General features: G+C 52.1%; 221 protein-coding genes, 5 tRNA genes, 4 rRNA genes and 2 pseudogenes (2 of these 232 only partly in view). 84 read left to right on the forward strand and 148 right to left on the reverse strand.

Going from position 1 to position 230,686, the window contains the following annotated elements; genetic code table 11:
* On the forward strand, nt 1-615 hold the 3' portion of the coding sequence (locus tag ACP3TC_RS19035; RefSeq protein WP_426817062.1) for a luciferase-like monooxygenase. Its footprint begins 396 nt before the window's first position; the window shows 615 of its 1,011 coding nt (coding positions 397-1,011); the start codon falls outside the window, past its left edge; the stop codon is at nt 613-615.
* 116 nt (nt 616-731) lie between these two features.
* Here ACP3TC_RS19035 and ACP3TC_RS19040 read toward each other — a convergent pair whose 3' ends face one another.
* The 17 genes from ACP3TC_RS19040 to rlmE form a co-directional block, all read right to left on the reverse strand.
* Nucleotides 732-2,675 (reverse strand): DEAD/DEAH family ATP-dependent RNA helicase, encoded by a 1,944-nt coding sequence (locus tag ACP3TC_RS19040; protein ID WP_313855370.1) that lies wholly within the window; start codon nt 2,673-2,675, stop codon nt 732-734.
* Nucleotides 2,676-2,691: 16 nt separating this feature from the next.
* A complete protein-coding gene (yrbN, locus tag ACP3TC_RS19045; RefSeq protein WP_156322019.1) occupies nt 2,692-2,748 on the reverse strand; it encodes a protein YrbN in 57 nt (18 codons plus the stop codon).
* Between the two features lie 104 nt (nt 2,749-2,852).
* Entirely contained in the window at nt 2,853-3,737 is an 885-nt protein-coding gene (nlpI, locus tag ACP3TC_RS19050; protein WP_426817063.1) for a lipoprotein NlpI, read from the reverse strand.
* 123 nt (nt 3,738-3,860) lie between these two features.
* Nucleotides 3,861-5,987 carry a polyribonucleotide nucleotidyltransferase gene (gene pnp, locus ACP3TC_RS19055; RefSeq protein WP_313855368.1) on the reverse strand — a complete coding sequence of 709 codons (2,127 nt, stop codon included), beginning with the start codon at nt 5,985-5,987 and terminating at the stop codon, nt 3,861-3,863.
* A 315-nt stretch (nt 5,988-6,302) separates the two neighbouring features.
* Nucleotides 6,303-6,572, reverse strand: coding sequence for a 30S ribosomal protein S15 (gene rpsO, locus ACP3TC_RS19060; protein WP_024966694.1), 270 nt, complete (start codon nt 6,570-6,572; stop codon nt 6,303-6,305).
* 134 nt (nt 6,573-6,706) lie between these two features.
* On the reverse strand, nt 6,707-7,651 hold the full coding sequence (truB, locus tag ACP3TC_RS19065) for a tRNA pseudouridine(55) synthase TruB (RefSeq protein WP_313855366.1): 945 nt from the start codon (nt 7,649-7,651) through the stop codon (nt 6,707-6,709).
* Nucleotides 7,651-8,052 carry a 30S ribosome-binding factor RbfA gene (gene rbfA / locus ACP3TC_RS19070; RefSeq protein ID WP_052898304.1) on the reverse strand — a complete coding sequence of 134 codons (402 nt, stop codon included), beginning with the start codon at nt 8,050-8,052 and terminating at the stop codon, nt 7,651-7,653. The genes truB and rbfA overlap by 1 nt, the downstream gene beginning before the upstream one ends.
* A gap of 67 nt (nt 8,053-8,119) precedes the next feature.
* A complete protein-coding gene (infB, locus tag ACP3TC_RS19075) occupies nt 8,120-10,792 on the reverse strand; it encodes a translation initiation factor IF-2 (RefSeq protein WP_313855365.1) in 2,673 nt (890 codons plus the stop codon).
* 17 nt (nt 10,793-10,809) lie between these two features.
* Nucleotides 10,810-12,297, reverse strand: a complete 1,488-nt coding sequence (nusA, locus tag ACP3TC_RS19080) for a transcription termination factor NusA (RefSeq protein WP_313855364.1) — start codon at nt 12,295-12,297, stop codon at nt 10,810-10,812.
* 24 nt (nt 12,298-12,321) lie between these two features.
* Nucleotides 12,322-12,774, reverse strand: coding sequence for a ribosome maturation factor RimP (gene rimP, locus ACP3TC_RS19085; RefSeq protein ID WP_052898376.1), 453 nt, complete (start codon nt 12,772-12,774; stop codon nt 12,322-12,324).
* Between the two features lie 213 nt (nt 12,775-12,987).
* A tRNA-Met gene (locus tag ACP3TC_RS19090) sits at nt 12,988-13,064 on the reverse strand.
* 59 nt (nt 13,065-13,123) lie between these two features.
* Nucleotides 13,124-13,210, reverse strand: a tRNA-Leu gene (locus ACP3TC_RS19095).
* Between the two features lie 57 nt (nt 13,211-13,267).
* The gene (secG, locus tag ACP3TC_RS19100) at nt 13,268-13,600 is read right to left on the reverse strand and encodes a preprotein translocase subunit SecG (RefSeq protein WP_052898298.1); all 333 of its coding nucleotides are present in this window, start codon (nt 13,598-13,600) and stop codon (nt 13,268-13,270) included.
* A 304-nt stretch (nt 13,601-13,904) separates the two neighbouring features.
* Entirely contained in the window at nt 13,905-15,239 is a 1,335-nt protein-coding gene (gene glmM, locus ACP3TC_RS19105) for a phosphoglucosamine mutase (protein ID WP_313855363.1), read from the reverse strand.
* A gap of 7 nt (nt 15,240-15,246) precedes the next feature.
* The gene (gene folP / locus ACP3TC_RS19110; RefSeq protein ID WP_426817064.1) at nt 15,247-16,080 is read right to left on the reverse strand and encodes a dihydropteroate synthase; all 834 of its coding nucleotides are present in this window, start codon (nt 16,078-16,080) and stop codon (nt 15,247-15,249) included.
* 114 nt (nt 16,081-16,194) lie between these two features.
* Nucleotides 16,195-18,129, reverse strand: a complete 1,935-nt coding sequence (gene ftsH, locus ACP3TC_RS19115; protein WP_313857566.1) for an ATP-dependent zinc metalloprotease FtsH — start codon at nt 18,127-18,129, stop codon at nt 16,195-16,197.
* A 111-nt stretch (nt 18,130-18,240) separates the two neighbouring features.
* Complete coding sequence (gene rlmE / locus ACP3TC_RS19120; protein ID WP_313855360.1) at nt 18,241-18,870, reverse strand: 23S rRNA (uridine(2552)-2'-O)-methyltransferase RlmE; 630 nt, start codon at nt 18,868-18,870, stop codon at nt 18,241-18,243.
* A gap of 127 nt (nt 18,871-18,997) precedes the next feature.
* On the opposite strand from rlmE, the gene yhbY reads away from it, so the two are divergent.
* Nucleotides 18,998-19,291: a ribosome assembly RNA-binding protein YhbY gene (yhbY, locus tag ACP3TC_RS19125; protein WP_052898290.1), complete on the forward strand. Its 294-nt coding sequence runs from the start codon at nt 18,998-19,000 to the stop codon at nt 19,289-19,291.
* Nucleotides 19,292-19,534: 243 nt separating this feature from the next.
* Here yhbY and greA read toward each other — a convergent pair whose 3' ends face one another.
* Complete coding sequence (gene greA, locus ACP3TC_RS19130; protein WP_313855357.1) at nt 19,535-20,011, reverse strand: transcription elongation factor GreA; 477 nt, start codon at nt 20,009-20,011, stop codon at nt 19,535-19,537.
* A gap of 252 nt (nt 20,012-20,263) precedes the next feature.
* Between greA and dacB the strand changes: the two genes are divergently transcribed.
* The gene (gene dacB, locus ACP3TC_RS19135; RefSeq protein ID WP_313855355.1) at nt 20,264-21,697 is read left to right on the forward strand and encodes a serine-type D-Ala-D-Ala carboxypeptidase; all 1,434 of its coding nucleotides are present in this window, start codon (nt 20,264-20,266) and stop codon (nt 21,695-21,697) included.
* A 76-nt stretch (nt 21,698-21,773) separates the two neighbouring features.
* Here dacB and cgtA read toward each other — a convergent pair whose 3' ends face one another.
* From cgtA to rplU, 4 genes are all read right to left on the reverse strand, one after another.
* Nucleotides 21,774-22,952, reverse strand: a complete 1,179-nt coding sequence (gene cgtA, locus ACP3TC_RS19140) for an Obg family GTPase CgtA (protein WP_313855353.1) — start codon at nt 22,950-22,952, stop codon at nt 21,774-21,776.
* A gap of 16 nt (nt 22,953-22,968) precedes the next feature.
* A complete protein-coding gene (locus ACP3TC_RS19145) occupies nt 22,969-23,934 on the reverse strand; it encodes a DMT family transporter (protein ID WP_313855352.1) in 966 nt (321 codons plus the stop codon).
* Between the two features lie 114 nt (nt 23,935-24,048).
* Nucleotides 24,049-24,306 carry a 50S ribosomal protein L27 gene (rpmA, locus tag ACP3TC_RS19150; RefSeq protein WP_313855350.1) on the reverse strand — a complete coding sequence of 86 codons (258 nt, stop codon included), beginning with the start codon at nt 24,304-24,306 and terminating at the stop codon, nt 24,049-24,051.
* Nucleotides 24,307-24,321: 15 nt separating this feature from the next.
* Complete coding sequence (gene rplU, locus ACP3TC_RS19155; protein WP_017801447.1) at nt 24,322-24,633, reverse strand: 50S ribosomal protein L21; 312 nt, start codon at nt 24,631-24,633, stop codon at nt 24,322-24,324.
* A gap of 381 nt (nt 24,634-25,014) precedes the next feature.
* On the opposite strand from rplU, the gene ispB reads away from it, so the two are divergent.
* Nucleotides 25,015-25,986: an octaprenyl diphosphate synthase gene (gene ispB, locus ACP3TC_RS19160; protein WP_313855348.1), complete on the forward strand. Its 972-nt coding sequence runs from the start codon at nt 25,015-25,017 to the stop codon at nt 25,984-25,986.
* A 230-nt stretch (nt 25,987-26,216) separates the two neighbouring features.
* Nucleotides 26,217-26,477, forward strand: coding sequence for a helix-turn-helix domain-containing protein (locus ACP3TC_RS19165; RefSeq protein WP_313855347.1), 261 nt, complete (start codon nt 26,217-26,219; stop codon nt 26,475-26,477).
* 57 nt (nt 26,478-26,534) lie between these two features.
* Here ACP3TC_RS19165 and murA read toward each other — a convergent pair whose 3' ends face one another.
* The 7 genes from murA to mlaF form a co-directional block, all read right to left on the reverse strand.
* Nucleotides 26,535-27,794: a UDP-N-acetylglucosamine 1-carboxyvinyltransferase gene (murA, locus tag ACP3TC_RS19170; RefSeq protein WP_313855346.1), complete on the reverse strand. Its 1,260-nt coding sequence runs from the start codon at nt 27,792-27,794 to the stop codon at nt 26,535-26,537.
* Between the two features lie 74 nt (nt 27,795-27,868).
* Complete coding sequence (ibaG, locus tag ACP3TC_RS19175; protein WP_017801452.1) at nt 27,869-28,123, reverse strand: BolA family iron metabolism protein IbaG; 255 nt, start codon at nt 28,121-28,123, stop codon at nt 27,869-27,871.
* 117 nt (nt 28,124-28,240) lie between these two features.
* Nucleotides 28,241-28,543 carry a lipid asymmetry maintenance protein MlaB gene (mlaB, locus tag ACP3TC_RS19180; protein ID WP_313855345.1) on the reverse strand — a complete coding sequence of 101 codons (303 nt, stop codon included), beginning with the start codon at nt 28,541-28,543 and terminating at the stop codon, nt 28,241-28,243.
* Entirely contained in the window at nt 28,543-29,175 is a 633-nt protein-coding gene (gene mlaC / locus ACP3TC_RS19185) for a phospholipid-binding protein MlaC (protein WP_313855344.1), read from the reverse strand. The genes mlaB and mlaC overlap by 1 nt, the downstream gene beginning before the upstream one ends.
* Before the next feature lie 13 nt (nt 29,176-29,188).
* Nucleotides 29,189-29,737: an outer membrane lipid asymmetry maintenance protein MlaD gene (mlaD, locus tag ACP3TC_RS19190; RefSeq protein WP_313855343.1), complete on the reverse strand. Its 549-nt coding sequence runs from the start codon at nt 29,735-29,737 to the stop codon at nt 29,189-29,191.
* A 4-nt stretch (nt 29,738-29,741) separates the two neighbouring features.
* The gene (mlaE, locus tag ACP3TC_RS19195; protein ID WP_313855341.1) at nt 29,742-30,524 is read right to left on the reverse strand and encodes a lipid asymmetry maintenance ABC transporter permease subunit MlaE; all 783 of its coding nucleotides are present in this window, start codon (nt 30,522-30,524) and stop codon (nt 29,742-29,744) included.
* Nucleotides 30,525-30,531: 7 nt separating this feature from the next.
* Nucleotides 30,532-31,344: a phospholipid ABC transporter ATP-binding protein MlaF gene (gene mlaF, locus ACP3TC_RS19200; protein ID WP_313855340.1), complete on the reverse strand. Its 813-nt coding sequence runs from the start codon at nt 31,342-31,344 to the stop codon at nt 30,532-30,534.
* Nucleotides 31,345-31,616: 272 nt separating this feature from the next.
* Here mlaF and ACP3TC_RS19205 point away from each other — a divergent pair, with 272 nt between their 5' ends.
* The 11 genes from ACP3TC_RS19205 to npr all read left to right on the forward strand — a co-directional run bounded on the left by ACP3TC_RS19205 (nt 31,617) and on the right by npr (nt 39,652).
* The gene (locus tag ACP3TC_RS19205) at nt 31,617-32,594 is read left to right on the forward strand and encodes a calcium/sodium antiporter (protein ID WP_313855339.1); all 978 of its coding nucleotides are present in this window, start codon (nt 31,617-31,619) and stop codon (nt 32,592-32,594) included.
* 18 nt (nt 32,595-32,612) lie between these two features.
* On the forward strand, nt 32,613-33,599 hold the full coding sequence (gene kdsD, locus ACP3TC_RS19210; RefSeq protein WP_313855337.1) for an arabinose-5-phosphate isomerase KdsD: 987 nt from the start codon (nt 32,613-32,615) through the stop codon (nt 33,597-33,599).
* 17 nt (nt 33,600-33,616) lie between these two features.
* Complete coding sequence (kdsC, locus tag ACP3TC_RS19215; RefSeq protein ID WP_313855334.1) at nt 33,617-34,183, forward strand: 3-deoxy-manno-octulosonate-8-phosphatase KdsC; 567 nt, start codon at nt 33,617-33,619, stop codon at nt 34,181-34,183.
* Nucleotides 34,180-34,752, forward strand: a complete 573-nt coding sequence (gene lptC, locus ACP3TC_RS19220; protein ID WP_313855333.1) for an LPS export ABC transporter periplasmic protein LptC — start codon at nt 34,180-34,182, stop codon at nt 34,750-34,752. The genes kdsC and lptC overlap by 4 nt, the downstream gene beginning before the upstream one ends.
* Nucleotides 34,724-35,278 carry a lipopolysaccharide ABC transporter substrate-binding protein LptA gene (lptA, locus tag ACP3TC_RS19225; RefSeq protein WP_313855331.1) on the forward strand — a complete coding sequence of 185 codons (555 nt, stop codon included), beginning with the start codon at nt 34,724-34,726 and terminating at the stop codon, nt 35,276-35,278. The genes lptC and lptA overlap by 29 nt, the downstream gene beginning before the upstream one ends.
* Nucleotides 35,279-35,284: 6 nt before the next feature.
* Nucleotides 35,285-36,010 carry an LPS export ABC transporter ATP-binding protein gene (lptB, locus tag ACP3TC_RS19230; protein ID WP_313855330.1) on the forward strand — a complete coding sequence of 242 codons (726 nt, stop codon included), beginning with the start codon at nt 35,285-35,287 and terminating at the stop codon, nt 36,008-36,010.
* 48 nt (nt 36,011-36,058) lie between these two features.
* Nucleotides 36,059-37,498 (forward strand): RNA polymerase factor sigma-54, encoded by a 1,440-nt coding sequence (gene rpoN, locus ACP3TC_RS19235; RefSeq protein ID WP_426817065.1) that lies wholly within the window; start codon nt 36,059-36,061, stop codon nt 37,496-37,498.
* 23 nt (nt 37,499-37,521) lie between these two features.
* The gene (gene hpf / locus ACP3TC_RS19240; protein WP_313855328.1) at nt 37,522-37,809 is read left to right on the forward strand and encodes a ribosome hibernation promoting factor; all 288 of its coding nucleotides are present in this window, start codon (nt 37,522-37,524) and stop codon (nt 37,807-37,809) included.
* A 194-nt stretch (nt 37,810-38,003) separates the two neighbouring features.
* Nucleotides 38,004-38,477 (forward strand): PTS IIA-like nitrogen regulatory protein PtsN, encoded by a 474-nt coding sequence (gene ptsN / locus ACP3TC_RS19245; RefSeq protein ID WP_313857565.1) that lies wholly within the window; start codon nt 38,004-38,006, stop codon nt 38,475-38,477.
* 51 nt (nt 38,478-38,528) lie between these two features.
* Complete coding sequence (rapZ, locus tag ACP3TC_RS19250; protein ID WP_313855326.1) at nt 38,529-39,383, forward strand: RNase adapter RapZ; 855 nt, start codon at nt 38,529-38,531, stop codon at nt 39,381-39,383.
* Entirely contained in the window at nt 39,380-39,652 is a 273-nt protein-coding gene (gene npr / locus ACP3TC_RS19255; RefSeq protein WP_052898258.1) for a PTS phosphocarrier protein NPr, read from the forward strand. The genes rapZ and npr overlap by 4 nt, the downstream gene beginning before the upstream one ends.
* Nucleotides 39,653-39,714: 62 nt before the next feature.
* Here the strand turns inward: npr and mtgA are convergent, their stop codons facing one another.
* The 3 genes from mtgA to arcB form a co-directional block, all read right to left on the reverse strand.
* Complete coding sequence (gene mtgA, locus ACP3TC_RS19260; RefSeq protein ID WP_313855325.1) at nt 39,715-40,440, reverse strand: monofunctional biosynthetic peptidoglycan transglycosylase; 726 nt, start codon at nt 40,438-40,440, stop codon at nt 39,715-39,717.
* Nucleotides 40,437-41,090: an isoprenoid biosynthesis glyoxalase ElbB gene (gene elbB / locus ACP3TC_RS19265; protein ID WP_313855323.1), complete on the reverse strand. Its 654-nt coding sequence runs from the start codon at nt 41,088-41,090 to the stop codon at nt 40,437-40,439. Before elbB ends, mtgA begins: the two co-directional genes overlap by 4 nt.
* A 234-nt stretch (nt 41,091-41,324) precedes the next feature.
* Complete coding sequence (gene arcB / locus ACP3TC_RS19270) at nt 41,325-43,661, reverse strand: aerobic respiration two-component sensor histidine kinase ArcB (RefSeq protein ID WP_313855321.1); 2,337 nt, start codon at nt 43,659-43,661, stop codon at nt 41,325-41,327.
* A 938-nt stretch (nt 43,662-44,599) separates the two neighbouring features.
* Between arcB and ACP3TC_RS19275 the strand changes: the two genes are divergently transcribed.
* From ACP3TC_RS19275 to ACP3TC_RS19290, 4 genes are all read left to right on the forward strand, one after another.
* Nucleotides 44,600-50,131, forward strand: a complete 5,532-nt coding sequence (locus ACP3TC_RS19275; protein ID WP_426817066.1) for a glutamate synthase-related protein — start codon at nt 44,600-44,602, stop codon at nt 50,129-50,131.
* Between the two features lie 67 nt (nt 50,132-50,198).
* Complete coding sequence (locus ACP3TC_RS19280; RefSeq protein WP_313855319.1) at nt 50,199-51,956, forward strand: sulfite reductase subunit alpha; 1,758 nt, start codon at nt 50,199-50,201, stop codon at nt 51,954-51,956.
* A 235-nt stretch (nt 51,957-52,191) separates the two neighbouring features.
* Nucleotides 52,192-61,380, forward strand: coding sequence for a hypothetical protein (locus ACP3TC_RS19285; RefSeq protein ID WP_426817067.1), 9,189 nt, complete (start codon nt 52,192-52,194; stop codon nt 61,378-61,380).
* A gap of 63 nt (nt 61,381-61,443) precedes the next feature.
* Complete coding sequence (locus ACP3TC_RS19290; RefSeq protein ID WP_426817068.1) at nt 61,444-70,731, forward strand: hypothetical protein; 9,288 nt, start codon at nt 61,444-61,446, stop codon at nt 70,729-70,731.
* 42 nt (nt 70,732-70,773) lie between these two features.
* Here the strand turns inward: ACP3TC_RS19290 and sspB are convergent, their stop codons facing one another.
* The 5 genes from sspB to zapE form a co-directional block, all read right to left on the reverse strand.
* Nucleotides 70,774-71,268: a ClpXP protease specificity-enhancing factor gene (gene sspB / locus ACP3TC_RS19295; RefSeq protein WP_313855314.1), complete on the reverse strand. Its 495-nt coding sequence runs from the start codon at nt 71,266-71,268 to the stop codon at nt 70,774-70,776.
* A gap of 4 nt (nt 71,269-71,272) precedes the next feature.
* Nucleotides 71,273-71,914: a stringent starvation protein SspA gene (gene sspA / locus ACP3TC_RS19300; RefSeq protein ID WP_313855313.1), complete on the reverse strand. Its 642-nt coding sequence runs from the start codon at nt 71,912-71,914 to the stop codon at nt 71,273-71,275.
* 320 nt (nt 71,915-72,234) lie between these two features.
* Nucleotides 72,235-72,627 carry a 30S ribosomal protein S9 gene (rpsI, locus tag ACP3TC_RS19305; protein WP_052898248.1) on the reverse strand — a complete coding sequence of 131 codons (393 nt, stop codon included), beginning with the start codon at nt 72,625-72,627 and terminating at the stop codon, nt 72,235-72,237.
* Nucleotides 72,628-72,642: 15 nt separating this feature from the next.
* Nucleotides 72,643-73,071, reverse strand: a complete 429-nt coding sequence (rplM, locus tag ACP3TC_RS19310) for a 50S ribosomal protein L13 (RefSeq protein ID WP_313855312.1) — start codon at nt 73,069-73,071, stop codon at nt 72,643-72,645.
* A 245-nt stretch (nt 73,072-73,316) separates the two neighbouring features.
* Complete coding sequence (gene zapE / locus ACP3TC_RS19315) at nt 73,317-74,447, reverse strand: cell division protein ZapE (RefSeq protein WP_426817069.1); 1,131 nt, start codon at nt 74,445-74,447, stop codon at nt 73,317-73,319.
* 176 nt (nt 74,448-74,623) lie between these two features.
* Here zapE and zapG point away from each other — a divergent pair, with 176 nt between their 5' ends.
* The 3 genes from zapG to degS all read left to right on the forward strand — a co-directional run bounded on the left by zapG (nt 74,624) and on the right by degS (nt 77,683).
* Nucleotides 74,624-75,025: a Z-ring associated protein ZapG gene (gene zapG / locus ACP3TC_RS19320; RefSeq protein ID WP_313855310.1), complete on the forward strand. Its 402-nt coding sequence runs from the start codon at nt 74,624-74,626 to the stop codon at nt 75,023-75,025.
* Nucleotides 75,026-75,157: 132 nt separating this feature from the next.
* Nucleotides 75,158-76,525, forward strand: a complete 1,368-nt coding sequence (degQ, locus tag ACP3TC_RS19325; RefSeq protein ID WP_313855309.1) for a serine endoprotease DegQ — start codon at nt 75,158-75,160, stop codon at nt 76,523-76,525.
* Nucleotides 76,526-76,621: 96 nt separating this feature from the next.
* Nucleotides 76,622-77,683 carry an outer membrane-stress sensor serine endopeptidase DegS gene (gene degS / locus ACP3TC_RS19330; protein WP_313855308.1) on the forward strand — a complete coding sequence of 354 codons (1,062 nt, stop codon included), beginning with the start codon at nt 76,622-76,624 and terminating at the stop codon, nt 77,681-77,683.
* Nucleotides 77,684-77,738: 55 nt separating this feature from the next.
* Here the strand turns inward: degS and mdh are convergent, their stop codons facing one another.
* The gene (gene mdh, locus ACP3TC_RS19335) at nt 77,739-78,674 is read right to left on the reverse strand and encodes a malate dehydrogenase (RefSeq protein WP_313855307.1); all 936 of its coding nucleotides are present in this window, start codon (nt 78,672-78,674) and stop codon (nt 77,739-77,741) included.
* Between the two features lie 450 nt (nt 78,675-79,124).
* On the opposite strand from mdh, the gene argR reads away from it, so the two are divergent.
* From argR to yhcN (ACP3TC_RS19350), 3 genes are all read left to right on the forward strand, one after another.
* Nucleotides 79,125-79,595, forward strand: a complete 471-nt coding sequence (argR, locus tag ACP3TC_RS19340; protein WP_313855305.1) for a transcriptional regulator ArgR — start codon at nt 79,125-79,127, stop codon at nt 79,593-79,595.
* 436 nt (nt 79,596-80,031) lie between these two features.
* Nucleotides 80,032-80,295, forward strand: a complete 264-nt coding sequence (yhcN, locus tag ACP3TC_RS19345) for a peroxide/acid stress response protein YhcN (RefSeq protein WP_313855304.1) — start codon at nt 80,032-80,034, stop codon at nt 80,293-80,295.
* A 104-nt stretch (nt 80,296-80,399) separates the two neighbouring features.
* On the forward strand, nt 80,400-80,669 hold the full coding sequence (gene yhcN, locus ACP3TC_RS19350; RefSeq protein ID WP_313855303.1) for a peroxide/acid stress response protein YhcN: 270 nt from the start codon (nt 80,400-80,402) through the stop codon (nt 80,667-80,669).
* A gap of 235 nt (nt 80,670-80,904) precedes the next feature.
* Here yhcN (ACP3TC_RS19350) and ACP3TC_RS19355 read toward each other — a convergent pair whose 3' ends face one another.
* The 5 genes from ACP3TC_RS19355 to aaeX all read right to left on the reverse strand — a co-directional run bounded on the left by ACP3TC_RS19355 (nt 80,905) and on the right by aaeX (nt 85,942).
* Nucleotides 80,905-81,174, reverse strand: coding sequence for a barstar family protein (locus tag ACP3TC_RS19355; protein ID WP_313855302.1), 270 nt, complete (start codon nt 81,172-81,174; stop codon nt 80,905-80,907).
* Nucleotides 81,175-81,223: 49 nt separating this feature from the next.
* Entirely contained in the window at nt 81,224-82,678 is a 1,455-nt protein-coding gene (locus ACP3TC_RS19360; RefSeq protein ID WP_313855301.1) for an NAD-dependent succinate-semialdehyde dehydrogenase, read from the reverse strand.
* Between the two features lie 135 nt (nt 82,679-82,813).
* On the reverse strand, nt 82,814-84,787 hold the full coding sequence (gene aaeB, locus ACP3TC_RS19365) for a p-hydroxybenzoic acid efflux pump subunit AaeB (protein ID WP_426817070.1): 1,974 nt from the start codon (nt 84,785-84,787) through the stop codon (nt 82,814-82,816).
* An 11-nt stretch (nt 84,788-84,798) separates the two neighbouring features.
* Nucleotides 84,799-85,731, reverse strand: a complete 933-nt coding sequence (gene aaeA / locus ACP3TC_RS19370; protein ID WP_313855299.1) for a p-hydroxybenzoic acid efflux pump subunit AaeA — start codon at nt 85,729-85,731, stop codon at nt 84,799-84,801.
* Between the two features lie 7 nt (nt 85,732-85,738).
* Nucleotides 85,739-85,942: a p-hydroxybenzoic acid efflux pump operon protein AaeX gene (aaeX, locus tag ACP3TC_RS19375; RefSeq protein WP_052898234.1), complete on the reverse strand. Its 204-nt coding sequence runs from the start codon at nt 85,940-85,942 to the stop codon at nt 85,739-85,741.
* 279 nt (nt 85,943-86,221) lie between these two features.
* On the opposite strand from aaeX, the gene aaeR reads away from it, so the two are divergent.
* Nucleotides 86,222-87,139 (forward strand): HTH-type transcriptional activator AaeR, encoded by a 918-nt coding sequence (gene aaeR, locus ACP3TC_RS19380; RefSeq protein ID WP_313855297.1) that lies wholly within the window; start codon nt 86,222-86,224, stop codon nt 87,137-87,139.
* Nucleotides 87,140-87,179: 40 nt separating this feature from the next.
* Here aaeR and tldD read toward each other — a convergent pair whose 3' ends face one another.
* From tldD to csrD, 8 genes are all read right to left on the reverse strand, one after another.
* Nucleotides 87,180-88,625, reverse strand: coding sequence for a metalloprotease TldD (gene tldD, locus ACP3TC_RS19385; RefSeq protein ID WP_313855296.1), 1,446 nt, complete (start codon nt 88,623-88,625; stop codon nt 87,180-87,182).
* A 64-nt stretch (nt 88,626-88,689) separates the two neighbouring features.
* The gene (gene yhdP, locus ACP3TC_RS19390; RefSeq protein WP_426817071.1) at nt 88,690-92,487 is read right to left on the reverse strand and encodes an AsmA2 domain-containing protein YhdP; all 3,798 of its coding nucleotides are present in this window, start codon (nt 92,485-92,487) and stop codon (nt 88,690-88,692) included.
* 71 nt (nt 92,488-92,558) lie between these two features.
* Nucleotides 92,559-94,028, reverse strand: a complete 1,470-nt coding sequence (rng, locus tag ACP3TC_RS19395) for a ribonuclease G (RefSeq protein ID WP_313855294.1) — start codon at nt 94,026-94,028, stop codon at nt 92,559-92,561.
* Nucleotides 94,018-94,611: a Maf family protein gene (locus ACP3TC_RS19400; RefSeq protein WP_313855293.1), complete on the reverse strand. Its 594-nt coding sequence runs from the start codon at nt 94,609-94,611 to the stop codon at nt 94,018-94,020. Before ACP3TC_RS19400 ends, rng begins: the two co-directional genes overlap by 11 nt.
* A gap of 8 nt (nt 94,612-94,619) precedes the next feature.
* Complete coding sequence (gene mreD / locus ACP3TC_RS19405; RefSeq protein WP_313855292.1) at nt 94,620-95,108, reverse strand: rod shape-determining protein MreD; 489 nt, start codon at nt 95,106-95,108, stop codon at nt 94,620-94,622.
* Nucleotides 95,105-96,151 carry a rod shape-determining protein MreC gene (mreC, locus tag ACP3TC_RS19410; protein WP_313855291.1) on the reverse strand — a complete coding sequence of 349 codons (1,047 nt, stop codon included), beginning with the start codon at nt 96,149-96,151 and terminating at the stop codon, nt 95,105-95,107. Before mreC ends, mreD begins: the two co-directional genes overlap by 4 nt.
* 66 nt (nt 96,152-96,217) lie before the next feature.
* A complete protein-coding gene (gene mreB / locus ACP3TC_RS19415) occupies nt 96,218-97,261 on the reverse strand; it encodes a rod shape-determining protein MreB (protein WP_052898226.1) in 1,044 nt (347 codons plus the stop codon).
* A 315-nt stretch (nt 97,262-97,576) separates the two neighbouring features.
* Nucleotides 97,577-99,526: an RNase E specificity factor CsrD gene (gene csrD / locus ACP3TC_RS19420; RefSeq protein ID WP_313855289.1), complete on the reverse strand. Its 1,950-nt coding sequence runs from the start codon at nt 99,524-99,526 to the stop codon at nt 97,577-97,579.
* A gap of 235 nt (nt 99,527-99,761) precedes the next feature.
* On the opposite strand from csrD, the gene ACP3TC_RS19425 reads away from it, so the two are divergent.
* The 11 genes from ACP3TC_RS19425 to fis all read left to right on the forward strand — a co-directional run bounded on the left by ACP3TC_RS19425 (nt 99,762) and on the right by fis (nt 109,289).
* Entirely contained in the window at nt 99,762-100,739 is a 978-nt protein-coding gene (locus tag ACP3TC_RS19425; protein ID WP_426817072.1) for an MDR family oxidoreductase, read from the forward strand.
* A 121-nt stretch (nt 100,740-100,860) separates the two neighbouring features.
* Nucleotides 100,861-101,865 (forward strand): protein-methionine-sulfoxide reductase catalytic subunit MsrP, encoded by a 1,005-nt coding sequence (gene msrP / locus ACP3TC_RS19430; protein ID WP_426817073.1) that lies wholly within the window; start codon nt 100,861-100,863, stop codon nt 101,863-101,865.
* Nucleotides 101,866-102,468: a protein-methionine-sulfoxide reductase heme-binding subunit MsrQ gene (msrQ, locus tag ACP3TC_RS19435; RefSeq protein WP_313855285.1), complete on the forward strand. Its 603-nt coding sequence runs from the start codon at nt 101,866-101,868 to the stop codon at nt 102,466-102,468.
* A 235-nt stretch (nt 102,469-102,703) separates the two neighbouring features.
* Nucleotides 102,704-103,156 carry a type II 3-dehydroquinate dehydratase gene (gene aroQ, locus ACP3TC_RS19440; protein ID WP_313857564.1) on the forward strand — a complete coding sequence of 151 codons (453 nt, stop codon included), beginning with the start codon at nt 102,704-102,706 and terminating at the stop codon, nt 103,154-103,156.
* A gap of 21 nt (nt 103,157-103,177) precedes the next feature.
* Complete coding sequence (gene accB / locus ACP3TC_RS19445) at nt 103,178-103,651, forward strand: acetyl-CoA carboxylase biotin carboxyl carrier protein (protein ID WP_313855284.1); 474 nt, start codon at nt 103,178-103,180, stop codon at nt 103,649-103,651.
* 11 nt (nt 103,652-103,662) lie between these two features.
* Nucleotides 103,663-105,009: an acetyl-CoA carboxylase biotin carboxylase subunit gene (accC, locus tag ACP3TC_RS19450; protein WP_313855283.1), complete on the forward strand. Its 1,347-nt coding sequence runs from the start codon at nt 103,663-103,665 to the stop codon at nt 105,007-105,009.
* A 91-nt stretch (nt 105,010-105,100) separates the two neighbouring features.
* Nucleotides 105,101-105,343: a YhdT family protein gene (locus ACP3TC_RS19455; RefSeq protein ID WP_313855282.1), complete on the forward strand. Its 243-nt coding sequence runs from the start codon at nt 105,101-105,103 to the stop codon at nt 105,341-105,343.
* The gene (gene panF / locus ACP3TC_RS19460) at nt 105,333-106,787 is read left to right on the forward strand and encodes a sodium/pantothenate symporter (protein WP_313855280.1); all 1,455 of its coding nucleotides are present in this window, start codon (nt 105,333-105,335) and stop codon (nt 106,785-106,787) included. Before ACP3TC_RS19455 ends, panF begins: the two co-directional genes overlap by 11 nt.
* Before the next feature lie 10 nt (nt 106,788-106,797).
* Nucleotides 106,798-107,679: a 50S ribosomal protein L11 methyltransferase gene (prmA, locus tag ACP3TC_RS19465; protein WP_313855278.1), complete on the forward strand. Its 882-nt coding sequence runs from the start codon at nt 106,798-106,800 to the stop codon at nt 107,677-107,679.
* 322 nt (nt 107,680-108,001) lie between these two features.
* On the forward strand, nt 108,002-108,967 hold the full coding sequence (gene dusB / locus ACP3TC_RS19470) for a tRNA dihydrouridine synthase DusB (RefSeq protein ID WP_426817074.1): 966 nt from the start codon (nt 108,002-108,004) through the stop codon (nt 108,965-108,967).
* Between the two features lie 25 nt (nt 108,968-108,992).
* The gene (gene fis, locus ACP3TC_RS19475; protein ID WP_000462905.1) at nt 108,993-109,289 is read left to right on the forward strand and encodes a DNA-binding transcriptional regulator Fis; all 297 of its coding nucleotides are present in this window, start codon (nt 108,993-108,995) and stop codon (nt 109,287-109,289) included.
* A gap of 81 nt (nt 109,290-109,370) precedes the next feature.
* Here fis and ACP3TC_RS19480 read toward each other — a convergent pair whose 3' ends face one another.
* Nucleotides 109,371-109,622: a hypothetical protein gene (locus tag ACP3TC_RS19480; RefSeq protein ID WP_426817075.1), complete on the reverse strand. Its 252-nt coding sequence runs from the start codon at nt 109,620-109,622 to the stop codon at nt 109,371-109,373.
* An 83-nt stretch (nt 109,623-109,705) separates the two neighbouring features.
* Entirely contained in the window at nt 109,706-110,071 is a 366-nt protein-coding gene (locus tag ACP3TC_RS19485; RefSeq protein ID WP_313855276.1) for a tlde1 domain-containing protein, read from the reverse strand.
* Between the two features lie 379 nt (nt 110,072-110,450).
* Between ACP3TC_RS19485 and lpxP the strand changes: the two genes are divergently transcribed.
* From lpxP to ACP3TC_RS19510, 5 genes are all read left to right on the forward strand, one after another.
* On the forward strand, nt 110,451-111,380 hold the full coding sequence (lpxP, locus tag ACP3TC_RS19490; protein ID WP_313855275.1) for a kdo(2)-lipid IV(A) palmitoleoyltransferase: 930 nt from the start codon (nt 110,451-110,453) through the stop codon (nt 111,378-111,380).
* Between the two features lie 348 nt (nt 111,381-111,728).
* Complete coding sequence (locus tag ACP3TC_RS19495) at nt 111,729-112,754, forward strand: amino acid ABC transporter substrate-binding protein (protein ID WP_313855273.1); 1,026 nt, start codon at nt 111,729-111,731, stop codon at nt 112,752-112,754.
* A 68-nt stretch (nt 112,755-112,822) separates the two neighbouring features.
* The gene (locus tag ACP3TC_RS19500; protein WP_426817076.1) at nt 112,823-114,001 is read left to right on the forward strand and encodes an amino acid ABC transporter permease; all 1,179 of its coding nucleotides are present in this window, start codon (nt 112,823-112,825) and stop codon (nt 113,999-114,001) included.
* 15 nt (nt 114,002-114,016) lie between these two features.
* On the forward strand, nt 114,017-115,117 hold the full coding sequence (locus ACP3TC_RS19505) for an amino acid ABC transporter permease (protein WP_426817077.1): 1,101 nt from the start codon (nt 114,017-114,019) through the stop codon (nt 115,115-115,117).
* A gap of 8 nt (nt 115,118-115,125) precedes the next feature.
* Nucleotides 115,126-115,881 (forward strand): amino acid ABC transporter ATP-binding protein, encoded by a 756-nt coding sequence (locus ACP3TC_RS19510; protein ID WP_313855270.1) that lies wholly within the window; start codon nt 115,126-115,128, stop codon nt 115,879-115,881.
* A gap of 153 nt (nt 115,882-116,034) precedes the next feature.
* Here ACP3TC_RS19510 and rrf (ACP3TC_RS19515) read toward each other — a convergent pair.
* The 7 genes from rrf (ACP3TC_RS19515) to ACP3TC_RS19545 form a co-directional block, all read right to left on the reverse strand.
* A 5S ribosomal RNA gene (gene rrf / locus ACP3TC_RS19515) occupies nt 116,035-116,150 on the reverse strand.
* A 35-nt stretch (nt 116,151-116,185) separates the two neighbouring features.
* A tRNA-Thr gene (locus tag ACP3TC_RS19520) sits at nt 116,186-116,261 on the reverse strand.
* Between the two features lie 41 nt (nt 116,262-116,302).
* Nucleotides 116,303-116,418 (reverse strand): 5S ribosomal RNA (gene rrf / locus ACP3TC_RS19525).
* Between the two features lie 111 nt (nt 116,419-116,529).
* A 23S ribosomal RNA gene (locus tag ACP3TC_RS19530) occupies nt 116,530-119,438 on the reverse strand.
* 195 nt (nt 119,439-119,633) lie between these two features.
* Nucleotides 119,634-119,709 (reverse strand) — tRNA-Ala (locus tag ACP3TC_RS19535).
* 150 nt (nt 119,710-119,859) lie between these two features.
* Nucleotides 119,860-119,936, reverse strand: a tRNA-Ile gene (locus ACP3TC_RS19540).
* Nucleotides 119,937-120,010: 74 nt separating this feature from the next.
* A 16S ribosomal RNA gene (locus ACP3TC_RS19545) occupies nt 120,011-121,553 on the reverse strand.
* Together the 16S, 23S and 5S rRNA genes with 3 tRNA genes alongside form the textbook arrangement of a ribosomal RNA operon.
* A 506-nt stretch (nt 121,554-122,059) precedes the next feature.
* On the opposite strand from ACP3TC_RS19545, the gene ACP3TC_RS19550 reads away from it, so the two are divergent.
* Entirely contained in the window at nt 122,060-122,614 is a 555-nt protein-coding gene (locus tag ACP3TC_RS19550; RefSeq protein WP_313855269.1) for a gamma carbonic anhydrase family protein, read from the forward strand.
* Here ACP3TC_RS19550 and ACP3TC_RS19555 read toward each other — a convergent pair.
* From ACP3TC_RS19555 to dprA, 6 genes are read right to left on the reverse strand one after another with little or no spacing between them, the layout of a single operon-like run.
* Nucleotides 122,581-122,841: a DUF1488 domain-containing protein gene (locus ACP3TC_RS19555; protein ID WP_313855267.1), complete on the reverse strand. Its 261-nt coding sequence runs from the start codon at nt 122,839-122,841 to the stop codon at nt 122,581-122,583. The two genes, ACP3TC_RS19550 and ACP3TC_RS19555, sit on opposite strands and share 34 nt — an antisense overlap.
* Nucleotides 122,838-123,656, reverse strand: a complete 819-nt coding sequence (gene aroE / locus ACP3TC_RS19560; protein WP_426817078.1) for a shikimate dehydrogenase — start codon at nt 123,654-123,656, stop codon at nt 122,838-122,840. The genes ACP3TC_RS19555 and aroE overlap by 4 nt, the downstream gene beginning before the upstream one ends.
* An 8-nt stretch (nt 123,657-123,664) precedes the next feature.
* The gene (tsaC, locus tag ACP3TC_RS19565; protein ID WP_426817079.1) at nt 123,665-124,237 is read right to left on the reverse strand and encodes an L-threonylcarbamoyladenylate synthase type 1 TsaC; all 573 of its coding nucleotides are present in this window, start codon (nt 124,235-124,237) and stop codon (nt 123,665-123,667) included.
* Nucleotides 124,227-124,784, reverse strand: coding sequence for a topoisomerase DNA-binding C4 zinc finger domain-containing protein (locus ACP3TC_RS19570; RefSeq protein WP_426817080.1), 558 nt, complete (start codon nt 124,782-124,784; stop codon nt 124,227-124,229). Before ACP3TC_RS19570 ends, tsaC begins: the two co-directional genes overlap by 11 nt.
* Before the next feature lie 25 nt (nt 124,785-124,809).
* Nucleotides 124,810-125,283, reverse strand: coding sequence for a DUF494 family protein Smg (gene smg, locus ACP3TC_RS19575; protein ID WP_052902768.1), 474 nt, complete (start codon nt 125,281-125,283; stop codon nt 124,810-124,812).
* On the reverse strand, nt 125,255-126,379 hold the full coding sequence (gene dprA / locus ACP3TC_RS19580) for a DNA-protecting protein DprA (RefSeq protein ID WP_426817081.1): 1,125 nt from the start codon (nt 126,377-126,379) through the stop codon (nt 125,255-125,257). The genes smg and dprA overlap by 29 nt, the downstream gene beginning before the upstream one ends.
* 129 nt (nt 126,380-126,508) lie before the next feature.
* On the opposite strand from dprA, the gene def reads away from it, so the two are divergent.
* The 5 genes from def to mscL all read left to right on the forward strand — a co-directional run bounded on the left by def (nt 126,509) and on the right by mscL (nt 131,281).
* Nucleotides 126,509-127,018 (forward strand): peptide deformylase, encoded by a 510-nt coding sequence (gene def, locus ACP3TC_RS19585; RefSeq protein ID WP_313855259.1) that lies wholly within the window; start codon nt 126,509-126,511, stop codon nt 127,016-127,018.
* Between the two features lie 25 nt (nt 127,019-127,043).
* The gene (fmt, locus tag ACP3TC_RS19590) at nt 127,044-127,991 is read left to right on the forward strand and encodes a methionyl-tRNA formyltransferase (protein WP_313855258.1); all 948 of its coding nucleotides are present in this window, start codon (nt 127,044-127,046) and stop codon (nt 127,989-127,991) included.
* 49 nt (nt 127,992-128,040) lie between these two features.
* Nucleotides 128,041-129,330, forward strand: a complete 1,290-nt coding sequence (gene rsmB, locus ACP3TC_RS19595; RefSeq protein ID WP_313855256.1) for a 16S rRNA (cytosine(967)-C(5))-methyltransferase RsmB — start codon at nt 128,041-128,043, stop codon at nt 129,328-129,330.
* Between the two features lie 53 nt (nt 129,331-129,383).
* A complete protein-coding gene (trkA, locus tag ACP3TC_RS19600; protein ID WP_313855254.1) occupies nt 129,384-130,760 on the forward strand; it encodes a Trk system potassium transporter TrkA in 1,377 nt (458 codons plus the stop codon).
* A 116-nt stretch (nt 130,761-130,876) separates the two neighbouring features.
* Nucleotides 130,877-131,281, forward strand: coding sequence for a large-conductance mechanosensitive channel protein MscL (gene mscL, locus ACP3TC_RS19605; protein WP_313855252.1), 405 nt, complete (start codon nt 130,877-130,879; stop codon nt 131,279-131,281).
* Here the strand turns inward: mscL and ACP3TC_RS19610 are convergent.
* The 31 genes from ACP3TC_RS19610 to rpsJ all read right to left on the reverse strand — a co-directional run bounded on the left by ACP3TC_RS19610 (nt 131,235) and on the right by rpsJ (nt 146,143).
* Entirely contained in the window at nt 131,235-131,525 is a 291-nt protein-coding gene (locus ACP3TC_RS19610) for an alternative ribosome-rescue factor A (protein WP_313857855.1), read from the reverse strand. The genes mscL and ACP3TC_RS19610 overlap by 47 nt on opposite strands.
* A gap of 53 nt (nt 131,526-131,578) precedes the next feature.
* A complete protein-coding gene (zntR, locus tag ACP3TC_RS19615; RefSeq protein WP_313855251.1) occupies nt 131,579-132,007 on the reverse strand; it encodes a Zn(2+)-responsive transcriptional regulator in 429 nt (142 codons plus the stop codon).
* The gene (locus tag ACP3TC_RS19620; protein ID WP_426817082.1) at nt 132,007-132,378 is read right to left on the reverse strand and encodes a DUF1992 domain-containing protein; all 372 of its coding nucleotides are present in this window, start codon (nt 132,376-132,378) and stop codon (nt 132,007-132,009) included. The genes zntR and ACP3TC_RS19620 overlap by 1 nt, the downstream gene beginning before the upstream one ends.
* 118 nt (nt 132,379-132,496) lie before the next feature.
* Complete coding sequence (gene rplQ / locus ACP3TC_RS19625) at nt 132,497-132,883, reverse strand: 50S ribosomal protein L17 (RefSeq protein WP_052902755.1); 387 nt, start codon at nt 132,881-132,883, stop codon at nt 132,497-132,499.
* A gap of 40 nt (nt 132,884-132,923) precedes the next feature.
* A complete protein-coding gene (locus ACP3TC_RS19630) occupies nt 132,924-133,913 on the reverse strand; it encodes a DNA-directed RNA polymerase subunit alpha (RefSeq protein WP_017799035.1) in 990 nt (329 codons plus the stop codon).
* 25 nt (nt 133,914-133,938) lie between these two features.
* Entirely contained in the window at nt 133,939-134,559 is a 621-nt protein-coding gene (gene rpsD, locus ACP3TC_RS19635; protein ID WP_052902753.1) for a 30S ribosomal protein S4, read from the reverse strand.
* 31 nt (nt 134,560-134,590) lie between these two features.
* Nucleotides 134,591-134,980 carry a 30S ribosomal protein S11 gene (gene rpsK, locus ACP3TC_RS19640; RefSeq protein WP_004160563.1) on the reverse strand — a complete coding sequence of 130 codons (390 nt, stop codon included), beginning with the start codon at nt 134,978-134,980 and terminating at the stop codon, nt 134,591-134,593.
* Nucleotides 134,981-134,996: 16 nt separating this feature from the next.
* The gene (rpsM, locus tag ACP3TC_RS19645; protein ID WP_313855248.1) at nt 134,997-135,353 is read right to left on the reverse strand and encodes a 30S ribosomal protein S13; all 357 of its coding nucleotides are present in this window, start codon (nt 135,351-135,353) and stop codon (nt 134,997-134,999) included.
* Between the two features lie 143 nt (nt 135,354-135,496).
* Nucleotides 135,497-135,613: a 50S ribosomal protein L36 gene (gene rpmJ, locus ACP3TC_RS19650; RefSeq protein WP_004160566.1), complete on the reverse strand. Its 117-nt coding sequence runs from the start codon at nt 135,611-135,613 to the stop codon at nt 135,497-135,499.
* 39 nt (nt 135,614-135,652) lie between these two features.
* The gene (secY, locus tag ACP3TC_RS19655; RefSeq protein ID WP_052902749.1) at nt 135,653-136,975 is read right to left on the reverse strand and encodes a preprotein translocase subunit SecY; all 1,323 of its coding nucleotides are present in this window, start codon (nt 136,973-136,975) and stop codon (nt 135,653-135,655) included.
* A gap of 7 nt (nt 136,976-136,982) precedes the next feature.
* On the reverse strand, nt 136,983-137,417 hold the full coding sequence (rplO, locus tag ACP3TC_RS19660) for a 50S ribosomal protein L15 (protein WP_052902747.1): 435 nt from the start codon (nt 137,415-137,417) through the stop codon (nt 136,983-136,985).
* A 3-nt stretch (nt 137,418-137,420) separates the two neighbouring features.
* Nucleotides 137,421-137,600 (reverse strand): 50S ribosomal protein L30, encoded by a 180-nt coding sequence (gene rpmD / locus ACP3TC_RS19665; protein ID WP_024966590.1) that lies wholly within the window; start codon nt 137,598-137,600, stop codon nt 137,421-137,423.
* Between the two features lie 5 nt (nt 137,601-137,605).
* A complete protein-coding gene (gene rpsE / locus ACP3TC_RS19670; protein WP_313855244.1) occupies nt 137,606-138,106 on the reverse strand; it encodes a 30S ribosomal protein S5 in 501 nt (166 codons plus the stop codon).
* A 14-nt stretch (nt 138,107-138,120) separates the two neighbouring features.
* On the reverse strand, nt 138,121-138,474 hold the full coding sequence (gene rplR / locus ACP3TC_RS19675; RefSeq protein WP_052902743.1) for a 50S ribosomal protein L18: 354 nt from the start codon (nt 138,472-138,474) through the stop codon (nt 138,121-138,123).
* A gap of 9 nt (nt 138,475-138,483) precedes the next feature.
* A complete protein-coding gene (gene rplF, locus ACP3TC_RS19680; RefSeq protein ID WP_313855243.1) occupies nt 138,484-139,017 on the reverse strand; it encodes a 50S ribosomal protein L6 in 534 nt (177 codons plus the stop codon).
* Between the two features lie 12 nt (nt 139,018-139,029).
* Complete coding sequence (gene rpsH, locus ACP3TC_RS19685; protein WP_052902739.1) at nt 139,030-139,422, reverse strand: 30S ribosomal protein S8; 393 nt, start codon at nt 139,420-139,422, stop codon at nt 139,030-139,032.
* A gap of 30 nt (nt 139,423-139,452) precedes the next feature.
* Nucleotides 139,453-139,758, reverse strand: coding sequence for a 30S ribosomal protein S14 (gene rpsN, locus ACP3TC_RS19690; protein WP_052902737.1), 306 nt, complete (start codon nt 139,756-139,758; stop codon nt 139,453-139,455).
* Nucleotides 139,759-139,772: 14 nt separating this feature from the next.
* The gene (gene rplE / locus ACP3TC_RS19695; protein ID WP_017799046.1) at nt 139,773-140,312 is read right to left on the reverse strand and encodes a 50S ribosomal protein L5; all 540 of its coding nucleotides are present in this window, start codon (nt 140,310-140,312) and stop codon (nt 139,773-139,775) included.
* A gap of 14 nt (nt 140,313-140,326) precedes the next feature.
* Nucleotides 140,327-140,641 carry a 50S ribosomal protein L24 gene (rplX, locus tag ACP3TC_RS19700; protein ID WP_313855238.1) on the reverse strand — a complete coding sequence of 105 codons (315 nt, stop codon included), beginning with the start codon at nt 140,639-140,641 and terminating at the stop codon, nt 140,327-140,329.
* Nucleotides 140,642-140,651: 10 nt separating this feature from the next.
* Nucleotides 140,652-141,023, reverse strand: a complete 372-nt coding sequence (gene rplN / locus ACP3TC_RS19705) for a 50S ribosomal protein L14 (RefSeq protein ID WP_000613954.1) — start codon at nt 141,021-141,023, stop codon at nt 140,652-140,654.
* A 166-nt stretch (nt 141,024-141,189) separates the two neighbouring features.
* A complete protein-coding gene (rpsQ, locus tag ACP3TC_RS19710; protein ID WP_017799048.1) occupies nt 141,190-141,444 on the reverse strand; it encodes a 30S ribosomal protein S17 in 255 nt (84 codons plus the stop codon).
* Nucleotides 141,444-141,635 (reverse strand): 50S ribosomal protein L29, encoded by a 192-nt coding sequence (gene rpmC, locus ACP3TC_RS19715; protein WP_013204129.1) that lies wholly within the window; start codon nt 141,633-141,635, stop codon nt 141,444-141,446. Before rpmC ends, rpsQ begins: the two co-directional genes overlap by 1 nt.
* Complete coding sequence (rplP, locus tag ACP3TC_RS19720; RefSeq protein WP_002438716.1) at nt 141,635-142,045, reverse strand: 50S ribosomal protein L16; 411 nt, start codon at nt 142,043-142,045, stop codon at nt 141,635-141,637. Before rplP ends, rpmC begins: the two co-directional genes overlap by 1 nt.
* Nucleotides 142,046-142,057: 12 nt before the next feature.
* Entirely contained in the window at nt 142,058-142,756 is a 699-nt protein-coding gene (gene rpsC, locus ACP3TC_RS19725; protein WP_002919766.1) for a 30S ribosomal protein S3, read from the reverse strand.
* A 17-nt stretch (nt 142,757-142,773) separates the two neighbouring features.
* Entirely contained in the window at nt 142,774-143,106 is a 333-nt protein-coding gene (gene rplV, locus ACP3TC_RS19730) for a 50S ribosomal protein L22 (protein WP_052902732.1), read from the reverse strand.
* A gap of 14 nt (nt 143,107-143,120) precedes the next feature.
* Nucleotides 143,121-143,399: a 30S ribosomal protein S19 gene (gene rpsS / locus ACP3TC_RS19735; RefSeq protein ID WP_004929772.1), complete on the reverse strand. Its 279-nt coding sequence runs from the start codon at nt 143,397-143,399 to the stop codon at nt 143,121-143,123.
* A 16-nt stretch (nt 143,400-143,415) separates the two neighbouring features.
* Nucleotides 143,416-144,237, reverse strand: coding sequence for a 50S ribosomal protein L2 (gene rplB, locus ACP3TC_RS19740; protein ID WP_052902731.1), 822 nt, complete (start codon nt 144,235-144,237; stop codon nt 143,416-143,418).
* A 17-nt stretch (nt 144,238-144,254) separates the two neighbouring features.
* Complete coding sequence (rplW, locus tag ACP3TC_RS19745) at nt 144,255-144,557, reverse strand: 50S ribosomal protein L23 (RefSeq protein WP_052902730.1); 303 nt, start codon at nt 144,555-144,557, stop codon at nt 144,255-144,257.
* Complete coding sequence (gene rplD / locus ACP3TC_RS19750; RefSeq protein ID WP_052902728.1) at nt 144,554-145,159, reverse strand: 50S ribosomal protein L4; 606 nt, start codon at nt 145,157-145,159, stop codon at nt 144,554-144,556. Before rplD ends, rplW begins: the two co-directional genes overlap by 4 nt.
* 10 nt (nt 145,160-145,169) lie before the next feature.
* A complete protein-coding gene (gene rplC, locus ACP3TC_RS19755; RefSeq protein ID WP_313855233.1) occupies nt 145,170-145,799 on the reverse strand; it encodes a 50S ribosomal protein L3 in 630 nt (209 codons plus the stop codon).
* A 32-nt stretch (nt 145,800-145,831) separates the two neighbouring features.
* Complete coding sequence (gene rpsJ / locus ACP3TC_RS19760) at nt 145,832-146,143, reverse strand: 30S ribosomal protein S10 (protein WP_001181005.1); 312 nt, start codon at nt 146,141-146,143, stop codon at nt 145,832-145,834.
* A 379-nt stretch (nt 146,144-146,522) separates the two neighbouring features.
* On the opposite strand from rpsJ, the gene ACP3TC_RS19765 reads away from it, so the two are divergent.
* Nucleotides 146,523-147,311, forward strand: a complete 789-nt coding sequence (locus tag ACP3TC_RS19765; protein ID WP_313855231.1) for a prepilin peptidase — start codon at nt 146,523-146,525, stop codon at nt 147,309-147,311.
* Here ACP3TC_RS19765 and bfr read toward each other — a convergent pair.
* The 11 genes from bfr to fkpA form a co-directional block, all read right to left on the reverse strand.
* A complete protein-coding gene (gene bfr / locus ACP3TC_RS19770) occupies nt 147,294-147,764 on the reverse strand; it encodes a bacterioferritin (protein WP_313855229.1) in 471 nt (156 codons plus the stop codon). The genes ACP3TC_RS19765 and bfr overlap by 18 nt on opposite strands.
* Before the next feature lie 84 nt (nt 147,765-147,848).
* Nucleotides 147,849-148,043, reverse strand: a complete 195-nt coding sequence (gene bfd / locus ACP3TC_RS19775; RefSeq protein WP_313855227.1) for a bacterioferritin-associated ferredoxin — start codon at nt 148,041-148,043, stop codon at nt 147,849-147,851.
* A gap of 178 nt (nt 148,044-148,221) precedes the next feature.
* Nucleotides 148,222-149,406, reverse strand: a complete 1,185-nt coding sequence (gene tuf, locus ACP3TC_RS19780) for an elongation factor Tu (RefSeq protein WP_313854325.1) — start codon at nt 149,404-149,406, stop codon at nt 148,222-148,224.
* A 69-nt stretch (nt 149,407-149,475) separates the two neighbouring features.
* Nucleotides 149,476-151,590 (reverse strand): elongation factor G, encoded by a 2,115-nt coding sequence (fusA, locus tag ACP3TC_RS19785; RefSeq protein ID WP_313855226.1) that lies wholly within the window; start codon nt 151,588-151,590, stop codon nt 149,476-149,478.
* A 96-nt stretch (nt 151,591-151,686) separates the two neighbouring features.
* A complete protein-coding gene (rpsG, locus tag ACP3TC_RS19790; RefSeq protein WP_426817083.1) occupies nt 151,687-152,157 on the reverse strand; it encodes a 30S ribosomal protein S7 in 471 nt (156 codons plus the stop codon).
* Between the two features lie 95 nt (nt 152,158-152,252).
* On the reverse strand, nt 152,253-152,627 hold the full coding sequence (rpsL, locus tag ACP3TC_RS19795) for a 30S ribosomal protein S12 (RefSeq protein WP_003852912.1): 375 nt from the start codon (nt 152,625-152,627) through the stop codon (nt 152,253-152,255).
* A 125-nt stretch (nt 152,628-152,752) separates the two neighbouring features.
* Nucleotides 152,753-153,040: a sulfurtransferase complex subunit TusB gene (tusB, locus tag ACP3TC_RS19800; RefSeq protein ID WP_426817084.1), complete on the reverse strand. Its 288-nt coding sequence runs from the start codon at nt 153,038-153,040 to the stop codon at nt 152,753-152,755.
* A gap of 9 nt (nt 153,041-153,049) precedes the next feature.
* Nucleotides 153,050-153,409, reverse strand: coding sequence for a sulfurtransferase complex subunit TusC (tusC, locus tag ACP3TC_RS19805; RefSeq protein WP_426817085.1), 360 nt, complete (start codon nt 153,407-153,409; stop codon nt 153,050-153,052).
* On the reverse strand, nt 153,409-153,795 hold the full coding sequence (tusD, locus tag ACP3TC_RS19810) for a sulfurtransferase complex subunit TusD (protein ID WP_426817086.1): 387 nt from the start codon (nt 153,793-153,795) through the stop codon (nt 153,409-153,411). Before tusD ends, tusC begins: the two co-directional genes overlap by 1 nt.
* The gene (locus tag ACP3TC_RS19815; protein ID WP_313855219.1) at nt 153,795-154,517 is read right to left on the reverse strand and encodes a helix-turn-helix transcriptional regulator; all 723 of its coding nucleotides are present in this window, start codon (nt 154,515-154,517) and stop codon (nt 153,795-153,797) included. Before ACP3TC_RS19815 ends, tusD begins: the two co-directional genes overlap by 1 nt.
* A gap of 236 nt (nt 154,518-154,753) precedes the next feature.
* Nucleotides 154,754-155,572 carry an FKBP-type peptidyl-prolyl cis-trans isomerase gene (gene fkpA / locus ACP3TC_RS19820; protein ID WP_313855218.1) on the reverse strand — a complete coding sequence of 273 codons (819 nt, stop codon included), beginning with the start codon at nt 155,570-155,572 and terminating at the stop codon, nt 154,754-154,756.
* Between the two features lie 294 nt (nt 155,573-155,866).
* Here fkpA and ACP3TC_RS19825 point away from each other — a divergent pair, with 294 nt between their 5' ends.
* Nucleotides 155,867-156,085, forward strand: a complete 219-nt coding sequence (locus tag ACP3TC_RS19825) for a protein SlyX (protein ID WP_313855215.1) — start codon at nt 155,867-155,869, stop codon at nt 156,083-156,085.
* A 103-nt stretch (nt 156,086-156,188) separates the two neighbouring features.
* Here ACP3TC_RS19825 and slyD read toward each other — a convergent pair whose 3' ends face one another.
* The 4 genes from slyD to kefG form a co-directional block, all read right to left on the reverse strand.
* Nucleotides 156,189-156,734, reverse strand: coding sequence for a peptidylprolyl isomerase (gene slyD / locus ACP3TC_RS19830; protein ID WP_313855214.1), 546 nt, complete (start codon nt 156,732-156,734; stop codon nt 156,189-156,191).
* 150 nt (nt 156,735-156,884) lie between these two features.
* Nucleotides 156,885-157,079, reverse strand: a complete 195-nt coding sequence (locus tag ACP3TC_RS19835; protein WP_052898537.1) for a YheV family putative zinc ribbon protein — start codon at nt 157,077-157,079, stop codon at nt 156,885-156,887.
* A gap of 63 nt (nt 157,080-157,142) precedes the next feature.
* Entirely contained in the window at nt 157,143-158,948 is a 1,806-nt protein-coding gene (gene kefB, locus ACP3TC_RS19840; RefSeq protein ID WP_426817087.1) for a glutathione-regulated potassium-efflux system protein KefB, read from the reverse strand.
* Nucleotides 158,949-159,500 carry a glutathione-regulated potassium-efflux system ancillary protein KefG gene (gene kefG / locus ACP3TC_RS19845; protein ID WP_313855211.1) on the reverse strand — a complete coding sequence of 184 codons (552 nt, stop codon included), beginning with the start codon at nt 159,498-159,500 and terminating at the stop codon, nt 158,949-158,951.
* 126 nt (nt 159,501-159,626) lie between these two features.
* Between kefG and ACP3TC_RS19850 the strand changes: the two genes are divergently transcribed.
* On the forward strand, nt 159,627-161,531 hold the full coding sequence (locus tag ACP3TC_RS19850; protein WP_426817088.1) for an ABC transporter ATP-binding protein: 1,905 nt from the start codon (nt 159,627-159,629) through the stop codon (nt 161,529-161,531).
* A 35-nt stretch (nt 161,532-161,566) separates the two neighbouring features.
* Here the strand turns inward: ACP3TC_RS19850 and tauD are convergent, their stop codons facing one another.
* From tauD to ACP3TC_RS19875, 5 genes are all read right to left on the reverse strand, one after another.
* The gene (tauD, locus tag ACP3TC_RS19855) at nt 161,567-162,418 is read right to left on the reverse strand and encodes a taurine dioxygenase (protein WP_313855209.1); all 852 of its coding nucleotides are present in this window, start codon (nt 162,416-162,418) and stop codon (nt 161,567-161,569) included.
* Entirely contained in the window at nt 162,415-163,245 is an 831-nt protein-coding gene (gene tauC / locus ACP3TC_RS19860) for a taurine ABC transporter permease TauC (RefSeq protein WP_313855208.1), read from the reverse strand. Before tauC ends, tauD begins: the two co-directional genes overlap by 4 nt.
* Nucleotides 163,242-164,009, reverse strand: coding sequence for a taurine ABC transporter ATP-binding subunit (gene tauB, locus ACP3TC_RS19865; protein WP_426817089.1), 768 nt, complete (start codon nt 164,007-164,009; stop codon nt 163,242-163,244). Before tauB ends, tauC begins: the two co-directional genes overlap by 4 nt.
* A 9-nt stretch (nt 164,010-164,018) precedes the next feature.
* Nucleotides 164,019-164,999: a taurine ABC transporter substrate-binding protein gene (gene tauA, locus ACP3TC_RS19870; protein WP_313855205.1), complete on the reverse strand. Its 981-nt coding sequence runs from the start codon at nt 164,997-164,999 to the stop codon at nt 164,019-164,021.
* A 216-nt stretch (nt 165,000-165,215) separates the two neighbouring features.
* Complete coding sequence (locus ACP3TC_RS19875) at nt 165,216-165,818, reverse strand: LysE family translocator (protein WP_426817090.1); 603 nt, start codon at nt 165,816-165,818, stop codon at nt 165,216-165,218.
* Between the two features lie 57 nt (nt 165,819-165,875).
* Here ACP3TC_RS19875 and ACP3TC_RS19880 point away from each other — a divergent pair, with 57 nt between their 5' ends.
* The 11 genes and pseudogenes from ACP3TC_RS19880 to ACP3TC_RS19930 all read left to right on the forward strand — a co-directional run bounded on the left by ACP3TC_RS19880 (nt 165,876) and on the right by ACP3TC_RS19930 (nt 172,385).
* A complete protein-coding gene (locus tag ACP3TC_RS19880) occupies nt 165,876-166,892 on the forward strand; it encodes a hydrolase (protein ID WP_313855203.1) in 1,017 nt (338 codons plus the stop codon).
* Nucleotides 166,893-166,895: 3 nt separating this feature from the next.
* Nucleotides 166,896-167,114, forward strand: coding sequence for a YheU family protein (locus ACP3TC_RS19885; RefSeq protein WP_313855201.1), 219 nt, complete (start codon nt 166,896-166,898; stop codon nt 167,112-167,114).
* 70 nt (nt 167,115-167,184) lie between these two features.
* Nucleotides 167,185-168,054, forward strand: a complete 870-nt coding sequence (locus tag ACP3TC_RS19890) for a phosphoribulokinase (protein WP_426817091.1) — start codon at nt 167,185-167,187, stop codon at nt 168,052-168,054.
* Nucleotides 168,055-168,294: 240 nt separating this feature from the next.
* On the forward strand, nt 168,295-169,092 hold the full coding sequence (locus ACP3TC_RS19895) for a DUF3289 family protein (RefSeq protein ID WP_426817092.1): 798 nt from the start codon (nt 168,295-168,297) through the stop codon (nt 169,090-169,092).
* 13 nt (nt 169,093-169,105) lie between these two features.
* On the forward strand, nt 169,106-169,543 hold the full coding sequence (locus ACP3TC_RS19900) for a DUF943 family protein (RefSeq protein WP_426817093.1): 438 nt from the start codon (nt 169,106-169,108) through the stop codon (nt 169,541-169,543).
* Nucleotides 169,544-169,581: 38 nt separating this feature from the next.
* On the forward strand, nt 169,582-169,974 hold the full coding sequence (locus ACP3TC_RS19905) for a DUF3289 family protein (RefSeq protein ID WP_426817094.1): 393 nt from the start codon (nt 169,582-169,584) through the stop codon (nt 169,972-169,974).
* Complete coding sequence (locus ACP3TC_RS19910; RefSeq protein WP_313855194.1) at nt 169,910-170,338, forward strand: DUF943 family protein; 429 nt, start codon at nt 169,910-169,912, stop codon at nt 170,336-170,338. Before ACP3TC_RS19905 ends, ACP3TC_RS19910 begins: the two co-directional genes overlap by 65 nt.
* Nucleotides 170,339-170,364: 26 nt before the next feature.
* Nucleotides 170,365-170,484 (forward strand): annotated as a pseudogene (locus ACP3TC_RS19915) (type VI secretion system tube protein Hcp); the annotation flags it as partial.
* Between the two features lie 63 nt (nt 170,485-170,547).
* Nucleotides 170,548-171,345, forward strand: coding sequence for a DUF3289 family protein (locus tag ACP3TC_RS19920; protein ID WP_426817095.1), 798 nt, complete (start codon nt 170,548-170,550; stop codon nt 171,343-171,345).
* The gene (locus tag ACP3TC_RS19925; RefSeq protein ID WP_426817096.1) at nt 171,332-171,778 is read left to right on the forward strand and encodes a DUF943 family protein; all 447 of its coding nucleotides are present in this window, start codon (nt 171,332-171,334) and stop codon (nt 171,776-171,778) included. The genes ACP3TC_RS19920 and ACP3TC_RS19925 overlap by 14 nt, the downstream gene beginning before the upstream one ends.
* A gap of 124 nt (nt 171,779-171,902) precedes the next feature.
* On the forward strand, nt 171,903-172,385 hold the full coding sequence (locus ACP3TC_RS19930; protein WP_313855190.1) for an Hcp family type VI secretion system effector: 483 nt from the start codon (nt 171,903-171,905) through the stop codon (nt 172,383-172,385).
* 52 nt (nt 172,386-172,437) lie between these two features.
* On the opposite strand, the gene ACP3TC_RS19935 is transcribed toward ACP3TC_RS19930, so the two are convergent.
* Entirely contained in the window at nt 172,438-172,842 is a 405-nt protein-coding gene (locus ACP3TC_RS19935) for an OsmC family protein (RefSeq protein ID WP_313855188.1), read from the reverse strand.
* Nucleotides 172,843-173,154: 312 nt separating this feature from the next.
* Between ACP3TC_RS19935 and crp the strand changes: the two genes are divergently transcribed.
* A complete protein-coding gene (crp, locus tag ACP3TC_RS19940) occupies nt 173,155-173,787 on the forward strand; it encodes a cAMP-activated global transcriptional regulator CRP (RefSeq protein ID WP_017803012.1) in 633 nt (210 codons plus the stop codon).
* 64 nt (nt 173,788-173,851) lie between these two features.
* The gene (locus ACP3TC_RS19945; protein ID WP_426817097.1) at nt 173,852-175,933 is read left to right on the forward strand and encodes a YccS/YhfK family putative transporter; all 2,082 of its coding nucleotides are present in this window, start codon (nt 173,852-173,854) and stop codon (nt 175,931-175,933) included.
* Between the two features lie 30 nt (nt 175,934-175,963).
* Here ACP3TC_RS19945 and argD read toward each other — a convergent pair whose 3' ends face one another.
* The 5 genes from argD to ppiA all read right to left on the reverse strand — a co-directional run bounded on the left by argD (nt 175,964) and on the right by ppiA (nt 179,343).
* Nucleotides 175,964-177,178: a bifunctional acetylornithine/succinyldiaminopimelate transaminase gene (gene argD / locus ACP3TC_RS19950; RefSeq protein ID WP_426817098.1), complete on the reverse strand. Its 1,215-nt coding sequence runs from the start codon at nt 177,176-177,178 to the stop codon at nt 175,964-175,966.
* 87 nt (nt 177,179-177,265) lie between these two features.
* Complete coding sequence (locus tag ACP3TC_RS19955; RefSeq protein ID WP_313855182.1) at nt 177,266-177,841, reverse strand: aminodeoxychorismate synthase component II; 576 nt, start codon at nt 177,839-177,841, stop codon at nt 177,266-177,268.
* A gap of 43 nt (nt 177,842-177,884) precedes the next feature.
* On the reverse strand, nt 177,885-178,478 hold the full coding sequence (locus tag ACP3TC_RS19960) for a putative adenosine monophosphate-protein transferase Fic (RefSeq protein WP_426817099.1): 594 nt from the start codon (nt 178,476-178,478) through the stop codon (nt 177,885-177,887).
* On the reverse strand, nt 178,468-178,638 hold the full coding sequence (locus ACP3TC_RS19965; protein WP_313855178.1) for a YhfG family protein: 171 nt from the start codon (nt 178,636-178,638) through the stop codon (nt 178,468-178,470). The genes ACP3TC_RS19960 and ACP3TC_RS19965 overlap by 11 nt, the downstream gene beginning before the upstream one ends.
* A 132-nt stretch (nt 178,639-178,770) precedes the next feature.
* Complete coding sequence (gene ppiA, locus ACP3TC_RS19970; protein WP_313855176.1) at nt 178,771-179,343, reverse strand: peptidylprolyl isomerase A; 573 nt, start codon at nt 179,341-179,343, stop codon at nt 178,771-178,773.
* Nucleotides 179,344-179,618: 275 nt separating this feature from the next.
* On the opposite strand from ppiA, the gene tsgA reads away from it, so the two are divergent.
* The gene (gene tsgA, locus ACP3TC_RS19975; RefSeq protein WP_313855175.1) at nt 179,619-180,800 is read left to right on the forward strand and encodes an MFS transporter TsgA; all 1,182 of its coding nucleotides are present in this window, start codon (nt 179,619-179,621) and stop codon (nt 180,798-180,800) included.
* A 43-nt stretch (nt 180,801-180,843) separates the two neighbouring features.
* Here the strand turns inward: tsgA and ACP3TC_RS19980 are convergent, their stop codons facing one another.
* The 3 genes from ACP3TC_RS19980 to ACP3TC_RS19990 all read right to left on the reverse strand — a co-directional run bounded on the left by ACP3TC_RS19980 (nt 180,844) and on the right by ACP3TC_RS19990 (nt 182,922).
* Nucleotides 180,844-181,185: a hypothetical protein gene (locus ACP3TC_RS19980; RefSeq protein ID WP_426817100.1), complete on the reverse strand. Its 342-nt coding sequence runs from the start codon at nt 181,183-181,185 to the stop codon at nt 180,844-180,846.
* 68 nt (nt 181,186-181,253) lie between these two features.
* Complete coding sequence (locus ACP3TC_RS19985) at nt 181,254-181,496, reverse strand: T6SS effector amidase Tae4 family protein (RefSeq protein ID WP_426817101.1); 243 nt, start codon at nt 181,494-181,496, stop codon at nt 181,254-181,256.
* Nucleotides 181,497-181,638: 142 nt separating this feature from the next.
* Entirely contained in the window at nt 181,639-182,922 is a 1,284-nt protein-coding gene (locus tag ACP3TC_RS19990) for a cytosine deaminase (protein ID WP_426817102.1), read from the reverse strand.
* 243 nt (nt 182,923-183,165) lie between these two features.
* On the opposite strand from ACP3TC_RS19990, the gene nirB reads away from it, so the two are divergent.
* From nirB to cysG, 3 genes are read left to right on the forward strand one after another with little or no spacing between them, the layout of a single operon-like run.
* Complete coding sequence (gene nirB / locus ACP3TC_RS19995) at nt 183,166-185,712, forward strand: nitrite reductase large subunit NirB (protein ID WP_426817103.1); 2,547 nt, start codon at nt 183,166-183,168, stop codon at nt 185,710-185,712.
* Nucleotides 185,709-186,035 (forward strand): nitrite reductase small subunit NirD, encoded by a 327-nt coding sequence (gene nirD / locus ACP3TC_RS20000; RefSeq protein WP_313855168.1) that lies wholly within the window; start codon nt 185,709-185,711, stop codon nt 186,033-186,035. Before nirB ends, nirD begins: the two co-directional genes overlap by 4 nt.
* Before the next feature lie 24 nt (nt 186,036-186,059).
* Complete coding sequence (cysG, locus tag ACP3TC_RS20005) at nt 186,060-187,424, forward strand: siroheme synthase CysG (protein ID WP_426817104.1); 1,365 nt, start codon at nt 186,060-186,062, stop codon at nt 187,422-187,424.
* A 53-nt stretch (nt 187,425-187,477) separates the two neighbouring features.
* Here cysG and trpS read toward each other — a convergent pair whose 3' ends face one another.
* From trpS to pilM, 12 genes are all read right to left on the reverse strand, one after another.
* Nucleotides 187,478-188,482, reverse strand: a complete 1,005-nt coding sequence (gene trpS / locus ACP3TC_RS20010; protein ID WP_313855166.1) for a tryptophan--tRNA ligase — start codon at nt 188,480-188,482, stop codon at nt 187,478-187,480.
* A gap of 18 nt (nt 188,483-188,500) precedes the next feature.
* Complete coding sequence (locus ACP3TC_RS20015; protein WP_426817105.1) at nt 188,501-189,178, reverse strand: phosphoglycolate phosphatase; 678 nt, start codon at nt 189,176-189,178, stop codon at nt 188,501-188,503.
* Nucleotides 189,162-189,848, reverse strand: a complete 687-nt coding sequence (rpe, locus tag ACP3TC_RS20020) for a ribulose-phosphate 3-epimerase (RefSeq protein WP_313855163.1) — start codon at nt 189,846-189,848, stop codon at nt 189,162-189,164. Before rpe ends, ACP3TC_RS20015 begins: the two co-directional genes overlap by 17 nt.
* Nucleotides 189,849-189,937: 89 nt before the next feature.
* On the reverse strand, nt 189,938-190,750 hold the full coding sequence (gene dam, locus ACP3TC_RS20025; protein ID WP_313855162.1) for an adenine-specific DNA-methyltransferase: 813 nt from the start codon (nt 190,748-190,750) through the stop codon (nt 189,938-189,940).
* Nucleotides 190,751-190,851: 101 nt separating this feature from the next.
* A complete protein-coding gene (locus ACP3TC_RS20030) occupies nt 190,852-191,850 on the reverse strand; it encodes an SPOR domain-containing protein (RefSeq protein WP_426817106.1) in 999 nt (332 codons plus the stop codon).
* 88 nt (nt 191,851-191,938) lie between these two features.
* Entirely contained in the window at nt 191,939-193,027 is a 1,089-nt protein-coding gene (gene aroB / locus ACP3TC_RS20035) for a 3-dehydroquinate synthase (RefSeq protein ID WP_313855159.1), read from the reverse strand.
* Nucleotides 193,028-193,220: 193 nt separating this feature from the next.
* Entirely contained in the window at nt 193,221-193,742 is a 522-nt protein-coding gene (aroK, locus tag ACP3TC_RS20040) for a shikimate kinase AroK (RefSeq protein WP_017802997.1), read from the reverse strand.
* Nucleotides 193,743-194,142: 400 nt separating this feature from the next.
* On the reverse strand, nt 194,143-195,390 hold the full coding sequence (gene hofQ, locus ACP3TC_RS20045) for a DNA uptake porin HofQ (protein ID WP_426817107.1): 1,248 nt from the start codon (nt 195,388-195,390) through the stop codon (nt 194,143-194,145).
* Nucleotides 195,332-195,718, reverse strand: a complete 387-nt coding sequence (locus tag ACP3TC_RS20050) for a HofP DNA utilization family protein (RefSeq protein WP_313855156.1) — start codon at nt 195,716-195,718, stop codon at nt 195,332-195,334. Before ACP3TC_RS20050 ends, hofQ begins: the two co-directional genes overlap by 59 nt.
* Nucleotides 195,708-196,205: a hypothetical protein gene (locus tag ACP3TC_RS20055; protein WP_426817108.1), complete on the reverse strand. Its 498-nt coding sequence runs from the start codon at nt 196,203-196,205 to the stop codon at nt 195,708-195,710. The genes ACP3TC_RS20050 and ACP3TC_RS20055 overlap by 11 nt, the downstream gene beginning before the upstream one ends.
* Nucleotides 196,198-196,743 carry a PilN domain-containing protein gene (locus ACP3TC_RS20060; protein WP_426817109.1) on the reverse strand — a complete coding sequence of 182 codons (546 nt, stop codon included), beginning with the start codon at nt 196,741-196,743 and terminating at the stop codon, nt 196,198-196,200. The genes ACP3TC_RS20055 and ACP3TC_RS20060 overlap by 8 nt, the downstream gene beginning before the upstream one ends.
* A complete protein-coding gene (gene pilM, locus ACP3TC_RS20065; RefSeq protein ID WP_426817110.1) occupies nt 196,743-197,570 on the reverse strand; it encodes a pilus assembly protein PilM in 828 nt (275 codons plus the stop codon). Before pilM ends, ACP3TC_RS20060 begins: the two co-directional genes overlap by 1 nt.
* A 137-nt stretch (nt 197,571-197,707) precedes the next feature.
* Here pilM and mrcA point away from each other — a divergent pair, with 137 nt between their 5' ends.
* Entirely contained in the window at nt 197,708-200,260 is a 2,553-nt protein-coding gene (mrcA, locus tag ACP3TC_RS20070; RefSeq protein WP_426817111.1) for a peptidoglycan glycosyltransferase/peptidoglycan DD-transpeptidase MrcA, read from the forward strand.
* Nucleotides 200,261-200,301: 41 nt separating this feature from the next.
* Here the strand turns inward: mrcA and nudE are convergent, their stop codons facing one another.
* Complete coding sequence (gene nudE, locus ACP3TC_RS20075; protein ID WP_426817112.1) at nt 200,302-200,868, reverse strand: ADP compounds hydrolase NudE; 567 nt, start codon at nt 200,866-200,868, stop codon at nt 200,302-200,304.
* Nucleotides 200,869-201,276: 408 nt separating this feature from the next.
* Between nudE and ACP3TC_RS20080 the strand changes: the two genes are divergently transcribed.
* The 5 genes from ACP3TC_RS20080 to pckA all read left to right on the forward strand — a co-directional run bounded on the left by ACP3TC_RS20080 (nt 201,277) and on the right by pckA (nt 207,434).
* On the forward strand, nt 201,277-203,415 hold the full coding sequence (locus ACP3TC_RS20080) for an intracellular growth attenuator family protein (protein WP_426817113.1): 2,139 nt from the start codon (nt 201,277-201,279) through the stop codon (nt 203,413-203,415).
* A 57-nt stretch (nt 203,416-203,472) separates the two neighbouring features.
* Nucleotides 203,473-204,144, forward strand: coding sequence for a GMP/IMP nucleotidase (yrfG, locus tag ACP3TC_RS20085; protein ID WP_426817114.1), 672 nt, complete (start codon nt 203,473-203,475; stop codon nt 204,142-204,144).
* A 29-nt stretch (nt 204,145-204,173) separates the two neighbouring features.
* Nucleotides 204,174-204,575 (forward strand): ribosome-associated heat shock protein Hsp15, encoded by a 402-nt coding sequence (hslR, locus tag ACP3TC_RS20090; RefSeq protein ID WP_313855146.1) that lies wholly within the window; start codon nt 204,174-204,176, stop codon nt 204,573-204,575.
* Between the two features lie 22 nt (nt 204,576-204,597).
* Nucleotides 204,598-205,476, forward strand: a complete 879-nt coding sequence (hslO, locus tag ACP3TC_RS20095; RefSeq protein ID WP_313855145.1) for an Hsp33 family molecular chaperone HslO — start codon at nt 204,598-204,600, stop codon at nt 205,474-205,476.
* A gap of 338 nt (nt 205,477-205,814) precedes the next feature.
* On the forward strand, nt 205,815-207,434 hold the full coding sequence (pckA, locus tag ACP3TC_RS20100) for a phosphoenolpyruvate carboxykinase (ATP) (RefSeq protein ID WP_426817115.1): 1,620 nt from the start codon (nt 205,815-205,817) through the stop codon (nt 207,432-207,434).
* A gap of 98 nt (nt 207,435-207,532) precedes the next feature.
* Here the strand turns inward: pckA and envZ are convergent, their stop codons facing one another.
* Both envZ and ompR read right to left on the reverse strand, forming a co-directional pair.
* A complete protein-coding gene (gene envZ / locus ACP3TC_RS20105) occupies nt 207,533-208,894 on the reverse strand; it encodes a two-component system sensor histidine kinase EnvZ (protein ID WP_313855139.1) in 1,362 nt (453 codons plus the stop codon).
* Nucleotides 208,891-209,610: a two-component system response regulator OmpR gene (ompR, locus tag ACP3TC_RS20110; protein ID WP_001157751.1), complete on the reverse strand. Its 720-nt coding sequence runs from the start codon at nt 209,608-209,610 to the stop codon at nt 208,891-208,893. Before ompR ends, envZ begins: the two co-directional genes overlap by 4 nt.
* 279 nt (nt 209,611-209,889) lie before the next feature.
* Between ompR and greB the strand changes: the two genes are divergently transcribed.
* From greB to ACP3TC_RS20135, 5 genes are all read left to right on the forward strand, one after another.
* Nucleotides 209,890-210,363, forward strand: a complete 474-nt coding sequence (gene greB, locus ACP3TC_RS20115; RefSeq protein ID WP_426817116.1) for a transcription elongation factor GreB — start codon at nt 209,890-209,892, stop codon at nt 210,361-210,363.
* A 109-nt stretch (nt 210,364-210,472) separates the two neighbouring features.
* Nucleotides 210,473-212,803, forward strand: coding sequence for a Tex family protein (locus ACP3TC_RS20120; protein ID WP_426817117.1), 2,331 nt, complete (start codon nt 210,473-210,475; stop codon nt 212,801-212,803).
* Between the two features lie 148 nt (nt 212,804-212,951).
* A complete protein-coding gene (gene feoA, locus ACP3TC_RS20125) occupies nt 212,952-213,176 on the forward strand; it encodes a ferrous iron transporter A (protein WP_313855133.1) in 225 nt (74 codons plus the stop codon).
* A 12-nt stretch (nt 213,177-213,188) separates the two neighbouring features.
* A complete protein-coding gene (gene feoB / locus ACP3TC_RS20130; RefSeq protein WP_426818304.1) occupies nt 213,189-215,489 on the forward strand; it encodes a Fe(2+) transporter permease subunit FeoB in 2,301 nt (766 codons plus the stop codon).
* A gap of 101 nt (nt 215,490-215,590) precedes the next feature.
* The gene (locus ACP3TC_RS20135) at nt 215,591-217,288 is read left to right on the forward strand and encodes an alpha-amylase family glycosyl hydrolase (protein WP_313855131.1); all 1,698 of its coding nucleotides are present in this window, start codon (nt 215,591-215,593) and stop codon (nt 217,286-217,288) included.
* A gap of 22 nt (nt 217,289-217,310) precedes the next feature.
* Here ACP3TC_RS20135 and ACP3TC_RS20140 read toward each other — a convergent pair whose 3' ends face one another.
* Nucleotides 217,311-217,580 carry a YdgH/BhsA/McbA-like domain containing protein gene (locus ACP3TC_RS20140; RefSeq protein ID WP_313855129.1) on the reverse strand — a complete coding sequence of 90 codons (270 nt, stop codon included), beginning with the start codon at nt 217,578-217,580 and terminating at the stop codon, nt 217,311-217,313.
* A gap of 180 nt (nt 217,581-217,760) precedes the next feature.
* Nucleotides 217,761-218,537 carry a pimeloyl-ACP methyl ester esterase BioH gene (gene bioH / locus ACP3TC_RS20145; RefSeq protein WP_313855127.1) on the reverse strand — a complete coding sequence of 259 codons (777 nt, stop codon included), beginning with the start codon at nt 218,535-218,537 and terminating at the stop codon, nt 217,761-217,763.
* 45 nt (nt 218,538-218,582) lie between these two features.
* Between bioH and gntX the strand changes: the two genes are divergently transcribed.
* Nucleotides 218,583-219,266, forward strand: coding sequence for a DNA utilization protein GntX (gene gntX / locus ACP3TC_RS20150; protein ID WP_313855126.1), 684 nt, complete (start codon nt 218,583-218,585; stop codon nt 219,264-219,266).
* A 251-nt stretch (nt 219,267-219,517) separates the two neighbouring features.
* Here gntX and ACP3TC_RS20155 read toward each other — a convergent pair whose 3' ends face one another.
* The 3 genes and pseudogenes from ACP3TC_RS20155 to ACP3TC_RS20165 form a co-directional block, all read right to left on the reverse strand.
* Nucleotides 219,518-219,757, reverse strand: a complete 240-nt coding sequence (locus ACP3TC_RS20155; protein WP_313853244.1) for a hypothetical protein — start codon at nt 219,755-219,757, stop codon at nt 219,518-219,520.
* A gap of 90 nt (nt 219,758-219,847) precedes the next feature.
* Entirely contained in the window at nt 219,848-220,408 is a 561-nt protein-coding gene (locus ACP3TC_RS20160; RefSeq protein ID WP_313853243.1) for a hypothetical protein, read from the reverse strand.
* A 172-nt stretch (nt 220,409-220,580) separates the two neighbouring features.
* Nucleotides 220,581-220,783, reverse strand: a pseudogene (locus ACP3TC_RS20165) (VapC toxin family PIN domain ribonuclease); the annotation flags it as partial.
* A gap of 407 nt (nt 220,784-221,190) precedes the next feature.
* Between ACP3TC_RS20165 and ACP3TC_RS20170 the strand changes: the two are divergent.
* Together ACP3TC_RS20170 and nfuA are read left to right on the forward strand one after the other, a co-directional pair.
* Complete coding sequence (locus ACP3TC_RS20170; protein ID WP_426817118.1) at nt 221,191-221,844, forward strand: hypothetical protein; 654 nt, start codon at nt 221,191-221,193, stop codon at nt 221,842-221,844.
* Between the two features lie 327 nt (nt 221,845-222,171).
* Entirely contained in the window at nt 222,172-222,747 is a 576-nt protein-coding gene (gene nfuA / locus ACP3TC_RS20175; RefSeq protein WP_313855117.1) for a Fe-S biogenesis protein NfuA, read from the forward strand.
* A gap of 516 nt (nt 222,748-223,263) precedes the next feature.
* On the opposite strand, the gene malQ is transcribed toward nfuA, so the two are convergent.
* Together malQ and malP are read right to left on the reverse strand one after the other, a co-directional pair.
* The gene (gene malQ, locus ACP3TC_RS20180) at nt 223,264-225,330 is read right to left on the reverse strand and encodes a 4-alpha-glucanotransferase (protein WP_426817119.1); all 2,067 of its coding nucleotides are present in this window, start codon (nt 225,328-225,330) and stop codon (nt 223,264-223,266) included.
* Between the two features lie 87 nt (nt 225,331-225,417).
* Nucleotides 225,418-227,826 carry a maltodextrin phosphorylase gene (malP, locus tag ACP3TC_RS20185; RefSeq protein ID WP_426817120.1) on the reverse strand — a complete coding sequence of 803 codons (2,409 nt, stop codon included), beginning with the start codon at nt 227,824-227,826 and terminating at the stop codon, nt 225,418-225,420.
* 503 nt (nt 227,827-228,329) lie between these two features.
* Between malP and malT the strand changes: the two genes are divergently transcribed.
* A protein-coding gene (malT, locus tag ACP3TC_RS20190) for an HTH-type transcriptional regulator MalT (protein WP_313855112.1) crosses the window boundary here: on the forward strand, nt 228,330-230,686 show its 5' portion. 361 nt of this gene lie beyond the right edge of the window; only the first 2,357 of its 2,718 coding nucleotides appear in the window; its start codon is at nt 228,330-228,332; its stop codon lies beyond the right edge, outside the window.

Consider the following 230,686-nt stretch of genomic DNA (forward strand, 5'->3'; position numbering starts at 1 on the left):
CAGGCCGACAGTTTCCCGGCAGATGTCGCCGAGCTGGTTAACTGGTTCGATGCACTTCAGGATGAACAGCCCCCCGTACAGCCGGTGCCCGGCCTCGGTCTGAAAATTCCGGTATGGTTGTTGGGTTCCAGTCTCTACAGTGCCCAGCTGGCTGCACAAATGGGCCTGCCATTTGCTTTTGCCTCACACTTTGCGCCTGACTTACTGTTCCAGGCGCTGCAAATCTATCGTCAGAACTTCAAACCTTCGGCGCGGCTCGAGAAGCCCTACGCGATGGTGTGCGTTAACGTCGTCGCCGCCGAAAGTGACCGTGACGCCCGTTTTCTGTTTACCTCAATGCAGCAGCAGTTTATCAACCTGCGTCGCGGTAAACCCGGCCCGCTTCCGGCTCCGGTGGAAAATATGGATAACCTGTGGTCGCCGTCAGAGCAGTATGGCGTGCAGCAGGCACTGAGTATGTCGATCGTCGGTGACAGCGCTAAAGTGCGTGATGGCCTGGCCTCACTGATTCGTGAAACCGATGCGGATGAGATTATGGTTAACGGCCAGATCTTTGATACCGGAGCACGACTGCGCTCGTTTGAGCTGGCGATGCAGGCGGCACAAACGCTGTAAGGCCGACATTCTCGTCTTTCGTGCCGCAGAGTAACATCAGGGCGGAATTCGAAAACGGCTCCCCTGGAGCAAAAAAAAACCAGCCCGAAGGCTGGTTTTTTTATTGGCATCAGTGATTATGCATCACGACGACGAGTGGGTGCGCTTCCGCCGTCCTGACGTGGACCACGGTTGCCGCCGTCACGGCTGAAGCCGCCACGACCGCCATTGCCGCCTTCACGACGCTCGCTGAAACGACGCGGTGCGCCGCCATCACGACCACCTTCACGGCCTGCACCGCCGCCGAAGCCACCACGGCCACCCGGACGACGTTCGCCGCCACGCTCAGCACCACGGTCGTTGCTACGCGGTTGTGCATCGCCCAGCAGCTGCATATTCATTGGTTTGTTCAGAATACGCGTGCGGGTGAAATGCGACAGCACATCGCCCGGCATGCCTTTCGGCAGCTCGATAGTTGAGTGAGTACCGAACAGCTTGATGTTACCAATGTAACGGCTGCTGATATCGCCTTCGTTAGCAATCGCGCCAACGATATGACGAACTTCAACACCATCATCACGGCCAACTTCAATGCGGTACAGTTCCATATCGCCAACTTCACGACGTTCACGACGTGGACGGTCGCCATCGCGCGCTTCACGTGGAGCACGGTCACCGCGCTCGCCACGACGGTCATCACGACGATCGTCACGGTCACGGAATTCACGACGTGGACGCTGTGGTGCATCTGGTGGCAGAATCAGTGGACGTTCGCCCTGGGCCATTTTCAGCAGAGCTGCGGCCAGAGTTTCCATATCCAGTTCTTCTTCTGGCTGCATTTTAGCCAGCAGTGCACGGTACTGGTCCAGATCGCTGCTTTCCAGCTGCAGCTGAACTTTAGCCGCGAACTTAGCCAGACGACGCTCGCTCAGCAGTTCTGCATTTGGCAGATCAACTTCAGGAATGGTCAGCTTCATGGTGCGTTCGATGTTGCGCAGCAGACGACGCTCGCGGTTCTCAACGAACAGCAGCGCACGGCCAGCACGACCCGCACGACCGGTACGGCCGATACGGTGAACGTAAGACTCAGCATCCATAGGGATGTCGTAGTTAACAACCAGGCTGATACGCTCAACGTCCAGACCACGTGCCGCAACGTCGGTGGCAATCAGGATGTCCAGACGACCATCTTTCAGGCGCTCCAGCGTCTGCTCACGCAGTGCCTGGTTCATATCACCGTTCAGTGCAGCACTGTTGTAGCCACTACGCTCCAGCGCTTCAGCCACTTCCAGCGTCGCGTTTTTGGTACGCACGAAGATAATCGCCGCATCAAAATCTTCCGCTTCCAGGAAGCGAACCAGCGCGTCAGTCTTACGACCGTAAGCAGTCCAGTAGCTCTGGCTGATATCCGGGCGAGTAGTAACGCTGGACTGGATACGCACTTCCTGCGGATCTTTCATAAAGCGTTTAGTAATACGACGAATAGCTTCCGGCATAGTTGCAGAGAACAGCGCGGTCTGATGACCGTCTGGGATCTGCGCCATGATGGTTTCAACGTCTTCGATGAAGCCCATACGCAGCATTTCATCTGCTTCGTCCAGTACCAGGCCACGCAGGCTGGACAGGTTCAGCGTACCGCGTTTCAGGTGGTCAAGCAGACGGCCCGGAGTACCCACAACGATCTGTGGACCGGCACGCAGAGCACGCAGCTGAACGTCATAACGCTGGCCGCCATACAGGGCCACAACGTTTACGCCGTTCATTTTCTTAGAGAATTCAGTCATAGCTTCAGCAACCTGAACCGCCAACTCGCGAGTTGGTGCCAGCACCAGAATCTGTGGTGCTTTCAGATTACTATCAACATTGTTCAGCAGGGGCAGAGAGAATGCAGCTGTTTTGCCACTACCAGTCTGGGCCATGCCCAGCACGTCACGACCAGCCAGCAGGTGTGGGATACACTCTAACTGGATAGGTGATGGTTTTACGTAGCCCATACCGTTCAGGGATTCGAGAAGGGCAGCATTCAGGCCCAGGTCAGCAAAAGTAGTTTCGATTTCAGTCGTGGTTTCGATCGTAGTCATGTAGTACACAAGCCTCTTATATTGCGGCGGCCAGTCTACATAACTCGTCGTGAAAATTTTCAATCATTTTCATCAAAAAGTGTGAACCGGCTCAAATTAGTGGTTTCGACGAACAAAAAAGCCCTCATCCGCTAAGATGATGACATTTCAGAAATTCAGGCAAAGAAAGTTCGTCAGCTATTGCTGGTCAGATTCTGATAAATCGTCTTGTGTCTGGCCGAGTAGCGCCAGCTCCAACAATGCGTATCGGTGCTCAACGAAGTTATTTACGTTGTTAGCAACCGCCAGTTTGAACAACGCTTCTGCGTTGTCCTTCTCCCCCAGACTTAGGTAGTACTTACCTAAATAGAAGTTGGTTTCACTGAGATGTTCAGCGAGCGAGGTGTTATCCGTTGCGTCCGCCTTGAGACGTTCCATCAGCGTTTTTTCACTGATGTCGCCAAGGTAGAACTCGACAATATTCCATCCCCATTGTTCCTTATCCGATTTGTCGTGACGCTGTTGTAGCGTTACTTTCGCGTTGTCTGCATCCATCTCACGTTCTGCGAGATAGAGCCACAAGCTACGGAAAGGATCGTTAGGATCGTCTTGATAAAACGCCAGCAGATCATCTTGCGCTAGCGGGAATCGACCACCGTAATACAGGGCGATGCCACGATTTAAATGCGCATAGTTGTAAGTTGGATCAAGCTCAAGTACAGAATCAAACGCTTCATAGGCGGCATCAAAGTTGCCAGCCTGCGTTAAATATATGCCTAAGTAATTGAATACTTCCGGCATATCCGGTCTGATCGCTAACGCTTGTGAAAAATCATTTCGCGCTAATGCTCTCAAACCTAAACTATCATACAACACTCCGCGCTCATATAACAGCTGTGCGCGTTCATCATCTGTTAATGCCCGACTGGCAAGTATTTGTTCCATGCGCGCCAGGATGACTTCCTGTTGCAATGTGGGTTGCAGCGGAACGGCCAAAACCGCGTTCTTACGCCAATCAGAGTTGCTGCATCCTGCCAGCGATATAGCTGTCGCAACCAAACACCAGCGCAAAAAAGGCTTCATTTCCCACTCCCGAAAACAAACACTGGGATGTACATCCTGCCATCCGCCTGCCGTGCACGAGGTTTCCCGCCCTCGCGATGAAACAGCTCTCCATGCGCACATGGAGAGCTCAGTGGTCGATCGTTATTCAGCTTCAGGATTCGCTGCAGCAGCTTCAGGCTGCTGCTGTTCTGTCGCTTCTTTAATGCTCAGGCGCACGCGGCCCTGACGATCAACTTCCAGTACTTTAACCGGAACTTCCTGACCCATCTGCAGGTAGTCGGTCACTTTCTCAACGCGCTTATCAGCGATCTGAGAAATGTGTACCAGACCTTCTTTACCGCCACCGATGGCCACGAAGGCACCGAAGTCGACAATACGGGTCACTTTACCATTGTAGATACGGCCAACTTCGATCTCAGCAGTGATCTCTTCGATACGACGGATAGCGTATTTCGCTTTTTCACCGTCGGTTGCTGCGATCTTCACGGTGCCATCATCTTCAATTTCAATGGTGGTGCCGGTTTCTTCGGTCAGCGCACGAATGACCGAGCCGCCTTTACCGATAACATCTTTGATCTTGTCCGGACTGATCTTGATGGTGTGAATACGTGGTGCAAACTGAGAAATATCGCCACGCGGTGTACTGATAGCCTGCTCCATCACGCCCAGAATGTGCAGACGTGCACCTTTGGCCTGATTCAGCGCTTCCTGCATGATTTCGCGGGTAATGCCTTCAATTTTAATATCCATTTGCAGCGCGGTGATACCGTCACGGCTACCGGCTACTTTGAAGTCCATGTCGCCAAGGTGATCTTCGTCACCGAGGATGTCAGACAGAACGACAAACTTCTCACCTTCTTTCACCAGACCCATCGCGATACCCGCAACAGCGGCTTTGATCGGTACGCCTGCGTCCATCAGTGCCAGTGAAGCACCACAAACGGAAGCCATTGATGAAGAACCGTTAGATTCGGTGATCTCAGACACAACACGTACGGTGTACGGGAAGTCTTCTGGTTTCGGCATCATTGCCAGCACGCCGCGTTTCGCCAGGCGACCGTGACCAATTTCACGACGCTTAGGAGAACCGACCATACCGGTCTCACCCACCGAGTACGGAGGGAAGTTGTAGTGGAACAGGAAGCTGTCGGTGCGCTCGCCCATCAGCTCATCCAGGTTCTGCGCATCACGGGCAGTACCCAGAGTCGCGGTAACCAGTGCCTGAGTTTCACCACGGGTGAACAGTGCGGAACCGTGAGTACGTGGCAGCACGCCAGTACGCACATCCAGACCACGGATCATGTCTTTCTCACGGCCATCGATACGCGGCTCACCGTTCAGAACACGGCTACGCACAACGTTTTTCTCGATAGCGTGCAGAATGTCGCTGATTTCGCCTTCGTCCAGCGTCTCATCTTCTGCCAGCAGTGCTGCGGTGGCTTCAGACTTGATCACGCCAACTTTTTCGTAGCGTTCTTGTTTCTCAGTGATGCGGTAAGCATCGCTCAGGCGAGATTCAGACAGTGCAGCGATGCGCGCAGTCAGCGCTTCGTTCACTGCTTCTGGCTGCCAGTCCCAACGTGGTTTGCCTGCTTCAGCAACCAGTGAGTTAATGTTTTCAATAACAATCTGCTGCTGCTCGTGGCCGAACACCACTGCGCCCAGCATCTGCTCTTCACTCAGCACATCGGCTTCAGACTCAACCATCAATACTGCGCCCTGAGTACCAGCAACTACCAGGTCCAGTTTGCTTTCTTTGACTTCGTCGCTGGTTGGGTTCAGAACGTACTGATCGTTGATATAACCGACGCGCGCGGCACCGATTGGACCATTGAACGGCAGACCAGACAGGCTCAGTGCAGCAGAGGCACCAATCATTGCCACGATATCGGGGTTAACCTGTGGGTTAACGGAAACCACGGTAGCGATAACCTGTACTTCATTGACGAAACCTTCCGGGAACAGCGGACGAACCGGACGGTCAATCAGACGGGAGATCAGGGTTTCGCCTTCGCTTGGACGGCCTTCACGACGGAAGAAGCTACCCGGGATACGACCAGCAGCGTAAGTACGCTCCTGATAGTTAACCGTCAGCGGGAAGAAGTCCTGACCTGGTTTAGCTTGTTTACGACCAACAACGGTGACGAACACTGCGGTGTCGTCCATGCTTACCATTACGGCAGCCGTTGCCTGGCGCGCCATCATACCGGTTTCAAGGGTAACGGTATGCTGACCATATTGGAATTTACGTACGATCGGGTTCAGCAAAATAATATCCTTTACGCAAAGCAGGCACTTTCATCGTGCTCTGCCGTGGATTTTTAATCTTTATTTGCATCCTCGCGACTAATGACAACCTTTAATCCACGCCTCGTTGGATAAAGCCTCTCATTAGCCGCGCGAACCTCTGCAACTAAAGATCACACTCAGCAACAATACATTAGTTTGAGCAATATTGCTGCCGATTGCTCGAAAAAAGGGGCCGTAAAGGCCCCCTTTTAACGAAACTCGCACGAATCTGTTCATCAAGCCGTGCTTTCATCAGTTTAACGCCGATGACCGCCTGTGAACAGATTCTAAGATTTAGCGACGCAGACCCAGACGCTCGATCAGGCTGGTGTAACGTGCAACATCTTTACGCTTCAGGTAATCCAGCAGCTTACGACGCTGAGAAACCATACGCAGCAGACCGCGACGGCTGTGGTGGTCTTTTTTGTGCTCAGAGAAGTGACCCTGCAGATGGTTAATCTGTGCAGTCAGCAGAGCAACCTGAACTTCAGTTGAACCGCTGTCGTTAGCGTCACGACCATAATCAGCAACGATTTGTGCTTTAGTTTCAACACTTAGAGACATAATACAACTCCAAATTATAAGATAAATGTACAGGCGCCGATCTCTAATTCAGCTACCCAGGATTATACCTGCGTCAGAAACGCTGGTATAAAGCCGCGCCATTCTACTCTGAGCCAGTTACGATGGCAAATGGCTCACTCAGAATATTCCACGACCAGACGACGCGGCGCAACGCGACCATCGTCATCAATTTCTGCCATGCCGATAAACTTACGCGCCTCACCTTCGGTCACACGCACTAAGCCAGAGGCCGGCACGCCGGAAGCCTGCACCGGCTGACCCTGCTTGAAATAAGCCGCGACCACGGTCAGCAGGTTCACTTCAGGAAAAGCGGATGCCGGGCTGTCCATGGGCATCAGTAACGCATCGAGTTTTTCACCCGGCGCGACACCTTCCGCATTCGCCTGCTCAAGCAAGCTATTCAGTTGCTCCAGCGTTACCATATTGCCAACCGGATAAGTTGCCACCTGCAGACGTCGCAGCATAATCACATGCGCGCCGCAACCGAGCTTTTCACCGAGGTCGTCAATAATGGTACGAATATACGTGCCTTTCGAGCAGTGGATTTCCAGCTCAAGCTCGTCGCCTTCCCAGCGAATGAACTGCAGTTCATACACTTTAATGCTGCGCGCTTCGCGGGGTACTTCAATACCTTCGCGTGCATACTCGTACAGCTTGCGTCCCTGATATTTCAGCGCCGAATACATCGACGGCACCTGCTGGGTTTCCCCACGGAAGCTGTCGAGCGCTTCATCCAGCATCTGCTGGTTAAAGCTCACCGGACGTTCACTGATTATCGCGCCATCGGCGTCGGAAGTATCAGTGCGCTGGCCGAGGCGAGCGATCACACGATAACGCTTGTCTGAATCCAGCAGATACTGGGAGAACTTGGTGGCTTCGCCAAGGCAGATCGGCAGCATGCCGGTTGCCAGCGGATCCAGCGCACCGGTATGCCCTGCGCGGTTAGCGTTGAAGATGCGCTTTACTTTCTGCAGCACATCATTCGATGACAAACCCTGCGGCTTATCGAGTAGCAGCACACCGTGAATGTCACGACCGCGACGACGAGGACGACTCATTAATCCTCCTTGTCTTCTTCCGCAGAAGAACGGCGCTGTTCGTCGTTTTTCACTACGTTAGTGACAAGGTTAGACATGCGCATCCCTTCGACCAGCGAGTTATCGTAGAAGAAGGTCAGCTCAGGTACGATGCGCAGACGCATCGCTTTGCCCAGCAGGGTACGGATGTAGCCAGCGGCATCACCCAGCGCACGCAGGCCGCCTTTAATCGCCTCTTCATCTTTGTCATTCAGGAAGGTAACGAATACTTTGGCATAAGCCAGGTCGCGAGAAAGCTCGACGCCAGACACGGTGACCATCATGCCCAGACGAGGATCTTTGATCTCACGCTGTAAAATCATCGCGATCTCTTTTTGCAGCTCCTGGGAGACACGCTGCGGGCGACCAAATTCTTTTGGCATAATTAATTCTCCAAATAATAAGGGAGGCACGCGGCCTCCCAAAAAATAGTCTCGTCGTGCGTGACTATTAATCGATGGTGCGTTGAATCTCGATAATTTCGAATACTTCGATCATATCGCCAGTGCGCACATCGTTATAGTTCTTCACGCCGATACCACATTCCATGCCGTTACGAACTTCGTTAACGTCATCTTTGAAGCGGCGCAGGGACTCCAGCTCGCCTTCGTAGATAACCACGTTGTCACGCAGAACACGGATCGGGTTGTGACGCTTGATGTTACCTTCGGTGACCATACAACCGGCGATAGCACCAAATTTCGGTGATTTGAACACGTCACGTACTTCAGCCAGACCGATGATCTGCTGTTTGTACTCAGGCGCCAGCATACCGCTCATCGCCTGCTTCACTTCGTCAATCAGATTATAGATTACGGAGTAGTAACGCAGATCCAGACTTTCAGAATCGATCACGCGGCGCGCAGAGGCATCAGCACGAACGTTAAAGCCAACCAGAATTGCGTTAGACGCAGCAGCCAGAGTCGCGTCGGTTTCGGTGATACCACCTACGCCGGAGCCAACAATCTTCACTTTCACTTCGTCGGTGGAGAGTTTCAGCAACGAGTCGGAAATCGCTTCGACAGAACCCTGTACGTCGGCTTTCAGCACGATGTTCAGCTCGGACACTTCGCCTTCGGTCATATTGGCGAACATGTTTTCCAGCTTAGATTTCTGCTGGCGAGCCAGTTTAACTTCGCGGAATTTGCCCTGACGATACAGCGCAACTTCACGTGCTTTCTTCTCGTCACGCACAACAGTTGCTTCATCACCTGCGGCCGGAACACCTGACAGACCCAGGATCTCAACCGGGATTGACGGGCCAGCTTCGGTCACTTCGCGACCTAACTCGTCACGCATCGCACGGACACGGCCATATTCAAAGCCGCACAGCACGATATCGCCTTTATTCAGCGTACCTTCACGAACCAGTACGGTAGCAACCGGACCACGACCTTTATCAAGGAAGGATTCGATAACTACGCCGCTTGCCATACCCTGACGAACAGCTTTCAGTTCAAGAACTTCAGCTTGCAGCAGGATTGCGTTCAGCAGGTCATCAATACCGGTACCGGCTTTAGCGGAGACGTTAACAAACATGTTCTCGCCGCCCCACTCTTCCGGGATGATACCGTACTGAGTCAGTTCGTTTTTAACGCGATCTGGATCGGCGTCTGGCTTATCAACTTTGTTAACCGCAACCACAACCGGCACTTTCGCTGCTTTCGCATGCTGAATAGCTTCGATGGTCTGAGGCATCACGCCGTCGTCCGCAGCAACAACCAGGATAACGATGTCAGTTGCCTGAGCACCACGGGCACGCATCGCGGTAAACGCGGCGTGGCCTGGGGTATCCAGGAAGGTGACCATACCGTTTTCGGTTTCAACGTGGTAAGCACCGATATGCTGAGTAATGCCGCCCGCTTCGCCAGAGGCGATTTTGGTGGAACGGATGTAGTCCAGCAGGGAGGTTTTACCATGGTCAACGTGACCCATAATGGTGACCACTGGCGCGCGGGATTCCAGCGCAGCATCAGTATCACGGTCGCCCATTACCGCCTCTTCCAGCTCATTTTCGCGGCGCAGCGTCACTTTGTGACCCATTTCTTCCGCGACCATCTGAGCAGTTTCCTGGTCGATAACCTGGTTGATAGTCGCCATCGCGCCCATTTTCATCATCGCTTTGATGACGAGGGAGCCTTTCACTGCCATTTTATTGGCCAGTTCGGCAACGGTCACGGTTTCGCCGATGATCACATCACGGTTAACCGCCTGCGCTGGCTTGTTAAAGCCCTGCTGCAGCGAGCTAGGCTTACGCTTGCCTTTACCACCGCGAACCTGAGCGCGCGCTTCTTCGCGGTCAGCTTTCGATTCAGAATGCTTGTTGCCTTTCTTCTGACGTACGGCTTTAACCGGACGGCTACGACGCTCACCTTCAACCTTACGGTCGTTTTCATCTTCAGCCTGACGGGCATGAGTGGATGTGGTGACGTGGTAATCGGAGGTATCTTCCGGCTCTTCGGACGCGACGGTCCAGCTTTCACCTTTCTCTTCAGCCATTTTACGGGCCTCTTCGGCTACGCGCTTAGCGTCTTCTTCGATCTTGCGGCGCGCTTCTTCTTCAGCTTTACGCTTCAGCTCTGCGGCTTCGGCTTCGCGACGGGCTTTATCTGATTGATTGGCCCGGGTCTTTTCGTCGGTAGGTTGATTGCTCACTTTATCTTTTTCCGCTGCTTCGCGCCTTGCTTTGTCGGCGGCTTCACGTTTGGCTTGCTCTTCGGCTTCACGTTTCGCTTTGTCTGCTGCTTCACGTTTAGCTTTTTCTTCAGCCTCACGAGCCTGTTCTTCCGCTTCACGCTGTGCCTGCGCTTCTGCTTCCGCTTGTTCAGCGTCAGTTTCGCCCTTCACATAGGTGCGCTTTTTGCGGACTTCGATTTGCACCGATTTACTTTTACCCCCGGTGCCTGGAATATTCAAGGTGCTGCGCGTTTTGCGCTGCAGGGTCAGCTTACTTGACACGCTGCCGTGCTCACGATTCAGGTGCGTCAGTAAGGTTTCTTTTTCCTGCTGGGTCACAGAGTCAGTTTCAGACTTACGGATCCCTGCGTCAGCGAATTGCTGTACCAGGCGTTCTACCGAAGTCTCTATCTCTGCGGCCAGCGATTTTACGGTTACATCTGTCATGCTGTTCCTTCCTGTTATTACGCGTCGTCACCGAACCAGCAGATATTGCGCGCAGCCATAATCAGCTCACCGGCCCGCTCATCGCTGAGGCCTTCAATATCTGACAGATCGTCAACACCCTGCTCAGCAAGATCTTCCAGCGTGCATACACCTTTCGCCGCCAGTTTGAACGCCAGTGCGCGATCCAGACCTTCCAGATTCAGTAAATCATCTGCCGGTTTGCTATCGCCAAGGCTCTCTTCTTTTGCCAGTGCCAGGGTGGTCAACGCATTTTTCGCACGGTCGCGCAGCGCTTCTACCGTATCTTCATCAAGGCCGTCGATGTCCAGCAGTTCATTGATTGGTACATAAGCCAGCTCTTCCAGAGAGGAGAAGCCTTCTTCAACCAGAACGGTGGCGAAATCTTCGTCGATGTCGAGATATTTGGTAAAGACGTCGATGGCTGCATGTGCTTCAGCCTGGTGTTTGGCCTGCAGGTCGTCGACCGTCATCACGTTCAGCTCCCAGCCACTCAGTTGAGAAGCCAGACGCACGTTTTGGCCGTTACGGCCGATCGCCTGAGCCAGGTTTCCGGCTTCAACAGCGATATCCATGGTGTGATTATCTTCATCCACCACGATTGACGCGACATCAGCAGGGGCCATGGCATTGATAACGAACTGTGCCGGGTTGTCGTCCCATAGCACGATATCAATACGCTCACCGCCTAATTCGCTGGATACCGCCTGAACACGCGCACCGCGCATGCCGACACAAGCACCGACCGGGTCGATACGCTTGTCATTGGTCTTCACTGCGATCTTGGCACGAGAACCTGGATCGCGAGCGGCTGCTTTAATTTCAATCACTTCTTCGCCGATTTCCGGCACTTCAATGCGGAACAGTTCAATCAGCATCTCTGGTTTAGAGCGGCTGACAAACAGTTGAGCACCGCGAGCTTCCGGACGCACAGCGTACAGTACGCCACGAATGCGGTCACCCGGACGGAAGTTTTCACGTGGCAACATATCTTCACGGATAATGACTGCTTCAGCATTGCTACCCAGATCGAGGGTGATGTTGTCACGATTTACTTTCTTCACCACACCGGTGATGATCTCACCTTCGTGCTGACGGAACGCATCAACCACCATCGCGCGCTCAGCTTCACGTACTTTCTGTACGATAACTTGTTTCGCTGTCTGAGTAGTAATGCGGTCAAAAGTGACAGATTCAATCTGATCTTCAACAAACTCGCCGAGATTGAATGCTTCATCTTCGTAACGTGCAGCTTCCAGCGTGATTTCACGGGTCGGTTGTGTAACTTCATCCACAATCACCCAGCGACGGAAAGTATCAAAATCGCCGCTTTTCCGATCGATGCTAACGCGAACATCGATCTCTTGTTCGTATTTTTTCTTGGTTGCAGTGGCCAGCGCGCTCTCCAGCGCTTCGAAAATTTTCTCACGCGGGAGGGCTTTTTCGTTAGAAACTGCCTCTACAACAGCTAAGATTTCTTTGTTCATCCTGGTTAGCCTCAATCCGGACGTTTAAAAGTGGGGGACCAGGTTCGCTTTCTGGATATTACTCAGCGCGAACACTTCATCGCTACCCTCAACGGTAACAGTGATCATTTCACCTTCAACAGATTTAATGATGCCCTGCCATTTGCGGCGGTTTTGTACGGCCATACGCAAAACCAGGCTGACTTGTTCGCCAATGAATTGCGTGTAATGTGCTGCAGTAAACAGGGGGCGCTCAAGGCCCGGTGAAGAGACTTCAAGGTTGTAGGCAACGGTGATGGGATCTTCAACGTCCATTACCGCACTAACCTGATGGCTGACATCAGCACAATCGTCAACGTTGATACCGTCTTCGCTATCAATATAGATGCGCAGCGTGGATGTGCGACCACGAACGAACTCAATACCGACCAGTTCGTAGCCAAGCGCTTCTACTGGTGCCGAAATCAGCTCTGTTAATTTTTGCTCTAATGTGGACAAAGCCACCCCCAAGACATAAAAAAAGGGCTTAATAGCCCAGTGTTTTGATAGCCTGATAACAAAAAACCCCGAAAATTCGGGGCTTAATGCGACTGGACCCTGTACGCCGCAATTGCGGCTCGGCACACAATCCAAAAGAATTTTTTTCAAAACTCGCTGAAAATGCGCCGTAAGATGCATACAGTATATTTGAAAAAGAACTCTAAGGGAAAGTGGTTGCGGGGGCCGGATTTGAACCGACGACCTTCGGGTTATGAGCCCGACGAGCTACCAGGCTGCTCCACCCCGCGTCCGAAAACGTGGCGAATATTACGCCGATCTTGCGCTTAACGCAAGCAATTCTGAGATTTGGTACCGAGGACGGGACTTGAACCCGTAAGCCCAATCGGGCACTACCACCTCAAGGTAGCGTGTCTACCAATTCCACCACCTCGGCACTTTAAGACGGCGACTTTTTTATTTCTGTCGCATCGAAATTGTAACTTTTTACTGCTTACTGCGGGATGTCGCTGCTCGGCGTTGCCGGTTTCGCTGGCGCAGTCTGTTCAGACTGAGCTGGCTGCGTGAGATTATCCCACTCGCTACCTTTCGTGGTTTTATTGCTGTTCAGGTTACCCAGAACCAGGCTGATAATAAAGAACAGGGTAGCCAGCACTGCGGTCATACGGGTCATAAAGTTGCCTGAACCGCTTGAACCAAACAGAGTACCGGAAGCGCCTGCACCGAAGGAGGCTCCCATATCCGCGCCTTTACCTTGCTGCAGCATGATCAGACCTACAAGGCCCAGTGCCACAATAAGGAAAATTACCAGAAGAGCTTCGTACATAATCAACCTGTTCCTTGCGCGCTAACCGCACATAAATAGCTTCAAACCAGTCAAATGGATGTTGTCATCACACCCACCAGAAGCGGGTGTGAATACTAACCAAAGGTCCTTGTCCGCGCAAGCGCAATTTCATTGCCGCCAGCTGATTGCGGAAAAAAACGCCATATTGTCAATTTCAGCAGAAAAAACGAGCAGTTATCCGGTAAGCATCAACCGATTACAGGCAAGCCGTTTTAAGGCGGTTCTGAAGACGGGCTGAGGTGCAAACCTCTTCACAGGCGGCGAGAACGCCGCCGCTACATAATCAGACTGCTTTTACCGCATCGGCGATACGATGTGCCAGTGTAGTGACCTGGGTTTCATCTTCGCCTTCAACCATCACGCGAATCAGTGGCTCAGTGCCGGATTTACGCAACAGCACGCGACCACGCCCTTCCAGCTCTTTCTCTACTTCCGCCGTGACTGCTTTTACCGTCGCATCTTCCAGTGGATCGGTTGCGCCGCTAAAGCGCACGTTGACCAGAATCTGCGGCAGTAATTTCATGCCACTGCACAGATCGTGCAGCGTCATATGGTTACGTACCATAGCGGTGAGTACTTGCAAACCTGCCACAATGCCGTCGCCGGTGGTGGTTTTATCCAGCAGGATCACATGACCAGAGTTTTCAGCACCGATACGCCAGCCTTTCTCCTGCAATTTCTCCAGCACATAACGGTCACCGACTTTCGCCCTGGCAAACGGAATACCCAGCTGCTTCAGCGCCAGCTCGAGACCCATATTGCTCATCAGCGTACCGACAACACCGCCCTTCAGCTGACCCTGACGCAGACCTTCGCGCGCAATAATATACAGAATCTGGTCACCATCGACTTTGTTACCCAGGTGGTCGACCATCATAATACGGTCGCCGTCGCCGTCGTACGCCAGGCCGATATCGGCTTTTTCTGCCAATACGCGTTCCTGTAACATGCGCACATCGGTCGCACCGCACTCTTTATTGATATTCATGCCGTCCGGCTGACAGCCGATGGCAATCACCGTTGCACCCAGCTCGCGCAGCACGTTCGGCGCAATGTGATAGGTCGCACCATTGGCGCAGTCCACCACAATTTTAAGCCCGCTCAGGCTCAGCTCGCTCGGGAAAGTACCCTTGCAGAATTCGATATAACGGCCGGCAGCGTCAACAATGCGGCTGGCGCGGCCCAGTTCAGCTGACTCGACGCAGGTGATAGGCTTTTCCATCTCGGCTTCAATTGCCTCTTCCACTTCATCCGGCAGCTTGGTGCCATCAATCGAGAAAAATTTAATGCCGTTATCGTCGAAGGGATTATGTGAAGCCGAAATCACAATACCGGCTTCCGCACGGAAAGTACGCGTCAGGTAAGCCACTGCCGGGGTTGGCATCGGTCCGGTGAACGAGGCTGACAGGCCTGCTGCTGACAGCCCGGCTTCCAGCGCCGACTCCAGCATATAACCAGAGATGCGAGTATCTTTACCGATGATAATTTTTTTCGAGCCGTGGCTCGCCAGCACCTTGCCAGCCGCCCAGCCCAGTTTCAGCACAAAATCGGGGGTAATCGGGGTTTCGCCCACTTTGCCGCGGATGCCATCGGTACCAAAATACTTACGATTACTCATAGCGTTACTATTCCTTCGCTGATCGTGTCGCTTCGACGACTCGCATCGCCTCGACGGTTTCTTTAACGTCATGTACTCGCACAATGTGCGCGCCCTGCATGGCGGCAATCACCGCGCAGGCAATACTGCCGGTCAATCGCTGCGATGGTCCGACATTCAGCAGCTGTCCTATCATCGATTTACGGGACATTCCAACTAATAATGGCAAACCAAAATGATGCAGATCGGCCAGATGCGCCAGCAGTTGATAATTGTGAGAGAGATTCTTACCGAAACCAAAGCCCGGGTCGAGAATCAATTGCTCTTTTTTAATTCCCGCCGCTTCACAGCGCGCGATATGCTGCACAAAAAATGCATCGACGTCTGCCAGCACACTCTGATAGTGCGGCGATTGCTGCATCGATTGCGGATCACCCTGCATATGCATCAGGCAAACCGGTAGCCCGGTTTCCGCCGCGGCTTCCAGCGCGCCCGGCTCCTGCAAAGAGCGAATATCGTTAATGATGTGAGCGCCTGCTCGCGCTGACTCACGGATCACTTCTGGCTTGGAAGTATCAACCGAGATCCACACTTCAAAACGCTGCGCCAGCGCTTCAACCACCGGTACTACGCGCTCCAGCTCTTCTTCCACGCTGACTTCTGCGGCACCGGGACGCGTCGACTCGCCGCCAACATCAATAATCGTGGCCCCGGCATTGATCATGTCGTTGGCATGGGTCAGCGCATGAATCAGCGAATTATGCTTACCGCCATCGGAAAAGGAGTCTGGTGTGACGTTCAAAATGCCCATGACCTGGGGATATGCGAGATCCAAAACCGAGTTTCTGGCGTGTAACTTCATTCTGATTTTCCTTGGGTAATGAGGGTTTGCACTTTAGCTTAAAAATATTCAGCAAGAAAAAACCCCGGTCAGAGCCGGGGTTTTGGAGGTGTCAGTCGATTCGTTGATGCCGAATTATTTGTCGCCGAACTGCTCAGACATGGTGTTGCCTGGGTTTGGCGTACGTGGCTCATCGACCGGACGCGGTGCTTTTGGCGTACCGTTGTCATCTGAATTATTGTTGCTGCTTGCTTCTTCCCAACCTGCTGGCGGACGCACTTCGCGGCGAGCCATCAGATCGTCAATCTGCGGAGCATCAATGGTTTCATACTTCATCAGCGCGTCTTTCATCGCGTGAAGGATGTCCATGTTTTCATTCAGCAAGCGACGGGCGCGCTGGTAATTCTGCTCAACCAGAGATTTCACTTCCTGATCGATAATACGCGCAGTCTCATCGGACATGTGCTTGGCTTTTGCTACCGAGCGACCGAGGAAAACTTCACCATCTTCTTCAGCATACAGCAACGGACCTAATTTCTCTGAGAAGCCCCACTGGGTGACCATGTTACGAGCGATGTTGGTAGCGACTTTAATGTCGTTAGAAGCACCGGTAGAAACATGTTCCACACCGTAGATAATCTCTTCAGCCAGACGGCCGCCGTACAGCGTAGAAAGCTGACTTTCCAGTTTCTGACGGCTGGCGCTGATCGCGTCGCCTTCAGGCAGGAAGAAAGTCACACCCAGCGCACGTCCGCGAGGAATAATGGTCACTTTGTGCACCGGATCGTGTTCCGGTACCAGGCGGCCAATAATCGCGTGGCCTGCTTCGTGATAAGCGGTCGACTCTTTCTGCGATTCGGTCATCACCATGGAGCGACGTTCTGCACCCATCATGATTTTGTCTTTGGCTTTTTCAAACTCAACCATCGACACCACGCGACGGTTACCGCGCGCAGCAAACAGTGCCGCTTCGTTGACCAGGTTAGCCAGGTCAGCACCAGAGAAGCCCGGCGTACCACGTGCAATGACTGATGCATCAATATCGGTTGCCAGTGGCACACGACGCATATGCACTTTCAGAATCTGCTCGCGACCACGAACGTCTGGCAGACCGACCACAACCTGGCGGTCGAAACGGCCCGGACGCAGTAACGCAGGGTCAAGTACATCAGGACGGTTAGTCGCGGCAATCACGATGATACCTTCGTTGCCTTCAAAGCCATCCATCTCAACCAGCATCTGGTTCAGCGTCTGCTCACGTTCGTCATGACCACCGCCTAAACCGGCGCCACGCTGACGACCGACGGCATCGATCTCATCGATAAAGATGATGCAAGGAGCGGCCTTTTTCGCCTGCTCGAACATATCACGCACACGTGATGCACCGACACCGACGAACATTTCGACAAAGTCAGAACCGGAAATGGTAAAGAAAGGCACTTTCGCTTCACCGGCAATCGCTTTTGCCAGCAACGTTTTACCGGTACCCGGTGGCCCCACCATCAGTACACCTTTCGGAATTTTACCACCCAGTTTCTGGAAACGACTCGGCTCGCGCAGGTATTCAACCAGCTCGCTCACTTCCTCTTTCGCTTCGTCACAACCTGCGACATCAGCAAAGGTGGTTTTAATCTGATCTTCAGTCAGCATGCGGGCTTTACTCTTGCCGAAGGACATCGCGCCCTTACCGCCACCGCCTTGCATCTGACGCATGAAGAAGATCCAGACACCGATCAACAACAGCATCGGGAACCAGGAGATAAAGATTGAAGCCAGCAGGCTTGGTTCTTCTGGTGGTTCACCGACAACTTTTACATTTTTGGTCAACAGGTTATCGAGTAACTTGGGATCGTTGACAGGGATGTAGGTCGTGTATCGATTACTGTCTTTTTTAGTTACGTTGATCTCACGCCCGTTAATACGTGCCTCGCGGACCTGATCCTGGTTCACTTCCGACAGGAAGGTTGAGTAATCAACCCTGCGGCTATTCGACTCGCTGGGCCCAAAGCTCTGGAATACAGACATCAGAACAACTGCGATGACTAACCAGAGAATCAGGTTTTTCGCCATGTCACTCAAGGGATTAACCTCATATTACAACTGTGTTAACAGACAGCGTAGGGTACTATATATCCTTTAAACCTGGAATCGCAGTTGTGAATACGACCCCAATTATTTTGGTTATAGTTTTCGCCCTGTCGCTACAATGTACACTTCGCGCGAACGTGAACGCGAAGCGTCCGGCTTACGAATTTTTACCTTCGTAAACAGGGAGCGAATTTCCCGGAGGTATTCATCAAAGCCATCTCCCTGAAACACTTTCACTAAAAAACTGCCGCCAGGTGCCAGAACATCCCGACACATCTCCAGCGCCAGTTCAACTAAATACATCGACCGGGGAATATCAACGGCAGGTGTACCACTCATGTTGGGTGCCATATCCGACATCACAACCTGAACTTTTTGCTCGCCAACGCGCTCCAGCAGCGCTTTAAGCACTAATTCTTCACGAAAATCGCCCTGAAGGAAATCGACACCGACGATGGGATCCATCGGTAAAATATCACAGGCGATGATACGGCCTTTGTTACCAATCTGTGTTACCACATATTGCGACCAGCCGCCCGGAGCCGCGCCAAGATCGACCACGGTCATTCCTGGCTTAAACAGCTTGTCACTCTGCTGTATTTCATCAAGTTTAAACCAGGCACGCGAGCGCAACCCTTTTTTCTGCGCCTGAAGCACATATTTATCGCTAAAGTGTTCCTGCAGCCAGCGGCTGGAACTGGCCGAACGCTTTTTACCAGTCATACAATTTCCAACTATTCTTCATCATAAGCGATAAATAAACCGCCCAAAACGGTTCTGCCGTTTGGTGATACACTCGAGATGGCGGTAGAATGTACCGTTTTCAATCCCAATGTAAGTAAAAAATACGATGAATCTGAGTCCCAAACAAAAACAGCACCTGAAAGGCCTGGCGCATCCACTGAAGCCCGTTGTCATGCTGGGTAACAATGGCCTGACCGAAGGTGTGCTGGCCGAGATCGAACAAGCACTTGAACACCATGAATTAATCAAGGTGAAAATCGCGACCGAAGACCGTGAAACCAAAACGCTGGTAGTCGAAGCGATCGTACGCGAGACGGGTGCAAGTAACGTGCAGGTAATCGGCAAAACGCTGGTGCTGTATCGCCCATCAAAGGAACGCAAGATTTCAATACCGCGTTAATGGCCTGCCTTAATAACGCACTTTAAGGGTAATTATCCCGGTGCTCAAGGCTCATTGATGGCAAAAGTGCCATGCTCCTGCATCAGATAAAAGGCCGCAACGCGGCCTTTTTCCTTTCTTTACATTCGACCTTTTAAAATCTGACCAACTGGCGCGAATATGCGGAAATTTTGTTCAACCGCACAATCTGACCGATAAAACTGCCGTCAATTCCAGCCAGCGGTAGATTTTATCCGAGCGGACTCAGACGTATTCGATTTTCAGAATTTCGTAATCAACATCGCCGCCCGGCGTTTTGATCACGACGACATCATCCACTTCTTTACCGATCAGGCCACGTGCCATCGGTGAATTAACTGAAATCAGATTCTGTTTAAAGTCCGCCTCATCGTCACCGACAATGCGGTAGGTAAACTCTTCTTCGCTTTCCACATTCATGATGCTGACTGTCGCACCAAAAATCACGCGACCGTTAGCATTCATTTTAGTGACATCAATCACCTGCGCATTGGAGAGTTTAGCTTCAATCTCCTGAATACGGCCTTCACAGAAACCCTGTTCTTCACGCGCAGCATGATATTCGGCATTTTCTTTCAAATCACCATGCTCGCGTGCTTCTGCAATTGAGGCAATAATTCTGGGGCGTTTAACGGTTTTCAGCTCTTCGAGCTCTTCGCGCAACCTCTCGGCGCCCCTTAACGTCATCGGAATCTGGTTCATCTCAATACCTCGTAATCTATCCTGTTCAAAGTGTCGTCATCCTGACAGGGTGACTGCAGAAACTGCGTTCTGCCGCGCTTACTGCCGAATTGCAAACAAAAGAAACCTGACCCGGAGATTATCCCCAGGGTCAGGATCGGTTTTGCATTTTGATACGTATTTTAACCCAGAGTTCCCTATGGGTCATCGTTTACTTTGCACCTCAATGCACCGTAGTATGACAGCTCGTTTACTGTCAGTTACCGCGAGATTATGCGATTTTCACGACTTGTTACCGGATTAACCTTCGCGTTTATGCTGCAAGCTAACGCTGCGCCCGTTGAAGAGTATGCTCAATATTTGCCAGATGGTGCAAACCTGGCGCTAATGGTGCAGAAAGTTGGCGCGACAACACCGCTGCTTGATTATCACAGCCAGCAAATGGCGCTACCGGCCAGTACCATGAAAGTGATTACTGCGCTGGCAGCACTGTTGCAGCTTGGCCCAGACTACCGCTTCCAGACTACGCTGGAGAGTAAAGGCACTCTTTCAGGTGATACGCTGCGTGGCGATTTGATTGCGCGCTTTGGCGGCGATCCTACGCTGACGCGGCAAAATTTGCGCAATATGGTCGCCGTGTTAAAAAAACAGGGTGTACAGCATATTGAGGGCAACCTGGTGATTGATACCTCGGTGTTTTCCAGCCATGACAAAGCGCCTGGCTGGCCGTGGAACGACATGACCCAGTGCTTCAGCGCCCCGCCGGGTGCGGCTATTGTTGACCGCAACTGCTTCTCGGTTTCACTGTACAGCGCGCCAAACCCGGGCGACAACGCGTTTATCCGCGTAGCGTCATTCTACCCGGTCAATATGTTCAGTGAGGTGCGCACGCTGGCGAAAGGCTCCTCTGAAGCCCAGTACTGCGAACTGGATGTCGTTCCGGGTGAGTTAAACCGTTTCACACTCACCGGCTGCATGACCCAGCGTGCTGAACCGTTGCCGCTGGCCTTTGCCGTGCAGGATGGTGCCAGCTATGCCGGTGCGATCCTGAAAGATGAACTGCAAAGTGCCGGTATTGATTACACCGGCCACCTGGTGCGTGAAAAGCGCCAGAACGCTGCCGGAACCGTGCTGGCACAGACTCAGTCGGCACCGCTGCACGATCTGCTGAAGATTATGCTGAAAAAGTCCGACAATATGATTGCCGATACGGTTTTCCGCACCATTGGCCGCGAGCGCTTCAACGTGCCGGGTACCTGGCGTGCCGGACAAGATGCAGTGCGCCAGATTCTGCGTCAGAAAGCCAATATCGATATGGGGAACAGTATTCAGGTGGATGGATCGGGCTTATCACGCCACGATCTGATTTCGCCAGCCACCATGATGCAGGTTCTGCAATATATTGCTCAGAACGACCAGCAGCTAAACTTTATCTCGATGCTACCGCTGTCAGGCTATGACGGCACCCTGCGTTATCGCGGTGGCCTGCATGAGGCGGGCGTTGATGGCAAGCTGTCGGCGAAAACCGGATCATTACAAGGGGTTTATAACCTAGCTGGCTTCCTGACCACCGCCAGTGGCCAACGTGTGGCATTCGTTCAGTTCCTCTCTGGCTATGCCGTCGCGCCGCAGGATCAGCGCCAGCGCCGTATCCCACTAGTGCGTTTTGAAAGCCGTTTATACAAAGATATTTATCAGAATAACTGAGTGCTTACTTAGCGGAAACCCGGTATTCCAGGCGCTGTCAGTAATAAAACGGGGCACATAATGTGCCCCGTGAGGTTTAACGCTGATAGATGATTTCGACACCTTCGTCGTCATCTTCGTCCCAGTCGTCATCCCAGTCATCATCTTCCTCAGCTTCAGCCTGTGCTTCAGCCAGCTGCTCACGATGATAGTCATCCCACATAAATTCGACTTTCTCAGGCTGCTTCTCTTCTTCTGCCGCTTCTTTCGGGTTGGCATTGATGAAGGACATCACATCCCAGCACAGTGCATTAACACCAACGCGATTAGCCGCAGAGATCAGATAGTACTTGTCAGTCCAGCCCAGCGCTTCAGCAATCGCTTTGGCGCGTGCTTCTGCTTCTTCGTCGTCCAGCAGGTCGACTTTGTTGAAGACCAGCCAGCGAGGTTTCTGGAACAGCTTCTCGCTGTATTTTTCCAGCTCACCCAGAATGATGCGGGCGTTATTGACCGGATCGGTTTCATCGATCGGTGCGAGGTCGATAAGGTGTAACAATACGCGACAGCGCTCAAGGTGCTTCAGGAAGCGAATGCCCAGACCGGCACCATCCGCCGCACCTTCAATAAGGCCCGGAATATCGGCGACCACAAAGCTCTGCTCGCTGTCCATGCGGACCACGCCGAGGCTTGGAACCAGAGTGGTAAACGGATAGTCCGCCACTTTAGGTTTGGCCGCAGAAACGGAACGGATAAAGGTCGACTTACCGGCGTTAGGCAGGCCAAGCATACCCACGTCTGCCAGCAGCATCAGTTCCAGCTGCAGATCGCGCTTCTCACCAGGAGTTCCCATGGTTTTCTGACGCGGCGTACGGTTAACGGAGGATTTAAAGCGGGTATTACCCAGGCCATGCCAGCCGCCCTTCGCTACCATCAGCTTCTGCTCATGGCGCGTCATATCACCGATTGTTTCGCCAGTGCCCTGATCGATCACGCGGGTACCCACTGGCACCTTGATGATAATGTCTTTACCACGTTTACCGGTACAGTCACGGCTCTGGCCGTTCTGACCACGTTCAGCGCGGAAAGATTTTTCAAATCGGTAATCGATAAGCGTATTCAGGTTTTCGTCGGCGACCATATAGACATCGCCGCCATCCCCGCCGTCACCGCCATCGGGACCGCCTCTCGGGATATATTTTTCACGACGGAAGCTTACGCAGCCATTACCGCCATCGCCTGCGACAGCCAGAATCGTCGCTTCATCTACAAACTTCATTTTACTTCTCCGTAAATCATTCGCCCGTTGACCGGAGCGAAGGCACCGGGACGGGTTTGTTCCGCCGAGGCCACAAGCGATGACCAATTGCGGAAAACATGGCGCCAGCCACCACGACCATCGCGCCGATATAAGCCAACAGGTTCAGTATCGGTGCCGCGAAAAAATCGGGCCAGGCCAGCGATAATAATTCAGAAAACAGCAGCGTAAACAGTGGCGTCAGCGTGACTAAGGCGCTGACCTGTGCCGCCTGCCAGCGCGCATAAGCTTCAGCTAATGCGCCGTAGCCGACCAGGGTATTCAGGCCGCAATAGAGCAAGCAAAGCAGCTGCCAGCCGTCAAGCTGCAGCAATTTAGCCGGCTGTGCCAACGGCAGTAACGCTATTGTACATAAAACATACAGCAAAAACAGAATTTGCTGTGAGGCGAGACGCCGCAGCAAAATTTTTTGTGTCACACCATAAGTGACCCAAACCACTGCGGCACTGACGCCCAGTATTACGCCCATCGTATAGTCTGACAGGCGGGTAAAAATCTCGATCAGGCTGGTATTAAAAAACATCACCAGCCCACAGAGCAGTGATACCGCCCCGATAATCTGGGTCACGCGCATCTTTTCTTTCAGAATAAAGACGCTGGCGATCATCATGCCAGGCGGTGCCAGTTGCGCAATCACTTGCGAAGCCGTAGGGCTGAGGTACTGTAACGACGAGCTGAACAGCACAAAGTTACCGAGCAAGCCACAGGTGGCAATGAACAGCATCAGCAACCAGCGTGGGCTACGACAGATACGCAGTGGTGGCAGCTGACGTTTCAGGGCCAGAATAATGCCCAATCCCAGCCCGGCCAGTAAAAACCGATAAAACACAATGGTGAACGGATCCATCACCACCAATAGTTGTTTCATCACAATAGGCAGTGAGCCCCAGCACATCGCTGTGACCAGCGCCAGTGCCATACCAACCCCTGCCTGTTGTTGCATTTTTGCATCCTGCGGTCAGAGAAGACCAGAATGTAAAAAGCCCCGCAACATTTGCGGGGCTTATCTTCGTCAGTTCAGGTCGGCCTTTTCAGGCAGCCCTGAGACTCGAAAACCTTACTCAGCAACGATGCTGATGTATTTACGGTTGTTCGGGCCTTTAATTTCGAATTTGACTTTGCCGTCTGCAGTTGCAAACAGGGTGTGGTCACGACCACAACCTACGTTGGTGCCTGCATGGAATTTGGTGCCACGCTGACGAACGATGATGCTACCAGCCAGAACTGATTCACCACCGAAACGCTTAACGCCGAGGCGTTTTGCATTGGAATCGCGACCGTTACGAGTAGAGCCGCCAGCCTTTTTGTGTGCCATTTGTCAGATCTCCTCTTAGGCGCTGATGCCAGTGATTTTCACATCAGTGAACCACTGACGGTGGCCTTGCTGCTTACGGTGGTGTTTACGACGACGAAACTTAACAATCTTAATTTTCTCGCCACGACCGTGAGCAACGATTTCTGCTTTAATCAGGCCGCCAGAAACTAATGGTGCGCCGATCTGAACGTCTTCGCCGTTTGCAATCATCAGAACCTGATCGAACTCAATGGTTTCGCCGGTTGCGATGTCCAGCTTTTCCAGGCGAACGGTCTGACCTTCGCTAACTCGGTGTTGTTTACCACCACTTTGGAAAACCGCGTACATATAAAACTCCGCTTTCCGCGCATGCCTTCTTTTAATTTTCAGGCGGCGCTATAAATATTCACAATAGGGCGCGAATTCTACGCAAATTCCCTCGCGTTGACAAGAGTCCAATGCAAAGGATTGCAGAAAAAAAACGCAGCATGATTGTTGGCGTTCATCCGCCTCGTTTTTCAAGTACAATCTGTAATACATTACTTGCCGCGAGCACGAATAAGGCGCTTATCATAACCCAAAATAATTTGAGTTGCAGGACTACGGCCCATCCGCAACCCCCCGATAGCAGCGATAACGCTGTGAACCGGGTGAGCTGGTGTAGCCAATACCGGGCAGCTTAGAGCAGGATGGGGATAGCAGTGAACAGAGCGATAGCTGAACAGACTGATGAACTTAGAACAGATAAATGAATTAACCGCGCAGGATATGGCGGCCGTCAACGAGACAATCCTCGAGCAACTGAATTCAGATGTTTCTCTCATCAATCAGTTGGGATATTACATTATCAGCGGAGGGGGCAAACGTATTCGTCCGATGATTGCGGTGCTCGCTGCACGTGCTGTGAACTATAGCGGCAAGCAGCACGTCACCGTGGCAGCGCTGATCGAATTTATCCATACCGCCACGCTGCTGCATGATGATGTGGTGGACGAGTCGGACATGCGCAGGGGTAAGGCCACCGCCAATGCCGCTTTTGGTAACGCGGCCAGCGTGTTGGTCGGCGATTTTATTTATACCCGTGCATTTCAGATGATGACCAGCCTCGGCTCACTGCGGGTACTGGCCCTGATGTCAGAAGCGGTGAACGTAATTGCTGAAGGCGAAGTGCTACAGCTGATGAACTGTAACGATCCGGATATTACTGAAGAGAGTTATATGCGGGTGATTTACAGCAAAACGGCGCGCTTATTCGAAGCTGCGGCGCAATCATCGGCGATCCTCGCCGATGCGAGCGATGCGCAGGAAAAAGCGTTGCAGGACTATGGTCGCTATATTGGCACCGCGTTTCAGCTGATTGACGATCTGCTGGATTACAGCGCTGATGGTCAAACCTTAGGCAAAAATGTCGGCGACGATCTGAGCGAAGGTAAACCCACGTTACCGTTATTGCATGCCATGCAACACGGCAATGCTGAGCAAGCCGCGATGATTCGTAAAGCTATCGAAGAGGGTAACGGTCGTCATTTACTGGAACCCGTTCTGGAAACCATGCGCCAGCACGGCTCACTTGAGTGGACGCGCGCGCGCGCCGAACAGGAAGCGGATAAAGCCATTTCCGCACTGCAGGCTCTGCCAGAATCACCGTGGCGCAGCGCGCTTGAGGCTCTGGCCCATATGTCGGTACAGCGCGAATTCTGATGTTTCCGGGGAACGCCTGCGCGTTCCCCTTCCCTCCTTCGCCGATCGCTTATCCCGCTGTTTTTGTTGTTGCAACCCGTTACACCCCTTCTGCGCGCCCCTACACAAAATCGTCTCCTTTACGAAAAATTACTGGAGCTTTATGGAAAATAATTGTTATAAATTATCCGGTAATAACCCTCAGGTGATCGCCTGATTTGACCGGAAGAGTTTCTCAAGGAGGAAGGATTATGTATGCAAGGAATAAGGACTGGCATCCGGCAGATATTATTGCCGCATTACGCAAGCGTGGTACATCGCTGGCGGCCGTTTCCCGTCAGGCAGGATTGAGCTCGTCGACATTAGCCAATGCGCTCACACGTCCATGGCCAAAAGGTGAATGGTTAATTGCCGAGGCGATTGCCATACATCCGGCAGTTATTTGGCCCAGCCGCTATTACGATAAGGTCACCCAGCAGCTGATTGACCGCAAAAAACTTATGCGCACCTGAAAAAATGGGCCGACATGTTGTCGGCCCAGAGAGTTATTGCCTGCTGCTGGCAGTGAATTATTCGCCGCTAACGCGTTGAATATTCGCTCCCATCGCCATCAGCTTATCTTCGATATGCTCATAGCCACGATCGATATGGTAAATACGATCGACGATGGTAGTACCTTCAGCAATACAGCCTGCCAGTACCAGACTGGCAGAAGCGCGTAAATCGGTCGCCATCACCTGAGCACCTGACAGGGTCTCAGTGCCGTGGCAAATCACCGTGTTACTTTCGATTTCTGCATGTGCGCCCATACGAATCAGCTCAGGCACGTGCATAAAGCGGTTTTCGAAGATAGTTTCGGTAATGATACCGGTACCTTCAGCCACCAGGTTCAGCAAGGTAAACTGTGCCTGCATATCGGTCGGGAAGCCTGGATGCGGCGCAGTACGGAAGTTCACCGCTTTCGGGCGTTCGCCGTGCATATCAAGGCTGATCCAGTCTTCACCGGTTTCGATATCAGCGCCTGCTTCACGCAGTTTAGCCAGTACCGCATCCAGCGTATCAGGCTGCGCATTGTGGCAAATCACTTTGCCACGAGAAATCGCCGCCGCAACCAGGAAGGTGCCGGTTTCAATGCGATCGGGCAGCACACGGTAAACACCGCCACCCAGGCGCTCAACGCCTTCAATGGTAATACGATCGCTACCTGCGCCGGTGATTTTTGCACCCAGCGTATTGAGGAAGTTCGCGGTGTCGACAATTTCTGGCTCGCGCGCGGCATTTTCAATCACCGTCGTACCGGTCGCCAGCGTTGCTGCGCTCATAATGGTGACCGTCGCGCCAACGCTGACTTTATCCATGACGATATTCGCGCCCTTCAGGCGGCCATCGACAGAAGCCTTGACGTAGCCCTCTTCCAGTTTGATTTCGGCACCCAGCTGCTCCAGACCAGAGATATGCAAGTCAACCGGACGTGCGCCAATGGCGCAGCCGCCTGGCAGCGAAACCTGGCCCTGACCGAAACGCGCCACCAGCGGACCTAACGCCCAGATGGATGCACGCATGGTTTTCACCAGGTCGTAAGGAGCGCAGTAAATATTGACGTCGCTGGCATCCAGATGAACTGAACCATTACGTTCTGCTTTTACGCCAAGCTGACTGAGCAGCTTCATGGTGGTATCGATGTCCTTAAGTTTCGGGACATTCTGAATCTCAACCGGCTCTTCCGCCAGCAGAGCGGCGAACAGGATCGGCAGCGCGGCATTTTTGGCTCCGGAAATAGTCACTTCACCACTTAGCCGGGTCGGACCCTGTACACGAAATTTATCCATTGCAACTGCTCTCTGTTATCAGAAACTTAAACAGGCTGTCCGCCAGCTTCACCATGAAGCTACGCTGAATCAGCTTAAAAACCGTTTAGCTTACGGTCGCGCGCCCACTCTGCAGGCGTATAGGTCTTGATTGAAACCGCGTGAATGCGATTGTCCGCGATGTATTCCATCAGCGGAGCATACACCGCCTGCTGCTTTTTCACCCGGCTCAGTTCAGCAAACATCTCGCCAACAGCAACCACCTGAAAATGGCTGCCATCACCCGTGACATGAACTTCTTCTAACGGTAACGCGCTCATCAGCACGGACTGAATTTCACTATTTTCCATGATGCTCTAATTCGGTTGATAATAAACAGGGTGACATAGTAGTGGAAACGGAATTTATCTTAAACAAGCAAAAAGCCCCTGAAAATGCAGGGGCTTTGCATGCTGGCCGGCTGAGCGTTAAGACTCAGTCGAGGAAACAATGATTTGCTGCAAGTTATACAGGGTAATCAGCGAGCTTAATTTATCGGTGACGCCGGTAAATAGCGGGTTCTTACCCTGCTGTTGCAGAATCTGACGCAGATGAACCAGCAGCGCCAGGCCAGCAGAGTCGACTCTGTCCAGCGCCGATACATCGATTGTATCGATCTGTTTCATCATGGTTTCACGCTGCTGCCAAAGTGACAGCAACGTTTCACGATCGAGTTCACCCCGCAGATGCAGCGTTGACGCCTCAACCTGCCAACTGAGTTGTTCTGCCATTACTTTTGCTGATCCAGTTTGATCGGTTGCGCCGCAAATGATTTCAGCTGCTCAGTCAGGCCATCAATGCCTTTCTGGCGCAGAGTATCACTCCACTCATTCTGCTTGGTAGTGATCATGCTGATGCCTTCGGCAATCATATCATACGCCTGCCAGTCGCCAGTGCGGCTGTTCTTACGCCACTGGAAATCGAGACGTACCGGCGGGCGGCCATTAGGATCAACGATTGTCACGCGAATGGCGATGATGTTGGCATCCCCCAGCGGCTGCTCAGGCGCGACCTGGTAAGTCTGACCATTATACAACGCCAGTGCCTGGCCGTAAGCCTGCTCAAGGTAAGCGCCAAACGCTTTGAAGTAAGCATCGCGCTGCGCTGGAGTAGAATCTTTGTAATAACGGCCCAGTACCAGCGCACCAGCATATTTAATCTGCACGTACGGCAGCAGCTCTTCACGTACCACCTGACGCAGATAGTCAGGATTTTGCCTGATTTTCGACTGTTCATTTTTCAGGCGGGTAAAGGTTTTATCCGCCGCTTCGTTCATCAGTTTGTAAGGGTTGCTTTGATCGACAGCGCTCGCCGCCATTGGCACGATGGCCAGCATCGCGACCATCAGTAAACGTTTAAACATGCGTTATTACCTCTTATGGTTGTTCAGGTGCCGCAGAAGCCGGTGCCGCACCCGTTGCCGGGGCATCCTGCTCTTGCTGTTTGGTATCGCTGCCGTCGCCGCTCTTATACAGGAACTGACCGATCAGATCCTCCAGCACCATCGCGGATTTGGTATCATGCAAAGTATCGCCATCCTTCAGTATCGCGGTGCCCATTTCCGGGTCGTCAAAGCCGACATTAAGCGCCAGGAATTGCTCACCTAACAGGCCGGAGGTACGAATCGCCAGCGAGCTGGTATCAGGAATCTCTTTGTATTGGTCTTCAATGGCCATCGTTACACGCGGCGAGTAGTTTTTCGGGTCGAGAGAGATATCGGTGACACGCCCGATTACCACACCACCAATTTTTACCGGTGAGCTGCTTTTCAGGCCGCCAATATTGTCAAAGGTAGCATATAGCGTCCAGGTCGGCTGAGTGCCGAGCGACTTAACATCGGCCACGCGCAGGCATAAAAACACTATTGCACCCAGCGCCAGCAGCATAAATACGCCTACCCAAATTTCACTTTTCTTGGTTTGCATTGAATCAGTTCCCAAACATCAGTGCCGTGAGCACAAAATCTATACCGAGCACCGCCAGTGATGAATGCACCACAGTGCGCGTCGTCGCCCGACTGATTCCTTCCGAAGTCGGAATAGCGTCGTAACCGTTAAACAGCGCGATCCACATCACCGTAAGGGCAAATACCGCGCTCTTAATCACACAGTTGATGATATCCATGCGGAGATCGACCGCGTTTTGCATCGCAGACCAGAAGAAACCGCTGTCGATCCCTTTCCAGTTTACGCCGACCAGTGAACCGCCCCAGATGCCAACGGCGGTAAAAATCAGCGCCAGCAGCGGCATACTGATAAAACCGGCCCAAAAGCGTGGGGAAATCACCCGGCGCAGTGGATCGACCGCCATCATCTCCATACTGGAGAGCTGCTCTGTCGCTTTCATCAGGCCGATTTCAGCAGTCAGTGCTGAACCTGCCCGGCCGGCAAACAGCAGCGCGGTCACCACCGGCCCCAGTTCGCGCAGCAATGACAATGCCACCAGCATGCCAAGACTGCTCTCTGCACTGTAAGTAGTAAGAACCAGATAGCCCTGTAACCCCAGTACCATGCCGATAAACAGACCTGAAACCACAATAATCAATAGCGACAACACGCCAACGCTGTACAGCTGTTTGATCAGTAGCGGCGCATGTTTACGAAATTCAGGTTTACCCGCGAGGGCATGAAACAACATCAGCCCGGCACGACCAAAGGAAGCGAATGTATTAATTCCCCGTCGCCCGAGAGATGCCAGCGCACGTAATAGCATCGGTTGATTAGCTCCCTGAACCGGTTAAATCGGTAAGGTAATCCCCTGCGGGAAAACGGAAAGGCACCGGTCCATCAGCAATGCCATCGATAAACTGCCGCACCCGCGCATCTTTATTTTCATTCAGCTGGTGGGTGGTGCCCTGCGCAATAATTTTTTGCCCCGCAACAATATAGGCGTAATCGGCAATGCTCAATACCTCTGGCACATCATGTGAAACCACAATGCAGGTCACGCCCAGCGAGTGGTTAAGTTCATCGATCAGTTTTACCAATACCCCCATGGTTATCGGATCCTGACCCACAAACGGCTCGTCAAACATAATCAGTTCTGGCTCAAGCGCAATGGCGCGCGCCAGCGCAGCACGACGCGCCATCCCGCCGGAAAGCTCCGAGGGCTTCAGATAAGCTGCGCCGCGCAGTCCGACCGCTTCCAGTTTCATCATTACCGTGCTGTGCAGCAACGGCTTCGGCAAGCGGGTATGCTCACGCAACGGCCAGGCGACATTTTCATAGACCGTTAAGTCAGTAAACAGCGCTCCGGACTGAAACAGCATGCTCATCTTTTTACGCGCTTCATACAGGCCCGAGCGCGAAAGTGCCGGTATATTCTCGCCATTAAACCAGATTTCACCGGCATCAGGTTGCAGCTGCCCGCCAATCAATCGCAGCAGCGTGGTCTTACCAATGCCTGAAGGACCCATAATTGCGGTCACTTTCCCTTTTGGCACCGTCAGCGAGATGTTGTCGAAAATAGGCCGATTGCCACGCGAAAAACTGACTCCGCGCACATCGACCAGATTCGTTGCCGTCTGGCTCATCGTTAACCCTTCCCAAATATTCAGGCAGATAATTTACCGCCTATGGTAGCCTGGTGCAGGCGACAGCGGACACTTTTACAGAAACTTACTGCGAAGGTGTGGCAATAACTGGCATTGGTTACCAACAATAATCGATATTTGCCCCCTTCCGGAGGCAGCCTTAGTTTTACTTTTGGCTCACACCCCGTCAAAATCACCGTCATATCTCCGTTTTTACCGCCCTAACGTCGAATCAGGCAAACCGACGATTATATCCGATCAAAGGACTTTTCATGCTTTTAGCTACAGCACTCTTAGTTATCGGTTTAATTTTACTGGTCTATGGTGCAGATCGTCTGGTTTTCAGTGCCGCTATTTTATGTCGCTCGTCAGGAATTCCACCGCTAATTATCGGTATGACGGTGGTTGGTATCGGCACCTCTCTACCCGAACTGATTGTTTCTTTCTCTGCCGCAGCGCATGGCCAGATGGATATCGCCGTCGGCACCGCCATGGGCTCGAACATTACTAATATTTTGCTGATCTTAGGCGGCGCGGCATTACTTCATCCATTAACGGTACACTCTAATCTGGTACGGCGCGAATTGCCGCTGATGCTGCTGGTCACGTTGCTGTGCGGCTTTATGCTGTTTGATAACCAGCTAAGCCGCCTCGACGGCGTTGCGCTGATTGCTATCGCCGCGATTTATCTGGCGTTTATTATCAAAATTGCCCGCCGTGCGGAACGCGATAATAACGATACGCTGACCCGCGAGCAGCTGGCGGAGTTGCCACGTGATGACGCCGGTAACACCGTCGCCTTTCTCTGGCTGGCAGTGGCCTTGATTATGCTACCGATGTCCACCCGGATGGTGATTGATAACGCGACGCTGATTGCCGATTACTTCGGCGTCAGTGAGCTGGTGATTGGCCTGACTATTATCTCGGTCGGTACCAGCTTGCCGGAGCTGGCCACGGTGATTGCCGGGGCGTTGAAAGGTGAAGATGATATCGCCATTGGTAACCTGATTGGCTCGAACATTTATAATATTGCCATCGTGCTCGGTATTCCGGCGTTAATTTATCCCGGCACCATCGATGCCAGCGCGTTTGCGCGCGACTACTGGGTGATGCTGGGCGTCAGCGCGCTGTTTACGCTAATCTGCCTGCAGCGCAGTCGTCGTATCGGACGCGTGGCCGGCACACTGCTACTGTGCGGCTTTATTGGCTGGGTGGCCACGCTTTATCTGCTTCCGAACAGCTCAATCTGATTGAAAGGACTGAAAACCATGTCTCACATCAACCTTGAACCCGGTTTTGATTTTCAGCAGGCGGGAAAAGATGTTTTACGCATCGAACGTCTGGGGCTCGAAGAGCTCGATCAGTATATTAACGACGACTTTAGCCGCGCCTGTGAAAAGATGTTTTACTGCCAGGGCAAAGTCATTGTGATGGGAATGGGCAAGTCAGGCCATATTGGCAAAAAAATGGCCGCTACGTTTGCCAGCACCGGTACGCCGGCGTTTTTTGTTCATCCCGGTGAAGCCAGCCACGGCGATCTCGGTATGGTCACCGCCAGTGATATCGTGATTGCGATTTCTAACTCCGGCGAGTCCGGTGAAATCCTTGCGCTGATCCCGGTACTGAAACGGCTGCAGGTTTCGCTGATTTGCCTGACCAGCCGCCCGGACAGCACCATGGGACGTGCCGCCGATATTCATCTGTGCGTCAAAGTGCCACAGGAAGCCTGCCCGCTCGGCCTGGCACCGACCTCCAGTACCACTGCGGCGCTGGTGATGGGCGATGCGCTGGCGGTGGCGCTGCTGAAAGCACGCGGCTTTACCGCGGAAGATTTTGCGCTTTCTCACCCGGGTGGCGCGCTGGGCCGTAAATTATTACTGCGAGTCAGTGATATCATGCACCACGGTGATGAAATCCCTCATGTCAGTAAAGACGCTTCACTGCGCGATGCGCTGCTGGAGATCACCCGTAAAAATCTGGGTATGACGGTCATCGTCAACGACCTGATGAAAATTGAAGGGGTTTTCACCGACGGTGACTTACGCCGGGTGTTTGATATGGGGATCGACTTTCAACATGCCTCGATCGCCAGCGTGATGACACCGGGCGGCATTCGCGTTCGTCCTGCCATGCTGGCGGTCGATGCGCTGAACCTGATGCAAACGAAACATATTACCGCCGTCATGGTTGCCGATGGCGACCAGTTGCTGGGTGTGGTACATATGCATGACATGCTGCGCGCAGGCGTAGTCTGAAAAGGAAACCAGTTACAATGAGCCAGACAGAGGCAGTGGTTGACACCTGCTACGGTGCCGTCAGCCATCAGGTGATGGCGCGAGCCAAACAGATCCGCCTGTTAATTTGCGATGTCGACGGCGTGATGTCCGACGGCGTGATTTATATGGGCAATTCCGGCGAAGAGCTGAAAGCGTTTAACGTGCGCGATGGCTATGGTATTCGCTGTCTGCTGACCTCATCGGTAGAAGTGGCTATTATAACCGGCCGTAACGCCAGACTGCTGGAAGATCGCTGCAAAACGTTAGGAATTCAGCATCTTTATCAGGGACAGTCGGATAAGCTTTTGGCCTTCGGCGAACTTCTGGATAAACTGTCACTCAGCCCGGAGCAGGTCGCCTATATCGGTGATGATTTAATTGACTGGCCAGTGATGGCAAAAGTGGGATTAAGCGTCGCCGTCGCCGATGCGCATCCGGTACTGCTACCACGGGCGGATTATGTCACCCGTATTGCGGGGGGGCGCGGCGCCGTTCGCGAAATCTGCGATCTGATACTGATCGCGCAGGATAAGTTTGATGATGCCAAAGGGCAATCTGTATGAGTAAAACCAGGCGTTGGATTACGCTAGTGCTGGCAGTGATTGCCATTATTCTGGTGGGCTGGAGCCTGACCAATGATGACAATCAGGGGCCGCTCGCCACCAACAATCAGCAACCGACCTATACCAGTGCCAATTCCAGTACCGTGGTTTATAACCCACTGGGCGCACTAAGCTATAAACTGGTCTCCGATAAAGTGACTTACTTCCAGGAGGAAGAGGTCAGCTGGTTCGATAATCCGATCATGACCACCTACGACGAAAACAAAGTTCCCACCTGGTCGGTGCGCTCGGATAAGGCCAAATTAACGAAAGATCGTAAACTCTTTCTGTATGGTCATGTCGAAGTCAATAGCCTCACACCAGATTCTCAGCTGGAGCGTATCAAAACCGATAATGCTCAGGTTAACCTGATTACGCAGGACGTGACGTCAGACGATCAGGTCACAATTTATGGCCGCAGCTTTAACTCTACCGGTATGAAGATGCGTGGAAATTTACGGACGAAAACTGCCGAGTTGCTTGAAAAGGTCAAAACCTCTTATGAAATTCAAAATGCACAACAACCATAGCCTTAAACTTCTGCTGATTGGCGCGCTGTTCGCCACCAGCCTGCCGGCTTTCGCTCTGACCGGTGACTCGGAAAAGCCCGTTAATATCGACTCGGAAAACCAGTCGCTGGATATGCAGGGCAATGTGGCGACCTTTACCGGTAATGTCATCGTCACTCAGGGCTCGATTAAAATTACCGCTGATAAGGTGGTGGTTACGCGTCCTGGCGGCGACAGCAGTAAAACGGTGGTTGATGCCTGGGGCAATCCGGCCACCTTTTACCAGATGCAGGATAACGGCAAGCCAGTAAGAGGCCACGCGCAGAAAATGCGCTATGAACTGGCGAAAGATTTCATTGAGCTGACCGGCAATGCTTACCTCGAGCAGCTCGACAGCAATGTGAAAGGCGATCGCATCACCTATCTGGTGAAAGAGCAGAAGATGCAGGCCTTTGGCAACAGCGGCAAACGTGTCACCACCGTGCTGGTACCGTCGCAGTTGCAGGACAAAGGTACCCAGTCCAACGATCAGAAAAAGAGAAACTAATTCGCTATGGCAACCTTAATCGCTGAAAACCTGGCGAAGGCTTACAAAGGCCGTCGAGTGGTGGAAGATGTCAGTCTGGAAGTTAAATCTGGCGAGATCGTCGGTCTGCTGGGGCCAAACGGAGCCGGTAAGACCACCACGTTTTACATGGTGGTCGGCATTGTTCCGCGTGATGCCGGTCGCATTGTGATCGACGATGAAGATATCAGTATTCTGCCGCTGCACGCGCGGGCGCGCCGTGGTATCGGTTATCTGCCGCAGGAAGCTTCGATCTTCCGCCGTCTCAGCGTCTATGACAACCTGATGGCGGTGCTGCAGATCCGTGATGATCTGACCACCGAGCAGCGTGAAGATCGCGCAAAAGAGCTGATGGAAGAGTTCCATATTGAACATCTGCGCGACAGTCTTGGTCAGTCTCTTTCCGGTGGTGAACGCCGTCGCGTTGAGATTGCCCGTGCACTGGCTGCTAATCCGAAATTTATCCTGCTGGATGAACCCTTCGCCGGTGTTGACCCGATCTCGGTAATTGATATTAAGAAAATCATCGAACACCTGCGCGACAGCGGCCTCGGCGTGCTGATTACCGACCACAACGTGCGTGAGACACTGGCGGTCTGTGAGCGGGCGTATATCGTCAGCCAGGGCCATTTGATTGCCCACGGTACGCCAGAAGAAGTGCTGGCCGATGAACAAGTTAAGCGTGTCTATTTGGGTGAAGAGTTCAGACTCTGATATGGTGTTTGTTTCACGCATGATTTCTTGGGAATTTGTATCCTGAATATGAAGCAAGGTTTGCAACTCAGGTTTAGCCAACAGCTCGCGATGACGCCGCAATTACAGCAGGCCATTCGTTTGCTGCAACTCTCTACGCTTGAACTTCAGCAGGAGATACAACTGGCACTGGAAAGCAACCCACTGCTGGAGCAAACCGACATCCATGAAGAGATAGACGCCCGCGAGTATCAGGAGAACGAGAACGAAGCTCTTGATACCCGTGAAGCACTTGAACAAAAGGATATGCCGGAAGAACTTCCGCTGGATGCAACCTGGGATGAAATTTACACTGCCGGCACCCCTTCCGGCACCGGTACTGATTATCATGATGATGAACTGCCGATTTATCAGGGCGAAACCACCCAGTCTCTGCAAGACTACCTGATGTGGCAAGTCGAACTGACGCCTTTTACCGATACTGACCGCGCTATCGCCACCTCGATCGTCGATGCCATTGACGACATGGGTTACCTCACGGTTCCTTTAGCAGATATCCATGACAGTATGGGTAACGACGATCTGGCGATGGACGAAGTGGAAGCGGTGCTGAAACGCATTCAGCGCTTTGATCCGATCGGCGTCGGTGCCCGCGATCTGCGCGATTGTTTACTGGTGCAACTCTCACAGTATCAGGCGGAAACCCCGTGGCTGAAAGAGGCACGGTTGATCGTCAGTGAGCATCTTGATCTGCTGGCTAACCATGATTTCCGCAGCCTGATGCGCGTTACCCGCCTGAAGGAAGAGGTGCTGAAAGGCGCGATGTTACTGATCCAGTCACTCGATCCTCGCCCCGGTCAGTCGATCAACACCAGTGAACCTGAATATGTGATTCCCGACGTGCTGGTGCGCAAAATTGGCAGCCGCTGGGCCGTCGAGCTGAATGCGGAAAGCGTCCCGCGGCTTAAAATCAATCAGCACTATGCCTCACTGGGCGGCAGCACCCGTAACGACAGCGACAACCAGTTTATCCGCAGTAACCTGCAGGAAGCGAAGTGGCTGATTAAAAGCCTGGAAAGCCGCAATGACACGCTATTGAAGGTGACACGCTGTATCGTTGAGCAGCAGCAGGCTTTTTTCGAGCAGGGCGAAGAATTTATGCGGCCGATGGTACTGGCAGATATCGCCTCTGCCGTCGATATGCACGAATCAACCATTTCCCGCGTGACAACGCAAAAGTATCTGCACAGCCCGCGTGGAATTTTTGAGCTTAAGTATTTCTTTTCCAGCCACGTCAATACTGAAGGTGGCGGCGAAGCCTCCTCCACCGCTATTCGCGCGCTGGTGAAGAAACTTATCTCGGCGGAAAATCCCGCCAAACCGCTGAGCGACAGTAAGTTAACGACTATGCTATCAGATCAAGGCATCATGGTAGCGCGTCGAACTGTGGCAAAGTACCGAGAGTCTTTATCCATCCCGCCATCGAACCAGCGTAAACAGCTGGTTTGATCTGAACTGAGAAGGAAGACACTATGCAGCTAAATATCACAGGGCAACATGTTGAAATTACTGATCCATTACGTGATTTCGTCAACAGCAAATTTGCCAAACTGGAACAGTATTTCAGCCAGATAAATCAGGTTTATATTGTTCTGAAAGTGGAGAAAGTCACTCAGGTGGCTGACGCAACGCTGCATGTGAACGGAGGCGAGTTGCACGCAACCTCGGAAGCGGTGGATATGTACGCGGCGATTGATGGGTTAATTGATAAACTCGCGCGCCAGTTAACTAAACATAAAGACAAGTTAAAACAACACTAAATTCACCCTGCGTCATCGGGAGCAGGCCGGGGGCGAATTTATTCGCCCCGTTTGATATGGCACAGCATCTGCTCTGTGCCAGCGGCCCGCAGCTGATACCGCAGTTTGCTGTCAATATTTGCTGCTTTTCTCACCGAAGGGCGAGTAAAGTAAACCGATGAGCCAGCATAAGTGAACACGTAAGTGAAACTATGATGAACAATGATCTAACACTGGAATTAAGCTCTGTACTCAGCGTTGACTGTACCCGAAGCGGCGTACACTGCCAGAGCAAAAAGCGGGCGCTGGAAATTATCAGCGAATTAGCAGCGAAGCAGCTTAATCTTCCGCACCAGACTATCTTCGAAGCGATTCTGACCCGTGAGCGGATGGGCAGTACCGGTATCGGAAACGGTATCGCCATTCCGCACGGTAAACTGGAAGAGGATACATTGCGCGCCGTTGGCGTGTTTGTCCGTCTTGACCAGCCTATCGCTTTTGATGCCATTGATAATCAGCCAGTGGATCTGCTGTTCGCCCTGCTTGTTCCAGCCGACCAGTGCAAAACACATTTGCACACGCTCTCTCTGGTGGCAAAACGACTGGCGGATAAAACCATCTGTCGCCGTTTGCGTTCAGCGCAGAGCGATGAAGAGCTTTACGAAATCATTACTGAGAGTCAGGAATAACTACCAGACTTTGGCACGGCTGTTCGGTCGTATAAATCGGGAGAATATTTAATGGTGCTGATGATCGTCAGCGGTCGTTCTGGTTCGGGCAAATCTGTTGCATTACGCGCGCTGGAGGACATGGGTTTTTACTGTGTTGATAACCTGCCGGTGGTGTTATTACCTGAATTAGCGAACTCACTGGCCGATCGCAACATGTCTGCGGCGGTCAGCATTGACGTGCGCAACATGCCAGAGTCGCCTGAGATTTTTGAGAAAGCGTTGACCAGCCTGCCGGCAAGCTTCTCGCCGCAGCTGCTGTTTCTTGACGCCGATCGTAATACGCTTATTCGCCGCTACAGCGACACGCGACGCCTTCATCCACTCTCCAACAAGAACCTGTCGCTGGAGAGCGCCATCGATGAAGAGAGTGACCTGCTGGAGCCGCTGCGTTCACGTGCTGACCTGATAATCGACACCTCTGAAATGTCGGTGCACGAACTGGCGGAGATGCTGCGCACCCGCTTGTTGGGTAAACGCGAGCGTGAACTGACAATGGTGTTTGAATCCTTTGGCTTTAAACACGGTATTCCGATCGATGCCGATTATGTCTTCGACGTACGCTTTCTGCCGAACCCGCACTGGGATCCGAAACTGCGTCCGATGACCGGTCTGGATCGTCCGGTAGCGGCCTTCCTCGATCGCCATACTGAAGTTCATAACTTTATCTATCAGACCCGCAGCTACCTTGAGTTATGGTTGCCGATGCTGGAAACCAATAACCGCAGCTATCTGACGGTGGCAATCGGTTGTACCGGTGGTAAGCACCGCTCGGTGTATATTGCTGAACAGCTGGCCGATTATTTCCGCTCACGCGGTAAAAACGTACAATCGCGTCACCGTACGCTGGAAAAACGTAAATCATGACCGTCAAGCAGACCGTAGAAATTCAGAACAAACTTGGCATGCATGCGCGACCGGCGATGAAGCTGTTTGAGCTGGTGCAGAGTTTTGATGCTGAGGTGTTGCTGCGTAATGAAGCCGGGACTGAAGCCGAAGCCAGCAGCGTGATTGCGCTGCTGATGCTGGATTCTGCTAAAGGCGGCCATATTGAAATTGAAGCCAGCGGGCCAGAGGAAGAACAGGCATTATCGGCGGTAATCGACCTGTTTAATGCCGGTTTCGACGAGGATTAACCACGAAATCCAAAGGGCGGCGTTCCATTCTTGCCGCCCTTATCAAGAATGAACCCTCATCCTCAATCCAGTTTATGCTCGCGCAGGAAGCCTTCTCCACCCAGCTGCCGCATCTGGCGCATTATCCACTGCTGACGTTGCCGTACATAACCTGAAGGCGCATCTGCCTTAAAACGCAGTGGGCTGGGCAGTACTGCCGCCAGCAACGCTGCTTCTGACTGCGTCAGGGCGCTGGCCGGTTTATGAAAATAGCGCTGCGCGGCGGCTTCGACACCGAAAATTCCCTCACCAAACTCCGCTACGTTAAGGTACACCGTCAGAATGCGGCGCTTGGTCCAGACCACCTCAATTCCCAGCGTCAGCCCGGCCTCCAGTCCTTTACGCAGCCAGCTACGTCCGTCCCAGAGAAACATGTTTTTCGCAGTTTGCTGGCTCAGAGTTGATGCGCCCCGAACCCGACCCGAACGCTCATTATGATCAAGCGCCGAGGCAATCGCATTCATATCGAATCCCCAGTGGGTCGGGAATTTTTGATCTTCCGCCGCCATCACTGCCAGCGGCATCCATGGCGAAATTTCATCCATCCCCACCCAGTCGGAATGGGCAACATAAGTAAAATCGCCCTGCAACCAGGCTCCCAGCTGCCGCTCAACCATCACCGCTGAGAAAGGAACCGGCAGAAAAGCAAACAGCAGAATACCTGCAACCCACACCGCGGCCACTGCCAGCACCGCGCGTAACAGCCAAATCTTCAGCCGTTGTAGCAACTTTCCCCGACGCTTTTTCATGCAATCATTTCCACCACGCGTTTGACCAGCTTATCGATTCCTCTGGCGGCTTCATCCATTGAGCTGGCCAACATATATGCCGGAGTAGTAATAATTTTATGTTCTTCATCAACAACAATGTCATCGACCGGGCAAGGAACGTGAATTCCTCCCATTGCTTCAATCACTTCCGCGTAATTGGAATCGGTTCCAATGGTGAGACGAATCGGTGCGTCGATCAGCAAAGGCAGGATCGCCGGGGCGATACAGATGCAGCCAATTGGTTTGCTTTGCTTATGAATTTCCTGCGTAAGCTTTTGCAAATTTGGCTCAATGACGCAGTCCGCACCGGCGAGAGCAAAGCTGCTTAAGTTCTTTGCCGCACCGAAACCACCTGGTAAGATCAGTGCATCAAGTTGCGAAGAATCAGCTTGATCAATAGGTAAAACTTTGCCTCTGACAATTCGGGCAGATTCCACTAAAACGTTACGTGACTCCGGCATTTCCTCGCCAGTAATATGATTAATTACATGAAGTTGCGGTTTATCTGGCGCAAAGCAAATCGCCGTCGCCCCGGCCCGCTCAATGGCCAACAGAGTTAAGACGGTTTCGTAAATCTCACTGCCATCAAAAACGCCACAACCGCTTAAAACCACACCAATACACTTCATAAATTAATTCCTTACTTGACTGTGCCAGCAAATTGATGTTTTCTGTGTGGAAACGCTGTTCCATATCACACATTTTAATGAATCTTCCTACAAGTCTTATGAGATTTGTTAAGGTGGTTGGACCGTTTTAACCAATACCGCGCCTTGGCATAACATTGATTCCTATCAGAATAGCCGAGGCGGTGATTTCCCTGGTGTTGGCGCAGTATTCGCGCACCCCGGCCTCGGTCGGGGTCATTTTTTCTCAGCGTCCTGAACCCATTCGCGCAATACATTGACGTCGTGTTGCCACTCCTGCTTCAGCTCATCAATCCACTCCTGCACGTTATCCCACCAGGCTGGCAGTTCCGGGCTTTGAATCTGTTTCGCTATCTGCTGCAAATGCAGTAAGCCGACCGATCCGGCAGCACCTTTGATTTTGTGCCCCTCTTCGGCGATGCCCTTCTGGTCACGTGCCATCATATTGGAGTCGAGCACCTCCAGATAACCCGGCATCATCTGTTCAAACATCGCCAGACTTTGATGAATCAGTGATGGCCCCACCAGTTCGATATACTGTTCCAGCATCGGCACATCCAGTAATGCCAGCTTCTTCTCATCGACCATACCGCTCTCCACAATTTCGTCGGCCTGCTCGCAATCCCAGAACTTCTTGATCATCGCGGTAAGTGCCGGCACCGCCAGTGGCTTGCTCAGCACCTCATCCATTCCGGCATCAAGGTACTCACGCTTGTCTTTCAGTACGTTGGCGGTCAGCGCCACCAGCGGCGGCAGATGCTGTCCGGCAAAACGCTGATGAATTTCACGCGCCACATCCAGCCCGGTCATATCCGGCAGTTGAATATCCAGCAGTACCAGATCAAACTCTTCCGGCTGGAACATCGCCAGCGCTTCAGTGCCCGTCATCGCCACTTCGACGCTATTACCCAGTTTCTCCAGCACCGAACGCGCCACGACGACATTCAGCTCAATATCCTCAACCAGCAAGACATGCAGCGCTGGCAGTGGCATTTCGTTCTCCGGCTGCTCGTCTTCGACTTCGCCGGCCACCCGTGGCGCATTAATCTCCATACTGAAGCAGGAACCCTGCCCTGGAGCACTGTGCACGGTGATATCACCACCCATGCTCTGTGCCAGCCGGCGTGATACCGCCAGTCCGATACCGGTGCCGGTCGCAGGCTTGCCCCCGTGCTGATCCTTCACCTGATAATACATGGCGAAAATTTTGTCCTGCTCATCCTGCGGGATGCCCATTCCGGAATCCTGCACGTCAAAACGCAGACGATCGCCGTCGTGATATTGCACCCGCACGACGATCTCGCCCTGTTGGGTGAACTTCACCGCATTACCAATCAGATTCCACAGGATCTGACGCAGCCGCGTACCGTCGGCAATGATCTTATGCGGCAGTGGCAGCTGCGGTGCCATGACAAATTTCAGCCCTTTCGGCTGTGCCAGCAGCCCGGATAAATTTTCCAGATCGGCGAGGAAACCGGTGAAATCAAGCGGTTGATTATCCAGCTGCACTTTGCGGCGCTCGATTTTATCCATCTCGATCACATCGTTAAAAATATTGCCGAGCGTAATAGCGGAGACATGAATGGTTTTCAGGTATTTCAGCTGTTCCGGATTCAGTTCGGTATCCAGCAGGATACGGCTCAGGCCGACGATGCCGTTAAGCGGCGTACGCAGCTCGTGGCTGATGGTAGAGATAAAAGTGGTCTTCTCCCTGCTGGCATTCTCCAGCGCGTCCTGATAGCGCTTGCGTTCGGTTATATCGCGTCCAAAGCCCATCAGCCCGCTACGTTTACCAACCCGGTCGTAGTACGGCACTTTCCGAATCTCAAAACAGGCTTTACGACCGTCGGGATATTGCAGCCACTGTTCGTAGGTCAGCGAGACGTTATGGCGGAAGACTTTCTCATCCGTCTCCAGCACTTTGGTGGCGGCTTCATCGTCATAGACATCTTTTGGCGTCAGGCCAATCAGCTGCTTCTCGCTTTTACCAATCAGCAATTCCATCGCGCGGTTACAGCCGGAAAATTGCTGATCGATATTGCGGTAAAACACCAGATCGGGCGAGGCATCCAGAAACGAGCGCAGAAAAGAGGACTGTTGCTCCAGTTCGATTTGCGCCTGCTCGCGCCGCGCCATCTCCTCTTTCAGCTTGGCCATCACCTGCAGACGCGCCTCTTCCGCTTTTATACGGTCGGCAATCTCCTGATTGAGCTGGCTGATATTCTCTTTCATCTGCTGGTTAAGCTGGAGATCGCGGTTGCGCATCTCCTCAAGTTTATCCACCAGCCGCGCCAGACGCTGGCGTGACTCTTCAAGCTGTTCAACCACTACCGAAAGGAAATAGACCGCCCACGGTGTGATCAGCAGGCCGAAAAACACCGATCTCACCAAATCAATACTTTCAACATGGCCGCGCAAGAGCATGGTCACTGCCATCTGCACGATCATCGCCAGCACTACCAGCGCCGAGGCCAGCAACAGTGAAAAGCGCACCAGCCCCAGTTTCACCATCAAATCAACATAATACTGCGCCAATAAACGAATTTGTTTCATAACAGCTTCCTTCCTGGTCAACTGGGACAATCATATCTTACTTTGACTTATTGCGCGGTGCTGCCCGATCGGCTAATTAAGACCGGGTTTTCGCACCAAACTGGTGCAGATTACGCGCCAGTTTGGTGCGAAGCCCGCGCCGGACGCGGCCTTTATGCAATTACCACAGGAAAGCTATTGACTAATTTTTGCAAGCGCATAATCTGATGAGCCGCCTGGATAAACAGGCGATTCTGCGCAATTCTTGCTTTTCAATACGATGACCTTGTCCTGTCGTCTGGCCTCCCCATATCGAAACGAATAATCATTCATCTTTAGCGAAATTTTAATCAGTTTCAGCATGATTAATTTTACTAATGATGTGCAGCTATTTACTTCAAATATGCACGCGACAGAAAAACAGTTTCATCCGGTGTTTGCGAGGGATTTATCAGCATATCATGCTGTAATTATTGCCGGCACCAGCATGGTGCAGGTATTTGCCGTCTGCACTATAGTGAGTCAGCTCACACTTCTCTGACAGTTCCCACCCGGCTAACAGGGATAAAAATAAGCACTAAACCTATATTATTCAATCAAATAGACTTATTAAGGACTAAAAAGGCATAAGTAAGAACGCTATTTGACCTCAGTACGCTTTCCCGATAAGTTGGAAATCCGCTGGATGCATTTCTGACGGGTCAGTGTCTCGACATATCTATGCAGCAAGAAGACTCCCTCATGATGCAAGTTATCTCCATTTAAGAGACCCGGAAATTAGAGAGCAAGCCCCCACTCATGGACGTTTTCAACTTTCTCTAAGTGAAATGTTTTGAGTGACGGCGCCCGCTTGTTAGCGCTCAAAAAAATGATGCAGAATCCGCTCAGGCTGACGCGACGGCGCTCTGTGTTTGAAACAATAAAAGTAATGTCAAAGCAGTAATTTAAGGAGGCCCTCGATGTCCAATCAAACCCCGTATCCCTATGGCTTGTATGATCCATCAAAAGAAAGTGATAGCTGTGGCGTGGGTTTTATTACACGTAAGGACGGCGAGCAAACCCATGAGATACTGCAAATGGCGCACAGTGCGCTTTGCACCGTACCTCACCGCGGCGGTATGTCTGCTGAAGGCGTAGGTGACGGCGCAGGGGTCAACGTCGATATTTCGTTGCGCTTCTTCCAAAAAATTACTGGCCAGCCGCTGGAGTTTGGACGTTTCGGCGTCGGAAACTTCTTTGTGCCCAAAGATCCGGCGCTGCGTGCCAATGCCGAGCGCCTGGTCGAAGATACCTTCGCCGCCTGTGGTTTTGCGGTGATGGTTAAACGTGACTTGCCACTGGATGCCAGCGTACTGCGCCCGGCCGCAATCCAGTTCCAGTTACCGATCGTGCAGTGGGTGTTTACTGCCCCGCAGGACGTCGACAATCAAAATAGCTTTGAGCAGCGTATCTACCGCGCGCTGCTGGATATTGAGTCACGCGCCTTTACCGAAAGCGAATTTGGCGGTCTGTATCCGCTGTCGCTCTCTTCACGCACCCAGGTGCTGAAAGCGCGTCTGAACTCGAATGAAGTCATCCCTTACTTCAAAGATCTGACCGATACCGATCACCAGGTGCGCGGACTGTTTTTCCATACCCGTTTTTCTACCAACACCGATCCGCACACCACCATGGCGCAGCCGTTCCGTCTGATGGCGCATAACGGTGAGCTGAATACCGATCGTAAAAACCGTATTGCTGAAGCCGCGCTGGCACTGGCGCGAGGAAAGAAAATTGTCCGTCCGAAAGGGCAGTCTGACAGTTCACGCCTTGACCAAAGCATCCAAAGCCGCCTGATGGAAGATAATCTCGATCTGATCAACGCGGTGGTTTCTATGATGCCGCCAGCCTGGGAAAACGACGACTCGCTGTCTGACAACGTCCGCGCAATGCTGGAGTATTTCTCTTTATATGAAGAGAAAAATGATGGCCCGGCGGCGCTGATTTTCGGTAATGGCGAAATCATCGGCGCACGTCTTGACCGCCTTGGTCTGCGTCCGCTGCGCTCAGTGGAAACCGCTGAGTATATCGGCGCGATGTCAGAAGCAGGTCAGATCGCCTTCCCACCGGAAAGCGTATTACGCCGTGGACGTATCGAAGCGGGCGGCATGCTGTATTACGATCACAGCGAAAAACGCAGCTACACCACGCTGGAAGCGCTGGAAAAACTGGCAGCGGAAAAAGATTATCCGGCCCTGCTGGAGCAAGCGCGCGTAACCTTAAGCGATCTGCCGGTGGTGCCTGCCGAGCAACAGGGTTCGCCACTGCGCTACAGCGGCGATCTGAAGGCGTACCAGCGTTTTGTCGCTTACTACTACAACCAGGAAAGCTTCAAATTTATGATGGACCCGATGTTGTCTACCGGAGCTGAAAAGATTTCAGCAATGGGTTACGGCAACGCAATTAACGGGTTATCCGATCATGAAGGCGGCATGGCGCACTACTTCTCCCAGCGTTTTGCCCAGGTAACCAACCCACCGCTGGACTCCATCCGTGAGGCCGACGGCATGACCCTGCGCGTTGCGTTGGGTGCCAAACCGCATCTGGGCCGCAGCAAGGGGCGGCAGATTATTGTGCCAACGCCGATCCTGACGCATCTGGACATGCTGCAGTTGCGCGAGCAAAAAGTGGCACCTTATGCACGTTTCGAAATGCTGTACCAGCCAGTGACCGGCACTGATGCGCAAAGTCGTCAGGACAATGCCCGCGCGCTGGAACAAGCCATCGACGATCTGGCACAGCAGGTGGTGGATTTTGCCCGCGCACAGGGCGGGATTGCGGTGATTACCGACCGTCATATCTCCTCTACCCGCGCAGCGATGCCGATGCTGCTGGTGGTTTCCGCGATTAACCAGCGTTTAGTGCAGGAAGGGCTGCGCCTTGATGTTTCACTGGTGGTGGAGAGCGGCCAGAGCATTTCATCACACCATATTGCCGCCACCCTCGGCTTTGGCGCATCGGCGATTTATCCGCTGGGCGTGCAGATGCGTGCCGAAGAGAAATACGGCGAAGGCGAAGAAGGCAATAAGGCGTTTAAACGCTATGCCAAAGCCGCTGAAAAAGCGCTGATGAAAACCATGGGTAAAGTCGGCCTGTGTACCGTGGAAAGCTACAGCTGCGGTGAATTCTTTGAGCCGAACTTCCTCGATACCGACGATGCGGTATTGAAAAAATACTTCCCGAATATCAAAACGCCGGTCGGCGGCGCCAGCTTTGCCACTATCGCTCAGATGGCGGTGGACTGGCATCAAAGCGCGCTGAAGATCAAAGGCGAGTCTGAAGTGCCGCTGTTGGGCCTGTTTAAAGAGCGTGCGGAGGGTGCGGGTCACTCCTATGGCACCATTGCGGTGCGTACCTTTATTGATATGACTGAGCAGCCGATTCGCTTCGCCGATAAGCCGCGCGAGGACGATCAGTTCATTCGCCTGCTGACGCTGGCTAAGCTGGATAACGCCTTTAATATCAAAGCAAAATCTTTTGCCGACAGCAGCTTTGAGCGCATTCCCAATGAGGTGATCGACAACTTCACCATCACGCCGGATTACCGTCAGTTCTCCAGCCTGATGCATGAAGAGCGTAAACGTCGCCCGGCGGCACTGCGCGATATTCTCGCCTTCCCGGCTGATTTGACCCACGTCGACAGCCTGGCGGAATTCTCACGTAAGCTGGGCCGTTACTCACTAATCAACAACGGCTTCGCCGTTCGCGGCCTGGTGTGCGAAACCCATGCGGATAACGCTGGCCTGTTCACCCTGCGCCTGACTGACGCTATTGAAGGGCTGAAGCCAGAAGCTGAGCGCCTGGCTGCGCTGTCGACCGCGCTGAAAAACCGCTTTGCGGCGGATATCAAGCACACAGAAATTGTTGCCGGTGGCCTGCAAGTCAGTGCGCATGGCAAGGCGGCAGACTATCTGTCACGGATTTTCACCACCTCCCCTTCACTGCCGTTAAGTGAAGTGCAGCCTGCCAGCGAAATCACCCGCACCTTCGCCTCCGGTGCGATGAGCCACGGTGCGCTGGTTGCTCCGGCGCACGAAGCGGTCGCGCACGGCACCAATATGGTTGGTGGCATGAGCAACTGTGGTGAAGGCGGCGAGCACTATTCGCGTCACGGCACGATTCGTGCCTCACGCATTAAGCAGCTGGCGTCCGGCCGCTTTGGCGTCTGGGCTGCCTATCTGGCCGACCCGATGCTGGAAGAGCTGGAAATTAAAATCGGCCAGGGCGCAAAACCGGGCGAAGGCGGTCAGTTACCGTCAGCAAAAGTGACGGTAGAAATTGCCGCAGCGCGTGGCGGCACGCCTGGCGTCGAGCTGGTTTCACCGCCTCCGCACCACGACACCTACTCGATTGAAGATTTGGCGCAGCTGATTCATGACTGTAAAGCGGCACGAGTGCGAGTGATCGTCAAACTGGTTTCCTCAGAGGGCATTGGCACCATCGCGGTCGGCGTAGCGAAAGCCGGCGCGGATGTGATCAATGTTGCGGGTAATACCGGCGGAACCGGTGCGGCTTCGGTCACCAGCCTGAAATATACCGGACGCGTGGCAGAAATCGGCATTGCCGAAGTTCATCAGGCGCTGTGTGCCAACGGTCTGCGTGAAAAAGTGATTTTACGCTGCTCCGGCGCACAGCAAACCGGTAGTGACGTAGTGAAATCTGCTCTGCTCGGTGGCGATAGCTTTGAGTTCGGTACTACCGCGCTGATGATGCTGAAATGCGTGATGGCGAAAAACTGCAACGTTAAATGTCCGGCGGGCCTGACCACCAATGCCGAAGCCTTTGATGGCGATCCGCGTCAGCTGGCACAGTACTTTATTAATGTCGCCCAGGAAGTGCGCGAAATGCTGGCAAGACTGGGCCTGCGCTCGCTGCGTGAAGCGCGTGGTCGCTCCGAGTTGCTGCATCTGATGGATCATCCGCGTGAAGTCGGCAAGCTTGACCTGCGTGCAATGCTGACCGTGGTGCCTGAGCAGAAAATTGCCCATCCGGTCTATCTGGAAAAAGATTTTGAACTGGATGAAGGCTGGTTAGCCCTGCTGAATGGCTCACTGGTGGCTCAGGGCGCGACCAATATTCAGCTTGGTGATGGCATTACGCTGAACAACCGCCACAAGAGCGTGGGTGGGCAGCTGGCGATTGATATTGAACGCATGCTTAACCACCAGCTGGATGAGGCGCAGCTGCAGAACATGCCGGCAGCACTGTGTGACGATCGCGGACGCCGTTATCTGGCGCCGGCCACCGTCGCGATCGCCACGTCCGGCTCAGCCGGTCAGTCGTATGGCGTATTCTGTAATGACGGTATGCAGCTGACTCATAGCGGCACCTGTAACGATGGTGTCGGCAAAGGCCAGTGCGGCGGTGAAATTATTGTGCGCTCACCGGGCGGCGGCTCGCAGGATACGGATGGCAACGTGCTGATTGGTAACTTTGCACTGTTTGGTGCCACCGGCGGACGCCTGTTCGTGCAGGGCCAGGCGGGCGACCGCTTTGCGGTGCGTAACTCCGGTGCGACTGCCGTGGTCGAGGGCGTTGGTGATTTCTGCTGCGAATATATGACCAATGGCGCCATCCTCAATCTCGGGACGTTCGGTAAAGGATTTGGTAACGGTATGAGCGGCGGCTTCGCCTACCAGTACGACCCGTACGGCGCATTAGCGGCTCATGCCGCAGGTGACTCGGTGCTGTTTGGTTCGATCGCGGATGACGATGAGATGGCAAAAGTGCACAAACAGGCGGTGCTGACAATGCTGAACTGGCATCTGGCAGCGACCGGCTCTGAGCGTGCGGCCTGGTTACTTGAGCACTGGGAGAGCGAGTGCCAGCACTTTGTCTACGTGATGCCGCGCTCGCTGCTGCTGTATCAGGACAGTGCTGAAATTCTGAAGGCAAAAACCCGTAAGGATCTGCTGGAAGAGTTGTCTACGGCACTGGCCAGCCATCAGGTAGCCAAATTTAAGAATGCCTGGCGCAACCGTACCACTATCGCCAATGGTGCAGTACCGAGCTATGGTGCAACCGACACGCCAGAAATGTTCGTGTTGCTTAACAACTACACCGTGCTCAGTACCGTACAACAGCTGGCGCTGTCGCGCTTGCCGAAGGGAACCGCTGTCGAAGATCCGGCAGTCGAAAAAGCGGTACGTAACCTGCTGATGACTGAAGATTTTGCGCTTATCAGTAAGTTGCAACGCCATGCCCGCTCGGCGATTGAAAACTACAGTGATGAAGAACTTTCGTGCCTGATTGCCGCCAAGCGTATGGCGGATTACAAAGCGGCACTGACGCAACGCAATATTCGCTCAATGGACAGTCTGGCTACTTACGGCTGGATCATTTATCAGGATGCACGTAACAGAGAGGTTCTGGGACGACTGCCTGACTTTGAAGAGCTGTTTGCACGTGCAGCACTGCCGGAATTAGCTGCGGCGGTCGGGAAATTATCCTGATTGCCAGCAATGCTGAATGTGAATATTGACTGAACATGACGAAAACGGGATTGAGTACAGAAAACCGATGAAGATTCCTTATATTCCTGAAGATGCGCCATTTAATGGTGAGCAGAAATATTGGCTGGCGGGCTTCCTCGCTGGCTTACATTCACGCCTGCTGGTACTGGAAGACAAGCAGCAGACTAACGCCGGTGCTGCAGCCGCGGCGACCACCCAGTTGCATATCCTGTTTGGTTCACAAACCGGTAATGCTGAAGCGCTGGCACAAAGCGCGGCGAAAGCGGCACGCGCTAAAGGGCTGGTTCCTGTGGTGCAGGGGCTGGGTGAAGTCGATGTTGAAGTGTTCGCCACCATGCGTCATGTTCTGATCATCACCTCTACCTACGGCGAAGGTGAAATGCCGGATAACGCCCAGCTGTTCTGGGACGCCATTTCCGCCAGCACCGCACCGCGTCTTGAACAGATGCATTTTGCCGTACTGGCGATTGGCGATACCGGCTACGATGGCTTCTGCCAGGCGGGTAAATTCTTCGACATGCGCCTAGAGCAGTTGGGTGCAAAACGCGTTACCGATCGTATTGACTGTGACGTGGACTATGAAGAGCCTTCCGAAACGTGGATCGGCAGCGCGATGCCACAGTTTGCTGCCAGCGCTGGCAGCAGCGGTACCGCACTGGAGAACTTACCGGAAGAACCGGTCATTCCGGGCAGCAATAAACAGAATCCGTATGCTGCGGCGTTGATAACCAATAAACGCCTTTCCGGTGCTGATTCCGGTAAAGATATCCGCCACTTTGAATTTGATCTGAGCGAGAGCGGACTGAAATACGAAGCTGGTGATGCGCTGGGCGTATTCCCGGTGAATGACGCGGTATTAGTGAAATTACTGCTGACCCAGTTGAAAGCAGACTATGACACGCCGGTCCCTGGCTTCGACAGAAACTTAGGTGACCTGTTAACCTACCAGTTCGAAATTTCTGAACCTTCACGTAAGTTGATCGACTGGGTGGGTCAGAACACCACGAATCAGGAACTGCGTCACGTTCTGCAGCATGATGACAAAGATGCGATGGGCGTCTGGCTGTGGGGTAAAGACACGCTCGATCTGCTGCAACTGGAGCTGACCCGCTCACTGAGCGTGCCTGAATTTGTTGCGCTGCTGCGTCCGTTACAGCATCGTGCTTATTCGATCTCCTCCAGCCAGAAAGCGCATCCAAATCAGGTGCACCTGACCATTGCATCCGTGCGCTACCACAGTTCAGGGCGTGCACGTAATGGTGTTTGCTCAACTTATCTGGCCGAACGCGTTGGCCGTGGTGAGAAGCCAGCAATCTTTATCTCACAAAATAAAGCCTTCCGTGTACCGGCAAATGCCGATGCGCCAATGATTATGGTCGGCCCTGGTACCGGTATCGCCCCGTTCCGCGCCTTCTTGCAGGAGCGCCAGGCAACCGGTGCCACCGGTAAGAACTGGCTGCTGTTTGGTGACCAGCATCAACAGCATGATTATATCTATCAGGATGAGCTGGCAGAATGGCATCAGAGCGGACTGCTGACCCGACTGGATCTGGCATTTTCACGCGACCAGTCAGAAAAAATCTATGTGCAGAACCGCATGCTGGAACAAGGCGCTGAGCTGTTTGCCTGGCTGGAGCAAGGCGCTTACTTCTATGTTTGTGGCGATGCGTCGCGTATGGCCAAAGACGTCGATCATGCGCTGTATGAAGTCATTGCCCGCTTTGGTGGCCTGTCAGAAGAAGGTGCCGCGGAGTATGTCGATAAACTGAAGAAAGAGAAGCGCTATCTGCGCGACGTCTATTAATCTCAGCTGAATGTCTGAAGGCGGCTTAATGCCGCCTTTTTTATTGCCTGTTGCCATCGACTGGCGCGAATGAATTACCTCACTACAATCATTATCTTGCTGGATGTTTTTTACTCACGGATATGAGTGCCCTTAATGATCAAACCGCTGCCCATCATCGCGTCCGGCTCTGCCATCGCAAGGCCGTTCAACACCACACGCGCAGACCTGTGCTCTCTGCCTGTGCTCTCTGCCTGTGACCAATATTAGCAATGTACCGCTGCGTTTAGCGCCGCCAGACGTTGATGAAGACCACTATTTCGACGCGCTGGATACGCAACCCTGGTTAACCCCGGTATCGCCGCAGTGGCCGCGACTAAATGCTCTCGCCCTGCAGATCAAGGAAGCTATCCATTATCAGATTCACTTGCTCAGCCAGACTTCTATGGCGACCACATTACTGAGTGTCATTCATCCCGATTTAAGTAAATTACTGGCCGCAGCGTTGATATGCAGCGGTCGGGGTAAAGAGATCGTTTGCCAGGCGGCTTTAATCGCGGGTCTGCAACTGATCAATCAGCTGATTTATCTCGCTGCGGGCATGACATCGAAAGCGGCAATCCTCTCCAGCCTGCCTGGCCTGCTGATCATCTGGCTGCAACACCATCAGGTGTCTCTGGCGGCCAAACTTCTGCAAAGCATTGTGGTGCTACTCTCCAGCTGGTCAACATCCTGCGTGTTTGAAAATATCGGTCAGCCCGGCTGGCTGGTCGATCTGCACCAACAGCTAATCTTTCCGGTTACACAGTTATGTCGTGAGAGCGGTGCGGGTGAAGTCGTGATGACCGGCATCACGCTGATCGTCGGACTGTATAGCGCGCTGGCTTTAAGCGGCTGGTTGAAAGGAAAAAAGCCGTCACCCACGATGCTGAGCGATGGCCTGCGAATCATCGAGGATATCTGCCAGCTATCGACGCGCAGCAGCAATCTTCAGCTGCTGCATAACAAAGAGCTTGTCGGCAGGCAAAAGAAAGCATGGTATCGGGCAACACACCACCCGCGCTGGGATGAGAGCAAAGCGGATAAGGCATTAAATCGGGCAGTGATTCGTTGCATACCGCGAAATATCCTGCTGCAAAAAGATCGACCGAACAGCAACGCGGACCGGTCATCCGCCCCTGTTTCATTTGAAGCAAATTATCACCGCGCTTATCAGCAAATCGAGCAGCAGATCTTAGCCCGGCAGCTAACAGTGTGCCCGGACGACTCGGGGCGTATCGTGTCACCGATGGTCAGGGAGAATCTCGCTGTTTTACCGGACGACGCCAGCGGGCAAGCAGCATCTTCATCAGAGGGCGCTTCGGCACCTCTGCTTATCCCTGCCGCGCTCATCGCCGCGGCTGCCGTACCGAACGTCTGGTGGCAGAGAAGAACGAATCTGCTGCTGCCGGCAGCCGGCGTCACCCTGCTGGCGGCGGCAGGATACCTTCGCCAGCGCATCACGCGCTTAGAGACACCGACGAAACTGCACACTGATAATGTTAAACCCAGCATCAATTTATGTGCTGATGCGCGAAACACGATCAGGCAGCTCCTCAGTTCCAATAAAACTTATGTCAATCTGGCGGTTGAGCTGTTTGACAAACTTTTCGACAATCAGGGCGATCTCAACTTTTCATTTGCAGATAAACTACTGGAAAAATGGAACATCACGACATTCACCAGTAACGATCGAGATGAGATGAATGGGCAGTTATTATATATATTATCATTACTGGTGACGCCCGCTGGCCGCAGCCAGCCGATTGATCTCAGCAGCATTATTCTTACACTGAGTCAAAAATTTAATAAATTATGGCGAAATGAAACTGAGTCGCTTAAAAATAAAACCGTTAAGTCACTGCTGCATAATTTGCGCTCTCACTGTGCTAAAAAGTATGCCGCGTTGGGTGTTCATAGTTTATCTGACATGCTGAGCATTACTAACTTCCTTATTAACTATGTAGCTCAGGACTTACTTTTTATGGAGCAAAATGGCAGGTCAGATGATGCTTATTTAACGGAAGATAATTACTACATATGGAATTATATCGGTAAGCAATTTGCTAACAACCGCTATGTTACGCACGATGAGTTTTCTGTCGCCCTCTATGAAGGCTGGATTGATGGATTTGTTCTGTCCCGATTATGTAGCTATCCAGGTTATAATCTGACCAGCAGCAGGGAATATCTCCAAAAAGCCTATAAAGACGTGACTCAGCAGATGGATATCTATCACAGGGAGGATACCATACTGGAAGCGATACCTATTGTGACTTTTGATGATATTATCAAGCTTACCTTTCCGGGTGTCGATATTCATGCCGCACAGAATTTCAAAACGTTTACCCTGATAGTTACCACTCAGGCGCGTATTGAAAAAGAAATCAGAATAATAGCTGATTGCAGTAATTACGGAGAAATAATACGCAACATGGAGGATGGTTTTGGTGAGCTTTATCATTATCTGCCGCAGAAAATACCTGAAGCATTACGTATCTACGATCAAAACAACAGAAAAACCTTCTCACTAAAAAAACATCCCAAGTTAACTGAGTTGTACAAAAGCTTCGACCAGGCGTATCAGAAGATGATCGATCATCATTGTGATATTTATCTTAAAGTCGTTAACCAGGCATTTAAAATATTATCTAAAGAAGATTCTAACTTCCTGCATAGTGCTGATACGCAGATTTATGCGATAGACATCAAAGTAAAAAGATTAAAATCTTTACGTTTTCTTTTACAACCGTCAACTTTTCGATTATTTCCTGAATTCCATCAAAAAATCTCCTATAACAATCGGCCTTATCATGAAACGGGTAAGATTTTTGTCGGATATAATAGTATCTCCAACGAAAAACGCTTCTATATTCTAAATATCGAATCCAGTCGCATACATTCAAGACAACTTCCTTTGCGTCGATTAAATATTACTGAAAATGAACAGATATCCGGATTAGATAACAGCATCCTGAATGAAAACTATATATTTATGGATGACCAACCCTTCCATGACAGCTGTGACGAAATTCAGCAACCGAATGCTACCCTTCTGAGTCGCTGGGATAAATCAGGAGAATTTATCACCGAGCATTACCACTATTATAAAAACAAACTCTGCATAAAACTCAAGCATCCCGAGGACATGGTCACCTCATACAAGGAAAGAGCCGTCAGAAAAAATGGCGTCTCTGCACTGGAGGCATTAAAGAACGAGATAGTACAAAATCGCAGAAAATACCTTAGTTATTTGAAGAAAAGGGCTCACAATCCTTCCGCTGTGGAACAGGATAATGAGAAAGGAAAAATACAGCAGATCGTAGAATTGATGCCTTTATACAATTGCTATGCATTTTTTCGCGATATCATTATGATCAGAGATGATACGACGCCTCCGTCGATAATGACGCCTTTTTTTCAGCTATTGATTTGTGCGGCAGACTTATATATGGGATATGGAGTTAAAAAAACCCTTAGTTCACTGTTGCAATCTTTACGGGAAATGTATGCAAAGCGCTGGATAAGAGAAGTTGAACTGGCAAAATTAAACAGAATGATCAGTGATTCTCTTATTCAGCCATCATCATTGAATTACGCCAATCAACTGGCGGGAAAAATAATAACCGCGAAAAATAATCTGAAAACACTCGACGAAGAAATTGCTGCATTGCGCAGTCAAGCTTATTTAATGTTGGGAAACCTTGCGTCGATCCCCCCCTTCACCGCTTTTCCCTATCTTTCCTTACGCAGGGGTGACAAAATTTTATCGTCAAACTATCCCTGGGGGATTAATATGGCCAAAATGGTATTAAAGAAAAGCCTCGCCACCGCTACCCGCAACAGATTACCAGTTCCGTGGAGCCCTCCACGAACTATCGATCTGGTTGACAGAAATAACTACAACCCTGAACTTCCCCAACAACCTGATTATTCATGCGCCACCATCCCTTTAAAAGCCGGTAAACTGATTCTTAATATTTTTGACCTGCGTGGCTTAAATTCAACCCTTTATCATCAGCTCTACTTCAGCGCGCTAAGCGATCCGATTCCGGAATCAATTATCGCTACGGCTGAGAGCCAGCAGTGCATAATTCCGGAAAATTATAATCAGATGGCGATGTTCTTTTTTATTTCATTTACCATTCCGGTAAGACGCTTAACCAGTATGATTCTGGCTCAGCAAGATCATCAGCAGTCAACTAATAAAATAAATGAGGAAACACTTTATAAATATTATGCTGATTATCTGACAAAGCCTTACTCCAATCCTCCAGAGGGGCTGAGACCAGAACAAAGCCGATTGATTAATCAGTCGATAAACTTCATCAGGACAGTAGTCAGCAGTAATATTCAGGGTGCTGAGTTGAGTTATCTGTTTATGATTCAGTATCTGCTGATGAAGGAAGATATTGTCTCGCAACTGCAGGCAATGAATGACCAACCCGCCGATAAACCGCAGCATCTTGATCGGTTGTTGCAGGCTTTATCCTATAATCTGGAAAGATTTACCCTTTTTAGTGCTAATTACTCCTCAGTGCAGAAAAAATTTCATATCGCCGTGATCAATCAATTCTGCCAATACTATGACCAACTGATCAGCAGTAACTTTGCCAACACCCTGCTTTTCAGCGCCAATATGGAAATTTTTCTTCAACGAACAGAGCAGTTTCAGCAAATGGATCCTCTGGCCACGCTGCCATCCCCCGCTGATTACATCAACCGCTGGCTGGATATAGCGCAGACTATTTCAGGGATTTATCGCTCGTTTGCGCGTATCGAATACAGCGCTAAAGCGCTGGCGGCTTTCTCACCTGATGAGTGGTCTGGCAAAGCGGCACAGGACGCCTGGTTGGCCGCACTGCAAGAATTTTTGTTTGTCGAGATGCGCTACGAAAATCTTCGTCCGTTTTTACTCAGCGCAACGGAGAAATTAACCAATGACTGGCGAAAGCGACAAAGCTCCACCGCTAACATCAATGCGATTATCAGTAATGATGTGGTAAACCCACGGTTTATTGAAAGTGTTAAACAAGCGATGTCTGACAGCTGCTCCCTTTATCCCAAACTGTTTTTTTGTCATGTCTATAAAACCGATGGCGGTAGCTGGTTTAGTTTTCTGAATAACGAGTTTATTACCGAAACACGTAACCGCATCCGGCGCGAAACGCGCAACACGCATCGCAGCTGGCCGGTTTCAGTACTGACAACTCCGCAGCTGCAACAGAGTATTACTCTGCCAATAAAGCAGATGCAGACCGTATCAAAGCCAGGAACCAGCTTTGATGAGGCATTATGTTATCAGCAACAGCTGGGCCAGGTGCTGAACCGCTTTATACGCTTTGCTTCGCTTCCCTTTCATCAACGCCTGCAGAGCCATTTACTGGATGCCGTGCCTCTGACGTCGGGGGCTAATCAGGATGATGCCATCAGGCTGATAAGTAGCGTCATTGATGCACAGGGCAATTTCGTTGATTATCAGCTCACACTATTACTCAGCTATTTACCGCAGGTGTCGATCGCGGATAAGGCCGTATTGCTGCAACTACTAAGTGATATATTCGGTATCGCCTGTCCGGCAGCGCCGAAACTCTATCAGTTTATTCTTCACCATTTGCAGAATAGCTTCGCGGACTCCTCACTCAACCTCGCCACCGTGTCGCAACAACGTTTCGTTGATCGGCAAATTACCGATATTACCAGCCGCTATCTTGCAAAGCTGCAAAGCAGTGATCAGGCGATACAGCAGTCGATTCAGCGGTACATTACTGCCACTCTGCGTAATCTGCTTTCGTTTACACAATATCTGCAGCCGGTTGAACCTGAGCTGGCAGCATCCCGCTTAAACAGCCTTGCTTCACAGTGGCTCTCTCTCGGCGCAATTATTTCTCATCAGTTACGGGCGGAAGATACCTCTGTCAGTAGCTTGCTGATGCTGGCCTTTGCCGCTCAGCATGACGCCGGTCTGCTTTCCCTGAGGGAAACCGCCATTCAGCAGACAGCGTTACTCAGCGGTCGCCAACCCGATAAGCAACATCGCTTCGAGGCAGCGGATGCGCTTATGACGATCGCTGTTAATGTGAAAGAAGCCGCGGCGATGCAGCAGCATGTCTTCAGTTGCCTGGAGGAAAGCCAGCAGCTGGCTGCATTTATTAAACAGTTAACGTTCTCCAGCCAGTTATCAGAAGTATCTGTGTTGCGGACCATGCTAACCAGCGCCCTGCAGAAACAGCGCCAGTTGTTGCTTAACGCGCTGTATCAGCTTTCTGATAAGAGTAATTTATTGCTGATACAAGCGGTGTTTAATGGCAATTTGCAGGTCAGCTGGTATCTGGAGGAGAACCATTCCAGCAAAGATATTCAGGTTGCCGGGCTGGCGTTTAATTGCCCTGGCCAGCATGAACTGTTTCTGCCGCTAAGCGACCCGGAATATATTCCGCTGATCTTTCGTCAGCTGTCGCCGACACCTGACTATCAGGAATTAACTCGCCTCTGTTTTGCGATTTCTGATACCCCACATAATTTTATTCCTCCCGTCCGGCTTACCCTCAGCGTCAGTTCTCAAACGCGCGGCCTTCCGGTTACCAATCCGGCAATCGTATTATTTGAATGGATGCAGTCAGAAACAGAATCGCAGTCAGCGACACTGATCGCCGCGCATGACGAAACAGAATTTAATCAGTTAAAACAAGCGCTGAGCGACTGGCTAAGTCAGCATCTGTTCTTCTATGGTCGCAGCGACACCAGCGATTATCGTTTTATCAAAGAACAGTCTGAACATTTCAATAGCATTGCCACCAACGTTAATCGCTGGCGAGGGCACCCGCATAACGACAGCGAAACCATCGATGCCAACCCGGTCAGCCAATTTAGTCAGGCCATCAGCACGCTAATGGGCGCCAGTACCGAATGGCAGACCCTGACCGAGGTACTCAGAGAAGCCGCAACGGTATCGGAAGAGGGTTCCATCCCGCTAACCCGCATCCCTGAAAGCGGCTTTGCCGGCTTCTGGTGGGATCCTGTCAGTCGCTTCTGTTATCTGGGCTGGGTTACCGGCAACCAGCGCGCGCTGTATGCCAGTACCAACGAAAATCGCGAGATCTTATACAATCTGGCGGATGACGCGGCCAGCGCCACCATCTGGCCAGCATTAACCCATTTTGACTGGCTGCAGGATGACGTGCAGGCACTGCGCAGCGCCAGACTATCCGCAGGCAAATTCTTCGACCACTCAATCGCGCTGGCATGGCAGCTGCAATGTGCAATGACCGGCGGCGTCCCGCTGCCTGATGACGCGGTTCCACAACGTTCCGGATTACCGCAGGTGTATACCCAGCGGCGTGCCAGCCAGCAGAGAGACTACTTTTATCCTGCCGGGGCGAAGCTGGCGACACCGGTAACGGTCACCGGGCTGGCTGGCGGTGGCTGGCGACTGGATTTCTCTCCGCATAATAATCTTGCCCAACAGGATCACTACTTATCACTGGAAACCAACCGGCTGAACAGCGCCCGGCAGAAGCAATGGATAGTGACGGAACAGCCTGGCTGGCAATTATTATCCGCGCAAGACTCGACTAAATTAATGAAAAGTGGCGTTTTAACTCCCGCCAGCTATTTGCAGTGGAACAAAAGCAATAATCACACGACCACCATGGTGCCAACCTCCCGCGTGCTGCAACGCAACGACGGTAATTTTGTATTTATTTTTACCGAAAATAATCAGCGTATCAGTTACCGAATGCTGGATGCAGAGGGGCAGCTTCAATCCACTCCGGTGTTACCCGCCGACTGGCCGCACGCTATGCGCGCCACAGACGCGCCACAGATTAACACCGCGATTATCGACCTTATTACCCGACAGAATACTCCGGATTACCACGCGTTGCTGGAACCGGATGAACAACTGCGCCTTGAATCGGCTCTTTCCGGCGCACAGCAGCACAGGCGCACCGCTATCCGCCAGGCTTACACTCAGCATCGTAGTTTTCCCTTTCGTTCCAGTTTCAACGCACAGGCACAGAGCGAACTGGAGGATATCCTGCTGGCCTTTCTCCGGATGCGTCAGAACTTCTGGCAGCAGGTAAAAAGAAACGCACAGCTTGAAGACACGCCGATCACCCCGGATGAGCTGCTGTGGAAGCCTTACGGCTGGCGTGATTACAATCTTTTCAGTCTCGCCGGACGCGAAAAGGCGCTGAATAAATTAAATCAGGAAAAGAAACTGCTGCTTTCGATGCGCAAGCTGATAAACGCTCACCATGATGTGCGCTTAACCAGTGACGATTTAAAGATGTGGATCCAACAGCGCCTGACGATGTTGACGGCCGCTACGACGGCGATTCAGTTGATCAAAGGAGAGTCAGAAACGGTGAAGCTGTCATTGCCGCTGCAGTTGCAGCGCTTTGCACATAATTATTTCTTCAGTTACTACGATCGCCAGCCCCACCTCACCGCAGAAGATTTTCAGCAGCCCTGGCCCTGCATCCACGATGGCGACTGGCCAGCGGCAACGCGTAATAGCTGGCAACCGGCGCTGGACCAGCTACACACTCTGACCACTGAGATGCCGCAGCAGGTACGGATATTAGACCGGCTACTGACACTGCCCGCGCCGCTATGGCGGGCAGATGAAATGCAGCAGCGGGCGCGCTGCTGGCAGCAAACCTGCCAGCAGGTCTTTCGCTATTGGCAAACAGCGCGCCATACCGGGCAGATAGTGCTGCTGCGAACCGGGGCTGCGGCGCAGGATCCGCAATTGATGTCACACCAGTATGGCTGGCCGGTTCGTCTGATCCTGGCTGCTGGCATCGGCGCTCCGATCAATAATCAGAGCGCGGGCACCGCGCCACCATTGCAGATTAGCGCCCAACAGAACGAAGATTTATTACTGACGCCATCAGGGCCAGCAAGAGACGATGAACCAGCAGCCCGGCTGGCGGCGATCAATGCCGATCCGCAAAATGCCCGGGAGTTTGCCGCCTGGAGCAAACTCCGGCTCTCCAGCCCGTGGGCGCTGCAGGCCTTTTCCGGCTCCGACTTTTTCTCACGTCTGCACGCCAGAATTCAACGGATGATGGCCGAGGAAGCTGACGGCTGGTGCCAGGAGGAGCGAGACTTTTATCACTCGCCCACCACCGCTGAATTCCTGCGGGAAAGCCAGCCCGAATCGATTGACAGTAGCCACTATGCAGGGCTTTTCATCCAGCTGTTTAACAGTAATTTGCTGGTCACCCGGTTAATTATGACCGATGCGGAAATGGTGTTTGGCCTGATGTGTGACTACTTTGCGGAGAAACACCCTGAGCGAGCCACAGAGGACCTGTCGAAAGCCTGGTTCCTGTTTCTGCACACCTTTGAGCAGCCTGTAGCGGATGAAAGTCAGCCCATCTGGTTGGTCGGCGTGTAATTTTCAACCGAAATATCAACCTGTTTTTAATGGATTTTTTACTCAAGGAATCTGAGTGTTTATATGAAAAACGACATCAATCCCGTCGCCAACGGCCATATGTTACCGGCAAGAATCAAAATAAGCCGCGCTGATTTATGCACGCTTCCGGTTGCCAGTATTCGTAATACTTGCTTGTCTTTACCGGCTGCGGAAAGGGAGGGAGCGGCTGATGAAGAGCTGTTCTACGATGCCTTAGATACACAGCCCTGGCTGACTCCTGCCTCCGCGCACTGGCCATTACTCAGCTCTCTCGCCTCGCAGGTGAAAGAAGCGATTCATCACCAACTTCATTTACTTAGCCAAACCACCCTGGCTTCAAACTTACTGCATGTTCTTCATCCCGATTTGAGTAAGCTGCTCGCGGCGGTATTAATCTGTAGTCGTCAGGGAAAGAATATTGTCTGGCTGGCAGGATTTACTGGCGGACTGGAACTGATCAATAAACTTATCTATCTGGTGGCGGGTGCGACATCCACCGCTGCCCTGCTGACCACGCTGCCAGCACTGCTAAGTATCTGGTTATTCAGGCAGCATATTACTCTGACCGAAACAGCGCTGCACACCGTTTCCCTGCTATTGGCCACCGGATTGACGATTTGCGCACAGCAGGATTTTGCTCAACCCGGCTGGCTGGTGGCGCTATATGAACAGGTGATTGCTCCGGTTATGCAGGTATGCAGTGAAACCGGCATCACTGAGACAGTGACAACCGGCATCACACTGATCCTCGCGGCCTACACCATGCTGCGCATCACCGGCTGGACCGATGGCAAAAGACCGCCGGTTAATGTCTTCACTTATGGGATAAAAATAATCCAGGACATCTGCAATTTATCCGCAGAAAGTCATGATTATCAACGTTTGTATCTGATTAAACATCGGCAGGCGCTCACGAAAACATGGTATGAGCATGCCCACCACAAACCCTGGGAAGAGAGTAAAGCCAATAAAGCCTTAAACCGTTCAGTGATTCGCTGTATGAATAAAGACGTACTGATGCAAAAAGACCGGCAATTAACCGGTGTGGAGTGCCACCAATCCGACAGCCTGCGCACCGAACGCTTTTATCAGGCTTATCAGCAAACCGAGCAGCAAATTTTATCCGGAAAACTCACCACATGCCCGCAGGGCCAGAGAGAAATGCTGCCGCCAGGCAACCGGGATCGTTCCGCCATTCCGGCAAACACCGTGCCACCGGCGGCTTCTTCGGCCGCAGACGCCTCAGCACCGCTGCTGATTTCAGGTGCTTCTGTGGTAATAGCGGCAGCGGCGGTACAAAATCCATGGTGTAAGCTCAGGACCAACTTACTATTGGCAGCATCTGGTATTACTCTGCTGGCGGGTGCGCGCTATCTGCACAGTAGCTTATCGGATGCAGCGACATCATCAACCACTAAGAGAAATGCGCTCAGCGAGAATCAAGATCTGTGCGCTGATGGCACGGATAAGATCAGAAAATTGCTTCATTCTGACAAAACCGAGGCACCGCTCGCAATTGATCTTTTCGATTATTTATTTGACGACTATGGCGATATTAATATTATTCATGCCGACCGTTTACTGGCAGCTTTTGATATAACAACATTTAAAAGTAGCGAACGTAATGAGATGAATCAACAGCTGTTGCACCTGTTGTCGCTACTGCTAAGGCCGGCGGGCAGAAAAGAGCCCGTAGATATTAGCAGTATCATCATCTCGATGGGAAACAAAATTAATATAATATGGATATACTTCATTAAGAATAAGAAAAACAGCTCGGCCAGAACAATACTTCACGAATTACGTCTGCATTGTAACAAAGAATATCTATCGATGAATATTTTCACTCGACTAAAAATGCATAAAATCACCGATTTCTTGATATCCCAGGTGGCACCAGATCTGTTATTTCTGGAAAGAAATGGCAGAGAAAATGAAAAAATTTTGTCAAAAAATGTTTACTACCTTTGGAATTACATTGGAAAAATATTCACTGAAAATAAACATATCCGAAACAATGATTTTTCTTCCGCGCTGGCTTTGGGGCAAATTGATGGTTTGATTACTGCCCGGCTAAGAAGTTATGCCAGCTATAATTTAACCGAAGATCGGGAATACCTTGAAGAGGTGTATAAAGATCTAAATAAAGAAATGTATGCCTATCATAAATATGATGTTGAACTCGAAGGTGTGCCTATCGGAAATTTTGACGATATCATCAGCAATGCATTTCCAGAACTTGATATTGAAGCCGAACAAAACTTCGATACCATTCACTTCAGAATTATCACTCAGGGGCAATTCAGCGAAGATATTCGAAGATTATCAGAGTGCAGGAGTTTCCGCGATCTGATACGTAACTTTAATGATGGTTTTAAAGTATTACATCATTATCTTCCGATGAAAGTGCCCGAGTCATTACGTCTCTATGATTCAAGTAACAAACGAATTTTTTCATTAAAAAAGCATCCGACATTGCCAGAGCTATATAAAAAGTTTGATCAAACTTATCAGGAAATGGTGGATTATCATTGTTCCTTATATAAAGAAGTGGTTGACCGTGCATGCGAAATTTCATCAGAAGAAGAATGCAGTTTTCTTAAAAATACGAATACGGAAATTTATGCTATCGATGCAGAAGTTAAAAGGCTTAAAACATTACGATACACACTTCAGTCTGTTTTAATAAAATTCAACCGCAAAACTATTGAACGTACATCTTACAATTTACGACCCTACCATGAAATTGGAAAGATTTTTTTTGGCTACAATCGCATCACCAAAGAGAAACGTTATTATGCTATCCACATTGAAGCTAGTCGCATGCACCCAGGTCATTACCCCTTACAACGACTGTTGTATAACCAAACTGAGGATATATTTAAAGCGGGAAATGGCTTTCTGGATGAAAATTATCTGTTTATGGATCAACAATCTTTCTTTGACCCCTGTGATGATATTAAACAACCCACCACAAACTTACTCAGTCGCCTGGAAGAATCAGGCGTTTTTTTTACAGAACATTATGAATATTATAAGAATAAACTCTGCCATGCCGTCAGAAGTTCTAAAGAGATAGTCGTCACTTATCATGAACGACGGTTAGGCGATAAGAACAATGTGCCACTGGATGCGTTAAAAAAAGAGATGACAGAAAACCGCAGAAAGCTTCTTTTTCATCTAAAAAGTAAAGCACACGATCCCACGGCGGTTGAACTGACGAAAGAAAAAGGAAAAGCGATGACGCTGATAGAGTCATTCCCCTTTTACAATTGTTATGAACTCTTTCGCGACATTTTCTATACCCGGCAAGATATTTCACCTCCGTCTCCACTGATTCCGGTATTTCAGCTGACCATATGCGCAGCGGATTTTTATATGGGATATGGTTTAAAAAAAACGCTCACTACCTTAATGCAATCGCTCAGGAAAATATACACCTTACGCTGGATAAGAAGAAGCGAGTTGAGTAGCTTTAATTTACAATTAAGCAATAACATAGCGATGTCTTCTTCGGACAGTAATACCAACCTCCTCATCGAAAAAATAAAATTCACTCAGAATTCATTGAAAGCTTATGATGATGAAATAACTCAATTACGCTTCAAGCTGCAAACCTCTCTGGGAAATTTATTTTCGATGCCGGTTTACGTTAAATTTCCTTATCTCTCATTACGTTCCGGCGAAGATTTTTTAGTATCAAATATTCCATGGGGCATCGGACTGGCTAAAATGTTTATCAAAAAAGCCTACTCATTGAAAAAAAATGCTGGATTCCAGGCTCCATGGCATAATCCGACAGCAGCAAAATCAGTTGAGAATGAGAAATATATTCTTCCCCAGCCCAGCAAAAGTAACTTTACTTGCCACGCTGACTCGTCACAAACTGATAATGTCATTCTCGATATTTTTGATCTTAACCGCACTAATTCAACGCTTTATCAGAAACTTTTTTTTACCGCATTACGTGATCCTAATGTAGAATCCGTCATTGATGCCGCCAAAAATGCTGGCTGGACGATTCCTGATAACTATAACCAGATGGCAATGTTTTGTTTTATCTCCCTGACCATTTCTGTACGCTGGTTAACCAGCAGCATCATGACTCAGCAAAAGCATTACAAAAAAGATAAAAACGATATTAAAATTACTGAAGAAGCACTCTATCAGTATTATCATGACTATCAATTAAGGTCGTATATATCCCTGCCGGTCACCATGCAATCCGATCAAAATATATTTATCAGCGAGTCTCTGCGCACGATCAAGGCACTGTTAACAAGTAACATTCAGGGTATTGAGCTAAATTACCTTTTTATGATTCAGTATCTGTTAATGAACGAAGACAGCGACGCTCTCTCGAAAGCAATAGCAGGAAGTCCGATAGAACGAAAGCATCAACTGGATATTATTCAGCAAAATCTGGATTATAACCTGGACAGATTTACCATTTATGCGTCCAGTCATTTCTCAATGCAGAAAAAATTTCATACAGCAATTGTTCAACAGTTCTGTCATATCAGTAATGAACTTATTTCCAGTAACCCGGCTAATATCACACTGTTTAGTCCCAACATTGAAACATTTCTTCAGCGGGCTGCTGATTTCCGTGTGAAGTACCCGGATGCAACACTCCCTTCCCTCGCCAGTTTCACCACTAACTGGCAGCGCATAGCCCGGAGCATTTCAGATATTTATCTGCCATTAGTACGCATCGAATTCAGTGCGCAAGTTCTAGCTGATTACCCTGTCAGCAAATGGCGTGAGGAGACAGCGCTGAATGCCTGGCGGGATAAACTTCAGCAGTATCTTTTTCCAGAAATGCACTTTGAAAAGATAACCCCGGTCTTACAGCGCGCCGCGCAGCAATTAGGTCAAAGCTGGCAGCAGCGGCTAAGTACATCCGGCAACAGAATTAAGATTATTGATAATGGTGTGGTTAACTCACTGTTTATTGATGATGTCAGAGAGGCGCTGACGAAGAGCTGTGCACGGTATCCTGAGCTTTTTTTCTGCCAGGTTTATCAGCGAGATAATGGACACTGGTTTACTTTTTTAATCAACGACTTCATGTCCGACTCCTATCACCGCTCTAAACGCCAACTGGCTGACACCGATCCTTCCTGGCCCGTTTCCCCACTGGTGAGCCGGTTACCAAAGGCGTCTGACCTGCTGCAGGAAGCCTCTATTACCACCAACGTGATGCTCAATCAAACCAGCGTGTATCAACAACAATTACAGGCGTTAGTCAGTCTCTATTCACGCGCGAGATCGCTGCCGTTTCATCAACGCTTGCAGCAACATGCACTGGACGATCGCCCCCCAGTCAACAGCCCGACAGCGCAGGATGTAGTCAGTCTGTTCAATGATCTGATTGACGTGCAGGGCAATATCGTGGATTACCAATACCGGGCACTGAGCCACTATTTGCCACTGCTGGATGTACAGGAAGATTACCTTCTTCTCCAGCTATTAAGTGATACTTTACGGCTCACGATGCCAGCATCACCTGATTTATATGAATTTATCGTTCATTCATTACAAAATAATCTTGCCGATCCCGCATTCCGCCTCGCCAGCCTGACACAGCAAAATTTTGCCGGCGTGCAGATTACAGAAATCGCCCGGCGCTTTACATTAGCCAGCAAGCAATATGACAGCGCCGTACTGGCGGCCATCAGACGCTACATCACCGCCACAGTTCGTCATCTGCTCTCTTTTACCGCTTATCTGAGCGATATTGAACCACTGCTGGCTCAGGCTCCCCTCCACTCGCTCTCATCGCAGTGGCTTTGTCTCGGTGCAATTATTTGCCGTCAGTTAAATTTAGTTACGTCGACTGCCGGTGAACTGCTTATGCTGGCCAGCGCCGCCCAGCATGACACTGGCCTGCTTTCTTTACGCGAAACCGCCATTCAGCAATTGGCTTTTCTTAGTGGATGCCAGCCCGTTGGCGATCGGCGTGCTGAAGCCCTGGATGCGCTAAAGACGGTGTCCTCAACTCTTTTGCAGGCTCACGCGATGCAACAACGCGTTTTCAGTTGCCTGGAGGCAAGCCACTGGCTGGCGCTGTTTCTTGCTCAGATGAACTTCTCCAGCCCTGGCGACTGGGACGCATTGCGAACTTTGCTCAGTACTGCTCTGCAAGAACAGCGTAAATTATTGCAACATGCGCTGTTTGAGCTTACTAACGAGAAAAACCTGCAGCTGACTCAGGCAATTTATCGGGGAGAGCTGCAGCTCACCTGGTATCGGCAAGAAAGCAACCTGATACAACAGGGGCTGGTTGCAGGTTTGGCTTTTAATATCAAAAATCAGCACGGTATTATACTGCCGCTGGGTGAGCCAGAATCAGTCCCCCCGATCTTTCGCCAGCTGACCGCAACTCCCGATGCGCATGAACTGACCCGTCTCTGTTTTGCTGATGCTGACAACGACCGCCTTTTTCTCGATCCCATCCAGTTGAACCTGACAATCGGTACTTATTCTGTCAGCTTTCCGGTCACTAACCCGGCAATCGTGTTGTTTGAATGGATGCAATCAGAGGCAGTGAAACGATTAGCTACGCTGGAGAAGGAAAACAATGAGACATCATTTAATCAGGCAAAGCAGAGCCTGATCACCTGGCTGAGCCAGCATCTGTTCTTCTATGATAATGAGAAGAGCTACTACTCCTCTTTGCCGGAGAAAACTGAACATATTGCCCGGGCAGCGGCGCATCCGGACATTGCGAAGTGGCAACGGCGGGATCCCACCACACTCGTTCACTCAGATCCGGTCAGCCGCTTTAGTCACGCTATCAGCACGGTAATGGGTGGTCACACCCTCTGGCCTTCAATGACTGCGGTATTAAGAGCGACCGCGCCACGAACTGGCGCAACGCCCTGGGCTAATCTGCCTGAATACGGTTTCGCCGGTTTCTGGTGGGATCCGGTCAGTCGCTTCTGCTATCTCGGCTGGAAAAACGGAGAAAGTCGCGCGCTGTATGCCAGCACCGCCGATAACCGGGAAGCCTTGTATTTGTTAGCAGATGACGCAATCAACGCCACAATCTGGCCGGACTTAACCTATTTTGACTGGCTGCAGAATGACGTGCAGGCGCTGCGACGCGCTGCGATATCCGTCAGGCAATTCTTCGATGAATCAATAGCTCTGGCATGGCAGCTGCAACGCGTCTTGATTGGCGGTATCCCTCTGCCCGACGGCTCAGTTATACAACGCCCCGGATTACCCCTGGTGGTTATCCGCAGTGAGAACAATCAGCAGAGAGACTACTTTTATCCAGCCGGGGCTGAACTGGCAGTTCCGGTCACCGTCACCAGGCTGACCGGCGGTGGCTGGCGGCTCGATTTCTCGCCGCATAACGCACAGGCGCTGCAAGACAACTACCTGTCGCTTGAAACCAATCAGATCGATATCACCCAGGGCGGCCTGCGCAGACTTAGCGGACAACCCGCCTGGCAACTTATTTCCGCTGCCGATGCGGATGAAATATCAAAACAAGGGATTTTCACACCTGCCAGCTATCTGCACTGGAACGGCGGCAGTCACCACACCACCACCATGGTGCCGATTTCCCGCGTGCTGCAACGCAACGACGGCAGTCTGGTATTTATTTTTATCGAGAATGATCAGCGTCTGAGCTATCGGATGCTGGATACCAGCGGCGAGCTTCAGCCTTCCCCGGCCCTGCCCGCGGACTGGCCGCGCGACGTCAGTGGTGCAGACACACGGCAACTTAATGCGGCCATTAACCAGCTTATTACCCGCCAAAAAGCACCGGATTATCGCGCATTGCTGGAGCCGGATGAGCAGTTGCGGCTGGAAAATGTCCTGTCCGGCGCGCAGCAGTACAGGCGTGCGGCCATCAGCCAGGCTTACAGCCACCATCGTGCCTTTCTCTTCCGCTCAGCCTTCAGCAAACAGGCGCAAAGTGAGCTGGAGGATATCCTGCTGGCCTTTCTTCGGATGCGGCAAAACTTCTGGCAGCGAGTAAAAATAAACGCGCAGCTTGAAGATACGCCGCTTTCTCTGGATGAGCTGCTGTGGAAGCCTTACGCCTGGCGGGATTACAATCTTTTCATCCATGCCGGCTGCGACAGCGCGCTGGAAAAATTACAACAGGAGAAGACACTGCTGCATGCGATGCGTCAGCAGATAAATCTGCACCATGATGTGCGCTTAACCAGCGACGATTTAAAGGCGTGGATCGCACAACGCCTGACAATGCTCGATGCTGCCGTGGCTGCGATTCCGTCGATTAAAAGCCAGCAGCACAGTCAGCCAGATGCGATAAAGACGATATTACCATTGCAGTTGCAGCGCTTTGCGCACAACTATTTCTTTGGTTATTACGACCGTCAGCTTTATGTTACCGCAGAGCTGTTTCAGCAGCCGTGGCCGTGTATCCGCGATGCCGACTGGCCGGGAGCGGCGCGCAACAGCTGGCAACCGGCGCTGGACCTGCTGCACACTCTGGTTACTGAGATGCCGCCGCAGGTAAGGATAGCAGACCGGCTTCTGACGTTACCCGAGCCGCTGTGGCGCGCAGATGAGATGCAGCAGCGCGCACGCTCATGGCAGCAGACCTTTCAGCAGGGATTTCGCTACTGGCAGACCGCACGCAGCGCCGAACAAATGCTACTGCTGCGGCCCGCTGCCGCAACGCAAGAGCCGCAATTGATGTCACAGCGCTATCGCTGGCCGGTTCGCCTGGTGCTGGCAGCCGGTATTGGCGATCCTGACAATAATCAAAGCGCGGGCACCGCGCCGCCGTTACAGATTGGCGCGCAACATAACGAAGATTTATTGCTGACACCGCCTGGCCCGGCAATAAGCGGAGAGCCGTCGGCACGGCTGGCGGCGATTAATGCCGATCCGCAAAATGCCCGGCAGTTTGCCGACTGGAGTAAGCTGCGGCTCTCCAGCCCGTGGGCGCTACAGGCCTTTTCCGGGCCTGAATTTTTGTTACGTCTGCATGGCAGAATTCAGCGGGTAATGGCGCAGGAAGCGGACAGCTGGTGTCAGGAGGAACAAGAATTTTACCGCTCGCCGGCCACCGCTGAGTTTCTGCAGCAAAGCCAGCCTGAATTGATCGATAAGATCCACTACGCTGCGCTTTTCATCCAGCTGTTTAACAGCAATCTGCTGGTCACCCGATTAATTATGACCGATGCGGAAATGGTGTTTGGCCTGATGTGTGATTACTTTGTGGAAAAGCACCCTGAACGAGCCACCGAGGATCTGTCGAAAGCCTGGTTTCTGTTTCTGCACACCTTCGACCAGCCTGAGCAGGACGACCGGCAACCTCTCTGGCTGGTCGGCGTGTGACAACAAGTAGGGTAAAAAAAAACGGGCCGGCAGGCCCGTTTTCTATTTAACGACGCGAAGCGCCGGACGACCACCGCGCGGCGGCGGCGTATCATCAGGGTTATCGTCATCATCGCTACTGTCATCAGGACGATCGCCATCAATAACCGACATGACGGTCTCTGGTTCATCCTGCTCAGCAGTAAAGTTTTGCTCACCACCCTCTTCATAGGCAGGTTCAGGCTCAAACATCGTGCCTGCACCGTTCTCGCGGGCGTAGATTGCCAGCACCGCATTCAGCGGTACGGTAACCTGGCGCGGAACGCCACCAAAGCGGGCATTGAAACGAACGTCATCGTTGCCTAACTCAAGGTTACCCACGGCACGCGGTGCGATATTCAGAACGATCTGTCCATCACGAGCGTACTCCAGCGGCACCATTACGCCAGGCAGATTGATGTCTACGACTAAATGCGGCGTCAGCTGGTTATCCAGCAGCCACTCGTAAAACGCTCGCAGCAGATAAGGGCGACGTGCGGTTAGTTGAGACATTTCCATACGATTAGCCCCGCGTTTGCAGGCGCATTTCACGTTCCGCTTCCGTCAGGGAAGCCAGGAAGGAATCACGCTCGAACACACGCGTCATATAGCCTTTCAGCTCTTTTGAACCCGCACCAGACAGTTCGATGCCCATCTGTGGTAAACGCCACAGCAGCGGTGCCAGATAGCAATCAACCAGACTAAATTCTTCACTCATAAAGAATGGCGTGCGGGAGAACAGCGGGGCAATCGCCAGCAGCTCTTCACGCAGTTGTTTACGTGCCGCGTCAGCTTCCTGCGCGTTGCCGTTTTCAACTTTACGCATCAGACTGTACCAGTCCTGCTCTACGCGGTGCATCATCAGGCGGCTTTCACCGCGTGCAACCGGGTACACAGGCATCAGTGGCGGATGCGGAAAGCGCTCATCAAGGTATTCCATGATGATGCGGGATTCATACAGCGTCAGCTCGCGATCGACCAGCGTTGGCACGGTACGATACGGGTTGAGGTCAATCAGATCCTGCGGCAGATTATCCGTTTCAACCTGCTCGATCTCTACACTGACACCTTTCTCAGCCAGCACGATACGTACCTGATGGCTAAAAATGTCAGTCGGACCAGAAAACAGCGTCATTACCGAACGTTTGTTGGCAGCGACAGCCATGAAAACCTCCAAGTTTATCGAGAAAATTACTGCGAATAGCCAACCACGCGGCGACTAACCTGCTTGATATAACCCCTCGCAGCCAAAAGTTGCGCCGATCCAGCATCCTGACAGGATAATCATGCGTAACTACCCGGCATACGGGCGCAAAGTGACACACAGTTTACCAGATTTTAAGCGACTTGTGGGGGAAGCATTGAAGATTTGACGGGAAAATGCTAGTGAGCGGGAAAATACCCCGGATTACATCCGTGACGGGCAATAAAAAACCCGGTGTAAGCACCGGGTTTTTTCGATAATTTGCGCTGTAAACAGGCGAATTAACGCTTGGAGAACTGTGGACGACGACGTGCTTTACGCAGACCGACTTTCTTACGTTCAACCTGACGCGCATCACGAGTAACGAAGCCTGCTTTACGCAGTTCGCCACGCATGGACTCGTCGTACTCCATCAGAGCGCGTGTGATACCGTGACGGATCGCACCAGCCTGACCAGAGATACCACCACCTTTAACGGTGATGTACAGATCAAATTTACCAACCACATCCATCAGTTCCAGCGGCTGACGAACTACCATGCGGGCAGTTTCGCGACCGAAGTACTGTTCCAGTGAACGCTGGTTGATAACGATGTTACCACTGCCCGGCTTGATGAAAACGCGTGCGGTAGAGCTTTTGCGGCGACCAGTGCCGTAGTTTTGATTCTCAGCCATTGCCTATAATCCCGATTAAATGTCCAGAACTTGCGGTTGCTGTGCCGCATGGTTGTGCTCGTTGCCCGCGTAAACTTTCAGTTTACGGTACATAGCACGACCCAGCGGGCCCTTTGGCAGCATGCCTTTAACCGCGATTTCAATCACACGCTCAGGACGGCGAGCAATCATCTCTTCGAAGGTCGCTTGCTTGATACCACCGATGTGACCGGTGTGATGGTAATAAATCTTGTCAGTACGCTTGTTGCCGGTTACAGCAACTTTCTCAGCGTTCAGAACGATGATGTAATCACCAGTATCAACGTGCGGAGTATATTCCGCTTTGTGCTTACCGCGCAGGCGCAGAGCCAGTTCAGTCGCCAGGCGACCTAAAGTTTTGCCCGTTGCGTCAACAACGTACCAGTCACGTTTTACGGTTTCTGGTTTAGCTGTAAAAGTTTTCATTAAAAGCTTACCCAAATTAAGTTACACGTTGGTGAAATCCCAAACGCTTGAATAAACGGTTGAGGCTCACACGACCATCTTGACCAGCAAGCCCACCCCTTCGGATAGAGTTACTGGAACGCAAAAGTTTTTGGGAAAAAAAACCAATGCCGTAACGTGGGGTCGCAAGATTATAGAGAAGTCGCACACAAAGCGCGACCCCTTTTTGCGATTAAATCCACTTCCGGCCAGGGTTTTTTAAGCGCTTACGGCAAATGTTCAAGACGCAGGTATTCTTCGCTCTGCATCTCCTGCAAACGCGACAAACAGCGCTGATACTCAAATTTCAGCCGCTCGCCCTGATAAATTTCAAACAGTGAGGCTTCAGCAGCGACGACCAGCTTCACGTGACGCTCATAAAACTCATCCACCAGCGCCAGAAAACGGCGTGCCTGATCCTCGGTGCGATTGACCATTACCGGCACGTTATACAGCAGCACGCTATGAAAACGGCGCGACAGCTCGATGTAATCATGCTGGCTGCGCGCTTCGCCGCACAGCGTATAGAAATCCATTGCCACCACGCCTTCCGCAACGCCCAGCGTCGGCAACGGCCGGTGGTTAACTTCCAGTACCGGCTTCTCATCATCGCGTGCCACTCCAGCCAGCGCGACAAACATCCTCTCCATTTCGCGGGCAGTTTCATCGTTCAATGGCTGCATCCATAAATGGGCCGACGTCAGGGTGCGCAGACGATAATCGATGCCGGCATCGACGTTCATAATGTCGCAATGGCGTTTAATCAATTCGATCGCTGGCAGGAAGCGCGCACGCTGCAGACCATTACGGTAGAGATCGTCCGGCGGGATATTCGACGTGGCCACCAGCGCGATACCACGAGCAAACAGCGCTTCCATCAAGGTTCCCAGCAGCATTGCATCGGTAATATCAGAAACAAAAAACTCATCAAAACAGAGAATATCGGTCTGCGCCTTAAAACGATCGGCAATGATTTCCAGCGGATCGGACTGCCCCTGAAGTTCGGTCAGCTCCTGATGCACCCGCAGCATAAAGCGATGGAAATGCAGACGCAGTTTGCGATCGCCAGGAATAGCCCGAAAAAACAGATCCATTAACCAGGTTTTCCCGCGCCCCACTCCGCCCCACATATACAGCCCGCGAACCGGTGGCAGCGGCGCGGTTTTCTCCTTGCCCATCAGTCCCTTCAGCTTACCAAACAGGCCGCCAGACGGCGCAGACGGCGCAGACGGTGTGGCGATCAAGGCCTGCTGGATAACGTCTAAACGAGCGATCGCATTACGCTGAACCTCGTCAGGTTGATAGTCGCCGTTATTCAGCGCCTGCTGATAAAGCGCCAGAGGAGAAGTCGTTTGCATTGTTAAATCACATTCCCTGAAAAGTGGTCTGTCACGCAGCCGGTTGACGAAAAAAAGGCCGTTCTACACTAAGCGATGCTGCCACAGGATTCCACTTCGATTCGATAAGCAGGTATAGTGGCTATTATTAAGTTGATAGGCCCTACGGAACAACGAAGACAACATGGGAGTCATTTATGACCTGGGAATACGCGCTCATTGGTTTGGTGGTTGGTATTATTATCGGCGCAGTTGTGATGCGTTTTGGTAACAGAAAATTGCGTGAGCAGCGCAGCATGCAGTATGAACTGGAAAAAACTAAAGCCGAATTGTCGGATTATCGTGAAGAACTGACCGGCCATTTTGCACAGAGCGCAGAGCTGCTGGATAACATGGCGCGTGATTACCGCCAGCTTTATCAGCATATGGCGAAAGGTTCGAACGACCTGCTGCCAAATCTGCCAGGTGAGAAAAACCCTTTTGCTTATCAGTTAACTGAAGCAGAAGCGGATAACGATCAGGCACCGGTGCAGATGCCGCGAGACTACTCCGAAGGCGCATCCGGCCTGCTGCGTAGCGAACACGCCAAACGCGATTAATTTACTCTCAGGGGCGCTTTTGCGCCCCTTTTTCGACATAAAGCGTCGAACCCTTTTCTGAATCATCTGTCACAGTTTTTAGTCTTCATAACTTTTCCCCCTCAATTTTTTAGCAGCGAGAGCGTCGTAGCGATGAAAAAAAAATCATTACTGTTTAGCGCATTAGCATTAAGTATTGGCATGAACTTAACCCTTGCTCCACAGGCGCTGGCGTCACTTCCTGCTCAGATTCAGGGTCAACCGCTGCCGAGCCTGGCACCGATGCTGGAAAAAGTGCTGCCGGCAGTGGTCAGCGTGCATGTTGAGGGAACGCAGACTCAATCGCAGGATCTTCCCGAGCCGCTGAAGCGCTTTTTCGGTCAGGGCGGCGCGCGCGGCGGACAGCCGCAGCCTTTTGAAGGTTTGGGCTCTGGCGTGATCATCAATGCGGAAAAAGGCTATGTGCTGACCAATAATCACGTGGTTAACGGTGCCGATAAAATCAACGTTCAGCTGAGTGATGGCAATGAATATGACGCCAAGCTGATCGGGCATGATGAGCAAACCGATATCGCGCTGATCCAGATTAACGGCGCAAAAAATCTTACTCAGGTGAAAGTCGCGGATTCCGATCAGCTAAAAGTGGGTGATTTTGCCGTCGCCATCGGTAACCCGTTTGGCCTTGGACAAACCGCCACTTCCGGCATTATCTCCGCCCTTGGCCGCAGCGGCCTGAATCTGGAAGGGCTGGAAAACTTTATCCAGACCGATGCTGCCATCAACCGCGGTAACTCCGGCGGCGCGCTGGTTAATCTTAACGGCGAACTGATCGGGATTAATACCGCGATTCTCGCCTCCAGCGGCGGCAATATCGGCATCGGCTTTGCCATTCCAGGCAATATGGCAATGAACCTGGCGCAGCAGCTGATTGAATTTGGCGAGGTAAAACGCGGTCAGCTGGGAATCAAAGGCACCGAAATGACCGCTGATATGGCTAAAGCCTTTAAGGTTGACGCCCAGCGCGGTGCTTTCGTCAGTGAGGTGCTGCCGAAATCTGCCGCCGCCACTGCCGGCATAAAATCTGGCGACATCATTACTGCCATCGACGGTAAGCCGATCACCAGTTTTGCTGAGCTGCGGGTTAAAATCGGCACCACTGCACCAGGCAAAGAAGTAAAAATTGGCCTGCTGCGTGATGGCAAACCCTTGACGCTGACCGTTAAGCTGGAAAGTGGTAGCCAGAGCAGCACCAGCGCTGCACAGCTTTCACCGGCGTTGCAGGGGGCTACCCTGAGCGATGGCCAGCTGAAAGATGGCACCAAAGGGGTGAAAGTTGATGACGTCGCCAAATCGACCCCAGCAGAACAGGTCGGCCTGCATAAGGATGATGTGATTGTCGGCGTTAACCGCGCTCCGGTTCACAACCTGGCAGAACTGCGCAAGATACTGGAAGCCAAACCTCCGTTGGTGGCGCTGAATGTGATGCGCGGCGGGGAAAGTATCTACCTGCTATTGCGTTAAGTCGTTATTGCCATCACGACGCGGACACAACATTGTGTGTGTCCGCGTAACTCATGTTATTCTGCCTTCCGTTTATTTCTGGCTTAACTTAACACCATGTTTCCTAAACTTTTGCGTTCGGTGATTCTTGGCCTGATCGTCGCGGGTATTTTACTGGCAGCGATGCCTGCGCTGAGGATCGGCAGTAACCTGATTTCCGCGCAGGATGACAGCGCCGATCAGACACCGGTTAGCTATAATCCCGGCGTGCGGCGTGCTGTGCCTGCGGTAGTCAACGTCTATAACCGCAGTGCGGCAAACGGCTCGCAAAATCGCGGCGTAACGACGCTGGGTTCCGGCGTGATTATGAATGCAAAAGGTTACATCCTCACCAATCGACACGTAATCAACGATGCCGATCAAATTATTGTCGCCTTGCAGGATGGCCGTTTCTTCGAAGCGATGCTGGTCGGCTCCGACAGCCTGACCGACCTGGCGGTATTAAAAATTACGGCATCCAGCCTGCCGGTTATCACGATTAATCCCAAACGAGTCGCACACGTTGGTGACATCGTGATGGCTATCGGTAATCCGTATAACCTCGGACAAACCGTGACTCAGGGGATTATCAGTGCCACCGGACGTGTCGGTCTGAGCCCTTCCGGCCGCCAGAACTTTCTGCAAACTGACGCCTCGATTAACCACGGTAACTCCGGCGGTGCGCTGATTAACTCACTCGGTGAGCTGATGGGCATCAACACACTCTCATTCGACAAAAGCAACGATGGTGAAACGCCTGAAGGCATTGGATTTGCTATTCCTACCGCGTTAGCCACCAAGATTATGGATAAACTGATTCGTGACGGACGGGTTATCCGTGGCTATATCGGCATCACCGGGCGTGAAGTGCCGCCGCTGCATGGTCAGGGCGCCGGTATCGATCGGATTCAGGGGATTGTGGTCAGTGAAGTGGCGCCAGGCGGTCCGGCGGCGAAAGCCGGTATTCAGGCCAATGATGTTATCACCAGCGTTAACGGCAAAGCTGCGGTGTCAGCACAGGAAACGATGGATCAGGTAGCTGAAATTCGCCCTGGGTCAGTGATAGATGTTGAAGTTAACCGCAACGATCAGAAACTGACGCTGCCGGTGACCATTCTCGAATATCCGCAACAGAATTAATGGCTGCATCGCAAACGGGCGGCGCGAACACCGCCCGTGACAGCATGCAGCGAAATTACTTAACGAACTCTTCGCCCAGCGTAATATCTTTTTTCAGCGTATCCAGCATGCCTTCCAGCGCCTGCTGCTCGAACGCACTCAGTGTGCCGATAGGCTTACGTTGCTCAACGCCGTTTTTACCCAGCAGCAGCGGCTGAGAGAAGAAACGCGCGTGCTCGCCGTCACCTTCAACATAGGCACACTCAACCACATTGCTTTCGCCATGCAGCGCACGCACCAGTGACAGGCCAAAACGTGCCGCCGCCTGACCCATCGACAGCGTTGCCGATCCGCCACCGGCCTTCGCTTCAACCACTTCAGTACCCGCATTCTGAATACGTTTAGTCAGGTCGGCCACTTCCTGCTCGCTGAAGCTGACGCCAGGAATCTGCGACAGCAGCGGCAGAATAGTCACGCCAGAATGCCCACCAACCACCGGTACATTCAGCTCTTCAGGCTGTTTGCCTTTCAGCTCAGCCACAAAGGTGTTGGAGCGAATGATATCCAGCGTGGTAACGCCAAACAGTTTGTTCTTATCGTATACACCGGCTTTTTTCAGCACTTCAGCAGCAATCGCCACCGTGGTGTTCACCGGATTGGTAATAATACCAATCAGTGCTTTCGGGCAGGTGGTCGCCACTTGTTCAATCAGGTTACGCACGATACCGGCGTTTACGTTGAACAGATCGGAGCGATCCATACCTGGCTTACGCGCCACACCGGCAGAGATCAGTACCACATCCGCACCATGCAGCGCAGGGGTAGCATCTTCACCGCTGAAACCTTTGATTTTAACTGCCGTAGGGATGTGGCTTAAATCGACTGCAACGCCAGGGGTTACCGGAGCGATGTCATACAGGGAGAGTTCTGAACCTGCCGGAAGCTGGGTTTTAAGCAGAAGTGCGAGAGCCTGGCCAATACCGCCAGCTGCGCCGAGAACTGCAACTTTCATCCTAAACTCCTTATTATTGTGAGCAGAAAAGTGCCGGAAATCCATCCGGTTACGACCATAACCAACCTGCGAGCGAATGACGAGGATCTTGTCATGGTTTTGCGTGCTGTCGCACTGAATCGAGCACAAACCGTTGAGATTGACCGCATTACGTACAGATTTGACGCTGATAGTAACTGCATGCAGACACATTATTCGGCGGTTACATTACACCTTTAACAGTTATCAGAACAACATCAATTTTATAACAATCTGTTCACTTGCTTTCTCATAGCTATGCGCCAGTGCGCCATTTTTCATCGCGAAGAAAGTTTGGTAGAATGCGCGCCCGCATTGAAAATTCCGCAACTCAAGCCTAAAGGCAGTTTGCATAATAATTCATTTAAATGCATAATAATTTATCGCCCGGCATCGGGCATCCCGTTTTACTTTCTTCTATATCGGTAGCCTATGCGTAACCCATCAAAACAAGAAGATTTGATTAAGGCATTTAAGGCCTTATTAAAAGAAGAGAAGTTTAGCTCTCAAGGCGAGATTGTGCTGGCGCTGCAGGACGAGGGTTTCGACAATATCAATCAGTCCAAAGTATCGCGCATGCTGACTAAATTTGGCGCGGTGCGTACCCGTAACGCCAAAATGGAGATGGTTTACTGTCTGCCAGCCGAGCTTGGCGTGCCAACTACCACCAGCCCGCTGAAAAATCTGGTGCTGGATATCGACTATAACGATGCGTTGGTGGTTATCCATACCAGCCCAGGTGCTGCCCAGCTGATTGCCCGCCTGCTGGATTCGCTCGGTAAAGCTGAGGGGATTCTTGGCACCATCGCCGGTGACGACACCATCTTTATTACCCCGGCGCGCGCGTTTACCGTTAAGCAACTGTACGACGCGATTTTGATGTTATTCGAACAAGAACTCTGAAACGCGGCGCTGAATCGACGGCTGAAATTGGCCGTTCAGGCCGCGTTATCCTCAGCTTGACTTAGAGCCGACATCCCGTCGGCTCTTTTTTTTGTTGCTTTAAACCCGGCTTATATGGGATAAAACACTGGCCCGAGACGACAATCTCATTCTTTCCTCCTCGATATACTCCTCTACCAGCGTGATCCACTGCAAATTTACGCACAAATAGCTAAATTGACCCATGTTATTGTTTTTGCTTAATATTAATGCGATGCGGGTAAATTATAAGCTTTTTTTATAACTATCGGTTATTAAAAAGTCATTTCCATGCAAAGCATCCCACTAAAATATTATTAGCTAGGTATTAATTTCCTACGTGATTAGATCTATACTTATTTTCGTGATGACAATCACACTAATTAAAAAGATAAAAATTGACGACGAGGAAATAAATATGAACGTTAAAACTACTATCGCGACTCTTGGCATCCTTTCTGCCCTGTCATTCGGCGCTTTTGCAGCTGAATCCGTCACCGCAGAACAGGCGCAAAATCTGCAGTCTGTTGGCACCATTACCGTAAGCGGCATCGCCGGTTCACCAATGGATATCCATCAGGCTCTGGTACAGAAAGCCGATAAACAAGGCGCCAGCGCTTACCGCGTGATTGAGGCCTATAACAACGGTAACTACCACGCTACCGCTGAACTATATAAATAAGCGCATTTGCAGTACCCCGTACATAACGACGGCAACCCCAAGTATAAAAATAGCTGTACACACCTTTCGGTTGCTCTGAACAACATATTTCTGGAGTAAGTATCATGAAAACCACTATCGCTATCGCTGCACTCGGTCTGGCTTCCGTTCTCTCTTTTTCTGCTGCCGCAGCTGACCTGGTCACCGAGCAACAGGCTACCAGCCAGAACCTGCAGTCAATGGGCACTATTACCGTCAGCGGACTGGACAGTTCACCCATGACTATCCGTGATGCGCTGTCAGAGAAAGCCAATCAGCAGGGCGCCAGCTCTTATCGGGTGATTGAGGCGTATAACAACGGCAACTATCACGCAACTGCTGAAATTTATAAATAATTCGCCCGCACGGGCGCTGACTAAGCGCCTGGCCGCTGCGCTGAAGACCTGAAATCCGTAGGTTGCTGGAATGAATAAGGTGAGTGTGTCTGACGCGAGATTTTAATTCGCGGTGAAGTAAACGGACATGTCACAGCTAAGTGTTATCAGTAATTCCTCGTCGACCTGACGAACCCTTTGGCCCCGCACGCCGGGGCTCTTTTTTGCCACTGCAATATTTAACCGATCCGATATCCTACCGAACGTTGAAGCGGAGCTTACCCTCAAGCTCCTCTTCAGCTTCGTCAAACAGCAATATTAATGCGCCGTAGCGCCGTTTCTGCCCCGAACCCAGATGCACAAACTCGATCTCCAGCGGTAGCGGCAGCAGAGAAGCGGTCACCGCATCCCAGAGACTGTCCAGGTCGATAATTACCCCTTCCGCCAGCGCAAAGCGCTCGCTGAACTGTCGATAAAAATGGGCCTGATCGACGATCTGGTTAAAATCAAAGCTCTCTTTCTTCATGCTGGCCGCTCCGTAAAAATAAACCGGGCAGCATTCGCCGCCCGAATCATTACAACCCACCGAGATGCAGGGCCTTCACCTCAAGGAACTCCTCTAACCCCAGCACCGATCCTTCACGGCCAAGGCCGGACTCTTTCACGCCGCCAAACGGTGCCAGCTCAGTGGAAACCGCACACTCATTCACTCCGACCATACCGCTTTCCAGCGCCGCCGAAACGCGGAAGACGCGTTGCAGGTTCTGGGTGTAGAAGTAGGCCGCAAGACCAAATTCGGTGTCATTGGCACGACGAATCACATCCTCTTCATCATCAAAGCGGAAGCAGGCGGCCACCGGACCGAAGGTCTCCTCTTGCGCCAGCTTCATGCCTTCGTGAGCATCGGCAATCACCGTCGGTTGCCAGAAGTTTCCACCCAACGGGTGGCGAGCGCCACCGGCGACAATGCGTCCTCCCTGAGCTACCGCGTCTTTTACGTGCTCTTCCACTTTCTCCAGCGCCGATTTTTCAATCAGCGGCCCGACGATCACGCCGTCATCCACGCCATTACCCACTTTAAGCGTCTTCACTTCGTCTGCCAGTTGGTTAACAAAGCGATCGTAAACCGAGCTGTGTATGTAGAAACGATTAACGCTGACGCACACTTGTCCGGCGTTACGGAATTTATTCGCTATCGCCCCCTTCACTGCCGCATCAATATCAGCATCATCAAACACGATATAAGGCGCGTTGCCTCCCAGCTCCATCGACACTTTTTTCATGGTTTCGGCAGCATTACGCATCAGCAGTTTGCCAACCTGAGTGGAACCGGTGAAAGAGATTTTCCGCACCGCTTTACTGGCCATAATCGCATCGCTGATCGCCTGAGTATCACCGGCTACCGCATTCAGCACGCCGTCCGGTACGCCGGCTTTTTTTGCCAGCGCCAGCAGAGCAAACGCCGATAGCGGCGTGTTGTTGGCCGGTTTGATAATGCCGGTACAGCCTGCAGCCAGAGCCGGGCCAAGCTTGCGCGTCAGCATCGCCATCGGAAAGTTCCAGGGCGTAATGGCTGCCACTACGCCAATCGGCTCGCGGGTAGCGTAAATCCTTGAGCCGGGCTTAGCAGGAGGGATGATCTCACCATTTGCACGCTTCGCCTGCTCGGCAAACCACTGAATAAAGCTGGCGGCATACTCCACTTCACCCTCGGCTTCTTTCAGCGGCTTACCCTGTTCAGCGGTCATCAGTTTGCCCAGCCAGCTTTTATGCTCAATCATCAGCTGATACCAGCGGTAAAGGATTTCAGCGCGCTGTTTAGCGGTTTTCGCCCGCCAGCCGGGAAATGCCCGCTGCGCGGCGGCAATCGCCTGTTCAGTTTCACTTTTCCCGGCCTTTGCCACACTGGCAATGATTTCGCCGGTCGCCGGGTTGAGCACATCAAAGCTGGCGCTCAGCGAGTGCCACTGGCCATCTGCCAGGTAGCCAGTCTGGAAAAGATCGTTATCTGTAAGGAATGAATAAGACATGGGTTCTCCTGTTAGATTTGCCATCCTGATGACTCAGTATAGTTGGCAAAACTCAGGGGATTTTGTTCGACAGCGGTGTGCTGGCAGAAGAAGTGTAAGCGGGCATAAGCGGTGCCCGCAGGCACCGACAAAGATTTACACGGAAATCAGCGTGTTCTGATATTTGTTAAGCATATCGGCCAGGCGTTTAACCGGCTCGGTGACGCTGAGCGGCGCATCATAAACCACCAGCTTTTCCTGATACTCATCAAACTCACGCAGCAGACGCTGAAAGTAGTAACGTCGCTTGTCATCACTGTGTGCAGAGATCACCCGGTCAGCGGTGTAGCGCAGCTGCTTGTGGAACGCTGACAGTTCGGCATTGACCGGAATATCCGCGTTACGTAAGCGCTGATGGCCGATAATCAGCGTCAGCGCCAGGCGGTATTTATCGATATCACCGGGGAACATGTTTAACAGCATAAACAGCTGCTGATACAGCGCTGGCAGATGGTTTTCGCGACGACGCGCCTGATTGGTGGTCATCGCCGATACCGCCGCATACATAAAGCGGTTAAGCAGCGTGCGGGCAATGCGCGCCTTAGAGGTATCGCGAATCAACAGAATGACCATCGTCGCGACAAAAGCGCCAATGCACTGGCCTAAAGCTCCGTCGATAAAGGTGCTGATATGAAACGTCATCGGATTATCCAGTACCAGAACATTCAGCGTGCCGATAAACGCGCCGAGAGTGCCCAGCTGCCGCCGTTGGATAAAGATTCCGGCAATAAACGCCAGCGCACCAATCGCGATTAGCAGTAACAGCAAGCTCTGCTGCGTGGCGGGCAGGATAAACATGAAGTAGAAGGCACCAATTGGGATCGCCACAATCATGCCGTAAAGAAAATCCTTGGCCATCATCAACGGGTTCGGCATCCGCATCGCCAGCGCGGTAATCACCGCCAGCATCACCATGCAGCCACTGCCTGAAGTCCAGCCGGTATACAGCCAGAACAGCGAGCCTGCTGCCGTCGCGACAAAGGTACGAACACCGTTAATTATCGCGTGACGAATTTCAGCGGATTTGGCTTTGATCACCACTTCATCGTCGAGGATCGCCTCTTCGGTGCCGCTAATTCGACAATTACCCTGAATACCTTTCAGCAACAGCAGATAACGCGTGGCATTGCCCACCCAGCTGGCGACGGTAATTGGCGTCTGCTTACTGCTGCTGGCCGTGATCACCCGGCGCATCAGCTTCATGCGCTTATGGACATCACTGACGCTATTAACCTGTTTTTCAAACAGTATTTTATACTGCGGCGGCAGGTATTCCGGTCGGCTGTTCTGAATAAGAAAGGTTTCTGCCGCCTGGGTGATCATCTTCAGCGATAGAGTATGGAGCGCAATCAGCCGTCGGTTAACATTCTGCCAGCGCGCCGACTCCATCATCAGCAGGCTGCGCATGCCGTTCAGCGCATTGGTACGGCGCACCAGGTCCGCCCAGGATTTATCCACTTCTTCTTTGTCAGCATGAGCGATACAGAGTTGCAGCAGTTTGTAGTGATCGATCAGCAAAGAGTCGATTTCACGATCGATATTACTTTTGATCGATCGCGGAGAAAACAGCAGATCGGCGACGATCGCACAGACGATGCCGATAACAATCTCACTGCAGCGCTCAATGGCGAACTGTGGTGCCAGCAGCACCGAACCATTGGGCTGGGCGTCAACACTGACAATGATAATCAGCGCGGTATAGCCGGCCAGCCCCAGCGCATAGGAGTTTTCAACTTTAATCAGCGACGACAACCAGACGCAGATACCCGCCCATAAGCAGCACAGCATCAGCATAAGTGCCGGTGCGCGGATGGTACTGATCATAATCACCAGCGCAGCGATACAGCCAATAAAGGTGCCGATGATGCGCAACAGACCACGATGACGTAACGCGCCGGAGAACGGATCGCCACCGGCGGCAAACGCAGTACCACCGGCGACGATACCGGCAGTCATGACCGCCCAGCGTGGCGTTTCGAGGTTAAAATGAAAGCCGATAAACAGCGCCATCACCACCGCGAAGGTTAGTTTGAGCGGAAAACGCATCCGCTCTAAGGTAAAACCTTGCATATTGCCTCCGCTTAGCCGAACTCACGCAAGCGTTGCAAAAACCTGGCCAGCGGCGGTAGTTGCTCGTTTTTCCGATCTGTTGCGCCGGTTACCACCACGGTGGCAGTGGTGCCTGATGGATAAAGGTTTCCAGGCTGGTTATCGAGACGGATTTTAACCGGAACACGCTGTGCCAGTCGCACCCACTCCAGGTTGGAGTCGATGGTCGCCATCCCTTTACTGTCAACGGTACTGCTGCTGTTGGTCACACCTGCAGCAACGCTGTCGACGGTGCCACGCAATACTTTACTGCTGCCCAGCGGCGTAATTTCAACGCGATAGCCCGGACGCACGCCTTCCAGTTTGGTCTCTTCCATATAAGCCAGAATGTAGAAACTGTTCTGCTTAACCAGCGCGACCGCCGTTGACCCACGGGTAATAAATTCACCGCGGTACACATTAAGGTTGGTGACCCAGCCATCGGCTGGCGCACGGATTACGGTACGATCCAGATCCAGCCGCGCCAGATCGCGCGTGGCCTGTGCCTTAGCCAGCTGATGCTCGCTGGTCTGCAGATCGTTGTTGGATTGCTCAATCGCTTCGCGTGACATCGCCGATACGCCCAGCTTGTTGCGGCGTCCGGCTTCACGGCGTTTCTCATTGACCAGCGCCTGATAGTAGGCGACATCCGCTTCGGACTCATCCAGTGCTTTCTGAAAACGTGGCATATCAATGGTGAACAGCACATCACCTTGCTTAACCAACTGGTTGTCATACACGCGCACATCGGTAATCAGACCGGTGACGTCAGGCGCAATGGCCACCACATCAGCGGTAAATTTAGCGTCTCGCGTCCATGGCGATTCGGTGTAAAACACCCAGGCGCGGAAGATGACCAGGACAGCGATGATAACCAGCAAAATGGTGATCGCATAACGGGCGATTTTTCTTATTAGAGCTTTCACTATGACCTCAGACGAACAAACGGGATACCAGATAAAACAGGCAGCAAAACAGCGCTGTATTAAACAGTGCCGGATGCCAGACTAAATCATAGATTCCAGTGGGCATCAGCACGCGACGCACCAGCCAGAACAGCATCAGCGCCACTATAATCTCAAAGAATATGGGCGGAAACGAAAGCCCGAATACGACAATAACCGGAAGCACACTCATCTCTTATCCTTTTACATACAGTGCCGGGTGAGTCCGTTTCGCCAAAATGGTGCACCGCCAATATTTCAGGTGGACTACGCGTTACAGGTTGATGATGGTCGGGCGACAGGTAAACTGTCAGACGAAAATCAGAACCGTAGCTTAATGATAGATTACCATTAAGCAATATTGGCAAGGGGGTGAGTAACCAGACGGTGACCCGGCAGCCATATAGTAACGCGCATGACTATATGTTTTCTACATATTGTGATCTAAATCACTTTTAAGCCAGAGTGAATAATGGAAAGACTAAAAGGCATGTCGGTTTTTGCCAAAGTGGTTGAATTGGGTTCGTTTACCGCTGCGGCGCGTCAGTTGCAGATGAGCGTCTCTTCCGTCAGCCAGATCGTGGCAAAACTGGAAGATGTACTGCAGGTTAAACTACTGAACCGCAGTACCCGCAGCATCGGCCTGACTGAAGCCGGAAAAATTTATTTTCAGGGCTGCCGCCGCATGTTGTCTGAGGCACAGGAAGTGCATGAACAACTGTATGCCTTTAACAACACCCCGACTGGCACCCTGAGAATTGGCAGTTCATCGACCATGGCGCAGAATGTCCTCGCCACCATGACCGCCGAAATGCTGCGTGAATATCCCGGCCTGACGGTCAATCTGGTCACCGGCATTCCGGCTCCGGATCTGATTGCCGACGGCCTCGACCTGGTGATCCGCGTGGGTGCGCTGCAGGACTCCAGCCTGTTCTCAAAACGCCTGGGTTCGATGCCGATGGTGGTGTGCGCAGCAAAGAGCTTTCTTGCTCAGCATGGCGCGCCGGAAAAGCCCGGCGATATCGGCCATTTTTCCTGGCTGGAGTACAGCGTACGTCCGGATAATGATTTTGAGCTGATCGCGCCGGAAGGCACCGCTATTCGTTTGTCGCCACAGGGACGCTTTGTCACCAATGATTCGCAAACCCTGACGCGCTGGCTGAAATCCGGCGCTGGTATCGCCTATGTACCATTAATGTGGGTGATTGATGAGATTAATGCCGGAGAAGTGGAAATTCTGTTTAGCCAGTATCAGTCTGACCCACGGCCAGTGTATGCGGTGTATACCCAGAAAGATAAGTTACCGCTGAAAGTACAGGTGTGTATTAATTATCTGACGGAATATTTTGAGCAGGTGGGCACGCTTTATCAGGAACACCGCAAGCAGTAATCTGCTGCAGGGCGGCGAAATCGCCGCCCTGCAGCAGTGATCAGGCAGTACCGCCGACCGTCAGTTTGTCCAGCTTCAGAGTTGGCTGGCCAACGCCTACCGGCAGGCTTTGCCCTTCTTTACCGCAAACGCCGACACCTTTATCCAGCGCCAGGTCATTCCCCACCATCGAAATTTGCTGCATCGCTTCAATACCGGAACCGATCAGCGTCGCGCCTTTCACAGGCTTAGTCACTTTACCTTTCTCAATCAGATAGGCTTCGGAAGTTGAGAAGACAAACTTACCGGAAGTGATATCCACCTGGCCGCCGCCAAAGTTCGGGGCATACAGGCCATACTCAACGCTTTCGATAATATCCTGCGGCGTCGACTGTCCCGCCAGCATATAGGTGTTAGTCATACGCGGCATCGGCAGGTGCGCATAGGATTCGCGGCGACCATTTCCGGTCGGCTGCACGCCCATCAGACGCGCATTAAGCTTATCCTGCATATAACCTTTAAGAATGCCGTTTTCAATCAGCACATTGTACTGACCCGGTACGCCTTCATCATCGATTGCCAGTGAGCCGCGCAGTCCGTCAATGGTGCCATCGTCGACCACGGTACAAAGTTCAGATGCCACCAGTTGCCCCATCTGGCCGCTAAACACCGAGGTGCCACGACGGTTGAAGTCACCTTCCAGACCGTGACCTACCGCTTCATGCAGCAGAACGCCCGGCCAGCCAGCCCCCAGCACTACCGGGATAGTGCCGGCCGGAGCAGCAATGGCAGACAGATTGACTAATGCCATGCGCACCGCTTCACGCGCCCAGGCTTCAGCACGCACTTCACCATTTTCATCGGCGAGGAAGAATTCATAGCCGCTACGACCACCGCCGCCAGCGGAACCACGCTCGCGCTTGCCATCATCTTCAACCTGCACGCTGACAGACAGTCGGACCAGTGGGCGAATATCAGTGGCCAGCGTGCCGTCAGTGGCCGCCACCAGGATCAGTTCGTACACGCCGCTCAGGCTGGCGGTAACTTCCTGCACGCGCTTATCAGCGGCACGCGCCGCGCTGTCGACGCGATGCAGCAGGGCAATTTTATCTTCCCGTGACAGGCTCTGTAGCGGATCCAGTGCCGGATAAAGCGAACGATGGGCTACCGCACCCAGCGTTTTGGTTCTGCCGTCACCCTGTTCACGCACGATACTGCGCGCGGCATTGGCGCTCTGCGTCAGCGCATTCAGGGTGATCTGGTCAGCATAAGCAAAGCCGGTTTTCTCACCGCTAATCGCCCGGACGCCGACGCCCTGATCGATGTTGTAAGAGCCATCTTTAATAATGCGATCTTCCAGCACCCAGGATTCATGGTAGCTGGATTGGAAATAGAGATCGGCGTAATCCAGTCGACGTTCTGAAAGCTGCCCTAAAAGGGTGAATAGATCCTGATGATTAATGTTGTTAGCAGTTAGTAACTGCTCACTTACCAGATTCAGAGTCATCGTTTCTCACTTGTTGTGTGACAATATAGTTATAGCCTGCGGCAATTCACCAGCGCCGTCAAATTCACTTTGCGCTGTTTTCACGCGGCTTGCGTAACACTTCGTTGATGACGGGCTTATCAATAGGCCCGCTGATGTGATAACGCAGGACAGAAATCTTATTCCACAGCGGTGCGAGCGCCTTGCTGGCGGCAAATACCGCCGCACCCACCACTGGGTTAATCACAAAGGCGGTAGCAACACCGACAGTGGCAGAAATTTCCGGAGCCACCACCGCTTGCATATCAATCTCGCGCTTCACTAAATCCACCTTGCCCTGCATGGCAATGTCCGCTTCAAGGCCATCCACCAGCAGGTTATCGGTACGCATCACGCCATTTTCAATCCACGCGGTGCCGTTAATCGAGTCATACCAGAAGCCCTGACCGAAGGTATCGCTAAAATCGAGGCGCATCTTGCGCAGCAGAGCATCGAAACTGACCAGTCGTAGCAGCTGTCCGGCGCGGCCGGTGCTCACATCGGCAATTTGCCCCTTACCTAAATGTGTCTTCAATACGCCGCTCAGACTCTGTTCCGATGGCTGCCATGGCGCAGAACGCCAGTGCAGGTCATATTCGATATTAAACGGCGAGTCGCGCAGCGGCGTGCTTACGCCAAACCAGTTGGCCGCTTCGCTAATATTTTGTCCGTTAAGTCGGCCCTTTAATGACGTGCGCTGCTCGCCCGGGCGATTAACCCATTCGCCATTGACCGTCAGCCGCGCAGTGCCGCTGTCAATCAAGCCGTTAGTCAGCGTCAGAGTGGTATTTTTCGGCGTCAGCGTGGCCTGCATACGACCGAATTTCTGTCCTCTGATCCAGCACTCGTCGCACATCGCGGCCAGCGCGGGCCAGCGACTGAAATCGATCGCGCTGCTGTCGGCTGGCAGCGGGGAAGCGCTACCATCGTGGCTGCTGGCAAATTCTGGATTGTAATAGAGATAGTTGAGGTGAACGCGCCACGGCGCGTTACGCGCGATGTCCAGTGAACCGCGAATTTCGCGCCCGGTTGCCTTGACCTGCGTGTCACCGGAAACCGTCTGGTTGATGCTGGCATCCAGATCGCGCCACTGCTGACCCGCCAACGTCAGTGCTGGCGTGCGCACAATAATATTTCCCGGCAGATAGCCACTGCCCGCCTGCCCCTGGCCGCCGCCCGCCATCAACCCGAGCCAGGCTTCACCATCCAGCGGCGGCAGATTTAACACCATGCCAGACGTTGCCGGTAAGGCTGGCTTGGTTTTACTGTCGTTGACCCAGATACCCCGATCAATGCGTAATTGCTTGCCCAGTAACCAGCGGCTGTTAAACCTGTGGCTTTCACCCAAGGCACCGCTCAGCTCGAAACTGTTCAGATTACCTTTAGCTGTTACTTTAAGTGGTAACGCGCTGCCGGCGGGTTTATCCAGCGGAGAAGGTAAGTGACTACTTACATTTTTCAGGTCGCCGTCGAGAGTAATATCGTATTTGGCATCACCGCTGTGCGGCAGGGTAATTGCCACTTTGCCGTTCCACGCTGCGCTGCCCTTCAGTCGCCCTGCCAGCTGCTTTGGCAATAAATCGATTTTTGCCGGCTGCCAGTCGCCTTTCAGATTGACACCAATTCGGTAGTCTTTCTCACCTTCAACGGTATTAAAATTGACACCAATTGGTTGTCCAAACCAGCTGGCGCTCATTTCATCACTTTGCAGATTACCGTTGTCATAGCTGAAGCGGCCGGTCAGCTGGCTGAGAGTACTTTCCAGCGGCTTAATCAGTAACGTATTGTTATTCAGCGCCACTTCACCGCTGGCACGCACCTCTTCGCCATCAAGCGGGATATCGAGATGTAAGCGACCACTTACATCCCCGCCAATCTGCAGTTCATCCAGCGCCGCACCCAGCGATGGCTTCAGCGGTGACTGATTAAAATAGTTACGGACATCCGGCCCGGAACCGCTGATATCACCATCAATGATCAGCTTCTCTTTCAGATAGTCAGGGATCACCGCAGTAATATTTTTGCCGTGCACATTACCCAGCATCGCCTCGGGTGCATTCATCCACAGCCCGTCATTGACGAAATCGAGGTCGATAGCCAGATTATTCAGCGCCGGCCAGCCCGGTTCAAACTCGTAGTGACCGTTGCGCAGCGGCACCCAGACTTCAAACATGCCGTCATTATGCTTAAACGGAAACTTCGCAGGATTACCGGCAAAAATCAGCGACGCATTCTGCACCTGACCGCCTTTGATCGCCCCGCTCAGATAGTCGGTCAGCGACTTGCCCATCAAGGGTTCCGGGAAATAGCGCCAGGCATCGCTGGCATCGGTGACATTAATGCCGGCGAGGATATCCAGACGCGGTGGCTGTTCTTTTGGCTGGCTGTAGTTAAAATCGCCCTTCGCCCACAGTGAACGCGCTTTTACATCAAGATCTTTGCCGCTTAAGCTCAGGCCACTGTCGCTGTAGTGCCAGTCAATAGCACCGGTAGCCTGCTGAATCTCCAGTGGCGCGCGGAACATATCCCCATAGGGTAACGTGGCATCGGCGATATCCAGTTGTATCCTGCCATGTGCCACACTTCCGTAGAGTGAACCGTTAAAATGTTCCATTCCCGGCAATAGCCGCCAATGCTGCCAGCTCAGGTTTTTCCAGTGCGCCTGAAAACGCGCCTGTTCCGGCTGTTGCAGCGGCACATCTACCGCCAGCGCCTCAATCTGCCCAAGCGGGTGGATAGCGCGCCAGTTATCCAGCAGCTGAGGAGATAATCGGGCAAACAGTGGGATCAGCGGGTCGAGATATTTGATATCCAAATGGGTTGCCCGCACGCGCAGCTCTTCACCGCGATCCGACCCCGGCAGCAGACCGCTTTCCGGCTGCCAGAACAGCGAGATTTGTCCTTTCGGCCAGGCTTCGCCGTCAGTTTGCAGATTGGTTTCCGGCAGTTGAATCGCCCAGCCGCCGTTAGCCCGTGTGACATGCGCAGTGACATTATCGACATCTAAACGATGCTCGCGTTGATCGCCCTGCCAGCTGGCGCCGCCCTGCTTCAGCCAGATATCACCGTCATACACTTCGCCCTGTTTCAGGCTAAGCCACGCCGCGAGGCTAAAGCGGGCGCTGTCCAGACTGGTATTATCGCGCATCCACTGACCGAGCCACGGTTTAACATCAACATCATCGGCCTTCATCCAGACGCGACCGTTATTGAGTAAACCATTATTATCGTTGAGATCGAGCCGTATCTGCACCACACCATGCTGGCCATTCAGGCTGGAGAGGCTGACTTCGCCCTCAGCACGATGGCGTGCGGGTTCGTTAAGCCAGGTAAGCCGTGGAATCGCCAGCTCCGCACGCTGGCCGGAAGGCGTCAGAAAACTGACGCTGCTGTCGCGCAGATCAAAGTGGTCGAACTGGCGCAAAAACAGATCGCTGATTTTATCGCTTTTAAAACTGCCGCTGTTACTGTCGCTACTCATCAGCGGTGAGTTGGTAGTGAAGTGCAACTGCCAGAAAGTCAGATCGCGAAACTGCCAGCGGGCATGCAGCAGCGATTGCCAGACATCCAGCGCTAAGGTGAGCCGCTCGACAGTCAGCTTTCCGCCATCTTTCAGGCCAATACTGACGTCCCTGACCTCAAGAGTCGGGCCGAAGGTTTGCCAGCTACCGTGCAAGGCGCTGGCGTCAATCTGCAAACCGCTGGCAGATGAGAGGGTGTTAAGGATCGAGGCACGATAGCTGTCCATATGCGGCATCACTAATCGCAAGCCACTGATCAGCAGCGCAACGATGACGATCACTGTTGCGCCTGTTAATAACAGGATCCTCGGCCACTGCCTCACACACCTCTCCTTGTCTTAAATCTGTATAACCTGCCGGGCAATTTTGCTTACCCGCAATGTTGGATAAACCTTTACATCATCACCACGTCAAACTGCTCCTGAGTATAGAGCGGTTCGACCTGGACTTTGACCTGTTTACCAACGAAAATTTCCACTTCCGCCAGCGCGTGAGACTCTTCACTCTTTAACGCTTCCCCTACTGCCGGTGAGACATACACCAGGAAGCGATCGGAATCGTATGCATGATGCACCCGGACAATCTCGCGCATAATTTCGTAGCAGACGGTTTCGACGGTTTTTAACGTGCCGCGCCCTTTACATACCGGGCAGTCGCGACACAGCACGTGCTCAATGCTTTCTCGGGTCCGCTTACGCGTCATTTCCACCAGACCAAGCTGTGAGAAACCGTTAATCCCGGTTTTCACCCGATCCTTACTTAACGCGGTTTCAAGCGAGTGCAGCACCCGACGGCGATGCTCCTCATTATTCATATCGATAAAGTCGATAATAATAATGCCGCCCAGGTTACGTAATCGCAGCTGGCGGGCAATCGCCTGCGTTGCTTCGATATTGGTATTAAAGATAGTTTCATCGAGATTACGATGGCCGACAAACGCGCCGGTATTGATATCGACGGTAGTCATCGCTTCGGTTTGATCGATAATCAGGTAGCCACCAGACTTCAGTTCCACCTTACGATCCAGCGAGCGCTGAATTTCGTTTTCAACATCAAACAGATCGAAGATCGGCTGCTTGCCGGTATACAGCTCAAGCTTGTCGGTCATCTCCGGAATATATTCACTGGTGAACTCCACCAGGTGTTCGAAGGTCAGACGTGAATCAATGCGCACCCGATCGAGCGCCGCCCCGGCAAAGTCGCGCAGCACGCGTTGCGATAGCGCCACTTCGCCATACAGACGGCAACGCGTCTGATTACGCTTCTTACGCTCGATGACTTTCGTCCATAAGCGCTTCAGAAAGGCCGCGTCGGATGCCAGCTCATCCTCACCGACGCCTTCAGCAGCGGTGCGAATAATATAACCACCCAGCTCATCGCAATAGCTCGATACCACCGCTTTCAGGCGATCGCGTTCGGCTTCACTTTCGATACGCTGTGAGACGCCAACATGTGAAGCGCCGGGCATAAACACCAGGTAGCGCGACGGCAGTGTTATATCGGTAGTCAAGCGTGCGCCTTTGGTGCCGAGCGGATCTTTTACGACCTGCACCATCAGATCCTGTCCCTGACGCACCAGCTCAGAGATATCACGCACGCTGAAGTTCTTCTGCTCTTCACCGGCGACGCATTCGGTATGCGGCATGATGTCAGAGGCGTGCAAAAATGCGGCTTTATCCAGCCCAATATCGACAAAAGCCGCCTGCATACCCGGTAACACCCGGCTGACGCGACCTTTATAAATATTTCCGACAATGCCGCGACGCGCTTCGCGCTCAATATGAATCTCTTGCAGAATTCCACCATCGATGTACGCAACCCGCGTTTCCGATGGCGTAACGTTAACCAGCAATTCAGCCGTCATGTTGTCCTCTCAGTTCACGCAGAGACTGGAAGTGGCTGAACAGCTCTGCTGTCTCAACCAGAGGGAGTCCGACAACTGCGTGATAACTGCCATTAATTTTTCTGACAAAGTTACCGCCAAGCCCCTGAATACCATAGGCCCCGGCTTTATCCATCGGCTCGCCGCTGGCGACATAGCTGGCAATATCCTCCGCTGATAAGATGCGGAAAGTGACGTCAGTGGTCACCAGACAATCAAGCACCTGCTGCGAGTCGGCCAGCGCCACGGCGGTCATCACCTGATGGGTGGCACCGGAAAGTTTCGCCAGCATTTCGCGGGCATGCTGTTGATCCCGGGGTTTTTCCAGCACTTCACCGTCGAGCACTACGATAGTATCTGCTCCGAGCACCGGCAAATCCAGCGCAGCAACCGCCACACCAGCCAGCGCTTTATCGCGCGCCAGGCGCAGCACATAGTGCGCGGCAGCTTCGCCGTCACCACGCTGCTCTTCAACTTCAGTCGCCAGCCGTTCGAAACGCAAGCCAAGCTGCGTCAACAGTTCACGTCGGCGCGGTGAACCGGAAGCAAGATACAGAGATAGCATAGTTGTCCTTATTGAACAGCGAATTGACGGCGGATCTTTCTCATCAATAAGAATAGCCAGGGCCAGAGAATACCGTCGACGACACTGCTCCAGAAAATTTCTGGTCGGAATGAGACATTAATTACTAAGAATTCAGCCCAGAAAACAATGACATCCATTGCCAGCGACAGAACCATAACCATTAATGCTTGCTGCCACAATGCCAGGTTGCGGAACAGCTGGAATTTAAACGCCACCAGATAGGCGATAATACTTAGCGCCAGCGCACGCACGCCCAGTGTGGAACCGGAGATGAGGTCCATGATGCCCCCCATCAAAAATCCGCTGCCGACATTAACCCGATGCGGCAGCGCCAGCACCCAGTAAATCAGAATCAGCAGCAGCCATGATGGCCGGAACATATAGAACTGATCCGGCCAGGGCATAATTTGCAGCACCAGCGCAACCAAAAAGGAGAGCCAGATAACCCAACGACCATGGCTGCGATAGCTACTCAAGGCTGACCTCCACGGCTGACGGGTGGGTTACGTCCGCTGCCGCTGGCGGCAGGTTGTTGGCTGTTGGTCGAGGGTGCAGTGGCCGCTGGCGGCGTGGTCAGCGCGGCGGGTGCCGGTGGCCCCATCGCACTGGCAGGCGGCAGCACCTGCGGCATCATCTGCATCAGGCGCTCGTTAGCAACGCGATGAACTTCATCCGGTGCCATTGGCATATCACCACGCGTATCCGCGCCCCACAGCAGCAGCAGATAACGTAACCGCTGCAAGCCGGCCGTCGGACGCGCCTGAATCACGGTGTAAGCACGCTGGGTATCCACTTTGACCGAGGACACAACGCCAACCGGATAACCTTCCGGGAAGCGGCCGCCCAGCCCTGAGGTGACCAGCACATCGCCCACGCGGATATCGGTATTACCCGGCAGATGTTCCAGCTGCAGATCTTCAGTACAACCATTACCGGCGGCAATCACGCGAATATCATTGCGTAATACCTGAATCGGCAGCGCATGTGAGGCATCACAAATCAGCAGCACCCGACTGGTGACTTTGCCAACGGCAACCACCTGCCCGACAACGCCTTTATCACTGATTACCGGCTGACCTTCATAAACACCGTTGATGCTGCCTTTGTCGATCACCATCTGATCGGTATAAGGATCGGTTCCGGCAGAGATCACCTGAGTGACCATCTTATGTTCATCCTGACGCAGTGGCGAGCCAAGCAGCTCACGCAGGCGCGCGTTCTCCTGCTTAAACTGGCCCAGCATCAGCAGCTCACTGTTTTTCAGGAAGAGTTCGCGATGCAACGCTTTATTTTCCAGCTCTAATTGCTGGCGGGAGGCCAACGTTTCAGAAACGTTGTCCAGAATTTGACGTGGCCCATTGGCCAGAAAATAGAATGGACTGACAGCAGTGTCCATATAGGTGCGAATCTGGGTAAAAGCCCCCACTCGACTGTCGGCAACGATAACTCCAATTGCCACGATAACCGCCAAAAAAAGGCGCAGCTGCAGGGATGGACCCCTGCTGAAAATCGGCTTCATAAACGCAGCGTATTCCTCGACATCAAGAAAAGGGAGTGATGGCCTGACCACCACTCCCCTGGCAGATTATTCTTCGCTGAACAAATCGCCGCCATGCATGTCGATCATTTCCAGCGCTTTACCACCGCCGCGCGCGACGCAGGTCAGTGGATCTTCTGCGACAACAACCGGAATACCGGTTTCTTCCATCAGCAGACGATCGAGGTTGCGCAGCAGTGCGCCACCTCCGGTGAGCACCATACCGCGCTCGGAAATGTCGGAAGCCAGCTCCGGCGGGCACTGTTCCAGTGCAACCATTACCGCACTGACGATGCCGGTTAACGGCTCCTGCAGCGCTTCAAGAATTTCGTTGGAGTTGAGCGTAAAGCCACGTGGCACACCCTCAGCCAGGTTACGCCCACGAACTTCAATTTCAATCACTTCATCACCCGGATAAGCCGAGCCAATGCCGTGCTTGATACGTTCAGCCGTCGCTTCACCAATCAGTGAACCGTAGTTACGACGCACATAATTAATGATGGCCTCGTCGAAACGGTCACCGCCGATACGAACAGAAGAGGAGTAAACCACACCATTCAACGAGATAACGGCAACTTCGGTAGTACCACCACCGATATCCACGACCATAGAACCGGTCGCTTCAGAAACAGGTAATCCGGCACCGATAGCCGCAGCCATTGGCTCTTCAATCAGGAATACTTCGCGAGCACCTGCTCCCTGAGCAGATTCGCGGATGGCACGGCGTTCAACCTGCGTTGCGCCGACCGGCACACACACCAGCACACGTGGGCTGGGGCGCATAAAACTGTTGCTGTGAACCTGCTTGATAAAATGCTGCAGCATTTTCTCGGTCACAAAGAAGTCAGCGATTACGCCGTCTTTCATTGGGCGAATTGCGGCGATGTTACCCGGCGTACGGCCCAGCATCTGTTTTGCGTCATGACCGACAGCCGCTACGCTCTTTGGGGAGCCAGCGCGATCCTGACGAATAGCAACGACCGAAGGCTCATTCAGAACGATGCCCTGTCCTTTCACATAAATAAGGGTATTGGCGGTACCCAGGTCGATGGACAAGTCGTTGGAAAACATGCCACGAAATTTTTTAAACATACTAAAGGATAATCCTGCAAGCTGGGGGCGGAAAATAAAATCCGCTTACTTTACCAACCACACGAGGCAGCTACAAGGCGCCAGAGCGTTCTGATTCGGTGAAAAGTCAGGCAATTTCTTGCTCATGACATAACCGCAATAGCGACATTACAACCGTAGCCCTGAAATCAGGCACTGTGCTTTCAAAATTATGGCTGGCAAGCGGACATAACATACATAAAATTTAACATTTTTAGGTTTCATCGGTTCACCGACGAAGCCGCCTCGAACCACAACCGCGCGGCTATTCTACGTGAAATCGAGGTTAACGGCAGACTAAACTCGATATCTTTGCGAATATTTTTTTACGTTGCTGTTAACCGGCTGAGAGGCGGCAAAAAAGTCACCCTGACCGCCTGCTACGCCCAGCTCCGACAACGTCTGCCACTCGGATCGTGTTCTGACACCTGCGGCGAAAACACGCGTCGGTGTCACCTTGCATACCTCGATCAAACTTTGTACAAACAGCTGATTCTCAGTACGACGTTCAATATCGCGTACCAGCCCAGGGTGAAGCTTAATAATTTCCACCTTGACCTGTTTAAGATACGCGGTACTCACCATGGTTAATCCTGCCTGGTTGACGGCAATCCGACAGCCAAATCCTTCAAGTAACTGGAAAACTGGCTGTAGTCGATTGATGTGTTGACACACATCCGCTTCTGCAAGTTCAAATAAAATACGTTTTCTTTGCAATTTAGTGCATTGCAGCAGGCTATCACGCAGCCAGCGCTGGAAAGTACGCTGCAATAACGCATCGACGGTGACTGGCATCGCCAGCGTTTCTTCCGGCCAGACGCTCAGTAACGTGATAATCCGTGTGACCAGCAAACGGTCGTAGCTCTCTGCCAGCCCCATTTGTTGAACCGGCTGCATATACTCAGCAGGCAGCAGCTCTTTCTCACCATCAAAGATGCGCGTCAGCATTTCCCGATGATGGACATTACCTTCGCGGGTTACCGCCGGTTTCTGGTACAGCCGTGGCCCACCGAGGTTGAGCGTATGTTCCAGCAGCGTGCGCCATTTAACACTGCCACGCCCCATCTCACTGGTATTCCCCTCACCAACCGACCAGTTGTTGCCGCCCAACAGCGTGGCGTGACGCGTCGCCAGCTCAACATTCTCCATGACCTGTTGGGTGCTTTGGCCGCTGCGCCAGGCGCTGATACCGATGTGGATCATATCGTTACGATCCAGCATGCGCATCGGCGGCAGCGAATCCACTGCCTTAATTAGCTGGCTGGCGATGCTGTCGGCATCCTTTAAGGTGCGGTGCGGTAATAACACCGCAAAGTCACTGCGAAAATAGCGCGCCAACAGCGCGCCTGGATAGCGCATCACAAAGGTCGACAGCATATTGACCAGATCGAACAGATAGTCCTGACGGGTGTTCTGCACATTGTGTTCGCGCAGGGTGTCTAAATCTGGCAGGCGGATCATCATGACCACCCCATGCGCGCCAACGTCCTCCGCATCTTCCAACAGGGTAGCGAGCTGATTATCAAAAAACAGCCGATTATGCAGTCCGGTTTTGGCGTCCTGGGCGGCAAAGGCGCGGATCAGCGTATCAACGCGGATATGCTGTTCACCGGCTTCCTGCAGATCGTTGAGTAACAGATCGATAGCACCGCTGGCTTTAGGCGGCCATTCATGCACCGAACCGCGCTCAATACTGGCGCGCTCGCCGAGGATCACTCTTTGCGCGCGTGACTCGAGGCTCTCCATCCCTTTCAACTGGCGGTAGAGCCAGCGGTGAGAGAGCAGCAGAATCATCATCATAATAATGACCACGCTGACCACCGCGATCACCGTTGAAGTACCAATAAATGAACGGAACCAGGTATTGGCCGGATCGAGCCAGAGGATACGTACCCTCATTTCCGGATGCTTAATCAGCGTGATTTCCGACTGGCTGAAGCGGTTAGGCTCATCTTCGATGAGTGCATTTTGATGGCGGTTGAGTGACAGCAAAGTGTGGAGGTTATCGTGAATCTCGATACGTTCAATGTTGAGCGGCGGCATCATTTTGCGCAGCCAGGGTTCCAGTTCCGCTGCCGTGCTGTACATCAGCGACTGATCGATTTCGGTGGCGATAGTCTGAACCCGCTGCTCGACTTTCTGATAGCTGAGATAGAAGAAACTGAACGCACAGCCCACTAACATCAGCAACATTGCCAATGCACTGAGCAAAGTGATAAACGCAGATAGTTTGGTGGTTAATCGCATCCTTGTGCCTTTTAACTGCGGTGATAAACAACGCCATTAACCAAGCGAGAGGCGATCTGAGGTTAATAACAGTGAAAAAGAGCCGCGCTGAGTCATCAGAATCAGCTTAATGGTAGAAAATAACATAACCGAATGCGCTTTTGTTTGCGCCGCCGCAGTTTACGCCTATTTTTGGCGAGTATAGTTATAGCAACTACATTTTCAGCAGATTGACGGATTATTTCAGGAGATTCTTATGCAAGCATTGCTATTAGAACAATCCGAGGGGAAAACCCTCGCCACCGTAAAAACGGTCTCCCGTGATTTATTGCCGCCAGGCAATGTCACAGTGGATATCAGTTGGTCTGGTATTAATTATAAAGATGCGCTGGCGATCACCGGTAAAGGAAAGATAATCCGCAATTTCCCGATGGTGCCGGGTATTGATTTCGCCGGCACCGTCCATCACAGCGAAGATCCGCGTTTTCATACTGGCCAGGCAGTACTGCTGACCGGCTGGGGCGTCGGTGAACAGCACTGGGGTGGTCTGGCAGAGCAGGCGCGGGTAAACGGCGACTGGCTGGTAGCGATGCCGGAAGGACTGGACGCGCGCAGGGCGATGATTATCGGTACCGCCGGTTTTACTGCCATGCTGTGCGTAATGGCGCTGGAAGAAGGTGGCGTGACGGCGGATAGCGGAGAGGTGCTGGTAACCGGTGCCAGCGGCGGCGTGGGCAGTACTGCAATCGCTCTGCTCAGCGCGCTGGGCTACCGCGTGGTGGCGGTAAGCGGTCGCGAAAGCACGCACGATTATCTGCGCCAGTTGGGTGCCAGCGAGATTCTGCCGCGTAGCGCATTTAACGGCGAGACGCGCCCACTGGAAAAACAGCGCTGGGCAGGAGCGATTGATACCGCCGGCGATCGGGTGCTGGCCAGCGTACTGGCGCAAATGAACTATAACAGCACCGTCGCCGCCTGCGGTCTGGCTGGTGGTTTTTCGCTGCCGACCACGGTAATGCCGTTTATTCTGCGCAATGTGCGCCTGCAAGGCGTGGATTCAGTAATGACACCCGCTGCACGCCGCAGTGAAGCCTGGAAACGTTTACTGAAGATCCTGCCTGCATCGTTTTATCAGCAGGCGACCCGCGAAGTACCGCTGGCCGACGCGGCCGACGCGGCAGCGCGACTGCTTAATAATGATGTTACCGGTCGTACGCTGGTCAAAATCGCGTAACCGGCACAGGACGCGAGGGAGCGCGTCCAGGAAATTTCATATTTTCCGGCAAAAACTCGCCAGTTAAGCCAGCTTGCACCATGCTGATTGCAGTCTCTTCTCCTGCCATGAGGGCGTTCTGATGAAGCCTGTGAATAAACTGACTGAAGCCGACGTTACGCCGGAAAGCGTATTTAACCAGCGCCGCCGCGATATTATAAAAACACTCGGTCTCAGCGCCGCCGCCATGACGCTGCCGGTTACCGCGCGTGCCGACCTGCTGTCGTGGTTTAAAGGCAATGACCGCCCTGCTGCACCTTCCGGTAAACCACTCGATTTCACCAAGCCTGCCGCCTGGCAGACCGATTTAACCTTAACGCCGGAAGATAAAGTTACCGGCTATAACAACTATTACGAGTTTGGCCTTGATAAGGCCGACCCGGCGGCGAATGCCGGTTCGTTGAAAACCACCGACTGGAAAATCCGTATCGACGGTGAAGTTGGCAAGCCAATGACGCTGGATATGGATGACATCTTTAAGCGTTTTCCGCTTGAGCAGCGAATCTACCGCATGCGCTGCGTTGAAGCCTGGTCAATGGTGGTGCCGTGGGTAGGTTTTGAGCTGGGCAAGTTGCTGAAAGCCGCCGAGCCCACCAGCAATGCGCGCTTTGTCGCTTTTCAGACGGTGTATGCACCGGACCAAATGCCCGGCCAGCAGGACCGTTTTATTGGCGGCGGCCTGAAATATCCGTATGTTGAAGGGCTGCGGCTGGATGAAGCGATGAACCCGCTGACGCTGTTAACCACCGGCGTGTACGGTAAAGCATTACCCCCACAAAATGGCGCGCCCATCCGCCTGACGGTGCCGTGGAAATATGGCTTCAAAAATATCAAATCAATTGTGCATATCAGCCTGACCCGCGATCGCCCACCGACCACCTGGAACCTGGCAGGTCCGGAAGAATACGGCTTCTATGCCAACGTGAATCCTCATGTTGACCATCCGCGCTGGTCGCAGGCTACCGAGCGTTTTATCGGTTCTGGCGGCATTCTGGACGTAAAGCGTCAGCCAACCCTGCTGTTTAACGGCTATGCCGAACAGGTGGCCTCACTGTATCGCGGGCTGGATTTGCGGGAGAATTACTGAGTGCGCCTGACACTAAAACAGATTACCGCGCTGAAGGTGCTGCTGCACCTGGCGGCTTTTTTGCCGCTGCTGTGGTTGATCCTTTCTGTCGATCAGGGGTGGTTCAGCGCCGATCCGGCGAAAGATATTCAGCATTTTACCGGCCGAATGGCGCTGAAACTGCTGCTGGCGACGCTGGTGGTCACCCCGCTGGCGCGCTACGCCAGGCAGCCGCTGCTGATTCGCACCCGCCGACTGCTCGGTTTATGGTGTTTTGCCTGGGCCACGCTTCATCTGATCAGTTATTCACTGCTGGAGCTGGGGATCAGCAATCTGCGACTGCTCGGTCAGGAAGTAGTTACCCGCCCTTATCTGCTACTGGGGATGATCAGCTGGCTGCTGCTGCTGGCACTGGCACTGACTTCATTTCAGAAAGCCCAGCGCGCTCTTGGCCGTCGCTGGCAGACTTTGCATAATTTCGTCTATCTGGTGGCGATCCTCACACCGATTCACTATCTTTGGTCGGTGAAGATTTTGTCGCCACAGCCGGTAATTTACGCCATTATTGCAGCGATCTTGCTGGCATGGCGTTACAAGAAGTTTGCTAAGTGGTTTTCCAAATAGCCCCAGATAATGTGTTCCAGCCCGCATATCCTGCAGACAACCGCCAGCCATCATCGGCTCGCGGTTGATAATCTTCGCTGATAAGACCAGTATTTAGCTGCTAATTGCAACGAAATCGATATAATGCCCGCCTTTGCAGGCAATGTGGCGCCAATTTTCATCCTGAAGGGTGACAAATGGTTTTTCACAAGGTATTTTACGCGTTGCCTCAATTATTGCAGGAGATAGCAGCAAGATGGCAGTCAACTTTCATATTCTGCTTTTGAACGGTCCCAACCTCAATTTGCTGGGCACGCGAGAGCCTGAAAAATACGGTAAGACCACATTAGCCGAGATTGTCAGTGACCTGACCTCGCAAGCTGACGCGCTGCAGGTAAAACTCAGCCATCTCCAGTCAAATGCTGAACATGCGTTGATTGATCGCATTCATCAGGCAAAAGGCAATGTCGATTATATCGTCATTAACCCGGCGGCATTCACCCATACCAGCGTGGCTATTCGCGACGCGTTGTTGGCAGTGAGCATTCCGTTTATCGAAGTGCATCTCTCCAATGTGCATGCCCGCGAGCCTTTTCGCCATCATTCATATCTCTCTGATATTTCTGCGGGCGTGATCTGTGGACTTGGCGTCGACGGTTATTCCTGGGCTTTACAAACGGCAGTAAAACGCCTGTCACATTCTAATTAAACAGAGTACGGAACCAAACTCATGGATATTCGTAAGATTAAAAAACTGATCGAACTGGTTGAAGAATCAGGCATCGCTGAACTTGAAATCTCTGAAGGTGAAGAGTCAGTTCGTATCAGCCGCTCCCCTGCAAACATGGGCTACCCAATGATGCAGCAGGCTTACGCATTACCGGCTATGCAACAGCAGCCAGCTCTGGCTAATGCAGTAGCACCAGCTACCACTCCGGTAATGGAAGCGCCGGCAAGCGCTGAGATCAGTGGCCATATCGTACGTTCCCCAATGGTCGGTACTTTCTACCGCACGCCAAGCCCGGACGCAAAAGCGTTTGTGGAAGTGGGCCAGAAAGTGAATGCAGGCGATACCCTGTGCATCGTTGAAGCGATGAAAATGATGAACCAGATCGAAGCCGATAAATCCGGCGTTGTTAAAGCGATTCTGGTCGAAAGCGGTCAGCCAGTTGAGTTTGACGAGCCGCTGGTAGTCATCGAATAACGAGGCGAACCATGCTGGATAAAATTGTAATTGCAAACCGTGGTGAGATCGCGCTGCGCATTCTGCGTGCCTGTAAAGAACTTGGCATCAAGACTGTGGCTGTGCACTCCAGCGCGGACCGCGATCTGAAACACGTCCTGCTGGCCGACGAAACCGTGTGTATCGGTCCGGCCCAGTCGGTCAAAAGCTATCTGAACATTCCTGCGCTAATCTCTGCCGCTGAAATTACCGGCGCGGTAGCGATTCACCCAGGCTATGGCTTCCTGTCCGAGAACGCTGACTTTGCTGAGCAGGTTGAGCGTTCTGGCTTTATCTTTATCGGCCCGAAAGCTGACACTATTCGCCTGATGGGTGATAAAGTTTCGGCGATCAATGCGATGAAGAAAGCCGGTGTTCCGTGCGTACCTGGGTCTGACGGCCCGCTGGGTGACGACATGGAAAAAAACCGTGCCTTCGGTAAGCGCATCGGTTATCCGGTCATCATCAAAGCTTCTGGCGGCGGCGGTGGTCGTGGTATGCGCGTTGTGCGTCAGGAAAAAGATCTGGAACAATCCATTAATATGACCCGTGCGGAAGCGAAAGCCGCTTTCAACAACGATATGGTCTATATGGAGAAGTATCTGGAGAATCCTCGCCACATTGAGATCCAGGTTCTGGCCGACGGCCAGGGTAATGCGATCTATCTGGGTGAACGTGACTGCTCAATGCAGCGTCGTCACCAGAAAGTGGTTGAAGAAGCACCAGCACCAGGCATCACCAGCGAAATGCGTCGTTTTATCGGCGATCGTTGTGCGAAAGCCTGTATCGAAATCGGCTATCGCGGTGCGGGGACTTTCGAGTTCCTGTATGAAAACGGCGAGTTCTATTTCATTGAAATGAACACCCGTATTCAGGTTGAACATCCGGTTACCGAAATGATTACCGGCGTTGACCTGATCAAAGAGCAGCTGCGTATTGCTGCTGGCCAGCCGCTGTCAATCAAGCAAGAAGAAGTGGTTATTCGCGGTCATGCGGTGGAATGCCGTATCAACGCCGAAGATCCAAACTCCTTCCTGCCGAGCCCGGGTAAAATTACCCGCTTCCACGCACCAGGTGGTTTTGGTGTGCGCTGGGAATCGCATATTTACGCCGGTTATACCGTACCGCCGTATTATGACTCAATGATTGGTAAGCTGATCACTTACGGCGAAAACCGTGACGTGGCGATTGCGCGCATGAAGAATGCGCTGGCTGAGCTGATTATCGACGGCATTAAAACTAACGTCGAACTGCAGATGAAAATCATGTCCGACGAAAACTTCCAGCAGGGTGGCACCAATATCCACTATCTGGAGAAAAAACTCGGCCTGCAGGACTAACCGTTCTGATATCGCCAGTTTGTCGTAAAGGCCGGTTTAACCGGCCTTTTTCTTGCGGATTTTTTGCTGAATTATCAGTTGAGGTTGACTTATGGATGCACGTTTTGTGCAGGCGCATAAAGAAGCGCGCTGGTCGTTTGCTCTGGCAGTCGCCTATCTTGCCGCCTGGGCATTAAGCGCCTGGCTGGCTGGCAATGAGATTGGTTTTACCGGGCTGCCGCGCTGGTTTGAACTCTCCTGCCTGTTTGTGCCGCTACTGTTTATTTTTCTCTGCTGGTTGATGATTCGCGTGGTTTTCCGCGATATTCCGCTGGAGGACGATCGTGCAAATTGAAGTGCTTCTGCCACTACTGGGCTATTTGCTGCTGGTCGCCGGGTTATCGGTGTATGCGGTGCGCAAACGCTATGAAGGCAACTTCCTTAACGAATACTTTCTCGGCAGCCGCTCAATGGGCGGTTTCGTATTAGCCATGACGCTTACCACCACCTATATCAGCGCCAGCTCGTTTATCGGTGGCCCGGGAGCCGCCTATAAATATGGTCTGGGATGGGTGCTGCTGGCGATGGTGCAGGTACCGGCGGTCTGGCTGTCACTGGGCGTGCTGGGCAAAAAGTTCGCTATTCTGGCGCGACGCTACAATGCGGTGACGCTGAATGACATGCTGTACGCCCGCTATGGCAGCACGCTACTGGTTTGGTTCGCCAGCCTGAGTTTGTTAGTGGCGTTTATCGGGGCGATGACGGTGCAGTTTATCGGCGGCGCTCGCCTGCTGGAAACCGCCGCCGGCATTCCTTACGACAGCGGTCTGCTGATATTCGGCCTGACTATCGCGCTGTATACCGCATTTGGCGGCTTCCGCGCCAGCGTGCTGAATGATGCAATGCAGGGGCTGGTGATGCTGGCAGGGACTTTCCTGTTGCTGTTTGCCGTGATTCACGCGGCGGGCGGCATGCACGCGGCGATTGATAAGCTGCAGAAAATCGATCCGCAGCTGCTGACCCCGCAGGGTGTCGATCAGATTATCAGCCCGACCTTCCTCGCGTCATTCTCAGTACTGGTATGCTTTGGCGTGATTGGCCTGCCGCATACTGCGGTACGCTGCATCTCGTATAAAGACAGCAAAGCGGTGCATCGTGGCATTATTATCGGCACCATTGTGGTGATGATTCTGATGTCTGGCATGCATCTGGCGGGAGTGCTTGGCCGCGCGGTGATACCGGATCTGAAAATACCCGATCAGGTGATCCCGACGCTAATGATCACCGTACTGCCGCCGTTCGCCGCCGGGATCTTTCTTGCTGCGCCGATGGCAGCGATCATGTCAACGATCAACGCCCAACTGCTGCAATCCTCTGCAACGATCGTGAAAGATCTCTATCTGCGCCTGCGTCCACATCAGCTAACTAATGAACCACTGCTGAAACGCATGTCCGGCATGATAACGCTGGTGCTTGGGTTATTATTATTGCTGGCGGCGTGGAATCCACCCGATATGATCATCTGGCTTAATCTGCTGGCCTTTGGTGGTCTCGAAGCCGTCTTCCTCTGGCCGCTGGTGCTGGGGCTGTACTGGGAGAAAGCCAATGCGGCAGGTGCACTGAGCGGGATGCTGGTCGGTGCCGCTGTCTATACGCTATTAGCCAGTTTAGATATTCAGCTGCTGGGCTTTCATCCGATTGTTCCTGCCCTGCTGCTGAGCCTGATCGCATTTTTGATCGGCAACTTGTTTGGTCGCCCGGCCCCGCAGCCTGACGACGCATCCACCCTATTAGAGTAAGAGAATCGCTATGCCCTGGATACAAATTAAGATCAACACCACTGGTGCTCATGCCGAAGAGCTGGGCGATGCGCTGATTGAACACGGCGCGGTATCCGTTACTTTCCAGGATACCCACGATAATCCGGTATTTGAACCGCTGCCGGGCGAAACGCGTCTGTGGGGCGATACCGATGTGATCGGACTGTTTGATGCCGAAACCGATATGCACGACGTGGTTGCCGGTCTGCAATTTCACCCGCTGCTGGGCGAAGGTTTTCACCACAAGATCGAACAGATCGAAGACAAAGACTGGGAGCGCGAGTGGATGGATAATTTCCATCCAATGCGTTTCGGCAATCGTCTGTGGATCTGCCCAAGCTGGCGCGACGTGCCCGATCCTTCTGCGGTGAATGTCATGCTCGATCCCGGCCTGGCGTTTGGCACCGGTACTCACCCGACGACCGCACTGTGCCTGGCGTGGCTTGATGGCCTCGACTTGCAGGGCAAAACCGTCATCGACTTCGGCTGTGGCTCCGGCATTCTGGCGATTGCAGCTCTGAAACTGGGTGCCGCGCAGGCGATTGGCATCGATATCGATCCGCAGGCGATTCAGGCCAGCCGCGATAACGCCGAGCGTAACGGTGTTTCAGAGCGTTTGTCGCTCTACCTGCCGCATCAGCAGCCGGAAAACCTGTCTGCCGACGTGGTGGTAGCCAATATCCTCGCGGGTCCGTTACGTGAGCTGTCACCGCTAATTAGCGTGCTGCCAAAACAGGGCGGACACCTCGGCCTTTCCGGCGTACTCGCCAGCCAGGCAGACAGCGTTTGTGAAGCCTATGCTGATAAATTTGCTCTTGATCCGGTCGCCGAAAAAGAGGAATGGTGCCGGATTACAGGCATTCGCCGCTAATTACCGGTTTTCCAGCGCCGCTACCCTTTCCACTTAGGTGAAACTCTGTAGCGGCGCTTTTAGCACGTCAGTTATCACGTAAACCGCCGTTTATGGCGTGATTTATGTTGCTTACAGGCTCACAAAAAAAGAAAAATCTTTGTACACAATTTCGTCGTTATTTTTTAACTCATTGTATAGAAAGGTAAAATATCAGAGCACCTACCTCCGAGGCGGTTTTGCTTGATCTGTTACTGCCAATTGTTCAAAGTTTGGCCTTTCATCTTCGTTAAAAAATGCGTAATATACGCCGCCTTGCGAACATATATGGTCACTTCTTTTCATGCGCATAGGACAACACCAGCTTCGTAATCGTTTGATAGCAGCCCCGATGGCCGGTATTACTGACAGGCCGTTCAGGACGCTCTGTCATGACATGGGGGCCGGAATGACCGTATCGGAGATGTTATCGTCTAACCCGGAAGTTTGGGCGAGCGATAAATCCCGTTTGCGTATGGTACACAGTGACGAGCCCGGGATTCGCACCGTGCAAATTGCCGGATGTGACCCTGATGAGATGGCACAAGCTGCGCGTTATAATGCTTTATCTGGCGCGCAGATCATCGATATCAATATGGGCTGCCCGGCCAAAAAAGTGAATCGCAAGATGGCAGGTTCGGCACTGCTGCAACACCCGGAGCTGGTGAAGTCTATCCTCTCTGCGGTGGTCAATGCCGTTGACGTACCGGTGACCTTAAAGATTCGCACCGGCTGGGATACAGACAATCGCAACTGCGTAGAGATTGCCCAATTGGCTGAGCGCTGTGGTATTCAGGCCCTGACAATACATGGACGCACACGCGCCTGTTTGTTCAACGGTGACGCTGAATATGACAGCATTCGGACAGTTAAGCAGAACGTTTCCATTCCGGTTATCGCGAATGGAGACATTACTGACCCGCACAAAGCCAGAGCAGTACTCGACTATACGGGGGCTGATGCCCTGATGATAGGCCGTGCTGCTCAGGGAAGACCGTGGATCTTCCGGGAAATCCAGCACTATCTGGACACTGGGGAGCTGCTGGCACCGATGCCGCTGGCAGAAGTTAAGCGCTTGCTCATCGGGCACTTACGGGAACTGCACGACTTTTACGGTCAGCGCAAGGGATACCGTATTGCCCGGAAGCACGTCTCCTGGTATCTCCAGGAGCACGCCCCGAACGACCAGTTTCGGCGCACATTCAACGCCATTGAGGATGCCAGCGAACAGCTGGAGGCGTTGGAGGCATACTTCGAAAAACTTGCGTAAACAGAAATAAAGAGCTGACAGAACTATGTTCGAACAACGCGTAAATTCTGACGTACTGACCGTTTCTACCGTTAACTCACAGGATCAGGTTACCCAAAAGCCTCTGCGTGACTCGGTCAAACAGGCACTGAAGAACTATTTTGCTCAATTGAATGGTCAAGATGTCAATGATCTGTATGAGCTGGTATTGGCTGAAGTTGAACAGCCTTTGTTGGACATGGTGATGCAATATACCCGTGGCAACCAGACCCGTGCAGCCCTGATGATGGGCATCAACCGCGGTACGCTGCGTAAGAAACTGAAAAAATACGGCATGAACTGATTAATCAGCTAAATGTCTGAATAAAGGCGCTTTTATCTTCTGATAAAGCGCCTTTTTCTTTGTATGCAGTTATGCCCCACTTCAGTGGTTGATTGTGCTGCTGGCAATCAGAAATACGTTTACTTCACTGGCTGAACACTCTTCCAGATTTGCATCGCTTTGGGTAATCACTTCATAAGCTTTGCCGCTATTATCATGGAAAATAAAATGCCAGATCTCAGTGGTTATCCCACCCGCTTTCTTTTGCGCCGCCAACTGTTTAATCTCAGTTTTTGTCCTGTCCAGATGAGTAATATCGGCAATATTATTATTCTTCAACCATACTTCGGCCATATTCATTGGCCATGAATGGCAATCCGCTTTCTTTGCACTGACAGAAAAAGAAAAAAGCAGGCATGTTAACAATATGAGTTTATTCACCAAATCACCTCCAGTTGCCGATCGCCACTAGTCCATATTCTCCTTCGCACATCAGGCGGCATAACAATGCAGCCATTTGAAGCCTCACCCGGATTTTCAATACTATCACCGTGAATAAGAAAACCGGCACGGCCATACATTACGTTGCCATGAGAGGGCTGCAGACGCATTGAATAAGGACCAGTATGAGGATGATGAAACGGATTGGTGATCGTGTAGTTCCCTCGAGGAAGCGGCCCAATATCGACTCTGTCCTGCATATCGGGAATATTTTTACCCTCGTCTTTGCCAGCGTAACCTGTAGCAACCAACCTGCCATTGTGAGACAACTGCCCGGTACTTTGTTGATATATCCATGCCATAACTGCTCTCCTTGTCCATAACTCATCCATTGAGTTACGCAATAACAACATAGTATTAAACCAACAGCCACAACCTTGCAATCACGTAAATTTACTATCAAAGACAATGATTTAGGCGTAGAATAATCAAGCGTCACCAATAGTCTTCGACTAAGTTTCTGATAAGATTACAGTAACTAAGTTTCGGTTCATTGTGTTAACGGTGCTGCTGCCAAAGTGAGCACTGTGGAATACCCGCCTGCGGTCGGACTTCTCTGACTTATGTAAAGTTTCAGCAAAGCCCTCAACTTCTGGTCATTAACGATGTCTGATGCAATGTACCGCGATAGATTAATTTCTTTATGCGTTACACCATCCACTTATGCATAAAGAGAAAATAATGAAAGCACCAAAAGCGCCACCGGCCTTCTCTCGCGATCTGCTCCACCCGCGTTACTGGTCGACATGGGCAGGCCTGGGTCTGCTTTTTCTGCTGGTCCAGCTTCCTTTCCCGCTACTGGAAAAGCTCGGCACCTGGATGGGACGCACCTCAATGCGCTTCCTGAAGCGCCGTGTGCGCATTACCCGCCGTAATCTGGAACTCTGCTTCCCGGACCTGCAATCGGAAATTCTCGAGCAGCGCATCGTCAGCAATTTCGAATCGTTGGGTATGGGCCTGCTGGAAACCGGTATGGCCTGGTTCTGGTCAGATGCACGTGTGAAACGTTGGTTCACCGTCAATGGCCTGCATAATCTGCAAAAGGCACAGGAAAATAAACGCGGCGCGCTGATTATTGGTGTGCACTTTATGTCGCTCGAACTGGGTGGCCGTGCAATGGGCATCTGCCAGCCGATGATGGCGATGTATCGCCCGCACAACAATAAAATGATGGAGTGGGTACAAACCAAAGGTCGTATGCGCTCCAACAAAGCGATGATTAACCGTCGCGATCTGCGCGGTATGGTTAGCGCGCTAAAACAGGGTGAAGCCGTTTGGTTCGCTCCTGACCAGGATTACGGCCCGAAGGGCAGCGTGTTTGCACCGCTGTTCGCCGTGCCACAAGCTGCCACCACCAGCGGTACTTACATGCTGGCGCGTCTGGCTAATCCGGCAATGGTAACCGTGGTATTGATTCGTAAAGAGAATGGTAGCGGTTATGAACTGGTGATCCAGCCTGAACTGCGTGATTACCCGTTGGAAGATGAACATCACGCCGCAGCCTATATGAATAAAGTGATTGAGCAGGAAATCATGCGTGCGCCAAGCCAGTATATGTGGCTACATCGCCGCTTTAAAACCCGGCCAGCCGGCGCCTCTTCGCTCTATTAATTCCCTCCTTGTAAAAAAGCCCGTCTGTTATCAGACGGGCTTTTTTTTTGCCCATTCTTAAATCGGACATCTGCAAGTGCGCTGCCGGTCACAATGCTGATATCTGGTGAAAATTTTTGCACTAATTGTGATCGCCCCGTCTGGCTTTGCCTCTCTTTGGTGCGGATATTAGACAAACTATCTGGTTACCTTAGGTTATTAATATCTCTTTCTAGCTAATTCAGGATTCCGCAACTTTGGCATTGCGTTTGCAGAGTGGTGGATGGCTAACAGCCGCAGACAGGAAAAGTGCACGACCTTTAAGTGTACTAAACACATAAAAAAACACTACGTCACACAGGATGCCTTATGAATAAGATGATGCTTTCAACTCTGGTAGCTACTGCCACGCTGCTCGCAGCCACCAGTCAGGCATATGCTGGCGCCACGCTGGATGCGATTAAGAAGAAAGGCTTTGTGCAGTGCGGTATCAGTGACGGTTTGCCTGGCTTCTCTTATGCTGATGCCAGCGGCAAATTTACCGGCCTGGATGTGGATATCTGTCGTGCTACCGCAGCGGCAGTATTTGGTGATGCCAATAAAGTAAAATATACCGCACTGACAGCCAAAGAGCGCTTTACCGCTCTGCAATCTGGCGAAGTCGATATCCTGTCACGTAATACCACCTGGACCTCAGCACGGGATGGCGGCATGGGCTTTATGTTTGCCGGTGTCAACTACTACGACGGTATCGGCTTCCTGACGCACAACAAAGCAGGATTAAAAAGTGCTAAGGAGCTTGATGGCGCAACCGTTTGCATTCAGGCAGGCACCGATACCGAACTGAACGTCGCCGATTACTTCAAAGCTAATAACATGAAGTATATCCCGGTAACCTTCGACCGCTCAGATGAATCAGCAAAAGCGCTGGACACTGGCCGCTGCGATACCCTGGCTTCTGACCAGTCACAGCTGTATGCACTGCGTATAAAACTGGGTAAACCTGAAGAATTTATCGTATTGCCGGAAGTGATCTCTAAAGAGCCGCTGGGCCCGGTTGTTCGACGGGGCGATGATGACTGGTTCACTATCGTCAAATGGTCATTTAACGCCATGCTCAATGCGGAAGAAATGGGTGTTTCATCAAAGAATGTCGATCAGATGGCAGCCAAACCTACCACGCCAGATATGGCTCACTTATTAGGTACTGAGGGTGATTTCGGAAAGGATTTGAAACTCGACAACAAGTGGGCGTTCAACATCATCAAACAGGTAGGCAACTATCAGGAAAGTTTTGATCGTAACGTCGGTAAAGACAGCGCGCTAAAAATTGCTCGTGGTCAGAATGCTCTCTGGAAAGATGGCGGCATCCAGTACGCACCGCCGGTTCGTTAATCCCCCCTGTCTACCGGGCACCGCACACGCGGTGCTCAGGCCAGAGTTCTTGTAGCTGAGGTTTCATCATGTCTCAACGCCCAACCGTCAAAAGGGATTTTTCCTTCAGTAATCCTGCGGTGCGCGCATGGCTATATCAGATTATCGCGATTGTCGCGGTGCTGGTAGTTGTGGGATATTTGGTTCACAACACCGTGATTAACCTGTCCAACCGCGGCATTACCTCCGGCTTTGGCTTTCTCGAACGCAGTGCAGGTTTCGGTATTGTGCAGCATCTGATTGATTATTCAGATGGCGATACCTACGCACGGGTGTTTCTTGTCGGCCTGACCAACACGCTGCTGGTCTCCGCACTTTGTATTGTTTTTGCATCATTGCTGGGGTTTTTCATCGGCCTGGCCCGCTTGTCTGACAACTGGCTGTTGCGAAAAATCGCCAATATCTATATCGAAACCTTCCGTAATATCCCGCCGTTGTTGCAGATCTTTTTCTGGTATTTTGCGGTACTGCGCAATTTACCCGGCCCGCGCCAGGCATTAAGCGCTTTCGATCTCGCCTTTGTCAGTAACCGCGGTCTCTACTTACCTTGGCCGGAATCTGCGCCTGGCACTCTGCCATTTCTGATCGCGTTGATGATAGCGATTGCTGGCAGCATCGGGTTATTCCGTTTTAATCGTAAACACCAGCTAAAAACCGGCCAGCTGCGTCGTAGCTGGCCGGCGGCGCTGGCGATGCTGATTCTGTTACCGTTGGGCGCTCATCTGATTTTCGGCGCGGCGGTGCACTGGAACGTGTCCGAACTGAGCGGCTTTAACTTCCGTGGAGGCTTTGCACTGATACCCGAGCTGGCGGCGCTGACCCTGGCACTGTCGATTTATACCTCTTCGTTTATCGCTGAGGTGATTCGCTCAGGCATTCAGTCGGTACCGCATGGTCAGAGCGAAGCTGCACTTTCATTGGGATTACCGAATCCGGTCACCCTGCGTCAGGTGATTATCCCGCAGGCGATGCGGGTGATTATTCCTCCGCTAACCAGCCAGTATCTTAATGTCGTAAAAAACTCATCGCTGGCAGCAGCTATCGGCTATCCGGATATGGTGTCGTTGTTTGCCGGAACGGTGCTTAACCAGACCGGTCAGGCGATTGAAACTATCGCCATCACCATGGCGGTCTACCTGACCATCAGCTTGTCTATTTCGCTGTTGATGAATATCTATAACCGCAAAATCGCCCTGGTTGAGCGTTAAGAGAACGGTGCCATTATGACTGTAACCACTCATGAAATACCGCCCGTGCCGACCAATGCGTTTTCTCGCGCGGTGAAATGGGCTAGAAAGAATCTGTTTTCCAGCTGGACCAATTCCCTGTTAACGCTTTTCTGCGTCTGGGTGATCTGGAGCCTGCTTCCCCCTGCACTTAACTGGCTAATCTTCCAGGCAAACTGGTTTGGCACAACCCGTGCCGACTGTACTAAGGAGGGTGCATGCTGGGTGTTTATCCACGCCCGCTTTGGTCAGTTCATGTATGGGCTCTATCCGCACGAGCTACGCTGGCGCATTAATCTGGCGCTGGTCATTGGCTTGCTGTCGATTATACCCATGTTTATCAAAAGTCTGCCGCGCCGTGGCCGCTATATCGCCGTCTGGGCGGTGACTTATCCTGTCATCGCCTGGTTATTGCTGTACGGAGGCTGGTTTGGCCTGGAGCGCGTTGAAACACGACAGTGGGGTGGCTTAACTCTGACGCTAATCATCGCTGCAATTGGTATTGCAGGCGCACTGCCGTTGGGGATTCTGCTGGCGTTAGGTCGCCGTTCACATATGCCGGTGGTCCGCACATTATCGATAATCTTTATCGAGTTCTGGCGCGGCGTACCGCTGATTACCGTGCTATTTATGTCTTCGGTGATGCTGCCGCTATTTTTGGCGGAGGGCACCAGTATCGACAAACTGGTACGCGCCCTGGTTGGAGTGATCCTGTTCCAGTCAGCTTATGTGGCTGAAGTAGTGCGCGGTGGTCTACAGGCGCTGCCAAAAGGCCAGTACGAAGCGGCTGAATCGCTGGCGCTGGGTTACTGGAAAACGCAAGGGCTGGTGATACTGCCACAGGCGCTGAAGATGGTAATTCCGGGGCTGGTAAACACCATTATTGCACTGTTTAAAGATACCAGTCTGGTCATCATCATTGGTCTGTTTGATCTTTTCAGTAGTGTTCAGCAGGCAACCGTCGACCCGACCTGGCTTGGTATGTCGACCGAAGGCTATGTTTTTGCTGCTCTGGTCTACTGGATTTTCTGTTTCAGCATGTCGCGCTATAGCCAGCATCTGGAGAAGCGCTTTCACACCGGGCGTACACCGCACTGAGGTTTAAAATGACGATGACTAATTCTGACAACGCGATGATGATTACGCTCGAAAATGTTAACAAGTGGTTCGGGCAGTTTCATGTCCTGAAAGATATTAATCTGAAGGTCAAACCGCGCGAGCGTATCGTTCTGTGTGGTCCTTCCGGCTCAGGTAAATCTACAACTATTCGTTGTATCAATCATCTGGAAGAGCATCAGAAAGGGCGCATCGTGGTCGATGGGACGTTGCTGAATGATGACCTGCGTAACATTGAGCGCGTACGTACCGAAGTCGGCATGGTGTTCCAGCACTTTAATCTGTTCCCCCACCTTACTGTGTTACAGAACTGTACTCTGGCACCGATCTGGGTGCGCAAGACGCCAAAGAAAGAAGCGGAAGAGCTGGCCATGCATTACCTGCAACGCGTGCGCATTGCAGAGCATGCACATAAATTTCCTGGGCAGCTTTCAGGTGGTCAGCAACAACGCGTGGCGATTGCCCGTTCACTCTGTATGAAGCCGAAGATCATGCTGTTTGATGAACCCACCTCGGCGCTCGATCCGGAAATGGTGAAGGAAGTGCTGGATACCATGATTGGGCTGGCGGAGGACGGTATGACTATGCTGTGCGTCACCCATGAGATGGGCTTTGCGCGTACCGTTGCCGATCGGGTGATCTTTATGGATCGTGGTGAAATCGTTGAGGAAGCGCCACCGCAGCAATTTTTCTCCAATCCTCAGTCCGAGCGTACTCGTGCATTTCTGTCGCAGGTTATTCACTAACCGACCGGCTGTACAATTCGCTGCATGTCATCGCACCCTGCTGCCACTTGTTGGCATCGGGGGCGATATTTGACCGAAAATGATTCACAGTCTGAATGCAACACAGACAAAAAAGCCCCATGCTTTCGCATGGGGCTTTTTTGTTTAATTAATGCCTGGCAGTTCCCTACTCTCGCATGGGGAGACCCCACACTACCATCGGCGCTACGGCGTTTCACTTCTGAGTTCGGCATGGGGTCAGGTGGGACCACCGCGCTAAAGCCGCCAGGCAAATTCTTTATTTACCGAACTCATGCTTTAATACTGGTGCTGATACCCAGAGTCGAACTGGGGACCTCACCCTTACCAAGGGTGCGCTCTACCAACTGAGCCATATCAGCAAAACTGCAGGTGACGATTACGTCACTTTACTTAATTTGATGCCTGGCAGTTCCCTACTCTCGCATGGGGAGACCCCACACTACCATCGGCGCTACGGCGTTTCACTTCTGAGTTCGGCATGGGGTCAGGTGGGACCACCGCGCTAAAGCCGCCAGGCAAATTCTGTTATCCGCGCCGCCCTGCAGGCCACGCGAATCAATCCGTTTCGAACAAGCTGAATATTGATGGTTCTCTCACACACAACCACCAAAACACTTCTGGCGTTGTAAGGTTAAGCCTCACGGGTCATTAGTACCGGTTAGCTCAACGCATCGCTGCGCTTACACACCCGGCCTATCAACGTCGTAGTCTTCAACGTCCCTTCAGGACCCTCAAGGAGTCAGGGAGAATTCATCTCGAGGCAAGTTTCGCGCTTAGATGCTTTCAGCGCTTATCTTTTCCGCATTTAGCTACCGGGCAATGCCATTGGCATGACAACCCGAACACCAGTGATGCGTCCACTCCGGTCCTCTCGTACTAGGAGCAGCCCCTCTCAATTCTCCAGCGCCCACGGCAGATAGGGACCGAACTGTCTCACGACGTTCTAAACCCAGCTCGCGTACCACTTTAAACGGCGAACAGCCGTACCCTTGGGACCTACTTCAGCCCCAGGATGTGATGAGCCGACATCGAGGTGCCAAACACCGCCGTCGATATGAACTCTTGGGCGGTATCAGCCTGTTATCCCCGGAGTACCTTTTATCCGTTGAGCGATGGCCCTTCCATTCAGAACCACCGGATCACTATGACCTGCTTTCGCACCTGCTCGAGCCGTCACTCTCGCAGTCAAGCCAGCTTATGCCATTGCACTAACCTCACGATGTCCGACCGTGATTAGCTGACCTTCGTGCTCCTCCGTTACTCTTTAGGAGGAGACCGCCCCAGTCAAACTACCCACCAGACACTGTCCCCACGCCGGATTACGGCGCCAGGTTAGAACATCAAACATTAAAGGGTGGTATTTCAAGGTTGGCTCCACGCAGACTGGCGTCCACGCTTCGAAGCCTCCCACCTATCCTACACATCAAGGCTCAATGTTCAGTGTCAAGCTGTAGTAAAGGTTCACGGGGTCTTTCCGTCTTGCCGCGGGTACACTGCATCTTCACAGCGAGTTCAATTTCACTGAGTCTCGGGTGGAGACAGCCTGGCCATCATTACGCCATTCGTGCAGGTCGGAACTTACCCGACAAGGAATTTCGCTACCTTAGGACCGTTATAGTTACGGCCGCCGTTTACCGGGGCTTCGATCAAGAGCTTCTCCTTGCGGATAACCCCATCAATTAACCTTCCGGCACCGGGCAGGCGTCACACCGTATACGTCCACTTTCGTGTTTGCACAGTGCTGTGTTTTTAATAAACAGTTGCAGCCAGCTGGTATCTTCGACTGGCTTCAGCTCCGGGAGCAAGTCCCTTCACCTACGCGCCAGCGTGCCTTCTCCCGAAGTTACGGCACCATTTTGCCTAGTTCCTTCACCCGAGTTCTCTCAAGCGCCTTGGTATTCTCTACCTGACCACCTGTGTCGGTTTGGGGTACGATTTCGTGTTACCTGGAGCTTAGAGGCTTTTCCTGGAAGCATGGCATCAGTTACTTCACCACCGTGGTGGCTCGTCATCACGCCTCAGCCTTAGAGCATTCCGGATTTGCCTGGAATGCAAGCCTACACGCTTAAACCGGGACAACCGTCGCCCGGATAACCTAGCCTTCTCCGTCCCCCCTTCGCAGTAACACCAAGTACAGGAATATTAACCTGTTTCCCATCGACTACGCTTTTCAGCCTCGCCTTAGGGGTCGACTCACCCTGCCCCGATTAACGTTGGACAGGAACCCTTGGTCTTCCGGCGAGCGGGCTTTTCACCCGCTTTATCGTTACTTATGTCAGCATTCGCACTTCTGATACCTCCAGCAGACCTCACAGTCCACCTTCGACGGCTTACAGAACGCTCCCCTACCCAACAACACATAGTGTCGCTGCCGCAGCTTCGGTGCATGGTTTAGCCCCGTTACATCTTCCGCGCAGGCCGACTCGACCAGTGAGCTATTACGCTTTCTTTAAATGATGGCTGCTTCTAAGCCAACATCCTGGCTGTCTGTGCCTTCCCACATCGTTTCCCACTTAACCATGACTTTGGGACCTTAGCTGGCGGTCTGGGTTGTTTCCCTCTTCACGACGGACGTTAGCACCCGCCGTGTGTCTCCCGTGATAACATTCTCCGGTATTCGCAGTTTGCATCGGGTTGGTAAGCCGGGATGGCCCCCTAGCCGAAACAGTGCTCTACCCCCGGAGATGAGTTCACGAGGCGCTACCTAAATAGCTTTCGGGGAGAACCAGCTATCTCCCGGTTTGATTGGCCTTTCACCCCCAGCCACAAGTCATCCGCTAATTTTTCAACATTAGTCGGTTCGGTCCTCCAGTTAGTGTTACCCAACCTTCAACCTGCCCATGGCTAGATCACCGGGTTTCGGGTCTATACCCTGCAACTTAACGCCCAGTTAAGACTCGGTTTCCCTGCGGCTCCCCTATACGGTTAACCTTGCTACAGAATATAAGTCGCTGACCCATTATACAAAAGGTACGCAGTCACCCTGATAAATCAAGGCTCCCACTGCTTGTACGTACACGGTTTCAGGTTCTGTTTCACTCCCCTCGCCGGGGTTCTTTTCGCCTTTCCCTCACGGTACTGGTTCACTATCGGTCAGTCAGGAGTATTTAGCCTTGGAGGATGGTCCCCCCATATTCAGACAGGATGTCACGTGTCCCGCCCTACTCATCGAACTCACAACAAGTGCAGCTTCGTGTACGGGGCTATCACCCTGTATCGCGCCACTTTCCAGAGGCTTCCACTGCTGCACAAACTGATTCAGGTTCTGGGCTGTTCCCCGTTCGCTCGCCGCTACTGGGGGAATCTCGGTTGATTTCTTTTCCTCTGGGTACTTAGATGTTTCAGTTCCCCAGGTTCGCCTCATTAAGCTATGTATTCACTTAATGATAATGCAACGGATTGCATTGGGTTTCCCCATTCGGGTATCGACGGTTGTAGCGCCTCATATCGGCTTACCGTCGCTTATCGCAGATTAGCACGCCCTTCATCGCCTCTGACTGCCAGGGCATCCACCGTGTACGCTTAGTCGCTTAACCTCACAACCCACAAGTGTTTCCACTGCGGTTGCAAGCATTTGAGAGACTCGAACACATCGCGATTCATTTCTTATTACGGAGAAATGAGACGACGCGTCGTTTCAATTTTCAGCTTGTTCCGGATTGTTAAAGAGCATAATACTTCGCAGCACACCGTTGCCGGTTTGCTCTGAAGTATTTTTTGAGTAAACAGTATGGTGGAGCTAAGCGGGATCGAACCGCTGACCTCCTGCGTGCAAGGCAGGCGCTCTCCCAGCTGAGCTATAGCCCCATACAGTTACTGCAGAGACCATCTACTACCACTCACCAGGAGTCACATCTCTCTTTTGAAGAAATGCTAATTCGTTCTCAGGCAAGGCGTGCGGGAGGGAAGTTTACTTCGGTAAACGACCGACTGCATAACGCAGCATGAGAAGGAATTTGGTAGGCCTGAGTGGACTTGAACCACCGACCTCACCCTTATCAGGGGTGCGCTCTAACCACCTGAGCTACAAGCCTGTAGAGGTTTTTTCTGCTCGTTACTTTTTCATCAGACAATCTGTGTGGGCACTACGCGGGTATCTTCACATAGGTAAGGAGGTGATCCAACCGCAGGTTCCCCTACGGTTACCTTGTTACGACTTCACCCCAGTCATGAATCACAAAGTGGTAAGCGCCCTCCCGAAGGTTAAGCTACCTACTTCTTTTGCAACCCACTCCCATGGTGTGACGGGCGGTGTGTACAAGGCCCGGGAACGTATTCACCGTAGCATTCTGATCTACGATTACTAGCGATTCCGACTTCACGGAGTCGAGTTGCAGACTCCGATCCGGACTACGACGCACTTTATGAGGTCCGCTTGCTCTCGCGAGGTCGCTTCTCTTTGTATGCGCCATTGTAGCACGTGTGTAGCCCTGGCCGTAAGGGCCATGATGACTTGACGTCATCCCCACCTTCCTCCGGTTTATCACCGGCAGTCTCCTTTGAGTTCCCGACATGACTCGCTGGCAACAAAGGATAAGGGTTGCGCTCGTTGCGGGACTTAACCCAACATTTCACAACACGAGCTGACGACAGCCATGCAGCACCTGTCTCACGGTTCCCGAAGGCACTAAGGCATCTCTGCCGAATTCCGTGGATGTCAAGGCCAGGTAAGGTTCTTCGCGTTGCATCGAATTAAACCACATGCTCCACCGCTTGTGCGGGCCCCCGTCAATTCATTTGAGTTTTAACCTTGCGGCCGTACTCCCCAGGCGGTCGACTTAACGCGTTAGCTCCGGAAGCCACGCCTCAAGGGCACAACCTCCAAGTCGACATCGTTTACGGCGTGGACTACCAGGGTATCTAATCCTGTTTGCTCCCCACGCTTTCGCACCTGAGCGTCAGTCTTCGTCCAGGGGGCCGCCTTCGCCACCGGTATTCCTCCAGATCTCTACGCATTTCACCGCTACACCTGGAATTCTACCCCCCTCTACGAGACTCAAGCTTGCCAGTTTCAAATGCAGTTCCCAGGTTGAGCCCGGGGATTTCACATCTGACTTAACAAACCGCCTGCGTGCGCTTTACGCCCAGTAATTCCGATTAACGCTTGCACCCTCCGTATTACCGCGGCTGCTGGCACGGAGTTAGCCGGTGCTTCTTCTGCGGGTAACGTCAATGACGAAGGTTATTAACCCTCATCCCTTCCTCCCCGCTGAAAGTACTTTACAACCCGAAGGCCTTCTTCATACACGCGGCATGGCTGCATCAGGCTTGCGCCCATTGTGCAATATTCCCCACTGCTGCCTCCCGTAGGAGTCTGGACCGTGTCTCAGTTCCAGTGTGGCTGGTCATCCTCTCAGACCAGCTAGGGATCGTCGCCTAGGTGAGCCGTTACCCCACCTACTAGCTAATCCCATCTGGGTTCATCCGATGGTGTGAGGCCCGAAGGTCCCCCACTTTGGTCTTGCGACGTTATGCGGTATTAGCTACCGTTTCCAGTAGTTATCCCCCTCCATCGGGCAGATCCCCAGACATTACTCACCCGTCCGCCACTCGTCACCCAGGGAGCAAGCTCCCCTGTGCTACCGTTCGACTTGCATGTGTTAGGCCTGCCGCCAGCGTTCAATCTGAGCCATGATCAAACTCTTCAATTAAAAAGCTTGATGCTCAAAGAATTAAAACTGTTATTCGTAATGAATATAGTAGTCACTCTTGAGACTTGATATTTCAAATTTTTTCCATCCGAGGATGGTTTGCGATATCAACCCTGCGAGTGCCCACACAGATTGTCTGATAAATTGTTAAAGAGCAGTGCAATCAGCGATTTGGCTTGCTGTTGCGAGGTGGCGTATATTACGCTTTCCTCCTTCAGAGTCAACCTCTTTTTCAGAAGTTTTTCTCCGGCGGTTCAGAACTTCCTGAACCTCTCAACACCGTGGCTGGTAAGCCGTTGTTCCGTGTCGATGGAGGCGCATTATAGGGATCCGAATTTAATGCACAAGCCTTTTTTCGATCTTTTATTTTGGTTGCTGAGTTTTCAATCTTTTCGCTGAGATCTCGTTCGATCCGCGCAATTTTGCCGCACAATTAACGCTATTCATTGATAGCAATCCGGCGTAAACATTATCCTTCAATGACATCATCACAGGAGAACAACTCTATGCCCGCAGTTTTACGTGCTTTTAAACAAAAGTTTCCTCAATTAGGCGAACGCGTAATGGTCGATGCGTCGAGCGTGGTGGTCGGTGATGTCTCACTGGCGGACGATGTCAGTATCTGGCCACTGGTAACGATTCGCGGTGACGTTCATAAGGTAGCGATCGGCAAACGTACGAATATTCAGGACGGCAGCGTACTGCATGTAACCCATCAGTCGTCATATAATCCGGAAGGTCATCCACTGATCATCGGTGAAGACGTAACGATCGGTCATAAAGTGATGCTGCATGGTTGCACCATTGGTAATCGCGTGCTGGTGGGTATGGGATCGATTTTGCTGGATGGCGTAATAGTAGAAGACGATGTGATGATTGGCGCCGGCAGTCTGGTGGCTCCGGGTAAAAGGCTGGAAAGTGGTTATCTCTATATAGGTAGCCCGGCGAAGCAAGCACGACCACTGTCAGAAAAAGAGATCGCCGGGTTACTCTACTCCTCCAGCAACTATGTTGGCTGGAAGGATGATTACTTAGCTGAGGAGAGCCAGACCCAGCCTTGATCGTCTTCCTGTTGTTGCTCGATCAATGCTTCGGCTTCTTCTTCTATATCCCAGCGGTGCGATCTGAACAATTCAAGATCGGATGCACCGCTGCCGTAGCGCTGACGCAACGTTAACGCCGCGATAGCGCAGGTGAGATGAAAACCGTTTACCTGTGCCGGAAAACAGACCGCCTGACGCTCATTGTCCCAGAACTCACGATCGGGAAACTGAATCGCCTGGTTCACTCTGCCAGCTCGCGTTTCAGGATCGCAATCACCTGGGTGATTTCAGGTAATTTGCCATGCCACAAAAGAAAAGCATGCGCGGCTTGTCCCACCAGCATCCCGAGGCCATCGGCAAACTGCATTGCACCCTGTTGCTGACACCAGCTAAGAAACGGCGTGAGCCCAACCTGATAAAACATGTCGTAGCAACGCACCTTATCAGTAACCAATGAAGCTGGCACCGCTGGAATATCTCCCGCGACACCACTGGAGGTGGCATTGATAATCAGGTCGAAATGCTGACCTGCCAGTTGATCCATCGCCACCGCCTGCACGTCCCCGCTCTGCTGGAACACCGTAACCAGCTCTTCAGCACGGCTCAGGGTGCGGTTGGTCAATATGATCGAACAACCAAATGACAATAACGGTAAGATCACACCGCGCGCCGCGCCGCCTGCACCGATCAATAAGATCCGGTCGCCTGGCTTGATCAGCTCAAGACGTTGAAGATCGCTTAGCAAACCAATGCCATCGGTGTTATCGCCGGTTAAAGTACCGTCTGCATTTAGCTTCAGGGTATTAACCGCGCCGGATAGTGCCGCGCGCTCGGTTAACTCACTGGCCAGCGCAAAGGCTTGCTGCTTAAAAGGCAACGTAACATTTGCGCCACGCCCGCCTTGCGCAAAGAATTGATTTAGAGTGGCGGCAAAATCGTCAACCGGCGCACAAATTCGTCCGTAAGCATGGTCAATACCGGTTTGCTGTGAGAACAGTTGATGAATACGCGGTGATTTACTGTGACTTATCGGATTACCAAATACGGCGAAAGCGTCCATTCTGTTCCTTACCCCTGACGGATCAGTTCACCCGAGATAACATCACGGATTTCTGAGGGATTAAGTCGTCCGCCGGTTACCCCCACCAGCAGTGGAAACTCGCTGCCGAACTGCGCGCGCACCTCTTCGACACTGCGGCAAGGTTCGGCACCGGTCAAGTTAGCACTGGTGGATACCAGCGGCTTACCAAACGCGCGACACAGGCGCTGCACGTCCGGATGATCGCTGACGCGCACCGCCAGTGAATCAAAACGGCCGGTCAGCCAGCGGGGAGTATGTTGTGATGCCGGCACCACCCAGCTTACCGGACCGGGCCAGCTGGCAAACATACGTTCGCGCTGCTCGACAGAAAGTTCAGCGTCGGCAACATAGGGCTCAAGCTGCTGGTAATCAGCTGCGATTAAAATCAGCCCTTTCTCAACCGGACGCTGCTTTAGCGCCAGTAACTTTAGTACCGCAGTTTCACTGTCAGGGTCACAACCCAAACCAAAAACCGCCTCTGTCGGATAGGCGATCACAGCTTGCTGTAGAAGCTGTGCAACGGATGACTCAAGCGAGCCGGCTAACAGATCATTGTTCACTACGGATTCCTGCGGTAACTGGCTTGCCACACGCCTTGCTGGCGCAATAACGTTTTAAGCCTCTGGCGGTTTTTTTCTCGATCAGCAGAGGAAAGTGGCAGAACTCGCACTCGCCTTCAACCGGGGTAAAATTAACTGCAAACTGACAATCAGGATAGCGATCGCAGGCGTGAAAAGTTTTGCCATAACGCGAGCGACGCTGAACCAGTTTGCCTTGCTGACATTGCGGGCAAGGAATGGTGGTTTCATCGGGACGATCGATCACTTCAGTATGTTCGCAAGCTGGATAATGACTGCAGCCGATAAACATACCGTAGCGACCCTGCCGCAGCACCAGCTCGGACTGACATTGCGGACACAGTTGCCCTTCCAGTACTTTCACCACATGCCCGTCGGCCTGACTTTTCAGCGGACGTATATATTCACAGGTTGGATAATCAGAGCAGCCGAGAAACGCACCGTGTTTCCCGGAGCGAATAACCAGTTCTGCCCCGCATTGGGGGCAGGGTTCATTTTTTCGCACAGCGAAAAGCGCTGTTTTATTCATAGCGTTGTGTACACGAAGGCAATCTTCAGTGCAGCATTCCTTCATTAGCTTCGAAAAGTAGCTCTTCCATCTGCTGATAGGCGTTTTCACATCCCGGGATGTTAAACAGCACCATCAGCACGACCCATTTAAGATCTTCCAGATCGAACTCGAGGGTATCCAAAGCCATAATGCGTTCGATAACCATTTCCCGGGTTTCGAGATTAAGCACCTGAATCTGCTCCAGGAACAGAATGAAACCACGACAATTGGCATCGAGACGCTGGCTCTCTTCCTCAGTGTAGATACGCATTGACAACGGATCGCTTGCCAGCTGAATCGGAGCGGTAAGACCGTCCTGATAATCTGCCAGCTTTTCCAACCAGTTCAACGCATTATAAATATCTTCACGATGAAAACCTGCATCGGTCAAATCATCAGTCAATTTATCCTGGTCCACGCGCATTTCTGCTTCGTTGTGGATATAGGTTTCAAATAAGTACATTAATACGTCGAACATGGCATGCCCTCCTCAATCGGACATAGCCGCCGGGTACAGCTGCGATCCATCCTGCTAACTCCAGCTCAAGCAACTTAGCTACGATGGCTGGCACAGGTTGGCCGGCACGTTCAGCGACGACGTCAACAGGTGTAACCTCATCTCCTACGTTAGCCAACACATCAGCAAATGGCAATGGAACATCGGCATTGTCTGAAGAATATGTTGGCTGTTTAGCGAAAAAAGGCATCCAGTTGAGGTTGCTGTTCATTTCTTCCAGAATATTGTTCGGGTGCGCGACTAATAATGCCCCTTGCTGAATCAACCAGTGCACCCCCTCACTTCCGCTATTTCCCAGCGCACCTGGCAGAGCATACACCTCGCGATTTTGTTCAAGCGCATAGCGCGCGGTCACCAGCGAACCACTGCGCAGCGAAGCTTCAACTACCAACACCCCGGTACTCAGGCCACTAATAATCCGGTTACGTTGGGGGAAGTGATGTGGCAGGGGGAGTGTTGACAGAGGAAACTCGGAAACCAGCGCACCACCGCCAGCAATAATCTCATTGGCCAGTGCGCTATGTCGCTTTGGATACAGCGCAGTTAAACCACTACCCAATACTGCAATCGTCTTTCCTTCCACCTCAAGCGCCGCGCGATGTGCCACGCCATCAATCCCCAGCGCCAGTCCGCTGGTGATGGTCAGGCCACTCAGCGCCAGCGCCTGGGTAAAATAAGCTCCCCATTCACGACCATAGTGACTACAGTCGCGGCTACCGACCACCGCCAGCTGTGGCGATGACAGGATATCCCGATTGCCGGCAATAAACAGCAGCGGCGGATAGCTGGCAATATTCTTCAGCTGTGGCGGGTAATCAGCCGCGTCGGCGGTTAACAGATGGTGCTGAGGCAACGCCAGCCAGCTGAGAGTATTTTCCAGCACACGTGGGTTACACTGGCGAAACTGACTAATTTGCCCGGCGTTTAACCCGGCAGTACGCAAAGCATCGTTGCTGGTTTCATTAAAAGAAATCAGGGTGGTAGCCGTATACAGCATTTGCATGCCAGACAGAGCTTTCACTTCAGACAAGCGCAGCCAAATCTCAGTTGAGTTCACGTTACTTTCCTTGTAATCGCCAGCGCAAAGGTGCGCCGCTCATCGCGAGGAATGCTGTCAATCAGCGCCTGAAATGTCTACAATAAGAGGAATAATTCTTTTATCCCTTGAACACAGATCTGGAAAGTTATGTCAGTTTTGCAGGTATTACATTTTCCTGACGATCGCCTTCGCATCGTCGCAAAGCCAGTTAAAGAAGTGAATGCAGACGTTCAGCGCATCGTCGATGATATGTTCGAAACGATGTACGCCGAAGAAGGCATCGGTCTGGCGGCGACGCAGGTTGATATCCATCAGCGCATCATCGTTATTGATGTGTCAGAGGAGCGCGACCAGCGTTTAGTCCTGATCAATCCGGAGCTGCTTGAAGAGTGTGGCGAAACCGGTATTGAAGAGGGCTGCCTGTCGATCCCAGAGCAGCGTGCGCTGGTACCGCGTTCAGAAAAAGTGAAAATCCGCGCGCTGGATCGTGACGGTAACAGTTTTGAGCTGGAAGCAGATGGCCTGCTGGCAATCTGTATTCAGCACGAGATGGATCACTTGGTTGGTAAGTTATTTATCGATTACCTCTCGCCAATGAAGCGTCAGCGTATTCGTCAGAAACTGGAAAAACTGGCGCGTCTCAATACGCGTGCCTGATAGTACTGCTTTCGAAGGGAAAACTGTGTCCGATTCGCTAAAGATCATTTTCGCCGGTACCCCTGATTTTGCCGCGCAGCATCTTGCTGCGCTGCTTGCTTCAGAGCATCAGGTGGTTGGCGTGTTTACTCAGCCTGACCGCCCGGCTGGCCGTGGCAATAAACTGACGCCCAGCCCGGTTAAAGTGCTGGCACTGGAACATAATATTCCGGTGTTTCAGCCTAAGTCGCTGCGTCCGGAAGAGAACCAGCAATTGGTCTCTGACCTGGATGCCGATCTGATGGTGGTGGTCGCCTACGGATTGATTCTGCCAAAAGCGGTGCTGGATATGCCACGCCTTGGCTGTATCAATGTGCATGGCTCACTGCTGCCGCGCTGGCGTGGCGCGGCGCCAATTCAACGTTCACTGTGGGCGGGTGACAGCGAAACCGGCGTCACTATTATGCAGATGGATGTCGGTCTGGATACCGGTGACATGCTGTATAAACTCGCCTGCCCGATTGAATCCAGTGATACCAGTGCCACGCTGTATAACAAGCTGGCGCAGCTTGGACCAACCGGCATGTTAGCCACCATCCAGCAGCTGGCGGAAGGCAGTGCTAAACCGGAAGTGCAGGATGAAACGGCGGTAAACTACGCTGAGAAGCTGAGTAAAGAAGAGGCTCGCCTCGACTGGTCACTCTCTGCGGCTCAGCTGGAACGCTGTATCCGCGCCTTCAACCCATGGCCGATGAGCTATTTTACCGTTGAGGATCAGCCGGTAAAAGTGTGGAGCGCGCAAGTTCTGCCGCACCAGGCTAATCGCCAGCCGGGTGAGATCGTGCATGCAGATAAAAACGGTATTCAGGTCGCGACCTCTGACGGCGTACTGAATATCACTGAATTGCAGCCAGCCGGCAAAAAAGCGATGAAAGCGCAGGATATTCTTAATTCCCGCCGTGAATGGTTCATACAGGGCAGTATTCTTGCCTGATCCTCCAGCCCGGCAATACGTCGGGCTTTTGTTTATTGACGACCTAATAATGAAAAAACAGACCAATCTCCGCAGCCTTGCGGCACAAGCTATCGAGCGCGTTGTTGAGCAGGGACAATCACTCAGCAATGTCCTGCCCGCTGCGCAAAAGTCATTATCCGAAAAAGATAGCGCCCTGCTGCAGGAGCTCTGTTTCGGCGTGCTGCGTACATTGCCGCAGCTGCAGTGGATCATTAATAAACTGATGTCGCGTCCGATGACCGGCAAGCAGCGCACTATCCACTTCCTGATTATGGTCGGCCTGTATCAGTTGATGTATACCCGTATTCCGGCACATGCTGCACTGGCTGAAACCGTCGAAGGCGCGGTAGTGCTGAAGCGCCAGGCGCTGAAAGGGTTAATTAATGGCGTACTGCGTCAGTTCCAGCGCCAGCAGGAAGCGCTGATGCTGGAAATGAATGACGGCCCGCATAAATACCTGCATCCGAAGTGGCTGCTGGAACGTCTGCAGCGCGCATGGCCAGATAACTGGCAGCAAATCGTCGAGGCTAATAACCAGCGCCCACCGATGTGGCTGCGGGTTAACCGTCAGCATCACAGCCGTGATGCCTGGCTGGCACTGCTGCAGGAGTCAGGTAAACAAGCTGAAGCACATCCTGAACACAGCGATGCATTGCGTCTTGATTCGCCATGCCCGGTCAGTCAGTTGCCAGGCTTCGATAAAGGCTGGGTCACGGTGCAGGATGCCTCAGCGCAAGGTTGCGTCGCGCTGCTTGATCCGCAAAATGGCGAATCGATCCTCGATCTTTGTGCCGCTCCCGGTGGTAAGACTACCCATATTCTTGAGGCAGCACCTCAGGCTAAGGTGATGGCCGTTGATATTGACGAGCAGCGCCTGGCGCGAGTGAATGAAAACCTCGCTCGTCTGGGGATGAGCGCAACGGTGAAGTCAGGCGATGGTCGCTATCCGGAACAATGGGCAGAGGGCGTGCAATTCGACCGCATCTTACTGGATGCTCCATGCTCAGCAACCGGGGTGATTCGACGACATCCGGATATCAAATGGCTGCGTCGCGATCGTGATATCGCTGAGCTGGCAGCGCTTCAGCAGGAGATCCTTGATGCAGTATGGCCTAAGCTGAAGTCGGGCGGTACGCTGCTGTATGCAACCTGCTCAGTTCTGCCGGAAGAGAACCACCACCAGGTCAGCGCGTTTCTTAACCGTCATCCTGATGCAAAACTTCAGCCGATTGCTGACGACACGCTGCCCGGCCTGCAAGTTTTCCCACATCCGCAGGGCGGAGATGGTTTCTTTTACGCTAAGCTGATAAAAAATTGATTATCCGGCTGCGCTGGCAGCCGGACTTAATCACGGAATAAGCTGAAACAACGATGAAAATAATCATATTGGGTGCCGGACAGGTTGGCGGAACACTGGCGGAGAATCTTGTTGGCGAGAACAACGACATTACGGTGGTGGACACCGATGGCGTGCGTTTGCGCCAGCTGCAGGATAAATTCGATTTACGCGTGGTGCAGGGGCATGGCTCACACCCGAGAGTACTGCGCGAAGCCGGTGCCGAAGATGCCGATATGCTGGTGGCAGTAACCAGTTCGGATGAAACCAATATGATTGCCTGCCAGGTTGCCTACTCGCTGTTTAATACGCCAAATCGTATCGCGCGTATCCGTGCACCTGACTATATCCGCGATGCTGACAAGCTGTTTATTCCCGAAGCGGTGCCTATCGATCACCTTATCGCACCTGAGCAGCTGGTTATCGACAATATATATCGCCTGATTGAATATCCGGGCGCCTTGCAAGTGGTGAATTTTGCTGGCGGCAAAGTCAGTCTCGCAGTAGTGAAAGCCTATTACGGCGGCCCGCTGGTCGGCAACGCACTGTCAATTATGCGTGAGCATATGCCGCATATCGACACCCGCGTTGCCGCTATTTTCCGCCAGGATCGACCTATTCGTCCTCAGGGATCTACCATTGTTGAAGCCGGTGATGAAGTGTTCTTTATTGCCGCCAGTCAACATATCCGGGCGGTGATGAGTGAACTGCAACGACTGGAAAAACCCTATAAGCGCATTATGCTAGTCGGCGGCGGTAATATTGGATTTGGTCTGGCGCAACGACTGGAGAAGAATTACAGCGTTAAACTGATCGAACGTAATCAGCAGCGTGCTGCCGAACTGGCAGAGCAGTTGCAGGATACCATCGTGTTTTATGGCGATGCCTCAGACCAGGAATTACTGGCAGAAGAGCATATTGAGCAGGTCGATCTGTTTATTGCCGTCACCAATGATGATGAAGCTAACATTATGTCAGCCATGCTGGCGAAAAAGATGGGAGCAAAAAAGGTGATGGTACTGATCCAGCGTAAAGCCTACGTCGATCTGGTTCAGGGTAGCGTGATAGACATTGCCATCTCACCGCAGCAAGCCACCATCTCTGCGCTGCTGGGCCATGTGCGTAAAGCCGATATTGTCAGTGTTTCCTCATTACGCCGCGGCATCGCTGAAGCTATCGAAGCCATTGCCCATGGTGACGAAAGCACTTCGCGGGTGGTTGGCCGCTTAATTGATGATATAAAACTGCCGCCGGGCACCATCATTGGTGCCGTTGTACGCGGCGATGATGTGATGATTGCCAATGACAATCTGCGCATTGAACAAGGCGATCATGTGATTATGTTCCTGACCGATAAGAAGTTCGTTCCTGACGTTGAACGACTCTTCCAGCCAAGTCCTTTCTTCCTCTGATATACACAGGAGTCAGTAAAGTGGCTCCCGGCTAATATCAACTAATTGCAGTAAGAAATGGCAAACGGCGAATCGTTTGTTAAACTTTAGCCATTGGCACAGGAATGGAGATAACAATGAGTTTATTCAAAGAGTTTCGCGACTTTGCGATGCGTGGCAACGTCGTCGATTTGGCAGTGGGTGTAATTATTGGTGCAGCGTTCGGCAAGATCGTCTCTTCACTGGTAGCGAATATTATCATGCCGCCGTTAGGACTTCTGATTGGCGGAGTCGACTTTAAGCAATTTGAATGGGTACTGAAACCTGCGGTGGGCGAAGCGCCTGCTGTTGTCATGCAGTACGGCGTATTTATTCAGACCGTGTTCGATTTCGTGATTGTTGCGTTTGCTATCTTTATGGCAATTAAATTGATGAACAAGATGTACAAGAAGAAAGAGGCTGCGCCAGCGAAAACTCCAGCGCAAGAAGTCCTGCTTACTGAAATCCGCGATCTGTTGAAGCAACAAAATAACCAGCCGTAGCTGAAAAAAAACCGTCGAAAGACGGTTTTTTTTTACCTGAAACCAGAAAGCCAGTGGTAAGAATCTGCTTTGCATTCTTACCACTGGCCTCCCAGTTACCTTTTCCTGCATGCTTATCTTTACGTCGATAGCTACCTTTTCCTTTCTGATTCACTTCAATGCGCGGTTTAAACAACGGGTCATGAAGCAGCGCTTCGATAGCGTTATCGCGTATCTTGCCTTTTTTATGCTGGTAAACGGTCATGATATTTTCCTTTGTGATTAACGCGAAGAATATAGGCTCGATTTGTCTGAATTTCAATCTGCTTTCGCATTGATAGTGGTGGCCCCCTGTTCTAAAGCCTCAAGAATTGAGCAATAAGCACTGCTGTGATCCGCGCCGCAACAGGCATCATTCAGCCGTTTAAGCGAGCGCTGCATATGTTGTAGCTCATTAATCATTTCCTCAACTTCGCCGAGCCGCTTTTGCACGATAGTTTTCGACTCATGGCAAGTATGCTGCTCGGGATCGATACGTATCGACAGTAGCTCACGAATTGAATCAAGAGTAAAACCCAGCTGTCGGCCATAGCGAATAAATTTAAGACGTTGCAGATCTTTCTCCGTATAGAGACGAAATCCCCCTTCGGTTCTCACCTCATGCTCCATCATCTGCTGCTTTTCATAATAGCGAATGGTGTCCGGGGTTACGTCCGCCAGCCTGGCCAGTTGTCCGATACGATACATTAATTATTCTCCGCAAAGCGCTGTTTTACATGGTGACGATATTCACCATCGAGAAATCCGGTCGACAGGCCAGCCTGCTTTAACTTCATTTCAAGTAGCGTCAAGCGCTTAAGATTAGGCTGATAGCGTTGATCGTCAGGTTCAAGCGATTGAAGTAAAGCATCAAGCTCGACCGCTTCACGTTTCATTTCCAGTTCTGGAGGTAAATAGCCGGAATTTTTCAGTAGCCGATAGGATGCCCGCAGTTCTGGTGGAACATGGCTGTCATCATCAAGGATCAGCGGTTTTCCCGCGCCCGGAAGTTGATCGAGTTCGCCAGCGGCCTGCGCCTCACGGATATGTTGTTCAACGAGTTGGTCAATTAACCACATCACCTTCTCCTTTACAGAAGTGAGCTATGGATAGCATAACCAAATATCAGACGGGAAGTACGAAGAATTTTGGATATAAAAAAACCGGGCAAGCCCGGTTTTTCTACGTTACTGCAGATTACTCTGCAGCAGCTTCTGCTTGCAGCTCTGGACGATCAACCAGCTCGATGTAAGCCATCGGAGCGTTGTCACCAGCGCGGAAGCCACACTTCAGAATGCGAGTGTAACCACCGGCACGGCTCGCGAAACGCGGGCCCAGCTCGTTAAACAGTTTTGCCACGATCTCGTTATCACGAGTACGGGCGAATGCCAGACGACGATTAGCTACGCTGTCGGTCTTGGCAAGAGTAATCAGCGGCTCAACTACGCGACGCAGCTCTTTCGCTTTCGGCAGGGTCGTCTTGATGATCTCATGACGAACCAAAGAGCCAGCCATGTTGCGGAACATAGCCTGACGATGGCTGCTGTTGCGGTTCAGTTGACGACCACTCTTACGATGGCGCATGACCTTATCCTTCTCAGTGAAACCTTAACCTGTGATCGGGTTATTCATCAGCAATGCTAGCTGGTGGCCAGTTTTCCAGGCGCATGCCCAGTGACAGACCACGTGATGCCAGCACATCTTTAATCTCGGTAAGAGATTTCTTACCAAGGTTAGGCGTTTTAAGCAGCTCAACCTCGGTACGCTGTACCAGATCACCGATGTAGTGGATAGCTTCTGCCTTAAGGCAGTTAGCAGAGCGGACAGTCAATTCCAGATCGTCAACAGGGCGCAGCAGGATCGGATCGAATTCTGGTTTCTCTTCTTTAACTTCCGGCTGACGAACATCACGTAAGTCAACGAAAGCTTCAAGTTGTTCTGCCAGGATGGTTGCCGCACGGCGGATCGCTTCTTCAGGATCAATAGTGCCGTTGGTTTCCATTTCGATGACCAGCTTGTCCAGGTCAGTACGCTGCTCAACACGCGCCGCTTCAACATTGTAGGCTATACGGTCTACAGGGCTGTAGCAGGCGTCGACTAACAGACGACCGATCGGGCGCTCATCTTCTTCCGAATGAATTCGGGCAGAAGCCGGCACATAACCGCGACCGCGCTGAACTTTGATACGCATATTAATAGCTGCGTTCTCATCGGTCAGGTGGCAGATCACGTGCTGCGGCTTGACGATTTCGACATCACCATCATGGGTGATATCGGCTGCAGTCACAGGGCCAATGCCAGATTTATTCAGGGTAAGAATAACTTCATCTTTGCCTTGAACTCTTACCGCAAGCCCTTTCAGGTTGAGAAGGATTTCCAGGATATCTTCCTGTACGCCCTCTTTGGTGCTGTACTCATGCAGTACACCATCAATTTCAACCTCGGTCACCGCGCAACCCGGCATGGATGAAAGCAGAATACGGCGCAGTGCGTTACCAAGAGTATGGCCAAAGCCACGCTCTAAAGGCTCAAGGGTCACCTTGGCGTGCGTCGAACTGACTTGCTCGATATCTACCAGGCGCGGTTTTAGAAACTCTGTCACAGAACCCTGCATTGTGTCCTCTCTTTGGTACTAAGCTTTACTTGGAGTAAAGCTCGACGATCAGGTGTTCGTTAATGTCCGCAGACAGATCGGTACGTTCAGGAATACGTTTGAACACACCTTCCATCTTAGTCGCATCAACTTCCAGCCAGGTTGGCTTTTCACGCTGCTCAGCCAGCTCCAGAGCGGCTTTAACGCGAGACTGCTTTTTGGCTTTCTCGCGGATGCTAACAACGTCATTCGGAGTTACCTGATAAGAAGCGATGCTGACAACGCGGCCGTTTACCATTACAGATTTATGGCTAACCAGCTGACGTGCTTCTGCACGAGTAGCGCCAAAGCCCATACGGTAAACTACGTTATCCAGACGACCTTCCAGCAGAGCCAACAGGTTTTCACCGGTGTTGCCTTTCAGACGTGCTGCTTCTTTGTAATAGTTGCGGAACTGACGCTCCAGAACACCGTACATACGGCGAACTTTTTGCTTTTCACGCAACTGCACACCATAGTCAGACAGACGCGGTTTACGCGCACCGTGCTGGCCAGGAGCTTGTTCAATCTTACACTTGGTATCAATCGCGCGAACGCCAGACTTAAGGAACAGGTCTGTACCCTCGCGACGGCTCAGCTTGAGCTTAGGACCCAAATATCTTGCCATTTTCTTTCTCCAACATTCCTAAAAACGTGCGTTATACGCGACGTTTTTTCGGCGGACGACAACCGTTGTGAGGGATCGGAGTCACATCAGTAATATTAGTGATGCGGAAACCAGCAGCGTTCAGAGCACGAATCGTTGATTCGCGGCCTGGACCCGGACCCTTAACCATAACTTCCAGGTTCTTGATACCGTAATCTTTCACGGCTTCTGCGCAACGTTCTGCAGCGACCTGCGCAGCGAACGGCGTAGATTTACGAGAACCACGGAAACCGGAACCACCGGCAGTTGCCCAACCCAGTGCGTTACCCTGACGATCAGTAATAGTAACGATGGTGTTGTTAAAAGAAGCATGGACATGAGCCACGCCGTCAGAGACTTGTTTTCTTACACGCTTACGTGCACGAACTGGTGCCTTTGCCATTATTCAATCACCCCGATTATTTCTTGATCGGTTTACGCGGACCCTTACGGGTACGTGCGTTGGTCTTAGTACGCTGACCGCGAACTGGAAGACCACGACGATGACGCAAACCACGATAGCAACCAAGGTCCATAAGACGCTTGATGCTCAGGGTGACTTCACGACGCAGATCGCCTTCAACGACGAACTTTGCAACTTCATCACGCAGCGTGTCAATTTGTTCTTCAGACAGCTCTCTGATCTTAACATCTTCAGCGATACCCGCAGCGGCGCAAATGGCCTGGGAGCGAGTCTTGCCGATACCGTAGATCGAAGTTAATGCGATAACGGTATGTTTCTGATCAGGAATGTTAATGCCTGCTATACGGGCCACTATGCACTCCTACTATTCAAATATGCGCTCCATGCTGAAAAGCCCGTTTTCAGGATACTCAAATGGAAACGCATAGACATACAAAAGATTGGCTGGCTAATCTAGCCAGCTCAACCCGACTTTGCAAGAAAAATATGTGAAAATCAGCCTTGGCGCTGTTTATGCTTTGGCTCGGCACTACAAATCACACGCACAACACCGTCGCGACGGATGATTTTGCAGTTACGACATAATTTCTTGACGGAAGCACGAACTTTCATTTTTACTCTCCGTAACTTCTCAAGCTCCTGAAAATGGCCTTAGCCTTTCAGGTTTGCTTTCTTCAATGCAGACTCGTATTGACTAGACATCATCAGAGTTTGCACTTGAGCCATAAAGTCCATGATGACAACGACTACGATCAGCAGTGATGTACCGCCGAAGTAGAATGGAACTTTCATCGCATCACGCATGAACTCCGGGATTAGGCAGATGAAAGTAATGTACAGTGCACCGACCAAGGTCAGGCGAGTCATTACTTTATCGATGTACTTCGCCGTTTGCTCTCCCGGACGAATTCCTGGTACAAATGCACCAGACTTCTTCAGGTTATCTGCTGTTTCACGCGGGTTGAAAACCAACGCCGTGTAGAAGAAACAGAAGAAGATGATTGCAGTCGCATAGAGTAACACATACAGCGGCTGTCCTGGCTGTAAATACATCGAAATTGTAGTCAGCCAGTTCCAACCGGTACCACCACCGAACCAGGACGCAATTGTCGCCGGGAACAGGATGATGCTGGAAGCAAAGATAGCAGGAATTACACCGGCCATATTCACTTTCAACGGTAAATGTGTGCTCTGCGCAGCATAGACACGACGGCCTTGCTGACGTTTCGCATAGTTCACCACAATGCGGCGTTGACCACGCTCAACGAAAACAACGAAGAAGGTCACTGCAAATACGAGAACTGCAACCAACAGCAACAGGAGGAAGTGCAGGTCGCCTTGCCGCGCTTGCTCGATGGTATGGCCAATGGCCGGCGGCAATCCCGCAACAATACCAGCGAAGATAATGATCGAGATACCGTTACCGATACCTCGTTCAGTAATCTGTTCGCCCAGCCACATCAGGAACATTGTCCCGGTAACCAGACTCACAACAGCGGTAAAGTAGAATGGGAAGCCTGGGTTTAACACCAGGCCCTGCATTCCAGGCATATTCGGTAAACCGGTAGCAATACCGATAGACTGAAATATAGCCAATACCAGAGTACCGTAACGGGTGTACTGGCTAATCTTACGACGGCCAGCCTCCCCTTCTTTCTTGATCTCTGCCAGGGCGGGATGAACCACCGTCAGCAGCTGGATAATAATCGATGCCGAAATATACGGCATGATACCCAGAGCAAAAATAGAAGCACGGCTCAGAGCACCACCAGAGAACATGTTAAACATTTCAATGATGGTGCCACGCTGTTGCTCAAGCAGTTTGGCAAGTACAGTGGCATCGATACCAGGGATCGGAATAAAAGAGCCAATGCGGAAGACAATCAGCGCACCAATTACAAACAGAAGTCTGCGTTTTAGTTCGCCAAAACCACCCTTGGCACTTTGAAAATCTAATCCCGGTTGCTTAGCCATCTGCTACTTATTCCTCAATTTTACCGCCAGCAGCTTCGATTGCAGCACGAGCGCCTTTAGTGACACGCAGACCGCGAACCGTTACCGGTGCAGAGACTTCGCCAGACAGAATAACTTTAGCGAATTCAATCTGAATACCGATAATGTTAGCCGCTTTCAGCGTGTTCAGGTCGACGATCCCGCCTTCAACTTTCGCCAGGTCAGACAGACGAACTTCTGCCGTAACCATTGCTTTGCGAGAGGTGAAACCGAATTTCGGCAGACGGCGGTACAGAGGCATCTGACCACCTTCGAAACCGCGACGTACGCCACCGCCAGAACGAGAGTTCTGACCTTTGTGACCACGACCACCGGTTTTTCCGAGGCCAGAACCAATACCACGACCCAGACGCTTCGGTGCGTGTTTAGACCCTTCGGCCGGAGACAGAGTATTTAAACGCATCTGTTACTCCTCCACTTTAACCATGTAGGAAATCGCGTTAACCATACCGCGTACAGCTGGCGTGTCTTCACGCTCTACGGTGTGGTTAATACGACGCAGACCCAGGCCAAGCAGCGTTGCCTTGTGTTTCGGCAGACGACCGATTGCACTGCGGGTTTGAGTAATTTTAATAGTCTTTGCCATGGTCATTACCCCAGAATTTCTTCAACGGATTTACCACGCTTGGCAGCGACCATTTCCGGGGAATTCATATTGCCCAGGCCATCCAGAGTTGCACGAACCACGTTGATCGGGTTGGTGGAACCATAGGCTTTAGCCAGAACGTTATGAACCCCAGCGACTTCCAGAACGGCGCGCATTGCACCACCGGCGATGATACCAGTACCTTCTGAAGCCGGCTGCATGAACACGCGGGAACCTGTGTGAACACCTTTAACAGGGTGTTGCAGGGTGCCGTTGGTCAGCGCGACGTTAATCATATTGCGACGGGCTTTTTCCATCGCTTTCTGGATCGCTGCTGGAACTTCACGCGCTTTGCCGTAACCAAAACCGATGCGACCATTACCGTCACCTACCACAGTCAATGCTGTGAAGGAGAAAATACGACCACCTTTTACAGTTTTAGATACACGGTTTACCGCGATCAGCTTTTCCTGCAGTTCGCCAGCTTGTTTCTCGATGTGTGCCATCTTACACCTCTACCTTAGAACTGAAGGCCAGCTTCACGAGCAGCATCTGCCAGTGCCTGGACGCGACCATGATATTGGAAACCGGAACGGTCGAAAGAAACATCTTTGATGCCTTTTTCGAGAGCGCGTTCAGCCAGTGCTTTACCCACAGCAGCCGCAGCGTCTTTGTTGCCGGTATACTTCAGTTGTTCAGTGATAGCTTTTTCTACAGTAGAAGCAGCAACCAAAACTTCAGAACCGTTCGGAGCAATGACCTGTGCGTAAATATGACGCGGAGTACGATGTACTACCAGGCGAGTTGCACCCAGCTCTTTGAGCTTGCGACGTGCGCGGGTCGCACGACGGATACGAGCAGATTTCTTATCCATAGTGTTACCTTACTTCTTCTTAGCCTCTTTGGTACGCACGACTTCGTCGGCGTAACGAACACCCTTGCCTTTATAAGGCTCAGGACGACGGTAGGCGCGGATGTCAGCTGCAACCTGGCCGATCAACTGTTTATCAGCGCCTTTAAGCACGATTTCAGTCTGAGTCGGACATTCAGCAGTGATTCCCGCTGGCAGCGCGTGTTCAACTGGATGAGAGAAGCCAAGAGCCAAACTCACCGAGTTGCCTTTAACGGCCGCACGATAACCTACACCAACCAGCTGCAGCTTCTTAGTGAAGCCTTCGGTAACACCGATAACCATTGCGTTAAGCAGCGCGCGAGAAGTACCCGCCTGCGCCCAGCCGTCAACGAAACCTTCGCGCGGAGCGAAAGTCAGAGCGTTGTCAGCATGCTTAATTTCAACAGCATCATTGATAGTACGAGTCAGCTCGCCGTTTTTACCTTTAATCGAAATAACCTGACCGTTGAGTTTTACCTCTACGCCGGCAGGAATGACGACAGGTGCTTTAGCAACACGAGACATTCTTTCCTCCGATTAAGCTACGTAGCAGATAATTTCGCCACCAAGACCTGCCTGGCGCGCTGCACGATCAGTCATAACACCTTTAGAGGTAGAAACAACGGCAATACCCAGTCCTGCCATAACTTTAGGCAGTTCGTCTTTGCGCTTATAAATACGCAGACCTGGACGGCTTACACGTTGAATGCTCTCTACCACAGCCTTGCCCTGGAAATACTTTAAAGTCAGTTCCAGTTCTGGCTTGGTGTCGCCTTCGATTTTAAATTCTTCAATATATCCTTCTTCCTTCAGCACGTTGGCAATTGCCACTTTTAGCTTGGAGGAAGGCATGGTGACCGCAACTTTGTTCGCGGCCTGACCGTTACGGATACGGGTCAGCATATCCGCGATCGGATCTTGCATGCTCATCTGTCTTTACTCCCGTGATTCAATTGGTAATTACCAGCTAGCCTTTTTCAAGCCAGGTACTTCACCGCGCATTGCGGCTTCACGAAGCTTAATACGGCTCAACCCGAATTTGCCCACATAACCATGTGGACGGCCAGTTTGGCGGCAGCGGTTACGCTGACGGGACGGGCTGGAATCACGCGGCAGAGTCTGCAGCTTAAGAACAGCATTCCAACGATCTTCGTCGGATGAGTTCACACTAGAGATGATAGCTTTCAATTCCTCGCGTTTAGCGCGGTATTTATCAGCCAGTTTTACGCGAACGACTTCGCGTGCCTTCATCGATTGCTTAGCCATGAAGTAACCCTACCTTACTTGCGGAACGGGAAGTCAAAGGCAGCCAGCAGAGCACGGCCTTCATCGTCAGATTTCGCAGTAGTGGTAATGGTAATATCCAAACCACGAACGCGATCGACTTTGTCATAGTCGATTTCTGGGAAGATGATCTGCTCACGAACGCCCATGCTGTAGTTACCACGGCCATCGAATGACTTAGCGGACAAGCCACGGAAGTCACGGATACGTGGAACAGCAATAGAAATCAGACGCTCAAAGAACTCCCACATGCGCTCGCCACGCAGAGTCACTTTACAGCCGATCGGATAGCCCTGACGGATTTTGAAGCCTGCAACTGATTTGCGTGCTTTGGTGATCAACGGTTTTTGACCGGAGATTGCTGTCAGGTCAGCTGCTGCATTATCCAGCAGTTTCTTGTCAGCGATCGCTTCACCAACACCCATGTTCAGGGTGATCTTCTCGACCCGAGGGACTTGCATGACAGAATTGTAGCCAAACTCAGTCATGAGTTTTTGGACTACCTCGTCTTTGTAGTAATCATGCAGTTTCGCCATCGTACTACTCCAAATTACTTGATAGTTTCGCTATTAGACTTGAAGAAACGGACTTTTTTGCCGTCTTCGAATCTAAAGCCTACACGGTCAGCCTTGCCGGTTGCCGTATTGAAGAGTGCAACGTTAGAAACCTGCAGAGCAGCTTCCTTTTCAACGATGCCACCTGGTTGGTTCAGGGCCGGAACCGGCTTCTGATGTTTCTTAACCAGGTTGATACCTTCAACAATGACCTTACCAGAAGACAGGACATTCTTAACTTTACCGCGCTTACCTTTATCTTTACCGGTCAGCACGATAACTTCGTCATCGCGACGGATTTTAGCTGCCATTGCTCGCTCCTTAGAGTACTTCTGGTGCCAGAGAGATAATTTTCATGAACTTTTCATTACGAAGTTCACGAGTTACCGGCCCAAAAATACGCGTACCGATAGGTTGCTCGCTGTTATTATTTAAAATAACGCATGCATTACCATCGAAGCGAATGACAGAACCGTCCGGGCGACGAACACCCTTCTTGGTGCGCACCACTACCGCCTTCAGCACATCACCCTTCTTAACCTTACCGCGAGGAATTGCTTCCTTGATGGTAATTTTGATGATGTCGCCTACGCCTGCGTAGCGACGGTGCGAGCCACCCAGAACCTTGATACACATTACGCGACGTGCACCGGAGTTGTCGGCGACGTTCAGCATAGTCTGTTCTTGGATCATTTTAGTGCTCCGCTAATGTCAACTACTACTTCGGGACCTGATACAGGTCGTTAGAAAGCCCCATAATTGAGGGCGCGGCATTATAACACCGGATCTCGCATATGGGTAGAAAAAATGAACGGCTCGACAGAGCCGTTCATTTTATTTTTAAAGAAAGGTGATTCTATTACAGAATCGCTTTCTCTACAACGCGAACCAGAGTCCATGACTTAGTCTTGGACAGTGGACGGCATTCGCGGATTTCAACCACGTCGCCGATACCACATTCGTTGTTCTCGTCGTGTACGTGCAGTTTAGTCGTACGCTTGATGAATTTACCGTAGATCGGGTGTTTCACAAAACGTTCAATCGCAACAACGATGGATTTCTCCATTTTGTCACTCAGGACACGACCTTGCAGAGTACGGATTTTATCGGTCATTACGCACCCGCCTTCTCAGTCAGTAAAGTCTTAACGCGTGCAACATCACGACGCACTTGCTTCAACAGATGACTCTGTTGCAGCTGGCCGGATGCTGCCTGCATGCGCAGGTTAAATTGCTCACGCAGCAGATTAAGCAGCTCAGTGTTCAGCTCTTCAACGCTTTTTTCACGCAGCTCTGTTGCTTTCATTACATCACCGTCTTAGTTACAAAGGTGGTTTTGATAGGCAGTTTTGCTGCTGCCAGCTTGAATGCTTCACGGGCCAGCTCTTCTGGTACGCCGTCCATTTCATACAGGACTTTACCAGGCTGGATCAAGGCAACCCAATACTCCACGTTACCTTTACCTTTACCCATACGCACTTCCAGCGGCTTCTCGGTGATCGGTTTGTCCGGGAATACACGGATCCAGATCTTACCTTGACGCTTAACTGCACGGGTCATAGCACGACGTGCTGCTTCGATCTGACGTGCAGTCAGACGACCACGGCCAACAGCTTTCAGACCGAAAGTACCGAAGCTAACATCCGTACCCTGCGCCAGACCACGGTTGCGGCCTTTGTGCACTTTACGGAATTTTGTACGCTTTGGTTGTAACATCAGCGACTCTCCTTACTTACGGCCTTTACGCTGCTGCTTTTTAGGTTGAGCAGCCGGTTCCGGTTGTTCAACAGCAGCCATACCACCCAGGATCTCACCTTTGAAGATCCATACCTTAACGCCGATTACACCATAAGTGGTGTGCGCTTCAGAGGTGTTGTAGTCAATGTCAGCACGCAGGGTGTGCAACGGCACGCGGCCTTCACGGTACCATTCAGTACGCGCGATTTCAGCACCGCCCAGACGGCCACTAACTTCAACTTTAATACCTTTAGCGCCCAGACGCATTGCGTTCTGTACAGCACGCTTCATAGCACGACGGAACATCACACGACGCTCCAGCTGTGAAGTGATGCTGTCAGCAACCAATTTAGCGTCCAGTTCCGGTTTACGGACTTCGGCGATATTGATCTGTGCAGGAACGCCAGCGATATCCGCTACGACCTTGCGCAGTTTTTCTACGTCTTCGCCTTTCTTACCGATTACGATGCCAGGACGAGCGGTGTGAATAGTCACACGGATGCTCTTAGCCGGACGCTCGATAACGATACGAGATACGGACGCTTTAGCCAGTTCTTTAGTCAGGAACTGACGAACTTTAAAATCGCTGTCCAGGTTGTCAGCGAATTCTTTGGTATTGGCGAACCAGGTAGAGTTCCAGGGTTTAACAATACCCAGTCGAATACCATTAGGATGTACTTTCTGACCCATTGCTAGTCTCCAGAGTCTCAGCGATCGGACACAACCACAGTAATGTGGCTGGTGCGCTTCAGGATGCGATCTGCACGACCTTTTGCACGCGGCATAATGCGCTTCATGCTTGGGCCTTCGTCGACGAAGATTTTCGTGACTTTCAGATCATCAATGTCAGCGCCATCGTTGTGTTCGGCGTTAGCAATGGCAGATTCCAGAACTTTCTTGACCAGTACAGCCGCTTTCTTATTGGTGTAGGTCAGAATGTCCAGAGCCTGCGACACTTTCTTACCGCGTACAAGGTCAGCCACCAGGCGAACCTTTTGAGCAGAAGAACGAGCGTGGCGATGTTGAGCTAAAGTTTCCATCTCTTCCTCCTGCCTTAGCGTTTCTTGGCTTTTTTGTCGGCCGCGTGTCCGCGATAAGTACGAGTCGGCGCAAATTCACCCAGTTTGTGACCAACCATTTCGTCGGAAACAAAGACTGGAACGTGCTGACGACCATTATGGACAGCGATGGTCAAACCGATCATGTTAGGAAAGATCGTTGAACGACGGGACCAAGTGCGCAGGGGCTTCTTGTCACCGCTTTCCACCGCTTTCTCTACCTTCTTCAGCAAGTGCAGGTCAATAAAAGGACCTTTCTTGAGAGAACGTGGCATGGCTTATCCTCTAAAATTATTTGCTACGGCGACGTACGATAAATTTATCAGTACGCTTGTTGCTACGGGTCTTCTTACCTTTGGTCTGAACGCCCCACGGGGTTACCGGGTGCTTACCAAAGTTACGACCTTCACCACCACCGTGCGGGTGATCGACTGGGTTCATCGCAGTACCGCGAACGGTAGGACGAACACCACGCCAACGAGTTGCACCGGCTTTACCCAGAACGCGCAGCATGTGCTCAGCGTTACCGACTTCACCCAGGGTCGCGCGGCAGTCTAATTCGACTTTACGCATTTCACCTGAACGCAGACGCAGGGTAACGTAGGAACCTTCACGCGCAACGATCTGCACGTAAGCACCAGCAGAGCGAGCAATCTGACCGCCTTTGCCTGGTTTCATTTCTACGTTGTGAACGGTAGAACCCACTGGGATGTTACGCATCGGCAGGGTGTTACCTGCTTTAATCGCAGCATCAACGCCAGACTGAATCTGGTCGCCAGCTTTCAGGCCTTTAGGGGCCAGGATATAACGGCGCTCGCCATCTTTGTACAGAACCAGCGCGATGTTCGCGGAGCGGTTCGGATCGTACTCAAGACGTTCAACAGTTGCCGGGATACCGTCTTTGTTGCGTTTGAAGTCAACAATACGGTAAGCCTGCTTGTGACCACCACCGATATGACGGGTAGTGATGCGACCATTGTTGTTACGGCCACCGGATTTGCTGTTTTTTTCTACCAGCGGGGCAAATGGTTTGCCCTTGTGCAGCTCTGGGTTCACCACTTTAACTACGTGACGACGACCCGGAGATGTCGGTTTACATTTAACAATTGCCATTGTTCTTCTCCTCCGACTTACTCAGCGCCGCCGACGAAGTCCAGATTCTGGCCTTCTTTCAGGGTGACGTAAGCTTTTTTCCAGTCGCTACGACGACCAATACGCTGTCCGTGACGTTTTGATTTCCCTTTAACTAACAGGGTATTCACGACTTCAACTTCAACTTCGAAAAGTTTCTGAACAGCGGCTTTGATTTCTGCTTTGGTCGCGTCTTTAGCAACTTTGAGAACGATGGTGTTGGTTTTTTCCATCGCAGCAGATGCTTTTTCAGATACGTGCGGCGCGCGCAGTACTTTCAGCAGACGTTCTTCACGGATCATGCCAGCATCTCCTCAACTTGCTTAACTGCGTCAGCAGTCATAACGACTTTGTCGAAGGCGATCAGGCTAACTGGGTCGATGCCCGCTGCATCACGTACGTCAACCTTGTACAGGTTACGTGCGGCCAGGAACAGGTTCTCTTCCAGTTCGCCAGTGATGATCAGCACATCTGCCAGAGCCATGTCTTTCAGCTTCTCTACCAGCAACTTAGTTTTAGGTGCTTCCAGAGAGAACTGCTCGACAACGATCAGGCGTTCTTGACGTACCAGTTCGGACAGGATGCTTTTCAGCGCGCCGCGGTACATCTTTTTGTTAACTTTTTGACTGTGGTCCTGTGGCTTCGCAGCGAAGGTCACACCACCTGAGCGCCAGATTGGGCTTTTTACAGTACCCGCACGCGCACGGCCGGTGCCTTTCTGACGAAACGGCTTTTTACCGGAACCAGTTACTTCAGCACGGGTCTTCTGAGCACGAGTACCTTGACGGGCACCTGCTGCATAAGCAACAACAACCTGGTGTACCAGCGCTTCGTTGAAATCACGACCGAAGGTAGTTTCGGAAACAGTCAGCGCGCTTTGCGCGTCTTTCAATACTAATTCCATGGCTATCCCCTTACGCCTTCACAGCTGGTTTAACGATCAGGTCGCTACCGGTAGCACCGGGAACTGCACCTTTAACCAGCAGCAGGTTGCGCTCAGCGTCAACACGCACAACGTCAAGGCTCTGAACGGTTACGCGCTCATTACCCAGCTGTCCTGCCATTTTCTTGCCTTTGAACACTTTGCCCGGAGTCTGGTTCTGACCGATAGAACCCGGAACGCGGTGAGACAAGGAGTTACCGTGGGTAGCATCCTGAGTACGGAAGTTCCAGCGCTTTACAGTACCGGCAAAACCTTTACCTTTAGATGTACCAGTCACGTCAACTTTTTTCACTTCAGCGAAAATGTCGACATTAATGCTCTGACCTACGGTGAATTCTTCGCCTTCAGCAGTACGGAATTCCCACAGACCACGGCCAGCTTCAACACCAGCTTTAGCAAAATGACCTGCTTCAGGCTTAGTTACACGGTTAGCTTTTTTAGCACCGGTAGTTACCTGCACAGCAGTGTAACCGTCGTTTTCCAGGCCTTTGACCTGAGTAACGCGGTTTGCTTCAATTTCGATCACGGTTACTGGGATAGAAACGCCATCTTCAGTGAAGATGCGGGTCATGCCCACTTTTTTACCGACTAAACCAATCATTGTTTCAACCTCTCAATCGCTCAATGACCTGATTAACCCAGGCTGATCTGCACGTCAACACCGGCAGCCAGATCCAGACGCATCAGAGCATCAACCGTTTTTTCAGTTGGCTCAACGATGTCAACCAGACGCTTGTGAGTGCGAATCTCGTACTGATCACGCGCGTCTTTGTTAACGTGCGGGGAGATCAGAACGGTAAAGCGCTCTTTGCGGGTCGGCAGCGGGATTGGACCACGAACCTGCGCACCAGTGCGCTTGGCAGTCTCAACGATTTCCGCAGTTGATTGATCGATCAGACGATGATCAAACGCTTTAAGACGGATACGGATTCTTTGGTTCTGCATGAGACCAGAGCTCCAATTATTTATAAACGAAAAGAATTACTACCCACATCCATTACGATTGATGGAGGAGTGTAATCGTTCAGTACATAACTCCCCAATTGGGAGTATTGTCTGGCCAGACGCGTTAACGTTAGCCTGCGACTCTAATTGAGTCGCGCCTGACATAAATGGCAGGCCGGCGTATTATACGTGAATCTGCTCATCTGGCAACCCATATTCGATGATTGACTACTGGCATCCGGAAGCTGGTGCAAATAAATCCTGACAGAGGCTGCAACTGCACTACTTGCTTGTGCAATGTTTTCCAGTTTGACGATTGCGCCAGTGACAACCCCGCCTGCCCCGCCCTATGCTGCCGGACAGTCAATGGGAGAAACTTATGGATGAGTGGCTGGTGATAGCGGCGTTGCTGACGGGCGCCGTACTGGGCAGTTTTCTTTGCCTGGTCATTGAACGTTTTCCGATGGATGCCAACGCACGCGTCTGGCTGGCACGAATTTGCCGTCCAGCTTCTGCCTGTATCTCATGCGGTCGCAGACTGGCCCTGCGCGATTTGCTGCCACTGATCAGCTGGTTGATGCTACGGGGTTGTTGCCGCTACTGTCATCAACCTATTTCGCGCTACAGTTACTATCTCGAGTCAGGTACTGCTCTGTTGTTGGCAACGGTCGCCGTTAGTTGCCCGCACCCTGCCCTGTTTGCCTGGCTAGCTCTTTTTAGTTGTGCGGTTCTGGTTCTGAGTGAAATTGATCGACGCCATCTGTTATTGCCTGATGCCATTACACTGCCGCTGCTGTGGTGCGGCCTGCTGTTTAATCTGCAACTTTCGCCGCTTCATTTGCAGCATGCACTACTTGGCGCAATATGCGGCTATATCAGTTTTCGCGGGATTAACCAGGTCTATCTCTGGCTACGGCAGCAGGAGGGAATGGGATTAGGCGACGCGAAATATTTTGCCGCGCTGGGCGCGTGGACTGGCTGGCTTTCACTGCCGTTGATTGCCACGCTGGCGGCAGCCATTGGCATTCTGGGCTGGCTGGTAAGCCGGCTGAAGGGACAAAAAACCATCCGGCAACCTTTTGGGCCGAGCCTGTCAGTTGCGGGATGGTCGGTGCTTATTGCTCAACATAGTGAAACTGACTGGTTTAATTTATTGTTTAATTTGTGATTGCAGGTAATTCTGAACGCCGATTTTTTGAATCAGATCGAGTTCGGTTTCAAGAAAGTCGATATGGTGCTCTTCATCCGCAAGGATTTCGATCATCATATCGCGACTCACATAGTCATGAACCTTGTCTGCATAGGCAATGGCCTCTCGCAGATCCTTGGCACCTTCCAGTTCCAGTACTAAATCTGATTTCAGAATCTCTTCAACATCTTCACCGATGCGCAGCCTGCCTAAATCCTGCAGATTGGGGATGCCTTCGAGAAAGAGAATGCGTTCAATGTACTTGTCCGCATGCTTCATTTCATCAATCGACTCGTGATACTCAACATCATTCAGGCGCATCAGTCCCCAATTTTTGAACATTCGCGCATGCAGGAAATACTGGTTTATAGCAACCAGTTCATTACCCAGTAATTTGTTGAGATGGTTTATGATTTTAATATCGCCCTTCATTTTGCTTCCTCCGCTTCCAGTTAATAACAGCGTAGATGCGGAATGAAGGAAGTCAAAAATCCATGACAATAATCATGGGTATTATCAGGCGATCTCTTTGTACTGCGGAACGTGTTGCAGCTCATCATCCATGATTTCACGCGCGGCGCGAATGCATTTGCCGCACTGTTTACCTACTGGCACTAACTGACGAAGATGCTGAATAGACTTTGGCTGATAGTGACGCACGACTTCACGAATAGTTTTATCACTTACGGCATTACACAAGCAGACGTACATTTCTGAACTCCAGTACAATTTCTGATCATAGTGTAAATGCGAATCGTTTTTATTACAATCCCTGATTAGCAGGAGTAGCGCGACTTATCGCTGGATTTTGGGCATAAAAAAAGAGCACCGAAGTGCTCTTTTTTACTGCTGTGGCCAGTTTGAGCTGGCCACTTCAGGTTATCTGCAATTAAGCGATAACTTTAGCAACAACGCCCGCACCAACAGTACGGCCGCCTTCACGGATTGCGAAACGCAGACCGTCATCCATCGCGATTGGGTGGATCAGGGTAACTTTCATGTTTACGTTGTCGCCTGGCATTACCATCTCAACGCCTTCTGGCAGTTCGATGGTACCGGTCACGTCAGTAGTACGGAAGTAGAACTGTGGACGGTAGCCTTTGAAGAACGGAGTATGACGGCCGCCTTCATCTTTAGACAGGATGTAAACTTCTGAATCGAAAGTGGTGTGCGGCTTGATTGAGCCTGGCTTAGCCAGAACCTGACCACGTTCGATGTCTTCACGTTTGATACCACGCAGCAGAACACCAACGTTCTCACCAGCACGGCCTTCGTCCAGCAGTTTGCGGAACATTTCAACGCCGGTACAAGTAGATTTCACGGTATCTTTGATACCAACGATTTCAACTTCTTCACCAACTTTAACGATACCGCGCTCTACACGACCGGTAACAACAGTACCACGGCCGGAGATGGAGAATACGTCTTCGATAGGCAGCAGGAATGGCTTGTCAATCGCACGCTCTGGCTCTGGGATGTAAGAATCCAGGTAACCTGCCAGCTCAACGATTTTCTCTTCCCACTCAGCTTCGCCTTGCAGCGCTTTCAGAGCAGAACCACGAACGATCGGCAGATCGTCGCCTGGGAAATCGTATGCAGACAGCAGTTCACGAACTTCCATCTCAACCAGTTCCAGCAGCTCTTCGTCATCAACCATGTCACATTTGTTCAGGAACACGATGATGTAAGGAACGCCAACCTGGCGACCCAGCAGGATGTGCTCACGGGTCTGAGGCATTGGGCCATCAGTCGCAGCAACAACCAGGATAGCGCCGTCCATCTGAGCAGCACCGGTGATCATGTTTTTGACGTAGTCGGCGTGTCCCGGGCAGTCAACGTGCGCGTAGTGGCGAGTCGGGGTGTCATACTCAACGTGAGAAGTGTTGATGGTGATACCACGAGCTTTTTCTTCTGGCGCGTTATCGATCTGGTCGAATGCACGAGCAGAACCGCCGTAGGTTTTAGCCAGTACGGTGGTGATAGCTGCAGTCAGGGTAGTTTTACCGTGGTCAACGTGGCCGATAGTACCGACGTTGACGTGCGGTTTGGAACGTTCAAATTTTTCTTTAGACACGACGATATTCCTTACTTTAATGCTCTCACCCGAGGTGAGAGCATATGATCAATATGTTAAAACTGTAGTTTATTTACTACGAGCTTCAATAACGGCCTGAGCGACGTTGTTTGGCGCATCATCATACTTCAGGAACTCCATAGAGTATGAAGCACGGCCTTTGGTCAGAGAACGCAACTGAGTCGCGTATCCGAACATTTCAGACAGCGGAACTTCAGCGTGAATCTGAACGCCTGTAGCGTTAGATTCCTGTCCTTTGAGCATACCACGACGACGGCTAAGGTCACCGATTACGTCACCAGTATTCTCTTCAGGAGTCTCTACTTCAACCTTCATGATTGGCTCAAGCAGTACCGGAGTTGCTTTCTTAAAGCCATCTTTAAAGGCGATAGATGCTGCCAGTTTAAACGCCAGTTCTGAGGAGTCAACGTCATGGTAAGAACCGAAGTGCAGACGCACACCCAGGTCAACTACTGGATAACCAGCCAGAGGGCCAGATTTCAGCTGTTCCTGAATGCCTTTATCAACCGCAGGGATGTATTCACCAGGAATCACACCACCTTTGATGTCATTGATAAATTCGTAGCCTTTCGGGTTTGAACCCGGCTCCAGTGGGTACATGTCGATAACCACATGACCATACTGACCGCGACCACCAGACTGCTTGGCGTGTTTGCCTTCGATATCGGTAACTTTTGCGCGAATCGCTTCACGATAAGCAACCTGAGGTTTACCGATGTTCGCTTCAACGTTGAATTCACGCTTCATACGGTCAACGATGATGTCGAGGTGCAGCTCACCCATACCAGCGATAATAGTCTGGTTAGTTTCTTCGTCAGTCCATACACGGAATGACGGGTCTTCTTTAGCCAGACGACCCAGAGCCAGACCCATTTTTTCCTGGTCAGCTTTGGTTTTCGGTTCTACGGCGATAGAAATTACCGGCTCAGGGAATTCCATACGCTCCAGAATGATGACGTTATCCGGATCACACAGGGTGTCACCGGTGGTCACTTCTTTCAGACCGATTGCAGCAGCGATATCACCTGCGCGAACTTCTTTGATCTCTTCACGTTTGTTAGCGTGCATCTGTACGATACGGCCCAGACGCTCACGCTGAGATTTGACCGGGTTATACACGGTATCACCGGAGTTCACGACACCAGAGTACACGCGGAAGAAGGTCAAGTTACCCACAAACGGGTCGGTAGCGATTTTGAACGCCAGCGCAGCAAACGGCTCATCGTCATCGGAGTGACGCACAGCCGGAGTGTCTTTACCGTCGTCCAGGATACCGTTAATCGCGGTAACGTCAGTCGGTGCCGGCAGGTATTCAATAACCGCATCCAGCATCGCCTGCACACCTTTGTTCTTAAATGCAGAACCACAGGTTACCAGGATAATTTCGTTATTCAGAACGCGCTTACGCAGAGCAGTTTTGATCTCTTCTTCAGTCAGCTCTTCGCCACCAAAGAATTTCTCCATCAGCTCATCAGAAGCTTCAGCTGCGGCTTCGACTAATTTCGCGCGCCATTCTTCAGCCAGTTCCTGCATATCTGCCGGGATGTCTTCGTATACGAAGGTCACGCCTGCATCTTCATCGTTCCAGTTGATGGCTTTCATTTTCACCAGGTCAACAACACCGGTGAAACCTTCTTCTGCGCCAATAGCCAGCTGAAGAGGAACCGGAGTAGCTGCCAGACGTGATTCAATCTGACCAACAACTTTCAGGAAGTTAGCACCCATACGGTCCATTTTGTTAACGAACGCGATACGTGGAACTTTATATTTGTTTGCCTGACGCCATACGGTTTCAGACTGTGGCTGAACACCACCAACTGCACAGTAAACCATTACTGCACCGTCGAGAACACGCATGGAACGTTCAACTTCGATGGTGAAGTCAACGTGTCCAGGGGTGTCGATAATGTTTACGCGGTGTGGCTCAAACTGCTTCGCCATACCTGACCAGAACGCAGTGGTTGCTGCGGAGGTGATGGTAATACCACGCTCCTGCTCCTGTGCCATCCAGTCCATGGTGGCTGCGCCGTCATGAACTTCACCGATTTTGTGGTTTACACCGGTGTAGAACAGGATACGTTCGGTAGTAGTGGTCTTACCGGCGTCGATGTGTGCACTGATACCGATGTTACGATAGCGTGCAATAGGTGTTGTACGAGCCATTTGATTCCTCTGATTCTCGGACGTTCAAGGTTAGTTAACCCAAGCGGGTTGGCTAGTTGAAGCGCCCGCTTGGTTAGCTTAACGACTACGTGGCTATTACCAGCGGTAGTGAGCGAACGCCTTGTTGGCTTCAGCCATACGGTGAACGTCTTCACGTTTCTTAACTGCAGTACCTTTGTTCTCTGCAGCGTCAGAAAGTTCGTTCGCCAGGCGTAAAGCCATAGATTTATCACCGCGTTTACGAGCAGCTTCTACGATCCAACGCATTGCCAGGGCATTACGACGAACCGGACGGACTTCAACTGGTACCTGATAAGTAGAACCACCAACGCGGCGAGACTTAACTTCGACAGTCGGACGCACGTTGTCCAGAGCTACTTCGAAAGCTTCCAGTTCGTTTTTACCAGAACGCTGAGCCATGGTCTCCAGCGCGGTATAGACGATTGCTTCAGCAGTAGATTTTTTACCATCTACCATCAGGATGTTTACAAATTTAGCCAGCAGTTCTGATCCGAACTTAGGATCCGGCAGAATTTTACGCTGACCAATAACGCGACGACGTGGCATGGAAATACTCCGTTGTTAATTCAGGATTGTCCAAAACTCTACGAGTTTATTTTGACATTTATTTAAAACGTTTGGCCTTACTTAACGGAGAACCATTAAGCCTTTGGCTTCTTCACGCCATACTTGGAGCGAGCTTGCTTACGGTCTTTAACACCGGAGCAGTCCAGCGCGCCACGAACAGTGTGGTAACGCACACCTGGCAAGTCTTTAACACGACCGCCACGGATCAGGATCACGGAGTGTTCCTGCAGGTTATGACCTTCACCGCCGATGTAGGAGGTAACTTCAAAACCGTTGGTTAAGCGAACACGACATACTTTACGCAGTGCGGAGTTCGGTTTTTTAGGGGTAGTGGTATACACACGAGTACATACACCACGTTTCTGCGGGCAGGCTTCCAGCGCAGGCACGTTGCTTTTTGCAACTTTGCGTACGCGTGGTTTGCGAACCAGCTGATTAACTGTTGCCATTAAATAGCTCCTGGGATTTGCTTTTGCTTCGTAAACACGTAATAAATCGCCTCGTAGTATCACGAGGACGCAGAATTTTAGAGCTGAGCTTAAAAGGTGTCAAGAAATAACCAGGATTACTGTGTTTACCAGGTCATTTGCTGCGGATGTTTCACCGCCAGCGCGACGAAATCATTATAGCTCACTAACTTCACTCTGGTTGAAATTTGAGCAGAAAGGCCGCGAGCATCAACGTCCTCCTGCAAAACATACAGCGTCACCGGCGCCGCCAGCAGCGATGTCAGAGCACCACTGCCCTCAATTGCGGCCAGCACGCCATTTTGCAGCATTAACAACTCATCTCCGGTTTTCAACATGCGCAACATCAAATCAAAGTCACACTGAAACGGAGAATTCATCAGGGTATGCAGCATCGGTGTTCCTTAAAACGTCAGTAGCCGGTCGAACTGACCAAGACGTTCACGCAGCGCATCGCTGCTGAGCACCTCAGCGGGCAGCACGCGCGCATCATCGACAGACAATCCACGTTCGGCCAGCGAGGCCGCACAGAGATAACACTGGTCAACGTCATACAGCGGTAACACACCAAAGGTGGCAATATAATTACGCGCCAGTATTTTCTCTGGCTGCTGGCCTGCAGTGAGCTGCAGCACGCCATCACCGATAAAAAACAGCGCAACGTCATCGCTGAGTGCTGATGTCGCCAGCACCGCATCCAGCCCTTCACGTCCGGCACTGCTGCCATGTGGCGCCTGAGTAAAAATAAAAGCGATTGAATTCATTAAAATTGCACCAGTCTTTCGCAACTCAGTACCGCTTCTGCCAGCGAGCCCAGTCCGGTCAGTTCAAAGCCCGGCTGCAGATTAGCAACGGGCAGAGAGAGACTTTCCGCCTGCTGTAAGTCAGTCACACCACGCCGCAGCGCTGCCGCCACGCAAATATGCAGTGCGGTACCCTGCTCGTCATGCAATTTCTGCCAGCCGCGCACCAGATCAAACTCATCACTGGCTGGCGCAGTCAGCTGATTGGCATTCAGCACCCCTTCGCGATAAAAGAACACGCTGGATAGCGTGTGCCCTGCCGCCAGCAAAGCATTGGCGAACAGCCATGCGCTGCTCGCCTGCTGAGTGCCATAAGCCGGCCCGGTGACCAGCAGCGTAAAGCGCATTAGCGCTCTTGTCCCTGAAAATCGCCGCTCTTGAACTGACGAATGTAAAGGTACACGGTGTGCTTGGAGATGTTCAGGCGGTCAGCGACCTGATTGATCGCGTCTTTAATATCGAAAATGCCCTTTTCATACAGGTTAAGCACAATCTGGCGGTTCTTGGCATTATTCGACACATTACGATCGGCACTGATCTCTTCAATGGTGAACTCCAGCGTTTGCATCACCAGATCCTCCACTGAAGAGGCAAAATTTACCGATGAAGCGACCTCTTTGATTTCCGGCGGCATAAAAGTCGACATGATTTGTGAGAACGGCACGTCGAGATTCATGTTAATGCACAGCAAACCAATAACCCGGTGTTCACGGTTGCGAATGGCAATAGTGACCGATTTCATCAGCACGCCGCTTTTGGCGCGGGTGAAATAGGCTCTGGAGACATTCGTATCCGCTCCGGTCATATCATGCAGCATGCGCAGCGCAAGGTCGGTTATCGGCGAACCAATTTGACGGCCAGTATGTTCGCCATTGGCGATACGCACCGCTGAACACTTCAGATCTTCCAGCGAGTGAAGCACGATTTCACAGTGTGAACCGATCAGCATCGCCAGGCCATCGACCACCGCTTCATAGGACTTCAGAATATCGTGATCGGTCTGGACGAACGGATGTTGCTCCAGTAAGTCTGACTCGGTTAGCTCACTGGGACTGAATGGATTAGACATGAAAGAGACACCCTACTAGTGGCTGGAGCCTGTCTCAGCGCGGCCTGGGCAGACTCAATATCAGAATTTTGCGCGATAAACAGTTTAGCAAACCTGGCAAAGTCATGTCCTGGCCTTTGTTGCTAATTGCGTAGAATCTCGAAAAGTGGTGAAACGCGGGGCAGAAAGAAAGAGACACTGAACCGCCGCAGAAGCTGCGGCGGTTCTCCCAAATAGATTGGGAACAAACTCAGTAATTACTGGGCTTGTTTGTCAGCAGCGGCTGGTGCTTGCGCCTTATCGTCTGCTTTAGGTGCTGGTTTGATATCAAGCAGTTCAACATCAAATACCAGCGTGGAGTTAGCCGGAATGCCCGGAACGCCATTTTTACCGTAAGCCAACTGCGGTGGAATCACCAGCTTGATTTTACCGCCTTTTTTCACCTGCTTCAGACCTTCGGTCCAGCCAGGGATCACGCCATCAAGACGGAATGACAGTGGCTCGCCACGGGTGTAGGAGTTATCGAACTCATTACCGTCGATCAGCGTACCTTTGTAGTTTACAACTACGGTGTCGCTGTCTTTTGGCGCTTCACCAGTACCCTGCTTCTCTACCTGATACAGCAGGCCTGAGTCGGTTTTCTTCACGCCTTTTTCTTTAGCAAATTTTGCTGCGAAAGCTTCGCCTTTTTCAGCGTTCTCTTTCGCATCTTGTTCCATCTTGGTCTGGGCTGCGCCCTTCACACGACCTTCAAAGGACTGCAGAGTTTGCTCGATCTCTTTATCAGAGAGTTTGCTCTTACCGGCAAACGCATCCTGCACGCCGGCGATCAGCTGGTCTTTCTCCAGTTTGATACCCAGCTTTTCTTGCTCTTTGAGGGAGTTTTCCATGTAACGGCCTAAGGATGCACCCAGCGCATAAGCGGACTGCTGATCCTCATTTTTAAACGCGGCGTTTTTAGGAGCCTGAGGCGCGGCCTGTTGAGCAGGTGCAGATTCTGCTGCCATTGCCAGCGGTGCATTCAGCGCAACGGCCATGGTGGTAGCTAACAATGTGACTTTAAACAGTGATTTCATCCATTTCTCCAAAACCGAAGCCTCTCACCTCGGAAATCATTATAACCTGTCGGTTAGTACTATAGCTGTGCGCGAGTAAACTACCTGGTTCTGCCAAAGATTACTCAGTTAACCTACGACTGTTGTAATGCCGTTAAGTTTCAAACAGTACATGAAGACAGCATAACCATTTTTCAATCGTTAGCTTGAAATTAGCTGCTTTTGCCTGGTTAAAGCAATGCTTTTACCGTTAGAATCAGACGAATCACCCGGAAATAGGTCTACGCTGCGCAGGCAGTAATCAGAGGAAATAATATGCAACAATCATTGTTTGAACAGCGGCTGGAGTTGCTGGAAAGCAAACTGGCTTTTCAGGAGCACACAATTGATGAGCTGAATCAGACAGTGGTGCAGCATGAGTTAGAGATGGCGAGGATGCGTGAGCAGCTACGCCTGATGCTGGATAAACTAAAGGCTGCGGCACCGTCGATGATTGCTTCACAGTCTGAAGAGACGCCACCACCGCATTATTGATTGATGAAATAGCTGCGCTACGCTGCTGCTGGCGCAGTCATCCAGTCGCTCGCTCTGTAAAACAAAAAAGGCCGCCGAAGCGACCTTTTTTTAGCATTAATGCTTAGTGGCAGCCACAGCCACCAGTGCCGCAACCACCTTTACCGTGGTCATGGTCATGCTCGTGATCGTGGTGATGGCCATCTTCACCGTGAACGTGGCCGTGAGCCAGTTCTTCCGGAGTCGCTTCACGAATCGCGATAACTTCCACGTTGAAGTTCAGGTTCTGACCCGCCAGCATGTGGTTACCATCAACCACAACATGCTCATCTTCAACTTCAGTGATTTCAACTGGAACCGGACCCTGGTCGGTCTCAGCCAGGAAACGCATGCCAACCTGCAGCTCGTCAACGCCCATGAACACGTCTTTTGGTACGCGCTGCACCAGATTGTCATCATACTGGCCGTAGGCTTCGTTAGCCGCGATATGCACGTCAAACTTATCACCAACAACGTGATCTTCCAGCGCTTTTTCCAGACCAGAAATCAGGGAACCATGACCGTGCAGATAGTCCAGCGGTGCGCTCACCGGAGACTCGTCAACCAATACACCGTCTTCTGTACGTACCTGATAGGCCAGGCTAACCACCAGGTCTTTTGCTACTTTCATGATATCTCCTAACCGTTGAGAACTTAGATCCTGCCTCATTGGTCTATTTTTGCGTGCAATAATACCAACCAGTCAGATTTTAATGGCGCCGATTGTAACGGAATTCAACCCCGCTGTACGCTTAAGCTTAAAAAAAGCTGCCTCATTGCGCTACTCGGGATGAAAAATACCGATCACTTGCTCATTGGTGCGAACCTGATCGCGTACCTGCTTATCCGCCTCACGCATTTGATGACCACACTTTACACACTCAACGACGTCAACATTGTTTTCCCGCCATAGCGCGAGAGTGTCTTTTTCCTGACAGTGCGGACAAACCGCACCGGCGATAAAGCGTTTACGCATTATTGTTTCCACATTGCGGGCGACGAAAACGCCGCACCTGAATGATCGAATTGAAGCTAAGAATTACTCGAACTCATCCCAGCCATCGTACTGCCGCCTCTCATGCTGCATCTCCGTCTGGAAGATATCCTCCAGTTCACGCCGCGCTTCCCGCACGCGCGAAATTTGCGCACTGTCACCGTGGTTAGGCATCAGATCGCGCAGCATGCGCATATCCAGCCGGCGGAAGTGCAACTGCGCACGCGTCGCCTGATGCGGATGCATGCCGACGGTCATCAACGCTTTGCGCCCCAGCTCCAGCGCACTGGAGAAGGTTTCGCGCGAGAATTGCGTGACGCCAGCCTGCAACAATTCGTGGGCCTCAACACGACCCCGCGCACGCGCCAGGATTTGCAGATGAGGGAAGTGCTGCTGACAAAGATGCACAATGATCATCGAATCTTCCGGCGCATTACAGGTAATCACGATGGACTGTGCGCTTTCAGCCCCTGCCGCACGCAATAACTCCAGCTCGGTTGCATCACCATAGTATACTTTATAGCCATACTTACGCATCAGGCTAACCGCACTGATATCACGCTCCAGCACGGTAATGCGCTTTTTGTTCGCCATCAGCAAACGGCCAACTACCTGCCCGAAACGACCAAACCCCACCACGATCACCTGAGGTTTATCATCTTCAACAAACGGTTTTTCATCGCTGGCGTCACTCTCATTAAAGCGACGGGACAGGATTTTATCGATGCCCTGCATCAGCAGCGGCGTGGTCATCATCGACAAAGTGACAATAACCAGCAGTAGTGGAAGCTGATCGCCGCTAAACAGTTTTGCCGATGACGCAGCCGAAAACAGCACGAAAGCAAACTCTCCACCCTGGCTTAGCACGCCGGCAAATTGCAAACGCTCCGAACTGCGCAAGCCGTAAGTACGCGCCAGCAGATACAGAACCGCAATTTTCACCAGCACCAGCGCCACAACACCGATGAGAATTTCGGGAATGTGGGTATAGAGCACGCCGAGATTCAGCGCCATGCCGACCGAGATAAAGAATAAGCCCAGCAGCAAGCCTTTAAACGGCTCAATCGCAATTTCCAGCTCGTGACGGTATTCACTCTCAGCCAGCAGAATACCGGCGATGAACGTTCCCAGCGCCATGGAAACGCCGAGCATATCCATAAATAACGCCGAGCCAAGCACCAGCAGCAACGCGGCTGCGGTGAACACTTCACGTACGCCGGATGCGGCGATAAAGCGGAAAATGGGTCGCAGTAAATAGCGGCCACCGATGAGCATGCCGCCAAACGCCAGCACCTTCATACCGACTTTCATCCAGTCAATATGTCCGCTGTCACTGCCTGCCAGCAAAGGCACCAGCGCCAGCGCCGGGATGACCGCGATATCCTGGAACAGCAATACCGAGAAACCTAACTGCCCGGATTCATTGCGGTTCATGCCTTTATCACGCATCAGTTGCAGCGCCATCGCCGTCGAGGACATTGCCAGACCAATCCCACCGATCATTGCTGCCTGCCAGGAGAAGTCGGTTAGCCACAGCAAACCGCCGAGCACTGCGGCACTGAATATCACCTGCGCGGCGCCAACGCCAAATATCGAACGCCGGAGCTTCCAGAGCTTAGAGGGATTCAGCTCCAGGCCAATGATAAACATCAGAAACACCACGCCCAGCTCGGAGAAATGCAGGATCTCATCAACGTCGCTGATAAATCCTAATCCCCACGGTCCAATGGCGATGCCTGCCAGCAAATAACCCAGTACCGCTCCAATACCCAGCCGGGCAGCAATCGGCACCGCCACCACGGCGGCAAACAGATACAGTACGCCAGCCGTCAGTAGGGTTTGTCCTTCCATTTATAAACCTCCATGCGGCAGCGGTGATGCCAGCCAGTCACCGTAAGCTCGCGCATAATTTTTCATCACTTCCGGTGTCTGACGGCGCGCCCAGTAGATAATCATCGGCGTCATCCAGTGCATCCGGCACATTTGTGCGGTGAGTTCAAACGGACGCATAATTTCCGACAGCGGGTAACGATTCAGCCCATGCTGATGATAGGCCGTTTCCGGCTCGCCGGTCGTCACCACACTGCGCCAGTATTTACCTTCCAGCATATTGCCGCCGACGCCGCTGGCAAAGCCGCGCGACAACACGCGGTCCAGCCACTCTTTCAGCAGCGCGGGGCAGCTGTAGGTATAAAGGGGATGCTGGAACACGATAACTTGATGCTCACGCAACAGCTGTTGTTCGTAACTCACATCAATAAAAAAATCAGGATAGTGCGCGTACAAATCGTGCACGGTGACATGGGCTAACTGCTTCGCCGGCTGCAACAAAACGCGATTGGCTATCGAATCTTGTGATTCCGGGTGAGCATATAGCAGCAAAACTTTAGGTGGCTGCGACATCTTGTCCCCTTCAATCGTCGTCATGGTGTACGTTTTCAGCTACCATGCTCGACGCAACGGAATAGGTCATTCCGAAATTCTGATTATGATGACAATAAATTAACATATTCTGACGATACGGCGCTTATGATTGTATTTTCCTCGTTACAAATTCGTCGCGGCATCCGCGTGCTGCTGGACAATGCTACTGCCACCATCAATCCAGGCCAGAAGGTCGGGCTGGTGGGTAAGAACGGCTGCGGAAAATCGACCCTGCTGTCGCTGCTGAAGAACGAGATGAGCGCCGATGCGGGCAGCCTCACTTATCCGACTAACTGGGCGCTGGCCTGGGTTAATCAGGAGACGCCCGCGCTTGACGTGCCGGCAATTGAGTATGTTATCGACGGCGACCGTGAATTTCGTCAGCTGGAATCCGAATTACAGCACGCCAATGAAATTAACGATGGTCATGCCATCGCTACGCTACACGGCAAGCTGGATGCAATTCAGGCGTGGACCATCCAGTCGCGCGCAGCCAGCCTGCTGCACGGCTTAGGTTTCAGTCAGGAACAGCTGCAACGCCCGGTCAGTGATTTCTCCGGTGGCTGGCGCATGCGCCTGAATCTTGCACAGGCGCTGCTGGTTCGTTCCGATCTGCTACTGCTGGATGAACCGACAAACCACCTCGATCTTGACGCGGTGATCTGGCTGGAGCGCTGGCTGAAAAGCTATCCCGGTACGCTAATCCTGATCTCTCACGACCGCGACTTCCTCGATCCGGTAGTCGATAAGATTTTGCATATCGAGCAGCAAGGTCTGTTTGAGTACACCGGCAACTACAGTTCCTTCGAACGTCAGCGTGCGACTAAGCTGGCGCAGCAGCAGTCGCTGTTTGAGCATCAGCAGCAAAAAGTCGCGCACTTACAAAGCTATATCGATCGTTTCCGCGCTCAGGCCACCAAAGCGAAACAGGCGCAAAGCCGTATCAAAATGCTGGAGCGTATGGAGCTGATTGCACCGGCGCACGTCGATAACCCGTTCACTTTCAGTTTCCGTCAGCCGGAAAGCTTGCCTAATCCACTGCTGAAGATGGAAAAAGTGAGTGCTGGCTATCAAGACCGGGTGATTCTTAACTCCATCAAGCTAAACCTGGTGCCCGGCTCACGCATTGGCCTGCTGGGCCGCAACGGCGCGGGTAAATCAACGCTGATCAAGCTGCTGGCTGGTGAACTGGCGCCATTGCAGGGCGATATCGGTTTAGCCAAAGGAATTAAGCTCGGTTACTTCGCCCAGCATCAGCTCGAATTCTTACGGGCAGATGAATCGCCGTTACAACACCTGGTGCGTCTGGCGCCAAAAGTGCTGGAACAGCAGTTACGTGATTATCTTGGCGGCTTTGGCTTCCAGGGCGATCAGGTCAGCGAGAAGACCGAACGTTTTTCCGGTGGCGAAAAAGCGCGACTGGTTCTGGCGCTCATCGTCTGGCAGCGCCCCAACCTGTTACTGCTTGATGAACCGACCAACCACCTCGATCTCGATATGCGTCAGGCGCTGACCGAGGCGTTAATCGATTTTGAAGGCGCACTGGTGGTGGTCTCGCACGATCGTCACTTATTGCGTTCAACCACTGACGACCTGTACCTGGTGCATGACGGCAAAGTGGAAGTGTTTGAAGGCGATCTGGAAGATTATCAGCAGTGGCTGAGCGATGTGCAGAAGCAAGAAGCCCAGCAGGATGCAACACCAAAACTGGATAACGCCAACAGCGCCCAGTCGCGCAAAGACCAGAAACGTCGCGAGGCGGAATTGCGCACCCAAACGCAGCCGCTGCGCAAACAGATTACCCAGCTGGAAAAACAGATGGAGAAGCTGAATGCGCAGCTGACGGCGGCGGAAGAGCAGCTGGCTGATTCGGCGATTTACGAGCAAAGCCGCAAGGCCGACTTAACCGCCGCGCTGAAAAGCCAGGCCGAGAGTAAGTCAGCACTTGAAGAGTGCGAGATGGCATGGCTTGATGCGCAGGAGCAGCTGGAGAATATGCTGGCTGAATAAAGAGTTAGCGGGCGGCGCTCTCGCCGCCTGTTGCTTTATCCCGCACGATAAAACGGTTTATCCCCTAAAATCGTTGCCCGATGCATAATCCGTCTTTGTGGCAAATAGTCAGCATTGGCATAATGCTGCGTCACCCGGTTATCCCAGATCGCCACATCATCCTGCTGCCAGCGCCAGCGCACCTGAAATTCAGGCTTGGTGATATGCGCAAACAGAAATGCCAGCAGTGCATCACTCTCTTTCTGCGTTAAATCCACAATACGGGTGGTAAAACCCTCATTGACGAACAGCGCCTGTTTGCCGCTGACCGGATGAGTGCGGATTACCGGATGCAGCAGCGGCGGATTACTGGCCACCGCTTTTTTCCAGCGCGCATGCTCTGCTTCGCTGCCACGATGTTTAAACTCCTGGAAAGATTTGGTGAAGTCATGCTCGGCCTGTAAACCACTCAGTAGCGTTCTGATCGGCGCGGAAAGTGCCTCATATGCCGCAATTCCACTGGCCCACAGGGTGTCGCCGCCGCTGTCCGGCAGATGCCTGGCGGCGAGAATCGCCCCGGCGGGTGGCGTGTCGATAAAGGTGACGTCGGTATGCCAGTTATCATTATCCGGCGGATTATTGTCATGGGTATCCAGCACGATAATCTCTTCAACATCGGCGGCATGAGGATAAACCGGATGGATATGCAGATCGCCAAAGCGCGCGGCCAGCGCCCGGTGCTGCACCGGAGTCAGCGGCTGCTGGCGAAAAAACAGTACCTGATGGCGAATCATCGCATGATACAGCTGTTCAAACTGGGCATCGCTCAATGGACGAGCCAAATCAAGATTACTGACTTCTGCCCCGATGTAAGGGCCGAGCGCGGTGATAGTGAGACGTTCGTTCATTGTACAACTCCATGCCAGGGTGTCAGACGACGCTGTAGCGCGCGCAGACCCAGTTCTAAGGTAAATGCGATTACCGCAATCACAGCAATGCCAGCCAGCACCACGTCAGTGGCAAGAAACTCACCGGCAGACTGCACCATAAAGCCCAGCCCGCGCGTGGCCGCGATCAGCTCGGCTGCCACCAGTGTCGACCAGCCAACGCCCAGCCCAATACGCAGCCCGGTTAAAATCTCCGGCAACGCACCGGGCAATACTACATACCACAGCACCTGCCAGCGGCTGGCACCCAGCGAACGTGCCGCACGCAGCCGCACCTGCTGGGCGCTTTTCACTCCTGCCAGCGCTGAAAGCGCCACCGGTGCGAAGATCGCCAGATAGATCAGTAAGATTTTTGAAGTTTCGCCGATGCCAAACCAAATAACCATCAGTGGCAGATAAGCCAGCGGCGGCACCGGACGGTACAGCTCAATCAGTGGATCAAGAATGCCGCGAACCGTGGCGTTCAGCCCCATCGCGATTCCAACCGGAATGCCGATTAACGCCGCGGCGAACAGCGCGATCAGAATTCGCGTCAGGCTGGCCGCCAGATGCTGCCATAAGGTCGCATCCATAAAACCTTGCGCACTGGCGACGGTCAGCAACTGATGCAGTACCTGTTGTGGCGCTGGTAGAAACAGCGGACTAATCAGCTTCAGCGCAGTAACACTCCACCAGATGGCTAACAGCACCAGCAGAGTGGCGGCGCTGAGCGTCAGCTGGCGCGACAGTGGCCAGCGCAGTTTCGATGCCGCTGGCGTCGTCACTTTGTCATTAATCAGTGAACTCATGAGAACACCTCGCGTTGCTGAAACACCTGGCTGAGAACATATTCGCGGCGCTCAATAAAGCGCGGATCGGATTTGATTGAGCGGCAGGATTCACCGTCAGCGTAACGACGCCCAAAATCGAGCGACAGGCGTTCGATAATGCGTCCGGGGCCCGGCGACAGCAGGATCAGCTCACTGGCGAGAAACACCGCTTCTTCAATATCATGAGTAATCAGCAATACTTGTTTACCGCTTTCACTCCACAGCTTCAGCAACAGTTCCTGCATCTGCTCGCGGGTAAAAGCATCAAGCGCACCAAATGGCTCGTCGAGTAGTAATAGCTGCGGATCGGCGGCCAGAGCTCTGGCAATACCGACGCGCTGCCGCATACCGCCGGAAAGCTGCCAGATATAGCGCTTTTCTGCCCCTTCCAGCCCGACTTTTTTCAGCATGCGCTGCGCAACCGCCCGCCGCTCCGTTTTACTGACGCCCGCCAGCTGCAGGCCAAACGCCACGTTATCCAGTACGTTACGCCACGGCAGCAATCCCTCATGCTGAAACACCACGCCACGCTCGGCGCCGGGCCCGGTAATGGTTTTACCTTCGAGCGTGATAGAGCCGGATTCCGGCGCTAAAAAACCGGCAATCAGATTGAGTAAGGTGGTTTTGCCACAGCCCGAAGGCCCCAGCACCACCAGTAACTCCCCGGAAGCAATCGACAGATTGATATCCTGTAGCGCCAGATGACCATCGTAGCGGGCATGCAAATGAGAGACAGATAACATAGGCGCGCCTTACTGATTAGCGAGTGGTTTAACAAAGCGATCGGTAACATAATCGCTATAGTCCGTTGCCACCTGCGGCACTTTACCCTGCTCTTTCAGGAACTTCGCCGTATCGATAATCGCTTTATCAACCGGCTGCCCCAGTTGAGTAACCTGTTGCGCTGCGGTCAGGTAGGTATTCCCTTTTACCAGCCCCGGAACCTGCTCATTCGGCACACCGCTCAGGCGCGACAGTTTGCTGAGGTTATCGTCAGCTTTCAGCCACTGCTCCGGGTTATCGAGATAGGCTTTCTGCGCGGCCAGCGCGCTACGGGCAAAGGCGGTTACCACCTCTGGATGCTGCTGAGCAAAGTCTTTACGCACCACCCACACATCCAGCGTTGGCGATCCCCACTGACCGACCTGGGCGGAATCGGTCAGCACATGGCCTTCCTTCTCCAGTTCGTTAACTGCCGGCGCCCAGACATAGGCACCATCGATATCGCCACGCTGCCAGGCGGCAGTAATTGCCGCAGGTTGCAGGTTAATGATCTGGACCTGGCCAGGCTTGATGCCCCAATGTTTCAGCGCTGCCAGCAGGCTGTAATGCGTCGTCGAAATAAACGGCACCGCAATGCGCTTGCCAATCAGATCTTTAGGTGAGGTAATCTCTTTTTTCACGACCAGCGCTTCAGAGTTACCGAGTTGCGAAGCCAGCAGGAAAACTTCAATCGGCACCTGCTGACTGGCAGCAACCGCCAGCGGGCTGGAGCCAATATTACCAATCTGCACATCACCCGAAGCCAGTGCACGTACCACGCTGGAACCACTGTCAAATTTGCGCCAGTCGACTTTTGCGCCACTCTCTTTGGCAAACGTATTATCTGCCTGGGCAACTTTTGCCGGTTCGGCAGAAGTTTGATAAGCCACCGTAACATCGACGGCGTGCGCATTCAGCGCTGCCAGTGACAATGCTGCCGCAACCAAAGATTTACGCCATTTTCCCGCCATGTTTGACTCCGCTGGTTATTGTTATCAGGTGATTTGCTGATAGTTTTAACCGACAGTTAACCCGGCGATAAGTAATTAAAAATTCTGTTTAAGCACAAAATCGCATTAGAAGTTATTGCGCATAACTCATGCAAAAAATGGCAAAGGAAACGGCGGGTTTAATGCAGGCAAAAAAAACCACCGCTTCGCGGTGGTTGGTGACGAAAGTGCGGCAAATTAATGCCAGATCAGCAGTACGCAGGCCGCGGTAAGCAGCCCCATCGAAATATTAAATATGGCCCAGGCACGACGGCTACGCAGAATACGGCCAATCAGCGTTCCAAAGCCCAGCCAGATCATCCCGGAAACAATATTCACCGACACAATGCCAATACTGATCGCCATCACTGAACTACGGTAAGCCTCACCCGCCAGACTAAAGCTGGCTACCGCGCCGAGCGCCATTAACCAGGCTTTCGGATTAACCAGTTGCAGTAACCCTCCCTGCCAGAAAGGCATCGGGGCAGCCGGCCCTTCACCGGTCTCAAGCTTTTCGTAACTGGCTGAACCAATTTTCCATGCCAGCCACAACAGATAAAGGCTACCGGCGATTTTCAGGATAAGATGCAGTGAAGGATAGATCAGCAGTAAACCACCAACGCCAAACGCCACTAACAGCAGCATCGCCTGCATACCGAGCATAATTCCAATCATCAACGGCAGTGAGCGAATAAAACCGAAATTGGCGCCGGAGGCGGTGAGTAACATATTATTAGGGCCAGGTGTAATTGCGGCGACCCACAAAAAGCCCAGCATCGACAGAAAAAGACTCAGTTCCATGAAACGGGTGCTCCTCACCCCAAACGATTGCTAACCCATCGAAGCTAACAGTGTGATATGGATCGTACAAGCCTTCTGAACATGAAATTTAATCCCGCAGCTGATGATTCATTTAATCCGATGCCTGGCATGGGTAATCCACATCTGCAAACGGTGTTGCCGCGGCTGATTCGGCGTCGTATTTTGCTTCAGCCCCACTGGCAGCGGCTGACTCTGCCTGACGGCGACTTTGTCGATTTAGCCTGGAGTGAAGACCCGGCACAGGCACGTGGAAAACCGCGAGCGGTGCTGTTTCATGGTCTTGAAGGCAGTTTTCACAGTCCTTATGCTCATGGGCTGTTGCAGACGTGGAAAGAACGCGGCTGGCTCGGCGTAGTGATGCATTTTCGCGGTTGTAGCGGCGAACCCAATCGCCTGCAGCGCATCTATCACTCTGGAGAAACCAGCGACGCCAGCTACTTTTTGCAGTGGATGCAGGATACGCTGGGAAAAGTGCCGACCGCTGCGGTCGGCGTATCGTTGGGCGGCAATATGCTGGCTTACCTGATGGGCCAGCAGGGTGAAGAGTGTTTGCTGGATGCTGGCGTGGTGGTCTCAGCACCGCTGATGCTGGAACCCTGCAGTGAACGCCTTGAGCAAGGTTTCTCCCGCGTTTACCAACGTTACCTGCTAAAGCTGCTGAAGCAGAATGCCGAAAGAAAGCTGTTGCGCTGGCCGGGAACCCTGCCGATCGATCTGCACCAGCTTAAGGCACTGAAGAAACTGCGCGATTTCGATGATGCTATTACCGCGCGCGCCCACGGTTTTAATGATGCGCTCGACTACTACCGCCGCTGTAGCGCGCTGCCGCTGCTGCCAGCGGTGGTTAAACCGCTACTGATCATCCACGCGCAGGACGATCCCTTTATGACGGACGCCGTTATTCCCGATCTCAGTAAACTACCTGCTAACATTGAGTATCAACTGACTAAAAATGGCGGACACGTCGGCTTTGTTGGCGGCACTCTGCGCCAGCCACAAATGTGGCTTGAACAGCGTATTCCGCAATGGCTTTCTCACTATCTGGATAACTAAGCTGTGATTATTCCCTGGCAAGATCTGACGCCCGAGGCGCTGGAAAATCTGATTGAATCCTTTGTGCTGCGTGAAGGCACCGATTATGGCGAGCAAGAGCGTTCGCTGGAACGTAAAGTTGAAGATGTCCGTCGCCAGCTGAAAAATGGTGAAGCCGTGCTGGTATGGTCCGAATTGCATGAAACGGTCAATATCATGCCACGTGGCCAGTTGCGCGAATAAAAGGCCAATGACTTTACTGCTGGAAACGTGTTAACAATGCTCATCGCCCCACCTTCACAGGGAGCTTATTATGTCAGCCAGGCATCCGGTTATCGCCGTTACCGGTTCAAGTGGTGCAGGAACCACGACCACCAGTCTCGCCTTCCGTAAAATTTTCCAGCAGCTGAATCTGCACGCTGCCGAACTTGAAGGCGACAGCTTTCACCGTTTTACCCGTCCAGAGATGGATATGGCGATTCGCAAAGCGCGTGATTTAGGTCGCCACATCAGCTACTTTGGTCCGGACGCCAATGATTTTGGCCTGCTGGAGCAGACGTTTGTTGAGTATGGTCTCAATGGCAGCGGCAAATCGCGCAAATATCTGCACACCTATGATGAAGCGGTGCCGTGGAACCAGGTACCCGGAACATTCACCCCGTGGCAGCCCCTGCCGGAGCCGACCGATGTGCTGTTTTATGAAGGACTGCACGGCGGAGTGGTGACCCAACAGCATAATGTGGCAGAGAAAGTGGATCTGCTGGTGGGAGTGGTGCCGATCGTTAACCTTGAGTGGATTCAGAAACTGGTGCGCGACACCAGTGAACGCGGCCACTCACGCGAAGCGGTAATGGATTCGGTGGTGCGTTCAATGGAAGATTACATCAATTTCATCACACCTCAGTTTTCGCGCACTCATATCAACTTTCAACGCGTGCCAACGGTAGATACCTCGAATCCGTTTGCTGCGCGCGATATCCCGTCGCTGGATGAAAGTTTCGTCGTAATCCATTTCCGGGGCCTGGAAGATATCGACTTCCCTTACCTGTTAGCGATGCTGCAAGGCTCATTTATTTCGCATATTAATACCCTGGTAGTACCGGGCGGAAAAATGGGTCTGGCGATGGAATTGATTATGGGGCCGCTGGTTAAACGCCTGATGGAAGGCAAGAAAATCGAGTAATCGCTTAATCAGTCAGGAACAGTGTATATTTGTTCCTGACTATTATTTCTTTATTCATTATATTTATCTGTTTCAATACGCGGTTAATTAATCCCTTTAGATATTTCTGCAACGCTCAAAGAAATTTGACAATGAATTTGTGAGGCGGCAGGTATTTTTCAATTCTGATACTTTTAAATCGACAGATAACCCGATAGTCTTGGCGAAAGGACACAGTAAAAAAATAACAGGATGTTATTGATGAATACCCCTATCGAAAATCCCAGGCAGGCACTGCCCATCAGGTTACCCATCCGGCTGTTTGAGACCCAGAAAAGGATGGATGACTACAAGGCTGAAGATATGAAATTTGGCGATCTTACTCAGTTTTGCCTGCAAGAGTATTATCAGCTAAAAGATATCTCAAAAAATATTAATCCCTTTACTCATCCAAACCGTGATGAAAGTGCACGCATCCTGTTTGACGAGTTTCGTCAGTTATCTGACACCTTTTCGTTTATTGGTCCCTATAAAGGGCTTATCCGCAGCTTGATTGATCATATGCAGCACAACAGCGGTAAGAAGTTTACCGATAAACGATTGGATAATGCGTTGTCGGGGCATAGTTCGATGCAGAGCTCGTTGAAGAAAATAAAAGATACTTTAACGACTAATATTGATTGGCATAAAGGATATTTTCCTCGGAAGAATTATGAATTTTTCACACAAATGATCCAGGAATCCAAACTGCCTAAGTTTGATAACTGGAATGATCATGTCAATGGGCTAACAATAAGTGTGCATGATACCAGTGCAACTCATATCACTCTTGAGTCACTTGAGATAAACGATAATGCCTACAAGGCAAAAGTACACTACCGAGTTCAGGACCACTTTGGTCTTGATAACGCCGACATAACCCATCGGCTCTATCGTCAATTTCGCATTTTTCGCATCTGGTTTGTCATACAGCGCTGGGAAGGTTATGGTTATAGACCTTTTATCACTGAAATGAGCGATACCAAAAAAATTGAAGGTAGCCGTTTTGATAAGATATAGATGGTTTTTGATAATGGTGTTTATTACAGTAATGATACTAAGCTGGCGCCTTCAACAGGCCACTGAGATCATAGCAGTTCATTCAAATGAAAAAGGGACTGCTTTTCGTGTGATTATTAAGTATCCACCAGTAACTGATAAAGGGAAAATTAAATGGTGGGAGGAAAACAACATGATAATGAATGATAAATATCATGTTCCAGTTGATAAAGGAAGCTATTTAATCAGCTTTTGGGTCTCTGATTATAAAAAAAATTCTAATGCTGACCAGGAAGGCGATCTGCTTTGTTTTGATGACATGAACACCACTGCAAATTGTATCGAGAAAAATAATAATCCATTAACCATTCTATATAATCATGATAATCATCAAATGATGATTTCTCTCAATAATGGAGAAAGCACCTATTTTAAAAACACCCTGACAGGGCATATGCGCAAGGTGGATTGATAAATTAATGGATTGAAAATAAAAACAGGATGTTACTTATGGATATCCCTATCGAAAATCCCAGGCAGGCACTGCCCATCAGGTTACCCATCCGGCTATTTGAGACCCAGAAAAGGATGGATGACTACAAGGCTGAAGATATGAAATTTGGCGATCTTACTCATTTTTGCCTGCAAGAGTATTATCAGCCAAATAATATCTCAAAAAATATTAATCCTTTTACTCATCCAAACCGTGATGAAAGTGCACGCATCCTGTTTGATGAGCAACTCTGGGAAGGTTTTGCATTTAAGCCCTTTATCACAGAAATGAACGTGACTAAAACGATTGAGGGTGGGCGCAATGATAAAGACCAGATGGATTTTAATGACGTTGACCATACCTTGCGGCGTTATATTCTGGAATTTACTGCTTCCTACTCAAGTTGTTGATGTGCATTATAAATCAGAAAGTGATAGTTATTTTGTTATTGTTAAGAACTTCCCCTTTACTGATAGTGGAAAAATCAAGTGGTGGGAAGAAAACAGACACCTGCTGGGAGAAAAATATCATATACCCATTAACTCTGATAAGTACAGCATTGGCTTCTGGACTGGCGATTACAAAGAAGAAGCCAATACCGATCAAGGCAGCGATTTACTGTGTTTTTATGATATGAAAAGTAAGAAGAAGTGTATTGAAAAAGATAGCCAGCCCTTAAAGATTTGGTATAGAAAAGATGATAATGAAGCCCAAACCACTTTTCTTTTCAATAACTGGCAAAGAACACATATCAAAAAAGACAGCATCAAATAATAAGGGGCAAGGAGGAATACCGATATATTAAAATCGATAACATCAACGGAGAGCCGCAGGATGCTAATCATAAAGGCTGGATCAAAGTCAGCTCTTTCAGTTGGGGGGCTACCCAGCCAGCGAATATCAATGTTGGCGGTGAAGGCAGAACATATGCGCAAGGTGGATTGATAACTTAATGGATTGAAAATAAAAACAGGATGTTACTTATGGATACCCCTGTCGAAAATCCCAGGCAGGCACTGCCCATCAGGTTACCCATCCGGCTATTTGAGACCCAGAAAAGGATGAATGACTACAAGGCTGAAGATATGAAATTTGGCGATCTTACTCAGTTTTTCCTGCAAGAGTATTATCAGCCAAATAATATCTCAAAAAATATTAATCCTTTTACTCATCCAAACCGTGATGAAAGTGCACGCATCCTGTTTGACGAGTTTCGTCAGTTATCTGACACCTTTTCGTTTATTGGTCCCTATAAAGGGCTTATCCGCAGCTTGATTGATCATATGCAGCACAACACGGGTAAAAAATTTACCGATAAACTAATGGATGATGCATTGGCTGGGCATAGTTCGATGGATGATTCATTGAATAAAATAAATAAAGCCATGATTAAACTCATAGATTGGGATGCAAGAATTTATTCTCAACAAGATTTTTACGGGCTTGAGGATGCCATCAGGAAATCAGTTCTTCCTAAATTTAATGAAAAACTCGATCGTATTAACGGTTTGACGATTTCTATCCACGATACCTGGTCAACACACATCACTCTCAATTCTCTGGAAATTACTGGCGATCGATATAAGGCTAAAGTGCACTATCGAATTCAGGATCACTTTGGTCTTGATGATAACGATATTAATGACTGGCTTTACAAGCAATTTCGAATTTTTCGCATCTGGTTTACGTTACAACGTTGGGAAGGCTACGGTTTTAAACCTTTTATCACTGAGATGAATGCGACAATGGCAGTTGAAGGTGGACGTTTTGACAAAATTTAAAGGAATTTTGTTCATTTTTATCGCCGCTACCGGGTTTTTGGCATGGCGCTTACTCGCTCCGGTCGAAATCATTGATGTTCATCGTTTAGACACACGAGACAGCTTCGACATTATCGTCAAAAATTTCCCATTAACAGATAAAGGGAAAGTTGAGTGGTGGGAGAAAAACAAAGACGTATTAAAAGTAAAGTATAACGTTCCTGTAGGACAAGATGATTATGGCATTGGTTTCTGGGTGGGCGAATACAAAGAGGAACCCGATACCGATCAGGGAAGCGATCTGCTTTGCTTTGAAGATATGCGATCCACGAAAAATTGCATTAAAAAAGGAAACCAACCGTTACAAATATGGTATCGAAAAAAACAAAGAGAAACTATTTTCCTTTTTGATAACTGGCAAAGAACCTGGGTAATAAAAGATAGCATCAATTAAGCACAGTGGCGCCATGACGTTTTAAAATATTAAAAAAGAGGACAGTTAATAATTAAATAATAATCCGTTTATTACTGGTAAGGAATATTACAGAAACTCACCCATCACATCATAAGGAGCAAGGATGAATACCGATATATACATGAAAATCGATAATATTAACGGAGAGTCGCAGGATGCTAATCATAAAGGCTGGATCAAAGTCAGCTCTTTCAGTTGGGGGGCTACCCAGCCAGCGAATATCAATGTTGGCGGTGGAGGCGGAACAGGCCGCGTGCAGTATCAGGATTTACAGGTTATTGCAGATGTAGATAAAGCCACGCCGGCAATTATGCGCTATCTGTCGAATGGCAAACATATCAATAAAGTAGAACTGTCTGCCTGCCACGCCAGCGACGGTCAGGTTGAATATCTGCGCATCACACTGGAAGAAGTGTTGATCACTGGTGCAAACTATAACGGCACCTCTCACACAGACAGAATCGGTATGAGCTACAAATTTCAGGCAGCCAAAGTTGGTCAACAGTATTGGGAACTGACGGCCAATGGCGGCAAAGGTCCAGAAACCGCATCGGGCTGGCATATTAAAGAGAATCGCGAAACCTGACCGGGCAAAACAGGACCTTTCACAGGTCCTGTTTACCGACGTGAATTAGCGCTTAGCACTCAATCACTTCATAGCTATGGGTAATCTCAACGCCTTTACCCAGCATGATTGCCACCGAGCAATACTTCTCGGCCGACAGGTCAACCGCGCGTGAAACCGCTTTATCGGTTAACGCTTTACCGCTGACCACAAAATGCAGATTAATATGGGTAAAGATACGCGGCGCTTCTTCACGACGTTCAGAAGTCAGTTTTACTTCACAGTCAGTGACATCGTTACGCCCTTTTTGCAGAATCGACACCACATCAATCGCGCTACAGCCACCCGCAGCCATCAACACCATCTCCATCGGGCTTGGCGCTTTATCACCGGAATTGCCATCCATCAACACCTGGTGACCGGATGCGGATTCTCCTAAAAATGTCAGCCCTTCCACCCACTTCACTCGTGCTTGCATATTATTAATCCTCTAATTCATTTAGTTATCGTCAGAGTACGCCTTCGGCTGAAAAACGGCAACGGTGAGCGATTCCCACTATGCTGAAGCGATACAACAGGAGACACTCATTGAAAGCTGTGCTACAAACAAAGCGGTAATATTTTCGTTGGCATGTAAAAGCACGACGAAAGCGGGACGACATAATGAGCTATGCTCTGAACAGAAGCCCGGACAACTTTCCTGACCCGGAAAACGCTTGAATATTTCATCGCCTGCAGGGAATTGATCCCCCTGTCTTTAGGGCACGATTACAACAGAGGATAAAAGCGAATGGTTCTCGGCAAACCGCAAACAGACCCTACTCTCGAATGGTTCCTGTCACATTGCCATATTCACAAATATCCATCCAAAAGTACGCTGATTCACCAAGGTGAAAAGGCCGAAACGCTCTACTACATCGTTAAAGGCGCTGTAGCAGTGCTGATCAAGGATGAAGAAGGCAAAGAGATGATCCTGTCCTATCTCAACCAGGGGGATTTCATCGGCGAGCTTGGCCTGTTTGAAGAAGGTCAGGAGCGCAGTGCCTGGGTAAGAGCAAAAACCGCCTGCGAAGTGGCTGAAATTTCATATAAAAAATTCCGTCAGCTGATTCAGGTAAACCCGGATATTTTGATGCGTCTCTCCTCTCAGATGGCTCGCCGTCTGCAGGTCACTTCTGAGAAAGTCGGTAATTTAGCTTTCCTTGATGTCACCGGACGCATTGCGCAAACCTTACTTAACCTGGCGAAACAGCCAGACGCGATGACACATCCGGACGGGATGCAGATTAAAATCACCCGTCAGGAGATCGGCCAGATTGTCGGCTGCTCACGTGAAACCGTTGGTCGTATTCTGAAAATGCTGGAAGATCAAAATCTGATTTCCGCACACGGCAAAACCATTGTCGTATACGGTACACGTTAAGTATTTCTGAACCCACGGCGTGAGGCAGCTGCTATCGCGCCGTTTTCTATATTGTGATGGCCTGATGTGGCGGAGAATCATTTATCACCCTGAAGTAAACTACGCGCTGCGGCAAACGTTAGTGCTTAGCTTACCTGTGGCTATCGGCTGGCTGTTGGGTGACTTGAAGCAAGGCCTGCTGTTCTCGTTAGTTCCAGCTTGTTGCAATGTTGCCGGTCTCGATACCCCTCATAAACGCTTCTTTAAACGTCTGATTATTGGCGGCGGCCTGTTTGCCGTGAGCAGCCTTTTGATTCAGCTGATGACGCTACACAGCATTCCGCTGCCCGTCATCCTGTGCGCCATGGCAATGTTGCTCGGTGTCACTGGCGAAATCAGTCCATTACACGCCCGCTTATTGCCTGCTTCGCTGATCGCCGGAATTTTTACCCTCAGTCTGGCCGGCCATATGCCAATCTGGCAACCGCCGCTGCTGTATATACTGGGCACCATCTGGTATGGCGTATTTAACTGGTTCTGGTTCTGGCTGTGGAAAGAGCAGCCAATGCGCGAATCCCTGAGTTTGCTGTACCGTGAGCTGGCGGATTATTGCGATGCCAAATACACCCTGCTGACGCAGCTTTCCGATCCTGAAAAAGCCCTGCCGCCGCTGCTGGCTCGTCAGCAAAAAGCCGTCGATCTGATTAACACCTGCTATCAGCAGATGCATATGCTGTCGGCAAACCGCGATAACAGCCATAAACGCCTGACGCGCGCCTTTCAGGTGGCGCTGGATCTACAGGAACATATCTCCGTCAGTCTGAATCAGCCGGAAGAGGTACAGCAGCTGGTTGAGCAGAGTCATGCTGAAGCGGTGATCCGCTGGAATTCTCAGGCCATTGCCGCGCGGCTGCGTGAGCTGGCTGATGATATTCTTTACCACAAGCTGCCCAGGCGTTTCTCGATGGATAAGCAGCTGGGTGCGCTGGAGAAAATCTCCCGACAGCATAGCGATAATCCGGTGGGTAACTTCTGCTATTACCATTTCAGCCGTATTGCGCGCGTACTGCGCACCCTGCGTCCACTTTATCAGCGCGACTTAATGGCCGACCGCCAACGCCGCCTGCCGCTGATTCGGGCACTGAAAAGTTATCTTTCACTGAAGTCAGCGGCGCTACGTACCGCGGCACGTTTTGCCGTGATGCTGATGTTTGGCAGCTCGATGGCGTTATTTTTTAATATCCCTAAACCCTACTGGGTACTGATGACCATCATGTTCGTCAGCCAGAATGGTTACAGCGCGACGCGGGTACGCATTCAGCACCGTGCACTGGGCACGCTGGCAGGCCTGGCGATTGCGGCGGCTACACTGCGTTTACAGGTGGCAGAGAGCTGGGTGTTATTGGCAATGCTGGCCATCACGCTGATCAGTTATCTGTTTATCCGCAAGTTTTATGGCTGGGCCACCATCGGCTTTACCGTCACTGCGGTCTATTCTTTGCAGCTGCTGACGCTGGACGGCTCACAGTTTTTACTGCCGCGCCTGCTGGATACGGTGATGGGTTGCCTGATCGCTTTTGGCGGCATGATCTGGTTATGGCCGCAGTGGCAGAGTGGCCTGATCCGCCAGAATGCCCACGATGCACTGGAGGCTTATCAGGAAGCATTGCAGATGCTGCTGGGCAATGAGCAAAATGCAGAAAAACTGGCTTACCAGCGCATTGGGGTGAATCAGGCACACAATGCACTGTTTAACTCGCTTAATCAGGCGATGCAGGAGCCGGGATTCAATGACAGATACTTGTCCGATATGAAGTTGTGGGTGACGCACAGCCAGTTTATTGTCGAGCATATTAACGCCATGACTATTCTGGCGCGTGAACATACCATGTTAACGCCAGCGCTGGCCGAACGTTATCTGCAATCGTGCGAGATTGCATTACAGCGCTGTCAGCAGCGGCTGGAATTTGACGGCCCGGGATCAGATACCAATATTCTTGAGGCGCAGGAAAACTTCAATCAGGGTCCGATGACGATTATGGAGCGGCATGTGAAGCAGATTCTTGGCCATCTGGATGTGATGCATACCATTTCATCGCTGGCGTGGAGTCAGCGCCCACAGCACGGTGTGTGGCTGGTAAGGACGCTGCGTAAGTCGGCTAAATGATTGAGCGGCGACATCGCCGCTCCTGAAGATTTAAAGCACGCTCTCTACCGCATGGGCAAAGCGCGCCATCCCCTCTTCAATATCCGCTGATTCAATCACCAGTGACGGCGCAAAACGGATGACATCGGTACCCGCATTCAAAATCATCACGCCCTGTGACGCAGCGGCATTAAGCAGGTCACGCGCTTTACCGGCGTGCTGCGGTTTCAGCACCGCCCCCACCAGCAGACCTTTACCTCGAATCTCACTGAAAATATCAAACTTCGCGTCAATGGCTTGCAGCGCCGTGACAAACTGCTGGCGGCGAGTTTCAACCCCACCCAGTACTTCTTCAGTGTTGATAATATCCAGCGCAGTTTCAGCAATCGCGCAAGCTAACGGATTACCGCCGTAGGTGGTGCCGTGTGTGCCCGGCGACATGGTCGAAGCGATCTCGTCGGTGGTCAGCATGGCGCTAACCGGGAAGCCGCCGCCGAGCGCCTTCGCCGTGGTAAGGATATCCGGAGCCACACCATAATGCTCATAGGCAAACAGCTTACCGCTACGACCCATGCCAGTCTGCACTTCATCAAATACCAGTAGCGCTTTATATTGGTCGCAAAGTGCCCGCAGCCCTTGAATAAACTCCGGCGTTGCTGGCATCACGCCGCCTTCACCCTGAATCGGCTCAACGACAATGGCACAGGTGTGATCATCAATGACCGCTTTCACTGCCGCTAAATCGTTAAATGGCACATGGACAATATCAGCCGGTTTCGGACCAAAACCGTCAGAATATTTTGGCTGACCGCCGACCGACACGGTGAACAAGGTGCGGCCATGGAAACCATTGTGGAAAGCAATAATTTTACTTTTATATGGGCTGTGACGTTGAGAGGCATAGTAGCGCGCCAGTTTAAAGGCGGCTTCGTTTGCTTCCGCGCCGGAGTTAGCGAAGAACACGCGTTCGGCAAAAGTGGCGGCAATCAGCTTACTGGCCAGTCGCAGGGCCGGCTCATTGGTAAAGACGTTGCTGGTGTGCCACAGGGTTTCACCCTGAGTTTTCAGCGTTTCAACCAGCGCCGGATGACAGTGGCCCAACGCCGTTACCGCGATCCCACCAGAAAAATCGATATACTCTTTACCCTGCTGATCCCACACGCGGCTGCCTTTGCCTTTTACCGGCACAAACTGCGCTGGTGCATAAACAGGCAAAATAACCTTATCAAATGTTGCGCGTGTGACTGCCATTTTTCCCGAATTCATTCACTACCTCGTCTGATTTTCGTTCTGGATATGTGAAATAATAATCAAGAAATATGCATAAAAAATCAAACAAAGGCAAATAAAAACTCACTGCCGGAGGAAATTTGCCAGTAGCTGATGGCCTTGCTCACTGAGAATGCTTTCCGGGTGAAACTGCACCCCTTCCAGCGCCAGTGAAGTGTGGCGGAATCCCATGATTTCATCCGGCACGCCATCACGCAGGCTCCAGGCAGTCACTTCGAAACAGTCCGGTAACGAGTTTTTTTCAACAATCAGCGAATGATAACGCGTGACGGTCAGAGGATGATTAAGGCCGCTGAATACCCCGCCATCATTGTGTTCAATAGCCGAGGTTTTACCGTGCATCACCTGACGCGCCCGAATAACCCGCGCGCCAAACGCCTGCGCGATAGCCTGGTGGCCCAGGCACACGCCGAGAATGGGTAACTGACCAGCAAAATGGCGAATCGCCGCTAACGAGATCCCTGATTCATCGGGGGTACAGGGGCCGGGCGAAATCACCAGATGCTCAGGCTGCAAGGCCGTCATTTCGTCCAGTGAGATCTCGTCATTGCGACGCACACAGACCTCACTCCCCAATTCGCAAAAATATTGGTAGAGATTCCAGGTAAAGGAATCGTAGTTATCGATAAGCAGCAGCATTCTGGTTCCGGGCAAAATTCTCAGACGCCGCCATTCTAGCATTTTAGTCGGGGCGGCTAATCACTTTGTCAAAGATAGCGATTAAACCTGCCAGATCGCCACTCACACCATCGCGGTTAGCCTTTAGCCACGCTTCGCGCTCAACGTGCTGCCAGTCGATTAGCCAGCCAGCATGCAGTGCCAGCTGCTCAAAGAACAGCCGCTGCGCCCGACCGTTACCGTCACGAAACGGATGCAGCATATTGATTTCGCAATAATAGTGCGCCAGTCTTTGCGTAAATTTATCCGGCGATAAGTCAGCCAGGCCATTTTCAGCTTCCAGCGCCGCCATTAAGGTGTTGCCCTGTTTCTCAAGGTATTCGAAATGGCAGAACGGCGTATCGTCGAGATAAATATCAATCTGGCGCAGTTCACCGGCCCAGTCATACAGATCCTGAAACAGCGTGCGGTGAATGGCTCGCAGATGCGGAAAGCCCAGGTTACGTGGGCCCAGCTCAATGGTGGCTGCGCGTAATGCGGTAAACGCCAGTTCGGCCTGCTGCAACCGCTGCGCCTCACGAATCTGCAGGCGATTCTTCAGTACCTTAATATCCTGCCAGTAATAGGGATCCCGTGCAGACATGGCATTAGCGCTCATAGTGCCTCCTTAACGCATTCAGGCGCTCGGCTACCTGCTGTGCGGATAGCTCCACCCGCTCAATCTGATAACCTTCGAGACGGCTACTGGCCTGAAAATTAGCATTGTGATGCTCCAGCCACAGTGCCGCTTTCTGCTTGTCAGTCAGTTTTTTACTCATAAAGCCTCCGTGGCTGCGTCGATTAGAGACGGTGCCGCGCTCGATTACGGGCACAGCCTTAGTATAAGCAGCAAACTTCAGCTCTGCAGAACGCAGAAAGCAAACCGCCGCAGGAGTGCGGCGGTGAGGAGATTATGGCAGGACTTTGGCGGAGAGAATTACCACCGGCTTGCTTGGGACATTCTGATAAGGTCCGACATTGTCGGTTTTCACCTGGGAAATCTTATCGGCGACGTCCATTCCTTTAATCACTTTACCGAATACCGCGTAGCCAAAATCACGCTGTCCGTGATCAAGGAAGGCGTTATCCGCTACGTTAATAAAGAATTGGCTGGTGGCGCTGTCCTTTTCAGCGGTTCGCGCCATGGCGATGGAGCCACGTACGTTACGTAAGCCATTATCCGCCTCATTCTTGATTGGCGAGTTGGCAGGCTTCTGCTGCATATCGCTGGTAAAGCCACCGCCCTGCACCATAAAACCTGGGATTACGCGGTGAAAAGTGGTGTTGTTATAAAAACCATTATTGACGTAATCAACAAAGTTTTTCACCGAAACCGGGGCTTTTTGGTTATCAAGTTCGAGTTCGATATTGCCAGCCGAGGTAGTTAACAGCACGTGCGTATCACCTTTAGCGGCGATGGCAGACGCTGAGATCGTGGACAGCGCGAGAACTGTCGCAACCGCTGTCAGAGTACGTTTCAACATGAAAGATTCCTTACTGAGGACAACAAGCTCAAAAATCGAATTTGATTGTAAATAGGCTGTTATATAAGAGCCAGCGTTTTACCTTTATTTACTTAGCTTATCCAGCCAATGAGACTGAGCGTCACAACGAAAAATAGTGACTGAAGTCACGCTATAAGTGAAAGCAATCATCTCACTTTCAATTTATGTTTAATTGGATCACATATAACTTTACAATTCTGCCGCTTCCCCTCGGCTGACTGGCCGCAGGTTTCATCGACACACAGGCCTCCAAAATGACAAATCGTAATCGAATCGGTCTCACCTGGATAAGTTTTTTCTCCTATGCACTCACTGGCGCATTGGTGATTGTCACCGGGATGGTGATGGGTAATATCGCAGAGTATTTCCAGCTGCCAATATCGCAGATGAGCAACACCTTTACCTTCCTCAACGCCGGTATTCTGGTGGCAATTTTCCTCAATGCCTGGCTGATGGAGATCATTCCGCTGAAGCGTCAGCTGATATTCGGCTTTGTATTAATGATTCTGGCCATTGCCGGACTGATGACCAGCCACAGTTTAAGCGTGTTCTCACTGTGTATGTTCGTGCTGGGCGTGGTCAGCGGTATCACCATGTCGATTGGTACTTTCCTGATCACCCATCTGTATGAGGGACGTCAGCGTGGCTCGCGCCTGCTGTTTACCGACTCTTTCTTCAGCATGGCTGGCACCATATTCCCGATTATCGCCGGGGTGCTGCTGGCGCGCCATCTGCCATGGTACTGGGTCTATGCCTGCATCGGCCTGATCTATGTCGCGATCTTTATCCTGACGCTTAATGTTGAATTCCCGACGCTGGGTAAGAAAGCGCACTCTGATAAGCCGTTGGTAAAAGAGAAATGGGGTATCGGCGTGTTGTTCCTGTCGATTGCTGCCCTCTGCTACATTCTCGGCCAGCTGGGCTTTATCTCCTGGGTACCGGAATACGCCACCAAAACCATGGGCATGGATATCGTCAGTGCCGGACAACTGGTGGGTAATTTCTGGACCGCTTATATGGTGGGAATGTGGGTATTCAGCTTCGTTCTGCGCTTCTTCGACCTGCAACGCATTCTGATGGTGCTGGCCGGACTGGCAACGCTGTTGATGTACTGGTTTGTTAAAACCAGCGACGCCTCGATGCTGAAGTGGATCATTATGATTCTCGGCTTTAGCTCCAGCGCTATCTACACCACTATTATTACGCTGGGCTCACTACAGACTAAGGTCTCTTCACCGAAGCTGGTGAACTTTATCCTTACCTGCGGCACCATCGGCACCATGCTGACCTTTGTGGTCACCGGCCCGATTGTTGCTCAGGGTGGCGCGCATGCGGCACTGGCAACCTCAAACGCACTGTACGCAGTGGTGTTTGTAATGTGTGTGTTGCTGGGTCTGGTGACCAAACATCGTAGCCACGGTCACGCGATGCATTAATTGCTGTTTAATGGGCGACCGTTCGTCGCCCATTCTCTTCTGACTATCGTGACTTCGACCAACGCGATAATCGGCCAGCTTGCCAGTATCCCGATAAAATAATCAACGCGGTAAACAGCATGACCAGTGCACCATGGCGCTGAAGCATAAACAACGACATAAGATGATTCAAAGTCAGTATCGCCAGCACCAGGCCGCCCGCTATCATCACTGCCAGTAATTTCCAGACGACATAGTTGATAGCGTCTTCGGACTGATATGTCGCCCACTCTCTGAGCATAATCAACAATGCCAGCAGTGGAATTAACACTATCAATATCAATACGTTGCTATCCATATCGTCGTTACTGTTATACAGAGGCCCGAACAGCTTAACGGCCAGCATAACAACCACCAACCAGATGATAAGCATTATCAAAACGGGGCACATCACTATCAGGATCTTTTTTCCCATTAGTGAATTTTCCAGAACCAGATTTCGCGTGATTGCATCAGATCGGAAGCCATTCCTTCAATGCTGATCCCCCACTGGATGCGAAAATAACTCACCCGAGTGGTTAAGCGCGTACCATTCCATAAATCGATATGGTCTCCGCTACGGTTCTGAAAGCTTTCATCTCCCCTCCGCCAGAAATCCTTGAAAAAGATGACTCCTTTTTGATTGCTGAGCTCTTCAGCACGAAGAATAATGCTCATAACAATGTTCCTTATTGTTAAACAAGCCAAACAACTCGCATCAATGTCTGATCAAAATATACGCAACAGAGTTTAAAAATACATTAGGCGATCGCTTACTTACGCTTAACAGCTGGTGATACTCGCCGCCTGACCGCAACACTTAACGCAGGAAAGTGACCGCTTCAACCTCATCAAGAAATATTTCGCTCTGCGCTGGCTGCGTAGCGGCAATGACTCGTCCGTGACGAATTGAATAACGCGTTGGCACCTGTCGGCGCAGCGCATCAAAACCGTTTTCGGCGGGCAGAATCACCAGGTTAGCGCTGTTACCACTCTGAATACCGTAATCATCCAGCTGTAAAGTTCTGGCGCTGTTGCTGGTGATTAGATTGATGCCGGCATCAATCTGGTCATAACCCATCAGCTGACAGACATGCAGCCCCATATGCAGTACCTGCAACATATTGCCAGTACCGAGCGGATACCAGGGATCAAACACGTCATCGTGGCCAAAACAGACGTTAATCTCCGCCTCCAGCATCTCTTTTACCCGCGTAATACCGCGTCGTTTCGGATAGCTGTCAAAGCGCCCCTGCAGATGAATATTAACCAGCGGATTCGCCACAAAGTTAATCCCGGAAAGCTTCAGCAGACGGAACAAACGCGAGGTATAAGCGCCATTGTAGGAATGCATTGCGGTAGTATGGCTGGCGGTGACGCGCGCCCCCATCTTTTCACGCAGCGCCAGCGCGGCAACCGTTTCAACAAAGCGTGACTGCTCGTCGTCAATCTCATCGCAGTGGACATCCACCAGCCGATGGTATTTCTTCGCCAGCGCAAAGGCGATATGCAGCGATTCCACGCCATATTCCCGGGTAAATTCAAAATGCGGAATGGCACCGACCACATCTGCACCCAGCTTTAACGCCTGCTCCAGCAGCGCTGCGCCATTGGGATAGGAAAGAATTCCCTCCTGTGGAAAAGCCACAATCTGGATATCGACCCACGCGGCCATTTCAGCCTTCACTTCCAGCATGGCTTTCAGCGCGGTCAGGCTGGGATCGGAGACATCAACATGCGTACGCACATGCTGAATGCCGTTGGCGATCTGCCACTTAAGCGTTTGCTTCGCACGCTGTTTAACGTCCTCATGGCTAAGTAGCGCCTTACGTTCAGCCCAGCGCTCAATGCCTTCAAACAGGGTGCCGGATTGATTCCACGCCGGTTCGCCCGCGGTCTGCGTGGTGTCCAGATGAATATGCGGCTCTACAAATGGCGGCCAGGCCAACCCGCCCTCGGCATCAAGCACATCATCACCCTGTGCCATGTTATGCGGCTGCTGAGTGATGCGCGCAATCTTGCCGCCGTCGATTTCGATTTGCCAAAGCCCTTCGCGCCACGGCAAACGCAAATTATTAATCCATTTCAACTGAGTGGAAATCATTAAAACCTCCTGAGTGAAAAACGGGGGACTGTTTTTAATCCTGGCATGGATTGTCGTGATAAACGACGGGTAATTTCAGCAGCGTGATGGTTAAAGTTGAGTGTAATCTGCAACTTATAATATTCATTATTAAATCAGCAATATAACCACAAAGAGGTATATCAGAGGTCAGTTGATATACATCAATAATCGCCTCACCCAGCGCGCTATTGTAGCGGTATAAAATAGCAATCTGAGGCAATCATGAGCAAAGTCAAACTCGCCATTATCGGCAATGGCATGGTTGGTCACCGCTTCATTGAAGAACTGATCGATAAAGCCGAACCCGGTCAGTTTGACATCACCGTATTCTGTGAAGAACCACGCGTGGCTTACGATCGTGTCCATCTCTCCGCTTATTTCTCCCACCATACCGCTGAAGAACTGTCGCTGGTGCGTGACGGTTACTATGAGAAGCATGGCGTGCAGCTGCTGCTTGCTGAACGCGCGATCACCATTAATCGACAGGATAAAGTGATCCACTCCAATACCGGACGCACCGTCCATTATGACAAACTGGTGTTAGCCACCGGCTCTTATCCGTGGATACCCCCGATTAAAGGCTCTGAAGGCCAGGACTGTTACGTCTACCGCACCATTGAAGATCTCAATGCGATTGAAGCCTGCGCACGTCGCAGCAAAAGCGGTGCGGTAATTGGCGGCGGTTTGCTCGGCCTGGAAGCCGCAGGTGCGCTGAAAAACCTCGGTATCCAGACGCATGTTATTGAATTCGCGCCGGTACTGATGGCCGAACAGCTTGATCCAATGGGCGGTGACCAGCTGCGCCAGAAAATCGAACGCATGGGAGTGCAGGTTCATACTGGCAAAAATACTCAGCAGATCGAACACCTGGCTGATGGCACTAAAATGCTGCATTTTGCCGACGGTAGCCAGCTACATGTTGATTTTATCGTCTTTTCTACCGGCATTCGTCCACAAGATAAGCTGGCAAAAAATTGCGAGCTGCCACTGGGGCAGCGCGGTGGTTTTCTGATCAACGATCAGTGCCAGACCGTCGACCCGGATGTTTATGCCATCGGCGAATGCGCCGCATGGAACCAGCGTATTTATGGTCTGGTGGCGCCGGGTTATAAAATGGCACAGGTCGCCAGCGATCATCTGCTGGGTAAAAACAATGCGTTCACCGGTGCCGATATGAGCGCCAAACTGAAACTGCTGGGCGTTGACGTCGGCGGTATCGGCGATGCTCATGGCCGTACGCCGGGCGCACGCAGCTATGTCTGGCTCGATGAGAGCAAAGAACAGTACAAACGCCTGGTGGTCAGCGCCGATAACAAAACGCTGCTCGGCGCGGTACTGGTTGGCGATACCAGCGACTACGGCAATCTGTTACAGCTGGCGCTGAATAAAATTGAACTGCCGGAAAATCCCGAGGCACTGATTCTGCCTGCCCTCGCGGGTGGTGATAAACCGGCAATCGGCGTCGAATCCTTGCCAGACAGCGCACAGATCTGCTCCTGTTTCGACGTTACTAAAGGCGATATCGTCAATGCCGTAATGCAAGGCTGCCATACCGTTGCGGCATTAAAAGCTGAAACTCGCGCCGGTACCGGCTGCGGCGGCTGCGTGCCACTGATTACTCAAGTCCTGAACGCCGAGCTGAGCCGCCAGGGTATCGAAGTGAATCATAATCTGTGTGAACACTTCGCTTATTCACGACAGGAGCTGTATCACCTGATCCATGTCGAAGAGATCAAAACCTTTGATCAGCTGTTAAGCAAATATGGCCACGGCTATGGTTGCGAAGTTTGTAAACCGACGGTCGCCTCACTGCTGGCCTCCTGCTGGAACCAATATGTGCTGGAACCGCAGAATACGCCGTTGCAGGACAGTAACGATAACTTCCTCGGCAATATCCAGAAAGATGGTACTTACTCGGTTATCCCACGCACTGCGGGCGGCGAGATTACGCCGGAAGGGTTGATAGCCGTAGGTAAAGTCGCTGAACAGTATCAGCTGTATACCAAAATTACCGGCTCACAGCGCATTGGCCTGTTTGGTGCGCAAAAAGATGACCTGCCGGCAATCTGGAAACAGCTGATTGATGCCGGATTCGAAACTGGTCACGCCTATGCCAAAGCATTGCGCATGGCGAAAACCTGCGTCGGCAGCAGCTGGTGCCGCTTCGGCGTCGGCGACAGTCTGGGCTTCGGTGTTGAACTGGAGCATCGCTATAAAGGCATCCGTACCCCGCACAAAATGAAATTTGGTGTCTCCGGCTGTACCCGTGAATGCGCCGAAGCGCAGGGCAAAGATGTCGGTATTATCGCCACCGAAAAAGGCTGGAATTTGTATGTCTGCGGTAACGGCGGCATGAAACCACGCCACGCCGATCTGCTGGCTGCCGATCTCGATCGCGATACGCTGGTGCGTTATCTCGACCGCTTTATGATGTTCTATATCCGCACCGCCGATAAGCTGCAACGCACCTCTCTGTGGCTGGAAAGCCTCGAAGGCGGCATCGATTATCTGAAAAAAGTGATCATCGACGACAAACTGCAGCTTAACGACCAGCTGGAAGCCGATATTACCCGGCTGCGTGAGCAGGTGGTCTGCGAATGGCGCGAAACGGTTGAGCATCCGGAATATCAGACACGCTTTGCGCACTTCATTAACAGCGCGCTGCGCGATCCTGATGTGCAAATGGTCAGCGAACGGCAACAGCATCGTCCTGCCCGCCCGCATGAACGCATTGCGGTGACCCTGATTGAGATGGAGGAAAACCTATGAGCCAGTGGCACAGCGTCTGCGCACTGAACGATATCCTGCCCGCCACCGGGGTGTGCGCATGGGTCAATCAGCAGCAGATTGCGATTTTTCGCCCGCGTCCGGACGATGAGCTGTTTGCCATCAGTAATATCGATCCGTTTGCCGCCGCCAGTGTGCTCTCGCGCGGTATAATCGCTGAACATCAGCAGGAGCTGTGGGTCGCCAGCCCGCTGAAAAAACAGCGTTTCCGTTTACGGGATGGCTTATGCATGGAAGATGAAAGCCGCTCGGTAGCGCATTTTCCGGTACGTGTTAATGACGGGCGCGTTGAGGTCTGTGCTTAACGCCCGTCGCTGCAAGGATTTGTTATGGATTACCTGCCTCTGTTCTGCCAGTTACGTGATAAAACCTGCCTGCTGGTAGGTGGTGGTGAAGTTGCCGAACGCAAAGCGCGATTGTTACTGGATGCCGGTGCCAATCTACGCGTCTGCGCCACGGCGTTCGCGCCGCAATTTATCCACTGGCAGCAGGCAGGCAAACTGAGCTTATTTGAACAACCTTTCCGCGCTGAATTACTCGATGATTGCTGGCTGGCAGTTGCCGCCACTGATAACGACGAAGTGAATCAGCGGGTCAGTACCGAGGCCGATGCGCGGCGAATCTTCTGTAATGTGGTCGATGCGCCGCAAAGTGCCAGCTGTATTATGCCGTCGATTATTGACCGCTCACCGCTGATGATCGCCGTTTCTTCCGGTGGTCGCGCACCGGTAATGGCACGCCTGTTGCGTGAGAAACTGGAAGCAATTTTACCGTTGCAGCTCGGTAAGGTGGCAGCTTACGCCGGTAGCCTGCGCCAGCGGGTTAAAACACACTATCGCGAGGGGGATTTACGCCGACGTTTCTGGGAAAAGCTGTTCAGCAACGATCGACTGGCGCAGTCGCTGGCGAATAATGACGGTCAGCAGGTCAGTGAGCTGACTGAAAAGCTGTTCAGCGAACCACTGAGCCACCGCGGTGAAGTGGTGCTGGTCGGTGCCGGGCCGGGTGATGCCGGTTTACTGACGTTAAAAGGGCTGCAACAGATGCAGCAGGCCGACGTAATCGTGTATGACCGGCTGGTTTCCGCGGAGGTGCTTAACCTGGCGCGGCGCGATGCCGAGCGTATTTTTGTTGGTAAGCGCGCCGGTTATCACTGCGTTCCGCAGTCGGAGATTAATCAAATACTGCTGGCGCAGGCGCAGCTCGGTAAACGCGTGGTGCGACTCAAAGGCGGCGATCCCTTTATCTTCGGACGCGGAGCGGAAGAGCTGGAGGCATTACTGGATGCGGATATTCCCTTCTCTGTGGTGCCAGGCATTACCGCCGCATCGGGCTGTTCGGCTTATGGCGGCATTCCACTGACGCACCGTGATTATGCGCAAAGCGTACGGCTGGTTACCGGTCATCTTAAGCAGAACAGCACGCTCGACTGGGCGCATTTAGCCGCCGAACAGCAAACGCTGGTGTTTTATATGGGACTATCACAGGCTGAGGAGATTGCGCGTCAGTTAACGGCGCACGGTATGGATAGCAGCATGCCGGTGGCACTGGTAGAGAACGGAACGTCGACCCGGCAACGGGTGGTAAGTGGCGAGTTACATCAGCTGGCTGAACTGGCGCAGCAGGTAGCAAGCCCGAGCCTGATTATCGTCGGCCGGGTGGTGGCTCTGCGCGACCGGCTGCGCTGGTTCTGAATAATAGCTGATACGGGAGCGGTTAACGGCTCCCGTATCAAAGCGAGCACGATTTACGGCTGTGCAACAAATCCGACTGCTTCATACACCTTCTTCAGCGTTTCCTGAGCATGTGCACGTGCTTTACTGGCACCGTCGCGCATGACCTGATTCAGATAGGCCTCATCATTACGGAAGCTGTAATAACGCTCCTGCAACTCGGTCAGCATGCCGGATACTGCGTCAGCTACCGCACCTTTCAGATGACCATACATTTTGCCTTCGAACTCTTGTTCCAGCTCAGGAATGGTTTTACCGCTGACCGCAGAAAGAATATCCAGCAGGTTCGAAACCCCCGCTTTTTCTTTCACGTCATAACGGACTACCGGCGGCTCTTCGGAATCGGTGACCGCACGCTTGATCTTTTTCACTACCGATTTCGGATCTTCCAACAGGCCGATCACGTTGTTACGGTTGTCGTCAGACTTGGACATTTTCCGCGTCGGATCGAGCAGCGACATCACGCGCGCGCCAGATTTCGGGATAAACGGCTCAGGTACCTTAAACACATCACCATACAGCGCGTTAAAACGGCTGGCGATATCGCGGCTCAGTTCTAAATGCTGCTTCTGATCTTCGCCTACCGGCACCTGATTGGTCTGATACAGCAGGATATCGGCCGCCATCAATACCGGATAATCGAACAGGCCAGCATTGATATTCTCTTCGTAGCGCGCGGATTTGTCCTTGAACTGCGTCATACGGCTAAGCTCACCAAAATAGGTGTAGCAGTTCAGGATCCAGCTCAGCTGAGTGTGCTCCGGCACGTGGGACTGAACAAAAATGGTACTTTTGCTCGGATCAATACCGCAAGCGAGATAGAGCGCCAGCGTATCCAGCGTCGCTTTACGCAGTGCAACCGGATCCTGACGCACGGTGATCGCATGCAGATCAACGATGCAGTAGATGCAGTGGAAATCATCCTGCATCTGCACCCACTGACGTAGCGCCCCCATGTAGTTACCAATGGTCAGTTCACCTGAAGGCTGTGCGCCGCTAAATACGATGGGTTTGCTCATGCTTTTCTATCCTGATAATTACAGCCCTAACGCGGGCAGAAGATCGTTAAAATCGTCCAGAGCGAGGCTCGGATGGCTGGTGGTGATTGATTCACCATAGTTATAACCGAAGGTCATGCCCACACTGGGGCAGCCTGCCGCCTGTGCAGCCAGAATATCATTGCGCGAGTCACCGACAAACAGTAACTGGCCGGGCAACAGACCAAACTGACCTAAGACTAAAAACAGCGGTGCCGGATGCGGCTTTTTCACCACCACGTCGTCGCCGCCGATAATCAGCGAGAAGTGCTGAGCAATTCCCAGCGAACGCAGCAGTGGCTCGACAAACGGTGTGGGCTTGTTAGTGACCAGCGCCAGCGGCAGGTTGTGTTGCGCCAGCGTTGCCAGCACCGTGGCAACATGCGGGAACAGCTTACTGCCACTTTCGACCGTTTGCGCATAATATTTATCAAACAGCGTGCGGGCATCGCGTGCCTGGTCTTCGTGCGGCGCCTGGCCCAGCGCCCACGTCAGCGCGCGCTCAACCATAATATCAGCGCCATTACCGATCCAGGTAGCAATACGTTCGACGCCCGGAGCCGGAAGCTGCATCGCTTCCAGCGCCTGATCAAGTGCACTCGCCAGCCCGGGCGCGCTGTCAACCAGCGTACCGTCCAGATCGAATGCCAGCGCGCGTATATCAGTGAAATGAGCCATGATGCGATTTCTCCAGTTCATTGCGCATATCGTCGATCACTTTTTTGTAATCCGGATGACCAAAGATCGCCGAACCGGCAACAAACATATCCGCACCCGCTGCCGCGATTTCAGCAATGTTATCGATCTTCACACCACCATCGACTTCCAGACGAATATCGTAACCGCTGTTATCGATTAACTTGCGCGCCTGACGCAGTTTATCCAGGGTGGCAGGAATAAATGACTGGCCGCCGAAGCCCGGATTCACTGACATCAGCAGGATGATATCGACTTTATCCATCACGTAATCAAGGTAGCTCAGTGGCGTAGCCGGATTGAATACCAGCCCGGCTTTACAGCCGTGCTCTCTGATCAGCTGCAACGAGCGATCCACGTGTAGAGAGGCTTCAGGATGGAAAGTGATGTAACTGGCACCGGCTTTAGCAAACTCCGGAATCAGACTGTCGACCGGCTTTACCATCAGGTGGACGTCAATCGGTGCAGTGATGCCATAGTCGCGCAGCGCTTTCAGCACCATCGGCCCCATGGTCAGATTAGGTACATAATGATTATCCATTACGTCGAAATGCACTACATCGCCACCCGCTGCCAGTGCTTTAGCGGTATCTTCGCCAAGGCGGGCAAAATCTGCAGACAGAATTGATGGAGCCAGCAAAAATCGTTTCATCCGTTTCTCCCAATTGATGCGCCTGTAACCAGCACAGGCATAATTTCAAGGTCGGCGAACGAAACGCTCTATATTGCAGCCGTGCTGGTTTAGCTATAGAGCGCCAGTAATTCGTCCACTTTACTGCGACCACTAATACTTCTGCTGATTGACCGCCGCGCTTTCACCACATGCAGCACCGCATCCTGATACCAGAGACGCGTTAACTCGGTGTCATGATTAGAGATTAACACCGGAATGCCACTCTGCTGCGACAGCTTTGCCGCCAGCTCTGCCAGATGCTGCTGCTCAGGCAGACTGAAGCTGTTGGTATGGTAGGCGGTGAAATTCGCCGTGGCCGACAGCGGTGCGTACGGCGGATCGCAATAGACTACCGAACCCGGACGCGCGTTATTCAGGGTAACATCGTACGATTCGCAGACAAAGGTCGCTTTTTGCGCGCGCTCGGCAAACCAGTACAACTCATCTTCCGGGAAGTACGGTTTACGGTAGCGGCCAAACGGCACGTTAAATTCGCCACTGAGATTGTAACGGCATAAACCGTTGTAGCAGTGACGATTAAGATAAGTAAACAGTACGGCACGGCGATATACATCACGGCTGGCGTTAAACTCGCTGCGCCGCGCGTAATAAAAGTCAGCATCGTTCGCCTCTGGGGTGAACAGCTGGCGCGCATCGTTTACAAACTCAACGGTGCGAGTTTTCACGATGTTGTAGAGATTGATGAGATCGCTGTTGATATCAGCCAGCACGTAGTTGTCATAATCGGTGTTAAGAAACACCGATCCGGCCCCTACAAAAGGCTCAACTAAACAGTCTCCCTGCGGAAGATGACGTCGAATGTCGTCCAGAAGCGGGTATTTACCACCCGCCCATTTCAAAAAAGCGCGATTTTTTTTCATGCCGTCGTTATTACTTTTACTCTTCTGGCTGTGGATTGACCCGACAGCATATCTGCGCTTGAAATTCATGACGGGACCGTAGCACTACGGCCCCGACAGATTTAATTAACCGATTCCTTTTTCACCTGACTGACCGGCTTAACCCATGGACTCTGGGCACGAACCTCAGAAGGCAGTGAAGAGACAGCACGTTTGGCTTCGGCTGGTGTGGCATAAGAGCCGCTGACCAGCACATACCAGGGTTGACCGTTACGCGTGGTTTTATACACGTGATAGCCATTCAGATTCTGTTTTTTCGCCCAGGCATTTAGCGTGTCAGACCGTGAAGCACTGCTCAGCTGCAAGGTATAGTTTCCGCCGGGTACCGACTGGCTGCCAGCCGCTGGCGTGCTGTTACGGCTGGCGGTTGCTGCCGGCTTACTGGTTTCTTTTGCTGCCGGTTTGCTCGCAGCCGGCTTTTGCGTCGCCGGTTTATGCTGTTGCGTATTTGCCTGATGCTGCGCAGGTTTGGTCGCCGGCTTCGACGCTGGCTGAGTATTCTGATTACCGCCGGCAACCGTCGCCGGAGCAACAGGCAATGAACTGTTACCTGATGCGAAGTTATTCACTTCACCCTGCTGCGAATTGAGCGCATTGTTCAGATCGCCAGGCAGCTCAACACGCTGCTGATTCGCCGGAGTCTGGACTGGCTCAGCCTGAGTTGGCGTCGAGGAGATTGGCGGTGCACTCAGCGGCTGCTGAGAGGAATTCGCTGCATTCTGACCGAATGAGTCGGACTGCGCATTAGACGATGAGGATTGATCGTTATTCTGGCCGCTCATTGATGAGGAGCCGGAGAGATCAATATTCTTTTCGCCACCGTTGCCATTGCTGCCGGTATTACCGGTCACTGGCTGCTGAGCTTGCTTATCATCGCTCGGGCCATTCAGCGCCGAACCGATACCAATCACTAACAGCAGCAGCACGAGGATACCGATGCCCATCATCATATGCTGACGGGAAACCGCAATTTTCGGCGCCGAAGACGTTTTACGCGATCGCGTAGGGCGACGGTCACTGGTGTCAGGTTTTAACTCGTCTTCCGGTTTAAACTCGTCCATTACAACCTCCTCCCGTTTAAAAGCATACGCCGCTCATCTGTGTGGGCGGCGTCTGGATCATATGCAGGCCGGCAGCGCCGACGCTATTTTAAGATTTCTGGCAATCTTCAATCGCTGCCAGAACAATATCATGCGCAACACCGCCACGCACTTCGGCTTTGCCAATTGCGAGAGGTAACACCAGGCGTAATTCGCCGGCTAACACCTTCTTATCACGCATCATATGCGGTAAGTACTCCTGCGACTGCATGCTTTCCGGACCGTTAACCGGTAAACCGGCACGCGTCAGCAGGGCAATAATGCGATCGGTGTCCGCCGCACTAAACTGGCCGAGACGCTCAGCCGTGCGGGCCGCCATAACCATTCCGGCCGCAACCGCTTCTCCATGCAGCCAGTTACCGTAGCCCATATGCGCTTCAATGGCATGACCATAGGTATGACCAAGGTTCAACAGTGCGCGCAGGCCGGTTTCACGCTCATCGGCCGCAACCACTTCTGCTTTCAGCTCACAGCAGCGACGAATACAATAGGCCATCGCAGTACCGTCCAGCGCCATCAGCGCATCAAGGTTCTGTTCCAGCCAGTCGAAGAAGTCGGCATCGAGGATAATGCCGTATTTGATCACTTCCGCCATGCCTGAAGCCAGTTCACGCGGCGGTAAGCTGTTGAGGCAGTCCAGATCGACAACCACCGAAGCTGGCTGGTAAAAAGCGCCGATCATATTCTTGCCAAGAGGATGGTTAACGGCGGTTTTTCCGCCAACCGAGGAGTCGACCTGAGAGAGTAAAGTGGTCGGCACCTGAATAAAGCGCACGCCGCGTTGATAGCTGGCGGCGGCGAAACCGGTCAGGTCGCCAATCACTCCGCCACCGAGGGCAATCAGAGTGGTATCGCGACCATGCGGTTTTTCCAGTAGCGCGGTAAATACCTGGTCCATAACCGCCAGGGTTTTATACTGTTCGCCATCAGGCAATATCACCTGATCGACCTTGATGTTCGCGCTTTCCAGCAGGTTACGCAGCTTGTCCAGATAGAGAGGAGCCAGCGTCTGGTTTGTCACCAGCATAGTCTGATCGCCCGCTTTCAGCGGCCAAAAAGAAGCCGGATCGTTAAACAGTCCGGCAGCGATGGTGATGGGGTAACTTCTGTCCCCCAGAGTGACGGTAATCCTCTCCATGACGCTGTATAACCCTATGTGCTATGCCCATTGTCTGGGCAGGTATGTACAACTGAGCTGAAATCGGCTGCGCTTCATGACTCGGCATCAGACCAGTACGCAATACGCCGTTATCAGCAATAACGGACGCAGGCTTACTGGTTCTGACCTCATCTGAAGCCGCACGTGCCCCATTCCAACGCGTTCACACTAATCAGTTCTTTTCCAACATATTAATGATCTGATTAGCGACTACTTTGGCACTTTGATCGTCGGTGCGAATCGTCACATCTGCAATCTCTTCATACAGCGGATTGCGTTCGTTCGCTAAAGCTTCCAGCACTTCACGCGGAGGCGAATCAACCTGCAGCAGCGGACGCTTTTTATCGCGTTGCGTGCGTGCCAGTTGTTTCTCAATAGTGGTTTCCAGGTACACCACAACGCCACGGGCGGAAAGACGATTACGGGTTTCACGTGATTTTACAGAACCGCCGCCAGTTGCCAGCACGATGCCCTGTTTTTCGGTGAGTTCATTAATGATTTTTTCTTCGCGATCACGAAAGCCTTCTTCGCCTTCAACGTCGAACACCCAGCCCACATCCGCTCCGGTACGTCGCTCAATTTCTTGATCGGAATCAAAAAATTCCATATTGAGTTGCTGAGCTAACTGACGACCAATAGTGCTTTTGCCGGCACCCATAGGCCCAACCAGAAAGATATTGCGTTTCTCTGCCATTTTTTCGGTATTACTAAGACAATTCGTTGATGATACCCCGCGTTCAACGATGCTGCCGCTGGCGGGACATGAACTGAAACCTCATGAGCGATAGTGCGAGAGTCAGACTGAAAATTATCTCAATACTCAAGGTCGTTTGGCAACCGAATAAATTGCCTGCTCACTGCGCGCTGACTTCGGCGCGTTTCAGTCCGCTTTATTTATCTGACCGATTTAACATGCATCGGAACGCTGCATTAGCGCGATATAAAACGGTTTATTGCATTTTCTGCAACCGGCACGATGGCCTAAAATTCAAAATCGCTAAACCTTGTAAGCTAATTCCGCTCTTGCGTCAAACGCATATGTTAGCAATCATTGAAAAAACGTCCAGCTAAGACGCTTTCCTGACAAAAAAACTTCATTCGTCACGGATCAACCGTGGAGTGATAAAAATGACCAGCTCACGGCGCTTCTGCTGACGAACATCATGACGAAACAGCGCACCCAATAGCGGAATATCTCCTAATAATGGCACTTTATCGCGTCCCGTCGAGTTCTGCTGCTGGAAAATACCGCCCAGCGCCAGCGTCTGACCATCTTTCAGGCTAATCTGGGTTTCAATCTCCTGCTTATCGATAGTCAGCACTTCAATTTCACCGCTGTGCAGGTTACGGCCGGGCACATTCTGGCTGATACGCAGTTTCAGCATAATTCGCCCATTAGGCTGCACCGAAGGCGTGACCTCCATGCCCAGCACCGCCTCCTTGAATTCAATCGTCGTCGCACCGTTGCTGCCGCTGGATACTTCATAGGGAATTTCGGTGCCCTGTTTGATACTGGCAGGCTGTTGATGCGAGGTAAACAGACGTGGGCTGGCGATAATTTCAATCTGGTTTTCGCGCTCCAGCGCGCTTAACTCCAGATCGAGCAGGCGACCGTCCAGCCGCGCCAGACTGAATCCGGCGGTAAAAGTCGGTTTAGTGACGCCAAGATCGATCCCCAACTGGCTGGATCGCAATGCACGGGTAATCTGCTCTTCACTGCTTAATCCCCAGCTGACGCCCAGTTCACGCAGATTCTCTTCACTGATAGTCACGATATGCGCCGCCAGTTCAATTTGATCCAGCGGCACATCCAGCGCTCGCACCCACTGCTCGGCTTGCTGCAGGGCAGAACGCGTATCACGCAGTAACAGCGCGTTTGTGCGGGTATCCACCGTAACGCTGCCGCGTGGCGTCAGGAGCTTATCCCGCTCGCTCAGCAGGCTGTTAATGACCGCCGAAGCATCGGCATAGAGTAACGTCAGCGTGCGCGTCTCCAGCGGCAGTTTTCGTTGCTGTTCTTCGCTGTGCTGCGCAGCACGCTGCTGCTTTTCCTGTTGCCAGCTTTCAGGATAAACCAGCATCACGTTGCCCTCGGTTTCGATATCGAGCTTCGCCATTCGGGTGATTAATCCCAGCGCCTGTTGCCATGAAACGTCTTTCAGACGCAGCGACAGCGTGCCCTGCACGCCAGGAGCCACCATCAGATTAAGCTGCTGATAATCAGCCAGTGCCTGTAATACCCGTTCAACCGGGGCGTCATCAAATGCCAGTGTGATTGGTGCTTCACTGGCGCGGCTGCTGGTCATCAGCAACCACAGCATGGCGATGCCTATCCTTTTCATTGAAACGTCCTTTTAGTCGCAGGCTGAATTGCCCTTCTTCACAGCTTTGCGTGGCGCGAAAGCTGATACTTTGTCCATTGATCTCGCTGATCTGCCAGGGATAAACCGGAAAATGGCTTTCCGGTACGACCGCCAACACTTGCCCCTGCGGCGACAGCAGCCAGCCGCGCCAGTCGCTGTCACGGCCAATCACCCCCTGCAAATGCCACTGGCTGAGCGTCGGCAACTCAGTGACACAGCGGGCCTCCTGCGGAGCGACAAAGGGATCGCGCGCCTGCGCACTGGCGATCATCAGTGTTACCAGCCACAGCACCGGGCTACCCTTCATCACTGGTCCCCAGGCTGAGCGTCATCCGCAGCCGTTCGCCGCTGCGCTGGAGCTGAAAAGTATTGACGGCAATCGGCGGCTGGCGGGAAGCAAGATACGCCATCAATTGTTGAAACTGCGGCCAGCTCAGCTGTAGCGTCAATGCACTATCCTGAGTACCGGGCTGCCAGGCCTCAAGCGCCGTAATCTGTGCAGTTAACGACACCAGAGAAAATGCCTGTTCGCCCGCACCGAGCAGTGCAGCACGCAACTGCTGATTGTGCTGCTGCTGCGTCAGCAGCACCGGCTGGCTGCGTAAATGCACCAGCTGTGACTGATAATGCATCAGCCGCTGTTGGTACTGATGAATCAGCGCCTGACGCTGCTGTTGCAGCGGTTGCAGCCACCATCCGGCCAGTAATATCAGTAACAGCACCGGCATCGTCAGCACGGTTATCCACTGCCAGAAAGGTGAGGCATATTGCCAGCGCAGTAGCCACTCACTCATGCGCAGATTCCTCCTGCATGCTGGCAAGCAGGCTGAAATGCATTTCACCACCTGCTTGTCGCTGCACCGGGCCATGCTTCACCTGCTGAAACAGCGCCTGCTGCTCTAGCTGCTGGCGAAAATCGCTGATGTCAGCCATCTGCTGACCACTCCCGCTGACGCTGAATCCCGATATCGCCTTGTTGATGCCGGTAAGCCACACTCCCTCCGGCATCAGCTGCGGCAACGCCAGCGCAAACTGATACCACTGCTGATTATGCTGCCGTCTCTGCTGTTGCTGGCTCTGAACCGCCAGCAAGCGCTGGTGCTCCTGTTGCGCCTGTGCCAGCTTGTGTGCCAGCCCGTCAGCTAAGGCTACCGCCGCCTGGCGCTGGCTCAGCCGCTGCTGCCAGAACTGATTGCTGGTCGCTAAATCATTATGCAGCCACGCTATCGCCATCAGACCAGGCACGGTTATTCCTGTCAGTGCCCACAGCCACTGGCGTTGACGCTGTGCCCGCTGCTGTTCACGCCAGTGCAGCAGATTTACCCACACCATCAACAATCCTCCGGACGCAGCGCCAGCCCGGCAGCCAGCGCAAAACTGCCGCTGCTGTGCGGCAATGGCGGTTGCATAAGTTGCAGTGCATCGAGCGGCAGCAGGTCACGCACGCCCTCAGGCAAACTATCGGCTTCAAGCGCGCTGTAATAGATAACCGTGGCAGCAGGCAGATAGCGCTGGCGCAGCGCACGGTAATCAGCGGCGTCATCCAGCGTGCACCAACCGCAAGGCTGCTGTTTATCCTGCGGCGAAAACCACAGCCAGTGATCGGCCAGCCGATGGACCAGCGTCGCAGCCTGATCGAGCGCCAGCGCCAGTGCCAGCGAGCGCAACGCCGCAGCGGTTAACTCAAAAACCTGCGGCAGCAGCTCAGCCTGGGCCAGGCACGCCAGCCACTGTTCCAGCATTTCTCGCCGTGCTGCCGTCACGCATAGCTGACCGGGATAGTCCGGCGATTCACGGTAATCCAGCGCCAGCGCATCCAACTCAATTGGGAAAAATCGTCTCGCCGCCGCGCGCACATAACTGTTACGCTCCGGTTCGCGTAATGGCTGGCGCGGCAGGTCAATCTGGCGCTGCAACACCAGCTGAGGCGGGAAGCCAACGCGCAGCGAGATATGGCGGGGAAGCTGCTTACGCCAGCATTGCAGTACTGCGGTTAGTTCGGCAGAACGTTGCAGTGCGCCGTTTCTTAACGTATCTTTCGGCAGCGCATGTTGCCACCAGTGGCGCAACTGCCAGCCGTTACGACGGCGCTGGATGCCTAAGGCACAGAGCTGTCCGTTCTGAATATCCAGTCCAATTTGCCATGTCTGAAAAGCCATTTCGCGCGATCTCCATATCGTCAGGGGTTGTTATCCGGTTTCGGGTACGAAGGATGTATCAAAGCTACTGGCTTGCCTTTATACTACCGCGCGATTGTTTATAAACTGCCCAATCGACATTAAATGGGAAATCTCAGGTGAAGTTCGTAAAGTATTTTTTGATCCTTGCAGTGTGTTGCATTTTGCTGGGAGCCGGCTCGGTTTATGGCTTGTATAAGTACATTGAACCGCAGCTACCCGATGTGAACACGCTGAAAGACGTCCGGTTGCAGACCCCTATGCAGGTCTACAGTGCCGAAGGCGATCTGATTGCACAATACGGTGAAAAACGCCGTGTGCCGCTGACTATCGGGCAAATGCCACCAGAAATGGTTAAGGCGTTTATTGCCACGGAAGACAGCCGTTTCTATGAACATCACGGTGTCGATCCTATCGGTATCTTCCGTGCTGCCAGCATTGCGCTGATGTCCGGTCACGCCTCGCAGGGTGCCAGTACCATCACTCAGCAGCTGGCACGTAACTTCTTCCTCAGCCCGGAACGCACGCTGATGCGTAAAATTAAGGAAGCGTTTCTGGCGATCCGCATTGAGCAATTGCTGAATAAAGACGAAATTCTTGAGCTGTATCTGAACAAGATTTATCTCGGCTACCGTGCTTATGGTGTTGGCGCAGCGGCACAGGTCTATTTCGGTAAAAACGTAGACCAGCTGACGCTGAGCGAAATGGCAATGATTGCCGGTCTGCCGAAAGCGCCGTCGACCTTCAACCCGCTGTACTCGCACGATCGTGCGGTGTCACGCCGTAATGTGGTGCTGGCGCGTATGCTGGATCAAAACTACATCAGTCAGTCACAGTACAACGAAGCCCGTAACGAACCACTGGTAGCCAGCTATCACGGACCTGAAATTGTCTTCTCGGCGCCATATCTGACCGAGATGGTGCGCCAGGAGATGATCAAGCGCTACGGTGAGAATGCTTACACTGACGGCTTTAAAGTCTACACCACCGTTACCCGCAGGCTACAAACGGCGGCGCAGGAATCCGTTCGCAATAACGTAATGGCTTACGATATGCGTCACGGCTACCGCGGCCCGTCAAATGTGCTGTGGAAGGCTGGCGAAGCCGCCTGGGACAATACAGAAATACTGAAAACCCTGAAGGCGCTTCCGGTTTACGGACCGCTGATCCCGGCGGTAGTCACTGCGGCTAACAACGATGAAGCCACCGTGCTGATGCGCGATGGCAACAGCGTGTCGATCGGCATGGCCGGAATGCGCTGGGCGCGCCCTTTCAAATCGGATACCCAGCAGGGTGCTACGCCGCGCAGCGTGACCCAGGTCGTTCAGCCGGGCCAGCAGATTTGGGTTCGCAAAGTTGATAACGACTGGTGGCTGGGACAAGTACCGGATGTCAACTCGGCACTGGTATCACTCAATCCTAAAGATGGTGCGGTACGCGCACTGGTTGGCGGTTTTGACTTCAACCAGAGCAAATTTAACCGTGCGACTCAGGCACTGCGCCAGGCCGGTTCTAACATCAAACCGTTCTTGTATACCGCCGCGATGGACCGGGGTTTAACCCTCGCCTCAATCCTTAACGATGTGCCCATTTCTCGCTGGGATGCGGGTGCCGGTTCAGACTGGCGTCCGAAAAACTCCCCGGCGCGCTATGATGGCCCAATCCGTCTGCGTCAAGGCTTGGGTGAATCGAAGAACGTGGTGATGGTTCGCGCCATGCGCGCGATGGGTGTCGATTACGCGGCGGAATACCTGCAACGCTTTGGCTTCCCGGCACAGAATATCGTGCATACTGAATCGCTGGCACTGGGTTCTGCTTCGTTTACCCCACTGCAGTTAGTGCGCGGCTATGCGGTTATGGCTAACGGTGGCTTCCTGATAGACCCTTATTTCATCAGCAAAATCGAGAATGAACAGGGTGACGTGCTGTTTGAAGTGAAGCCAAAAGTGGCCTGTCCTGAGTGCAATCTGCCAGTGATTTACGGTGAAACCAAAAAAGCACTGGCGATGAACGAAGACAGCGTGGAGAACGTGGCGGTTTCACAAGAAAACCGTAATGTCGCAGTACCGCAGCCACAGCTTGAGCAGGTGCCGGGTGGCCAGCCCCAGCAGGATGGCGAGCAGCTGTATGCACCACACGTGATCAACACACCGCTGTCGTTCCTGATTAAAAGCGCGCTGAACAGTAATATCTTTGGCGAACCAGGCTGGATGGGAACCGGCTGGCGTGCCGGGCGTGATCTGAAACGTAATGATATCGGCGGTAAAACCGGTACCACGAACAGTTCAAAAGATGCCTGGTTCTCGGGCTATGGCCCAGGCGTGGTGACATCGGTATGGATTGGTTTTGACGATCATCGTCGCGATCTGGGTCGTACTACCGCTTCAGGTGCTATCCCTGACCAGATCTCTGGTTATGAAGGCGGAGCAAAAAGCGCTCAGCCAGCATGGGACAGCTTTATGAAATCGGCGCTGGATGGCGTTCCGGTAGAGCCGCTTACTCCGCCAGAAGGCGTGGTGACGGTGAATATCGATCGCAGCACCGGTAAGCTGGCTAATGGCGGTAACAGCCGTGCGGAATACTTTATCGATGGCACACAGCCAACCGAATACTCCGTGCACGATGTCGGCACCACCCTGATGGATAATGGCGAAAGTCACGAATTGTTCTGAGGGTAACAGGGGCGGCGGCAACGTCGCCCCGGGATCTGTTGTCAGTAATCCAGCCTGCCCTGCTTCACTAACCACTCCCGCACCAGGAACAGCGCACTGACATTGCGCGCCTCACGAAAATCCGGCTCTTCCAGCAGCGCCAGCAAATTATCCAGCGGCCAGCGCGTCAGCGGCAACGGTTCTGGCTCATCACCTTCCAGCTTTTCCGGATAAAGCCCCTCAGCCACTACGATGTTCATCTTGCTGGAGAAGTAAGATGGCGCCATGGTCAGCTTGCTGAGTGTCTCCAGTTCGCTTGCCCCAAAGCCCGCCTCTTCCTTCAGCTCACGATTCGCCGCTTCAAACACCGATTCACCCGGATCGATCAGTCCCTTGGGAAAACCCAGTTCATAGCTTTCCAGACCGACGGCATACTCCTGGATTAAAATCAGGTGATTATCAATAATTGGCACAATCATCACCGCTTCACGACCGGAAGGGCGCATGCGTTCATAGACCCGGCGCGCACCATTGCTGAATGCCAGGTCGACTGCTTCAACGGTAAATAACCGCGAGCGCGCAACTGTTTCTACGTTAAGGATTTCAGGTTTCTGTAATTGTCTGGTCATAATGGCCCCAGGGAAAAGCCGAATAAGGTGCATCTTCGCCATTGTGAAGCGAAGCGCAGAATGTGATTAAATTCCATTGTGCGATAGCCACCAGCGGAATCCAATCATCGCATGCTTTAATTTACTTTCTTATAACAAATGGTTGTAAATGCTAAGAAAAAGTTTTGCATAAATCACCGTTTTGGCGATAAAAATAGGACTATGCCGATACTTAAATACAGATATGCCTGGTAACATCTGCACAAGGCTTACTGTAAAAACCCTCTAATTTTATGATTTTGTGCGCTATTTTGTATGTAAGGCCAGTTACCAGTTCTGCCCTGCCACGCCAAAATTAACCTTAAGATATAATGTATGCAGGAATGAGCAAGACTGTGACGGGAGTACATTGGCTGGGATGAGCAAAGCATGAGCACAATAGTCATCATATTGGCTGTAATGCTAACCTGTTCGATCGTAGCAGGTTGTTTCTTTTGGTACGCTATGCGGCATCGTCCGCCGTTGGCGAAACCACTGCCGTTTGTCAGTCCCCCTCACCGTAAACTTACCGATGAAGAACGCGCTGCCGTCGAACGCTACCTCGCATCGCTGACGAAGAACGCTGCCAGTAAACTGCCAGGTGGAACCAGCGCCTCTCCGGTAAAACTGGCGCTTAACTCGCAAAGCAGCAATGTCTATCCGGTTACCCGAGCGATTACCCGTTACGGACTCTCCACCGATGAGCCGCATAAATGGCGCTATTACCTTGATGCAGTTGAAGTTCATCTGCCGCCATTGTGGGAACAGCATATCGCCGATGAGAACTATGTTGAGCTGATTAAAACGCAGACCATCCCGCTGGTGATCTCCCTTAACGGCCATTCGCTGACCAGCTACGCCTTTGAACAGCCCGCGCTGCCACCGATGGTGCGCCCACTGGCACCTAACGCGTCAATTCGTAAAGAAGAAGGCGAAAATATTGAGCTGCTCAACATTCGTAAAGAGACGATTGAAGAGTACAGCCTGTCGCGGCCAGAGGGCACCCGTGAAGCGGTAGTGATTGGCTGCGCCCTGCTGATGTTCTTTATCAGCCTGATCTCTCCTGCGCTGCTGATGCCGTGGTTGATAAGCGCCGGTATTGTGATGATTGCCGTCAGTTGCTGGTTTTTGTATCGTCGCCCATCGGAAAAAGACCTGCGCGAGATTCACTGCCTGCGCGGTGCGCCGAAACGCTGGGGGCTGTTTAGTGAGTCTAATCAGGGTCAGATCAGTAATATCTCTTTGGGCATTATCGATCTGATTTATCCGCCACACTGGCAGCCTTACGTTAATCACGATTTAGGCCAGACCACCGAAGTAGATATCTATCTTAATTGCCAGGTAGTACGCCAGGGGCGCTTCCTGTCATTGCAGGATGAAGTACGTAATTTTCCCATTCAGCGCTGGAGAAAAAATCTGGTGCTGGCCTGCGGCTCGCTGCTGGTACTGGTGCTGCTGGTCAGCTGGATACCGCTCAGCATGCCAATCAAGCTGAGTATGGCGTGGATTAAAGGCACCGAAAGTATCAAGGTGACGACGGTTGACGATCTGCAGAAAATTTCACTGCGGGTTGGCGACAGCTTGCATGCCAGCGGTAGCGGCATGTGCTCAGTGCCCGCCAACTATCAGAGCAACCGCACTTACGCCTTTATGCCGTTCGACTGTTCGGCGATCTACTGGAATAATGCCGCACCGTTGCCACAGCCGCAGTCTGAAATCATTGATAAAGCCACCGCTTTACAGCTGACAACCAATCAGCAACTGCATCCGCAAACCAGTACCGATCCCAAACTAAACCCACAGTTGGCTACTGCCATTCAGAAATCAGGTATGATTCTGCTGGATGACTTTTCGGACCTGGTGCTAAAAACGCAGGACCTGTGTAGCCAGCCGCAAGACTGTGTGCGCCTGAAGAACGCGCTGGTTAATCTTGGTAATGCTAAAGACTGGGAAACGCTGATTGGTCGGGCAAATTCCGGTGCGCTGAACGGCATGAACGTGCTGTTACGGCCGGTCAGTGCGGAGGCGCTGGAAAACCTGGTAAACACCGCCACCTCCTCTTTCTTCTATCGCGAAACTCATCGCGCGGCGGAAGCGCTGAACAGCCCACCTCCGGGTGGTTTCCTGATTATCAGTGATGAAGGCCGCCAGCTGGTCAGCCAGCCGCAGCCAGCGGTTTCGCTGTTTGATTATAATGCGCCGGATCAGTGGAATGAGCTGCAACGATTGTCATCAATGCTGTTGCATACGCCGTTTAGCGCTTCCGGTATTATCACCAGTATCACAACCGATGCGAACGGCACTCAGCACGTTGCGCTGCACAATGAGCCGGACGCCCTTAGCCTGTGGCGCTACCTCGGCACCAGTTTACTGCTGTTAATCGTCAGCATCACTCTGCTGGTAAACAGCCTGCTGGCACTGAAGCGAATGCACCGAAATCGTACGCGGATGGTCGAAATACAGCGCTATTACGAACACTGCTTTAACCACTCGCTGACCTCCATTCAGGCGGTACGGCCGCTGTTCTGACCGCTAAGTAACTGTGCTACCCTGTCGCCCGGTTTTTCATCCTCGCGCGGAGCCCGCATGCCTGATTCACTGAACTGGTCTGAAATTGATACCGTCCTGCTTGATATGGACGGCACCCTGCTCGATCTCGCTTTTGACAGCCATTTCTGGCTACAGCACGTGCCGCTAACGCTCAGCAACCAGCGTGGTATTAGCATTGATGCCGCCAGCCAGCTGATCGGCGATAAATATCAGGCGGTGCAGCATACGCTGGACTGGTACTGCCTGGATTACTGGAGCCGGGAACTGGATCTTGATATCCGTGCGATGACCTGGGAGATGCGCGAGCGAGCGAAGATGCGTGACGACACGCTGCCATTTCTTGCGGCGTTGCGCGCCAGCGGCAAGCGCACCATCCTGCTGACCAATGCGCACCCGTGGAATCTGCAGGTGAAGCTGGAACAAACCCGCCTTGACCAGCACCTTGATTTATTACTTTCTACCCACACATTTGGATATCCGAAAGAAGATCAGCGTTTGTGGCAGGCGGTTCAGCAGCAGACAGGCTTTGACAATGCGCGCACGCTATTTATCGACGATAACGAAAAGATTCTCGATGCGGCAAAATGCTGGGGAATTGGCTACTGTTTAGGCATCAGCAATCCTGACTCAGGGCGACCCGATATCACCTTCGCCCGCCATCCTGCGATAAATGACTATCGCACCCTGCTAGCCGCGTTAGCGCGATAGTGACGGAAGATCGTTAATCAGGAGCAGCAATGAAAGAGAAAAGCACTGAGGGCGTCCGGCTCGATAAATGGCTTTGGGCTGCACGCTTTTATAAAACCCGCGCGGCGGCTCGCGAAATGATCGAAGGTGGCAAGGTTCACTATAACGGTCAGCGCAGCAAACCGAGCAAGCTAATGGAAGTGGATGCCGAACTGACACTGCGCCAGGGCAACGATGAAAAAACCGTGGTGGTACTGGCAATTACCGACCAACGACGTCCCGCAACGGAAGCCCAGCAGCTGTACGCCGAAACGGCACAAAGTATTGAGAAACGCGAAAAAGTGGCGCTGGCGCGCAAAATGAATGCGCTGACGATGCCCCATCCCGACCGCCGCCCCGACAAGAAAGAGCGCCGCGATCTGATGAAATTTAAACATTCTGGCGATGAATAGATCGCAACTATGAGAGAAAATTATGTCCCATCAAGACCAAATGCATCGTTACCTGTTCGAAAACTATGCCGTACGCGGTGAACTGGTAAACGTCTCTGACACCTGGCGCGAAATTATTGAAGGCCATGACTATCCACAGCCGGTTCAGCAACTGCTGGGCGAACTGCTGATTGCCACCAGCCTGCTAACCGCGACGCTGAAGTTTGACGGTGATATCACCGTGCAGTTGCAGGGTGATGGCGCACTGAATCTGGCGGTAATCAATGGCAACAATCGTCAGGAGATGCGCGGCGTGGCGCGTACTCAGGGTGAAATTGCTGAAGGCAGCACGCTGAAAGAAATGGTGGGTAATGGCTACCTGGTGATCACTATCTCCCCGGAGCAGGGTGAGCGCTATCAGGGCGTGGTCGGGCTGGAAGGCGATACGCTGGCTGCCTGTCTCGAAGATTACTTTATGCGCTCCGAGCAGCTGCCAACGCGCCTGTTCCTGCGCACCGGTGAAGTGGAAGGCCAGAAAGGTGCCGGCGGCATTCTGCTACAGGTCTTACCGGCGCAGGATGCCAGCACTGATGACTTTACTCATCTGGCGACCTTAACCGAAACCATTAAAACCGAAGAGCTGATTACTCTGCCTGCCAACGAAGTGTTATGGCGTTTGTATCATCAGGAAGAAGTGACGGTTTATGAGCCGCAGAACGTGCAGTTTAAATGCACCTGCTCGCGTGAGCGCTGTGGCGAAGTGCTGACTACGCTACCGCAATCCGAAGTGGATGAAATTCTCGCGGAAGACGGTGAAATTGATATGAACTGTGACTACTGTGGTAGCCACTATGTCTATGATGCCATCGATATTGCCGCCATTCGTAACGACTCAGCGACCGGCAACCAGCAAGTACATTAATCAGTCATGGGCGGCGGCCGCGCCGCCCGCACTAAAATTCTGAAGCCATCTCCTTATCTATTCCCCACTGTTATTATCACTAATATCGACAATTAAAGCTGGCTTCTCTGATGCTTACGACATATTCCCGCCTCAGATTGCACTGAATTACATCATTAAATCGTTTCGTGTCTCATTTCTGCCGTTCCGCTCTTTCGCTAATGAGTCACAGGTGTACACTGCGCGCGATCGTGATTATCCCTGCCCTGTTTCACCCTTGATATCGATGATCACGGTCGGTGAAAACGAAATACCCCCTACATTTTATGCAGTAAAAAAACCGATAAAGGAGCAGTAATATGCGCGCTAACGGCCTGACCGCCCAGGACCTCGTCGCTTATGGCATCACTGATACGGTTGAGATTGTTCATAACCCCGATTATGACACTCTCTTTCAGGAAGAAACCCAACCCGGTTTAACAGGTTACGAGCGCGGCATTCAGACTCAATCCGGTGCTATTGCGGTGGATACCGGCATCTTTACCGGACGTTCACCCAAAGATAAATATATTGTGCGTGATGACACCACGCGCGACACCCTGTGGTGGTGCGATCAGGGTAAAGGCAAGAATGATAATCAGCCGCTGTCACAGGACACCTGGGATTCACTGAAAGCGCTGGTGACCAGGCAACTGTCCGGCAAACGCTTATTTATTGTCGATGCGTGGTGCGGTGCTAACCCTGACAGCCGCCTCAGCGTGCGTTTTATCACTGAAGTTGCCTGGCAGGCGCACTTCGTGAAAAACATGTTTATCCAGCCAGATGAAGCCGGGTTGGCCAGCTTTAAACCCGACTTTGTCGTGATGAACGGTGCGAAATGCAGCAACCCGGACTGGCAAGCGCAGGGGTTAAACTCGGAGAACTTTGTCGCGTTTAACCTGACGGAAAACGTTCAGCTGATCGGCGGCACCTGGTACGGTGGCGAAATGAAAAAAGGTCTGTTCGCTATCATGAACTACCTGTTGCCATTAAAAGGTATTGCTTCGATGCATTGTTCGGCGAACGTCGGCGAAAAAGGCGATGTGGCAGTATTCTTTGGCCTGTCTGGCACTGGAAAAACCACCTTGTCTACCGACCCGCTGCGTCAGTTGATCGGTGATGATGAACACGGCTGGGATGATGACGGCGTGTTTAACTTCGAAGGTGGCTGCTACGCCAAGACCATCAAGCTTTCCGAGCAAGCGGAGCCGGAAATTTATCACGCCATCCGCCGCGACGCGCTGCTGGAAAACGTGGTGGTATTAAGCGATGGTTCGATTGATTTTGATGACGGCAGCAAAACCGAAAACACCCGCGTTTCCTATCCGATCAATCATATCGATAATATCGTTAAGCCGGTTTCAAAAGCGGGCCACGCGAAAAAAGTGATCTTCCTGACCGCCGATGCGTTTGGCGTACTGCCGCCGGTCTCGCGTCTTACCGCCGATCAAACGCAGTATCACTTCCTGTCCGGTTTTACCGCCAAGCTGGCGGGCACCGAGCGCGGCGTAACTGAGCCAACGCCAACCTTTTCCGCCTGTTTTGGTGCGGCATTCCTCACTCTGCATCCGACACAGTATGCCGAAGTGCTGGTGAAGCGCATGCAGGATGCTGACGCTGAAGCCTACCTCGTCAACACTGGCTGGAACGGCAGCGGCAAGCGTATTTCACTCAAAGACACGCGTGCGATTATTAATGCCATTTTGCAGGGTGAACTGAGTGAAGTGGAGACCCGGACACTGCCGATTTTTGATCTGCAAATGCCGGTAGCACTGAAGGGAGTGGACAGTCAGATTCTCGATCCGCGCAATACCTACCGGACCGCAGAAGAGTGGCACGACAAAGCATGCGATCTGGCACAGCGCTTTATTAATAACTTTGATAAATACACTGATACACCTGCTGGTGCCGCGCTGGTTAAAGCAGGCCCACAGCTCTGAGATTGACAGGAATAACGCAGGGAGCCGTTCCCGGCTCCCGTTCTGATGCAAACCTTCGATACGGGCGACGACGCGCCGCGTTTTCGCCCAGCTCTCCGTCAGGACGGCGTTGTTATTGCCGGTAACGCTACTGACGCTTGTTGTGGCAACGGTAAGTAAGCGCGAATGCGTAAACCTCCACGCTCACTGACACCAATATCCAGTGCCCCCTGATGCGCATCGATAATGCGTTGCACAATCGCCAGCCCCAGCCCGGTGCCGCTGGTACTGCGGGCGCTGTCACCACGTACAAACGGCTGGAACAGATGTTTTAGCTGGTCAGGTGCGATTCCCGGCCCGTCATCTTCCACCTGGAACCACGCGCGCTGCAGCTCACTGCCGCTGCTGACTTTAATCCAGCCGTTGCCATAACGCGCGGCGTTAACCACCATATTTGCCACCGCACGTTTGATCGACAGCGGATTGATTTCCACCAGCAACTCGGCAGGCATTACCTCATTTTCAATTTCACGTTCATAACCACTTTCAGCGGCCACCACTTCACCTAACACGCTGTTCAAATCAGCCAGTTCGGTCTGCATTTCCTGGCCGGTGCGCAGGTAGTCAATAAACTGTTCGATAATCGCATTACACTCTTCGATATCTTTGTTAATCGACTCGGCCAGATAACCGTCTTCTTGCGACATCATCTCAGTCGCCAGGCGAATACGCGTCAGTGGCGTACGCAAATCGTGGCTGACGCCTGCCATCAGCAGGGTACGATCATCCGCCAGTTGCTTAACGCCAGCCGCCATCTGGTTAAAAGCACGCGTAACCGAACGCACTTCCGATGCGCCATATTCACGCAGCGGCGGCGGGATCACACCTTTACCCACCTGTACCGCAGCATGCTCCAGTTCCACCAGGGGTCGGTTTTGAATTCGGATAAACAGCCAGGCCCCGCCGATAGCCAGCAGCATAATCGCCAGCGTATAGCGGAACAGCGGCGAGAAATCACCCTGATGAATTTCGGTCAGCGGCACACGCACCCAGATATCCGGCGACAGCCAGGTTTTCAGCCACACCACCGGCGAGTTTTTATTCACCTCGACCCGGACATCGGTTGGCCCACCCAGCTGCTGCGCCATCTGATCGCTGAGGAACTTATAGTGTTGCGCCCAGCGTAATCCGCTCTCTTCCGCCGCTGCATTGGTATACAGCGAAATACCCAGTTCGCGATAGATCTCGCGCCGGAACGCTGGCGGCACTTCAAGCTGCGTACCATCTTCCAGCTGCAACCGGTCAGTCATCAGCATACGCACTTCGTATGCCAGCACCTTATTAAACTGCTGCAGGCTGGGAAGAATGGCGAAGTTAAGCACCACCAGATAGGTTGTGACCAGGCTGACAAACAGCAGGGTCACAATCAGTAACAGCGTTCGGGCAAACGAACTGCGCGGAGAGAAGCGGAATCGCCTCATGCTTTGCTGCCGTCCGGCACAAAGACATAGCCGAGGCCCCAGACGGTCTGGATATAGCGCGGATGCGCCGGATCTTCCTCAACCATACGACGCAGACGAGAGATCTGCACGTCGATGGAGCGTTCCATGGCGCTGTATTCGCGGCCACGCGCCAGGTTCATCAGTTTGTCACGGGAAAGTGGCTCACGCGGATGGCTGACCAGTGCTTTCAGTACCGCAAATTCACCGCTGGTCAGCGGCATCGGTTCATCTTCACGGAACATTTCACGGGTGCCGAGATTCAGTTTGAATTTACCAAAAGCAATCACCGCCTCTTCCTGTGAAGGCGCACCCGGCAGTTCATTGGCCTGACGACGCAGCACCGCGCGAATACGCGCCAGCAGTTCACGTGGGTTAAACGGTTTAGGAATATAGTCATCCGCACCAATTTCCAGCCCGACGATACGGTCGACTTCTTCACCTTTGGCGGTGACCATAATGATCGGCATCGGGTTGCTCTGGCTGCGCAGACGACGACAAATAGACAGGCCATCTTCACCTGGCAGCATCAGGTCCAGCACCATCAGGTGGAAAGATTCACGGGTCAGCAGACGGTCCATCTGCTCAGCGTTAGCCACGCTGCGCACCTGAAAGCCCTGCTCGGTCAGGTAACGCTCCAGCAGCGCACGTAAACGCATATCATCATCAACGACGAGGATTTTGTAGTTTTCTTGCATTTCGATACTCCCAAAGGCGCGATTGCCTGAGTCACTATTCTTAAAAAAGTTGCCGTACAGTGACAGTTATTAATGGTTTATATTGTAGCCGAAATTGTTACAAAGCATATTAAACAGGGGCTTAACATTGATTTTTAACAGGTCTGTGCGCATTTTTGCGCCGTTGCGACCTTATCGCCACTGATTGTCACAGCTTAACCCGAACAAGGTTGAAGCTCTGATAATATTCCCTCTAAAATCGCAGTAACAGCATGTCATAACCAACAGAGCTAAAAGCCGATGAAAACCAAACTCGTTACCCGTGAAGGCTATAACCGGCTAAAAGAGGAACTGGACTTCCTCTGGCGTGAAGAGCGGCCGGAAGTGACCAAAAAAGTGACCTGGGCTGCCAGTCTGGGTGACCGCAGTGAAAATGCCGATTATCAATACAATAAAAAACGGCTGCGTGAAATCGACCGACGGGTGCGCTATATCACCAAAAGCCTCGAAGCGCTGCGCATTGTCGACTACTCACCCCAGCAGGATGGCAAAGTGTTCTTCGGTGCGTGGGTCGAGATTGAAAATGATGATGGCGACATCAAACGCTTTCGCATCGTGGGTTATGACGAAATCTTTGGTCGTAACGACTATATCTCTATTGACTCACCCATGGCGCGCGCATTGCTGAAAAAAGAAGTCGGCGATGCCGTTATCGTTCATACACCGGCAGGCGAAGCGCTGTGGTACGTGAATGAAATCAGCTACGTCGGATAGAAAATTCGGATTATGGCGCAATCACTGCCAGCTGGCTGGCAATTTTGCGCGTCGATCCGTATAACTGTCCCCTGATTCTCAACCCTGTGATAGCAAGATAGTTGAACCGATGATGAATGATTCGCTGAGCCGCATTATTGCAAGTGAACTTCAGGCACGAGCTGAACAAGTTGAAGCCGCTGTTCGCCTGTTGGATGAAGGGAATACCGTGCCGTTTATTGCACGTTATCGTAAGGAAGTGACCGGTGGTTTGGATGACACCCAACTGCGCCAACTGGAGACGCGTCTTGGCTACCTGCGCGAACTGGAAGAGCGCCGTCAGTCCATTCTGAAATCCATTGACGAACAGGGCAAACTCTCCGAACCGCTTGCTGCCGCGATCAACGGCACGATGAGCAAAACCGAACTCGAAGACCTCTATCTGCCTTACAAGCCGAAGCGCCGTACGCGTGGACAGATCGCGATGGAAGCGGGCCTGCAACCGCTGGCAGATACGCTATGGCAGGATCCGTCACATCAGCCTGAGCAGCTGGCCGCAGAATTTGTCGACGCCGATAAAGGCGTGGCCGATGTGAAAGCCGCGCTGGATGGCGCACGCTATATTCTGATGGAGCGCTTTGCTGAAGACGCTGCGCTGCTGGCGAAGGTGCGTGAATACCTGTGGAAAAACGCCCATCTGGTTTCCCGCGTGGTGGAAGGCAAAGAGGAAGCGGGCGCGAAATTCCGCGACTACTTCGATCATCATGAAGCGCTGTCGACGGTGCCTTCACACCGGGCACTGGCGATGTTTCGTGGCCGCAACGAAGGCGTGCTGCAGCTGGCGCTGAATGCCGATCCGCAGTTTGATGAGCCGCCGCGTGAAAGCCACGGTGAGCAGATCATCACTGAACACCTGAATCTGCGCCTGAACAATGCGCCGGCTGACAGCTGGCGTAAAGCGGTCGTCAGCTGGACCTGGCGCATCAAGGTGCTGTTGCATCTGGAAACCGAGCTGATGGGCAGCGTGCGCGAGCGTGCAGAAGATGAAGCCATCAATGTGTTCGCCCGTAACCTGCACGATCTGCTGATGGCGGCCCCGGCCGGCATGCGCGCCACCATGGGTCTCGATCCGGGCCTGCGTACCGGCGTAAAAGTGGCGGTAGTCGATGCCACCGGCAAACTGGTGGCGACCGATACCATCTATCCACACACCGGCCAGGCAGCGAAAGCGGCAGTGGCGGTGGCGAATCTGTGCAGTAAACACCAGGTTGAGCTGGTGGCGATTGGTAATGGTACGGCATCACGCGAAACTGAGCGCTTCTTCCTGGACGTGCAGAAACAGTTCCCGCAGGTACAGGCGCAGAAAGTGATTGTCAGTGAAGCCGGTGCCTCGGTGTACTCGGCTTCCGAACTGGCGGCGCTGGAGTTCCCGGATCTGGACGTGTCGCTGCGCGGCGCGGTATCTATCGCCCGTCGTTTGCAGGATCCGCTGGCCGAGCTGGTGAAAATCGATCCGAAATCCATTGGTGTTGGCCAGTATCAGCATGATGTCAGCCAGAGCCAGTTAGCGAAAAAGCTCGATGCGGTAGTCGAAGACTGCGTAAACGGCGTGGGTGTCGATCTGAATACCGCCTCGGTGGCGCTGCTGATGCGCGTGGCCGGGCTGAGCAAAATGATGGCGCAGAATATCGTCGGCTGGCGTGATGAGAACGGCCGCTTCCGCAACCGCCAGCAGCTGCTGAAAGTCAGCCGCCTCGGGCCGAAAGCCTTTGAGCAGTGTGCCGGCTTCCTGCGTATTAACCATGGCGATAATCCGCTGGATGCCTCAACCGTGCACCCGGAAGCTTACCCGGTGGTGGAGCGCATACTGTCTGCTACCCGCCAGGCGCTGAACGAGCTGATGGGTAATCCGTCTGAGCTGCGTAACCTGAAAGCGGTCGATTTTACCGATGAGCGTTTTGGTGTGCCTACCGTCAGCGACATTATCAAAGAGCTGGAAAAACCGGGTCGCGATCCGCGTCCTGAGTTCAAAACCGCGCAGTTTGCCGACGGCATCGACACCATGAACGATCTGCAACCTGGCATGGTGCTGGAAGGGGCGGTGACTAACGTCACTAACTTCGGTGCGTTTGTCGACATCGGTGTGCATCAGGATGGCTTAGTGCATATCTCTTCACTTTCCGACAAGTTTATCGACGATCCGCATAAAGTGGTGAAAGCCGGTGATATCGTCAAAGTGAAGGTGATGGAAGTCGATCTGCAACGTAAACGTATCGCACTGACCATGCGTCTCGACGAACAGCCAGGCGAAAGTAATGTCCGCGCAGGCGGCAACAGCAAGAGCGCCGCGCGTGATGGCGGACGTCCGGCACAGGGCAAACCGCGTCCAAAAGCCAGTCAGACCCCGGCGGGCAACAGCGCGATGGGCGATGCATTAGCCGCGGCCTTCGGTAAAAAGTAATCACCTCACAGGGCGGAATCTTTTCCGCCCTGATTATTTTTCTCAGTTCACCGCGAAATTGTTTTACGTCAATTCCAACGATAATCGTTCTCATTAAAATTACACCCTGATCTTCTTTGTCGCCCGGCGACAATATCGAGGTGCTTTAATGCAACTTATCGCTCAACAACGCTATAAAATCATCGGTTTCAGCGCCACTATCGGCGCAGCATTTCGCCAGAAACTGCTGTCGATGGGCATGCTGCCCGGCACCAGTTTTGATGTGGTGCGTATTGCACCACTGGGTGACCCGCTGCAGATTGAAACGCGACGCGTTAATCTGATGCTGCGGAAAAAAGATCTCGCCCTGCTCCAGCTCGAATGCGTGAGCTAAACGAGGCTGATGATGAAAACCTGCACCATTGGCCTGATTGGCAACCCAAACGCTGGCAAAACAACGCTGTTTAATCAGTTAACCGGCGCACGCCAGCGTGTTGGCAACTGGGCGGGCGTCACCGTTGAGCGCAAAGAGGGCAGCTTTAACACCGCTCAGCAGCAGGTGCGGCTGATCGATCTGCCGGGAACTTACTCGCTGACCACGCTGGCGCAGCAAAGCTCGCTGGATGAGCAGATCGCCTGCCACTACATTCTCAGCAACGACGCCGACCTGCTGATTAATGTGGTCGATGCCAGCAATCTGGAGCGTAATCTTTATCTCACCGTGCAGTTACTGGAGCTCGGCGTGCCCTGCATTGTGGCGCTTAACATGCTGGATATTGCCGAAAATCAGCGTATCAGCATCAATACTCAGGCACTGGCAAAACGTCTCGGTTGCCCGGTAGTCCCGCTGGTTTCAACCCGGGCGCAGGGTATTGATGCGCTGAAGCAGGCGATAGATCAGCATTCACTTCAGGCCGCCGAACTGACGATTGATTATCCGGTTGAGATTAACCATGCCGCCACGCAGCTGACGCAGACGCTGCCCGCTTCTTTTTCCGCAGCGCAACGTCGCTGGTTAGCGATTCAAATGCTGGAAGGCGATATCTTTAGTATTGCGCAAGCCGGAACCGCAGCCCAGGCATTACTGGCATCGCTATCGCAGGATTACGCACTGGCCATCGTTGAAGCGCGCTACCGCACCATCGAAAAGCTGAGTGCCGCCGTCAGCAATAGTCATCTGGCGCAGCCCCATCGCCTGTCGCAACGGCTGGACAGCCTGATCCTCAACCGCTGGCTCGGCGTGCCGATTTTCCTGCTGATGATGTATCTGATGTTTCTGCTGGCAATAAACATTGGCGGTGCACTACAGCCGCTGTTTGATATCGGCTCGGCAGCGCTGTTTATTCATGGTATGCAATGGCTGGGCTGGATGTTGCAGCTCCCCGACTGGCTGACGCTGTTTCTGGCGCAGGGAGTGGGCGGCGGCATCAATACCGTGCTGCCACTGGTGCCGCAGATTGGCATGATGTATCTGTTTTTGTCGTTTATGGAAGACTCCGGCTATATGGCGCGCGCCGCGTTTGTGATGGATCGCCTGATGCAGGCGCTCGGGTTGCCAGGCAAATCTTTTGTGCCGTTGATCGTCGGCTTTGGCTGCAATGTGCCGTCGGTAATGGGTGCCCGCACCCTTGATGCGCCGCGTGAGCGGCTGATCACCGTAATGATGGCGCCGTTTATGTCCTGCGGGGCGCGGCTGGCGATTTTTGCCGTATTTGCCGCCGCCTTTTTTGGTCAGAACGGTGCGCTGGTGGTATTCAGCCTCTACATTACCGGCATTCTGGCGGCGATTGGCACTGGCCTGCTGCTGAAGCATACCCTGATGCGTGGCGACGCGACGCCATTTGTTATGGAGCTGCCGCTATACCACGTTCCGCATCTGAAAACCTTACTGCTGCAAACCTGGCAGCGCTTGCAGGGATTCGTGCTGCGCGCCGGTAAAGTGATCATTGTCGCCAGTATTATCATCGGCGCACTTAACAGTTTTTCCTTTAGCGGTAAGCCGGTCAGCACCATCAACGACTCAGCGCTGGCTACCGTCAGCCGCAGCATTACGCCGCTGCTGGCGCCGATTGGCGTGCACAATGATAACTGGCAGGCCACCGTCGGCCTGGTAACCGGAGCAATGGCAAAAGAGGTGGTGGTTGGTACGCTTAACACCTTGTATACCGCTGAAGCGATCAGCCAGACGCCATTTGACCCCAGCCAGTTCAGCCTGCGTGAGGAACTCACCGAAGCGTTGAATGAAACCTGGCAGGGCCTGAAAGCCACCTTTTCACTCAGCGTGCTGGCTAATCCGATTGAAGCCAGCAAAGGCGATGGCGAAATGGCCAGCGGCGCGATGGGTATGATGAGCAGTAAATTCGCAAACAATGCTGCCGCTTATAGCTATCTGTTATTCGTGCTGTTGTATGTTCCCTGCGTCTCGGTAATGGGGGCGATCGCCCGCGAAAGCAGCCGCCGCTGGATGGCGTTCTCCATATTTTGGGGATTAAATCTGGCCTTTTCACTGGCTACGCTGTTTTATCAGTTCGCCACCTTTGCCGATCATCCGCGTTACAGCAGTATCGCCATCGCCTTAGTCGTGGTGTTTAACCTGCTGGTGATCGCCATACTCCGTCACCTGCGCCTGCCGCCAGAAAGGATTGCCATCACGACGCTTTCATCATCCGGCTGCCGGGGATGTAAACAGAGCAAAAACTGCCATTAGTCTGCAGCTTCACTCTGCCAGGTGGTTGCGAATTTAGTCCAACGGTCTACAGTGAAAAAGAGTGCTTTTTCATTCTCCACGCGGTGGCCCGTTGGATTAAAATGCATAATATCAATAATTTAATAGACGAAATCTATTCATCGACCTTCCCGCAGGCCAGCCGCGAGCGGCTGCTTTCTGATATACGTGCGGCGCGCGAGTCAATAAAAAATGCCCGTAAGCCACACTGGGATGAGAAAGATGTGGTGCTGATTACCTATGCCGATCAGTTCCGCGAAAGCGAAGCGCCAACGCTGGCCACCTTTGCCCGCTTTTACCAACAGCATCTGCACAACACTTTTAATATTGTCCATCTGCTGCCGTTCTTTCCATGGTCTTCCGACGATGGCTTTTCCGTGATTGACTACCATCGGATCGACAGTATCTGTGGCGACTGGTCAGATATTGCCGAATTACATCGCCATACGCGGCTGATGTTCGATTTTGTCTGCAACCATATGTCAGCGCACAGCGCCTGGTTTAAACATTTTCTGGCGCTGGACCCCGGCTGGGACGACTTTTTTATCAGTATGCCGCCCGCCACCGACCTTAGTGCGGTCACGCGCCCGCGCACTTCGCCGCTGCTGACGCCGTTTGATTTTGCCAATGGTGAAAAGCGCTTTATCTGGACCACCTTCAGTGCCGACCAGATAGACCTCAACTTCGGCAATCCGGAAGTGCTGATTCGCATGGCCGGCGTACTGCTGGATTACCTGAAAAAAGGGGCCGATTATGTCCGCCTTGATGCAGTTGGCTACATGTGGAAAACCCCCGGCACCCGCTGCATTCATCTGCCGAAAACCCATCAGCTGGTGAAACTGTTTCGCGCCATCGTCGATGAGGTGGCGCCCGGCACGGTGATCATTACCGAAACCAATGTGCCGCATCAGGACAACATCAGCTATTTTGGTAACGGCGAGGATGAAGCACAGATGGTGTATCAGTTTTCGCTGCCGCCACTGGTGCTGCATGCAATACATAATGGCTCTTCACGCGCGCTGCGCCAGTGGGCCGCCTCGCTGGACTCCGGCGGTGGCACCACCACTTTCTTTAACTTCCTCGCTTCACATGACGGTATTGGTCTTAATCCGGCGCGCGGTATTTTGCCGGAATCAGAGATCGTCGCACTGGTGCGCGATCTGGCAATGGAAGGCGCGTTGATCTCGTATAAAAACAATCCGGATGGCAGCACCAGCCCCTATGAAATTAACGTCACCTATATGGACGCGCTTAACCAGCAGGACGACGACGACGAGACGCGTCTGCGCCGATTTATGCTGGCACATGCCCTGCTGCTGGCCTTTCCCGGCGTACCGGCGATTTATGTACAGAGTATTTTGGGTTCGCGCAATGACAACGAAGGGGTAAAAGCGGCCGGCCACAACCGCGCGATTAATCGCGAGAAATATGCCATTGCCGATATTGAGCAGCAGCTGACGGCAGAAAACGGGCTGCGCCATCAGGTGTTTACGCAGCTCAGCGCATTAATCCAGCTGCGAACCCGCCAGCCGGCTTTTCATCCTGATAATCCAATGGAAATTCTCGACAGCGACAATACGCTGTTGATACTGCGCCGCTACTCGCATGACGGACAAGCCAGCCTGTTATGCGTGTATAACCTGAGCAGTAAAAGCGTGGAAACCCGGCTGCCCGAGCAAAGAAAGTATCGTGATATTGTGCGCGAAGAGGTGATCGACGGGAATGAAACGCTGGTGTTAGCGCCGTGGCATTATCTGTGGCTGAAAACGGGCGTGCCTTAATCAGGCATGCCCGGCGAACGGATTACTTGTAAACTTCAGCAGTCGCGCTGATTTTACCGTGCTCACGTCCGGCGATAACCAGGAAGTATTTACCGCCCTTTTTATCAGCCTCTTTTGACAGCACTGCTTTAGCATCCATTGGTGAAGTGGTTTCAGCGGTAGTGGTTACCGTACCGATTTTTTCCAGCTTCATCTGTTCAACCTGCTCTTTGGTCACTTCTTCCGCCGCCAGCGCGCCAAAAGAAACTGAACCCAGTACTAATGTTGCAGCAATAGTTTTTAATACATTCATATAAAGCCTCTCCTTAGATCGATATTGATATGTGCAATTACCACTTCAGAACACGTAAACAGCCAAAAAATTATTGCCCGGTTCCGTGGACAACTCAGACTGATGAGATAATTAGCAGCCTTGCTTACCTGAGCAATTATTACTGCTAACTTACAAATTTGCCAGTTATATGACCAAATGTTACTGCGCCAGCGACTGCGTAAAATCAATAACATGCTGGCTGAACGCCTCGGGATGCGAGATAAATGGCGCGTGTGCCGCTTTCTCAATAATGCGTGATTCGCTATCTGGCCATTGCTCATCCAGCAAACTGGCAACCTTGCGCGGCACCAGCCCGTCGAGATAGCCATACAGCCGTAACATTGGCACTTTTAATCCGGCCATCTCAGCACGCAGATCGACCTGCCTGAGAATCTCCAGCCCACCTTCCAGTACCTCGACCGACGGCATCGGCTGCGACAACACCACACTCTTCAGCAACCGCGCATCCTGCCGCGCAGATTCAGTACCCAGCGTTTGCAGCGCCAGGAAACGCTCAACCGTGCGCTGGAAGTCTTCACTCAGCTGATGCTGAAAACCTTGCAGGGTGTGCGGTTTAATCCCGGGCCAGTCTTCGCGGGCAGTAAAACAAGGTGACGATGCCACACTGATTAGCGCCCGCACTCTGTCGGGATAACGCAGCGCCAGGCGGCTGGCGACCAGGCCGCCCAGCGACCAGCCAACTAACACCGCTTGTTCCGGCATCTGCGGCAGCAGGCTGTCCACCATCTGGTCCAGCGTCATTGCGCCATAACCGCTGCTGCGGCCAAAGCCTGGCAGGTCTACCAGATGCAAACGAAAATGCGGGCTGAGCCGGTCGATTATGCAATGCCACACTTCGGCATTCAGTCCCCATCCGTGCAACAGCACAAGATCAACTTTTCCTGTGCCGGCGGTCTGCCAGTAGAGCTGCGCCATCGGTTATTGTCCTTTATTCGTTACAGAATCACTTTAGAGGCCACTATGCTACCAATGCCGGGATGTTGTTGGCTATGCCTGATGCCGCTGGCGCTGCATCAGCAGGGAGTTTGTAGTTACTGTTATCGTCAGTTGCCGCTTCATCCGGCGGCCTGCCCGCGCTGTGGCTTGCCAGCAGCTGGCATCACCGGGCAGTGCGGCCGCTGCCTGCGACGTCCGCCGCCGTGGCAGGCGCTGTGCTTTGTCAGCAACTACCAGCCTCCTCTCAGCGTATTGCTGACTCAGTTCAAATTTCATCGCACAACGGCACTCTCCGCGGTGCTGGCGCGGCTGATTTTGCTGAGCTGGTGGCAGCAACGACGAATTCGCCCGTTAGCCAGGCCAGCGATCATTGTTGCCGTGCCACTGCATCAGCGACGCGCATGGCAGCGGGGATTTAATCAGGCCGACCTGCTGGCGCGTTTACTGGCGCACTGGTGCGGTAGTGATTATCAGCCACAAGGATTGCGCCGGGTGCGCGCCGGAAAGGTGCAGCATCAGTTAAGCGCCAGTGCACGGCGAAAAAATCTGCGTGGGGCTTTCAGGCTGGAAATTGACGTTCGCGGGCGTCACATCGCCATCGTTGATGATGTGGTCACTACCGGCAGTACCGTTGGCGAAATCAGCCGTCTGTTAATGGCTGCTGGCGCCGCCAGCGTGCAGGTCTGGTGCCTGTGCCGAACCCTGTAGCACTGTTTGAACAATGCTGAACGGTTCCCGAATGATTTTCGTGGGGATGATTAAAGAGGCCGTTACGCTATGCCATCAGGGAGATTCTGTTGATCTGCTATCCAACAGATGCGGTAAGCGTGCAAATAATGCCGCTCGACTTTTTTGTGTTTACTTCTTATTTTAATTGTCGTCGATGTCAGCTATGAGCGAAGAGCGGACATCGCGGAAATATTAGAATACTGAGCGACTATGTTATGGGTGTTGTGCTTTTACTCCCATCCCATTTCTTTGTAGGTCTTACTGTCCTGTTCAGGAAAATCAGTTTGATATTCTCCCCAATTACGAAACGCGTAATATTTGTTCATTGCTTCAAGATGGGAATCTGTGTCACATGTCCACACTAATCTGTAGTCTGGATCCAGCATTTTACGAGCAGAGTCTCCCCGTGGACCGGCAAGACAAAACAAATCTAAACCACCTTCGTTTGTCCATAGCTCATGCTTCATCATTTTGCTTCCATGAACTGCTTCCCATAAATTTAGATATTGCGATGTTAGCAAAATCCGCTTCTAGCAGTTACTGTGAGGGTAACCCCTTCATCAAATCGGGATACCCGTTTTGAAATCGAGCTTAAAAGATTCCCAGCCTCCTGGAGGATCCCACTCTCCCCGACCAAGCACCGTATCATTATCTATTGACGTAATGAGCACGCCATCAATAGCGCACTGACTCGATTTCCAGAGAATGCCAGCTGAAATATCAATCAAAAAAACGTGGCAGTAAGTGGTGACCAAAACCTGATCATGTAGCCTGTCAGAATGGATGTCAGGAACTGAATAAATATGGCCAACGTTATCATCTAGTGGATAGTTTCTGAACGAGCGAGTGACCATGTCAAAAACATAAAAGTGATCACCACAAATGATTGCCACGTGGGATTCATTCAGGAGAAATTCAGAAAAGGCGCTGGAAATCAGCCAGCCATCCTCATTTGCACGTACATACAACTGTAAAATCAGAATGGGCTCAGCATCCTTACTGATTAGCAGTCGCCGATCCATTTCTCCATTAGGGCCAAAAGGATTGACGTCGATGATCGAAACACTTTCCGTTTCATCACCGGGCGTAGGCTGTTCAAGATAGGTCGCTTTTAATGTCATTGAGCATCCAAAGTGTGACAGAAGAACTCATGCTACTTTACAAGCTGATGCCACGACAACACCGTAGTTGCCATATTGCGCTGACCAGCCCCCACAGATTAGTCATTCCGATGTCAGCTACGCCCGCTTCTGGCACAAAGCGGACTTTACAACTTCGAGATTGGGCCTGCAGCTAGCTGACCCAATCTTCCAGCGCCAGATCCGGCTCCCGCTTAAACACCCTCACATTATTTTTACCAGTACGGCGCCGACGGCAATGGCGTACCCGACAATCGCCGTGCCATTTGGACCGCTCGGCATCTCGGTATAAGTGATAGCCGAGACCACGATACGCTGATTGCGCAGCATAACCTTCTCAAGGCGCTTGATCACGGCTTACGGCTACTCACGCATGATGACTGAGCAGACGCTTAATATATGCATTAATATCAGAGATATAGTGACATATGTTGCCTGTGCTGATTTCTTTCTTTTTGTGTTTAGCCCTGAAATAGTCAAGCCGAATCTTTACCGGTAGATTGTCCACCAGACAAAATTAGCCAGTGACTGGCGCAGGCTTTAATAAATGAGAATTTAATTTCTGGGAAACGGGTCAACAGGCCGCTATAAGCGAAAAACAGCAGTCAGAACTCAACGTAAATTCCAGGGTATCAGCGGATCGAATATTTCAGATCCGTTGTGGAAACTGATCAATCCAGAAAGGTTGAAATTTTTACTGGAGTGAGGAGCAATACGGGCAGAGTATGGATGCCAGCTGAAACTATAATAATTAAGGGTTTTTGATGTTCCGCAAATCGACTCTGATAACTTTACCCCTGCTGACAACGTCGGTATTACTGCTGACAGGATGCCCTCCAGCACCGGATCTGACACAGTGGCAGCGTCCTGATACCGACATCAACGGCGTGCGTATCGCGATGGGTAAATGCGGCGTACAACTGCCTGGGCCCGATATCCCTAAAACGGATAATGAGTCGGTTCTGTATTACCAATGCATGGAAAATATGGGGTTTACCCGAAAAGACGGATTCAAAATTTGCAGCATTCGTATTTACCACGATACGCCAGCCTGCCTTGAACAAGAGCAGGGTCATCCCTTGAGTCAGAGCCAGTTAGAAGCGCTGCCTTTTGTTGCAGACAGAGGGTTTCATCCGATAAAGCCGGATTCCGGCGTGAGCACGTTCTCGCTGATTAGCTGGCGTAAAGCGGGGGCCTCGCTGCATTATTCTCATGAAATTGAAAACGACAAACAAGCACTGGCGGTAATGTATCAATGCGGTTATCCGCAACCTTTGGGCTCGGTGCCCTACGTGCCGACACTACGCAAAGCCGCTATTGTTCAGCAATGCATGCTGGATAAGGGTTTCGAGCCGAAATACAAACTCAATCTGGTTTGTCGCAATTACCCGCAAGTCACGGGCTGCCTAAAAACCTAACTCTTACTTCTGAACTACAGCGAAGAAGCTGTATTGGCATAACAGGAATCTCCGCTAGTGAGGAACAGTAGATATCTGCCAGTATTGATGTCACATCCTGCCAAATCCGGCGTAGAGCAAAACGCTATACAAAATCAGGCAAAAATTTCTGGAAATGGAGAAAATTGAATCGCGCTGTTTGAGGCTTCGACCGGACAAGGGTCTTTCTTTTTAACAGTAAGAGCTACCTCTTCTGCTTTGCCGTGACATGCCAGTGTCGAACCTTGTAGCGCGCCAGTGATGGGCGTATTATAACCAGTTAAATGTGTTAACTATTGAGCAATCGCCATGATCCGAATTTCTGATTCTGCGCAAGAACACTTCGCAAAACTGCTGTCAAACCAGGAAGATGGCACCCAGATCCGCGTATTCGTTATTAATCCGGGTACGCCTACCGCCGAGTGCGGCGTCTCCTACTGCCCACCCGATGCAGTAGAAGCCACTGACACCGAATTTAAGTTTGAAAAACTGTCCGCTTTCGTTGATGAACTCAGTGCGCCATATCTGGATGATGCTGAAATTGACTTCGTTACTGACAACCTCGGTTCCCAGCTAACGCTGAAAGCGCCTAACGCGAAAATGCGTAAGGTGTCAGACGATGCGCCACTGATTGAGCGCGTTGAGTATCAGCTGCAATCGCAGATCAACCCGCAGCTGGCAGGCCACGGTGGTAAAGTCTCGCTGATGGAGATCACTGATGAAGGCTACGCCATTCTGCAGTTTGGCGGCGGCTGTAACGGCTGTTCAATGGTCGACGTGACGCTGAAAGAAGGTATCGAGAAAGAGCTGCTGCAAACTTTCCCGGAGCTGAAAGGCGTGCGCGATCTGACAGAGCACCAGCGCGGCGAGCACTCTTATTATTAAGTTTGTCGTCACGCCATGAAAACTTGATGGCGCGGAGGGTTCATAACAGTGTTATGAACCCTTTTTTATGCGATTAATTTTAACGTAGTGAAATTGATCGCCGGACAGCCACTTTCCAAATGATCGACTAATCAAAAACGTTGCGATAATGGAGTGAGTGATAAATGGAGTTAAGTAATGAATGACTTTTTTGAAGGTGCATAATGTATCCGGAGAATCAAAAGACGTTAATCATCCCGGCTGAATAAATATTGATTCTTAAAGCTGTCGCGCAACACGTTTAGCTAATGGCACAGGTAAGATTAACTGTCGAAACCTCATCATCCATACCAGGATAGATAAGCCTCCCCCAACTTTGCTGCTATTTTCTTCAAAAGAAATTGAATTTCTGATGGATTAAAGAATTTTATACCGTATCTCTCTTTCCTAAACTTGCCTGTGCTAATTTAACTCAATGATTTTGATGGACAATTACCCGACGGGCGAATCACTCCGCCTGTCGGGTCGTCTTGGTTTCTAACGCCGACGCCGATCCAGATCCTTAATCAGGCGATTAACTTTTTGATCGGTGAACATCGCTTCCAGCGTAGTGCTGAGCTTGCGCCGCCAGTTGGGATACTGATCGGTGGTTCCCGGCACGTTCACCGGCTTTTCCATATCCAGCCAGTCTTCCGGCTGCAAACCCAGAAGCGCACTGTTACTGTCGGCGATAAAACGCTGCATACCGCGATTCAGCTCTGGCGTCATCGGCATGTTCAGCGCCCGCTTACCCAACCGCTTAGGCACACAGCCGTACTGGTGCAATGCATCCAGCAACGCCTGCCGCTGCTGCTGACGATTCTCATACAGCCCGCGCAAAATCACCTTATCAGGATACAGTCCCAGCTCCTCGCCAAGCGTTAAATCACCGGCACTCCAGAAGCCGCGCAGCGTCGGTAAATCGTGGGTGGTGGCGCTGGCCATCGACTGAGCGGGCCAGGCATCCGGCGCACGATAGCGATCGGCCGACTCTTGCTCGAAATAGAGTACTTTCCACGAATAAACCCCGCTGTCGCGCAGCTTACCGATAATCTCCACCGGCACGGTACCGAGGTCTTCACCGATGACCATACACTGATTGCGCTGGCTCTCTAATGCCAGAATCGCCATCAGATCCTCCACCGGATAATACACATAGGCACCGTGGTCGGCGGTTTCACCGTACGGAATCCACCACAGCCGCAGCATCGACATCACATGATCGATGCGCAATGCGCCGCAGCTGGCCATATTGGCACGCAGCAGGTCGATAAACGGCTGATAGCCCCGCGCCGCCATCACATGCGGATCCATCGGCGGCAGGCCCCAGTTTTGTCCCAGCGGCCCTAAGATATCCGGCGGCGCGCCCACCGAGGCTTTCAGGCAATAGAGTTCGCGGTCGCACCAGGTTTCCGCTCCGCCCTCTGCCACGCCGACCGCCAAATCGCGATACAGACCGATGGACATATCACGCTGCTGGCTCTGCTGCCAGCACTGGTCGAACTGACGATTAGCCAGCCACTGTAACCACAGCCAGAAGCGCACTTCCTGCTGATTTTTCTGGCAAAAAGTCTGTACAGCTGCGTTATCTGCATTTTGATACGCTTCCGGCCATACCGGCCATCCCCAGCGCTGCGCATCCTCTTTCAGCATCGCCGCATGCATTGCATCGTAAGCCGCCTGATAAAACAGGCTGCCGCCGCCATGGGTAATAAAGCGTTCAAAATCGACACAGGTTTCATCCTGCTTATCGCGGGTACAAAACTGCTGCCAGGCGAGACGCAGTGCGGCAATTTTCAGATCGCTGACGGTCTGATAATCCACCCATTCACTGTCGCGCGCACGGCTTAACGCCTGCTGAGTCGCACTCTCCTGCCACCAGCGCTGCGCCGCTTTACTCTGCTGAAAATCGGTTACCTGTGCGACATCGATATAAATCACATTCAGCCAGCGACGCGAAGAGGGGCTGTACGGGCTGGCACTTTCCGGGTTAGCCGGATAGAGCGAATGAATCGGGTTAAGGCCGATAAAATCACCGCCGCGATCGGCAATCTGATCCAGCATTCTGCGCAGGTCGCCAAAATCGCCGATACCCCAGTTTTTCTCGGAGCGCACGGTATAAAGCTGGACGCAGGCACCCCACAGCTTTTTACCGTCACGCAATCTCTGTGGCTCAAAGCAGCGCTTCGGCGCAACAATAATACGGCACGGCCACTGTTGTTTGCCCTGAGTCAGCGTCAGCTGGTGATAGCCGGTTGCCAGCCGGGATGGCAATGTCAGGGTATCGCCTGCGGCAATCTCGCCCTGATACTGCTTGCCGCTTTCTGCCTGTAAGTGCCAGTGGAAATGCCCTTTGCCATCGACCGGTAGCGTTAACTTACCGCTGCCGCTAAATACTTTGGCCGCCGGTAGCGGCGCAGCACTGGCCGGCTTCGGATTGCCCATCGCCGCCAGCAGGCGCTGTTTGGTCTCGTCAGCAATCGCCTCTGGCTGCCCCTTCGCATTGATATAGCTGGATGCAATACCGGCCGCAGTGGCAGCCTTGTTAAGTTGTTTTGAATCCATTATTCACCTTGGCCAATCCTGCCTGTCAGGCGTCATTATTGCAGCGAGCCTGGACAGTGCCAGACTCACCAGTAAACCAGCCTGAAATCAGCCCTGCCGTTTGGCCTGCCAGATACGCTGCTGATAGTCGCGAATTGAACGATCCGAACTGAACATGCCGGTACGCGCGGTATTAAGAATCGCGGTACGCGTCCAGGCTTCCTGATCGCGCCATAAGGCTTCAACCCGTTGCTGCGCTGCAATGTATTCGGCAAAATCTGCCAGCACCAGCCACGGATCGCCACCTTTGGTCAGGCTGTCGAGCAGCATATCGAAGGCGTGCTTATCGCCATTGCTGAAGAAGCCGTTTTCCAGCTCTTTCAGCAGGCTATCAAGATATTTATCTTTTTTACGCAGCTTACGCGGGTCATAGCCTTTAGCTTTAAGCGCTTTCACTTCATCCACGGTATTACCGAAGATAAAGATATTTTCTTCACCCACCTGCTCGGCAATTTCGACGTTCGCGCCGTCAAGCGTGCCGATGGTCAGTGCGCCGTTCAGCGCCAGCTTCATATTGCCGGTGCCGGAGGCTTCATAACCTGCGGTAGAGATCTGCTCCGAAAGATCGGCGGCCGGGATCATCAGTTCTGCGGCGGTAATGCGGTAATCCGGAATAAACACCACTTTCAGGCGATCGCCCACCAGCGGATCGTTATTGATTTTCTCGGCGACTTTATTGATCGCGTAGATGATATTTTTTGCCAGGTAGTAGCCCGGCGCTGCTTTGGCACCGAACAGGAATACGCGCGGCACCATCTCGCTTTGCGGATTATCGCGCAGCTGACGATAGCAGTGCAGAATATGCATCAGCCCAAGGTGCTGGCGCTTATACTCATGCAGGCGCTTGATCTGAATATCAAACATCGCATCCGGATTCACACTGATGCCGGTCAGCTGATGGATGTAGCTTGCCAGCCGGGCCTTATTATCATGCTTGATCTGACGGTAACGCTGACGGAACGCAGCATCATCGGCCAGCGGCTCCAGCCCTTTCAGCGCATCCAGATTGTTGGCCCACTCCACTTTAAGGGTGTCATCAATCAGCGCTGCCAGTTCAGGATTGCACTGTTTCAGCCAGCGACGCGGCGTGATGCCGTTGGTGACATTGTGGAATTTATTCGGCCACAGCAGGTGATATTCCGGGAACAGATCCTTAACCACCAGTTCAGAGTGCAGCGCCGCCACGCCGTTAACCGCAAAACCACTGACCACGCACAGGTTCGCCATCCGTACCTGCTTGTCATGCACTACCGCCAGCTTCGCCCATACCGCCTCGTCGCCCGGCCACTGCTTGTCGACCAGCTTCTTAAAGCGTTTGTTAATTTCATGGATAATCATTAAATGACGCGGCAGCAGGCTGCGTACCAGCTTCTCATCCCAGCGCTCCAGCGCTTCCGGCATCAGCGTATGGTTGGTGTAAGCGAACACTTTACTGGTGATGGCCCATGCAGCCTCCCAGCCAAGCTGATGCTCATCCAGCAGCACCCGCAGCATCTCAGGGATGGCGATGGTTGGATGGGTATCATTGAGCTGAATCACTTCGTAATCGGCCAGCTCGGCAATCGCACGCCCGGCCTGGTGATGGCGGCGAAGAATATCGGCAACGGAACAGGCGCACTGGAAATATTGCTGCATCAGGCGCAGACGTTTGCCATCCTGATGATTATCGTTCGGGTACAGCACTTTGGTCAGTTTGGCGGCATCAATCCCCTGCTGTTCTGCCTGCAGGAATTTGCCGTCATTAAACAGCGTAAAGTTAAACGGATGAACATGGGTCGCCTGCCACAGTCGCAGCGGCTGCGCCACGCCATTACGGTAGCCAATCACCGGCAGATCCCAGGCTTCACCGCGCAGTACAAAGCCCGGCTGCCAGCGATACTGACCGTCATCACCCCGCACGACTTTACCGCCGATTGATACATCCACATCCAGCGCGGCGTTATGGCGGAACCACGGGTAAGACTGGCGATGCCAGTCATCCGGCGCTTCTTGCTGGTGACCATCATCAAACGACTGCCGGAACAAACCATACTGATAATTAAGGCCATAGCCGATCGCCGACTGGCCCACGGTTGCCATTGAATCGAGGAAGCAGGCCGCCAGGCGCCCAAGCCCACCGTTGCCCAATGCCGGATCGACCTCTTCCTCCAGCAGTTCAGTCAGGCTGATCTGCTGGTCGGCCAGAACCGCCTGCACCTCGTTATACCAGCCAAGATTCAGCAGGTTATTACCGGTCAGGCGACCAATCAGAAACTCCATTGAAATGTAGTTAACATGACGCTGCTTTTTATCTGCTTTCGCCACCGGCTGTGCGGCCAGCAGCTCGGCCAGCGCGCCGCTTACCGCCTGCCAGCGCTGATGGCTGTTCAGCTCCTGCAACGAGTTCAATCCCAGGTGTTGCCACTGGCGAGTCAGCGCTGCCTCAAAACGTGCCTTATTAAATTTTTGCTGCGACATAAATCTCTTCCGGTAAGTGAATAGTTTCGCGAAAAATTGATGCGCACATGCTGACGGTTGCGTTATCGCACAGCATCATCCTGTGAGGGGCTTAGACGGGGATGAGTTGCAGGGCGTAGCCATAAATGTGATCGCCAGCACTTAATTTAAGACGGCAATGCGGAAAAAAGCTCATTAATGACGACAATAAAGCCAAAAAATTCTGCTGACGTCACTCTCTGACGCGCCCATTTTCCTGGCCGGGCAGAAGCTCGGCAGCCGCAGCAGTAAAGATAAAACGTTGATAAAAATGATAACTACAGTTAATTATTTCGTTATGTTCAATTAATACCGTGAGCTGAAATATTAAAATTTGCGTAAGGAAGTGTGATGAGGTGCAACATAATGAATTCTCATTATCAGCGATCCTTGCAATAGGCTGCCGACTGACGGAATGTACTTAATTACACGCTGTAAAATAATTCCGGTTGTATCCTCCTATTTCGCACAGTGAAGTGTAAGCCATGCTGATACCATCTAAACTCAGCCGTCCATCGCGGCTTCAGAACACCATTGTTCGGGAGCGTTTGATTGCAAGGCTCACGAATATTAATTTTTACCGTCTGGCGCTGGTCACCAGCCCGGCCGGATATGGCAAAACCACGCTGGTTGCACAGTGGGCCGCCGATAAAAGCGATCTAGGTTGGTACTCTCTGGATGAGAGTGACAACTATCCCGAACGCTTCGCCACCTATTTTATGGCCGCCATTCAGCAGGCTACCGGCGGCCACTGCGTGCGCAGCGAAGCGCTGGCGCAAAAACGTCAGTACGCCAGCCTGAGCGCCCTGTTTTCCCAGCTGTTTGTCGAACTTTCTGAATGGCACCGTCCGCTGTTTTTGGTAATAGATGACTATCACCTGCTGACGAATGATGCCATCCATCAGGCTATGCGCTTTTTTATTCGTCACCAGCCGGAAAACCTGACGCTGGTGATTCTGTCGCGCAATCTGCCCTCACTTGGCATTGCCAATCTGCGGGTGCGTGAGCAACTGCTGGAAGTTAACAGCCAGTCGCTGGCATTTACCCACGGCGAGGCGAAACAGTTCTTCGATTGCCGTTTGCAGCAGCCAATTGATGCCACTCACTCCCAGCGGCTGTGTGATGATGTGGCTGGCTGGGCAACCGCTTTGCAGCTGATTGCGCTGTCGGAACGCCAGTCCAATACGCCAACACACCAGTCTGCGCAACGACTGGCTGGCATTAATGCCAGCCATCTGTCTGATTATCTGGTCGATGAAGTGCTCGACTGCGTTGATGACGCCACGCGTAACTTTTTACTGCGCAGCTCAGTACTGCGCTCAATGAATGATGAGCTGATTGCCCGCATTACCGGCGAAGAAAATGGCCAGCTGCGTCTGGAAGAGACCGAGCGGCAGGGGCTGTTTTTGCAGCGGATGGACGACAGCGGCCAGTGGTTTAATTTTCACCCGCTGTTTGTCAGCTTTTTGCGCCAGCGCTGCCAGTGGGAGCTGGGTAGCGATCTGCATCAGCTGCATCGCGCGGCGGCGGAAGGCTGGATGGCGCTCGGCTTTGCCGGAGAAGCCATTCATCATGCGCTGGCGGCGGAAGATACCTTGTTACTGCGCGATATCTTGCTGCAACACGCCTGGTCGCTGTTCAATCATAGCGAACTGGCGCTGCTGGAAGAGGGTCTGAAAGCGCTGCCATGGCAATTGCTGGTGGAAAACCCACGGCTGATCTTATTGCAGGCGTGGCTGGCACAGAGTCAGCATCGGTATAATGAAGTCAATCTGCTGCTGGCACGCGCTGAGCAGGAGATGGCAATGCAGCAAATAGCGGTTGATGCGGTTCTGAGCGCCGAATTTGATGCGCTGCGCGCGCAGGTGGCGATCAACGCCGGTAAGCCGGATGAAGCGGAGCGACTGGCCACTCATGCGCTGAATACACTGCCGCTGGCTCATTACTACAGCCGGATTGTTGCCACCTCGGTTAAGGGTGAAGTGCTGCACTGCCAGGGTGAGTTGAGCCAGGCGCTGGCGATGATGCAGCAAACCGCGCAGATGGCTCAACAGCATGATATCTGCCATTACGCGCTCTGGGCGCTATTGCAGCAGAGTGAAATTTTGATCGCCCAGGGATTCCTGCAAACCGCGTTCGAAACCCAGCAAAAAGCCTTTGCCCTGATTGATAAACAGGGGCTGGAACAGTTACCGATGCACGAATTTTTGCTGCGTATTCGCGCGCAGCTGCTGTGGTCGTGGTCGCATCTTGATGATGCTGAAACCGCCGCGCGCAATGGGCTGGAGGTGCTGGCAAACTTCCAGCCGCAGCAACAGCTACAGTGTCTGGCGATGCTGGCGAAATGTGCACTGGCGCGCGGGGATATGGATAATGCCCGTCGTCATCTTAACCGCTGTGAAAACTTATTGGGTAACGGCCAGTATCACAGCGACTGGGTGACGAATGCCGACAAGCCGCGGGTAATTTACTGGCAGATGACCAATGACAAAGTGGCCGCCGCTAACTGGCTGCGACTGACGCCAAAACCAGCAGATGCCGATAACCACTTTTTGCAAGGGCAGTGGCGCAATATCGCCCGCGCGCAAATTTTGCTTGGGCAATATGATGAAGCCGAAGTGGTACTGGATGAGCTGAATGAAAATGCACGCCGTTTGCGTTTAATCAGCGATCTCAATCGTAACTTGCTGCTGAGCAACGCGCTCTACTGGCAGACCGACCGTAAAAGCGATGCGCAGAAAGCACTGATAGAGTCGCTGTCGCTGGCTAACCGCACCGGCTTTGTCAGCCATTTTGTGATTGAAGGTGAAGCGATGGCGCAGCAGCTGCGGCAGTTATTACA

The sequence above is a fragment of the Winslowiella sp. 2C04 genome (assembly GCF_050037805.1).
Taxonomy (GTDB): Bacteria; Pseudomonadota; Gammaproteobacteria; order Enterobacterales; family Enterobacteriaceae; genus Erwinia; species Erwinia toletana_A.

Excerpts from the sequence above, each read along its gene's own strand:
- tldD (WP_313855296.1), bottom strand. The coding sequence starts at position 88,625 with ATGACTCTGAATCTGGTAAGTGAGCAGTTACTAACTGCTAACAACATT.
- npr (WP_052898258.1), top strand. The coding sequence starts at position 39,380 with ATGACCGTCAAGCAGACCGTAGAAATTCAGAACAAACTTGGCATGCAT.
- ACP3TC_RS19890 (WP_426817091.1), top strand. The coding sequence starts at position 167,185 with ATGTCAGCCAGGCATCCGGTTATCGCCGTTACCGGTTCAAGTGGTGCA.
- rlmE (WP_313855360.1), bottom strand. The coding sequence starts at position 18,870 with ATGACTGGTAAAAAGCGTTCGGCCAGTTCCAGCCGCTGGCTGCAGGAA.
- pckA (WP_426817115.1), top strand. The coding sequence starts at position 205,815 with ATGCGCGCTAACGGCCTGACCGCCCAGGACCTCGTCGCTTATGGCATC.
- rpsK (WP_004160563.1), bottom strand. The coding sequence starts at position 134,980 with ATGGCAAAGGCACCAGTTCGTGCACGTAAGCGTGTAAGAAAACAAGTC.
- rplR (WP_052902743.1), bottom strand. The coding sequence starts at position 138,474 with ATGGATAAGAAATCTGCTCGTATCCGTCGTGCGACCCGCGCACGTCGC.
- ACP3TC_RS20140 (WP_313855129.1), bottom strand. The coding sequence starts at position 217,580 with ATGAATGTATTAAAAACTATTGCTGCAACATTAGTACTGGGTTCAGTT.
- ACP3TC_RS19930 (WP_313855190.1), top strand. The coding sequence starts at position 171,903 with ATGAATACCGATATATACATGAAAATCGATAATATTAACGGAGAGTCG.
- aroK (WP_017802997.1), bottom strand. The coding sequence starts at position 193,742 with ATGGCAGAGAAACGCAATATCTTTCTGGTTGGGCCTATGGGTGCCGGC.
- ACP3TC_RS20160 (WP_313853243.1), bottom strand. The coding sequence starts at position 220,408 with ATGACATTAAAAGCGACCTATCTTGAACAGCCTACGCCCGGTGATGAA.
- ACP3TC_RS19165 (WP_313855347.1), top strand. The coding sequence starts at position 26,217 with ATGTATGCAAGGAATAAGGACTGGCATCCGGCAGATATTATTGCCGCA.
- rpsS (WP_004929772.1), bottom strand. The coding sequence starts at position 143,399 with ATGCCACGTTCTCTCAAGAAAGGTCCTTTTATTGACCTGCACTTGCTG.
- ACP3TC_RS19920 (WP_426817095.1), top strand. The coding sequence starts at position 170,548 with ATGGATACCCCTGTCGAAAATCCCAGGCAGGCACTGCCCATCAGGTTA.
- rpsI (WP_052898248.1), bottom strand. The coding sequence starts at position 72,627 with ATGGCTGAGAATCAAAACTACGGCACTGGTCGCCGCAAAAGCTCTACC.
- rplD (WP_052902728.1), bottom strand. The coding sequence starts at position 145,159 with ATGGAATTAGTATTGAAAGACGCGCAAAGCGCGCTGACTGTTTCCGAA.
- nudE (WP_426817112.1), bottom strand. The coding sequence starts at position 200,868 with ATGACCAGACAATTACAGAAACCTGAAATCCTTAACGTAGAAACAGTT.
- aroE (WP_426817078.1), bottom strand. The coding sequence starts at position 123,656 with ATGGACGCTTTCGCCGTATTTGGTAATCCGATAAGTCACAGTAAATCA.
- rpoN (WP_426817065.1), top strand. The coding sequence starts at position 36,059 with ATGAAGCAAGGTTTGCAACTCAGGTTTAGCCAACAGCTCGCGATGACG.
- hofQ (WP_426817107.1), bottom strand. The coding sequence starts at position 195,390 with ATGAAAAGGATAGGCATCGCCATGCTGTGGTTGCTGATGACCAGCAGC.
- ompR (WP_001157751.1), bottom strand. The coding sequence starts at position 209,610 with ATGCAAGAAAACTACAAAATCCTCGTCGTTGATGATGATATGCGTTTA.
- fkpA (WP_313855218.1), bottom strand. The coding sequence starts at position 155,572 with ATGAAATCACTGTTTAAAGTCACATTGTTAGCTACCACCATGGCCGTT.
- rplV (WP_052902732.1), bottom strand. The coding sequence starts at position 143,106 with ATGGAAACTTTAGCTCAACATCGCCACGCTCGTTCTTCTGCTCAAAAG.
- tauA (WP_313855205.1), bottom strand. The coding sequence starts at position 164,999 with ATGGCGGGAAAATGGCGTAAATCTTTGGTTGCGGCAGCATTGTCACTG.
- mtgA (WP_313855325.1), bottom strand. The coding sequence starts at position 40,440 with ATGAAAAAGCGTCGGGGAAAGTTGCTACAACGGCTGAAGATTTGGCTG.
- rpsN (WP_052902737.1), bottom strand. The coding sequence starts at position 139,758 with ATGGCTAAGCAATCGATGAAGGCACGCGAAGTCGTTCGCGTAAAACTG.
- folP (WP_426817064.1), bottom strand. The coding sequence starts at position 16,080 with ATGAAGTTACACGCCAGAAACTCGGTTTTGGATCTCGCATATCCCCAG.
- envZ (WP_313855139.1), bottom strand. The coding sequence starts at position 208,894 with ATGAGGCGATTCCGCTTCTCTCCGCGCAGTTCGTTTGCCCGAACGCTG.
- ACP3TC_RS19275 (WP_426817066.1), top strand. The coding sequence starts at position 44,600 with ATGTCCAATCAAACCCCGTATCCCTATGGCTTGTATGATCCATCAAAA.
- yrfG (WP_426817114.1), top strand. The coding sequence starts at position 203,473 with ATGCCTGATTCACTGAACTGGTCTGAAATTGATACCGTCCTGCTTGAT.
- ftsH (WP_313857566.1), bottom strand. The coding sequence starts at position 18,129 with ATGGCGAAAAACCTGATTCTCTGGTTAGTCATCGCAGTTGTTCTGATG.
- sspA (WP_313855313.1), bottom strand. The coding sequence starts at position 71,914 with ATGGCTGTCGCTGCCAACAAACGTTCGGTAATGACGCTGTTTTCTGGT.
- rplX (WP_313855238.1), bottom strand. The coding sequence starts at position 140,641 with ATGGCAGCTAAAATCCGTCGCGATGACGAAGTTATCGTGCTGACCGGT.
- ACP3TC_RS19485 (WP_313855276.1), bottom strand. The coding sequence starts at position 110,071 with ATGGCATGGATATATCAACAAAGTACCGGGCAGTTGTCTCACAATGGC.
- rpsD (WP_052902753.1), bottom strand. The coding sequence starts at position 134,559 with ATGGCAAGATATTTGGGTCCTAAGCTCAAGCTGAGCCGTCGCGAGGGT.
- mdh (WP_313855307.1), bottom strand. The coding sequence starts at position 78,674 with ATGAAAGTTGCAGTTCTCGGCGCAGCTGGCGGTATTGGCCAGGCTCTC.
- rplE (WP_017799046.1), bottom strand. The coding sequence starts at position 140,312 with ATGGCGAAACTGCATGATTACTACAAAGACGAGGTAGTCCAAAAACTC.
- truB (WP_313855366.1), bottom strand. The coding sequence starts at position 7,651 with ATGAGTCGTCCTCGTCGTCGCGGTCGTGACATTCACGGTGTGCTGCTA.
- rplB (WP_052902731.1), bottom strand. The coding sequence starts at position 144,237 with ATGGCAATTGTTAAATGTAAACCGACATCTCCGGGTCGTCGTCACGTA.
- nirD (WP_313855168.1), top strand. The coding sequence starts at position 185,709 with ATGAGCCAGTGGCACAGCGTCTGCGCACTGAACGATATCCTGCCCGCC.
- ACP3TC_RS19620 (WP_426817082.1), bottom strand. The coding sequence starts at position 132,378 with ATGTGGTTAATTGACCAACTCGTTGAACAACATATCCGTGAGGCGCAG.
- yhcN (WP_313855303.1), top strand. The coding sequence starts at position 80,400 with ATGAAAACCACTATCGCTATCGCTGCACTCGGTCTGGCTTCCGTTCTC.
- aaeR (WP_313855297.1), top strand. The coding sequence starts at position 86,222 with ATGGAAAGACTAAAAGGCATGTCGGTTTTTGCCAAAGTGGTTGAATTG.
- rplQ (WP_052902755.1), bottom strand. The coding sequence starts at position 132,883 with ATGCGCCATCGTAAGAGTGGTCGTCAACTGAACCGCAACAGCAGCCAT.
- mreC (WP_313855291.1), bottom strand. The coding sequence starts at position 96,151 with ATGAAGCCGATTTTCAGCAGGGGTCCATCCCTGCAGCTGCGCCTTTTT.
- ACP3TC_RS19040 (WP_313855370.1), bottom strand. The coding sequence starts at position 2,675 with ATGACTACGATCGAAACCACGACTGAAATCGAAACTACTTTTGCTGAC.
- glmM (WP_313855363.1), bottom strand. The coding sequence starts at position 15,239 with ATGAGTAATCGTAAGTATTTTGGTACCGATGGCATCCGCGGCAAAGTG.
- gntX (WP_313855126.1), top strand. The coding sequence starts at position 218,583 with ATGCTACCAATGCCGGGATGTTGTTGGCTATGCCTGATGCCGCTGGCG.
- ACP3TC_RS19835 (WP_052898537.1), bottom strand. The coding sequence starts at position 157,079 with ATGCGTAAACGCTTTATCGCCGGTGCGGTTTGTCCGCACTGTCAGGAA.
- rplM (WP_313855312.1), bottom strand. The coding sequence starts at position 73,071 with ATGAAAACTTTTACAGCTAAACCAGAAACCGTAAAACGTGACTGGTAC.
- degQ (WP_313855309.1), top strand. The coding sequence starts at position 75,158 with ATGAAAAAAAAATCATTACTGTTTAGCGCATTAGCATTAAGTATTGGC.
- yhbY (WP_052898290.1), top strand. The coding sequence starts at position 18,998 with ATGAATCTGAGTCCCAAACAAAAACAGCACCTGAAAGGCCTGGCGCAT.
- rplF (WP_313855243.1), bottom strand. The coding sequence starts at position 139,017 with ATGTCTCGTGTTGCTAAAGCACCTGTCGTCATTCCTGCCGGCGTAGAG.
- trpS (WP_313855166.1), bottom strand. The coding sequence starts at position 188,482 with ATGAGCAAACCCATCGTATTTAGCGGCGCACAGCCTTCAGGTGAACTG.
- ispB (WP_313855348.1), top strand. The coding sequence starts at position 25,015 with ATGAACTTAGAACAGATAAATGAATTAACCGCGCAGGATATGGCGGCC.
- secY (WP_052902749.1), bottom strand. The coding sequence starts at position 136,975 with ATGGCTAAGCAACCGGGATTAGATTTTCAAAGTGCCAAGGGTGGTTTT.
- ACP3TC_RS19945 (WP_426817097.1), top strand. The coding sequence starts at position 173,852 with ATGTGGCGGAGAATCATTTATCACCCTGAAGTAAACTACGCGCTGCGG.
- ACP3TC_RS19550 (WP_313855269.1), top strand. The coding sequence starts at position 122,060 with ATGCCCGCAGTTTTACGTGCTTTTAAACAAAAGTTTCCTCAATTAGGC.
- lptA (WP_313855331.1), top strand. The coding sequence starts at position 34,724 with ATGAAATTCAAAATGCACAACAACCATAGCCTTAAACTTCTGCTGATT.
- ACP3TC_RS20055 (WP_426817108.1), bottom strand. The coding sequence starts at position 196,205 with ATGAGTGAGTGGCTACTGCGCTGGCAATATGCCTCACCTTTCTGGCAG.
- argD (WP_426817098.1), bottom strand. The coding sequence starts at position 177,178 with ATGAATTCGGGAAAAATGGCAGTCACACGCGCAACATTTGATAAGGTT.
- ACP3TC_RS19965 (WP_313855178.1), bottom strand. The coding sequence starts at position 178,638 with ATGAGTAAAAAACTGACTGACAAGCAGAAAGCGGCACTGTGGCTGGAG.
- ACP3TC_RS20060 (WP_426817109.1), bottom strand. The coding sequence starts at position 196,743 with ATGGTGTGGGTAAATCTGCTGCACTGGCGTGAACAGCAGCGGGCACAG.
- rplN (WP_000613954.1), bottom strand. The coding sequence starts at position 141,023 with ATGATCCAAGAACAGACTATGCTGAACGTCGCCGACAACTCCGGTGCA.
- malQ (WP_426817119.1), bottom strand. The coding sequence starts at position 225,330 with ATGGATTCAAAACAACTTAACAAGGCTGCCACTGCGGCCGGTATTGCA.
- bfr (WP_313855229.1), bottom strand. The coding sequence starts at position 147,764 with ATGAAGGGCGATATTAAAATCATAAACCATCTCAACAAATTACTGGGT.
- ACP3TC_RS19480 (WP_426817075.1), bottom strand. The coding sequence starts at position 109,622 with ATGGCCGAAGTATGGTTGAAGAATAATAATATTGCCGATATTACTCAT.
- ACP3TC_RS19355 (WP_313855302.1), bottom strand. The coding sequence starts at position 81,174 with ATGAAGAAAGAGAGCTTTGATTTTAACCAGATCGTCGATCAGGCCCAT.
- dacB (WP_313855355.1), top strand. The coding sequence starts at position 20,264 with ATGCGATTTTCACGACTTGTTACCGGATTAACCTTCGCGTTTATGCTG.
- secG (WP_052898298.1), bottom strand. The coding sequence starts at position 13,600 with ATGTACGAAGCTCTTCTGGTAATTTTCCTTATTGTGGCACTGGGCCTT.
- rpmD (WP_024966590.1), bottom strand. The coding sequence starts at position 137,600 with ATGGCAAAGACTATTAAAATTACTCAAACCCGCAGTGCAATCGGTCGT.
- fis (WP_000462905.1), top strand. The coding sequence starts at position 108,993 with ATGTTCGAACAACGCGTAAATTCTGACGTACTGACCGTTTCTACCGTT.
- rpmJ (WP_004160566.1), bottom strand. The coding sequence starts at position 135,613 with ATGAAAGTTCGTGCTTCCGTCAAGAAATTATGTCGTAACTGCAAAATC.
- cysG (WP_426817104.1), top strand. The coding sequence starts at position 186,060 with ATGGATTACCTGCCTCTGTTCTGCCAGTTACGTGATAAAACCTGCCTG.
- pilM (WP_426817110.1), bottom strand. The coding sequence starts at position 197,570 with ATGGCTTTTCAGACATGGCAAATTGGACTGGATATTCAGAACGGACAG.
- ACP3TC_RS20135 (WP_313855131.1), top strand. The coding sequence starts at position 215,591 with ATGCATAATATCAATAATTTAATAGACGAAATCTATTCATCGACCTTC.
- ACP3TC_RS20015 (WP_426817105.1), bottom strand. The coding sequence starts at position 189,178 with ATGGCTCATTTCACTGATATACGCGCGCTGGCATTCGATCTGGACGGT.
- rpsG (WP_426817083.1), bottom strand. The coding sequence starts at position 152,157 with ATGCCACGTCGTCGCGTTATTGGTCAGCGTAAAATTCTGCCGGATCCT.
- rplP (WP_002438716.1), bottom strand. The coding sequence starts at position 142,045 with ATGTTACAACCAAAGCGTACAAAATTCCGTAAAGTGCACAAAGGCCGC.
- def (WP_313855259.1), top strand. The coding sequence starts at position 126,509 with ATGTCAGTTTTGCAGGTATTACATTTTCCTGACGATCGCCTTCGCATC.
- ACP3TC_RS19980 (WP_426817100.1), bottom strand. The coding sequence starts at position 181,185 with ATGCTGGCCGTTAAGCTGTTCGGGCCTCTGTATAACAGTAACGACGAT.
- rpe (WP_313855163.1), bottom strand. The coding sequence starts at position 189,848 with ATGAAACGATTTTTGCTGGCTCCATCAATTCTGTCTGCAGATTTTGCC.
- tsgA (WP_313855175.1), top strand. The coding sequence starts at position 179,619 with ATGACAAATCGTAATCGAATCGGTCTCACCTGGATAAGTTTTTTCTCC.
- arcB (WP_313855321.1), bottom strand. The coding sequence starts at position 43,661 with ATGAAACAAATTCGTTTATTGGCGCAGTATTATGTTGATTTGATGGTG.
- trkA (WP_313855254.1), top strand. The coding sequence starts at position 129,384 with ATGAAAATAATCATATTGGGTGCCGGACAGGTTGGCGGAACACTGGCG.
- tauD (WP_313855209.1), bottom strand. The coding sequence starts at position 162,418 with ATGAACGAACGTCTCACTATCACCGCGCTCGGCCCTTACATCGGGGCA.
- zapG (WP_313855310.1), top strand. The coding sequence starts at position 74,624 with ATGACCTGGGAATACGCGCTCATTGGTTTGGTGGTTGGTATTATTATC.
- infB (WP_313855365.1), bottom strand. The coding sequence starts at position 10,792 with ATGACAGATGTAACCGTAAAATCGCTGGCCGCAGAGATAGAGACTTCG.
- nfuA (WP_313855117.1), top strand. The coding sequence starts at position 222,172 with ATGATCCGAATTTCTGATTCTGCGCAAGAACACTTCGCAAAACTGCTG.
- ACP3TC_RS19900 (WP_426817093.1), top strand. The coding sequence starts at position 169,106 with ATGGTGTTTATTACAGTAATGATACTAAGCTGGCGCCTTCAACAGGCC.
- tauC (WP_313855208.1), bottom strand. The coding sequence starts at position 163,245 with ATGAGTTCACTGATTAATGACAAAGTGACGACGCCAGCGGCATCGAAA.
- lpxP (WP_313855275.1), top strand. The coding sequence starts at position 110,451 with ATGAAAGCACCAAAAGCGCCACCGGCCTTCTCTCGCGATCTGCTCCAC.
- cgtA (WP_313855353.1), bottom strand. The coding sequence starts at position 22,952 with ATGAAGTTTGTAGATGAAGCGACGATTCTGGCTGTCGCAGGCGATGGC.
- ACP3TC_RS19570 (WP_426817080.1), bottom strand. The coding sequence starts at position 124,784 with ATGAATAAAACAGCGCTTTTCGCTGTGCGAAAAAATGAACCCTGCCCC.
- rplO (WP_052902747.1), bottom strand. The coding sequence starts at position 137,417 with ATGCGTTTAAATACTCTGTCTCCGGCCGAAGGGTCTAAACACGCACCG.
- kefG (WP_313855211.1), bottom strand. The coding sequence starts at position 159,500 with ATGTCGCAGCCACCTAAAGTTTTGCTGCTATATGCTCACCCGGAATCA.
- aroQ (WP_313857564.1), top strand. The coding sequence starts at position 102,704 with ATGGCAGTCAACTTTCATATTCTGCTTTTGAACGGTCCCAACCTCAAT.
- ACP3TC_RS19360 (WP_313855301.1), bottom strand. The coding sequence starts at position 82,678 with ATGTCTTATTCATTCCTTACAGATAACGATCTTTTCCAGACTGGCTAC.
- csrD (WP_313855289.1), bottom strand. The coding sequence starts at position 99,526 with ATGCGATTAACCACCAAACTATCTGCGTTTATCACTTTGCTCAGTGCA.
- ACP3TC_RS19875 (WP_426817090.1), bottom strand. The coding sequence starts at position 165,818 with ATGGAACTGAGTCTTTTTCTGTCGATGCTGGGCTTTTTGTGGGTCGCC.
- nusA (WP_313855364.1), bottom strand. The coding sequence starts at position 12,297 with ATGAACAAAGAAATCTTAGCTGTTGTAGAGGCAGTTTCTAACGAAAAA.
- elbB (WP_313855323.1), bottom strand. The coding sequence starts at position 41,090 with ATGAAGTGTATTGGTGTGGTTTTAAGCGGTTGTGGCGTTTTTGATGGC.
- murA (WP_313855346.1), bottom strand. The coding sequence starts at position 27,794 with ATGGATAAATTTCGTGTACAGGGTCCGACCCGGCTAAGTGGTGAAGTG.
- accC (WP_313855283.1), top strand. The coding sequence starts at position 103,663 with ATGCTGGATAAAATTGTAATTGCAAACCGTGGTGAGATCGCGCTGCGC.
- aaeX (WP_052898234.1), bottom strand. The coding sequence starts at position 85,942 with ATGAGTGTGCTTCCGGTTATTGTCGTATTCGGGCTTTCGTTTCCGCCC.
- ACP3TC_RS19505 (WP_426817077.1), top strand. The coding sequence starts at position 114,017 with ATGACTGTAACCACTCATGAAATACCGCCCGTGCCGACCAATGCGTTT.
- zntR (WP_313855251.1), bottom strand. The coding sequence starts at position 132,007 with ATGTATCGTATCGGACAACTGGCCAGGCTGGCGGACGTAACCCCGGAC.
- rpsJ (WP_001181005.1), bottom strand. The coding sequence starts at position 146,143 with ATGCAGAACCAAAGAATCCGTATCCGTCTTAAAGCGTTTGATCATCGT.
- bioH (WP_313855127.1), bottom strand. The coding sequence starts at position 218,537 with ATGGCGCAGCTCTACTGGCAGACCGCCGGCACAGGAAAAGTTGATCTT.
- ACP3TC_RS19880 (WP_313855203.1), top strand. The coding sequence starts at position 165,876 with ATGGATCGTACAAGCCTTCTGAACATGAAATTTAATCCCGCAGCTGAT.
- rpmA (WP_313855350.1), bottom strand. The coding sequence starts at position 24,306 with ATGGCACACAAAAAGGCTGGCGGCTCTACTCGTAACGGTCGCGATTCC.
- mlaD (WP_313855343.1), bottom strand. The coding sequence starts at position 29,737 with ATGCAAACCAAGAAAAGTGAAATTTGGGTAGGCGTATTTATGCTGCTG.
- ACP3TC_RS19205 (WP_313855339.1), top strand. The coding sequence starts at position 31,617 with ATGCTTTTAGCTACAGCACTCTTAGTTATCGGTTTAATTTTACTGGTC.
- tusC (WP_426817085.1), bottom strand. The coding sequence starts at position 153,409 with ATGAATTCAATCGCTTTTATTTTTACTCAGGCGCCACATGGCAGCAGT.
- rplU (WP_017801447.1), bottom strand. The coding sequence starts at position 24,633 with ATGTACGCGGTTTTCCAAAGTGGTGGTAAACAACACCGAGTTAGCGAA.
- ACP3TC_RS19610 (WP_313857855.1), bottom strand. The coding sequence starts at position 131,525 with ATGACCGTTTACCAGCATAAAAAAGGCAAGATACGCGATAACGCTATC.
- ACP3TC_RS19510 (WP_313855270.1), top strand. The coding sequence starts at position 115,126 with ATGACGATGACTAATTCTGACAACGCGATGATGATTACGCTCGAAAAT.
- rapZ (WP_313855326.1), top strand. The coding sequence starts at position 38,529 with ATGGTGCTGATGATCGTCAGCGGTCGTTCTGGTTCGGGCAAATCTGTT.
- ACP3TC_RS19765 (WP_313855231.1), top strand. The coding sequence starts at position 146,523 with ATGGATGAGTGGCTGGTGATAGCGGCGTTGCTGACGGGCGCCGTACTG.
- crp (WP_017803012.1), top strand. The coding sequence starts at position 173,155 with ATGGTTCTCGGCAAACCGCAAACAGACCCTACTCTCGAATGGTTCCTG.
- yhcN (WP_313855304.1), top strand. The coding sequence starts at position 80,032 with ATGAACGTTAAAACTACTATCGCGACTCTTGGCATCCTTTCTGCCCTG.
- dam (WP_313855162.1), bottom strand. The coding sequence starts at position 190,750 with ATGAAAAAAAATCGCGCTTTTTTGAAATGGGCGGGTGGTAAATACCCG.
- ACP3TC_RS19145 (WP_313855352.1), bottom strand. The coding sequence starts at position 23,934 with ATGCAACAACAGGCAGGGGTTGGTATGGCACTGGCGCTGGTCACAGCG.
- tauB (WP_426817089.1), bottom strand. The coding sequence starts at position 164,009 with ATGTTATCTGTCTCTCATTTGCATGCCCGCTACGATGGTCATCTGGCG.
- greB (WP_426817116.1), top strand. The coding sequence starts at position 209,890 with ATGAAAACCAAACTCGTTACCCGTGAAGGCTATAACCGGCTAAAAGAG.
- ACP3TC_RS19400 (WP_313855293.1), bottom strand. The coding sequence starts at position 94,611 with ATGCTATCTCTGTATCTTGCTTCCGGTTCACCGCGCCGACGTGAACTG.
- ACP3TC_RS20170 (WP_426817118.1), top strand. The coding sequence starts at position 221,191 with ATGTTCCGCAAATCGACTCTGATAACTTTACCCCTGCTGACAACGTCG.
- rsmB (WP_313855256.1), top strand. The coding sequence starts at position 128,041 with ATGAAAAAACAGACCAATCTCCGCAGCCTTGCGGCACAAGCTATCGAG.
- hpf (WP_313855328.1), top strand. The coding sequence starts at position 37,522 with ATGCAGCTAAATATCACAGGGCAACATGTTGAAATTACTGATCCATTA.
- rbfA (WP_052898304.1), bottom strand. The coding sequence starts at position 8,052 with ATGCCAAAAGAATTTGGTCGCCCGCAGCGTGTCTCCCAGGAGCTGCAA.
- rpsE (WP_313855244.1), bottom strand. The coding sequence starts at position 138,106 with ATGGCACACATCGAGAAACAAGCTGGCGAACTGCAGGAAAAGCTGATC.
- bfd (WP_313855227.1), bottom strand. The coding sequence starts at position 148,043 with ATGTACGTCTGCTTGTGTAATGCCGTAAGTGATAAAACTATTCGTGAA.
- ACP3TC_RS19815 (WP_313855219.1), bottom strand. The coding sequence starts at position 154,517 with ATGTCTAATCCATTCAGTCCCAGTGAGCTAACCGAGTCAGACTTACTG.
- zapE (WP_426817069.1), bottom strand. The coding sequence starts at position 74,447 with ATGCAAACGACTTCTCCTCTGGCGCTTTATCAGCAGGCGCTGAATAAC.
- mlaB (WP_313855345.1), bottom strand. The coding sequence starts at position 28,543 with ATGGCAGAACAACTCAGTTGGCAGGTTGAGGCGTCAACGCTGCATCTG.
- ACP3TC_RS19500 (WP_426817076.1), top strand. The coding sequence starts at position 112,823 with ATGTCTCAACGCCCAACCGTCAAAAGGGATTTTTCCTTCAGTAATCCT.
- ACP3TC_RS20120 (WP_426817117.1), top strand. The coding sequence starts at position 210,473 with ATGATGAATGATTCGCTGAGCCGCATTATTGCAAGTGAACTTCAGGCA.
- kdsC (WP_313855334.1), top strand. The coding sequence starts at position 33,617 with ATGAGCCAGACAGAGGCAGTGGTTGACACCTGCTACGGTGCCGTCAGC.
- lptB (WP_313855330.1), top strand. The coding sequence starts at position 35,285 with ATGGCAACCTTAATCGCTGAAAACCTGGCGAAGGCTTACAAAGGCCGT.
- hslO (WP_313855145.1), top strand. The coding sequence starts at position 204,598 with ATGTCCCATCAAGACCAAATGCATCGTTACCTGTTCGAAAACTATGCC.
- rpmC (WP_013204129.1), bottom strand. The coding sequence starts at position 141,635 with ATGAAAGCAACAGAGCTGCGTGAAAAAAGCGTTGAAGAGCTGAACACT.
- lptC (WP_313855333.1), top strand. The coding sequence starts at position 34,180 with ATGAGTAAAACCAGGCGTTGGATTACGCTAGTGCTGGCAGTGATTGCC.
- ACP3TC_RS19935 (WP_313855188.1), bottom strand. The coding sequence starts at position 172,842 with ATGCAAGCACGAGTGAAGTGGGTGGAAGGGCTGACATTTTTAGGAGAA.
- tusD (WP_426817086.1), bottom strand. The coding sequence starts at position 153,795 with ATGCGCTTTACGCTGCTGGTCACCGGGCCGGCTTATGGCACTCAGCAG.
- nirB (WP_426817103.1), top strand. The coding sequence starts at position 183,166 with ATGAGCAAAGTCAAACTCGCCATTATCGGCAATGGCATGGTTGGTCAC.
- greA (WP_313855357.1), bottom strand. The coding sequence starts at position 20,011 with ATGAACCAGATTCCGATGACGTTAAGGGGCGCCGAGAGGTTGCGCGAA.
- ACP3TC_RS19290 (WP_426817068.1), top strand. The coding sequence starts at position 61,444 with ATGAAAAACGACATCAATCCCGTCGCCAACGGCCATATGTTACCGGCA.
- sspB (WP_313855314.1), bottom strand. The coding sequence starts at position 71,268 with ATGGAAATGTCTCAACTAACCGCACGTCGCCCTTATCTGCTGCGAGCG.
- tusB (WP_426817084.1), bottom strand. The coding sequence starts at position 153,040 with ATGCTGCATACCCTGATGAATTCTCCGTTTCAGTGTGACTTTGATTTG.
- ACP3TC_RS19910 (WP_313855194.1), top strand. The coding sequence starts at position 169,910 with ATGACGTTGACCATACCTTGCGGCGTTATATTCTGGAATTTACTGCTT.
- ACP3TC_RS19960 (WP_426817099.1), bottom strand. The coding sequence starts at position 178,478 with ATGAGCGCTAATGCCATGTCTGCACGGGATCCCTATTACTGGCAGGAT.
- dusB (WP_426817074.1), top strand. The coding sequence starts at position 108,002 with ATGCGCATAGGACAACACCAGCTTCGTAATCGTTTGATAGCAGCCCCG.
- ACP3TC_RS19955 (WP_313855182.1), bottom strand. The coding sequence starts at position 177,841 with ATGCTGCTGCTTATCGATAACTACGATTCCTTTACCTGGAATCTCTAC.
- fusA (WP_313855226.1), bottom strand. The coding sequence starts at position 151,590 with ATGGCTCGTACAACACCTATTGCACGCTATCGTAACATCGGTATCAGT.
- ACP3TC_RS19850 (WP_426817088.1), top strand. The coding sequence starts at position 159,627 with ATGATTGTATTTTCCTCGTTACAAATTCGTCGCGGCATCCGCGTGCTG.
- slyD (WP_313855214.1), bottom strand. The coding sequence starts at position 156,734 with ATGAAAGTAGCAAAAGACCTGGTGGTTAGCCTGGCCTATCAGGTACGT.
- malP (WP_426817120.1), bottom strand. The coding sequence starts at position 227,826 with ATGTCGCAGCAAAAATTTAATAAGGCACGTTTTGAGGCAGCGCTGACT.
- rpsH (WP_052902739.1), bottom strand. The coding sequence starts at position 139,422 with ATGAGCATGCAAGATCCGATCGCGGATATGCTGACCCGTATCCGTAAC.
- ACP3TC_RS19825 (WP_313855215.1), top strand. The coding sequence starts at position 155,867 with ATGCAACAATCATTGTTTGAACAGCGGCTGGAGTTGCTGGAAAGCAAA.
- rplW (WP_052902730.1), bottom strand. The coding sequence starts at position 144,557 with ATGATCCGTGAAGAACGTCTGCTGAAAGTACTGCGCGCGCCGCACGTA.
- rpsC (WP_002919766.1), bottom strand. The coding sequence starts at position 142,756 with ATGGGTCAGAAAGTACATCCTAATGGTATTCGACTGGGTATTGTTAAA.
- ACP3TC_RS19990 (WP_426817102.1), bottom strand. The coding sequence starts at position 182,922 with ATGATTTCCACTCAGTTGAAATGGATTAATAATTTGCGTTTGCCGTGG.
- ACP3TC_RS20030 (WP_426817106.1), bottom strand. The coding sequence starts at position 191,850 with ATGGACGAGTTTAAACCGGAAGACGAGTTAAAACCTGACACCAGTGAC.
- aaeB (WP_426817070.1), bottom strand. The coding sequence starts at position 84,787 with ATGCAAGGTTTTACCTTAGAGCGGATGCGTTTTCCGCTCAAACTAACC.
- mscL (WP_313855252.1), top strand. The coding sequence starts at position 130,877 with ATGAGTTTATTCAAAGAGTTTCGCGACTTTGCGATGCGTGGCAACGTC.
- ACP3TC_RS19985 (WP_426817101.1), bottom strand. The coding sequence starts at position 181,496 with ATGAGCATTATTCTTCGTGCTGAAGAGCTCAGCAATCAAAAAGGAGTC.
- mreB (WP_052898226.1), bottom strand. The coding sequence starts at position 97,261 with ATGTTTAAAAAATTTCGTGGCATGTTTTCCAACGACTTGTCCATCGAC.
- degS (WP_313855308.1), top strand. The coding sequence starts at position 76,622 with ATGTTTCCTAAACTTTTGCGTTCGGTGATTCTTGGCCTGATCGTCGCG.
- rplC (WP_313855233.1), bottom strand. The coding sequence starts at position 145,799 with ATGATTGGTTTAGTCGGTAAAAAAGTGGGCATGACCCGCATCTTCACT.
- ACP3TC_RS19895 (WP_426817092.1), top strand. The coding sequence starts at position 168,295 with ATGAATACCCCTATCGAAAATCCCAGGCAGGCACTGCCCATCAGGTTA.
- ibaG (WP_017801452.1), bottom strand. The coding sequence starts at position 28,123 with ATGGAAAATAGTGAAATTCAGTCCGTGCTGATGAGCGCGTTACCGTTA.
- aroB (WP_313855159.1), bottom strand. The coding sequence starts at position 193,027 with ATGGAGAGGATTACCGTCACTCTGGGGGACAGAAGTTACCCCATCACC.
- accB (WP_313855284.1), top strand. The coding sequence starts at position 103,178 with ATGGATATTCGTAAGATTAAAAAACTGATCGAACTGGTTGAAGAATCA.
- mlaF (WP_313855340.1), bottom strand. The coding sequence starts at position 31,344 with ATGAGCCAGACGGCAACGAATCTGGTCGATGTGCGCGGAGTCAGTTTT.
- feoA (WP_313855133.1), top strand. The coding sequence starts at position 212,952 with ATGCAACTTATCGCTCAACAACGCTATAAAATCATCGGTTTCAGCGCC.
- rpsL (WP_003852912.1), bottom strand. The coding sequence starts at position 152,627 with ATGGCAACAGTTAATCAGCTGGTTCGCAAACCACGCGTACGCAAAGTT.
- ACP3TC_RS19455 (WP_313855282.1), top strand. The coding sequence starts at position 105,101 with ATGGATGCACGTTTTGTGCAGGCGCATAAAGAAGCGCGCTGGTCGTTT.
- prmA (WP_313855278.1), top strand. The coding sequence starts at position 106,798 with ATGCCCTGGATACAAATTAAGATCAACACCACTGGTGCTCATGCCGAA.
- rng (WP_313855294.1), bottom strand. The coding sequence starts at position 94,028 with ATGACGGCTGAATTGCTGGTTAACGTTACGCCATCGGAAACGCGGGTT.
- rpsO (WP_024966694.1), bottom strand. The coding sequence starts at position 6,572 with ATGTCTCTAAGTGTTGAAACTAAAGCACAAATCGTTGCTGATTATGGT.
- ACP3TC_RS19280 (WP_313855319.1), top strand. The coding sequence starts at position 50,199 with ATGAAGATTCCTTATATTCCTGAAGATGCGCCATTTAATGGTGAGCAG.
- ACP3TC_RS20155 (WP_313853244.1), bottom strand. The coding sequence starts at position 219,757 with ATGATGAAGCATGAGCTATGGACAAACGAAGGTGGTTTAGATTTGTTT.
- feoB (WP_426818304.1), top strand. The coding sequence starts at position 213,189 with ATGAAAACCTGCACCATTGGCCTGATTGGCAACCCAAACGCTGGCAAA.
- smg (WP_052902768.1), bottom strand. The coding sequence starts at position 125,283 with ATGTTCGACGTATTAATGTACTTATTTGAAACCTATATCCACAACGAA.
- kefB (WP_426817087.1), bottom strand. The coding sequence starts at position 158,948 with ATGGAAGGACAAACCCTACTGACGGCTGGCGTACTGTATCTGTTTGCC.
- ACP3TC_RS19630 (WP_017799035.1), bottom strand. The coding sequence starts at position 133,913 with ATGCAGGGTTCTGTGACAGAGTTTCTAAAACCGCGCCTGGTAGATATC.
- msrP (WP_426817073.1), top strand. The coding sequence starts at position 100,861 with ATGAAGCCTGTGAATAAACTGACTGAAGCCGACGTTACGCCGGAAAGC.
- hslR (WP_313855146.1), top strand. The coding sequence starts at position 204,174 with ATGAAAGAGAAAAGCACTGAGGGCGTCCGGCTCGATAAATGGCTTTGG.
- mlaC (WP_313855344.1), bottom strand. The coding sequence starts at position 29,175 with ATGTTTAAACGTTTACTGATGGTCGCGATGCTGGCCATCGTGCCAATG.
- ACP3TC_RS19495 (WP_313855273.1), top strand. The coding sequence starts at position 111,729 with ATGAATAAGATGATGCTTTCAACTCTGGTAGCTACTGCCACGCTGCTC.
- ptsN (WP_313857565.1), top strand. The coding sequence starts at position 38,004 with ATGAACAATGATCTAACACTGGAATTAAGCTCTGTACTCAGCGTTGAC.
- kdsD (WP_313855337.1), top strand. The coding sequence starts at position 32,613 with ATGTCTCACATCAACCTTGAACCCGGTTTTGATTTTCAGCAGGCGGGA.
- argR (WP_313855305.1), top strand. The coding sequence starts at position 79,125 with ATGCGTAACCCATCAAAACAAGAAGATTTGATTAAGGCATTTAAGGCC.
- ppiA (WP_313855176.1), bottom strand. The coding sequence starts at position 179,343 with ATGTTGAAACGTACTCTGACAGCGGTTGCGACAGTTCTCGCGCTGTCC.
- nlpI (WP_426817063.1), bottom strand. The coding sequence starts at position 3,737 with ATGAAGCCTTTTTTGCGCTGGTGTTTGGTTGCGACAGCTATATCGCTG.
- rpsQ (WP_017799048.1), bottom strand. The coding sequence starts at position 141,444 with ATGACCGATAAAATCCGTACTCTGCAAGGTCGTGTCCTGAGTGACAAA.
- ACP3TC_RS19425 (WP_426817072.1), top strand. The coding sequence starts at position 99,762 with ATGCAAGCATTGCTATTAGAACAATCCGAGGGGAAAACCCTCGCCACC.
- mlaE (WP_313855341.1), bottom strand. The coding sequence starts at position 30,524 with ATGCTATTACGTGCGCTGGCATCTCTCGGGCGACGGGGAATTAATACA.
- ACP3TC_RS20050 (WP_313855156.1), bottom strand. The coding sequence starts at position 195,718 with ATGAAGGGTAGCCCGGTGCTGTGGCTGGTAACACTGATGATCGCCAGT.
- ACP3TC_RS20080 (WP_426817113.1), top strand. The coding sequence starts at position 201,277 with ATGAGCACAATAGTCATCATATTGGCTGTAATGCTAACCTGTTCGATC.
- ACP3TC_RS19905 (WP_426817094.1), top strand. The coding sequence starts at position 169,582 with ATGGATATCCCTATCGAAAATCCCAGGCAGGCACTGCCCATCAGGTTA.